This is a genomic window from Brucella sp. MAB-22 (genome assembly GCF_025908475.1).
GTDB classification, from domain to species: Bacteria; Pseudomonadota; Alphaproteobacteria; order Rhizobiales; family Rhizobiaceae; genus Brucella; species Brucella anthropi.
The window spans coordinates 1,481,631-1,705,370 of the sequence record NZ_CP109781.1 but is presented as its reverse complement, the minus strand read 5'-3'; the positions used below and the strand labels follow the sequence as shown (position 1 = coordinate 1,705,370).

Below are 223,740 nucleotides of genomic sequence, written 5' to 3'. Positions count from 1 at the left end.
TATAAAATTTCCCTTATTTTACTGGACAAGCCCGCGACGAAACCCTAATTTCACGCCGCTCGCACAATGGTGTGCGGGCTTGTTCTCGGGGCGGGGTGAAACTCCCCACCGGCGGTATGAAGCGAAAGTTTCGAGCCCGCGAGCGCCTGAAAAGATGCCGATTCGGCTTCTGTTCAGGGTCAGCAGATCCGGTGAGATGCCGGAGCCGACGGTTAAAGTCCGGATGGAAGAGAGCGAATGAGCGTTAGGATTGCGCCCTTGGGCACAATCAATGCGTTCTTTTGTGCGCCCTGATTCTAGTTTCGTGTGGAACCTATGAACCAGAGCTATCCGAACAAGACTTCCTTCAAGATCGCATTCATTCAGGCCCGTTGGCACGCCGATATTGTCGACGAAGCTCGCAAGAGCTTTATCGCGGAACTGTCCGCAAAGGCTGGCACCAATATAGAAGTCGAAATCTTCGACGTTCCAGGCGCCTATGAAATTCCTCTCCACGCCAAAACTCTGGCCAAAACCGGCCAGTATGCTGCCATTGTCGGCGCTGCGTTCGTCGTGGATGGCGGCATCTATCGACATGATTTCGTGGCAACTGCCGTCATCAACGGCATGATGCAAGTCGGCCTAGAGACCGAAGTTCCGGTGCTCAGCGTTGTTCTGACGCCGCATCATTTCCATGAAAGCAAGGAACATCATGAATTTTTCCATGCCCACTTCAAAGTGAAGGGCGTGGAAGCAGCCAATGCGGTGTTGCAGGTCGTTAGCGAACGCAGCCGTATTGCCGCACTTGCATAATGATGCTTCGATCGGCCTTTGCGAAAAGGCCGGTCATTCTCCTGAGATACGCTCTCCGTGGGCATACACGTCGAATTCATCACCCCTTACTAAGGCAACAAGTGTCAGATTGGCCTCCTGAGCCGTTCGGATGGCAAGAGCTGTCGGCGCAGAGATTGCGGCCAGAACCGGCGCGCCGAACATAACTGCTTTCTGCACCATTTCGACCGAAACACGGCTAGTAATCGCGACGATCCCATTTCCCGGTGCAGTACCGGTAAGCGAGACAGCTCCGACGAGTTTATCCAATGCATTGTGCCGCCCCACGTCCTCACGTACAGCAATAAGCCCCTCGCCTGGCACATAGAACCCCGCCGCATGAACTGCATGGGTCTCAGCATTCAGTTGCTGCTCTTTCGTAAGAGACGCGACAGCCATTGAAATATCATTGGAAGAGAATTTACTATCACCTTGTTCCAAAGCCTCAAGCGACCGCAACGCATGGTCAATTGAATCTATACCACAGAGACCACACCCAACGGGACCAGCCATAAACCTGCGTCGCGCGGCAAGCCTCTGCTCGGGGCGTTCGGACAGTCTGATCTGTAGGTCTATACCCTTTTCAAAGGCTACGACATCAACCGCTTCTATCTCGGAAATATGGTCAACGATATTCTCGGTGAGCGTGAAACCGATCGCGAAGTCCTCAAGATTATCCGGCGTAGCCATCATTACGGCTTGGGTTGAACCGTTATAGCTGACCGCCACAGGCACTTCTTCCGGGACCATTCGGGTGCTTTCATGAAAGCTCGACACACGATGCGCGATACGTACAGCGCTCTGGCTAACCTTGTGGATCGTCACCTTAATCGCTCCCCTGTCATCGCATCCGTTCTCCCAGCAGTTTCATGTGGCATGAAAACAACTTTAATGTAAGTTGCCACCGGACAAGCCGTCGCGATTTGAGCGGCAAGTGAGGAAAATATGGATATTCGCCAGGTAGACGACAATTATTCAGTCTCGGGCCAGATCGAGCCCGACGACGTACGCGATATTGCAGCGGAGGGATTTCGCACAATCATTTGCAATCGGCCTGACGGCGAAGGCGGCCCTGAACAACCCGAGTTCAGCGAAATTGCACGTGTCGCCGAAAAAGCCGGGCTTGCAACTTACTACATCCCGGTTGTAGGCGGACAATTGACGCAAGAAGATGTGGATGCGATGGCAGCAGCGCTGGATGAAGCTGAGGGCCCCATTCTTGGTTACTGCCGATCGGGTGCACGCTCTACGAATATTTACGGGATCGTGCAGCAGCAAAAGCGCGGATAAAGAACGAGCGCAAGCTATGTGGGCGGTGAAGCCGCAAAGGCATTTCAACAGTCTTTGCAAACATGGCGATCACCGTCCAGAAAGCCGGGTGCGACCCGAATGAACACCGCGCGATGTATGAGCGCAATATTGGCGATAATAGCTCATACCGGTACGTGTCACAGTCGCAACAACACCGCCAAGAACGAGAAGCCATCCAATGGCCTGTGGCCAGTTGAAGCTTTCAATACCGCCGCTCAGCGCGACAATAAAGATACCAGCCCAGAGCAGAGCAGCCGTACGGCGCCAGAATAACGGGTTGAGCTCATCGAAGACAGCCTTCCACAGTGAGTGAACAAGGCAGGCGAAGAAAAGGGCAGCGGCCAGCCCGATATTGAGCAACTCGACCGGAAGCCATTGTTGCGAAGTAAGCATCGTTTCCATCATCCACTTAACCAAGATGCGTATCGAGGACCCCGTTACGGGATTTGTCTTTACGATCACTAGTACTGTTACTGTTCGTCCTATTCAGCTTTCGCTTTGTGGCCGTAACGTGTTACAAGCACGGAAAGCTCCTTCGGATAAATTCACTTATTATTGCGATCACGCGAAATATCGTGTTGAAAACACTACGCTATTCGCAGTGTTCGACTGCATTGGATGTGGCGCAACCCCTTCCAGCGATTGAGAAATTTGTGGTTCCGGCCCCTGAATATTTCACTATGGAATTTCATTCACAATCGCATCAAATAACAGCTTTGTAACAATTCGGCACAGCAAAGAGGCTCCGGCAACACCGAAGCCTCAACGTTATTCACAAGGTTGCAGTTTATTAGGTAGTCTTTACTTGCCCACCGCCCTTTTTGCTAGGAAGCCGCGAAGACGGATCCGCTGACGCTGGCGCATTGGCCGGACGCCCGAAAAGAAAGCCTTGAACCTGTTCGCAACCCTCTTCGATCACCATGCGATGCTGGTCAAAAGTTTCTATACCCTCGGCCACCACCGGGAGATCAAGGCTACGACCCAACCCGACGATGGCTCGTACAATGGCTCTCGCACTAACATCCGTTTCCATGCTGGTGATGAAACTGCGGTCGATCTTGATCTTGTCGAATGGGAAACTTTGAAGGTTACTGAGCGACGAATAGCCAGTGCCGAAATCATCCATCACGATACGGACACCCAGCTTCTTCATGCGACGCAACAGTTCGAGTGTCGTCAATCGGTCCTTCATCAATGCGGCTTCTGTTACCTCCAGCTCCAATCTCGTAGGATCCAGGCCCGTTTGTGCGAGAACCGAACTCACCGTGTCCGGCAGATTGATCAAACGGAACTGTACGGGGGAGAGGTTTACGGCGATAGTTAAATGCTTCTCCCATCCGGCGGCAGTGCGGCAGGCTTCACGCAGAACCCACTCACCGAGTGGGACAATTACCCCCGTTTCCTCAGCGATAGGAACAAAAACCTCAGGTGGTATCTGGCCACGTTCCGGATGGTTCCAACGAACCAGTGCTTCATAGCCGGTACAACTACCATCTGCTGTCGCGAACAATGGCTGATAGGCAATACTGATCTGACCGCGAACCATGGCGTGGCGCAAATCGGCCTCCATCTGGCGACGCTCTCTTATTTCGCGGTCCATTTCCGGCGAGTAGAATGCAACCATACCCCGTCCTTCTGTCTTCGCCCGATAAAGCGCAATGTCTGCCGCATGTCGGATGGCTTCTGCATCCTTGCCGTCATTCGGATACACGGCAACGCCAATGCTGACACCAACAGCAGTCGGATCGAGCACTGTATTCAGTTCTGACCGGAAGGTATCCAGAATCTTTTCGGACAGTTTCCGTGCACCCTTGGGCTGCGGAACCCCGACCTGCAGAATGATAAACTCGTCGCCGCCAATACGTGCTGCCGTGTCTATACCGTTTATGGATCGCTTCAGGATGCTGGAAACCGTCTTCAATACGCGATCACCTTCGGCATGGCCGAAAATATCGTTCACTGCTTTGAACCGGTCCAGATCAAGCGCGAGTACAGCAAAAGGCTCTCGGCTGCGGCGTGCCACTGCGTTTGCGAGACGCTCTTCAAAGAACATTCGGTTAGGTAAATCCGTGAGTGTATCATGCCGCGCCATATGCTCGATCTGACGCTGGGCCGTACGCTTTTCAGTAAGATCACGGACAGCCAGAACTTCGCAGGGACGTCCCTGATACTCAATCGTATGAACCGCGAGTTCAAAGATGCGCTCATCATTTGGAAATCTGGGTGCGGCCTCGATTGCTTCCGGGCGAGAAGCGCAGACGGGGAGCCCATCAGCCGCCAGTAACAGAGTATCCGGCGCAACACCGACAAGCGCCTTTTCACTGCGCCGCATGAGATCGGAAAACCGAGCGTTCATCTCGACTATTCCACCATCACGAACGACGGCCAGTCCGTCCAGGGTAGCGTTCGCAAATCCCTTCAAGTCTGTCATGTAACGATCTACAAATACTGCAATAATCGTTGTCAGCGCTACTATACTGACAACAGCGGCAATTGCACCGATCAGCCAGAGACGCCCTATGCCCAGCGGATCAGCAGCAGGAAGGGTCGGGTTTGGAACCAGCTCGGTCGACGCAACTGCAGTAAAGTGGAGCGTGCAAACAGCAAGAATCCCCCCAACGGTCGGTAGCAAAACGCGCATCCAGCCGGCAGTGTTCATCACAAACCAGAAAGCAGCCAGCAAAAGCAGGATCGATATTATACTGCCAATCAGGATCGGTGGAAGGTCATAGTGAACATCTGCAGCTGCTCTGATTGCGCTCATACCAGTGAAATGCATTGCGGCAATCGATAGGGTTGCTGAAATGGCTGCGATCAAAACGTACTTGAACGCCTTACCATTCAGGAAGCGCACACTCAGCCAAAAGCCAAGTACGGCAATTGCCGCTGAAAGAACCGTGATTGTAAAATCGAACTCGATTGCCACGGTGCCACGATATGCAAGCATCGCCACGAAATGGGTTGCCCACACGCCCAATCCACCCGCAAGCGCGCTTATCGCCAGCCAATTGTCACGGCGGCTTTCCGTGCATTCCCGCGCGCGGACGAGCAACAGAAAGAAAGCAAACATGCTTGCAAATGAGATGGATGCAGCCAAAACCACGAAAGGTTGATCGTGCTGTACTGTTACGCATTCCAGGACTTTAAACATACCGCCCCCTGCGCCCGCCTGAAGTGCCACCATATAAAAATACAACCAGAAGCATCATTCAGACTGTGCTTTGTTCCCTGAACAAAAGTACCAATAACTATTTAAGCATTTCTGAACTATGATATATATCGGCCCACATAAGCTGACGTTGCAAGAGTGGATCAAGTACGCTTGCCAAAACGCCGTCCGACACGAGCAAGCAATATCACGGGCAAAATTCCGACTACCACGATGGCAAGCGCCGCAATGGACGCTTCCTCATAAGTCCCGCGCGCAGCCTCACCATAAAGATGCGTTGCAAAAGTTTCGACATTAAGTGGGCGCAGCAAAAGTGTTGCTGGTAATTCTTTCACACAGTCTACGAATACGAGCAGACCTGCCGCCACAATGGCTGTTCTGGATAGTGGCAGATGAACTGCACAGAATGTTTGTGTCACACCGCGCCCTAATGTGCGCGATGCATGATCCAACGACAAGGGTATGCGTTCTAATCCGGAATCAATACCACCTGCAGAAATGGCGAGAAATCGGACCACATAGGCATAGATGACCGCTGCGCCTGTCCCAATCAGTACCAGCCCAGCAGAATATCCGAAGAAATGCGATGTGAACTGATTGAAGAGATGATCAAAGCCGCCGGCGACCACCAGAATACCGATGGCGATTACAGTGCCCGGCGCCGCATATCCCATCGTCGAAAAGCGATAAGACCAGCGCGAAATTGAACCCGGAAAAAGTCGGACGGCATATGCGACAAACATCCCGCATATCAGCACCAGCGCAGTCGCGATCGAAGCCAGAGCAACGGTATTAAAAGCTTCGCCGAGCAATCGCGGGGACACACCTGCAAAGCGAATACGTTTTATGGCCTCCACGACCAGATAGATTGCCGGCAGTACGAATCCGATGACTACCGGCAGTGAGCAGAGACAGAACAACCAGATCGCTTGCCCTCGTCTGACTTTCAACGGCTCGAAGCCACGCGAATGGCGGATATTGGAAGCAAAGCGCTGCTTGCGCCGTGCCCAGCGCTCGATTGAAACGAGAGCAACAACCAGAAACAGAAGGGCGAGTGCAAGTTGGGCTGCACCAGGCAGATCGGAACGCGTTATCCAGGTCGTATAAATCGAAACGGTCAATGTGCGAACGCCCAGGAACTCGGCAGCCCCTACATCGTTCAATGTTTCCATCAAGGCCAGACTGACACCGACCGCCACGGCAGGCCGGGCAAGTGGTAATGCAACCCGCCAGAAGATGCCCTTGCGGCTTACCCCCAGAGTTCTCGCCGCTTCGATGAGGCTGGCGGATTGGGTGAGAAACATGGCTCGTGTAGGAATATAGACATAGGGATAGAGAACGAAGCCTAGCAGAATGATACACCCGGTCATCGAGCGGACGTCGGGCAATCGAAACTGACGCGGGCTTTCATATCCTAGTACGAAGCGCACAGCACCTTGCACCGGACCAATGGGATGCAGGATATCGAGATAGGCATAAGCGATAATATATGTCGGTACAGCCAATGGCAGCAGAAGCGCCCATTCCAGCACGCCTCGACCGCGAAAATCATAAGCCGTGACCAGCCATGCCATCGACGTCCCGAGGACGGCAGCGATAATGCCAACGCCGGTAAGCAAAATGACTGTTTCGAGAAAAGCCGTTGGCAGGTTGGTGGTAAATAGATGCGTCCATAGCCCGGCTGAGCCTTGTATGGCTTCCAATGCAAGGGCGAAAACCGGCAGCAAAACCAGAATTGCGACGAAAACCGAGAACCATAACCAGTTGCGCCCTGCTCTTGCGGGTCGCAAAACTCGTTTCCGCATGGCTGCAAGGACTTCCATTCGTCTCTCTATAGTGCAACGCCGGCGCATGAACTGCACCGGCGTTATTTCGCTTAACTCATCAGGCTTTTAGTTGTCGAAACCGACTTTGTCGACCAGCTCGCTTGCCTGCTTGCGATGGCTGACGATTTCAGACAGCGGAACGCTGTCGATCTTCAGCGCACCGAACGATTCCACGATCGGATCAAGCGGCGCACCCGGCTTTACCGGATATTCGAAATTGGCCTTGGCATAGATCTGCTGAGCCTCATCGGAAACCAGATATTCAAGCAGCTTGACTGCCGCGTCCTTGTTCGGCGCGTTCTTTGCAACAGCCGCACCACTGATGTTAACCTGAGTACCGCCATCCTTGAAGGTTGGCAGCAGAACCTTGATGCCTTCGCCCCAAGCCTTCTGCTCGTCGCCGCCCTTGCCCGAACGCATCAGACCGACATAATAGGAATTGGCAACTGCTATGTCGCAGATACCTCCGACGATATCCTTAGCTCCGTCACGGTCCCCGCCAGCAGCTTTGCGCGCGAGGTTATCCTTGAGACCCTTGAGCCATTCTTCAGTCTTTTCCGCACCATAGTGCGCAATATAATCCGCGAAGAGAGCGGTGTTGTAAGGATGCTGGCCCGCACGGATGCAGACTTTGCCTTTCCACTTCGGATCAGAGAGGTCTTCATAATTGATCTTGTCGAGTTCCAGATCTTTGGCTGCATAGACAACGCGAGCGCGCATGGAGAGCGCGAACCAGTTATCCTTCGCGTCGCGAAGCTGCTCCGGAACGGCCTCTTTCAGCACCTTGGAATCGACAGGCTGGGTAAGGCCCTTGTCAACGAGATCGACCAGATTACCGGCGTCGACCGTCATAAGGATGTCGGCGGGCGAATTCGCACCTTCAGAGGCCACACGCTCTGCCAGACCATCCTTCAGGAACACCGTATTGACCGTAATTCCCGTGGACGACTTGAAAGAGTCGAGCAAGGGCTGAATGAGACCCGGTTCGCGTGTCGTGTAAATGTTCACTTCATCTGCGTGGGCGGCTCCTGCGAACAGCGTTACTGCGACGAGGGCGAGACCGGAACGCGCAAATTTGGACATTTTACCTCCAGATGGACATGGTTCATTTTGAATTATGAGCGGACTAATCAAGTTATACGGTGAGGCTCGCTGACGGTCAATTACCCATGCAACTCTAACGGCGTATATTTTCCATCACTTGGGGAAAATGAGCGCCTTATCCCAATGTGGGCATAAAAAAATATCGGTCGCAGAGGCCGGAAGCCTCAATTCTGTACGCACCCGCAACAACGGCGCAGCATCAGTCACCCGTACAACCAATTCTTCGATTTCACCGAGAAACGTTCGTGATTCAATATGTCCATGCAGCACAGCTTCGTTGGATTCAGCATCGGACAGAATCGAGAAGTCTCGCGGACGCAGATAAACAAACGCTTCGGCATTTGGTTCAAGCTGTTCAGCCAGAGCAAGCTCTCCAAAGGGAGTAGCCAGTTTACCGTCTTCAGCTTTGCCCGATATCATATTGAAGTCGCAGAAAAAATCTGCGGCATAACGGTTCGTTGGTCGGTCATGGAGTTCGCGTGCCGGACCGCTTTGAACTATCTTGCCGGAGCGCATCAACACCACACTATCCCCAGTCGACAATGCTTCTTCTGCTTCGTGCGTTACGATAATCGCTGTCGTTCCAAGTTCCCTTAACAAAGCCACCGTCTCACGGCGAACCCGGGCACGCAGACCTCTGTCGAGGTTTGAAAACGGCTCGTCCATCAGTAGAAGATGTGGGTTCGGAGCAAGGGCACGGATAAGAGCAACACGCTGCTGCTCACCGCCCGACAGCATATGCGGATAGCGATCCGCCATATGGGAGAGCGACACCAGTTCGAGAAGCTCGGCTGCTCGTGCGTTCGCTTCGTCGCGGGGTATTCTTCGCAAGCCGAACAGGATATTTTCTTTGACCGTCAGATGCGGAAACAAGGCGTAGTCCTGAAAGACCACACCAACGTTCCGCTTTTCCGGCTCAATAAAAACAGATGGTCCGACTAGCGTCTTGCCTCCCATCGTGAGTGTTCCGCTATCTGGAGCATCGATACCAGCGATGATGCGCAACAGGGAGGTCTTGCCGCAGCCCGAATGACCAACCAGACAAATGATCTCACCCGCATGAACATCAAGAGACACGTCATCAAGCGCACGCACTGCGCCAAACTGGCGACCGACACCGGATAGCGTCAGCGCCGGACCGGAATGACCGGAGACCTGTCGTTCATCATGCGGGTTGCGTGCGTCCATAAGCAAGATCGCGTGTCCAGATTGCAGTTCAGGCGGATATAGAGACACATTCTCCAGAAAGCTACCAAAACAGGATAGAATATCTCAGGAATATCGTAATTGAGTATTTTTCGAATGGGTTATCTGGTTGATCGCGAACAAAAAGCGGGCCATGCTCACCATGCTTCCACATACCCAAATCACCCAATCGCATTGCAGGAGAATACCGAAATGGGGCCGGTCACGGATAAGGTGGCGACAGCCGAAAGCTTGCCGCAGGAAACCAAAATCGCCATCATTGGCGGCGGCATTATTGGTGTTTCTACAGCCCTCTTCCTGGCCGAACGCGGTATTCCCGTCGCTCTTCTTGAAAAGGGAGAGATTGCTGGCGAACAGTCCAGCCGTAACTGGGGCTGGTGCCGCCGCACAGGCCGTGACAGCCGCGAAATGCCGCTCATCGTCGAGAGCATGCGGCTATGGGATGGCATGAACGAACGCACAGGTCGTGAAACGGGCTTTCGCGTTACCGGGATTGCCTATACAGCTGAAAAAGAAGAGCAAATGGCTCTTTATGGTGAATGGATAAAAATCGCCAGCGAACACGGTATCGAAACACAACTTCTCAATACTGAGCAAGCTGCAGCACTTGCACCGGGCGTCAATCGACATCTCGCAGGCGGCATGATTACGCCACTCGACGGTCGCGCGGAACCGCAAAAGGCCGTTCCGGCATTTGCAGCAAAAGCACAAGAGAATGGTGCTGTCATCCTGCAAAATTGTGCGGTGCGCGGTATCGAGACGACCAATGGTCGGGTGACGGCTGTCCTCACCGAAAACGGCCGCCTGCGCTGTGAAGCAGTGGTCATCGCGGGCGGGGCCTGGTCCAGACTTATCGTTTCCGCTTTTGATGCCCATCTGCCGCAATTGAAAGTTCGTTCATCCGTATTCCGTACAGCACCTATTGATGCCGGTGTGGAACCTGCAATTGCATTTTCAGATTTTGCACTGCGCAGAAGGCTGGACGGAGGTTATACAGTCGCAAGCCTTGGAGGCTCCATCGCCGATATCGTGCCCGACAGCTTTCGCTTCTTCCGCGATTTCATACCATCGCTTTCGACCGAGTGGCGGTCGTTGCGATTCCGGTTTGGCGAACGTTTCTTCGAGGAAGCATTCCAGTGGAAACTTCGTCCTGCCGATCAGGTCTCCATCTTCGAGAAAATCCGCACGCTCGACCCCGCTCCACACAAGGCAGCGAATACTCAGGTCCTTGCAAAACTGAAGCAGGCAATTCCTTCTTTCGCGTCGGCCACAATAGCGCAGGAATGGGCAGGCCTCATTGACACAATGCCGGATGTCATTCCGGTCATTTCACCCCTTCCAGGCGTGGAAGGGGCGATCGTAGCGACAGGCTTTTCAGGGCATGGCTTCGGTATCGGCCCAGGCGCAGGTAAGCTTGTGGCCGATATGGTCACGGGAGAAACGCCAGTTGTCGATCCTTCAGCGTTTCATATATCGCGCTTTTCAGATGGTTCCAAAATCCGCATCGAGAACTGGGGATAGATCTGCGCTCCAGACTATTCGATCACACCGCAGGCAAACCGTGCTCCGCCGCCGCCAAGTGGCTTGGGCTCGTCGGAATAATTGTCGCCACCAACATGAACCATCAAAGCTCTACCTTTGATTTCATCCAGTGACTTGAGACGCGGAGCCGTGACGCTTTGCGTTACATTGCCCGCGGCATCTGTTTTGAGCAAAGGCAAATCACCAAGATGTCCTTCGCCTTCCGGCCCCATGTGATGCTTGGAATGTGAGGGGTCGTAGTGCCCACCGGCGGCTTGCGCCGGAACAGTTTTTCCATCTTGTTCGCCGGGGGCGCAGCTTCCTTTCTCATGGACATGAAAACCGTGCTCACCCGCTGGAAGGCCACGCAAATCGGGTTTGAATTGTAATCCGTCCGCAGTCTGCGAGATCGTGACGGTGCCGATTTCCTTCCCCTGCCCCGTCGGCAGAGCTTCGTAGAGTTTGACACTCACATCCGCCGCAGCGGCTGGAACTGTCAGAAGCATCATTGCTGAAGCTATCAATAACGGCTGCATCATTTCCTCCTGATCGCGATAATTCGTGATGAGAGGACAACGCACACCGTCAGAAATTGTTCGAAAATAAATCTTCCGTGTGAGGACCGCGTGACAAACGCCTGACACGCGGTCCAGCCGGATTATACCGTTACGAACTGAGCCATCATGCCCACATCTTCATGTTCCAGCACATGGCAATGGAACATGAACGGGTGGCTCTTCGCTCCCTCACGGTCAAAATGGACAAGTATTTCGGCCTTGCCATCGATCAAAGCAGTATCCTTCCATCCCGACTGGTGCACGGGCGGAGCCTTGCCATTCAGGGAAAGAATGCGGAATGAGGCTCCATGGATATGGAATGGGTGTGGCATCTCCTTGGTTGTGAGATCCCAAATCTCCCAGGAGCCAAGTTTAGCCTCGACATCAATACGATCCATGTCGAACGGTTTACCCGCGATTGCCATTTCCACACCCGAGGTCAGAGCTTCAAGCGCAGGCCCCGCATCGGCAGAAGTTCTGGCACCGTGCATTTCATGATCCATGGCGCTGGACATCGAGCTCATATCCATATTGCCCATATTATGCCCGGCATGAGGATCAGCTGACGGCTTTGCCATCATCAGTTTCATATTTTCCGCCATGCGTTCATCGAAGAAAAATGAACGGCGTTTTACGGATAGTTTTTCATCGGCTGCATCAGGACCATCAAGACGATCTGGAACTGCCGTGATTTTCCCTCGCAAGGAGCTGTCCACGACAAACCGCATCAAGTGCAGATCGTCACCGCCGCTGTCATCCCCATAGGTCAACAAATCAGCGGCTTCACCCTTGGAGAAATCAACCAGAACCTCGTAGCGCTCGCCGGGGCTGATGGTCAGCCTTTCGACCGCTTCTGGCTTTCCAATGAAGCCGCCATCAGACGCTATGACAAGCAAAGGCCGATTGTCGCTCAGACGAACATGAAAATTTCGCGCATTGGCGCCGTTCAGGATACGCAGGCGGACAATGGAGACGGGAACACGTGCTTCCGGTGAAACGACACCATTCACGATAAGCTTGTCACCTCGGAAACCATGCATCAAGTCCATGATATCCGGTTGATAGACCTTATCACCTTCAATCACCCGGCGATCCTGAAGCACCAGCGGAATATCGTCCACTCCGTAATCTTCTGGTAGTCCGCGCTCAGCATCCTTGCCGTCAGTAACCACCATCAAACCGGCAATACCCATATGCGCCTGGCGGGCGGTGTTGCCGTGCAAATGCGGATGGAACCAGTTGAACGAGGCTGGCTGGTTAACCGTAACTTTCGGCTTCCATTCTGCACCCGCCTCAATCAGATTATGTGGCCCGCCGTCGAGTACGGACGGAACGAAAAGCCCATGCCAATGAAGTGTAGTCTCTTCATCCATGCCATTTTCAACGGAAAGAGTGACCGTTTCGCCGTTCTTCAGACGGACGAGGGGGCCGAGATAGGCACCATTGATGCCAGCAGATGCCGCTTCGCTTCCTTCTTCAAAGCTGTGCCGACCTGTCTGCACTTTCAGTTCAACAACGCCCGATGCGTCCGGTTCGATCAACGGCGGTAAGGGCAAAGGCCGTCCAGCCGTGGCGGTTGCTGAGGAAGCAGCGCCGTGGCCCATGTGCGCGTCCTGGGCAATGCTGTCAAAAGGGCGAATAGCGGTTAGAAAAGCGGCCCCTGCCCCAAGAGACAGCAGGCGACGACGTGTAATTCCAGTCATGGTTATTCTCCAGACAATAATCTCATGACCGCCAAACCTTTGGCGGCGATTTTCAGATCAAGCCGGAAGCAGTATGGGAGGCCGCAAATCTCCATTCGGCATTTTGCCGCTAAGTGCCGCGACAAGCGGCGGCAAACCAAAATCCAGAACAGGAGTAAAGGCACGCAAATTCGTGCCAAGCTGAACGACGCAGCCACAAATCATCATGACACAAGCATTGGGTGCTTTGGCGCCGTGATCCACTGGGGCAGATTTATCCATGCTCGACGGCATCGACGAATCGTCCATGTGATGCGGCAGGCTCAAACTGCAATCAGAAACTGTCTGCACAGATGGCATGTCATGCGCCATTGCGTAACAGAGTTGCACTGAGAGAAGAAACACGAACGAAAGCATTGTCACGAGCACGCGGGAGGGCGAACACAAGACCGCATGGCCTCGTGCTGTATTCCTGAAACCGATATCGTACTGTGCTCGATACATCTTTGCTTCCAAACGGACGACATTGGAAATCTAGTCGTCCGTTACGGCAATTAAAAGACCTGACGGAGCACTGACGGGAATTTTACCCACTTTCGCTTTTCTTTCCAAAATCGCCTATTCGAAATCATAAAGTTGCTCAAAAGCCGTTTTTTGCTTGCGATTCCATACCCCGCGGTTTTAAAGAAGCCGTATCTCGGGCTCCTCCCCCAAATTTAGACGGCCCGTAAATATTGGATCTGAAACAATGACTGTCGCTGTAGCGGTTGCCCCGCAGAAAAATTCCGCGCGCCGAGTTCTGGCCGCGAGCATGATCGGCACCACGATCGAATTCTTTGACTTCTATATTTATGCCACCGCTGCGGTGATCGTATTCCCGCATCTGTTCTTCCCTGCGAGCGACGGCAATTCCGCGCTTCTCCAGTCTCTGGCAACCTTTGCGATTGCCTTCTTCGCCCGCCCTATCGGTGGTGCTCTGTTTGGTCACTTTGGCGATAAGGTTGGACGCAAAGCGACGCTCGTTGCAGCGCTCATGACCATGGGCATTTCCACCGTCGCCATCGGCTTCCTGCCAACCTATGATTCGATTGGCGTCTGGGCCGCCCTTTTGCTCGCTCTCTGCCGTCTGGGCCAGGGGCTTGGTCTTGGCGGTGAATGGGGTGGTGCAGTGCTGCTCGCAACTGAAAACGCACCCGAAGGCAAGCGTACCTGGTACGGCATGTTCCCGCAGCTTGGCGCGCCAGTTGGCTTCATTCTGGCAACGGGCATCTTCCTCGTTCTGGCAGAAGCTCTCACTGAAGAACAGTTTTTCGCTTTCGGCTGGCGCATTCCGTTCATCGCCAGTGCACTTCTGGTTGGTGTAGGCTTGTTCATCCGACTGAAAATCGCTGAAACGCCAGAATTCCAGAAAGCAATCGACAAAGCTGAACGCGTCGAAGTACCGGTCGCAACTCTATTCAAAAAGCACAAGATGAGCCTGTTCCTCGGCACGATCGGTGCGGTTGCAACCTTCGTCCTGTTCTATCTGATGACAGTCTTCTCATTGGGTTGGGGCACGCGCGCCCTTGGTTACAGCCGCGAAGAATTTCTTATTCTTCAGATGATTGGCGTAATCTTCTTCGGCCTCATGATCCCGGTAGCGGCCCTGCTGTCAGACCGCTTCGGCATGCGTCCGGTCATGATCATCGTCACCGTTCTGATCGGCCTCTACGGCTTCATCATGGCGCCTTTGTTCATGGCTGGTACGGCCGGCGTACTCGCATTCCTCGTCATCGGCTTCGGCCTGATGGGTCTGACCTACGGTCCGATTGGCGCTGCTCTGGCCGAGCCATTCCCAACCTCGGTTCGTTACACTGGTGCTTCGCTGACTTTTAATCTGGCAGGCATTCTGGGTGCTTCAGTAGCGCCTTACATCGCAACCTGGCTCGCAACACATTATAGCTTCGACTATGTCGGCTATTACATGTCTGCCGCAGCTGTGATCTCGCTGATCGGTTTTGCCTTTATCTCGTTCAAGCGCGGCGAATAACGAACTTCCGAAACGAAAAAGCCCACGTGGAGCGATCCACGTGGGCTTTTCTTTTTAGGGAGCTTGCAGCTTTTATTCTGTGTCAGCTGCTTCCAGCGCAATAGCCACTGACTGGATAATCGACGCAAAACGCACGGCGGTCTGGATAGTTTCCGACGTCACATTGGCTTTGCGCAAAACATCCTCATGCGCATCGATGCACATGCCGCAGCCATTGATAGCAGATACGGCCAGCGACCAGAGTTCGAAGTCAATCTTATCGACACCCGGATTACCGATCACATTCATGCGCAGCTTCGCTGGCATGGTGCGGTAGTCCTTGTTGGTCGCAAGATGCACAAAGCGGTAATAGACATTGTTCATGCCCATGATCGACGCAGCAGATTTTGCCGCCTGAATGACGGAGGCATCGACCTTGGCAGCGGCTTCGGCAACAAGCGCCTTGCGCACGTCGGCATTACGAGAAGCAATGCCGCAGGCGACGAACAGGCCGTATTTCTGTTGCGGTGTCAGAGTTTCGTCGCTTGCCATCGACGAAAGATTAAGACGAACGTCCTTGGCGAAATCCGGGATCTTTGACTTCAGATCATCAATGGACATGGAACCCTCTTTATCTGTCATTTGGATACTAGAGCATGTCTCCCGAAAGTGGGAACCGGTTTTGGGGTAAAGACATGCCGAAAACAAAGAGATAGAGCGGTTCCAACGATTCCGTTTTAACCGGAACCGCTCTAGATAAAAGAAAGGCGGGCCTTGACCCGCCTTTCTGCAAACCAATCAGGGCCTATCAGGCAGCCTTGAGCGTCTCGCCACCGACTTCACGGTTGCATGGGCAGAGCTCATCGGTCTGCAGCGCATCGAGAACGCGCAACGTATCCTTGGGAGCGCGACCAACGTTGAGATTGGTTGCGTAAACGTGCTGGATCGTGTTGTCCGGATCGACAACGAAGGTGTAGCGGTACGCAACACCATCTGGCGAACGAACGCCGAGGCCATCGACCAGCGAACCATTGGTGTCGGCAAACGACCAGATCGGCAGCTTGTCGAGATCCTTGTGATCGCGACGCCATGCGAGCTTCACGAACTCATTGTCGGTCGAACCGCCCAGGACGACTGCGTCACGGTCTTCGAAATCCGATGCAAGACGCGCAAATTCGGCAATCTCGGTCGGGCAAACAAAGGTGAAATCCTTCGGGTAGAAGAAGATAACCTTCCACTTGTCCGCAAAGCTTGCTTCGGTGATTTCTTCAAATGCCGAAACGCCGTTTTCTTCGTGATGGTTGAAACCGGGCTTTACGCCGGTGACCTTGAAGGAGGGAAGCTTATCGCCGATACCGAGCATTTTATACCTGCCTGTAAATTCAATTGTTATGCGGAAATTTCTGAACTTACAGAATTTTCCGACTACGAGTCATATATAGGGATTCTTGTTAAATCGGTCAAAGCGATTATAACGATCAAATCCATCGATTTTAACGATGGAGCAAAGTCGAAAGAAGCAATGCTCAATATCAGCGTCCGCCAGCTCCATTACTTTATGGCCCTTGTCAAAGCGGGGTCCTTTTCGCGTGCAGCTGAGGTCGTGGGCGTTACCCAATCGACATTAAGTGCAGCTATTCAGGCGCTTGAAACAGAACTTGGCGTAACGTTGATTGATCGTTCTGGCAGACGAATGCAGCTTTTGCCTGCCGGTGAAGATTTTCTGGCACGCGCTCGTACGATTATAGCCCTCATTGAAGAATTGCCCGAACACGCGCGACAAGCTGAACGACCGCTGACGACCAGACTGCGAATGGGCGTCATTCCGTCTATAGCGCCTTTTCTGCTGCCTAAAGTCCTGCCTGCGACCGCTAAAGCCTTTCCCGAATTGCAATTGACCATTCGTGAAGGTCTCACTCGGTCGCTGCTCGACAGCTTGCGTTCAGGTTCGCTCGATGTAGCACTGGTCGCCCATCCCTACGACCTCGATGAATTTGAGATAGCAGAGCTTGGTCGGGACATCTTCTATCTGGCGGTGCGGCGCGATCATGCGCTGGCCAATCGCGAACAGGTCGATGCAGACGACTTGCAGGACCAGCCGTTTCTGCTGCTGGAAACCGGGCATTGCCTTCGGGAACACGTCATGGCCGCCATAGGGTCCACACCGGCCCAAGCAAGCGGTGACGTTCATGCCACATCCATCATGACGTTGGTGCAACTTGTCGATTTCGGGATGGGTGTTACGCTGCTGCCTGAAGTGGCGGTCAAAGCCGGAGCCACGCGCGGAACGGAGGTGAGCATTGTTCCTTATGAGGGCAAGAACAATTATCGGTCACTGGTTCTCGTCTGGCGCTCCAACGCCGCCCGCCGCAACGAGTTTCAGCTCTTTGCTGACCATCTTCGCGGCAACTGCATGAAGCTGGCCTAGAGAACTCCCCAGGCGCGAAACCGTCCGCGCCCGGTGACTTCTCTCAGATTGAGTTCCGAGATCAGCTTCAAAGCCCCTTGCTGCGTAACCTGCAATTCCTTCTCCACCATCTGGCTGGAAATAACGGGACTGCGCAGAACCATATCCATCAGTTGCGGCAATCGCGAATTGGACCTGCGCCCCTTGAGCTTACGCTGCATCTGTTCGCGCGCCAGCAGCAGCCGGTCATGCTCCTTCATGGTCGTATCGGCTGCATCTTCGATACTTTCAAAAAACGCCCTGAGACGGACAAGACGGTTAGGTGAGCGTCGTTCATCCGGTCGTTTCGCGCGGAGACCAAGACTGATTGCTGGCAAATGACCGATTGCAAGGCCACTCTGACGCAAGAAGGCGGCAGTCAGCAACCGACCAATCCATGACGATCGCTGCACAACTTCCAGAGAAAACCACGCGTCGTGGATCAATGCGGCGCGCATAAGGGGCGGCAAATGCCTTGTCGCTGTAAGACAGCCTCGCCATTCCTGCAAACGCGCATCCTCATCCCAGTCGTCGTCGTAGAGTAACGTATCGCGCGCGACGACTTCCGGCTTCGACCTGTTTGAGACAGTTCCCTTCAAAAGAGCATCAGTTCGCGCAAGCAAATTGTCGATGTCATCAAGCAGCGGATCAACATCATCGTCGTCCATTGCCCCGGATGGCTCAATTCCAGAGGGCACGGTATCAACCGTGCGGCCAAGCAATTGCTGAACACCAGCAGGGTCAAGAGCCCAATCTGCAGGTCTTCCAGCAATCTGCCGACGCATGCGCAAAACCGCATGTGCGATGGTCAGGGCGTGACTAGGCATCCGGCTGTCCATCAAGGCATCATGCAAGACCAAGTCTTCCATATGTACCAGTTCGCCTTCAAGCCACATCGAAGCGACGGCATCGTGCATATGCATTCGCTCGAGCATCCCTTCGCGAATGGGCGAGCGCAAAAGTCGTTCGTCGAGCCGCACCAGAGCTGCCGTAGCTTTGCTCACGGGTACGAAAAATTCTCCGAACGGCAAATCATCGATCTTGTAGGCCATGCCCCGCATATCGCAGCCGATTGCGAGAAAAGGCAAACAAAATTACCGCCTTATCCGAGAACTTCCGCAACTTTGACAGTGCGGTCTTCCCTGACCGAACGAAGTGCCGCCTCAGCCAGAGCCAAAGCTTGCAATCCATCTTCGGCTGAAGGATGCGGCGCCTTACCGGTGTCCAGCGCATCAATAAACGAGGCGATTTCCGCTGCATAAGCAGCCGTGTAGCGGGTCATGAAGAAATCATGCAATGGTGGACGGTTATAACCGTCTTTAGAAGCGATTTCTATCGAGATCGGACGCTGGTTTTCCGCCGAAACAGCACCGAGCGATCCATGGACTTCAATGCGCTGATCGTAGCCATAGGAAGCGCGGCGCGAATTGGAAATAACGCACTGGCGGCCGGAAGCAGTCGTCAAAATGACGCTTGCACTATCATAATCGCCAAGTTCTCCAATTTTCGGATCGACCAGCACCGAAGCCGAGGCCGATACGTTCTCGATTTCCTCACCGAGGAGAAAACGCGCCATGTCGAAATCATGGATCGTCATGTCGCGGAAAATACCGCCGGATACCTTGATATATTCTGCCGGCGGTGCACCCGGATCACGGCTGGTGATCGTCACCATTTCAACATTGCCGATGCGCCCATCTTTGATGGCTTTGTGCACTGCTGCAAAATGGGGATCGAAACGGCGATTGAAACCCAGCATCACTTTCGCGCCAGTTTCTCGAATGACATTGAGGCAGGCTCTAACGCGCGCTATGTCAAGATCAATCGGCTTCTCACAAAAAACAGCCTTGCCGACGCGAGAAAACCGTTCAATAAGATCGGCGTGGGTATTGGTCGGCGTGCATATCAGCACTGCGTCCACATCGTCTGATTGCTCAATAGCGTCGATACTGCGGACTTCCGCACTGGCAGAATCAGCAATTGCTCGCGCCGCCGCCTCATTTGCGTCTGCGACCGCGACCAATCGGGCCCGCTTGTCCGCAGCGATTGCGCCTGCGTGAACCTTACCGATACGGCCCGCGCCGAGCAGTGCCAGACGTGTCACCATTGCCTCATCCTCCCAGGAAACGGCCATCTTCAGTCAAACGAAGATATACTATAGAATATTTATTCTATTTTGCTAGAATGTGACATAAAGATTGTCAAGAGACCATATCGAAAGGCCACTGATGGATTCCCCCGCCCCGTCATCAATCAACGTTCCGACGAATATCAAGGAATTCGAGGCGAAGCTGCTAGAGGTTTCCGACCGTTTGCCGAAGAGGCTGAAACAGTGCGCCGATTTCGTTGCCGCCAACCAGGACCGTATCGCTGTGTCGACCGTCGCCGAGATGGCCGAAGGTGCGGGTGTGCAGAGCTCAGCCTTCATGCGTTTCTGCCAGATCATGGGTTTCTCCGGCTTTTCGGAGATGCAGAAGCTGTTCCGGGATTCCTATGCGGGCGGCTGGCCTGACTATTCAACCAGATTGCAACATTTGCGAGAAACGGCGACCGGCAGCGCCCCTGCCCTTCTTGCCGAGTTTGCCGAAGCAGGGCGCACATCTCTTGAAGGGCTGCTCAAAACCATTGATCCAGATGCACTCGAAAAGGCCGTTCAGCTTTTGGCCAGCGCGCAGACAATCCACATTGTCGGCATCCGCCGTGCTTTTCCCGTCGCGAGCTACCTGGCTTACGCGCTGGAGAAGATGCAAGTGCCTGCCATGCTGCATAGTGCTGTCGGCAAACTGGAGAACCTGCATGCTATTCGCGAAGGTGATGTGCTTCTGGCGATTACCTTCTCCCCCTATTCACCGGAAACGGTCGCAATGGCCGAAACTGTCGCTGCGCGTGGTATCGACGTCGTCGGCATCACTGACACGTTTGTCAGCCCGATGAGTAAATCCGCCAAACAGACATTGCTCGTTTCAGAGGTGGATTTCGGCGCCTTCCGCTCACTCTCCGCAACGCTTTGTCTTGCTATAGCGCTCGCTGTAGCCGTAGGCACCGCACGTCAAAGCGACTGATCCTTCCCGTGCATATTCCATTTTTTAGTTGAAATGGAATAATAAATCCATTTTAATCAAAAATGGAATAACTGCTATGCGTGCATGAATTTTGCACAGCCTTGCAGCAATAAGAAAATAGCGAGGGAGGATTGTAGTGAAGCGGCTCGACTTGATAACGATTGGCCGATCTTCGGTTGACCTGTATGGCGCACAGGTTGGCGGCCTTCTGGAAGACATGGCCTCCTTCAACAAATATGTAGGTGGCTCTCCTACCAATATCGCAACCGGGACTGCACGGCTGGGCCTTAAATCCGCACTTATCACCCGTGTTGGTGACGAGCATATGGGCCGTTTTCTGTTAGGCGAGCTGGAACGCGAAGGCGTGGACACACGCGGTATCGTCACCGATCCCGAACGCCTGACCGCGCTCGTTATTCTCGGCATTCGCGATCAGCAGCATTTTCCACTGATATTCTATCGCGAGAATTGTGCCGACATGGCATTGTGCGAGGACGACATCGATCCGGTCTTCATCGCCGAAGCTGGCTGTATTCTGGTTACAGGCACACATCTATCACATCCGAAGACAGAAGCGGCTGTTCTGAAAGCACTCCGTCTTGCACGCGACAATGGCAGCCGGACGGCACTCGACATAGACTATCGCCCCAATCTCTGGGGGCTTTCCGGTCATGGTGACGGCGAAAACCGTTTTATCGAATCCGCAGCTGTTACGACCAAACTGCAATCGACACTGCATCTGTTCGACCTGATCGTCGGCACGGAAGAAGAGTTTCATATTGCTGGCGGCTCGACAGACACGCTTCAAGCGCTGAAAGCCGTGCGCGCAGTAACGGACGCTGCACTGGTTTGCAAACGCGGCCCCATGGGAGCCGTGGTTTTCGAAGGCCCAATCCCTAACAGCCTCGACGAGGGACAGAGCGGCGAAGGGTTCCCGATTGACGTATTCAACGTGCTTGGTGCGGGCGACGGGTTCATGTCCGGGCTTTTGCGCGGTTGGTTGAAGGGCGAAGACTGGCCTACCAGCCTCAAATTAGCCAATGCCTGTGGGGCCTTTGCAGTCTCGCGACATGGATGCACGCCAGCTTATCCGAGCTGGGAAGAGCTTCAGTATTTTTTCCGTACCGGCATTCGCAACAAGGCTTTGCGCAAGGATGCCGCGCTGGAGCAGATACATTGGTCCACCAATCGCAACGGCCACTGGCCAAATATGCGCGTTTTTGCCTTTGATCACCGTATTCAACTGGAAGAAATGGCCGCCGAGGCGAGCGTTTCAACGGAAAAGATTGGCGAGTTCAAACAGCTTTGCCTGAATGCGGCCTTGCAGGTGGCAAACGGGGATGAGGGTTACGGCATATTGTGTGATGGTCGACTGGGCCGCGATGCTCTTTACCGGGCCGCCGGTTCGGGCTTGTGGATCGGACGTCCGACCGAATGGCCCGGCTCGCGTCCGCTCAAGCTGGAACCGGAACTCGGACCAGACTGCGGTGGACTGGTCGAGTGGCCTGTCGAGAATGTCGTGAAGTTGCTATGCTTCTACCATCCGGATGACACAGCTGAATTCAAGGCAGAACAGGAAGAAACTGTTTCACGTCTTTTTGCAGCCGCACGGCGCAACCGACTGGAATTCCTGCTGGAAGTCATCCCATCCAAAGCAGGTCCCGTCGATGACGACACAACTGCGCGTGTGATCGAGCGGTTTTATGAAATCGGCGTCTATCCCGACTGGTGGAAGCTAGAACCCATGAAGACCAGAGCGGCCTGGGCCAATGCCTGTGAGGCGATCACGCGCAATGATGCACACACACGCGGTATTGTTGTTCTGGGTCTGGATGCACCAGCGGAAGAACTGGAAGCCAGTCTTGCAATTGCTGCCGAATTCGACCTCGTCAAAGGCTTTGCAGTGGGACGTACGATTTTTGGTGACGCGGCACGCAAATGGCTGAACGGTTCGATCAGCGACGAAGAAGCAATCGCCGACATGGTGATGCGCTATCGTGGCCTTTGCAACGTCTGGGACAGCGTGCGTACATATTGAATTCGTTCTGCCGGGAGGAAACTGGAGGAGCTATGAAAACCGTTCGATTGACCGCCGCACAGGCATTGGTGCGCTACCTCGCCAATCAGATGACGCCGGATGGTGAGACCTTTATCGCAGGTGTTTGGGCTATTTTCGGCCACGGAAACGTGGCCGGACTAGGCGAGGCCCTCCATGGCATTCGCGAAGAACTGCCTACATGGCGCGGCCATAATGAACAGACCATGGCCCATGCAGCCATTGCCTATACCAAGCAGCTTGGCCGCATGCGTGCCTGTGCTGTCACCTCCTCCATCGGCCCCGGCGCAACAAATATGGTCACTGCAGCAGCCCTTGCCCATGTGAACCGCCTACCAATTCTCCTCATTCCCGGCGACGTCTTTGCCAATCGTGGACCTGATCCCGTGCTGCAGCAGATCGAAGACTTCAATGACGGCACTATGACCGTGAATGACTGTTTTCGTCCGGTCAGCCGTTATTTCGACAGGATCACCCGGCCTGAACAGCTTCTCACTGCCCTGCCCCGCGCCTTCCGCACCATGACCGATCCTGCTGATTGTGGGCCGGTTACGCTTGCTTTCTGTCAGGATGTGCAAACGGAAGCATATGACTGGCCGGAAGAGTTCTTTGAACAGAAAGTCTGGTACTGGCGCCGTCCACCGCCGGATGAGAATGAACTGAATGCCGCAGCGGCAGCAATCAAGGCAGCGCTTAACCCCGTTATCGTTGCAGGCGGCGGAGTGCACTACTCCGGCGCTCACGAAGCGTTGCACAATTTTGCCGAAGCACATGGCATTCCAGTCATCGAGACACAGGCTGGCAAATCGGCGCTACCGTGGGATCACCCGCTCAATTTTGGTCCGGTTGGCGTGACTGGGGCAGACAGCGCCAATGCTATCGCGGCGGAAGCCGATCTTGTGATCGGCGTCGGCACACGCTTTCAGGACTTCACGACCGGATCATGGGCGCTGTTCAAACATCCCGGGCGCAAGCTTCTCTCGCTAAACGTCCAACCCTATGACAGCTCCAAGCACGGTTCGCTTCCATTGGTTGCCGATGCAAAGATTGGCCTTGAAGCGCTCTCGAAAGCGGTTGGCAGCTATAAGCGCCAACCTGCGGACACAGCGTTGAAAGAAAAATGGTTTGCGGCGGCAGACGGGTTTACCGCTGCCCCCAGTGACGGCAACGCTTTGCCAACCGATATGCAGGTGATCGGCGCGGTACAGCGTCAGGCACAAGAGAACACGGTCGTCATGTGCGCGGCAGGCACCATGCCGGGCGAACTGCACCAACTCTGGAAAGCCGGTCGCCCCATGTCCTACCATATGGAGTATGGCTTCTCCTGTATGGGTTATGAGATAGCTGGCGGCCTTGGTATCAAGATGGCCGAACCGGATCGAGACGTCATCGTGATGGTCGGCGACGGCTCTTACATGATGGCCAATTCCGAACTCGCCACTGCCGTCATGATGGGGCAGAAGATTACGGTCGTTATTACCGACAATCGCGGTTTCGGTTGCATCAACCGGCTGCAGATGGCGACTGGTGGCGCTGAGTTCAACAACCTGCTCGACCATTCGAGCCACGTGAACCCGTCGCACATCGATTTCGCCGCCCATGCCGGAGCTATGGGTGCCGATACGAAGAAAGCAGGGTCGATCCGCGAGCTGGAAGAGGCTTTGGCGGAAACCCGCAACAGCCCGCGAACCACTGTCGTCATTATCGATACCGATCCTTACCCGACCCCTGAAACTGGCGGTTGGTGGTGGGATGTCGCGGTGCCGGAAGTCTCGGAGCGCGAACAGGTACGTGCTGCGCGTAAAGATTATGAAGCCAAGCTCAAAGAAAGAAACTGACCGATGATCCTCTATGGCACCAATCCTATCGCCTGGTCGAACGACGATGATCGCAACCTCGGTGCGCATATCACTCTGGATCAATGTCTCGATGAAACCGCCGAGATCGGCTTCGACGGAATCGAGAAAGGTCACAAATTTCCGCAGGAACCGGCTGCACTCAAAGCCGTGCTTGAACCTCGCAAGCTTCGCTATGTATCGGGCTGGCATTCGCTCAATCTGCTGGTGAATTCGGTCGAAGAAGAAAAGAAGGCAATGCAGCCCGCGCTCGACCTCCTGAAGGCGATGGGCTCGAAGGTCATCATTGTTTGCGAAACGTCGAATGCCATTCACGGCGATAACGACAAGCCGCTGTCTGAGCGTCCAGTGCTGGAAGAAGCGCGCTGGGAAGAATTCGGCGCGGGCGTCGAAGCACTGGCAGAACATGCCGCCGCCCAAGGTATCGCGCTTGTCTACCATCATCACATGGGAACGGTAGTGCAGAGCGAGGACGAGATAGATCTTCTGATGCAGCATACAGGACCGTACGCGAAACTTCTTCTCGATACAGGTCACTGCCTGTTCGGTGGTGGCGACCCGGAGCGGGTTGCGAAAAAGCATATGGACCGCGTCGGACATATCCACGCCAAGAACGTTCGCCCGGCGATGGCCACTGAAGTACGCGACCAGAGCCTGTCGTTTCTGGAGGGGGTCCGTCGCGGCGTCTTCACTGTTCCGGGCGATGCGGATGGCGGCGTCGACTTCATACCTGTACTGAAAGTTGCTGCTGATAAAACCTATCAAGGCTGGCTGGTGATCGAAGCAGAACAGGACCCCGATATTCGTAATCCGTATCAGTATCAGTCACTTGGGCTAAAATCGCTGAAATCATTCGCACGCGAAGCAGGACTCGACAAAGGAGACTGAGACATGGCCAATTTGTTGCGCAAGCCCAACGGCACGCATGGCAAGGTCCACGACATCACTCCGGAAAACGCCAAATGGGGTTATGTCGGGTTCGGGCTCTTTCGTCTCAAATCCGGCGAGAGTGTCTCCGAAAAGACCGGATCGACGGAGGTGATCCTTGTTCTTGTGGAAGGCAAGGCAAAGATTTCCGCTTCTGGCGAGGATTTCGGCGAGATGGGTGAACGCTTAAACGTGTTCGAGAAACTGCCGCCACACTGCCTCTATGTGCCTGCTGAAAGCGACTGGCATGCAACCGCCACGACAGATTGTGTTCTGGCTGTTTGCACCGCACCGGGCAAGCCAGGCCGCAAGGCACAGAAGCTTGGGCCGGAAAGCTTGACACTTGAACAACGCGGAAAAGGTGCCAATACCCGCTTTATCCATAATATCGCAATGGAAAGCCGCGATGTTGCCGATAGCCTTCTTGTTACCGAGGTATTCACACCGCAGGGAAACTGGTCGTCCTATCCACCCCACAGACACGACGAAGACAATTTTCCGGATATGACCTATCTGGAAGAGACCTATTATCACCGTCTCAACCCGGCGCAGGGCTTCGGCTTCCAGCGTGTTTTCACCGAAGACGGAAGCCTTGATGAAACCATGGCGGTCTCTGACGGAGACGTCGTGCTTGTACCAAAAGGCCACCATCCATGTGGCGCGCCCTATGGCTACGAGATGTATTATCTCAATGTGATGGCCGGTCCCTTGCGCAAATGGCGCTTCAAGAACCATCCCGACCATGACTGGATTTTCAAACGCGACAATCCGTAAACAGAAAAGCCCCGGATCCGGGGCTTTTCAATAAGCTGTCGTTCGTCGCTATCGGCTGGCTGGCAGCGCATTGTTCGCCCGCGATGCATCGATGCTCAGGGGGCCAGGTCCGGCAATAAACAGATAAAGAAAAATGAAGCAGAACAGGATTGCAGCAACACCGCCATTCTGGCCTGGGAAAAAGCTTTGAGATGCATGAGCAATGAAATAGGCGCATGCCATCAGGCCCGAGAGAATGAAAGCAGAAAACCGGCTGAAAAGACCGATTAGCAACGTGAAGCCCAAAACAAGCTCAAGGACACCCGCGGTCCACGACAATGAGAACATTGCTGGCGAACGGCCTGAAGGAAAGCCAAGTATCTTCTCCGTACCATAACTGAAGAGTACAAGAGCTGCCACGATACGTAAAATACTGAGCATGATCGGTTGATATGCAGCAGTCCATCCGTTTGCCGACATAGGCTTCCTTCCTTCAAATGAAACACTATGCCAGCATATTATTGCGGCCTGCATTAGTTAAATAAAACACATTCACGAGTACGTTATCAGGGCCTCTCAGCTAAACCGAAACAAACAGTTTAGGAAATTAGGCGTTCTTTGTTTCTGTCCTCTCCTTGCTTATCTCGGGCTTAAACGCGCGATTTTTCTCAGATCTTCCACCGCACCGGGTGCAGCCACGAAAACCTTGTTGCCTTTGGTGAGCTGTTCTCCGTCTACCGGAAAAGGATGCACATAACCTCCCGCCTCACGCACGAGACAGAAGCCCGCCATGCAATCCCAGGCATGCATATAAGGCTCATAATATCCGACCAGCCTGCCAGCCGCGACATATGCGATCATCAGCGCGCCGGAACCATTGCGGATAAAGGTTCCGCCCGCCTCAAGCAGGTCTTCTACGATTTTTGCCACTACCTGTGGTGTCACGTAGTTGTTGGCACCGATACCCGTCACCGAATTACGGATCGTGCGGCTCGGATCGAGAACCAGCTTCTTTCCATCAAGTGTTGCACCCAAGCCTTTTGCCGAAGCATAGAGTTCGTCGAAGCACGGCGCCTGTATTACGCCGATGACGGGCTCGCCGTCTTTCAGAACGGCAATGGAAACACACCAGTTCGGCATACCGTTGACGAAAGGACTGGTGCCATCAATAGGATCCACAACCCATGTGTAACCCGAAGTGCCTTCATTCAACCCGTATTCCTCTCCCAGAAAACCATCCTGAAAAAACGCTTCCGACACACGGGCACGGATAAGCTGTTCAACGTCCCTGTCAGCAATCGACACCACATCCTGCGGATCGCGCTTGGTTTCGATAACCAGTGTTTCACGCTGCTTGAAATAGTCGAGGGCCTTGGCGCCCGCCTCGCGCGCGATCTTTTCGGCAAGCGCCAGCCGCGCCTCTAGTTCCTGTCGGGGATGGGAAGTCATGATGATTTTCCGATGAGAGATAAAGAAAGGCGCGACGTTTTTGCGCCTATTGATTGATAATGGCAAGTCCGCGCGTTTTGAACTCGATCGATACATCGGTTTGTGGCGGCAGAGCCTCCTCGACCGCCGGATCGACAATGAAAAGCTTGCCGTGCTCGGTCTCGATTTCATACTCGATATGATCGCCAAGATAGGCCGAATGGGCGACACGTCCGGGAAATCCGCCGCCAGCCTTTGGCTGCAAGGTCACCGCGTTGGGCCGGATCGCAAGCTGCGCCGGACCTGGTCGAGCGTTGCGCGCGGTAACCCGGTGGGTCAAGCTGCCCACACGAATGACAGCTTCGCCCCCATCTGCCGTCATCACCTCACACGGCACAACATTCGCCTCTCCCATGAAATCCGCGATAAAGGCTGAGGCCGGTGTTTCATAGAGATCACGAGGGCTTCCCTTCTGTGCGATATTGCCCTCCTTCATGACGATGATCGTATCGGAAACGGCAAGCGCCTCGTCCTGATCATGCGTGACATAGACGGCGGTGAACCCGAGCCTTTGTTGCAACTCACGAATTTCGGTCCTCACCCGACGGCGCAGGCGAGCGTCGAGGTTCGAAAGCGGCTCGTCCAGAAGCAGAACCTGCGGTTCGAGCACGAGGGCACGCGCTACGGCCACGCGCTGTTGCTGGCCACCCGACAGTTCTGCCGGAAGGCGATGCCCCATTCCAGCCAGACCGACGAGCTTCAGCCCCTCTTCCGCACGTTCGCGCGCTTCCGCTCTTTTCAAACCTGAAGATTCCAAGCCGTAGGCCACGTTGTCGAGCGAGTTCATATGCGGAAAGAGTGCATAGGACTGGAAGACCATGGATACATCCCGCTCATTGGCTGGCAGATTGGTCACGTCCTTGCCACCGATCAGAATGCGACCCGAAGTCGGGTGTTCAAGCCCAGCCAGCAGCCGCAATGTCGTCGTCTTGCCGCAACCGGATGGTCCAAGGAGCGTCACCAGAGTTCCCGGCTCGACGGTCAGGGACAGATCGGGCAAGGCGGTAAAATTACCGAATTTCTTGGTGACATTTTCAAATGTAACGGAGCCGGGACGGATCGCAGTCATGCGGTTTTCTCCTGACGAACGGTTTTGACGGGTGGGACAGCCGCAACGCGGTTCTCGCGCCTGAGTTTGCGTTCACCCACGAGGAGCTGGAAGCCTGTAATGACCACGATCATCACCACAATCAGCATCGATGAATAAGCAATAGCCACGCCGAATTCACCGTTTTCGACCAGACCGACAATGTAGGATGTCGCCATGTTGTATTGCGCCGAAACGAGGAAAATAACCGCGCTGATGGACGTGATGGCACGCACGAAGGAATAGACCAATGCAGCTGTGATTGCGGGACGCAGCAGTGGCAGAATGACTTTGCGGATCGTGCGGAAGCTGTTTGCCCGTAACGTCAGCGAGGCTTCGTCGAGGCTCTTGTCGAGCTGGCTCATTGCTGCGATGCCGCCACGCACACCCACTGGCATGTTGCGGAAGACGAAACATGCAATCAGGATCAGCGCCGTGCCAGTCATTTCAAGCGGTGGCAGATTGAAAGCCATGATGTAGCTGACACCGATAACGGTGCCGGGAATTGCGAAGCTCAGCATCAAGGCGAATTCGAAGACGTTTCGTCCAACAAAGCGCTGGCGAACGATCAGATAGGCCGTTAGCAACCCGACAGCAGCAGTCAGCGGAGCCGAAATCAGCGAGATTTCCATCGTCGTCCAGAACGAATTCCATGCCACACCGGTCCACGCAATGCCACTCTCTGTCCAATTGACGGAAAACGCCCGCGCGTAGTGCTCGACTGTCAATGTATTGTCGAGCCCCCACTGACGCACGAAGCCGCCGATAAGGATCATCGCGTAAACAACGATGGTGAAAATCATCCAAGGAATGACAAGGGCATAAACGCCGATCTTTAAGCCGCGTGGCAGCCCGGCATGCATACCGGAATCGCCTTTGCCGGTCACAGTTGCGAAGTTCTTGCCTGAGAGCCAGACGCGCTGGATCAGAAACGCAGTCAATGTAAAGCAGAGCAGCACGATTGCGAGAACTGCCGCGCGCGATGGATCGTTCTGCGCACCAACCACGGCAAAGAATATTTCGGTCGAAAGTACCCCATTGCTGCCTCCGAGCACCATCGGATTGCCGAAATCCGCCATACTTTCGATGAAAGCAATGAGAAACGCATTGGCAAGTCCCGGTGCCATCAGCGGCAGAGAAACCCTGCGAAACGTACGCCAGCGATCAGCGCGCAGAGTTTGAGATGCTTCTTCCATCGACGGTGACACACCCTCGACAACGCCGATAAGTACGAGGAAGGAAATCGGGGTGAAAGACAGGACCTGTGCGATCCATATGCCGGTGAGACCATAAAGCCACCGGCCTGGTTCCACGCCGAATATATTGGAAATCTGTTCCGTCACTACGCCTGCGCGGCCAAAAAGCAGTGTCAATGCAAGACCGACAACGAAGGGCGGCGTGATGATCGGTAATATGGTGAGAAGCCGTAAGCCTTTCTTGAAAGGGAAGCCTGTGCGGGTCGCAACCAGTGCAAAAGCAAGACCCAGCACTGTGGACCCGGTTGCCGTCATCAGCGCCAGCCACAATGTGCGCCAAGCAACACCGCATCGCCCCTCACCTATAACGCAGGCCAGACTCCAGATCGAGGAATCTTGAATATTGCCGATAAACCCCTCAGGTTTGAAAGAACCGTCGAAATCCTGCACCGACCCGGCAAACATGCTGATAACAGGATAGAAGACGAATACAGCCACCAATGCGACCAGCAGGGTGATAGAGGAAACGACGAAGGCGTCCCCCTTCATCACACCGCGTTCCGCGAGACCAAACGAGAAAATCAGCAGAAAACAGAGCCCTGTCAGGATTGCTCCAGCGCCGAAGGCCGGCTGGCCGTCAGAAAGTGCGCCGAACAGGTTTTCACTGATGGCCCAGTTCCAGCCGGAAAAACCGATGGCCAAGCCTTGCAGCGCCAGGAAAAGTACACCAAGAAGGCTCGCCCATATCAGAACACCGCTCCGACGTTCAACAGGCAATAGCAAGCGGGCACCGGCACAAAGCAGCATGAATACAGCAACAGCGCCAATCCAAGGCCGCCCGAAGAAGGCTATCTGCCAAAGGCCGGGCGCTGTTGCACCATCACCGAACATTCCAGCGAGCCAGCCGAAGCTCAGAAAGCCGTCGTCTATGCGATACCACGGCAACAAGACAAATGCCGCGAGTGCAAGAGCCAGAACGATATCCAGTCTGCGATTATGCTGTTTCATGGATGTCCGCGTCCCTCCAGATCGGGGATTTCCAAGGAATGGCTAGAGCATTTCCAGCAAAAGTGCGAAGCGGTTTTGCGCAGGATAATGCGTAGAAACAAAGAGATGGAGCATTTCCAATGATTCAATTTAAACTGGAAATGCTCCAGGTGCGCCGGCTCCTGCATATTTCAGGAAAACCGCTGCCTTGTTCCCTCATCCGGGACAGGTGCGCCGTACAACAAGAGCGACGCACCCGGATTTCAAGCCAATGAAAGATCAGTTGGCGTGTGCACCGATTTCCTTATCCCAGCGCTCGAGCAATTCCTTGCGCTTGGCGGGTTCGCCATAGGTCTTGAAGTCATAATCGATGAGCTTGATGTCCTCGAAGCGCGGGGATTCCTTTGGAACCTCGGCTGATTTGTTCGAAGGCAACTGGAAGGATTTCGCATCTTTCATGTGCGACTGCACTTCGGCGGTCAGCGCCCAGTCGTACCACTTCTTCGCATTCTCGAGATTCTTGGCGCCCTTGATGATCGACATGGAACCGATTTCGTAGCCTGTGCCTTCACACGGTGCGACTGACTTGATCGGGAAACCTTCTGCCGTCATCGATACTGCATCATGCATGAAGACGATGCCGATGCCAGTTTCACCACGCGCAGCCGACTTGACGGGAGCCGAGCCCGACTTGGTGTACTGCGATACATTTTCGTTGAGCTTCTTCAGATAATCATAGGCTTTGTCTTCACCCATGATCTGAACAAGCGTTGCCAGTGCCGTGTAGGCGGTACCGGAAGAATTCGGATTGGCCATCTGGATTTCGCCCTTATAGGACGCATCAAGCAGATCGGCCCAGCATTTCGGCTCTTTCAGGTTCTTCTTGGCAAGAATATCGGTGTTGTAACCCCAACCAAGCGCACCGGCATAAACGCCAACCGTGCGGAAGCCGGAGCTTTCGGCCTGTTTCCTGGCCCAATCGTTCAGCTGGTCGAGCATCGGGGATTTATATTCGAGCGTCAGCCCTTCAGCTGCAGCCTGAAGATGCGGATCGCCGGTGCCGGCCCACCAGATATCTGTCTTCGGATTGCGCGCTTCGGCCCGCACCTTGGCATAGGTTTCACCGGAGGAAAGCCGCACCATGTTGACCTTGATGCCAGTATCCTTCTCGAACATGTTCTTCATCTGCTCACAGATGACCACGTCCGCGGAACAGATAAGATTGAGATTGCCTGCGGCCTGCGCAGAAAAAGCGAATGAAGATACACCTGCGGCCAGCGCCGCAACCAGAAATGCCGAACGCATTGTTTTCCTCCCTTTATACGGCGCCTCCACGCCGACGCTTTTGCAAGCGTGTGCACAGTGTTTGCCTTTTATGAAAGCCTGTCAATGCCTTTGTAAATTTTATTCTGAAATTACAAAAAATAATTCAATCATTCTGTTTTTGACTATCATTTGCACAGCCATGCAAACTTGTATCGATAAAAGAAAAAGGCGGCCGAAAGCCGCCTTTTAGTTATTGCCTGTCAGGAGATCAGCCGATTGCCATCAAGCTGGCATTGCCACCAGCCGCTGTGGTGTTGATCGAAGTCGAAACTTCTTCCAGCAACCAGTTGAGACAATAGGCATCCGGGTTGTTTGCCAGTTCTTCCGTGGAAGCGGCTTGCGTCAGAACCAACGGTCCGGGAAGCGTTGCAAGCTTCTTGTTGACCTCGACAATGCGTTCAGCGTTCCCTTCAACCAACGCTCCAGCGAACGGTGCGTCGGATTCCCAGTTATTCGTCCAGATCGTGCGCGCTGCAACTGAAGCTGGAACATCTTTCAGGACATTCCGCAAACCTGAAGCCTCGTCGACATACACAGTATTGCCCGTAGCTAGGGCAGCCGTCATCTGGCGATAAAGGCCTGTTTCCGTTTGCGGAACCAGCAGGATATTTCCACGCGGATGCAGCGCATAAAGATTGCGCTCGCCAACAGGGCCCGGCAATTCAAGGTCAAGACCGAGGGCCGAAGCGCTACCAGTGTCGCGCGCAGCCTGAGCCAGATCGTTCATGCCGCGTTGGCCAAGCCATTTCGCAAAATCCTTGAGCGCTGGATCAGTGTGAACCGAGCTATGACGCGGCGGGATTGGAGCTGTTTCCACGAGACGTCCGAGATAGAGCGGACCACCTGCCTTTGGACCAGTGCCGGACATGCCGCGTCCGCCGAATGGCTGCACGCCGACAATCGCGCCAATAACATTGCGGTTGATATAGACGTTTCCGACACGGATACGATCCGCAACATTGGCGATGGTCTCATCAAGGCGCGTATGCAGGCCGAAAGTAAGCCCGTAGCCGGTCGCATTGATATCATCGATCAGGCGCTCCATATCATCGCGCTTGTAGCGCACGACATGCAGAACCGGGCCAAAAACTTCCCGCTTCAGATCGCGAAGCGAATTGATCTCGACAATGGTCGGTGCAACGAAAGTTCCATTCTGGGTTTCAGGACCAAGCGGAAGCTGCTCAACCTTGCGACCGAGATCGCGCATACCCTGAACGTGCTTTTCGATGATGTTCTTGGCTTCATCGGTAATAACCGGCCCAATGTCCACCTTCAGCTTGTCGGTGCGGCCGATGGAAAGTTCCCTGAGCGCGCCCTTCAGCATCGTCAGGATACGATCTGCGACATCTTCCTGCAGGCAGAGAACGCGGAGCGCCGAACAACGCTGACCCGCACTGTCGAATGCCGATGCAATCACGTCGAACACGACCTGCTCGGCCAGAGCGGACGAATCCACGATCATGGCGTTCTGACCGCCGGTCTCTGCGATCAGCGGGATCGGTTTGCCGTTCGGCAACAGGCGCGAGGCAAGCTGAGCCTGAATGAGGCGCGCCACTTCGGTCGAACCGGTGAACATCACGCCGCAAGTCTCTTCCGCAGCAACCAGCGCGGCCCCAATGCGGCCATCCCCCGGCAAAAGTTGCAGCGCATCCGCTGGAATGCCAGCCTCGTGCAGGATGCGAACACCCTGTGCTGCAATCAGCGGCGTTTCTTCGGCAGGCTTTGCCAGCACGGGATTGCCTGCAACGAGTGCAGCTGCGATCTGACCGGTAAAGATCGCCAGCGGGAAGTTCCACGGGCTAATGCAGACGATAGGTCCAAGCGCCTTGTGGCCGACGCCCAGCGTACGACGGGTCTGCTCTGCATAATAACGCAGAAAATCGATGGCTTCGCGCACTTCAGCAATCGCGTTCGGCATGGATTTGCCGGCTTCGCGCATGATGAGGCCGAGCAGAACAGGCATATCACGCTGCATGATATCCGCTGCGCGCTCAAGACAAGCCGCACGTTCGGCTGGTGCAACCGCAGACCAACTTGCCGTTGCCTTCTGTGCCGCCTTCATGGCTTTCGCCACATCTCCTTCGGCGATTTCCGTCACCGTACCGACAACATCGTTCCGGTCACCGGGATTGAGAACCGAGCGGCTGGTGCCCTTTACCTTGGTTCCGGCAAGCTGAGGTTCCGATGTCCACACGCGGTCAGCGCTGTCTTTCAGAATCTTGCTGAGTTCAGCGAGCGTGACTTCATTCGACAGGTCGAAACCGTCAGAGTTCTTGCGAGCCCCATAGAGATTCTCCGGCAGGGCAATCTGGTCGTGGCGCGCACCAAGGACAGCCATCGAGCGAACGACATCAACCGGATCGGCGATCAGTTCATCGACGGAGACACTTTCATCGCCAATGCGATTGACGAAGGATGAGTTCGCACCGTTTTCGAGAAGTCGGCGAACAAGGTAGGCCAGAAGCGTTTCATGTGTGCCGACCGGCGCATAGATGCGGGCCGGACGGCCGAGCTTTTCGGCACCGACAACTTCGTCATAAAGCGGTTCACCCATACCATGCAGGCACTGGAACTCGAACTTTCCGGTTTTGAAATCCGGACCAGCCAAATGATAGATGGTGGCCAGCGTCTGCGCATTATGCGTTGCAAATTGCGGGAAAACGGCATCTGTCGCCGCAAGGAGCTTGCGAGCGCATGCAATGTAGGAAACGTCGGTATGTACCTTGCGGGTATAAACCGGGAAGTCTTCCAGACCGTCAACCTGTGCGCGCTTGATTTCGGCGTCCCAATAGGCACCCTTCACCAGACGAACCATGACACGGCGCTTGTTCTGACGGGCCAGATCGATGATGAAATCGAGCACGAACGGGCAACGCTTGCCGTAAGCCTGCACCACGAAGCCGATGCCTTCCCAATCTGCCAGATCCGGATCTTCGATCAGGCTCTGCAACAGATCAAGCGACAGTTCCAGACGGTCCGCTTCCTCGGCATCGATGTTGAGACCGATATTGTAGGACTTCGCGATAGCGGCCAGCGCCTTTACCTTCGGCAGCAATTCCCCCATGACGCGTTCGCTTTGCGCACGGACATAGCGCGGATGCAAAGCGGACAACTTGATGGAAATTCCGGGGCCGTCATAGATGCCGCGACCGGCGGACGCGCGACCAATGGCATGTATAGCGGTTTCGTAATCCTTGTAATAACGCTCGGCGTCGGCAGCGGTGGTCGCGGCCTCACCCAGCATATCGTAGGAATAGCGGAAGCCGCGTTCTTCCAGCGGCTTGGCGCGCTTCAAAGCTTCATCGATGGTTTCGCCGGTGACAAACTGTTCGCCCATCATCCGCATGGCCATGTCTACACCGCGACGAATGACAGGCTCGCCACAACGAGCGATCAAGCGTGTCAGGGCAGCTGACAGGCCGCGATCATTGACCGTGTTGGTCAGCTTGCCGGTAACGACAAGTCCCCAGGTTGCAGCATTGACGAAGAGCGAACGACCCCCACCGATATGAGATTTCCAGTCGCCATTCGAAATCTTGTCACGGATCAACGCATCACGCGTCGCCATGTCTGGAATACGCAGAAGGGCTTCGGCAAGGCACATGAGCGCCACGCCTTCCTGGCTCGACAGCGAATATTCATGCACCAAGCCTTCGACGCCTGTACCCTTATGCTTGGCGCGCAGTGCTTCAATCAGCTTGCGAGCCGTGGAACGGATTTGCTTGGCTGTTTCTTCCGGCAAGGCGGCCTGTGCAGCCAGCGCGGAAACGCATTCGGCTTCCGGGCGGCGATAAGCGGCGGTAATCGCCTGCCTCAGTACGCTTTGCTCGCGGATCGGCGGCGCAAAATTCTGGAAAACCGGATTGATAGGAGCGGGTATGGTGTCGGTCATGGTGCAATGCTCACAAATGAAAACAGCCCCGAGCGTCTTTGCCCAGTTTAGCTCTGCTTTAAGTGGGCGCACACTATCATTTGTGCAAATTGCATTCTGCCTTCATTTGCTCCATATAAAGGATTATCGATCTTATTATAGGCTCCAAAGTAGGCTAGAAGAATGCGAAAGATAGATTCTGTAGACGATCTGGACCAATTCGATCGGCGTATTCTGGAAGTATTGAGCGAAGACGGACGCATTCCCGTCACAGAACTCTCGAAAAAGGTCGGTCTTTCCAAGACACCATGCCAGGCAAGGCTGAAACGACTGGTCGATGAAGGCTATATTGTCGGCTTTCGTGCGGCCATCGACCCTGAGAAACTCGGTCTCGATCATATCGCCTTCACGACGGTCAAGCTATCTGACACACGCGAAGCCGCGCTTGAAGCGTTTAACACGGCAGTGCGCAAGATACGCGAAGTCGAAGAATGCCATATGATCGCAAGCTCTTTCGACTATCTTCTGAAAGTGCGAACGCCCAACATCCGACGTTACCGCGAGGTGCTGGGCGAAAAGATATCGAGCCTGCCCAATGTCGCAAGCACATCGACATTTGTGGTGATGGAGTCGGTCAAGGACAACCGCCCGGTAAGGGTCTATCCGGGCGCATTGTAATTTTCAGTTATAGCGGCTCACCTGCCAGATAACGTTCGAGCGCTTTGACAGTCCCATCCTGCCAGATGCGCAGAAGTGCGGATGAAAAAGCCGCCACATAAGCTGGATTTGAAGCGAGCGAGCCGAAGATATCATCCATCGCAAGCCATGCCGCCGGATTGCTTTTTGCAAGAGCCGCCTGCTTTGTCAGGCGATCCCATGATGGATCGTTTGGCTCAATAATAGTGCCGCTATCGGTCATGCCATAACAATAACGACACCAGCAAGCCGACACGAGGGCCAGCCCGGTCACGGAATGTCCTTTCGCTACCCGGTCAGATGCAGTTGGCAGAATGAACTTCGGCTGACGGTTGGAGCCGTCAAGGCACAGGCGGCGGATCGTATCGCCGATGCTTGGATTGGCGAAACGTTCATCGATGAGGATACGATAGTCTTCGAGATTGGTATCCGGTACCGGCGGCACTTCCGGAATGATCTCTTCCTTGGTGAGCTTTTCCAGATAACGCCGGATCAGCGGGTGCTCCATCGCTTCATGCACGAAATGTATGTCGAGCAACCCGCCAGGATAAGCGATGGCTGCGTGACCGCCATTCAAGATACGAATCTTCATCAGTTCATAAGCGGCAACCTGATCGGTAAATGTGACACCTACTTTTTCCAATGCAGGACGCCCGGTGGGGAAATTGTCCTCCATCACCCACTGCTTGAAAACTTCGCAGAAAACCGGCCAGCCGTCTTCAACCCCGAAATCCTTCGCAGCGATTTCACGCTCGCGTGCACCGGTGGCCGGCGTGATGCGATCCACCATGGAATTTGGAAAAGCTACATTGGCAGAAATCCAGTCGGCAAAAGTCGCATCACTCAATTTGGCCAGTCCCGTCACGGCATCTTCCGTCACATGCCCGTTGCCCGGAATGTTATCGCACGACATGACGGTGAAAGGTTGAACGCCTGCCGCCTTACGCAGTTTCAGCGCCTGCACGATTAAGCCGAACACAGTCTTGGGCTGATCCGGATGGGTGGCATCTGCCACAATATCTGGATGAGCGGGATCGAAGGTCTGACTGGCCGGATCGATATAATAACCGCCTTCGGTGATCGTCATGGAAACAATGCGAATAGAGGGCGATGTAAGATAGGCCATCAAAGCCTTTCGCCCTTCTTCAGTCGATATTGTCACATAATCGACCATAGAAGCGGTAATCCTTGCCCCCGCATAATCGGCTTCCTGTTCGACAACTGTGGTAAGCCAGTCTTGCGCCTTGAGCGTGTCGCGCATGGCATCATCACTGCCACGCACACCAGCGCCAACCAGCGCCCAGTCATGCCCCTCACCCATTCCGAACAGATCGTCCAGATAGACAGCCTGATGGGCACGATGAAAATTGCCAACACCGAAATGCACGATGCCCGGTTTCAACCCGGTTGGGTCGTAGCCGGGTTTGTGTACCTTGTCGAAGCTCTGGAGCGTTGCACGCGACAATTTGGTCATGACGATTTCCTTCAATTCAATCGGGTACGAACTGGACCTTCATCGTAGCAGGATCGCCACCGTGCTTGGTGAAGAACGGCAGCATTTCGCTGAGCGGTAACCGGTGCGAAACGAGGCGTGCCATTTCGCCCTTGTCCTGTTTGAGTATTTCCAGGGCCTGCGGAATGTTGCGGTTCAGCGAATGTGACCCTGCAATTCGAATCTGACGACGGAAAATTTCGAAAGGCGTGACTGAAATCCGTGCATCCGGTGCGCAAACGCCAAACACCAGAACCGTACCGCCGTCGGCCGTGAAGCTGACCATGCTTTCAACGACCTTGGCAATGCCGGTTGCATCGGCAACGAAATCGAAACTGCGCTTACGCTTATCCAGCATTTCCGAGCCCGACACGACTGGCTCAAGGCCGAGACTTTCGACAAAAGTCAGACGGTGTTCGTTGATGTCAGCCACGGCAACCTGTTGCACGCCTTGCGCCTTCAACGATAAGGCTAGCAACAAGCCAATCGGGCCTGCACCGAAGACGAGTGCATTTTCGGCACCTTGTGAACCGATTTTCAGTTCCGCTGCGCCAAGACCGTTGAGGACACAGGCAAGTGGTTCCGCGAGTGCTGCTAACTCAAAAGGCAGATCGCCAATGGAATGGAGATGGCTGGCATCGACAAGGCTCATGCCTGCAAAGCCCCCATTATGGGTTACCCCATAGGCCTTTAAGTCCGAGCACAGATTGGTGAGCCCCTTGAGGCAGGCACGGCAATGACCGCAGGGAATATTCGGATCGACCGCAATGCGGTCGCCCACCTTCACATTGGTCACGTCTTCCGCCACCGCGACCACAATGCCAGCATATTCATGCCCTGGTACCAGCGGAAATGCGCTGGACCCATAGCGGCCATGCAAAACATCTATGTCGGTGTGACACAGACCCGACGCCCTGACGTCGATCAAGGCGTGTCCCGACTGTAATACCGGCTCCGGCAGATCAGTCAGTCCGGCTTCGCCGTGACCTGTAAAATAGATCGCTTTCATTGTATGTCCCGGCCCTGTTTCAAGCCATCCAGTTGCCCCCATCAACGCCGAAGGTCTGGGCGAGGATGTAGTCGCTATCAGATGATGCAAGGAAAACGGCCATGCCGGTAATATCTTCCGGCGTCGCGAACCGACCGATTGGAACGGACTTCGCTACCGCCGCTTTTTTCTCACCGGGCTTCAAGCCTTCCCATTTGGCAAAATTCGCATCCACCACGTCCCAATGTTCGCCGTCGACCACGCCCGGTGCAATCGCATTGACATTGATGCCATGCTTGACGAGCGCCAAAGCAGCCGACTGCGTGGCGGAAATGATAGCGGCCTTAGACGCGCAATAGAGGGTCACCAGCGCCTCGCCGCGGCGACCGGCCTGGCTCGCCATATTGATGATCTTGCCGCCGCGTCCGCGCTTGATCATTACGTTTGAAACCGCCTTCATCATGAAAACCGGTCCCTTCAGGTTGATGTCGAGCACACGCTCATAACTGTCTTCGGTCAGTTCGTTGATAGGGGCCATATCGAAGATCGCGGCATTGTTGACCAGAATATCGATGCCGCCATATTCCGCGTCGATCTCTGCAACAACCTTGTCAATCTGACTGAGGTCGGTCACGTCAAGCTTTACCGCCTTGACCGATGAACCGATACCGCGTGCGGCCTCCTCTGCCCGCTCAATATTAATATCGGCAATAATAACCCTCGCGCCCTCGCGCGCATAGGCTTCAGCGAAGCCAAGTCCGATACCGCGTGCAGCACCAGTGATGAGGGCCACCTTGTCTTTAAGTCGCATGGGGATACTCCGGGATATTGCAGCCTGCACTCACAGGTGCGTTTTCTTTTCCGTCAGCAATAATGGATGCCGTTCAAAGCGCTCCAAAGCCTTGCCATCGGGTGTAAACAAATGCGCGTCAGTCGGGTCAAAACCCAGTTTCGCCGTTTCGTGTGCACGTGCTGCGCTGCCACCGCCTGCTTCCGCAACAATCAGTCCGGTTGCGCTTTCATTTTGCACATAGAGATAGGTCTCACCACCAAGGCGCTCGACAACCATGATCTCACCTTCAAGGATACCATCGGCTGCCGGATGAAGATGCTCCGGACGAATGCCGAGAACCAGCGGCGCCCCAGCGCTTACGCCTTCGCTTTTGACAGGCGCTTTGACCGAACGTCCATTTGCAAGCTGAACTGTCACCCCGTCGGCATCGACGGCACTGGCTTTGACTTCGATGAAGTTCATGGTCGGTGAACCGATAAAACCAGCCACAAAACGATTCACCGGATGATGATAAAGCTCCAGTGGCGATCCTACCTGCTCCACCTTCCCGTCGCGGAGAACCACGATCTTGTGTGCGAGCGTCATCGCTTCCACCTGATCATGCGTGACATAGATCATCGTCGCATTGAGCCGGTCGTGCAGGCGCGCCAATTCAATACGCATCTGCACGCGGAGCGCGGCATCGAGATTGGACAGCGGTTCGTCGAACAGGAAAATCTTCGGTTCGCGCACCATTGCGCGTCCAATGGCAACACGCTGACGCTGGCCGCCAGAGAGTTGCTTCGGCTTGCGGTCAAGCAACTGGTCAAGCTGCAGCGTTTTTGCAACCTCTTCCACCTTGCGATCGCGTTCGGCTTTGGCAATGCCTGCTAGTTTCAGCGCAAAACCCATATTGTCGCGCACATTCATATGCGGATAGAGCGCATAGGTCTGGAAAACCATGGCAAGACCACGCTCATCCGGCGGCGTATCGTTGATACGCTCACCATCAATCGTGAGGTCACCGCCGGTAATTTCCTCAAGCCCAGCAATCATGCGCAGAAGCGTTGACTTTCCCGAACCGGATGGCCCGACGAAAACTACAAATTCGCGGTCTGCAATGTCGAGATCGACGCCCTTGATGACATCAATATTGCCGAAGGACTTGGTGGCGTTTTTCAGTGATAGTGTAGCCATTTCATTCCCTTTATTTCACTGCGCCGAAAGTGAGACCGCGCACCAGCTGGCGCTGCGTGACCCATCCGAAGACAAGTATTGGCGCTATGGCGAGCGTGGAAGCTGCCGAGAGTTTTGCCCAGAACAACCCTTCCGGTGACGAGAAGGACGCTATGAATGCGGTGAGCGGACCTGCTTGCGAAGCTGTCAGGTTCAGGCTCCAGAACGCTTCATTCCAACAAAGGATGATCGAAAGGAGCGCGGTGGACGCGATACCAGGAAGGCTTAGCGGCAGAAGCAGATACCGTATCTGCTGGCCGACTTTCGCACCGTCCATACGGCTTGCTTCGAGGATTTCTCCGGGCACTTCCTTGAAAAAGGAATAGAGCATCCAGACCACAATCGGCAGATTGGACAGGGTGAAGATGATGATGAGACCGGTGCGCGTATCAAGAAGTCCGGTGTCACGTGCTAGAAGATAAATCGGCACCAGCACGCCGACTGCAGGCAGCATCTTGGTGGACAGCATCCATAGAAGAAGGTCTTTAGTGCGTTTGCCAGGGAAGAACGCTGCCGCATAAGCCGCGGGCACCGCGATAATGAGCGAGAGAATAGTCGCGCCCAGACTTTCAACGATACTGTTCATGGCATAGCGGAAATAATCAGCACGCTGATTGACCGCTACAAAATTCTCCAGCGTTGGCTCGAAGAACAGCTTTGGTGGTGCCACCGCGTCAATTTCCGTCTTGAATGCAGCAAGCAGCATCCAGAGGATCGGGAAGAACATCAGCAACGCCACGATCCAGCCAATGATCCCGGCAGAGACGGCAGCCTTGTTGATCTTGCGTTTTGCAGCCATCGGTCAGCCCTCCTAATTATCCAGATTTCGTGCGACAGTCCGGATCAGGAACGCGGCAACGATGTTGGCAAGGATGATGGCGATGACGCCGGCTGCGGAAGCGCCGCCGATATCCCATTGCAGGAGCGCTTTCAGATAAATGAAATAGGTCAGCGTCGTCGTGGCGATACCCGGTCCACCCGAAGTGGTAACAAGAATTTCCGCAAACACCGACAGAAGAAAGATCGTCTCGATCATGATGACGACCGAGATCGGGCGCAGCAAATGCGGCAGCACGATATAATAGAACATTACCGGGCCTTTGGCCCCGTCTAGGCGCGCAGCCTCCATCTGTTCCCTATCAAGAGACTGCATCGCCGTCATCAGGATCAGCGTCGCAAACGGCACCCATTGCCAGGACACAATTATGATGACGGAAGCCATTGGAAACTGCGAGAACCAATCGATGACCGGCAATCCGAAACTGCGTGAAATGAAGGCGAACAGCCCGTTCACCGGATGCATCAGCAGGTTTTTCCAGATCAGCGCCGAAACGGTTGGCATGACGAAGAACGGCGCAATGACCAGAAGCCGCGCTATATTCTTGCCCCAGAAATCCTGATCGAAGATGACCGCAAACAGCACACCTAGGACGACCGATATCACGAGAACCGACACGACAAGGATCAGTGTCTTGGCAATTGCGGACCATAAGGTCGGATCGGATAACAGGAAGGAATAGTTCGAGAAACCGGCAAAACCAGTAATGAATGGATTGATGAGGTTGTAATACTGAAACGAGAACCACAAGGTCATCGCCAGTGGAACGATCATCCATAGCAGAAGCAGAATGACTGCTGGAGCGAGCAGAGGCCCAGTGCGGACACTGCGACGCGACTTTGCTGCAAAGCGTGATTTCGTGCCTGCGGCCAACGCATGGTTTGCTGGCATTCGGACTTATCCTCCCCTTCCCGTTTCGGATTCACCGTGGCGAACCTCTACGAAAATCAGGTCTGCCGCCTTCCTCCTACCGAAGGCGGCAGACCTTTATCTCACGGCTACTTGATGTAACCGGCCTGCGTCATGATCTGCTCGACCTGACGCTGCGCGCCGTCGAGTGCTGCATCGACGCTCTGTTGACCCGCAACAGCCGACGAAATCGCCTGCCCGACAAGCGTACCGATTGCCTGGAACTCAGGAATGGCCACGAACTGGATGCCGGTATAAGGAACGGGGTCCTTGGTCGGTTTAGTCGGATCGGCAGATTCGATGGCTTTCAGCACCGTATCCGCAAAAGGAGCCGCCTTCTTGTACTCCTCGTTGGCATAGGTGGACTGGCGTGTGCCCGGAGGAACAGCAACCCAGCCTTCAGACTTGCCGACAAGCTCGACATATTCCTTCGATGTCGCCCATTTGAGGAACGATTTCGCAGCTTCCGCCTTCTTGCTTGACGCCGGGATTGCAAGGTTCCACGACCATGCCCATGAGGACCCGTTCGGCGTTACCTCTACCGGTGCCTTGGTGAAGGCAACCTTGTCGGCAACCTGGCTCTGTTTCGGATCATAGATGCGTCCGGCGGCAGAAGTGGCGTCGATCCACATGGCGCAGTGGCCAGTCGAGAACAGGGCCTGATTTTCGTTGAAGCCGTTCGAGGTAATTCCGGGAGGGCCCGCTTCCTTCATCAGATCGACGTAGAAGTTGATAGCCTTCTTCCATTCGTCCGAATTGATCTGCGGCTTCCAGTTTTCATCGAACCAGCGCCCTCCGAAAGTATTCACGAGGGTACCGAGATAGGCCATGTTTTCGCCCCAGCCCGGCTTTCCACGCAGACAGAGACCATATTGCTCTTTCGACTTGTCGGTAAGCTTTGTCGCGAATTCCTTGATCTCGGCATAAGTTGGCGCGTCAGGCATCTTGAGGCCCGCCGCGTCAAACAAGTCCTTGCGATAGAGCGTAAACGAGCTTTCGGCATAGAACGGCACGGCGTAAAGCTTGCCATCGACCGTCAGACCGGCGCGAACCGGCTTGATGAGATCGTCATAGCCGTAATCATCACCAAGATCATCCACCGACAGAAGCCAGCCGGCCTTGCCCCAGATCGGCGTTTCGTAACCGCCAATGGTCAGGATATCGAATTGGCCGCTCTTGGTGGCGATATCGGTCGTGACGCGCTGACGCAGCACGTTTTCTTCAAGCACAACCCAGTTGATTTTGTTACCGGTCGCCTTCTACCACTCCGGCGACAGTTTCTGCATGATGATCATGTCGCCGTTATTCACCGTCGCGACGGTGAGCTCTTCCGCCCACGCAGCCCCGGCCATAACTGCAACACTTGCAGCAGACGCAATAAGCCCTGCAACATAAGACTTGGTCCGCATTTCGTCTCCTCCTTTACGAATGCATAGCAAAATTCTTACATATGTAAAATTTATGGCGTGAGCTTCCGTAGCTTGTCAAGCACGGTTTTCAATTTTGCGTTGCGAGAAGAAACGACCGCTTTTGTGAACAGTTCCAAGGGCCGAAGTCGCGGACATTTCCACCTGCCAAATTCACGAACCGATGTTTTAGCATATATGGATATTCACCGCATCATTCTCTGCGAACACATTTGACTGCTTGACGTTTTGCCCCGCCTTTGACAGTTTGACGGGACTTCGCCTGGAGGAATACAACGGCGAGCGGAGCTGGAGGAACATCCTGAAATCGTTACAGAAGCGGCAACCGGGACCAGATTTTGTCCCGAGAAATCAGCACACTCCAGTTTATGCGGCGGCTTCGCAGAAAACAGCATCGTCGTGTGTACCTAGGCCGCGACAACTGACGAACAGGACGTAAAGACGTGCGCAAAACAATACGCACCATGGAGGATTTTTCGGAGTTTGTTGGGCTTTCCCGCCCGACAGTGTCGAAATATTTCAGCGATCCGTCGTCCGTCCGTCCCAAGACCCGTGAACTGATTGAAGCGGCGATCAAGCAATCCGGCTTTCGTCCCAATCTTTTCGCGGTGAACCTCAATCGACGTCGCACGACAATTCTGGGTATAATTATCCCCAACCAGCTCGATCATTTCTACATGGCGATGACGAAACGATTGCAATCGCTCGCAGAGCAACGCGGCTATCTTGCGATTGTCCTGTCATCCGATGGTAAGCCGGAATTAGAAAAGCAGGCAATTGAAACCCTGCGTTCGCTCAATGTCGCAGGTGCCATCATCGCACCGCTTGGCGAAGAGTCGCAACATTCGACACTGGCACGTCTCGCGGAAGACGTTCCAATTGTCTATGTCGACTCTCCGCTCGACAGCACCTCACCCTTTGTCGGCACCGACAATCTCAAATCCTTCCATCTGATTGTCGATTATCTGTGCCGCTCGGGCAGCGAGCCTTGTTATTTTTCCATGCCGATGGTCAACAACAATGCAATCAAGCGGCAAGATGCGTATCGACAGGCCATGGAAAAGCTAGGTTATGAGCCGCGCATCATTGACCTCGAACAAAGCCGAAGCTGGGATTTCGAGCGTTATGCTTTCGAGCAGACCGCGCGAATTCTACGCGAAAGGGGACGTCTTCCGACAAGCACTGTTCTGTGCTCCAATGATCGCATCGCCTTTGGCGTAACCAGTGCACTCTGGCAGGCCGGTTTGAAAATCGGCAGGCTCAAGGATTGTGATGTCCGGGTCGCGGGTCACGACAACAACCCGCTATCAGAATATACGTGTCCGCCGCTCACCACAGTGGCGCAGGATTACAATGAAATCGGACGGCTGGCGATTGAGCTCTTGTTTCGAACACTGGGCGAAACAACGGATGACCGACTGGAACTTCCAGAAACGCAGCGCATTCTACTCAATGCCGAAATCAAATTGCGCATGAGCGCATGAAAATGGCGGGTTACCCCGCCATTTCAGTGTTCGCTTTTTAATTCAGGCCGAGCGTCCCGCGCAGGGTGGAAAGATCTTCGGCAAGCGTGGTCACAGGACCAGCAAGCGCCTTGCGATCATCATCCGACAGCTTGTCGTAGGATTCGTAGCCGTCACCCTTCTTGTACTTTGCAAGAATGTCGTCGACAGTCTTGAAGTTGGCTTCTACCTTCTTCACGAGATCCGGATTTTCCTTTTCCAGCAAAGGCTTGAAGAGCTCGACGATCTTCTGGGCGCCATCGACATTGGCCTTGAAATCCCAAAGATCGGTGTGGCTGTAACGATCTTCCTCACCGGAAATCTTGGTTGCAGCCACTTCTTCAAGCAGGGCAGCAGCTCCGCCAACAACCTTTTCTGGCGGAACGGTGAGGTCTTTTACACGCTTCTGGAGTTCCAGCACATCTGCGTAGAGCTTGTCGGCAACCGGAGCGAGTCCTTCGGTTGAATTCTGCGCAAACAGGCCATACTCGATGCGATGGAACCCGATAAAATCTTCCGACTTCTCGCCGTTTTCATGGTCATCGGCGCGGCTGTCGATCGAAGCGTCAAGATCGGCGAAAAGCTCGGCTATCGGCTCGATCTTTTCGTAGGAGACGCGCGATGAAGGATAAAGCTCCTTGGCCTTTTCCAAATCGCCTGCTTTGACCGCGTCGGTGAAAGCCTTGGTGTCCTTTACCAGAACGTCGAGGTTTTCCTGCACATAGACTTTGTAGTCAGCAATCGGCTGAACAAGGTCCAGCGGCGAAACTTCGGCCTTGGCTGCGCCGAAGCTGAGCGTGAGGGCAACGGCACATGCCGATGCGAGCAATGGCAGACGATACTTCATGTTTAGCCTCTCCAGATAAAGCGCATTGCGGGAAATGCGCGTCAAATCAAAAACTTGAGATGCGATCCTCACCCGCCAGCATTTTGCGGACCGCTTGCCTCCAAAAGTGCGCGCGCGTAGTAGTCCTTATGATCCTGAACACCAGGCAGCGCGAAGAAATACCCGCCCCCAATCGGTTTCAGGTATTCTTCCAGCGGCTCGCCGTTGAGACGGTTCTGGACCGTGATGAAGCCCTTCTCCAGATCGGCCTGATAGGCGATGAAGAGCAGCCCCATATCAAGCTGACCTGATTTGCTGACCCCGTTTGAATAGTTGAATGGTCGACGCAGAATGAGGTGTTGCTCAGCATTGGCATCCCGCGGATTTGCCAAACGGATATGCGAGTCAAGTGGCGTCACCTTGCCATCCGCATCCTTCGCATAATCGGGAACATCGGCTTCGGTTTTACCGTCGAATGGCGCGCCACTATTCTTGCGGCGTCCGAAAATGGCTTCCTGCTCCTGAAGCGGCGTGCGGTCCCAGCGTTCGACAAAATTGCGAATGATGCGCACAGCCATATAGCTGCCATTAGCGGCCCAGCCCGGCTCTTCATTTTGCTTCTGCACCCAAACGATGCGGTTCATCAATGCATCATCGGCGGAATCCGGATTGGCGGATCCATCGCGGAAACCGAGGAAGTTTCGTGCGCTTTCCTTCGCCCGGGGCGAATGCGGCGGTTGCACCGGAACCGTCCCTTCCTGCTTCCAGCGAACCATCAGAAGATCAGGCATGTTCTTCATGATGTCGCGCAGCGCATGAATGTTCGTGTCCGGCGTATTCGAACAGAACTGAATGACGAGGTCCCCGTGGCAGATGTCCTTCTGCAGGGCGTCGTTGGGGAAACCGGTCATGCGCTGCAGAAGTTTCGGCTTCAACGGCTTCAAACCGAAACGATCATCGAAGAATGATGAACCGAGCGCCACCGTAACCGTGAGGTTATCCGGCGTGACGACAGGTCCAAGAATACCGGAATCCGATGGCGGAAACTTCGCATCAAGCTCCGGTGGTTCTCCACCCTTCATCAAAAATTCTGCCCGCTCGGTAAGCAGTTTGAACATGCGTTCCAGTTCGGCGCGGTCACGTGCCAACACATCAAAGGAAGCGACGAGACCCGCAGCAGGGCGCGGCGTGACGATACCGGGCTGGTGCTTCCCATAAAAAGGCTGACTTTCGTGAATCTTGTCGCTTTCCGGTGCATTGGTCACGCTTTCCGAAGAAAGAGCATGGGCTGTCTGCGGGGCAAGCACGCCTGCAACGGCTCCGGCAACCCCGGTTGCGCCAGCCCCGAGGAGCAGTGCACGGCGACCGGCGGAAACTGGCTCTTCTGTGGTAATCTTATCGGTTTTGAAAAATTTTCTGGTCATCAATCTACCCCAAGCTGATCGCGGAGTTTCGTAAACTGTGCAGCGAGTTGAGCTGCACCTTCCTTAATTTTCGTCTTTTCATCAGACGACAGAGCATCATACGCCTTGTAGCCATTGCCTTCAGCACCCGTACCAAGCAGCTTCTTGATCGAAGCTGCGTCCTTGTCGATGCCTTCAAAGGCTTTCGGGTCAGCCTTTATAACAATGGGGCGCAGGACATCGGCAGTCTTGCCAGAGCCTTCAAGAAGGCCAGACAAAGCCTGCAGATCGGTGTGAGCGTACCGGTCTTCACCAGCATCCGACGCCGTCGATGCAAAACGGTTCAATGCAGAAGCAGTGCCCGCCATCATGCGATCCGGAGAAATCCGAAGCCCGCGAATGCGCTCTTTCAATGCAGTGGCATCCTGCTCAAGCTTGCCAGCAACAGGAGCCAGACCATCGACGGATTTCTGTTCGAACAAACCGTATTCGATACGGTGCAAACCACCGAACGCAGGGTCCTGCTCGCGCTTTTCAAAATAATCCGCACGAGCATTGATAGCCGTATCGAGATCGGAGAACGCTTCCGACACGGGAGCAATGCGCGCATAGGCTTCTCGCGCCGGACCGTAGGCGGTTTGCGCAGCCTCAAGATTACCGCTGGCTATTGCCGTGGAAAGTGCCGAAACCGATTTCTGGAATTCGGCAACCTCTGTGGTCAGATAAATCTGATATTCAGCCAGTGCACCAATGAAAGCTGTAAGCGGAAGCTTGCCCTTTTCCGCTTCACTGGCAGCGGTCGCAGTCACGATCAGCTTGCCGCGCGGATTGGAAAGGAGCCCGCAGGTAATCTGGTATTCGCCAGGCGTCAGCTTGGCGGTGATGGTCTGCTTGAAGCCAGGAGCGATATTTTCGCGCTCCTCAAGAACCATTACTCCGTCGAGAATTTCCCACTCAACCGTACGGTCGGACTTATTGACAATTTCGAATACCGAGCGCCCGGCCGGAACGGTCAGTTCGTTCGGCTCGCAGCTTTTACCGTTGATCGCGACCTGTATTGTGTCACCGGCTTCTGCATGGCGGGCTTTGTCCGACACACGAGATGCATAATAAAACGCAGCGCCAGCGGCGAGCAGCAACAGCACGGCGAAAGCCAGTCCGATGCGGACCAGATTGCGCGACATGGGTTCAGCAGGTTTCGGATTCGTCATTGAAATCTCTTTTACTGTGCGCTTGTTTTGGCCTGGCTTGCCGTTGCTGGTGCATTTGCAGGCATCAGAAACAGAATGAGCGCTGGAACGAGGAAGGCTACATAGGCAACAACTTCACTGACGGTCGGTGTCGCGATGTAACCGAAAATGCCAGCAAGAACTGAACCAAGCGTGCTGTCGAGCGGGAGAATATCGCTCATATCGAAAACGACCGTCTGGAAATGGTTCCAGATGCCAGCTTCGTGCAGCGCCATGACCGAATTGGCGAGAATGCCTGCCGCGATGATCAAAATAAAAACGCCGGTCCAGCGGAAGAAACGGCGAAGGTTCAGCTTCAAGCCGCCTTTAAAGATGCCGTAGCCAACTGCCGCAGCTAGCAACACGCCAAGAAGCGCGCCAAGCGGGGCTGCCGCCCCTTCGCTCTGCTGGAAAGCCGCCAGCAGAAAGAAGACCGATTCAAGCCCCTCGCGTGCGACAGCAAAGAACACCATCAGAATGAGGCCGAAACCTTTATGTGTCGGTGTCTGAAAAGCTGCATCGATGGAATGATGCAGTTCCGACTTGATAGAACGGGCCGCCTTGCGCATCCAGAACACCATCGAGGTCAACACAAAAACGGCAATCAGACCAATAATGGCTTCAAACAGTTCCTGCGCCTTCTGTGGGAATTCTGCACTCAGAAGCTGCAGGATAGCGCCGACGGCCAACGACACGGCCAATGCCAGCAATATGCCGATCCAGACCACTGGCATCCAGGCACTGCGGCCAGTCTGATGGAGATAACTGGCAATAATGCCAACGATCAGCGCTGCTTCCACGCCTTCGCGGAACATGATTAGAAAAGGTACGAGCATTCCAACTATCCAAAAGACAGAGAAATCGGCCTGTCCCTCGGTCGCTTCTCTTCAAACCCGGCATGAAGCCTTCGCCATTTGGTCATCTTTTTATATCCGCACGGCCAGCGCTGCAAGCTAAATGAAGTTGACCAACGTAGGAATGTTTTAGAATTATTCTAATTATTTCAGGAGCTTATGAGTCCGTTTGTTAGCGAGGAATGATAGTCTGCCAAGTTCAGAGATGATTGCATAAGTCATTGAAAATGCACTGAAGCCATGGCCCAAGCACTTTTAGACAGCAGTTGATGGCGAACTGAAATCAAACCGATCTAGGTTTCAAATCCCTCGGGCAAACCTGCTTTCCCGGCTTGCGACGGATTAAGCCTGACATAGTCAGCTTTCAAATCTTCGGATGTCTTGCGGCTGCCATCATGGCTCCAGCCGGGAGGCGCGATTATATACATCAGGCGCTGCCGCAAGGTGAGACCTGACGAGAATACGTCTTTAAACATACCAACCCATTCGTGAAACGCCACACGCACCGGATTAAATGTGCCGACATTTTTCACGATGCCATAGCGCGGCATATCTTCCGGTAATTCCTCCACGAAAGTGCCGAACATGCGATCCCAGATAATCAGCGTGCCAGCGTAATTTGCATCAAGATAACGCGGATTGGTCGCGTGATGTACGCGGTGATGCGACGGGGTGTTGAAGATGAACTCGATAGGCCTCGGTAGTTTATCTATGGCTTCCGTGTGAATCCAGAATTGATAGATCAGATTGAACCCATAGACGAAGGCGATCACCGCAGGGTGAAATCCGAAGAGTACCATCGGCACTTGCAACACGAACATGCCCGTCATCTGTCCTGTCCACGACTGACGCAGCGCCGTCGTGAGATTATAATGCTGGCTGGAGTGGTGGTTGACGTGTTCCGCCCAGACCCAGCGCACACGATGCGCAATCCGATGATAGCAGTAGTAGCGCAAATCATCGAAGATGAAGGCGACCACAAATACCCACCAGTGCAGGCCGAGATCAAGAAAGCGGAACTGCCAAACCCAAAGCAGCGCTGTCACGGAAACGAAGCCGAGCAGCAAACCCGCTGCAACATTGCCCGCCCCCATCAACAGGCTTGTAAAAGCGTCTCTTGTCTCAAATTCGCCCTTGCGTTGCCAATAGCGGATTGCCACGAGCTCAATCAGAATTCCCAGCACATAAAGCGGGATCGCAACACGCGTCACATCGAAAAATACCGGATTGCTATCCATGTCGGCTCCCCTCCCCAGACAGACCTGAAAGCCAGGATATCACTCTTTCCCGATCCTCAGCATTACTGAAAAGAAACCGCGCTTTGGGCCAGGTAAAATCCTTCATATGCAATATCAATTCAGTATCGCCCTTGTGCTCAAGTGTCAGGACGTCTGCAGCGGTCACGCATCGCGTCAAAAAGCGGTCCCCGACGCTATGGACGAGCCCTGTGGATGCGCCACGCAACAGGAAAAATGCTGTACGATGATCGTCGGTATAACAAATCTCACCGATTTCGATTTCGGGATAATCAAGATGAAAGCGCGCTTTGACACTTTCGTCGTCGGGAAGAATGCTGCGCTTAAGCCCTCCACCCAGAAAATGAATTAACAGAACGCCGAAGCCTATCCCGGCGACAACCATAAGCAGAAGCAGCCGCAAATCCATAAAATCTCCCATTCGCAGCGATGCCAACATGTTCCTGATGACATCCTAGCCACCAGCCAGTGCGAATACATCCCAAAACTTTGCGGGCCGATTTGCTAGTCGCAACCGACTTGGCATTTGCAACGGGAGATTGTTTCGATTTGGAGTACGGCGAAGCCGCCATGGGATACAAATACTGACCAATAAGCCAAAGAACACGGCCGAAATTCGAAAAGTTTCAGAATTTTCCGAAATGGTCAAAAATTTCGTGTTTCAGGGGTTGAAGATTGGAGCAAGGTGATACATATCACAGTCACTTACCGCTGTGCCTCCTCCCATTGCGCGCGGTAAGTGTTCCCCTCTGGAGGTTTGCCCAATGTGGCACCTTCATAACTTAGCCGGACTTCCCAGTCCGGCTCTTTTTTTGCCCAAAATCTGGATAGCGGCTCGTTTCACTAAAAATGTGCAACTTGTGCAACTTGCTGTTTTAAAAACACTAATTCATAAAAATCAGCTTCACTATATTCGCCCCTCTGTAAATTAACTTATTCTCAGTTAATCAGCCAAATACACTTGGGTGCAACATAGAAAAAAGCGCCGCGTTTCCGCGGCGCTTTCCATCAATAGACCTACATTTTATCTCAGCCGTAGGCTGCTACTGGCGGACACGAGCAGATGAGATTTCTGTCGCCGCCGACATTGTCGACACGGCTGACCGGCGGCCAGTATTTTGCCGTCGCATCGAAATCGCCATTGATCGCGCTTGCCGGGAATACGGCTTCCTCACGCGTGTAAGGATGCGCCCATTCCGTTGCCAGTGTATCGCCTGCCGTGTGCGGTGCATTGGCAAGCGGATTGTCATCTGCTGGCCAAACGCCGTCGGCAACCTTCTTCGCTTCGCCCGCAATGGCGATCATCGCATCGCAGAGACGGTCGATTTCCGACTTCGGCTCAGACTCGGTCGGTTCGATCATCAGCGTTCCGGCGACCGGCCAGGACATGGTCGGTGCATGGAAACCATAGTCGATGAGGCGCTTGGCCACGTCTTCCACGGACACACCTGCGCTGTCCTTCAGAACACGCGTATCGACGATGCACTCATGCGCCACACGATCATGCGCGCCGGTGTAAAGGATCGGATAGGCGTCCTTCAAGCGATGCGCGATGTAGTTGGCATTTAGGATCGCAGCTTCGGTTGCCTTCTTGAGACCTGCGCCGCCCATCATGCGGATATACATCCACGTAATGACCAGAATGGATGCGCTACCAAACGGTGCAGCCGAAACCGCATGCTTGGAACCGATATCCACATGGCCCGGCAGGTAAGGCACCAGATGCTTGGCAACACCAATCGGACCGACGCCCGGACCACCACCGCCGTGCGGGATGCAGAAGGTCTTGTGCAGGTTCATGTGGCAGACATCGGCGCCGATATCGCAAGGGCGCGCAAGGCCGACGAGTGCATTGAGGTTTGCGCCATCGAAATAGACCTGACCGCCATTATCGTGGACGATTTCGCAGAAAGCCTTGATGCCTTCCTCGAACACGCCATAGGTCGACGGATAGGTAATCATGAACGCCGCGAGATTATCGCGATGCTTCTCGGCCTTGGCCTTGAGATCGTCGATATCGATATCGCCATCCGGACGGCAATTGACCACAACAACGCTCATGCCTGCCATCGAAGCACTGGCCGGATTAGTGCCATGTGCAGACGATGGGATAAGGCAGATGTTGCGATGACCTTCGCCGCGTGACTGGTGATAGTGGCGGATGGCCAGGAGACCAGCATATTCGCCCTGACTGCCTGCATTCGGCTGCAACGAAACACCCGCAAAGCCGGTGATTTCGCAAAGCCATGCTTCGACGTCAGCCGTCATCTTCGCATAGCCTTCAGTCTGGGCCGCAGGCGCGAATGGATGCAGGTTTGCAACCGTATTCCAGCTCACCGGCATCATTTCTGCCGCTGCATTGAGCTTCATGGTGCAAGAGCCAAGCGGGATCATCGCACGATCAAGCGCCAGATCCTTGTCGGCCAGACGACGCAGGAAGCGCATCATCTCGGTTTCCGAACGGTGCGAATGGAACACGTCCTGCGTGAGGAAACCTTCGCCGCGCCCCTTGCCGGGAACGAAAGCTTTGTCGCCATCGACCGGCTTGGCACCGAACAGAACGGCGAGTGCTGCAAGATCTTCCTCGGTCGAGGTTTCGTCAAAGGTGACACCAACTGTATCCGCATCAACGATGCGGAGCAGACGACCGCCCTTGTCGGCTTCGTCGGCAATCTTCGCAGCCTTACCGGCAACTTTAATCGTTACCGTATCAAACAGGCTATCACCTGCGATCTCGACACCAGCAGCCTTGAGGCCAGCCGCAAAGCGTGCAGCAAGGCCGGCCACGCGTGTAGCAATAGCCTGCAGTCCTGCCGGGCCATGCCAGATCGCGAAAGATGCAGCCATATTGGCAAGCAGCGCCTGCGCGGTGCAGATGTTCGAGGTGGCCTTGTCGCGACGGATATGCTGTTCACGAGTCTGGAGCGCCAGACGATAGGCCGCACGACCATGCGCATCAACCGACTGACCGACGATGCGGCCCGGAATGATGCGGGTCAGAGGCTCAGACACCGCCAGATACGCGGCGTGCGGGCCGCCGAAGCCCATCGGAACGCCATAACGCTGCATGGAGCCTACAGCCATGTCGGCACCCCAGCTGGCAGGCGCTTCCATAATGGTCAACGCCAGCGGATCGGCAACGGCGATGACGAGGGCGCCCTTGGTTTTCGCATCGGCGATGACCTTGCTGAAATCGCCATAGACACCACGCGTATTCGGCCACGGCACGACGATGGCAGCGGTATTGTCATCGACAGTGCTGCCAGTTTCGATCTCCCAGCCGAGCGGTTCGGCGCGGGTGTTGATCACATCGACGGTCTGTGGGTGCAGTTCACCTGCAAGCAGAATACGGCTGCGCTTGTCGCGGTGGTGACGACAAGCAACGCCGATGGCTTCAGCAACCGCAGTCGCTTCATCCAGGAGCGATGCGCAGGCAACCGGCAGACCGGTCAGTTCCGCAACCAGCGTCTGAAAGTGGAAAAGAAGCTCAAGACGACCCTGGCTGATTTCCGACTGGTAAGGCGTATAAGCCGTGTACCAGGCCGGATTCTCAAACAGGTTGCGCTGAATGACGGGTGGCGTTTCCACACCATGATAGCCCGCGCCGATGAAGCTCTTCTTCACCACATTGCGGCCCATGATTTCATTGAGCTCCGCAAGTGCTGCATGTTCGCTCAAAGCGGCTGGCAAATCGAGCGCGCGATTCAAACGAATGGATGCTGGAACCGCCTGGGTGATAAGGGTTTCCATGGAAGGAAGGCCGAGCGCTGCAAGCATTGCGCGCTCGTCTTCCAGTCTTGGCCCGATATGACGGGCAACAAAGGGAAGAACCTGTTGCGTCATTTGTTTATCCTACCAGTTTGTCGTAACCGGCCTTGTCAAGGAGACCGGAGAGCTGGCCTTCGTCGGAAAGCTTCAGCTTGAACAGCCAACCTTCGCCTTCTGCGGCCTGATTGATAAGGGCTGGATCGCTTGCAACGGCTTCGTTGACTTCGACCACTTCACCATCGACTGGCGCGTAAACGTCGGAAGCAGCCTTGACCGATTCCACAACCACGATGCCTTCGCCCTTGGTGGCCGTGCGGCCGACGTCCGGCAGTTCGACGAAAACGAGGTCACCCAGTTGTTCCTGTGCGTGGATCGTAATGCCGACAGTGGCAACGCCGTTTTCGACGCTGATCCACTCGTGATCTTCGGTGAACAGGATATTGGCCATGGAAATCATCCTTTGCGATAGCGATGCGGAGTGAAGGGAAGCGCCGAAACGTCAACGGGAACCTTGTTGCCGCGAACGTCAGCGAAAACACGTGTGCCGGGGGTAGCGAGGCTTGCCTCGACATAACCCATGGCGACTGGGAAGCCTGCCGATGGACCGAACCCACCGGAAGTAACAGTTCCGATCTGGCGACCGGATTCATCAAAAAGATCGGCTCCGCCGCGAACCGGCTGGCGGCCTTCCGGCTTCAGACCGACGCGCTTGGCAGATGCGCCCTTGGCGATCGCGTCCAGCACGGCTTTTGCGCCGTTGAATGCAGCCTTTTCGCGCACGGCTTTGGTGATTGCCCATGTGAGGCCCGCCGAAACAGGATCCGTTTCCGGCGTGATGTCCTGACCGTGCAGGCAGAGACCGGCTTCAAGGCGCAGACTGTCGCGAGCAGCCAGGCCGATCCATTCGACGCGCTCGTCGGCAAGCAGTTTCATTGCAAGCGCACGGGCTTCATCGGCTGGAACGCCGATCTCGAAACCATCCTCGCCGGTATAGCCCGAACGGGTCATGAACCAGCCAGCCTTGGGTTCAAACCCGCTCATGAAAGCAAGCTCAGCTCCAGCCAGCCCGGCATCATTGATGACGGCTTCCGCTTCCGGCCCCTGAAGAGCAAGAAACACACGGTCAAGAGGATTGACCTTAACGTCCTTGCCCGATGCAGCTTCCGTCAAATGCTCGATATCGGCATCGGCATTGCCCGCATTGGCGACAACCATGAAACGGTCTTCGCCAAGACGCGTGACGATCAGATCGTCCAGAACCCCGCCATTATCATTGAGGAAGAAAGTGTACTTCGACTGGCCTTCCTTCAGCACAATCGGGTCAAGCGGACAGGTTTCGGCAAGAAGCGCAGCGGCATCCGCGCCCGAAATCTCGATCAGCTTCATATGAGAAATGTCGAAAAGGCCCGCATGTTCACGCGTATGAAGATGTTCCTTCATGACGCCCAGCGGATAGGTGATCGGCATGTTCCAACCAGCAAAGCCGCCGAAGCGCGCGCCAGCCTGTTCATGCAAATCCTGCAAAGGCAGGGTATTCAAATGTGCGGTATCGCCCATAACAACTCCAGAGTCGCACGTGTGCCTCCGCAAAATGCGGTTGCTTCGTGCCCCTCTGTCTCAGGCCTGAGAGACTCGCATGGCAAGGATGCCATACTTACACCTTCGGCGCAGGGTTTCCCCTGACTTTCCAGAGTTGTCTTACCCGTCTGCGGTTCCTTGTACCTGAGAGATTTCGGGCGATTTCCCCTTCGGCGGCCAATTGGCGCTCTCCCGCAGACAGACAGTGCAAGAACGTCACATGATATGGCGTCCCGACACCCGACGAAACTCCCTTACCCCAATCCGGCGCGCAAGTCATGTAGAATTGTTGTCTCTAACCGACGATTTCCCGGACTTTTGCGACAAAATTTAAAGCGGACAGGAGGTCCGGATTTATACTCTATTATACATGCATATTGCGGCACAGACGAGACCGCGCATTTACCGGCAACTAAATCAGTTGGACGCGCCGCTCTCCACCACATTTTGTGGAGCAGTTTTTCGGCCAGCAAATTTTTAAAGAAGTTTTAACCAGTTAGCTGCCGGAGCAGCCTGAATCCAGCCGATTTGCCTAACAGGGCATCAGATTGTGATCGCATGATGACCAAGCTGCGCAAAAGGCGTGCAACTGACAAGCTTTAACGCATTGCAGCTATGCAAATCTGTCTCTCCAATTCGAAATGCTTCAAGCCTATATGCTGTTTGCAACAAAGAGATAAGATTTTACTAGGTGAGAGAAATGAACCTGATCCGCTCGTACAACAACTGGCGCCGTTACCGTAACACCGTAAACGAACTGAGCCGCCTGAGCCCACGTGAACTGAACGACCTTGGCATCCTGCCTTCGGAAATCCCGTTCGTTGCACGCAAGGCCGCTGCTCGCTAATAGCGCTCCCCCCCGGAAGGCATTGGCCTTCTTCAAGGATCGCGAGTCCCCATAACCGCGCGGTCCTACAGTTTCCAGAATATCACCGGGGTGCTTTCTCCTCCTCCCATTTCCTCGGTGATTCAAGACCGGATGTCCTCCTCCCAAGTCCGGTCTTCCCCATAAAACACCCGTCGCCTCCTCCCGCGACGGGTGTTTTCGTTTATGGGCTGTATTTATGCCTCTTGCGAGGCAGGTGTTGCCGCACCGCGTCTGTCGAATGCAATCGAGATTGCAAAGACCGCCAGACCAGATAAGGCAAGCAATGCGCCGACTGTTCCCGTCGACGTCCAGCCATAGCCCCATGCAACCGCAAGACCGCCGAGCCAAGCACCGAGCGCATTGGCGAGATTGAGCGCGGAATGGTTGAGGGCAGCCGCCAGCGTTTGCGCATCCGCCGCTACATCCATCAGACGCGTTTGCAATGCGGGGACGAGTGCAAACCCGCCGCCGACCAGAAGCACGTTCAAGAATGCAGTCACAGGATGCTGCATGAGGACGGGGAATGCCAACATGACGGCCATATCATAGAGCAGCACCAGACCAACAGTTCCCATAACCGAACGATCTGTCAGTCGCGACCCAACTATATTTCCAAGCACCATGCCGAGGCCGAACATCGCGAAGACGAAAGGCATCCATTTCACATCGACATGCGAAACCTCGGTAATTGTTGCCGCGACATAGGTAAAAACGGAAAACAGGCCGCCCGTGCCAATTGCACCAATCCCAAGCGTCAGCCAGACTTGCTTGCGGCGGAATGCTCCCAGTTCGCGCAGGGGTGACGCCCCCTCCTCTGCAGGCTGTTTGGGTACATAGATCGCGACCAGCACCATAGTTAGCATTGCGATCAGGCCAACGGATGCAAACATTGCGCGCCACCCGGCAATCTGGCCGAGAGAGGTCGCAAGCGGCGTCCCGCACAATGTCGCGATGGTCAGTCCCATCATGACCCGTCCTACAGCCTGAGCACGCTTGCCCGGTTCCGCCAAAGATGCGGCGACAAGTGAAGCAACGCCGAAATAGGCTCCGTGAGGAAAACCCGCAACGAACCGCATCATGTAAAGACCGCCATAGTCCTGCATGAATGCACTTGCGAGATTACCGAAAGCGAACAGCCCCATAAGCAGGAAGAGGAGCTTGCGGCGGTCAAGCTTTGCGCCGATCACTGCAAGCACCGGTGCGCCAATCAGAACACCGAGCGCGTAAGAACTGATGAGATGGCCGCCTTGCGGTATGGTCACACTAAGATCACGCGCGATATCTGGCAGCAGCGCCATAATGGCGAACTCACCGGTACCTATACCGAAGCCGCCGATGGCAAGCGCTAGTTCCGCCAATCGTGCAGACGAACGTAGCGAAGTTTCCGGCGATGAAGCCGAAGGCTGAATTTTGGACATGAATGGGCCTGAAGGGAATGGAGGATGTCGGACAACCCTACCACTCCTTTCAGGCAAAGGCGATACGCATTGCTGCGGCGCTTTGACGGCTCAAAAACAAACGATTATCTGGCCGCGGCCACCTCGATTTCGACCTTGAATTCCTCACGCGTGAAACCGGAAACGATCATCAGCGTGGAGGCTGGCGCTGGTTGCGGGAACAGCCTGTCACGAACATCCATATAAGGACGCATATGGCCCCGGTCTGTCACATAGGCGTTGATACGCACGACATCGGAAAGGTTCATACCGCCATCGCGCAAAATACGGCGAATATTCTCGAAGCAGAGTTCAGCCTGAGCGCCTGCGTCTTCCGGCACATTTCCATCCTGCGCGATGCCTAACTGACCGGAACAGAAAATCATTTCAGCACCGGCTTTAACCTTCACGCCATGGCTGTAGGCGGCAAAGGGTGCTGCCATGTCAGCGGGCAGCAGATGTTTCAAACTGTTCATCGTGAATCCTCAAGATTTCGGCGCAGCGGCCAGCATTTCTTTCAGCCGCGCCGCCCCGGCGGCAATATCGGCCTCGGTCGGATTAATACCCGCAGCCAGCAGACGGCGCGCGATCATATGGTCCGCCGGACGATTGATGGAATCGACAGCAACAAGCCTGTCACCGGCAAAATGGAAGATGGAAAATGCATTTTCTTCCGGGTTCCCCGAAAGGATATGCCGATCAGCATCGAAGGAAAGTCCTGCCGTCTGCAGCTTCATATCGCCCTGATCGGACCAGAACCAGGCGACTTCCCGAAACGGCGCTTCGCGTCCGACAATGGTGCGCGCCACATGCTTTGCCTGATCGGTCGCGTTTTGTACCGATTCCAGCCGTACCCGGCGACCAGCATGAAAGTGATCGTAGCTCACGCAATCGCCAATGGCGTAGACATGGCTAGCAGAAGTACGCAGGTTCTCGTCGACAATAATCCCATTGTCGATTGCAAGTCCCGCCGTTACTGCAAGCTCCACATTTGGTACCGCACCAGTGCCGATCACGACCATATCCGCCGGGAATATCGTGCCGTCTGCAGCTTTAACGCCGATAACATGGTTATTTTCCCCCTCGACTGCCGCCACGCCGAGACCGGTTAAAAGTGTGATGTTAGCGGCGCGGCTGCGCGCTTCCACATGGGCAGAGATATGCGTTGCAACCGAACGACCCAGCACACGAGGCGCCGCTTCGATCAGAACCGTCTTTTTGCCAAGCGCGATTGCGCTATGGGCCATTTCGAGGCCAATGAAACCGCCACCGATAATGACGACATTCTCGACATTCGGCATTGCCGCTGCGATACGGCGTGCATCTTCCATCCGGCGCAGCGTAAAGACACCTTCGAGCCCGACACCCGGTACATTGGGAATGCGCGCACGTGCGCCGGTCGCGAAGATCAGTTCAGACCAGTTCAACACGTGCCCATCATCAAGCGCGACCGTCTTGTCGGCAATCGATACGGCATCGACGTGATGGCCGAACAGCATCTCGATATTATTGTCGCGATAGGTTGCTTCCGGGCGCAACACCAGGCCACCGCCTTCCGGGGCTTTCAAATAGGATTTGGAGAGCGGAGGCTTATGATAGGGAATATCGGTTTCGTCGTTGATGAGAACGATTTCGCCTGCATAGCCTTCCTGCCGAAGGCTGATAGCGGCCTGCGAACCGGCATGGCCGGCACCAATGATAATGCATCTGTCGTCCATAGGACCTCCGGAAATTTCCGCGCATCATAAACACGTCACGGCCCGTCGCGTGACCGAATAGCCACGGATTCACACCTTAATTGCACGCAATTCGAATATTTAAAACATTTAGTTTGACCGATCGGTCAGATTGTTTAGTAGGATATGTCTAACGCCCTTGGCCCGAGCGTGTAGGAGTTGCAATCTTGAAACGATATTGGTCCGATTATACGAGCGAGGCATTCTCCCGCCTCGATCGCGAGAAGCTCGTGGCGGTTCTGCCCGTCGGCGCAATCGAACAGCACGGACCGCACCTGCCGCTGGCGGTCGATGCCGCCATTGTCGACGGCATGGTGAAGGAAACAATCGCCCGCCTGCCTGAAACAAGCCACGCGCTTTTCCTGCCGACGCAGGCCATTGGCAAGAGCAACGAACACAGTCTTTATCCCGGCACGCTGACGTTCTCGGCAGAGACGATCATTCGCATGTGGTGCGAAATAGGCGGCTGCGTGGCGGCAAGCGGCGTTCGCAAGATGGCGCTTCTCAACAGCCATGGCGGCCAGATCAGTGTCATGGATATCGTGGCACGAGAACTTCGTATTCGCCACAATATGATGGTGGTGAGCATCAACTGGTTCGGTCTCGGAATGCCGGAAGGCGTCTACAGCGACCACGATGCCAAGCACGGCATTCATGCCGGTGACATGGAAACCTCGGTGATGCTGGAAATGCATCCAGACCTGGTCGACATGTCGAAAGCTCAGGATTTCCGCACTCTTACGGAAACTTTTGCACGTGATTTCAAGCATCTTGCGCTGAGCGGCGGCGCGAAGCCTGCCTGGCAGATTCAGGATATCAACCCCTATGGCGCCGCTGGCGACGCAACGCTCGCGACTGCCGAAAAAGGTCGAGCGACCATCGATTTTGCCGCCGAGCGGCTGGTCGAGGTTCTCGCAGAAATCGAACGAGCGCCGCTTTCCTGGCTCGACAATCAACCAGCCTGGTAAGGACAATGAGCGTGGCCCCCAACTCGCAAGCTTCGTCCTCTCTGATTGAGATAGACGGCGTCTACAAGCAATATGGCACTGGTGTGATGGCCGTGAGCGACATGTCGCTCAAGATCGAGCAAGGCCAGTTCGTCAGCTTCCTTGGTCCATCAGGCTGCGGCAAGAGCACCGCGCTGCGCATGATTGCCGGTCTGGAATCGATTTCCGCCGGTGATATCCGTGTCAACGGCCATGCTCCCGGCAAAGGTCCTATCGGAGCGCAGGATATCGGCTTTGTTTTTCAGGAGCCGACGCTGATGCCGTGGGCCAGCGTTTTCGACAATGTCTATCTGCCGCTGCGCCTTGCCGGTATCTCCCGCAAGGAAGCGACCCCGCGCGTTGAAGAAGCTCTGGCACAGGTTGGCTTGTCACGCTTTGCCAAGGCTTTTCCGCGAGAGCTCTCAGGCGGCATGAAAATGCGCGTTTCCATCGCCCGCGCGCTGGTTACACGTCCGCGTCTTCTCTTGATGGACGAACCTTTTGCGGCACTCGATGAAATGACGCGCTTCAAGCTCAATAATGACGTGCTGCGCCTCTGGCAGGAACATGGCCTGACGGTAATCTTCGTCACCCACAGCGTTTACGAGTCGGTTTACCTGTCAAACCGCGTTATCGTCATGGCGGCAAGACCGGGCCGAGTGGTTGCCGATATACCGATCATCGGCTCCTATCCTCGCGCTGAAAATTACCGCACGACAGACGCATATGCGAAATATTGCGCCAAGGTTTCCGACGCGCTGACCGCGACGCTTTCTTCTCAAGATATAGACCATTGAGGGCGGGAAGATGAACCAGATGCAAAACGAACTGCCCGTTCTCAATTCCGAACAGGATCGCCTCGCCCGGCGCGAGCGCACTTTGCGCATCATGATGCCGACATTGGCAATCATCATCGCGCTCGGCATATGGGAAGGCCTCGTCCGCTACTATCAGGTACCGCATTACCTGATCCCAGCTCCTTCGCTGGTCGCCGAGACCCTGATCAAGGACGGTCCATCCTTGACGGCATCCATGTGGTTCACCGTCAAGCTAACCCTGATTTCACTTGCCTGTGCCATTATTGGCGGCGTTCTGCTCGGCATGATCTTCGCCCTGTCGCGCCCGATAGAAATGGCGTTTTTTCCCTTTGCCGTTATCCTTCAGGTCACGCCGGTCATCGCTATCGCGCCGCTCATCCTCATCTATGTGCGCGACACATTTTCAGCCTTGTTGATCTGTGCATGGATCGTGGCGTTCTTTCCGATCCTCTCCAACACGGTGATAGGATTGCGCAGCGCCGACCACAACCTGCGCGATCTGTTCAAGCTCTACCGCGCTTCTCCATGGCAGCGCCTGCGTTATCTGCTGGCACCGAGCGCATTGCCCTATTTCATGGCCGCGCTAAAAATCGCTGGTGGCCTGTCGCTGATTGGCGCTGTGGTGGCTGAATTCGTTGCCGGTACGGCAGGCCAAAGCACCGGTCTTGCCTCGCGTATTCTGGAATCGAGCTTCCGCAACGAAATTCCGCGCATGTTTGCGGCACTTTTCCTCGTGTCGCTGCTCGGCATCGTGATTTTCCTCATCACAAGCTGGTTGTCGCGCCTCGTCCTCGGACGCTGGCACGAAAGCGAAATCCGTCGTGAGCGCTAAAATGCTGACTGGCGTCGCCTTAGCCGGACGTTCCGGACACTACGACATCAAAATCGAAGGTGATCGCATCGCGTCGCTTGTTCCGTCGCAGGCAGTTGGCGGCGGACTTGTCACCCCGCTTTTTGCGGATATCCACGTCCATCTCGACAAGACGTTCACGATTCAGCGTATTGCAGAAAATGGCAGCGCCAGAGTGGATTGCCTGTTCGACGCCATAGACCTGATGGGCACAGACCGGAAGAACTGGAGCGCGGAAGATATCCGCGACCGCGCGAGCAAAGGCATTGAGGCTGCGTTCGAACAAGGCGTCGGCGCCATGCGCAGCCATGTGGACTGGACGACACCGGAAGTTCCTGTTGCATGGCCCGTTCTAAACGAGCTGCGCGAGGAATGGAAAGACCGGATCGACCTTCAGCTGGCGGCGCTTGTGCATGGTGATCTGGTGCTTGATGCAGGCTCACAAATCGCGGCCCGTGTTGCAAAAGATGGCGGTGTCTTCGGAGCGTTCTTCTATCGCAATGCCGATCTTGAAGCCAAAATCGAAGAGATGTTCCGCCTCGCTGTGCAGCATGGTCTCAATCTCGACTTCCATGTCGATGAAGGTCTGGATGTCGAAGCAGACGGGTTTTCGCTGATAGTATCGGCAACCAAACGCCATGGCATGGCTGGTCGGGTGCTGTGCGGTCATGCCTGCTCGTTGTCGCTGCGCAGGCCGGACGAACTGCAGCGCATCCTGGACGCTGCCGCAGAAGCAGGCACGGCACTCGTTTCGCTACCCACGACAAACCTCTATCTGCAAGACCGGATCGGCGGAAAGTCTCCGCGCCTGCGCGGTGTTGCACCGTTGAAGGAAGCGCGCGCAGCAGGCATGGATGTCATGTTCGGTTCCGACAATGTCCGCGATGCATTCTATCCCTATGGCGATTACGACCCGCTCGCCATACTTCGTCTCGCAGCGCCGGTTTGCCATGTCGAGCCGCAGGACTGGCTCGACAGCATCACCACCCTGCCCGCCCGCCTTATTGGCAGCGAATGCGTGCAGCAACCGCAGGCAGGTGGCGTGGCCAGTTTTGTCTGGCACGACGCAGCAGACCTGAACGATCTCATCAGCCGCCCGCAGGCTCGCCGCGTCGTCTGGCGTAATGGCGTTGCCGTGCCTCAAATCAACGGGAGAGCCACATGAATTCTGCCGCTCCACAGCGCATCTACGACTGGGCCGCATTTCGCGCCGAAATCGATGGAATCCGCATCTATGACGACCCAAAGCAGGTCGAACTGCGCTCGCGTGATTATTTCTGGTACAGCCCGATCCTCACCGAAGATATCGGCCATTATGTCGGCGATCTCGTCGTCATCCCGAAAGATCAGGATGAGGTGCGTCGCGTAGCGGCAGCCGCTGCAAAATTGCGTATCCCGATCACCGTTCGTGGCGGCGGCACAGGCAATTACGGTCAATGCGTTCCGCTCGAAGGCGGCATCATTCTGGACATGACCAAGATCGACCGCATCGTTTCCATCGAACCCGGCAAGGTTCGTGTCGAAGGCGGCGCTCGCATTTCGCGTCTGGACGATGCCGTGCGCGAAACCGGTCAGGAACTGTTGATGTATCCGTCGACCCGCCGCATCGCCACGATTGGCGGCTTCTTCTCAGGTGGTTCAGGCGGCATCGGCTCATTGCGTCACGGCATGTTGCGCGACGATGGCAATGTCTATTCGGTCAAGGTTCTGACTGTCGAACCGGAGCCGAAGATTATCGAATTGACCGGACGCGACATTCATAAAGTTCAACATGCCTATGGCACCAACGGCATCATTCTGGAGCTGGAAATCGGCCTTACCAAGGCAACGGACTGGATACATACTGCAGCCTTGTTCGATAGTTACGAGGCAACGCTCAACTTCTGCCTCAAGGCGCTAGAAGGCAATCTCGACTGCTATCTTCTGACCACTGTAGATCGCCGTTTTGCGCGCTTTTACACCAAGTTCGGCGATCTGTTCCCATCCGACAAGGATGCGGTTTTTGCCATGATTGCCCCGGAAGAAATGGCTCGTTTCGAAGCGCTCGCCACTGAATTTGGCGGCAAGATTTCCTTCGCCATGACGCTGGATGAATTGCACAAGAATGGTTTGCAGCCTGCTTATGAGTGCGGCTGGAACCACACAACCTTGCAGGCGCTGAAAGCCGAGGAAGGCTGGACCTATCTGCAGGTCGCCTATCCGCGTCCGTTTGACGTGGATGTAGTGACACGCCAGATCGAGCGCTACGGCGAAACGCAATATATGCATCATGAAATGGCGCGCCTTGAAGGAGAAGTGCAGATTTTCGCGCTTCCGCTTGTTCGCTTTGAAGGCCGTGACGAGATGTACCGCCTGATCAAGGAACTGGAGCAGGTTGACGGTTGCGATATTTACGATCCGCATGCCTACACCATCGAGGATGGCGGCATGAAAGAAATCGACAGTGTCCAGATCGAATTCAAGAAACTGGCAGACCCATATGGCCTGCTCAATCCGGGCAAAACGCGCGGCTGGACCGCTGACATGGCTTTGACTGATTAAAACAAGGGGAACCAAATGAAAAAGACACTGGTTGCGGCGTTGGCCGCACTTTCCATGGGCCTTTCTGCACAGATGGCCTATGCGCTCGACAAGGTGACGCTCGGTACCAACTGGCTCGCACAAGCCGGTCACGGCGGTTTCTATCAGGCTGTCGCAGATGGCACCTATGAAAAATACGGCCTCGATGTGCAAATCGAAATGGGCGGACCGCAGGTCAACAATCGCCCGATGCTTGCTGCAGGTCGTCTCGACTTCCTGCTGACCGGAAACTTGCTACTGTCGTTCAACAATGTCGCCAACGGCGTGCCGACGACGGTTGTTGCCGCGTTCTACCAGAAGGATCCGCAGGCATTGATGGCGCATGAAGGTGCGTACAAGGACTTCAAGGACCTGGCCAATGCCGAAACGATCCTGATTTCGAAGGACGGCCAGTTCTCGTTCTGGCCATGGCTCGTCAAGGATTTCGGCTTCAAGGACGAACAGCTGCGCCCTTATGGCTATAGCCTCGCCCAGTTCCTTAACGACAAGAAAGTCGTGCAGCAGGCCTATGCGACCGCCGAGCCGATCTATGCAGAAAAGGAAGGCGCTAAGGTTACGACCTATCTCCTCGCCGACTACGGTTACAGCACTTACGGCAATACAATCGAAACCCGTCAGGATCTGATCGAAAAGAACCCTGATCTGGTACAGCGCTTCGTCAGCGCTTCCGTGGAAGGCTGGACCAATTTCCTCTACGGCGACCGCAGCAAAGCCTATGAACTGATCCTGAAAGACAATCCGGATATGAGCAAGGAAACGCTCGATGCGGAACTGGAGCGGATCAAGAACCTTCAGCTTATCGACAGTGGCGATACGCTCGAAAAGGGAATTGGGGCAATCTCGATGGATCGCGTCAAGGCGTTCTACGAACTCGCCCGCAAGGCAGGGATTGTCAGCGGCGACGAACTCGACATGAGCAAGGTCGCGACCGATGCCTTCGTAAACAAGGGCGTGGGGCTCGACATCAAGAAAAAGCTGGGGCAATAACCCCTCCTCAATCGCGGCAGGCATGAATGAACAACGGCGACGAGAATGACGACACCGAACTGACCGGACGGGACAAGGTTCTCGGACGCAGGCGGCGCATTCTCGGTGCAATACGGGCTGCCGCGATCGATGAATTTGCCGAAAAAGGCCTTGCGGGGGCATCCACGCAAGGCATTGCGCACCGCGCCGGTCTCACCAAGCCGCAACTGCACTACTATATTTCGAGCAAGGAAGAGCTTTACGAGGATATCATCGTCTACATCCTCGAAGAATGGGAAGACATATTCCTCGGGGCCAGTACCGAAGACGACCCTGCCAAGGTGATCCGCCAATATATCCGCGCCAAGCTCGAATATAGCCAGAAAAGCCCCAAAGCCTCGCGCCTTTTCACCACCGAAATTGCCAATGGTGCACCTTATCTGAGCCGCCATTGGAAAAAGCACGTCGCAGCGACCCATAATGCAGTGAAACTCATCCAGTCGTGGGTGGATGATGGTCGGATCAAACCTGTCGATCCTCTACTATTTCAGATGCATATCTGGGCCGTCACCCAGCATTATGCCGACTTTGAAACGCAGGTTCGCAGCATGATGGAACTCGACAAGGACGAACCGCTCGATCTCGAAAGGATCGAGAAAGAGGTTTCGGCGCTGTTTCTGCGGGCCTGTGGGTTGGAATAAAACGCGTACCGGCAACCCTTTCAGCGTAATCCTTCAAGTTCCGCGATGCGGGCGGCACTGTCTTTTTCAAGCATTCTGGTCATTTCGCGAATGACCGTTTCCGCCAGCACAAAGAGCGCTGCCGAAGAATCCCAGGCTGACGGTACGGCCGTACGTCCCGCCAGAACATGGCGCGCCACGCGTGCAATCGGTGAAAGCCACTGGTCGGTCACGAGGATGACTTCCACGCCTCGTGACCTTGCCGTCTCAGCCAGTTTCAAAAGACTGTCCTGATAACGACGAATATCGAAAACCACCAGAACATCGCGCTTTCCCATATCGAGAAGACGGTCACGCCACACGCTCTCCTGTCCGCCCAAGTGAAAGACATGCGGGCGAATGACCGTCATATGCGCCGCCATATATTGCGCAATCGGATCGGTGAAGCGCCCGCCAATCAGATAGACATTGCCCTTGGCGTCACTCAAAGCCGACACGGCCTGCCGCAACTGCTTTGCACCCAAATGCCGGAAACTCTCCCGAATATTCTCCAGCGTATGTTCCACCGCAGGATAGGCTGTGTCTCGCCCGGTTCCCGGCTGTTCGTTGCGGTGGTGCGGTGATTGCAGTTGAGCCGCGAGTTCATCCTGCAAGCGCGCTTGAAAATCAGGATAGCTCTGAAACCCGAGCCTGTTCACAAAGCGCAATATCGTTGGGGAGCTGACACCGGCCAAGCCGGAAAACTCCGCGACAGTTTTTAGTCCCAGCATCGGGTAATTGGCGATCAGCGTCTGGGCGGCACTGCGCTCGCCCGCTGGCATCGTATCGATCCGTTCATTGATCAGTTCCGCAACGCTTGCATGCACCGGCACAGCACTTCCCGTTCCTGAACGCCCTTTTTGAATTTGGGCGAAATTGTGTTTGACAAATAATCATAGGACGTATCAAATAATCCGCAATAGCGCATAATTGGAAAAAACGTAACATAAGTTACAGCGCGGGGAACGAACAGAATGACGGACGAGCGAGAACATCGCACGGCTTCGTGCGAGCCTGTTTCTGTCTTCAACAAGGATGGGGAAAGTCCCTATCTTCTTGTCTGCGAGCACGCATCCAACTTCATTCCCGAGACTTTCGAGGGACTCGGTCTGGGGGGAGATGCCTTGCAGGCACATATCGCGTGGGATCCAGGCGCAGTGGAAGTTGCAAGGCATCTCGCCTCGTCCCTTCACGCGCCGCTCGTCGAAAGCCAGCTTTCGCGATTGCTAATCGATTGCAATCGTCCACTCGACGCTCACGACCTCATTCCGGAAATCAGCGAGACAACCGTGGTTCCCGGAAATCACGCGCTCAATTCCATGGAACGTCTGGCACGTATCGATCTTTCACATCGGCCATTCCACACTGCTGTCGAACACGTGATTGCAGAGCGTGCGCGACGAGGACAGGCATCGTGGATCGTGACGATCCACTCCTTCACGCCCATCTATCGCGACGTCCCCCGCCCCTGGCCGATCGGCATCATCCACGACGAAGATGACCGGATCGGCAAGCCGTTGATCGCCGCACTGAGGAAAGATCCAGCGCTCAATGTCGGCGTCAACGAACCCTATTCACCAGCCGATCGCGTCTATTACACGCTGGAGCGGCACGCGCGTCCGCGCAACGCGCCCTGCGTGATGATCGAACTTCGCAACAATGAGATTGCCGATGGTCCGGCACAGATTGCCTGGGCCGAAAAACTCGCAACGATATTGAGGGACATTGCGAAAGCAATTGACCCTCGCAACACAGAACAGAAAGCCTGAAGGAGCGGGAAATGCCGAAGCCGATCAGACTGTTCGTCAAATATGTTGATGCAGTGAATTACTATGTCGGGCGCTTCGCGATGTATCTCTTCTTCGTGCTCGGCGCCTGCCTTCTATATTCGACTTTTTCGCGTGTCGTTCTCGGCGTACCGGTCAACTGGGTATTGGAAATGTCCCAGTTTCTGCTCTCGGCCTACTATCTGCTCGGTGGAGCATACGCCATGCAACAGGGCGCGCATGTGCGCATGGACTTGTTCTTTGACCGTCTTTCACCGCGCAGGAAAATGATCACTGACATGATCACCATCCTGTTCATCATCTTCTATCTCGGTGTGATGGTCGCCGGTGGCATTTCATCGACCAACTACGCCATCGTTTACAGCCAGAAGAACTATACCGCCTGGGCGCCGCTTCTCTGGCCGATCAAGCTCATCATGACTGTCGGTATTCTCCTGCTGCTGCTGCAATGCGTCTCCAATTTCTTCAAGGACTGGGCCTCCCTGCGTGGACAGCCGATCAGCACCATTGCGGGTCCTGCCATTGAGGAAGGGCATCACATATGAGTTCGGAATTCATAACGCTCTTCATGTTTGCAACCATGATGGTGCTGCTCATGACCGGGCAGCGCGTATTCGGCGTGATCGGTTTTGTCGGCTCGCTCGCCGCTCTCCTGCTTTGGGGCAAAGGCTCGTTCGAGATGCCGTATAATGCCACCTTTGCGGTACTGAACTGGTATCCGCTTATCACTGTGCCCTTCTTCGTCTTCATGGGCTACATGCTCTCGGAATCGGGCATTGCCAGCAATCTCTACCGCATGTTCCACGTGTGGTTCGGCGGCATTCGCGGCGGTCTGGCACTGGGTACGATCGGCCTGATGGTCATTATTTCCTGCATGAACGGCCTGAGCGTTGCAGGCATGGCAATCGGTGCTACCGTCGCACTGCCAGAGCTTCTCAAGCGTGGCTATAACAAGGTTATGGTAACGGGCGTCATTCAGGCTGGCAGTTCACTTGGTATCCTTATTCCGCCAAGCGTCGTGCTGGTACTTTATGCGATGATTGCCCGGCAGCCGGTATTGCAGCTCTGGCTCGCAGGGATTGGTCCCGGCCTTCTCATGGCCGCGCTCTTTGCGATCTATATCTACATACGCTGCCGCCTCCAGCCCGAGCTCGGACCGACTTTGCCACAAGAAGAACTGGACAGGATCACATGGCACGACCGCTTCGTCGCGCTGCGCGCAGGCATTCTGCCACTCGTGGTCTTCGGCGCGATGATGGGCCTGTTCCTCACCGGCGTTACCAGCCTTGTTGAAAGCTCGGCCGTTGGCGCATTGCTTGCAACGCTTGCCGCGCTTTTCACCGGACGCCTCAACAAGATTGTCTGGGAAACCACGTCACGGAACAGTCTCACCGTCACCTGCATGTTCCTCTGGATCATTCTGGCTGCACTCTGCTTTTCATCGGTCTATGATGGCCTCGGAGCGGTGAAAGCCATTGAAAGCGTGTTGCTGAACACCTTCGATCTGTCGCCCTGGACAATCCTGATACTGATGCTGTTTTCGTTCATCATATTGGGCATGTTCCTCGATGACACGGCAATGCTGGTCATCGTGGCACCGCTTTACATACCGCTGGTCAAGAGCCTCGGCTTCAACGCCATCTGGTTCGGTGTGCTCTACACGATCACCTGCCAGATCGCATATATCACGCCGCCTTTCGGGTACAATCTCTTCATGATGCGGGCCCTGGCCCCGAAGGAAGTCACGCTGATAGACATCTATCGTTCAATCGTACCGTTCTTCTTCCTCATGGTGCTGACCATCATTCTTCTGATGATCTTTCCGCAGATCGCGATGTGGTTGCCCAACTGGTACACCGGACGATGACGATAATTACGGGAGAATGCGCATAAGCCGGTGACAAGAGCCAGAACGGCTAGACCGGAACACATAAAGGGTGAACTCAAACAAGAGTGGGAGAATGGGCATGAGTGAGAATAGCAAGCTTAACAAACGCGATTTTCTCAAGAAAGCCGGGCTGACGACCGTTGGCGCGCTGGGTGCAAGCACGCTTGCAACGCCATATGTGAGGGCGCAGAGCCCGATCAAATGGCGGCTCCAGACCTATGCAGGTCCGGCACTTGCAGAGCACGTCATCAAGCCGTCTATCGACGCCTTCAACAAGGCTGCCAATGGCGAGATGGTGATCGAACTTTATACTGCCGACCAGCTTGTGCCGCAGGGTGAGCTGTTCCGCGCGGTTCAATCCGGCACAATCGACGCTGCGCAAAGTGATGACGACTCGATGGCGTCACCAGTCGATGTCGCGGTGTTTGGGGCTTATTTCCCCTTTGCATCGCGCTACAGCCTCGATGTGCCTGCCCTGTTCAACTGGTACGGACTCAATGAAATCTGGGAGGAAGCCTATAAGGAAATTCCGGGCGTCACATGGCTCAGCGCCGGTTCCTGGGACCCGTGCAATTTCGTAACCACCAAGCCGATCCGCAGCGTTGCTGACCTAAAGGGACTTCGGGTCTTCACATTCCCGACCGGTGGCCGCTTCCTGACCAAATTCGGCGTCGTGCCTGTCACGCTGCCGTGGGAAGATATTGAAGTCGCTATCCAGACTGGCGAACTCGACGGCGTTGCATGGTGTGGCGCGACCGAGGCCTATACGGTTGGCTGGGCCGACATCAACAAGTACTATCTGACCAACAATATCAACGGCGCATGGGCCGGTTCCTATTTCGCGAATACCGAGAAATGGGACGCCGTGCCGGATCACCTGAAGACGCTCTTCAAGCTGGCAATGGACTCATCGCATTATTATCGCCAGCATTGGTACTGGTGGGGCGAAGCTCACTATCGCACCACCGGTGGGAAGCTGGAACTGACAACTATTCCGGAATCGGAATGGAAGCAGATCGAGGACGCTGCCGAACAGTTCTGGGATGAAATCGCAACCAAGAGCGAGAGAAACGCGAAGGTTGTCGCAATTCTGAAAAAATATCAGGAAACCATGCGAGGTGCGGGCGCACCTTACCGTTATGCCTAAGGATTTTGGACGCGGCACACTGTGCCGCGTCCATCACTTTTTTCCGTTCTGGAGCGAGCATAAATGGCCGGACAATTGACTTTCGATGCATTGAAAAAAGCCGTTGCGAATGATGAAATCGATACGGTTCTTGCATGTTTTGTGGACATGCAGGGACGCTTGATCGGCAAACGCTTCTACGGGCAGTTTTTCGTGGAATCTGGTTACGACGAGACCCATGGCTGCAACTATCTTCTTGCCGACGATATCGATATGGAACCAGTGCCGGGCTATGAGGCCGCCGGATGGGACAAGGGCTATGGTGATTTTGTCATCAAGCCGGATCTTTCGACCTTGCGCGTCGCCACATGGCTGGAAAAGACCGCCATCGTGCTTTGCGACGTGCTCGATCATCACGACCATCAGGATCTGGCGCATTCCCCGCGTGCTATCCTCAAGAAACAGCTCGCGCGCCTGCACGAGCGCGGCTATCGCGCCTATTTCGCGTCTGAGCTTGAGTTCTATCTTTTTGACGAGACCTATAAGACAGCCCGCGCAAAGCACTGGCAGGATATGGAAACGGCATCTCCTTACGTGCAGGATTATGTCATCCACCTGACCACCAAGGAGGAACCGGTTCTACGCGCAATGCGCAACCAGCTCGCGGCAGCGGGAATTCCGGTCGAAAACTCCAAGGGCGAATGGGGTCCGGGACAGGAAGAACTGAATGTGCGCTATGCCGAAGCGCTCGAAATGGCAGACCGCCATGTCATCATGAAGAATGCGATGAAGGAAATCGCCGAAGCACACGGCAAATGCATCACCTTCATGGCCAAGTATGATTACGGCAAGGCTGGAAGCTCCAGCCACGTGCATAATTCCATCTGGAGCGCCGATGGCAAGGAACCGCTCTTCTTTGATCCGAAAGCCCCATACACTATGACGCCGCTCATGCGTTCCTGGGTGGCCGGACAGCTCAAATACGCCACCGACTACACCTATTTCCTGGCGCCTTACATCAATTCCTACAAGCGCTTTCAGGCAGGCACTTTTGCGCCGACGAAAATCATGTGGAGCCAGGATAACCGCACTGCAGGTTTCCGCCTTTGCGGCGAAGGTACGAAAGGCATCCGCATCGAATGCCGCATCGGTGGTGCTGATCTCAATCCATATCTGGCCTTTGCAGCGCTTATCGCATCGGGCTTGCAAGGCATAGATGAACAACTGGAACTTGATGAGCCCTTTGTCGGCGATGCCTATAGTGCGGTCAAACTCAAGGAAATTCCTTACACGCTCCGGGAGGCCGCACAGGCGCTCAAGAACTCGTCGTTTCTCAAGGAAGCTTTTGGGGACGCTGTGGTCAACCACTATGTCCACACCGCCCATTGGGAGCAGATCGAATACGACCGGCGCGTGACCGACTGGGAACTACATCGCGGTTTCGAGCGCTATTGACCCGCGTGACCGGTCCCGAAATGAATAACGCAATGCCAGACTTCAGAGGAAATTGCAGATGAGCGGCACGGCCAAGATCATCTCTCCGATAGACGGCTCGGTATATGCCGAGCGTCCTTTTTTAAATGAGGCTGCAATCGCCTCGACGGTGGCGGCAGCGCGCGCTGCGCAAACAGGCTGGGCTCAGTTGAGTATTGCTGAGCGCGCGCGCTATTGCCGGGCCGCACTGGATGCGCTTGCCGGGATGCAGGAAGAGATTATCCCTGAAATCGCATGGCAGATGGGGCGCCCGACCCGTTACGGCGGGGAGAATGGCGGCGTGCAGGAACGCGGCCAATATATGATCGACATCGCCGAAGAGGCACTGAAACCCTATGTGCCCACACAGAAGGATGGTTTCCGTCGATATGTGAAGCACGTACCGCTCGGCGTAGTTCTGGTGATTGCACCGTGGAACTATCCCTATCTCACCGCCGTCAACACAATCATTCCCGCACTTATGGCCGGGAACACCGTGATCCTCAAACATGCAACGCAGACGCTTCTGGCTGGTGAACGCTTTGCAAATGCGTTTGAGAAGGCCGGGCTGCCCAAGGGTGTCTTCCAGAATATCGTTCTCGATCACGCATCGACGGAAAAGTTGCTTGCATCCGGCACAATTGACCACGTGAATTTCACGGGCTCGGTTGGCGGGGGGCGCGCCATCGAAAAGGCTGCTGCGGGCACCTTCATGACGCTCGGGCTGGAGCTTGGCGGCAAGGATCCGGCCTATGTGCTTCCTGATGTCAATCTGGACCATGCCGTCGCCAATCTGGTCGATGGTGCTTTTTTCAATTCCGGCCAGTGCTGCTGCGGGATCGAGCGCATCTATGTTCATGAAGCAGTCTATGATCGCTTCGTCGATGGTTTCATCGACCTGACGAAGCAATATATCGTCGGCAATCCGCTGGATAGTTCAACGACGCTTGGACCAATGGCGCAGGCGCGCTTTGCCGATCTCATCCGCGAGCAGAAGGCGGAAGCGCTGCGCAAGGGTGCGAAGGCCCACGTCAATATGAGCGTCGAGAATGATCGCGCGGGCTCTCCCTATGTCGCGCCGGAAGTGCTCACCAATGTCGACCACCAGATGAGCGTCATGCGTGAAGAAAGCTTCGGCCCCATCGTCGGCATCATGAAAGTACGCAATGACGAGGAAGCTCTCGCGCTCATGAATGACAGCATCTACGGCCTCACAGCTTCGCTCTGGACAGCAGATACGGACCACGCTGCCGCTCTCGGTGACCGCATCGAAACGGGCACGGTTTTCATGAACCGCTGCGATTATCTCGACCCCGCACTTGTCTGGACCGGGGTCAAAGACACTGGCAAGGGTGCTGCCCTGTCACCCATCGGCTACGGCAATCTCACGCGACCGAAATCCTTCCACCTGCGTGAGAAAATCTGATCTGAATTGAATTTCTGGAAAGCAATCGACATGACCACTTTGACTGCCAAATGGAATTTCCCCACCACCGTGCTTTTTGGCCCAGGCCGCATCAAGGAATTGCCTGTCGTCCTCAAGGCCGCTGGCATTCAGAATCCGCTCTTTGTGACTGACCCCGGTCTGGCAAAACTTCCAGTGGTGGCGTCCACGCTCGCTATTCTGGATGAAGCCGGTGTGAAATACGGGGTTTTCTCCGACGTCAAACCTAATCCGGTCGAAAGCAATCTCTATGCGGGCGTTGAGGTCTTCAAAAGCGGCAAGCATGATGGCGTCATCGCTTTTGGTGGTGGTTCAGCGCTCGACCTCGGCAAGCTGATTGCCTTTCAGGCAGGGCAGACACGACCGGTCTGGGATTTCGAAGACATTGGTGACTGGTGGACGCGCGCTGACAGCAAAGCAATTGCCCCGATCATTGCCGTGCCCACGACCGCTGGCACAGGATCGGAAGTTGGCCGTGCAGGTGTCTTGACCAACGAAGCGACCCATACCAAGAAGGTCATCTTCCATCCCAAGATGCTGCCGGTCACAGTCATTGCCGATCCTGAGCTTTCCACCGGAATGCCACCTTTCATCACTGCGGGCACTGGCATGGACGCACTGGCACACTGCCTTGAAGCATATTGCGCTCCGGGATTTCATCCGATGGCCGATGGCATCGCGGTGGAGGGTATCCGTCTGGTTCTTGAAAACCTTCCCACCGCCTATGCCGATGGCAAGAATATTGAAGCGCGTGCGAACATGATGGCAGCGGCCGCAATGGGTGCAACGGCCTTCCAGAAAGGGCTCGGCGCAATCCATTCGCTGTCGCATCCCATCGGTGCCCTTTATGATACCCATCATGGCATGACGAATGCGGTTTTCATGCCCTATGTTCTGCTTCAGAACCGATCTGCCATCGAAAAGCGTATAGAACGGCTTGCCGATTATCTCGGCATCAAGGGCGGATTCGACGGATTTCTGGCAGCAGTCATGAAATTGCGGAGCGATTTGAGCGTCCCCAATACGCTGCCCGAATTCATCAAAGGCCTCACAATGGATGACGCCCGGAAAGACCTGATTGCCGAGATGGCTATCGTCGATCCAACCGCTGGCGGCAACCCGATTGAATTGACAAAAGAACGCGCGTTGAAGTTGCTAAATGCTGCACTCGAAGGTAAGGTCTGACACGCTGAATTCAGGCTCGGCGAGGGCCATAGAAGTAAGCATCGCACCACCTATGGCGGGGGGCGATGCATTGGGGAGCAGGTTCTTGGGGAGGAGCCTGCTCCCTTTCATTTTGCGCAACATTCAGGCCTGCCCAAAACAGCGAAAACCCGGCTTTCCGCCTGTAGAGAAACGGGAACAAATCGATATTTCAAGCGTTTACCTTAATCACCTAAGACGGAGGGTTGCACGTGAATATCTTCAAACAGACCTGTGTCGGTGCGTTGGCCGTGATCTTCGGAGCGACGTCCATCGCGCCGACAATGGCAGCGCCTTTGAATCTGGAACGTCCGGTCATCAATCATAATGTGGAACAGGTGCGCGATCATCGCCGCCCGCCACGTCACTATAATAGCCATAGGCCCCACCGGCCGGGATACTGGAACGGTCATCGCGGCTATCGGCATTATCGTCATGGCTATCGTCGCTATAATGACGGGTGGTGGTATCCGCTGGCAGCTTTCGGCGCAGGTGCCATCATTGGCGGTGCCGTAAGTCAGCCTCGCCCCGTTTATCGTGCATCGAGGATGTCCAACGCGCATGTTCAGTGGTGCTATAACCGCTACAAATCCTATCGCTCCTCGGACAATACATTCCAGCCCTATAATGGGCCGCGCAGACAGTGCTATTCGCCCTATTCTCGTTGATAATTGGAAACGCGCCCTTTGAGGGCGCTTTTTCATATAGTTTACGATGTGTCGAACAGAAACGTGATGAAATTTCCGGTTTCTGCGATAACCCAATGCTGGACGCCTCTCTCAAAGAGGAATAAGCAAGCCCGCGTCATAGCAATGTCGCGGGCAAAATTTTCTTCGTTCCCATTCTTTTGCGACATGACAGACAATATTCAGAACGTGGATGGTGAAAGAAATGTGCTCGACTTTCTCCACGACCGGTTCAGTCCAAAGCCGGCAGTCGCTCTTTAGCTGCGTGCATTGCGCGGGCAGCAGAACGATTTCGGCGCAACCTTGAGTTTGAGAATGTCGCATACCACCGCCGCAAGCCCCGCTCCTACCAATGCGCAACGCCTGGCGATGACCGCTCTGATCGTTGGCGGAATCGCTATTGGCAGCTCGCCGATCTTTGTCCGACTTTCCGAGGTGGGTCCGCTCGCAACAGGCTTCTGGCGTCTTGCACTCGCAGTTTTACCGCTTCTGCTCATGGATGGTCGCGAACGGCGCGACGAAAAGGATACTACCCCGCTCACGCTGTCCGACTGTTTGCGCCTCGCCCTGCCTGGCCTGTTTATCGCTTTCGACCTCGGCGCGTGGCACCTGTCGCTGCACATGACATCCGTTGCAAATGCCACGCTGCTTGCCAATATGGCGCCGATTTTCGTGACATTGGGCGCTTGGTTGCTTTTCAAATCGCGCGTGAGCACGTCCTTCATGATCGGGCTTGCCGTCGCGGTTATTGGCGTCGTCGTGCTAAAGGGTGGACCGGGCGAGCTTCTCCAGTCCCAATCGTCCGGCGATGCGATGGCGCTTCTGGCCGCAGTCTTCTATGCCGGTTACATTCTCTCGGTTGGCCGCTTGCGCAGCCGCTTTTCCACCATGCGCATCATGCTGTGGAGCAGCGCGATTGCAGCCGTCTTTTCGCTGCCGGTTGCGTATTTCATGGAAGGTCAGATACTGCCTGCCACGCTCTATGGATGGCTTATTCTTGCAGGCCTAGCATGGGTAACTCATGCCGCAGGCCAGAGCATGATCGCTTATGCCCTCGCCTATCTTCCGGCATCGTTCTCGTCACTCACCCTGCTTCTGCAACCGGTTGTCGCAGCGTTTCTTGCCTGGACTATCCTGTCGGAACCTATCGGCATGTTGCAGGCTCTGGGCGGCATCATCGTGATATCGGGCATTTTGATCGCTCGAAGAGGATAGGATATGAAAAAGCCCCGGTTTCCCGGGGCTTTCTTACGGAGCTGATTACTCAGCCAGCCATTCCTTGATGCGGTCCGGATGGTCCGCGATATATTTATCGACGGCCTTCTCATAGGACGTTTCCTGCGCATCGAACATCGCAGCTTCGAGCTCGCTGATCGGAATGCTCATCTTGGTCAGCAATGAAGCAACTTTCGGATTGTCTTCCTTGAAGCCCTTACGTGCAATGGCGTCGATATGTTCGGCACCACCCAGTGCGCCTTCAGGATCGGCAATATAGCGGAGCTTGTACTTGCCGAACATCCAGTGCGGGCTCCACGAAGTTGCCACGAACCAGCCGTCGGAACGTGTGGCGCGGTCAACTGTCGTCAGCATGGCCGCTTCACTCGAAATATTGAGCTTGTAGTCCAGCCCGTATTTCTTGATCGCTTCCTGCGATAGACGAGTGAGGCCTGCGCCCGGATCGATGCCCTGAATTTCGCCCTTCAGCTTCTCGCGAACTTCCGGCTTCTTCAGGTCTTCAATGGAGCTGATCTCGCTTTCCGGGATGTAAGCCGGAACAATCCAACCGAGCTTTGCACCTTCATAGAGCGGGCCTAGGTCTTCGACCTTGTCCTTCACGCGTGCATAGTAATCGGCGTGCGTTTCCGGCAGCCATGCCATCATCATGGCATCGATATCGCCACGGCTCACACCCTGATAAAGTGGGGCCACGTCCGTCTGAACCAGCTCAACCTTCTGGCCGAGATTGTCTTCGATCAGTTTCTTGGCAAGTTTGGTGACGAACTCAGCATCCGACCAAGGTGCCCAGCCGATCTTCACCGGCTTGCCGTCCTGCGCAAATGCTGCGCCCATGGTCATCGTTCCCGCCACAACTGCCGCCAGACCGAATTTGGTTAGTTTGCCTAACATAGCTTCTCCTTTTCGATTGGTATCAGTTCCCATTGTTATTATTGGGTTATTCTTGGTTATTTTGGCTTCCTTCATGCTTCCTGCTTGCGAAAGGACGAGGCGGACTGAGTGTCCGCCGCCTTTCTTAAAGATGCGAGCCTTTTGAAAAATCCGGCTCCGCCCTTGCCGAAGCTCTGGGTAATGCGGTCGAGAATGACCGCCAGAATGACCACTGCAAGGCCACCTTCAAAGCCGAGGCCCACATTGAGGCGCTGGATGCCGGTCAACACTGTATTGCCGAGGCCGCCCGCACCGATCATCGACGCGATGACCACCATCGACAGTGACAACATGATCGTCTGGTTGATACCGGCCATGATCGAGGGCATGGCGTTTGGAAGCTGCACCTTGAACAGAAGCTGCCGTGATGTGCAGCCGAAGGCCAGCCCGGCTTCAACGAATTCGGCATGTACCTGCCGGATACCAAGATTGGTCAGACGCACAACCGGCGGCATGGCGAAAATCACCGTCGCAATTGTTCCGGGCACGGCACCGAGGCCAAAGAACATTGCTGCCGGAATGAGATAGACGAAAGCGGGCATCGTCTGCATGAGGTCGAGCACCGGGCGCACAATCGAGGCGACTGTATCGCTGCGCGCCATGGCGATGCCAAGCGGAATGCCGATCACGACAGCAATAACCGTCGATGCCAGTACCAGAGAGAGGCTTTCCATCGTGCCCGTCCACAATTCCATGTGGATGATAAGGCCCAATGCGAGAGCCGTGAATATCGCGAACTTCCACCCCACACGCCACAGCGCGAGCAGTGTAAGAATTGCGACCCCACCTATCGGCGGGACTGCGAGAAGAGCGTTTTGAATACCGTCAGTCACAAAACCGATGGCGGCTGCGATCATATCGAGCGCAGGCGTAAAGTGGTCGAGAATGTAGTTGACCACAACATCCGCCCATCCGCCGACACTGAAATTCAAATCCATGTTTTACCGTCCATTTCCGTATTTCTTCTGGATTGGACCAATTCTGCCTTCATCAGGCAAAAGGCCGTTGGCGCGCAGGTCTCAGCCTGCGCGACCAAGCGTTTCAAGCAAGGCCGATTTGCTGATAGCACCGACATAACGGTTCTGGCGGTCAGTGACCGGGACCGGCCAAGGGCTTTCCGCCACCTGTGTCAGCAATCCGGCAAGCGGCGCTTCGGCTTCGATAGCAGAGACGCTATCCAGTCTCTCGCCATCCTGCGCGACAGCACCCTTTGCCAGCGCATCACGACTGACCATGCCGCGATATGTGCGGTCGGCATCGATCAACACGCCGAACGTCTTGCCGCTCGCGTCGAAACGCTCGAGCGCCGTCGCCAGCTGTTCGGGTTCAAACACGATCAGCTCGTCGTCGCGAGCCACATCGGCGGCTTTGAATACGCGGGACACATCGACATTGCGGAAGAAGGAACGAACATAATCGTTGGCCGGTGCGGACACGATTTCGTTTGGCGTTCCCACCTGGACGACCTTGCCGTGCTGCATGATGCAGATACGGTCACCGATACGCATGGCTTCGTCCAGATCATGGCTCACGAAAATGATCGTCCGGCTATGTTCAGCCTGCAGCCGCTTGAGTTCGTCCTGCATTTCGGTGCGGATCAGCGGATCAAGGGCAGAAAATGCCTCGTCCATCAGAAGAATGGTCGGCTCGCTTGCCAGCGCGCGCGCCAGTCCGACACGTTGCTTCATACCGCCGGAAAGCTGATCCGGCATACTGTGAGCATATGGTTCAAGACCAACCGCAGCGAGTGCTTTCAGTGCCTTCTGGTGACGTTCCGCCTCACCCATTCCGGCCACTTCGAGACCGAACGACGCATTGTTCAGAACCGAACGATTGGGCAGGAGCGCAAAAGACTGGAACACCATGCTCATGTCGCGACGACGAAGATCGATCAGCTCGCGCTTCGTCATTTTGACGATATCGCGACCGTCCACTTCGATGGAACCGGCAGTCGGTTCGATCAAGCGATTGAGCAGACGCAGAAGCGTGGATTTGCCCGAACCGGAGAGGCCCATAATAACGAATACTTCGCCTTCATAGATATCGAAGGTCGCATCATCGACGCCGATTGTTGCGCCAAGTTCGCTGTGAATCTGGGTTTTTGATTTACCTGCGCGCAATTCTTGCATTGCACGCTCCGGGTCATCGCCGAAGACTTTAAAAACGCTCTTCAAGCTTATTTTCGTCTCAGCCGGCGACTTCATACTTTCTTCCTTGTATAAAATACCATGCATTAAGTTTAACCCCGCTGTGCTGGCGGACTTAATCTCCTTTTTAACATTGATAGAACTTCATTCCAGCGCAAAGTGCCCACACGCGATCTGCGTTCCGCAAACGGTCCGCATGGAATGATTATCGATAGATTGCTTGATTCTATATAGGTCATTTCCCGACATGTCCACCCACAGCCGTGAATTCATCTGAATGATCCGTCCAGCAACCGTCCCCTTGAATGATTTGTTTGAAGGGTTGCACGACGCATTTCGAGGGCTGTTCGACACTGCCTAAAGCAGGAGGCAATCGACCAGCCTGAAGACAATAGTAGTCCCGATCCAGTCAATTACCGGAACACCCTGCGACAAATATGCTATCAGCTGCGACATCGTCCGAATTAGTATAATTCGGGATAAAAATGACTATAATTACAGAAAAATAGTGTGATTATACTATCACTCGGAGTTATCTAGTCTATACATAAAGACGGCGCGGATTGAGCAATCCGCGCCGTGATAGACCCTGTTTCAAAGGCCTGTTTCTTCAACGATAAGCCATATATCCGACAAAGCCGGTGATCTTCCAGCGTGCCCCGTCGCGACGACAAAAATAAAGCGTCTGCCAGTTGAGACGATCGATTGTTCCGTCCTTTCTGGCGATCGTTCCATCGAATTTTTTCCGTGCGAGAGCGACGTCGCCGGTAATATCGATCACACTCAGGTTGGTCGCACGAAAGATACCGTCCGCCAGAGATTCGGCATATTCCACCGCTGCACTCTCCGCTGCCTGTCGCAGCCATTCATCGCGATAACTTGCGAGCGTCGGAAAACCGGCGTCCCAATTGTCAGGATCGCGATCATTATGCGCATGAATGCCAAGGAAGCGCACCTCATCGAAATCATCGGCCACCAATGACCAATCCTGCGATACGAAGGCCTCGATATCGCGCCGTACAAGCATCTCCCAAATCTGCTCGCGATCCTTGTCGCCAGCAAACGGATTGGCCGCACCCTTCATGCTATCCTCCTGATTATCTTAATTTTCCACGTGCGGCGACCGGCAGGATATCGACGACATCCTCGCCCGAAACAAGATGAACTTCATCAAAGAGATTGGAAACGACGCAGACGTGGTCGGGAATAATCCGGAGCCGCTCACCAACCTTCAGACCCGCGACATCACCAACCAGCTTGCCGTGCTCCTCACTCAGGCCGATCACACGGGCATCGGGACGGCCCATCACTTCACCAAAGTCGCTCAGTCCCAGCGTATCGCTGGATAGTGCCTTGGATCCGGCATCAATGATCGCTCGTTCTGATGTTGGATGGCTGACGACCGTTGAAAGCACCGTCAAGGCGCAGTCATCCACTGTCGCCGCGCCCTTTTCGACCTGATAACGGTCGAAATAGATATAGGTGCCGGGGCGATATTCGGTGACGACGCTGTCGCTGGGTTTGCGCCACATATCGGGCGTGCCGCCGCTTGAAATCGTCTCGCAGGGAAGGCTATTCGCCTCCAGCAACTCACGTGCCGAATAAAGCCATTGTTCAGCCTCGTCCGGCTTGCCCGCTGCGGGATAGGTCATCAGACCACCAAAACGCAGTCCTGTGCTCTGGTCTATAATGCGTGCCAGCTCCAGGGCTTCGGCTGGCGTCTGCACGCCACAGCGCCCCATGCCCGTGTCGCATTCGACAAGCACTTTCAACGGATGCTTTTCATCGGTGAAACGCGCCGCCAGTCCTGCAAGGGAGGTTCGATTATCGACCGTTACAGACAGGGTGATGCGTTGATGCAGCGTATGAAGGCGATCAAGCTTTTCCTGTCCGAGAATATTGTAGGGCAGGAAAATGTTCGTCAGCCCAGCATCGGCCATGACTTCTGCCTCGCCTAGCTTCTGGCAGGTGATCCCGGTCGCGCCCGCTTCCACCTGCATTTTGGCGAAGAGCGGCAGCTTATGCGTCTTGATATGCGGGCGCAGTTTAACCCCCACCGCATCTGCATGCGCCTGCGCCTTGGCGATATTCGCCTTCACGCGATCAATATCGATGAGGATCGCAGGTGTATCCACCTCGTGAACGGTTTTCGGTCTGGTCATGGATCAGTCTCCCAGCGGCAAGCGCGGATCGTCTATGGTGAGCGTATTGAGGCTATGCTTGATGCGGCGCAGGCTTTCCAGCACCTTGGGGCCACGCGCTTCTGCTGTCGCCGTGGCGATCATGTCGAGAATGGCCAGCAGCGCGAAGCGTGACGATGTCGGCTTGTAGATATTGCCGTCTTCATTCGCCTGATATGGAATGAGCACATCCGCCGCCTTGGCGAGATCGGAACCGGCAGGCGTGATCGCTACCGTCTGCGCTCCATATTGCCGCGCAACCAGCACGGCCTCCACCACCGAACGCGCAAAGCCGGAGACGGAGAAAGCGATTACCGTTGTTTCATGCGTGGTGACGGCGGCATACATGCGCTGTAATTGCCCATCAACCTGCGCGCTGACAGGAATACCCAGCCGGAACAAGCGGTTCTGCATTTCTGTTGCCAGCATGGACGAGATGCCGCCAGACCCGAGACATAGCACAGGACCACCGGCGGCAAGCCGTTCGGCCACTTTCATCAACACGCCCATATCGAGCCCGTCGCTGGCGCGCTGAATGGCGGCAACTGCCGCATCAGTCACAGCCGTCGCTATGCGGCTTTCACGCACATCCCGCGCGGGAATTTCAGCCGTCAGATACTGCCCGCCGATGGCCAAGGCCTGCGCCAGAAAGAACTTGAAGTCGCGAACCCCGTCACAGCCAAGTGCCCGGCAAAAACGTGTCACCGTGGGTTCGCTGACACCTGCTCTGGCCGCAATTTCCGAGATTGCCGCCTTGGAAGCATAATCGGGATCGGCCAGCACGAGCGCAGCCAGCCTCCGGTCGGATTTCGATCCGTCCTGCGCCACGACATGCAGCCGCGTGATGATGTCGGCAACCTTGCTCATCGGAAATTCAAAGCGGGAGACCGCTATCCTTGTCGAAAAGATGTATGTGTTCGCTCTTCGCAGTTACAGGCACTTGCTCGCCGGGCGCAAGATGTATGCGCTCGCGAAACACAGCTCGTATAGGCTGTCCTGCGATCCGGCCATAAATATGCGTTTCCGGACCAGTCGGCTCGATCACCTCGACGGTGAGTTTCAGCCCTTTGCCATCCGGCGCGACCGTAAAATTTTCCGGTCGAATGCCTGCTTCCACCTGCCGGGTTTCGGATGATCCCACGCCAACAGCGATTTCCTCACCCTCTCCGGTACGGAATACTCCGCCTGAAACGGTTCCCGGAATGAAACTCATCGACGGCGAACCGATAAAGCTCGCAACAAACTTGTTGGCGGGACGATCGTAAAGATCCAGCGGTGCACCGATCTGTTGAATCCTGCCCTGATTCATAACCACAATCCGGTCGGCCATGGTCATGGCCTCAATCTGGTCATGGGTGACATAGATCACCGTCGACTTCAGCCGCTGATGTAGCGCCTTGATTTCCGTGCGCATCTGCACGCGCAATTGCGCATCCAGATTGGAAAGCGGCTCATCAAACAGAAATACCGATGGTTCGCGAACGATGGCGCGCCCCATGGCGACGCGCTGGCGCTGCCCGCCTGAAAGCTGGCGTGGGTAGCGATCAAGATAGGAATGGAGATTGAGGATGGACGCCGCCCTGTCCACCTTCGCGGCCGTTTCTTCTGACTTTTCGCCGCGAATGCGCGGACCAAAGCCGATGTTTTCACGCGCCGTCATATGCGGAAACAGCGCATAGGATTGAAACACCATCGCAATATTGCGCTTTTGCGGTGGCAACTCGTTAGCCCGTTCCCCACCAATCAGAAGGTCACCGCCGGAAATGGGTTCAAGCCCGGCCACCATCCGCAAAAGCGTGGATTTTCCGCAGCCAGAAGGGCCAACCAGCACGAGAAACTCTCCACTTTGAATATCGAGGTCGACATGGTCGAGGACCGTTAATTGTCCGAAAGTCTTGGTGATGCCGCGCAGAGAAACCTCTTTCATCGGTCAGTTCCCTCCGAGAATATCTTCGATGAAAGGACGGCAGCCCGCAGTCAGGCCGGCATCGACCGGAAGGATCGCGCCGGTAATCCCCGATGCGCGGTCAGAGGCCAGAAATGCCACCGTTTCTGCCACCTCGCGGGTATCAACGATGCGCCCCAGCGGATAAAACCGCTGTAGGCGCTCCAGCACGCTCGCATCCTGCGCGATACGATGATCCCATGCGGGTGTTCTTATCGACCCCGGACAGACGACGTTGGCACGCACGCCCTTCCTTCCGAACTCAACCGCAATACCGCGCGCAAAGGCATTGATTCCGGCTTTAGCAGCTGCATAAGCCGGGTTTCCGAAATGCAGGAGACCGTTGACCGAGGAAATGAAGACGAAAACGCCTTGTCCCCGCGCTGCCATGGCCTGCGCCATGACATTGGAAAACCCGGCAACCGCAGTCAGGTTGAGGTCAATCTCAGCGTCGATATTGCCCTGATCCAACCCATCGAAAGTCTCGGCACGGGTCCAGCCCGCATTGTTGATGACAATATCGGGCGGGCCCGATTCCGCTATTATCCGCTTTGCAGCCAGCTCCAGCCCGTCGCGGTCAAGCAGATCAAAGGCATGACGCGCATGAAAATCATTGCCGGTCATTGCCTCCAGTGTCGTATCGCAACCGATCACGCTGGCGCCGCGTTCAGAGAACAGCTTGACCAGCGCGCTTCCAACACCACCACCGGCTCCGGTAACCAGCACCGACTTTCCGGTAAATTCGCCTGCTTGCTCCACGCTATTCCCCTTTTATGCGGCAGCTTTCTGCACCTGTTTATTCCCACCAGCGTAAAAGTCAAAATGTAAGTTTGCAACAAAACTTTTCGCTTGAAAGTGCAGATTAAGCCGATAATGTAAGAAAATAACAAAAATAGATCGTCATCGCACCAATGCGCGGCAAAACAAGGGAACGGGAAGATGTCTATCAATAAATGGAAGGCCGGCCTGCTGGCCGGATTGAGCGTTCTGGCGCTGTCATCGGTTGCGAATGCAGGCGAAGTGCGCATGACCGTCGCGGAGTACAGCTCCAAGACCGGCCCCTACTTCGAAGAGGTCAAGAAGGCATTTGAAGCTGCCAATCCCGGCATCACGCTCAACTTTGAAGTAGTTCCATGGGATGTACTTCTGCAGAAACTGACTACCGATATTTCAGCAGGCACCAATGCGGACCTTTCGATCATCGGCACACGCTGGTTGATCGATTTCGCGCAACAGGGCATCGCCGAACCGCTCGACGGTTACATGAACGACGAGTTCAAGGGCCGGTTCATCGAGACTTTCCTGTCTCCGTCCATCCTTGAGGGCAAGACTTACGGCCTGCCGATCGCAGCATCTGCCCGCGCCATGTATTACAACAAGGATCTGCTGGCCAAGGCAGGCGTCGAAAACCCGCCCGCAACCTGGGACGAGCTGAGAGCCGCCGCCACGAAAATCAAAGCGCTCGGCGGAGAGAATTACGGTTTCGGCCTACAGGGCAAGGAAATCGAGACCGACGTTTATTACTATTACGGCATGTGGTCCTATGGGACAGAAATTCTCAACAAGGACGGCACGTCGGGCCTCAGCACACCGGGCGCACTTGAAGCCGCGAAGCTTTACAAGTCGCTGATCGACGATGGCCTGACCCAGCCTGGCGTCACTTCCTATGCCCGTGAAGACGTTCAGAACCTCTTCAAGCAGGGCAAGGTCGGCATGATGATTACCGCGCCTTTCCTTTCCAACCAGATCAAGGAAGAAGCGCCGAACCTCAAATATGGCGTTGCAGCCATTCCTGCCGGACCGACAGGCGCGCGTGGCACCTATGGCGTGACCGATTCCGTCATCATGTTCCAGAATTCCAAGAACAAGGAGGAAGCCTGGAAGGTGCTCGACTTCCTGTTCCAGACTGAATGGCGCGCCAAGTTCACGCAGGGCGAAGGTTTCCTTCCGGTCAACAAGGAAGAAGCGAAGATGGATTATTACGTCAATAATGCCGATCTTGCCGCCTTCACCGCGCTTCTGCCGGATGCCCGCTTTGCACCCATCATTCCGGGCTGGGAAGAAATTGCCGACATCACGTCCAACGCCATGCAGAGCATCTATCTCGGCAAGGGCGAACCTGATGTCGTGCTGAAGGACGCCGCCGCCAAGGCGGACGCAATCCTGAAGAAGTAGCACTCCCCGCCTGCCCGGCAGTGCCCTCGCTCTGCCGGGCTTTTTTCTTTTCAGGGATTTTGATTGCCAATGCAAAGCCGCACCCTGCCCTATCTCCTGATCCTGCCGAGCCTGCTTCTGGCTGCGGTGGTGATCTTCTGGCCCGTGGTGCATCTCGTTGAAATTGCTAGCCATGACGTAAACCGCTTCGGGCAGCTACGCGATTTCAACGACGGCGCAAATTTCACTGCACTATTCGCAACGCGCGATTTTCTGAATGCACTCTGGCGCACCGCACTCTGGACCGTCGCCGTGGTTGGCGGGGCACTTATCGTCTCCATTCCGGTCGCCATCATCCTCAACATGGATTTCTATGGCCGTTCGGTAGCGCGGGTCATCGTCATGCTGCCGTGGGCAGTTTCGCTCACCATGACAGCCATTGTCTGGCGCTGGGCGCTCAATGGCGAAAGCGGAATGCTCAATTCGGCACTGCGCAATCTCGGCATCATCGACAGCAATATTCAATGGCTGGCGAGCGCGGCCACCGCCTTTCCCATGCAGATACTGGTCGGCATTCTGGTCACCGTGCCGTTCACGACCACGATCTTCCTCGGCGGACTGTCATCCATTCCGGAGGATCTTTATGAAGCGTCGTCTCTCGAAGGCGCTAGCCTGTGGCAGCAGTTTCGCGAAATCACGTTTCCGCTGCTCAAGCCCTTCGTCAACATCGCCATCGTGCTCAATACGATTTATGTCTTCAATTCATTCCCGATCATCTGGGTCATGACGCAGGGTGGACCGGCAAACTCCACCGATATTCTGGTAACGCATCTCTACAAGCTCGCTTTCCGCCTCGGAAAGCTGGGAGAAGCCTCTGCCGTATCGCTTATCATGCTGGCAATACTCCTCGTCTTCACGGCGATCTATATCCGCCTCGCAATGCGGGGAGAACGCGCATGACCGGCTCGAAGCTGAAACGCACAATCATTGCCTGGGCCGTTCTGTCGCCGCTTATCGTGCTGACACTGTTTCCCTTCGCGGTGATGTTTTTCACCGCCGTCAAGCCTCCACAGGAGGTCCTGTCTCCAACATGGTGGCCAAGCAGCTTCCGCTGGCAGAATTTTTCGGAAATGTGGGTTCAGACCAAATTCGGGCAAGCGCTTCTGAACTCGCTTTACGTTTCGGTTATTGCTTCCGTCGGCGCCATCATTGTTTCCATTCCTGCCGCCTATGCCATGTCGCGCTTCCGCTTTGCAGGCCACGGTGCATTCCGGCAATTCCTGCTGATTTCGCAGATGATCTCGCCCATCGTTCTGGTGCTGGGCCTTTTCCGGCTGCTCGCCGCCTATGGATTGATTGAAAGTGTCTCCGCGGTCGGCGCGGTCTATATGGCCTTCAACATCGCCTTTACCGTGTGGATGCTGCAGAGCTATTTCGACACCATACCGCGTGATCTGGAAGAAGCCTCGTGGATGGAAGGCGCCGGGCGCGGCAAGACACTGATAAAAGTGTTCCTGCCGCTCTGCCTGCCCGCCATTGCCGTCACGGCAATTTTCACCTTCATCAATGCATGGAACGAATTCGTCGTCGCATTGACCATGCTGCGCAGGCAGGAAAGCTACACCCTGCCCATTCAGGTCTTCTCGCTCGTCGCGGGGCGCTACACGGTCGAATGGCACTACGTCATGGCGGCAACCTTTCTTGCAACACTGCCGGTCGCCATCCTTTTCATCTGGCTCCAGCGCTATCTCATCAAGGGACTGGCCCTTGGAGCAGTCAAATAACCGGAGAAAATCGTGTCCAGAAAACAGGTCTTCGGCGCATCGCATGTGCCACTTTCCCCCGCCGTTCGCGCAGGCGACACAGTCTATGTTTCGGGTCAGGTACCGGTTGGACCAAACGGCCAGATTGTTGAAGGCGGCATCGAAGCCCAGACAAAACAGGTCCTCGAAAACGTCAAAGCCGCACTTGCGCTTGCAGGCGCCACAATGGAAGACGTGGTCAAAACCACCATATGGCTGGAAGATGCTCGGGATTTCGGGAGGATGAATGCCGTTTACGGCACCTATTTTCCAAAAGAGCCTCCCGCGCGCACCACGGTTGAATCCCGCCTGATGATCGACATCAAGATCGAAGTCGAAGCCATCGCCTACGCACCACAAAAATAAGCACGTCACCTCCCCGCACAGAGTATTTCCATGCGCATTTTCACCGCATCGCTTGCGACAGAAACCAACACGTTCTCGCCGGTTCCAACCGACAGGGCCTCGTTCGAGATGGCTTTTTATGCCGCGCCGGGCAAGCATCCAGAAACGCCGACGCTTTGCTCTTCGCCCATTGTCGCATTGCGCAAGCGTGCGGCAGCGGAAGGGCTGACCGTCATCGAAGGCACTGCCACCTGGGCGGAACCGGGCGGATTGTTGCAGCGGCAGGCGTTCGAGGAATTGCGCGATGAAATCCTTGACCAGCTGAAAGCCGCAATGCCCGTTGATGCAGTCGTTCTCGGCCTGCATGGCGCCATGGTCGCTCAAGGTTACGACGATTGCGAGGGTGATCTTCTGGAACGCGTGCGCGCCATTGTCGGGCCGGATATTCTGGTTGCCAGCGAATTCGATCCACATAGCCACCTGACGCCGAAGCGTGTCGAAAACCTCAATATTTTCGCGTCGTTCCTCGAATTTCCTCACACGGATTTTTATGAGCGCGGCGAGCATGTGGTCGATCTTGCGTTGGACGCCCTGAAAGGTCACATCAAGCCGGTCATATCCACATTCGACTGCCATATGATCAGTGTGTTTCCCACAAGCAAGGAGCCAATGCGCTCCTTCGTCGATCGCATCAAGGCGATGCACGGCAAAGACGGGATTCTGTCGATCTCCGTCATCCATGGCTTCATGGCAGCCGATGTGCCGGAAATGGGAACCCGCATTCTCGTCGTCACAGACAACGATCCGGCAAAGGGGGCAGCACTTGCCGAAAAACTCGGGCGTGAACTGATTGCGATGCGCGAGCAGACGTTGATGACCATGTTCGACACCGATCAGGGCATCGACCGGGCGCTGGCTGCCCATGCAGCCATTCCTGCCAAACCTGCGGTGATCGCCGATGTATGGGACAATCCCGGCGGCGGCGTTGCGGGTGACGGAACCTATGTCCTTCGCCGCCTGATCGAACGCGGCATCGACAATATAGGCATTGCTACGATCTGGGACCCCATCGCAGTGACCTTCTGTCATGCGGCAGGCGAAGGTGCAGTGATCGACCTGCGTTTCGGCGGCAAGTCCGGTCCGCTTGGCGGCGAACCCATCGATGCGCGTGTGACAGTCATGAAAACCCTTGCCGAAGGCTGGCAGAGTTTTGGCCCAAGCCGTGTGACGCTGGGGGCCTCGGCAGTCGTGCGCCTGGAAGGCACCGAGATTGATATCATTCTCAACACCAACCGGACGCAGACATTCGAGCCGGATATCTTCTCCAATATCGGCATCGATCCGATGAAGAAGGATATACTGGTGGTCAAATCCACCAATCATTTCCACGCAGGCTTCGTGCCGATTGCTGCCGAGATTATCTATGTCGCGGCGCCCAGCTCCTATCCGAGCAATCCGCGCACGACCAATTACCGCAAGCTCAGCCGTGCCATCTGGCCGCGTGTCGAAAACCCGTGGTGAACAAACGAAAAAAGCGCGGGAATTTCCCGCGCCTTTTTTGAGCATTCCCCGCTGAAATTGAAACAGTGGAAATGCTCTATCTCTTTGTTTTTACGCATTATCCGACGCAAAACCGCTTCGCACTTTTGCTGGAAATGCTCTAATGAGCCAGATAGGTTGAGATAATCGGCACGTAAGTGACCAGCACCAGCAGGATGAACAGCGCCATATACATGCTGAATGCCTGGCGGGTGAAATCTCCCACCCTCACCTTCGCAATATTGCAGACCATCAGCATGACCGTTCCGACAGGCGGTGTCAGCGTGCCAATCGACAGGTTGATAATCACGATGATACCGAAATGCACAGGATCAATGCCCAGAGCCTTAACCGTCGGCATCAGAAGCGGCACCAGAACGATCATCAGAGCTGTGCCCTCGATCAGCGCGCCGAGGATCAGCAGGATCACGTTGACTGCCAGCAGGAACGCATAAGGATTGCTGGTGAAGGACGAGATCAGCTGCATCAGCGACTGGCCGGCCTGTTCAAGCGAAAACACCCATGCGAGCGCCGATGATGCCATGATGACCAGCATAACGGACGCGGTCGATTTCGCTGTTTCGATCAGCGAATCCACCACATGCGAGATGCGCATTTCGCGATAGATCACGAAGCCGATAATCAGAACCAGCGTAACCGCAACTGCACCGGCTTCCGTCGGGGTGAAGATGTTCAAGCGGATGCCGCCGATGATCGCGAACAGCAGCAGCACCGCAGGCCATGCCGAAGCAAGCGTCGAGGCAACTTCGGCGCCGCTCATCCGCTTTTCACGGCTTGGCTTGTAGCCGCGCTTTACCGATGTCGCATAAGCCGCGATCATCAGGATAACGGCGCCCAGAATACCCGGCAGCACACCTGCCATGAACATCTTGCCAATGGAAACATCCGCAATCAGACCATAGATGATGAGCGCAATGCCGGGAGGAATGATCGGCGTAATCAGCGAGCCAGCAGCCGTCACCGCGCAGGAGAACGCTTTGTCATAGCCACGCTTGACCATTTCCGGCACCATCATGCGGGTGAGCATGGCGCTGTCGGCCAGATTGGAAGCGCTGACGCCACCCATCAGGGTGGAAACCATGATGTTGGTGAGCGCCATGCCGCCGCGCATACGACCGACCAGAATTTCCGCGACCTTGATCAGACGTTCTGCAATGCCGGTATGCGACATCACCGTACCAAGCATAATGAAGAACGGAATGGCAAGCAGCGACGTGTTCTGTGCCGGGCTGATGAAGCGCTGCACGGCAATCGCTATCGGCATCTGGTTGAAAAAGGTGAAATAGGTGAAGACCGCAATCAAAATGGCCACATAGAGGCGCATATTGAGCGCGATCAGCGCCAGCATGATGAGAACGATGGTTGTCAGGTTCATGCCTTGCCTCCCGCAAAAGCGGCGCGCAAGGATTTGAATGCGCCTGCAAACATATAAAGAGCGATAATGACAAAGCCGACCGGCACGGCGATATCGATCCAGTAATAGGAGACCCGCAGCACGTCAGTCACTTTGAACTGAGCCGCAACCGAAAGCTTGTAACCGGCATAGGACACGTAAAGCAGGAACAGTCCCGACAAGATGGAGACGATGGCGTTGACGACATCGCGCACCTTCTCCGACAGCAGATCCACGAGCATCGGAATGGCAAGATGCTGGTTGCTGCGTTCTGCGGCGACACTGCCAAGCATCACGATCCAGATCATCAACAGACCGGCCATTTCCTCGGTCCATTGCAATGGCTGATGCATCCAATAGCGCATGACGACGGCGATGTTGAACATCGCAAGCAGGATGAACAGCGGCACGGCAGCCAGCCATTCGATCAGTTTTTCAAAGTATTTCATCGGATTGAGTTCCACGATCGAGCCATGCCGCGGCAAACCGCGACACGGCATTATCCGAGTAAGGATGGATCAGTTCAGTTCGGCTTTGATCTTGTCATAAAGGCCGGGCGACCATTCCGGGAACTGGGTGTAGACCTTTTCAGCAAGTGCCTTGAAAGGAGCGCGGTCGACATCGATAATCTCGACACCGGCTTCCTTCATCTTCTCGATCATTTCATTGTCTTTTTCGATCGTCAGCTTCTGGCTGTAGAGACCCGCATCATAGGCGGACTCATGGATCATCTTGAGCTGATCTTCCGGCAGCGTGGAGAAGAAGGCTTCGCCGCCGACAATCAGAGCAACGTTGGTCAGATAGCCAACCTTGCTCAGATACTTGGCTTCTTCCTGGAACTTCTGGCCGTAAAGAACCGAGATCGGGTTCTCAACGCCATCAATCACGCCCTGCGCCAGCGCCGGGAAGGTTTCGCCCAGCGGCATCGGGGTTGGCGTTGCGCCCATGGCTTCGAAAGTCTTGATCTGCATGACGTTGTTCGGCACGCGAATCTTCATACCCTTCAGATCTTCAGGCGTACGGATCGGCTTCTTGGAAATGATCTGACGAATGCCGTAGAGGTAGTTCGGCATTACGATGTGAATGCCCTTCTTCTTCAGCTCTTCACTCTTTTCCTTGAACCAGGGACCATCATAAACTTTGAAAAGCTGTGCCGGATCATCGGTCAGGAACGGACCGTAGAGTACGCCGAGGTCCGGGTCATATTCGGCCAGAAAGCCAACGTCGGAAATGGTCACGACATTGAGCCCCATCATGGCCTGCTCGGTCACGTCCTTCTTGGAGCCAAGCTGCGAGCTTGGATAGAGTTCGAGCGTGATTTCGCCATTGCTGCGCTTGGCAAGATCATCTTTCCAGTAATGCATCACCTCATCGAAAGGCTCGCCGGGGTTGTTTTCATAGGCAACCTTGATCGAAACATTGGCAGCATAGGCAGCCATGCTTCCTGCCAGCAGCATGCTGGCGGCGATCATGCCGGTAACGAGTTTCTTCATCTTTGTCCTCCCATATGGGGTCATTAAACAATTGGCCTTAGGGCCGGTTTCCTCCGTTAGAGCGCCATGCGTCCAATTTGGACGCTTAAAGGACGCTCTAATTTCTTCAGTTTACGCATCGATTTTCCATCGATGCGTGGCAGCCCACGTCTTCCTTCCCGACGTGGCGCATTTGCTTCGATTTCAGTCGCGTTCGATGATGATCTTCAAAACGTTACGGTCGCCATCCCAGTAAGGGAGTGCCGCTTCAGCTTCATCAAACGGAAATACCTTCGAGATCAGCTTGTCGGCATCCGTCCCAAGCTTTTCCAGATGCGCAATGACGGCCTCGAAATCGGTGAGCGTGGCATTGCGTGATCCCATGATGTCGAGTTCCTTCAGGTTGAAGAACTGCGTCTGATAGGTGACCGGCGCCTTGGAATAGCCGACATAAACCACCCGGCCCGCAAAGCCCGCCAGGTCGACAGCCTGCGTGAAGGTGATCGGCAGACCGACCGCTTCGAAAGCAACGTCCACGCCGTCGTCGTTGGTCAGTTCCTGAACCTTGGCGACGACATCCTCACCGCCCGGCAATGCGTGTGTTGCGCCGAATTGCAGTGCCAGTTCGCGCTTTTCAGCGCTTGGATCGATGGCGATGACCTTGGCACCGCGCGCCAGCGCGCCGATGAGAACACCCATACCGATCATGCCGCAACCGAGAACAGCAACCGTATCACCTGCCTGAACACGTCCGCGCTCGACGGCATGGAAGCCAACCGAAAGCGGCTCGACCAGCGCCAGATGACGGGGCGACAGCGTCTCATTGAGGATCAATTTTTCGGCAGGCAGCACGATCTGGTCGGCCAGGCCGCCATTTTGCTGCACGCCGAGCGTCTTGTTATAACGGCACGCATTGAGCCGACCTTTACGGCAGGACGAACATTCACCGCAATTCGTATAAGGCAGCACGATAACCCGCTTGCCTTTGACATAGGCAGCGCTGACACCCTCTCCGGCTTCCATGATCTCGCCGCCGATTTCATGCCCCGGAATGCGGGGCAGCTGCACCAGCGGATTAAGCCCCTTGAAGGTGTTCAGATCGCTGCCGCAGAGACCCACGTGCCGAACCCGCACACGGACCTGACCGGCCAGCAACGGCGCTTCGTCGATTTCTGCAAAACGTGTGACGTTTTCGCTCTCGATACGCAGAGCTTTGACCATCGAATTATCCTGTCAGTCGTCATTAAAGAAAGGGATCAGGTTACGGCGCCGACCTGCCAAGGCACGAATTCGTTGTCGCCATAGTCGTAGACTTCACTCAACGTCTTCTCGCCGGATGCGACCGCGATGATATGTTCGAAGATGCGGATGCCGGACTGTTCGATGGTCTCGTCGCCGGTGACGATACCGCCGCAATTGATGTCCATGTCTTCCTTCATGTGCTCGTACATTTCGGAATTCGTGGCGATCTTGATGCAAGGCGAAGGTTTGAAACCGGAAACCGAACCACGGCCAGTGGTGAAGCAGATCACGTTGCAGCCACCGGCCACCTGTCCAGTCACCGCGACGGGATCGTAACCCGGCGTATCCATGAAAGTGAAACCCTGTTCCGTGACGGTTTCGGCAAACTCATAGACGGCCTTGAGCGGCATGGAACCACCCTTGGCAACTGCACCGAGCGACTTTTCCAGAATGGTGGTCAGCCCGCCGAGCTTGTTGCCATGCGATGGGTTGTTGTTGAGCTCGTCGCCATTGCGCGCCGTGTAATCACGCCACCAGTCGATGCGCTGCAACAGCTTCTCCGCCACCGCAGGCGTTACTGCGCGACGGGTCAAAAGATGTTCGGCACCATAGATTTCCGGCGTTTCCGAAAGAACGGTCGTGCCGCCATTGCGCACGATAAGGTCCGAGGCATAGCCCAATGCCGGATTGGCCGAAATGCCGGAATAGCCATCCGAGCCGCCGCATTCCAGCGCTACTTTCAACTTCGACAGAGGCTGTTTGGTGCGCACCGCCGAATTGACCAGCGGCAGCATTTCCTTGATCTCGGCAATCGCATGATCGATGGTCTTGCGCGTGCCGCCATGCTGCTGGATCGTCATGGTGCGCAGGCGCGAGCCTTCTTCCATGCGGTAATGTTCGAGGATCGGCGCGATCTGGTTGGTTTCGCAGCCAAGGCCGATCAGCAGGATGCCACCAAAATTCGGGTGCTTGGCATAACCCTGAATAGTGCGCGTCAACAGGCGATAGCCTTCCGACTTGGTGTTGAGCGCACAGCCGCTGCCATGTGTCAGCGCCACGACGCCATCGACATTGTCGAAACCATCGAGACCGCCCATGCGGTTGAAATAATCGGCGATGTAACGCGACACCGTGGCCGAGCAATTGACCGACGAAATCACCCCAATGAAATTGCGCGTGCCGACACCGCCAGCGCCCCGGTCATAACCCATGAAATGGCGGCGTTCTGCGTCCGGCAGCATGCCGCGTTCTTCAATATCGATGGAGAACTGATGCTCGTGTTCGGAGGGCAGCATGGCGAGGTTCTGCAAATGCACATGCTCGCCCTGAGCGATATCCTTCGTCGCAACGCCGATCACCTGACCGTATTTCAGGACTTCCTTGCCTTCCGGAATATCGCGAATGGCCACCTTATGCCCGCGACCGATCAGTTCGCTGGCCCTGATCCCGTCAAGGCCGATCGGATCACCGGCGCGAACCGAAATGCGCGCAACGGCAACATCATCCGACGGATGCAGCAGAATAACCGGCGCAACCGCTGTATCAACGGATTCATTCATTTGTCTGACCTCACTCCCAAATCGTCCCGGCTAATTACTCGCTGGGTTCATTATCCATCCAACGCTGCTTGGACCGGTCCAGATGCGTTCGCATGGCTGCCTGCGCCTGAAGCGGATCCCTCGCTTCCAGCGCCGCATAGATGGCTTCGTGCTCGGCCAAAGCCAGAGCCCATGTATCGTTATCCTCGAAGCGCGTCCTGATATGCGACGTCAACGGACTATGCCGCTCGTCAAAAAGGTCGCGCACGATGCGCACCAGCACGGAATTGCCCGATTGCTCGGCAATGAGCAGATGAAACTGCCTGTCGAGCTCAATCGCCTTGCGCCCGGCATCGACATTCACCTTCATTGCGTCAATCGTTGCGCGCAACTCGGCAAGCCTTTCAGGCGTCATGCGCGCACAAGCCGTGACGACCACGCTGCCTTCGACCATTTCGCGCGCCTGCATGATTTCAAGCGGACTCTCGCCGATGGAAGCGCCATGTAAAAGCGAACGCTTTTCCGACTCTGCCGTGACATAGATGCCCGACCCCATGCGGATTTCGACATTACCGGCGATTTCGAGTGCAATAAGCGCCTCGCGCAGCGAAGGCCGCGACACGCCAAGTTGCTGCGCCAGCTCGCGTTCAGCCGGTAGCCTGCTGCCAGCAGGAAACTGGCCGTCCTGGATAAGGCTTCTCACCCGATCTGCGATCTGCTGATAAAGCCTGCGCGGTTCCGCAGTTGCCGTAAAATCGCTCATAGCGCTCCCAAATCCGCCTCTCCTCGAATTGGCCTTACCATATTTCCAACCGGACAGAAGCGCAATATGCTTAAAAACCCGGTTAATTGCGGCAAATCGCGCATTTCATCATGTGGAACCGAACCAATCGTTCGATAAAGAATCCTACTGGCTTGACCAATTTACCCTGCATCGCTTAGTTAAAACCACTGATTTATGGGAGAAGGTCATGCACGAGAAGCCAGCGATCCTGCAGTTCGGCACCAGCCGTTTTCTGTTGGCTCATGTCGATTTCTTTGTTTCGGAGGCGTTTTCCAAGGGCAAAGCCATTGGGACAATTGCCGTCGTGCAGACGACTTCAAACCCGCAGAGCAGCCAGCGCATCGCGGCTTTGAACGAAAGCAACGGCTATCCTGTGATGATCCGTGGGCTTGTCGACGGCAAGCCATCCGAAACGGAACATCAGGCGAAGGGCGTTACCGCTGCCTATTCCGCACATCACGACTGGGCGGCGATTCTCGACCTCGGTGCCAGCGTCGATGTGATCCTCTCCAACACCGGCGACAAGGGCTACGAACTCGACAGAAGCGATGACAGCTCGCTTCTTGCGAACCCGGATGCCTTGCCGAAGAGTTTTCCAGCCAAACTTCTGGTGCTCCTACATCACCGCTGGCAGCACAATCCCGATGCGCCATTGTCGCTGTTTCCCTGCGAGCTGATCTCGCGCAATGGCGACAGGTTGCGCTCGATCCTCATCGATCTTGCCCATGACTGGAAACTGCCGGACGGTTTCGTGCAATGGCTCGAAACCCGATGCATTTTTGCCAACAGCCTTGTCGACCGCATCGTTTCCGAACCCATCGAGCCAATCGGCGCCATCGCCGAGCCCTATGCGCTCTGGGCAATCGAGAAGGCCGATGGCCTGACGCTTCCTTGCGAACACGAAGATATCGTCGTCACCGACGATCTTGCGCGCTATGAGCATTTGAAACTCTACTTGCTCAACCTTGGCCACACATTCATCGCGGAACAATGGCTCAAGGGCAGCCGTCCGAAAGACGAGATCGTACTGGAAGCCATGCAGGACGAAACGATCCGGAATGAACTGGAAGCGGTATGGCGCGAGGAAGTCCTGCCGGTATTTGCTGCGGACGGCCTTGGCGAACAGGCCGAAGCTTACGTGGCTTCGGTGCGGGAGCGGTTTCTCAACCCTTTCCTCAAGCATCGCATCGCAGACATTGCTTCCAACCATGACGAAAAAAAGCGGCGTCGCTTCGCTCCGGTCATCGCCCTTGCGTCGGAACTCGGCCTCAATCTCGCACAGAGCCGTTTGAAGGCAGCTGTCGGCTAAGCCATTCGTTCAGTTCGATTTCTGCGCGTTCCAGCGCACTGTAATTCAGTAGTTTGCGCAAAAGCGCTACCGTCACGGCACGAGCCCGGAGGTTGAAACGCCCTTCCTCCGGCTCACCTTTTTCCTGATAAACGCCAAGTTTTTCATAGAGTTGCTGCAATCTGTTCTGGACGCTTCTCAGCGACAGATTGCGGCGGCGCGCAATAACGCGATCGGTAAGCCCCAACGCGATATCGACCAGAATTTCATATTCACTTTCGCTGAAACCGCTGGCATGACCGAGGCTCTTTTGCTGCAGGCCGCGCACCTCGCGGTCGATGACGCATTGTGCTTCGACAAAGATACTGCGCAATGCCAGCCGCAGCTTATCGTCGGACGCCGATTTCAGCACATAGCCATAAGCCGCCCCTTCCGGCACGATGCGCGACACACCGCGCACATAGGCTTCGTCGGCATAGTTCGACCAGAACAGGATGCGCGTTTCAGGATTCTCCTTCCAGATGGTGCGGGCGGCCTCAATGCCGTTACGTCCACTCATCTGCAGGTCCATGACGATATGGGCTGCGCGATGCTGACGGGCCAGCTTCTCACCTGCCGAGCCGTTGTCGGCTTCCAGCACATCGCTACATTCAGGCAATGCCGCACGCACAGCCTCGCCAAGATAGGCGCGATGCAATGGATCATCTTCCACGATCAGAACATGCATTTTACCCTCCCGTCTCCCGGCACATTTCCACAGGCAGATGGATCGTCACGCTGGTGCCACCGCCTTCCCCATTTTTCCTGATAGCAAAACTTGCAGAAATCAACCGCGCGCGCGTGCGCATATTGTCGATCCCATGTCCGACGCCATGCCGGTCACTGGAACGTTGCACCTGGCGATCCATGCCGATGCCATTGTCAGCGACTTCGACGTGCAGGCGACCGCCCTTGTCGCGAAACGTAACCCGCAACCGGCTGGCATGAGCATGGCGGATCGTATTGTTGATCGCTTCCTGCACGATGCGGAACAGCGAAGTCGCAACTGCTTCCTCCAGCCGATCGGCCATGCCGTCGCTGCGGTCGTCCAGCGTCCACTCGATGGACGATCCACTGTCGCGCACCGAACGGTCAAGATGGTTTTCCGTCGCTTGCACAAAACCGAACAGCTGAAGAATTGAAGGCTTAGCTTCTTCAATGATTTGCCTGAGATCGTGCATGCAATGCTGCAGCCCGCGAAACAGCGGTTCAAGCTGCTCGCCCGAGAGGTCCGGTGCATGGGTAAGCCGCTCCACGTGACGCGCAAGGCGTGTCAGGTCGGCCAGCGTCTGATCATGCAAATCCATACCGATGAGATGGCGCTCTGTCTCCAGCGCTTCGGTCAGCTTCAACGCGCCGAAACGCAAGCCTTCCTCGCGAGCGCGCGCTTCCGTTTCCACGATAGCGGAACGCTTGGCCTGTTCCGCCGCGCGGATCGCAAAAAAATATGGTGCAAGCAGATCGGCAATCGACTGGGCGTTTTCCACGTCCCGCATGGTGTAGCAGGCGGGCGCGAGACTGGAGCAGCTGAGCGCACCGATAATATCGCCCTGCGCCTTCAAGGGCACATGCAGGCGGCCTTTCAGATCATGCTCGATGATCGGACTGGAAAAGGAACCATCAAAGTGAAAACGCTGATCGGTGCGCGCATCGTCGGTCAGTAGATGATCGACTTCGCCGGAGAGCACCGTTCGAATGGGACTGCCCGACAACAGAGCGGGAGGATTACGGCTCCAGGCCGTCGATATGCCGCTCTCATAGGCGATGTGGAACTTGCCATCGACCATCTTGATGCAAACGTCCAGATGATCATAGGGCACGATATGCGTGATTTCCGCCGCCACCGCCTGAATAATGGAATCGAAGTCGAGCTGTCCCGCCAGCAATCTGGAAATATTCAGATAGTGGTCGAGCAACCTCTGGGGCACGAGTTCGGCCAAGCGTTTCTCCTCCAAACGCAAATTGCTCCTGAAGCACTATAATACGCCGTCACATCCTCGGCGCGTCTTGCGGGTTCCCGCAATTTTGCTGCGGGAACCCGCAAGACAGTTGCTTCATTCGGCCTTCACAGAAGGCTTCTCTTCTTTCATCCTCGCTTCACCAGAAAATTGCCCGCAAGACAAGAGCGTAAAATCGCGTCAGGTGCAGACTGGTGCCGTTGAGGAGCGGCGGTGCGGGAGGCTCGCATCATAATCAATTCAGACGATCCGAAGTGCCGGGGCGCTGCGGGTCGTACACTGGCAACCGGGAGGAAAGAATGAAACTCGCAAGAATCCTTTTCGCATCCGCAGCACTGGCAGGCGTTCTCGCCGCTGGCAGCGCGATGGCTGACACATCGTCGAAGAAGATTGCATTCTCCAACAATTATGCTGGCAACTCATGGCGCCAGGCCATGCTGCAAAGCTGGGACAAGATCACCAAGGAAGCCGTGAAGGCCGGTGTGGTCGCTGCGGCTGACCCGTTCACGACGGCTGAAAATCAGGCCACAGAACAGGCCGCACAGATCCAGAACATGATCCTGCAGGGCTATGATGCCATCGTCATCAATGCCGCTTCGCCAACCGCTTTGAACGGTGCAATCAAGGAAGCCTGCGATGCGGGCATCACGGTCGTTTCCTTTGACGGCACCGTCACGGAGCCTTGCGCATGGCGCATCGCGGTCGATTTCAAGGCAATGGGCGAAGGCCAGATCGATTATCTCGCAAAGCGCTTCCCCGATGGCGGCAACCTGCTTGAAATTCGCGGTCTTGCCGGTGTTTCGGTCGATGACAATATCCATGCTGGCATCGAAGAAGGCGTGAAGAAGCATCCGAAATTCAAGATCGTCGGCTCCGTCAATGGCGACTGGGCGGCGGACGTCGCACAGCGTGCCGTCGCTGGCATCCTCCCAAGCCTGCCGAAAATCGACGCAGTCGTGACGCAAGGCGGCGACGGCTATGGCGCTGCGCAGGCCTTCGCCGCCGCCAAGCGCGAAACGCCGATCATCATCATGGGCAACCGTGAAGACGAACTGCAGTGGTGGAAGCAACAGAAGGACGCCAACGGCTATGAAACCATGTCGGTTTCGATTGCACCGGGCGTTTCCACGCTGGCTTTCTGGGTCGCACAGCAGATTCTCGACGGCAAGGACGTGAAGAAGGACCTCGTGGTTCCGTTCCTCAGCGTCAGCCAGGAATCGCTCGACAAGGATCTGGCCAACACCCAGAAGGGTGGCGTCGCCAATGTCGAATATTCGCTGGAAGACGCGCAGAAGGTTATCGACGCGGCCAAGTAAGCCGGGCCTCACATAATCGAGCGATTGGGGCGGGTTTCGTTCCCGCCCTTTTCCATCGTCTATTCTTCAGCATTTCCAGCAATCAGTTGAGCGTATGACAGAAACAGCAGAGAAACGGGAGGTCGTCGCCGCGCGCAATATTCGCGTGCAGTTCGGTGCGGTGAAAGCACTGGATGGCGCTGAGCTCGTGATCCGCGAAGGTGAATGCGTCGGGCTGGTCGGCCACAATGGCGCGGGCAAATCCACCATCGTCAATGTCATCAATGGCGGGTTGTCGCCACATGAAGGCAGCGTTTCCTATCATGAGGAAGCAGGACACGGCGTAGCGATGGCGCGCAAGCACGGCGTGCGCTGCGTCTTTCAGGAATTGTCGCTGTTTCCGAACCTGACCATTGCCGAAAATGTCCGCATCATGCAGCGCGATCTGACCGGCGCTGGCTGGCGCGGCAAGGCCGTCGAACTGATTTCCAAAAAGCTCGACGAGATTTTCCCCGGTCACAAGATCGACAGCGGCGCCACCATCGACGAGCTTTCCATCGCCGAGCGGCAGATGGTCGAAATCGCCATCAACTTTACCGCGCCCGGCACTGCGCCAAAACTGGTTATTCTCGATGAGCCGACCTCTTCGCTTGATGCAGGCATTGCCGCGCAGCTCATGGCCTATGTGCGCCGTTTTGTCAGCACCGGCGGCGCCGTTATCCTGATTTCGCATATGTTGGGTGAAATCCTCTCAACCTCCGACCGCATCGTGGTGATGAAGGACGGAAAGGTGGTCGCCAACCGCGCTGCGGGCGATTTCACCAATCGCAGCCTCGTCGAAGCCATGGGCAGCGTCGAGCGCGAAAAGGCTGCGCGCCGCGTTGCAAAGACCGACACGAGCGGCACGCCCGTTCTGTCCTTTGCCAAGCGCGCCAGCGACATCAAGCCGTTTGAGGCTTTCAAGGGCGAAGTCATCGGCCTCGCCGGGCTGGCCGGACACGGACAGACCAGGATGCTGCTCGATCTCTACTATGCGCGGCGACCGAACTGGGTTCCGGCTCGCAATTGCGAAATCGCCTTCGTTGCGGGCGACCGCAGCCTCAACGGCACCTTCCCGCTGTGGAGCATTCTGCACAATCTCACCATCGGCTCGCTGGACCGGCTGTCGTCGGCAAAGCTGGTTGACCAGAAGCGGGAAGACGTCCTCGGCAGCGACTGGAAAGACCGCATCCAGATACGCACGCCGGATATGGGTAACCGCATCCTGTCACTGTCGGGTGGCAACCAGCAGAAAGTGCTTTTCGCCCGTGCACTGGCAACCAGCGCCAACACTATTTTGATGGACGATCCGATGCGTGGCGTCGATGTCGGCACCAAGCAGGAAGTCTATGAAATCCTGCGCCGTGAGGCCGAAAACGGACGCACATTCGTATGGTACTCCACCGAAATGGACGAAATCGAACTTTGCGACCGTGTCTATGTGTTCCGCGACGGCGCTATCGTTGCGGAACTGACCGGCGAAGACATTACGGAAAAGAACGTGCTTGCAGCATCATTTGAGGGAGGTCACGAATAATGCGCCTTTCCTCTTCCTCCATCCGCCTGCTGACGCCGGTTTTTTCGCTGGTTCTGCTGCTTGCCGCCGTCTTCTACATGCAACCACGCGCCATGAGCTATACCGGGCTGAATCTGCTGTTCAATCTGGCCGTCCCCATTGCGCTAGCGACCATCGCCCAGATGCTCATCATGGCGGTCAACGACCTCGACCTCTCGATGGGCACCTTCGTGAGTTTCGTGGTCTGTGTTGCCGCAACCTATCTCAACACTGCGCCCGTCATCGGAGTGCTGATCCTTGCCGCAGCCATTGCAGCTTATGCGGCGCTTGGCGCGCTGATCCACCTGCGCAATCTGCCTTCCATCGTCGTCACGCTTGGCATGAGCTTCGTCTGGGGCGGGTTTGCCGTTCTGCTGCTGCCCTCGCCCGGCGGACAGGCGCCGGACTGGGCGCGCTGGATCATGACCGTTAAGCCGCCTTTCATGCCGATGGCCATTGTCGCCAGCATCCTGATCGCGGTCGTCACGCATTTCATCGTCATGCGCTCGACCTTCGGCGTGCTGATGCGTGGCGCGGGGGGTAACAGCCGTTCCATAGAACGTGCGGGCTGGTCTGTGACCATGATCCGCGCCGGAACCTATGCACTGGCGGCCTTCTTCGCAGTGCTTGCAGGTATAGCACTCGTCGGTCTCACCACATCGGCCGATGCCAATATCGCGTTACGTTATACGCTTCTGTCTATCGCAGGCGTTATTCTCGGCGGTGGTGAATTCGTCGGCGGACGCGTATCGCCTATCGGAGCCGTCATCGGCGCACTGACGCTGACGCTTGCCGGATCCTTCCTATCCTTCATGCGCATTTCGCCGGACTGGCAGATCGGTGCGCAAGGCGGCATTCTCATCGTGGTGCTGGCATTGCGCCTCTTCCTCAATCGCCTCGAAAAGAGGGAGAAAAAGCAATGAGCGGTCTCACCATCCTGACCAACCGTCCGTGGATATGGTCGTTCATCGCCACTGCCGTCGTCTGGATCATCACCATCCTCTTTACCGGCGGCGCTGGCGCGCACGGGCTCTCCCACGCAGCTTTCACTTTCGCGTCCTTTTCGGTGATTGTCGGCCTCGGCCAGATGTTCGTCATCACGCTCGGACCCGGCAATATCGATCTGTCGGTCCCGGCCAATATGACGCTCGCCGCAACACTGGCGCTCAAGCTCATGGATACGCAGGACGGCATGGTGCTGGCGGGGCTTGGTGTTGCCATTCTGGTTGGTGTTGCCATTGGCATCTGCAATTATGCGCTGATCAAGCTTCTACGCATTCCGCCCATCATCGCCACCTTGTCGATGAGCTTCCTGATCCAGTCCACCGCCATCTGGAGCAATCGCGGCCTGCGCGTGAAACCGCCAGAAAGCCTAGCGCAGTTCACAACATCCTCCACGTTTGGCGTTCCCAATGTTGCCCTCGTGGCGCTGATCCTGTCAGTCATTGGCTGGGTACTGTTGAAGAAGAGCATCTATGGACGCTGGATTTCGGCAATTGGCCAGAATCCTTTCGCTGCGCGCATGGCGGGCGTTCCGGTCGATGGCACCCGCTTCGTAACCTATCTGCTCTGTGCAGTGCTCGCTTCGCTATGCGGCTTCCTGCTTGCCTGCTTCTCGGGCGGCGCAGCGCTGAACATGGGCGCGGAATATCTTTTGATGTCGATTGCCGTCGTCATCATCGGCGGCACGGCGGTTGCAGGTGGTGATTCCAACATCCCTGGTATTTGGGGTGCCGCCCTCTTCATGTTCCTCATAGTTTCGATGCTCAACACCTACGGCTTCGGCGCCGGTGTCCGTCTTGTCCTGACTGGCCTCACCATCATTGCGGTGATCGTCCTCGCCAGTGGTCGACGCGCCGAGCGCTAATTATCTTCGGAGTATCTCCCTTGTCTCAGACTGTTTCGATTTACGAAATCCACGACGAACGCTTCAAGCAGATGATCGTGCCGAGCGCCGATCTGGACGAACTTTATAGCGGCTGCCGCTGGGCGGAAGGCCCGGTGTGGTTCGGTGACCAGAACTGCCTTTTGTGGAGTGACATTCCGAACCAGCGCATCCTGCGCTGGGTCCCAGATGGCGGCGTTTCAGTGTTCCGCCAGCCCTCCAATTTCTCCAACGGCAACACCCGTGATCGTAAAGGACGCCTCGTCACCTGCGAGCATGGCGGTCGCCGCGTCACCCGCACGGAACCAGATGGCAGCATCACTGTGCTGGCGGACAGCTATCAGGGCATGAAGCTCAATGCGCCTAACGACGTCATCGTGCGCTCGGATGGAACGATCTGGTTCACCGATCCGACCTACGGCATCATGGCCGATTACGAAGGCTATAAGGCTGAGCCGGAACAGCCGTCGCGCAATGTCTATCGCCTCGACCCGAAGACCGGCAATATCGATGCGGTCATAACTGACTTCCACCAGCCGAATGGTCTCGCCTTTTCACCGGACGAAACAAAACTCTACGTCGCCGACAGCGCCTATAGCCACAATGAGGATGCGCCCCGTCACATCCGCGTCTTCGACGTTGTGGATGGCGGTAAGCGCCTGACGGGCGGCACGGTTTTCTGCACCATCGACATGGGCCTGCCGGATGGTTTTCGTTTCGATACGGACGGGAACTTGTGGACCAGTGCTGGTGATGGTGTGCACTGCTTTTCGCCGGAAGGGGCGCTTCTCGGCAAGATCAGGACGCCGCAAACTGTCGCCAATGTGACCTTCGGCGGTCCGCGCCGCAATCGGCTGTTCATCACAGCAACGAAGTCGCTTTATGCGGTCTATCTCACAGTCACCGGCGCCCAATATCCTTGATAAAACAACGGCGGCTTTCCAAAACGAAAAGCCGCCGCTCTTTATAAGTATAATAATTCATTGAAAAAACTGCATTCGCCGCAAGTCGCATTCATGCGAACCTGCCAATAAGGTTTCTTTATTTAAAACGGATCTTCCCGGCCCAAAAACCGGGGCGACCCGCATATCAGAACCGTGAATGACGGAACAAATCAAAGAATGATCTCTTCTGTCCTTCAGCCTGCACTCAGCAAGAAAGGCCGCAGCCTTACAAGTGAATGCATGCCCTGATGCGCTGAGGTTGTATAGCGCAACCGTCAACGCGATGGAAACAGTTTGTCAACAAAACCACTCACATTACTGTGAGTAAACTCTGAAAAAGCTACAACTTTTCATGATGTTACCCGAAATCATCAATCTTAATATTAGTAATACCTATTTCATGATCCTATTTATTTCCCGTTTATTAGAAGTACCGCAGCAACCGAAACAATGACTTGCAGCCTGACCGATCATGCAGAATGTCTGAGTTCCAACGGGCGCTGGCCCGGAGCACGATAGCGGATGTGACAGCCGCTGATGCCCTGATATTCGACGTCGACATCGACACCGAAGACTTCGGCGATGCGCTCTGCCCGCAACACCTCTCGCGGTGTGCCGAGCGCGACGAGATTGCCCTTGTCCATCACCGCGATTCGGTCGCAGAACATCGCGGCATGGTTCAGGTCATGCAAGGCGGCCACGACTGTCAGTTTTTGGCGGCTGACAAGATCAAGCAACCCGATCTGGTGCCCGATATCGAGATGATTGGTCGGTTCGTCCAGAAGCAAAATCCGCGGCTCCTGCGCCAGGGCGCGCGCTATATGCAGGCGCTGTCGCTCTCCGCCGGAAAGCGTGTGCCAATAGCGGTCAGCCAGATGGACCATATCGACATTGACCAGCGCCTGATCAACAATTGCATCGTCTTCCGCCGACCATGGCGACAGGGCCCCAAGATAGGGCGTTCGCCCGAGTTCTACCGCCTGACGCGCCGTAATGCGCTCGGTTGTTCCTGCCTGTTGCTCGACCAGCGCCAGTTGGCGCGCAATCTCGCGACGACTAAAACTGTCGATGGATGCACCGCAGAGGTTCACTTCGCCAACGCGGCATCTACGAACACCGGAAAGCAAAGACAGAAAGCTGGTCTTTCCCGAACCATTCGGCCCTATGATGCCAAGAAACTCACCTTCCGCCACTTCCAGCGAAACATCGCGCAAGATTTCGACACTGCCCGCCGACCAGCCGATATTGCATGCTGAGAGGATCATGACGACGCCCTCCTTTGTCCAAGCAACAGGGCGAAGGCCGGCGCACCGAACAACGCCGTGATAACCCCGATCGGCAGAACCTGACCCGGAATAATGATACGCGACAGAATATCCGCAACGATCATGAAGATTGCTCCGATAAGGGCCGCCGCGGGCAACAACCTGCCGTGCCGAACTCCGACCACCATTCGCGCCGCATGGGGAATGACGAGGCCTATGAAGCCGACAGAGCCGACGATGGAAACCATGACCGCCGTCATCATGGCGCTGACGCCGATCAGCACCGCGTAGACGCGGCGCACCGGTATGCCGAGAGAAGCTGCGGATTCCGTTCCGAAGGTGAAGGCATCGAGCGCACGCGCATGCCACAGACAGATGGCAAGACCGATCAAACAGGCAGGCAAAGCGAGTGTTACGTCCGGCCAGCGCACGCCGGAAAGGTTGCCAAGGAGCCAGAACATGATACCGCGCGCCTGTTCGGCATTTGCTGCTTTGGTGACGATGAATGAAGTCAGCGCATTGAAAAGCTGCGAACCGGCAATACCCGCCAGAATGATAGCGCTGCTGCCTCGCCCCGCCCGCAGCGCCAGCAGGGACACGAGACAGAAAGCAACAATAGCGCCAATGAACGCACCCAGCGAGAGTGTCAGCACGCCAGCGCCGATGCCAAGAATGGCAACGGCGACGGCTCCAGTCGAAGCGCCGGCGGAAATGCCCAGAATGTAAGGATCGGCGAGCGAGTTTCGGAGCAGCGACTGCAGAATGACGCCGGATATTGCGAGAGACGCGCCGCAACATGCAGCGATAACCGCACGGCTGAGGCGATAGCTCCAGACAATCCCTTCATCGATGGGTTCGAGCGGATAACCGGCGTTCCACACCCGATTGGCTACGGTTTTCGCAACCACATCGAGCGGTATCGCCGTTTCGCCTATCGCCGCTCCAAGCCAAAGTGCAAGAAGAAGCAGGACAAGCGAAAAGGCCAGGAAGAACACGCCGGAGCGGGCCCTTCCCTTCTGTTTGAAGCCTGTTGTCGCTACCCGCGCCGTCACTTGTTCAGGCCCGAGGCGGCGATATCGGCTGCAAGTGTTTCGATGCCTTCGATCACGCGAAGCGACGTGCTCATCGACTGCGCATCCATGTCGAAGACATGTTTGTCCTTGACTGCTGGCATCAGCTTCGTCACCGCATCGTTCTCAAGAAACTGGTGCTTGACGGCGATATCGTCAGCCGGATAGCGGCGGCGATCCAGTTTTGCAGCAACGATCATCGAAGGGTTTGATTTTGCAATCGTTTCCCATCCAACCGTTGGCCATTCTTCTTCGCTGTTGATGACATTCCTGATGCCGAGTGCCGAAAGAATATAGGCGGGCGCGCCGAACTTGCCTGCGACGTAAGGATCGGCATCGACCTGCGTGCTGGAGAACCAGACAACGGCAGACAGCTTGCCGCCAGCAGACCCAATTTTTTCGCGCGCGGCCGCTTCGCGCGCCTTCAGGTCGGCGACGAGTTTCTCGCCGCGATCCTGCACATTGAAGATTTCCGCCAGTTCGGTGATTTCCTGATAGACGATATCCATCTTGAAGGCTGCCGTACGAACACCGTCGCCACCGCCGGAATTGTCCTTGCCGACACAATCGGAAGGCGATGTATAGGCCGGAATGCCCAGTTCCTCGAATTGTTCAGGCTTCGCAACAATGCCGGTCGGCCCGACATGCCACTGGAAATCCGCCGTCACGATATCCGGCTTCTGCGCCAGAACGCTTTCGAAGCTCGGATCGTTATCGGCGAGCCGCTTTACCTTGGCATTCACCTCCTCAAACCCTTTGAGAACAGGTCCGAACCACACTGCCGTGCCGACGACCTTGTCGCCGAGACCAAGGCTGTAGAGAATTTCTGCGCTGCTCTGGCCAACCGCAACCGCGCGGCTCGGTGCCTGCTTGAAGGTAACGTCACGGCCGCAATTTTTCAGCGTCAGCGGATATTGCGTTTCTGCTGCCTGTGCAGCCAAACCGCCTGCGAGAAACGCAACCGCACAGAGGGCGGCGCGAAACGGCATCTTGCCGAGAATATTCATGAAAGTCCCCGAAATGATGAGAAAAAGACGCCCTGTCAGCTGGCGGAAAAAATCCGATACGGAAGACGGACAGGCATATCCGGGGACATGTCGAAATCATGCGATGACGATGGAAGGATGCGTCCTGCGACGCGGAAATCTGTCATAACCGGCTCCTGTTCCGGGCATCCCCGCCCGTGACAATGGACAACACTAAACGGCAGGTCTCCTGGCTCACGAATATCTGCTGTTCATCTGCCTTCCCGCGCTTCTCCGGCACAGTGGCATGACGCTTTCAACGTCACGAGGATGAACGGCAATCCGCTTACAGTTGCGGGGGCAGCCACGGTCTTGGCCCCTTTTCGGGTCGTCCTCACCGTGTTCCCTATTAATCCCCTTCGCTCTCGGTCGGGGAACCGTCGTTACACTATTACGTTGACCCGATGTCGCCGTCAAGCAGGTCTCGATGGCTATTTCCAACGCACGGTTTTCAAGCGATTCGAAAGCCCGTTATTTAAATTGCGGCCAAACTATCGTCGCATGCGCTGGCCTATTGAATTTGTTTTCGCTAATCTCCATGTAGTTTTCTCCCGCTAGAGGAGCGGGACTTTGGGGAGGTCCGCCGGGAGGCCGCATACATTCTATCTGGGAGGACATATGCGTAGATTTATTCTGGCCCTGACGTCGGTAGCGGCGTTGGCTATGGCAGGCTCTGCTTCCGCAGAAGACTACAAGGTGCTGGCGCCTGCGGCTCCAGGCGGCGGCTGGGACCAGACGGCGCGCACGATGCAGAGCGCGCTTCAGGACGAAAAGATTTCCGGCAGCGTGCAGGTCATCAACGTTCCGGGCGCTGGTGGCACTATCGGCCTTGCCCAGTTCGTGAACCAGAACAAGGGCGACCCGAGCCAACTCATCGTCGGTGGCTATGTCATGGTCGGCGCTATCCTGACCAACAAATCGCCGGTTACGCTCGACGCCATCACGCCGATTGCACGCCTCACCGGTGAATATGAAGCCATCGTCGTGCCTGCTTCTTCCGACATCCAGAACCTTGGCGACCTTGCGGCAAAGCTGAAGGCTGATCCAGGCTCCGTTTCGTGGGGCGGCGGTTCTGCGGGCGGCACCGATCACATCACCGCTGGCCTCTTTGCCAAGGCAGCAGGCGTCGACCCGACCAAGGTCAATTACATCGCCTTCTCGGGCGGCGGCGAAGCACTGGCAGCCATTCTCGGCAATCAGGTAACCGTCGGCATTTCCGGCTATGGCGAATTCGACGCCCAGATCAAAGCCGGTACGCTGCGCATCATTGGCATTTCGAGCGACGAGCGCGTGGAAGGCATCGACGCACCGACCTTCAAGGAAGGTGGCGTGGACGTTTCTATCCAGAACTGGCGCATGGTGGCCGCTGCTCCCGGCATCACTGCCGAACAGGAAGCTGCTATCAATGCCGATATCGAGAAAATGGTGAAGTCGGAATCCTGGCAGAAGGCTCTGAAAGACAAGGGCTGGGCGGATACTTATCTCGCCGGCCCGGCGTTCAAGGAGCAGCTTGCCAAGGACGTCGCTGCGACTGAAACCATCCTCAAGGAAATCGGCCTCGTCAAATGACAGGAACAGAACCGCAGGAAAAGCGCCGCCCGGAAGGGGCGGCGCCAGATTTCGCCGCTCTTGTCATCGCCCTTGTTCTTGCCGCTGTCGCCATCGCCATTGCCTGGTCGACAACCTATGGAAACGACGTGACGAGCTACTCGCCGGTCGGCCCGAAAACCGTTCCCTATGTCGTCGCAGCCGGATTGTTCGGCCTTGCCATCTGGACCGTATTCGAGGCGCTTCGCGGTGATTTTCCAGAGCGAGAGCATCAGGAGATCGCCCCGATGGCATGGATCATCGGCGGTCTGGCCATCCAGATGCTGACGATGAAGACTGTCGGCTTTTCCTTGTCCACCGGCCTGCTTTTCGCAGCAACCGCACGTGGCTTCGGCTATCGCAAATTCTGGATCAGCGTTCCCGTCGGCATCGTCTTCGCCTTCGTGATCTGGTTCATCTTTGCACGCGGCCTGCAGCTATCGCTGCCGTCCGGCTGGCTCGAACAATTCGTTTAGAGCATTCCCAGTTTTGACTGAAACATTGGAAATGCTCTAAGTCCTTGTTTTGTCGCATTATCCTACGCAAAACCGCTTCGCATTTTTGCTGGAAATGCTTTAAAGGCTCAGTGCCATCATGGATACTGTCGCACTTCTCGCCAACGGACTTCTGGTGGCGCTTGAACCATCGAACCTTCTTTACGCGCTGATCGGTGTCACGCTCGGCACCGCCGTCGGTGTTTTGCCCGGCATTGGCCCGGCGCTGACCGTCGCGCTCCTTCTGCCCGTTACCTACAAGCTGGACCCGTCCGGCTCCCTCATCATGTTCGCGGGCATTTATTACGGCGGCATGTATGGCGGGTCGACCACATCGATCCTGCTGAATACGCCGGGAGAAAGCGCCTCCATCGTCACCGCATTGGAGGGCAACAAGATGGCCCGGGCCGGGCGTGGCGGACCAGCGCTTGCAACGGCGGCCATCGGCTCGTTCATCGCAGGCCTGCTCGCCACACTGGCGCTTGCCTTTGTCGCACCATGGGTCGTGAAATTCGCCCTGTCCTTCGGACCGTCCGAATATTTCGCGCTCATGCTTCTGGCCTTCATGACGGTCTCGGCAGCATTCGGCGATTCCACGCTTCGCGGATTGACGTCCCTGTTCATCGGACTGGCGCTCGGCCTGATCGGCATCGATCAGCTGACGGGTCAGGCACGTCTCGTCATGGGAACGCCGAACCTGCTCGACGGGATCAATGTCACGACATTGGCGGTGGCGCTGTTCGCCATCGGTGAAACCCTTGCGGTCGTGTCGAAGAAGCTTCGACCAGAGGATGAAGTCATCGCGGTCAAGGGTTCCGTCTGGATGACCAAGAATGACTGGAAACGCTCATGGATGCCGTGGTTGCGCGGCACCGCCATCGGCTTTCCAATCGGAGCCATGCCAGCAGGCGGCGCCGACGTGTCGAGCTTCCTTTCCTATTCAGCGGAACGGCAGTTCTCGAAACATCCGGAAGAATTCGGCAAAGGCGCTATCGAAGGCGTTGCGGGACCGGAGGCCGCCAATAACGCTTCGGCTGCGGGCACCCTCGTGCCGCTTCTGACGCTCGGCCTGCCAACCACGGCGACGGCAGCAATCATGCTTGCCGGTTTTCAGCAGTTCGGCCTGCAGCCCGGCCCTCTCCTGTTCGTGACCAATGCCACGCTGGTATGGGGTCTGGTGGCGAGCCTTCTCGTGGCCAATCTGATGCTGCTGGTTCTCAACCTGCCGCTGATCGGCCTGTGGGTGAAGATGCTCACCATCCCGCGCCACTGGCTCTATGCAGGCATTCTGGTTTTCGCAACGCTTGGAACAATCGGTGCGAATGCCTCCACTTCGATGCTGTTCGGCCTGCCGGTTTCATTCGAGCTCGGCCTGCTTCTGGCATTCGGTGTGCTGGGCTACGTGCTGCGGCGCTTCTCATATCCCATCGCGCCGGTTGTTGTTGGCCTGATCCTCGGGCCAATGGCAGAAAAGAGCCTGCGTCAGGCATTGCAGATCAGTCAGGGCAACCCGATGGCTCTGGTGCATTCCTGGGTATCGATCGTGCTGATCGCACTGGCGATTGCAGCAGTCGTTGTGCCGATGATCATGCGCCAGCGCGGCAAGGGTGCCCTGCTGAGCCAGATGGCAACGGACGAAGACTAAAAACAAAAGCCCCGGAAACCCGGGGCTTTTTTACTCAGATACACATACGCTTACTTGATTGCTCAACCCTGAATACGACGGAACTGGTCAACGTCGATACCAAGCGTCTCAAGGTCCTGGGCAGTAGGCTTCTGACCAGCGCGCACAGCAGCAGAAGCACGAATGGCGCTGCCGAATTGCGCGAATGCACGACCGAACCGATTATTGAAGCGGGTAAACATTTTTCTCTCCATCACGGACACTTCATTGGTCCGTGCCCATGAGATGGGGATCGCACTGACAACTTAGAAGATCGGCATTTGCATGCCAGCCATGCAGTTTCCGCATATTCCTTTCCGCTCAACTTGATCGCGATCAATGCCTTTGGCTCGCTGGCTTGCGAAGCTCTTTTCAACAAAGGAAGGAGCTAAAGAATGTCGAACACCCCCCATACACTTGGAGAAGAGTTTCCCGGCCAGCTCGACGCCATTCACGCATTGAAGGCAAAGGATGCGCATTTTGCCCGCATTCTGGAAGAATACGATTCCGTCAATGACCGCATCCACCGCGCTGAAACGAAGATTGCGCCAGTAAGCCAGGAAGAAGAAACAAACCTGCGCAAACAGCGCCTTGCCCTGAAGGACAGCATCGCCGAAGCGCTCGCCGACGCTTGATCCGTCACTCCGGCAAACTGTTGGCTCGGTAACCGCTCAGGAGGTTTTGTCCTCGACTTTGCTGTTGTCCGGGCCAACCGAGTTTTCCATCCTGCCCACCACGACCAGAACCGTGACGGCAATCAACGTCGCCATGATTGCGATATGCCAGAGGCCCAGACCACTGGCGAGCCCCACTGAGGCTGCAAGCCACATGCCGGCGCCGGTCGTGATGCCGGTTATTTTTCCGCGTGCGAAGATGATGAACCCCGCCGCCAGAAAGGCGACCCCGCTGGTGATTGCTTCAACGAGCCGCGAAGGGTCCATCCGGATATTCTGATCGTTGAATACCGGCACATTGACCAGTTCCAGCGAAACAATCGTGAAGGTAGCGGAGGCGAGACAGACGAGCATATGGGTTTTCAACCCGGCCGGTCGCCGACGCCATTCCCGCTCCAGACCGATAATGGAACCGAGCAGTGTTGCCAGCAGCATCCGCGCCAGAACCACCGGCAAACTGATTACATTCTCATGCGTAAATTCAGCCCAGAATTGTTCCATGCTTCACAACGGGCACCATTGGGTTTGGTTCCGCTATAGACGAATGTACCAACGACGCGCACTCGCAAGCAAACGATCATTTCGCCGACGCCGGTGGGACCGATTCCGTCGTGGCGGGTGGCAGGGAGTTCTCGCCATTGGGCGTATTCTCATCGGGAGAAATAACGGTGCCGTAGATTTCGACCAGCACCCACACGACCAGTGCCGCCGCGATACTGACCAGCAGCACGATGAGAACGGGCTTGCCTTCGCGCCCCTGCCTTGCCTCAGTCGGGTTGACCTGTTTCATGGATCAAATCCTCCTGTTGGTTTCAGCGGTATAAGATTTGCCGCTACAGACCTAATGGCAGGGTAGGCTATTGGTTCCAATTAAAGCATCGAGCGCGCTACCGCATTCCTGCAATTCGCGTTAAACTGTTGTTTTTATGAATTTTTCTCAGAGCTACGAATCAGCGTTTTATCGCTGATTTAAACTCGCAACGATTATATGAGAGACAATGGTACGGTCGGTTGGTATCTAACGGACATTCTCTTCATTGTTTTTATTATATAATTTTCATTACACATCCGAAAATGTAGCACGATTTGTTACACAATTGATTGCACGGTTTGTAGCACGTTGATGTACGTCTTTATAGCATATTGACTGCAATCAAAAATGAGAACAAAATAGGAACATCTGTAGAAAACAGGAGAACACTATGAACGCTCTTGTCCAAAGCTATGACGCCGAGATCGAGGAAGTCCTCGCCTATCATGGCGGAGATGTGCACGCGGCCATTGAGGCGCTTTTGAAAGACCGCGACTTCCTCGTTCGCGAAGTCGAACTCTCGCGGCTCGCCGTTACCCATGGCCAGCCGATCGACCTGTTTAAGAGGGCAGCCTAATGAAAACGTTCCAGGTTGCCCTCCCCGAATCTTACGCTTTGAAGTTTGCGCGTCGCGAGGTGCATCGTGATGCTGATCGGCTCGGCGCCAGATTGCCTCATCGCATGGCCCGCAAGTCAGGAATTGATTTCTGCGTATTCAGTTTCCCTACTGAAAAGTGCATGAGCGCTTTCATGCGTCGGCATGGCGGCAAGCCTTTTGGCGACGGCATTTGGCAGAAGACAGTCGTTAGTTGAGCGTGACAAAACACAGGAAATCCACAGACAATTCACTGAATTTCCACAGCTTCAAGATCGCAATTGACTCTCACCTCGGATGAGAACATTTTAGGAACATCAGCGGGCGGCGCTGATGAAATCCAGACATGCTTGGTGGCGTGTGTGTCTGCTTCAATGGAGCAGAACAATGAATGCGGTCGCACAGGAAAATGAATACGACGATGAAATTGAATTGGTTCTCGCCTATCACAAGGGCGATGTGCGGGCTGCGATAGAAACACTGCTCAAGGATCGGGATTTTCTCGTCAAAGAGATCGCTATAGCCAGCATGGCTGTCAGCCATGGTTATACTCGAGGCTGGAAGCCTACGGTGTTCGTGAAATGAGCGGGAGATCACGCGATGAGCCGCCAAAGACGCTCATCAATAAGCACTATCCGTTTCAGGTCGTGCTTTTCTTGACTGATGAACTGCGCATAAGGCTTTTGGAAGTGATTGCGGACGAACATCGGCTCGGCGCCTATCGCCTGCATGGCTGCTTATATCATGAGGGCCATTACTTCTCGATTGTGAAATTCCCGGCCAAGGAAGGCCAGCAAGAGTTCATCCAGCTATATGGCGGGGCTCCCTATGACCCAACGGACAAGAAATCCAGGCCGTGGGAGACGTATTTTGATCGATGAAACCGCGACCGCCTTACCTGACCGAAATGCCGGTATCGACCCGGATCATGGACCTGTTCAAATGGTACGAGCTATACGGGTTCTGTTGCCAGTGCGGGCACATCGGATCGATTGATAGAGAGATGCTTTTACGAAAATACGGAACGCATACCTGGTTTGTCGACCTACACAGGCGCATGCGCTGCAAAGTCTGCTCGACAAAGGGGTATGCGCAGTTTGGAATTACGAAAATGCCGAGGTGATTAATGGCCGCGTACAAGAACGATAATGCACACGTGGCGAAGGCTGGAAAGCTGTTTGAGCACTGGTGTGATGCCAAAGGCTGTAAGGAGTGGGGAACCTTTGGCTATAAATTGTCGAATGGCCAGCTTTGGCTTTGCCGCGCTCATAAGCAGCAAGGCGAGGATGCTCTCACTGGACGGCGTAAATAAGCCGACACACACACTTGCTTTAAAAAGCGATCTCGATGAACGAAAGAGGCATCTATGGCCAATACCACACTAATCGTCATGGCAGGACTGCCAGGCTCAGGGAAGAGCACTGTAGCAAACGCACTTGCCAGAAGGCTGACGGCACCTGTCCTCTCGATTGACCCGATCGAAGCCGCCATGTGGAGGTCTCAAATTTCACGCCAAATGACAGGAATTGCTGCTTACGAAATTGCCGCTGCCATTGCGGAAGAAAACCTCAAGATCGGCATAAGTGTGATTATTGACGCGGTGAATCCAGTAAAGGCTGCCAGGTCAACATGGGTCCAGCTTTCCGAACGCCAAAACGTTAGGTTACAGTTTATAGAGTGCTCATGTTCAGATATCTCAGTGCACCGCCAACGTATCGAAGCTCGTGTCCGCAATATCCCTGGTATGCCTGAAATATCGTGGTCGCGAGTGGAGGAGCGTAAAGCCGAATATGAACAGTGGGACTTTGATCACGTGACATTCGATACTGCATCCAAGTCGCCAAGTGAGATCGTTGCTGACTTGCTACAGATGTTTGAATAGTTCTTGTTTTGGCATGATTAGACTGGGCCAGACTCTAGCAATAAGCGCGCTATTTGCGCCCGCGCTGGCTCTCGACGCAGTTCTTTGCATCCTTTCCAGGCGCACATTCGTCATCATCTGGATTTTTTAAGCGATCCCGTTTCTGTGGCACTGAATTTAGAGGAACGTGAACCGCGTCTGGGTCAGACGACGGCTGATTGGGAGATGGTGGCGGATTGCCTGGCACCTCTGGTTCTTGCGTGCCTGACTGTGTCGGCATACCTGATTCCTGTGCAACTGCTATATTCGGGGCAATCAGTAGTAGCGCAAGAATGAGTAAGTTTTTCATTTTCCTACTCCGAGTTTAAATCATGGAATTGCCTTACTTCTTCACTTCACATCTTACGAATAAAGGGCCTATTGAACTTTAGAAGAGCCTTGTTCGCCGCTGTTCTGAGGAGACACCCCATAATAATAAGGTGTTGCGAAGATAAATCCCAAGATCACAGCAACGGCTAAAATTAAGAACAATATCGACTTACGCATTCAATTCTCCTGTCCAAGACAGACTAAACGAACCGCCGCCATTCGGGTTCCGTCCTCTCGACAAACATCTGAAGCGCACTATTTGCCGAAAGCGAAAATATTCAGGGGATCAGGATGTCCAGTTCGGAAAAGACGGAGCCGACAGCAGACGGGCTGAAGGAAACACTTCCATCGAAGTCAGCCGCCATCCACGAGCTAATCCGACGTGATGGTGAGAAGGAAATCAACCGAGATGCAATGGCGCTTTTCTGGTCAGCCATTGCAGGCGGAATTTCTATGAGCACATCCATGATCGCTCGGGGAATTCTGGAGACTTACCTTCCAGACAGCGATCTTTTCTTCCTTGTGAGCTCCGCAGGATACACGGTCGGGTTCATCATCGTCATCATCGCCAATCAGCAGCTATTTACGGAGAATACGATCACTCCTGTCTTGCCATTTATGACGGAACCGACGCTGTCGCATTTCGTGAAAATGATCAGGTTGTGGACCATTGTTCTCTTCGGGAACTTGATTGGCGGTGCAATTGCAGCCTTCGTTATGGTTAAAATGCCGATTTTCTCTGACGAAGTGACCAGGACGTTTGTTGACATGGGTAAGCACCTTATGGCCAGCAGCAGCAATGAATTATTCAGTAAGGGAATAATGTCAGGCTGGCTTATTGCTACGTTGGTCTGGATGCTTCACAGTACAAAGCAGGGGCACATAGCATTAATCTTTCTCATCACATACCTCATAGCTATCGGCGATTTAACGCACATCGTAGTGGGTTCAATTGAGGTGCTGTTTTTACTTATGATTGGAGAAGTCACCCCGTTTGACAGCATCTTTAAGTTCGGGCTCCCAACTTTGTTCGGGAACGTCGTTGGAGGAACGTTCATCTTCGGATTAATTTCGCACGCACAGGTGCGTGCCGACGAATAGTCAGGAGATAAGGAGGAGCGCATGTGCAATCTATACAATATCACCACAACACATGAGGCCATGCGCCGTCTGTTCAAGAAATTCTCGGACCTGACCAATCGCGTCGATCCGCAGATGGATATCTTTCCCGACTATCGGGCTCCGGTTTTACGAAACATCAAAGGTGATGAGCCAGAGCTGGCAATGCTCCGCTGGGGAATGCCTACGCCCCCGATATATGTGAAGGGCGAAGCGGATAGCGGAGTAACGAATATCCGCAACCTCACCTCGCCGCACTGGCGGCGGTGGCAAGGCGTCGAAAGCCGTTGCGTTGTGCCGGCCACATCATTCTCCGAATACGGGCAGGAACCGGACCCGAAGACCAAGCGTAAGCTGCTGCACTGGTTCGCGCTGAATGAGGAAAAGCCGCTGTTTGCCTTCGCAGGTATCTGGACAAGCTGGAAAGGCGTGCGGAAGAAGAAGGAAGGCCCGGTCGAGGTCGATATCTTTGCATTCCTCACCACTGAGCCAAACGCTGTCGTGAAGCCGGTTCATCCGAAGGCAATGCCGGTTATTCTCCGCACCACGGAAGAAATCGACGCTTGGCTACGCGCTCCATGGGACGAAGCCAAGGAAATGCAAAAACCCTTGCTCGACGCCGACCTGATCGATCTCACGCCAAGCAATGACAACAAGGAAGAGCAGGCGAGTTTGTTTTAGGGAGGGTAGAATGAAAGGGCCGAAGAAAGACGAGGACTATCCGGAACGGTTTATGGACTGTCAGGAAGCTCTGGCCGACGGCCTGTTCAACCTGATAGACGACGCGCAAGAGGCTGGATGGGATCGCATCGAAATAGCACGGGCTATCGCCAGCATGGCTAAGGGCGTCCAGATGGGGGAGATGGGAACTGACCCGGAGGAATAGCGTGGCGCTCACAGCGGAACCATTCCCCCTCCCCAGAGTTGTAATAATGCAAGAACGATAACTTCGCGCCGGTTCACCTCTACTGGCACCAGAACCATCGCTGGCGCAGCCCTGCCTAGCTCGTCCCTCGGCAGGGCAACTTCTTTGGGAGGGGAATATGGCTTGGGGAAAACCAGTAGACGTCGAGCTCTATGGAATTGGCAAATATCGCGTTGTCCCAGACACCCCGACAGCTGCACGCTGTCTGTTGAACGACTGGCCACACAACGCCCACGGCAAGGAATACGAAGAAGCCTTACAGGCATGCCTTGCCGATCTCGAAGGTCTGCCAAACACAGCCCGTAAATCGTTTGTCAAAGCGGCCAAGGCCGCTGGAATGACGATCCGGACCAACCAATGGGATTGAGATCATCCGAGGTTTTGTGAAACGCCTTTGGATGATGGCGCGAAGCTAGGTCGGGCACATACGCCGAGCGCGGCCCCGACGTTTGTAGAGGACGTCGGGGCATCTAAACCGATAGTCGGCAGTGGGGGGGGGTATTGAAAAACTCAGACATCGAAAGGGCAATTCGGCGCCTGCAGCTTCGCGAACCATTTAGCGCTAGGTCCGTTCATCGTGCTTTGCCTGACGTGAACATTGCAAAAATCGCAGATCATCTGCGCAAGCATTCTGTCAAAACCAACTATCAGCATAAGCCAGCCTACATCCGAGTGATGCGAGGCTGGTACCGTTTGAATGAACGTTAAACATCGGGGCTTTACAAATCCGATTCCCTGAATAAAATTTTGGGTGCCGATGAGACATAACTTCCAACCCCGCGCGATCCCACTGCGGGGTTCTTTTTTAGGCGACCTTCCTTTGCTCCGACGCTTTCAGCCTCTCCGCGAAATATATGATTTTGTTCAGATCATACATTCGGCTGGCCGCGTCTTTTTCTCCGAACCGATAGCAAGCCTTGAAGATGTTACCGAGCGCGAAGGACATGCCTTTGTGCTCGATAAGGTCGTTGAGCTCGGTCGCGCCGGGCGGTAGTTCGTAATAGCTCGTGCTGCCGCCGTCGGAGGTGACGGCACGCGGGTCATAGACCGGCTGGCCTTCAATCGCAGCACCTACGCGCGCCCATTCAGCAATCTCACGGTCAATTCGTGCGTCTGGAACCATTATATCTTCTCCTCAAGTGCGGCGTCGATCATAACCCGCCATACATCGGATGCACTGTGAGAACCGGCTCTGTATTCACCCGGTAAATTATTCAGGCCATTCCCCATGAGGTCGGTAGGCTCCCGCATTGCCTCCATGGCTACGCGAGCTGATCTTAGCCATGCTTTCCGTTCGCCTGGGTTTGCGCTCTCCCATGGCTCAGAAGATTTATCATCCCACTCATCCTCGAATAGAGCTTTAGCAACACGCTCAATCATCGTCTGCTCTACCATACCCCCTCCCTGACCTTCCGTTTCGGCTCTTCAAACTCCTCAGTTACAGGCCCGCCAGCAAGCAGACCCCGGACCGAGGACAGCTTATCGCGAACAAGCGGACGAAACCGACGCGCTGCGAATGGCGGATTGTCGTAACCGAACTGAGGGCAGACACCACGATCAACGCCTTTAAGGCGGATGCCGATGAAACTGCCCTGCGTGTAATGCTCGAACGGTCCGATCCAGGTGACCTCGTAAATCTCGCCTTCCTTGATCTCGATGAACTGTTCGAATCCGACCTTGGCGTCGATGCAGACGACCTTCTGGCCTACATGGAAGTTGGTCATGCCGCATCCCTCCAAGTCTCTAGTCGCCGATACTCGACCAGCACACCAAACCGCTTGGCCCGCTGGATGCCCTCGATCATACCACCGCTAATGCCACGGTCACCGTAAACAACGCATTTCTCTGCCACGCGATACCACGCGAGGCCAGCCTCAATGCCGAGCTCACGTTCATCAGGCCGCGAGTCTTCCAACACTTGCGTATGCAGCAAGTGGCTCGTGATGGGTGCCTCTCCGCGCCGCAAACTGTCCAGAAGGCAGGCGCGGGCATATTCAGTGTTGCGTGCGATGTCGCCGCCGTACGGGCTTTCGATGATGACGAGAGGCTTGCGTGCTTGTTGCTGGGCAGCTGGCACAAATCTATAGGCCTCCACGACGCCCAGAAATGTATCCCGTTTCACCTCGACCTTATGTCCGGCGGGAGGTTCAGGCGGATCGACAAATCCTTCAAGTGCAATCCAGCCGCATGGCACATTGTCGTTATAAGGTTCTGGCGAAATAGGTATAGCTGTATCATCACCACGATACGCCTTCGCTGCTTCCTGCTGGGCAGGAGACAGCGTGGATACGAAACCTGTCATTTCCCGGCCCGGTTGCTGGGCAACTGGCACCGGCTGCGGCACAGGAACGTTACCGATGTAAAGCTCCCCAGCCCTTATCGTCACTCTGGTTACCGGCAAGTTGTCGTTATAAGGTTTTGGCAGGCGACTTATAACCTTCCCACCTGCCTTCATCTGCCGACCTTCAACAGCCGCTCGCGCAGCGCGGTCTTCTGCTTCTTCTAGCATGTTCTCTCCTCGTGTTGTGGTGAAAGCGCCGCTTGGTGGGCGGCGGGTGTGTGCTAGCTAAACTGCTCAGCGGCTGCCACAGAAACAAATCATTGATTTGGTTGATGACAGACTTAGGAAATTGTTTATCTTACGAGAGTGGCCATTCTGAGTACGAAAATGTTGAATTTCAGAAACCCTTTAAGTCACCTAACCTGGGCTTCCAAAAGCATAACAACCCAGAATGGGGCGCTTAATCCCATTCTATGGCTGTGTGGAATTTGCGTCCCGTCCGCTGTCGTGTGCGCCATTTTTGCCCCTTCTGAATGGATGGTGTACATGTTTTTTGCCTTGTTGACTCCAGTAGCAGTGGCTCTTGCATGCTACGTAGGCCTTCTTATGATGGCGCCGGACCGGCTCCATTCTGAACGTCATCAGATTGAGCTACGAAAGCTTGCTACGATTGGAGATGATAGGTCTGGTGGAGTTGTTTTAGAACACGAACCAACAACTAATCCTTCGAGCAAGAGGTTATCATGAACGACGCGGAGAGAGGCATCCGGACGTACATGATCTACGGCATGTATAACAATATGAATACTGCTGCATTCCATCAATATTTGATAGATAGTGTTGACATTCTATCGTATTGGAACCACATGCCCTTGCTTTATTTTGTCAAAAGTAGAAGCACTCCTTTTGAAATGGCTGCAAAAATCAGGCCATTTTTCGGAGGGACTTGGTTCATTGTGAACGAGGTTGTACCGGGCGCTGGAGATGGATGGCTACCGAAACCGGCGTGGGATTGGTTTACCACACCTGCACCAAACGAGAAAACCACGTCGTCACCTCGCCAGCAACTGGCAGATTTGTTTGCGCCTCCTCCACCACCGCCACCGATTAAAGGCTAGTCACGCCACCCTCCTCGCGCGCGCCACATTATCATTCGCGGCAACCGGCATACGCGCTGCGCCCTTGACCATCGCTGGCGTCATCCTGTCCCGGGCAACTTCGCCGTACTCTTTGTGATACGTAATACGCTTGGCTGACCTTCCGGACAGCCAGCCGCCGCTCGCGGCATAGTCATCCTTGGCGGCAAGCGTTTCGTGGCGCTCGACATACATTAGGTTTGTCCTGATGCCCTCATCGGAATGCTTATGGCCAATGTGGCAGTAGGCCGACAAACTCAGGCCGTATTCTTTGCGGAACAGGCCAGCCATCGTGACGTCGACATTGTTGATAGTTCGCTTGTCGCCGTGATGGTAAAACAGTGCTGTCTTACCCCACGAGTAGACGTGGTAGTGCATCGGCGAGTTGTCGACGCTTATGCGAGGCTCGTGCTCGTACATGGCCGCAAGCATCTCACGCAGCCATGCCGACGATGCTGGATCATGATTGCCAGACGCCATGATAACGTGAACGTGCTGGTGCTTCTGTAATAGCATGTCGATGATGCGTCGGACTGTGCGAATGACGACGCGGATGACCTTCTGCAAGCGGCTGTCTGCGTCTAGCACGTGCCTATGAGCCGGTGTAACGCTTTCGAGGCTATCATGGTGCATCAGATCACCCAACTGCGCCAACACAGCCGTGTGCGCCTGCGGAGCGGCGGCTACAGCTGCGGCGAACCAGTCCAGTAGCAACTGCTCGGCAATACGCAGATCGTAATCATCTCCGGTTTCTTCACGCCATGCCAGCATGCCGAAGTGACTATCTGTCACGACGAACTGGTTAAGTAGTTCGGACGCAACATGCGCCGGAGGAGGCGTAATCGCGACACGCGGTAGTTTTTCAGACAGGGCTGCAACCGTTGCATCCAAAATGGCGCGTTGCTGTTGCACATCAGCCCGCTCCATAATGTGCTGCGTGATAACCCGGCCTTCGGCATTAACGAGCGTCGTCTTGCCTTTAACGGCAAGGCCATCCGTCGGTTCATAAACCGGGCCAGCCTCTTTCGTCTGGCGCATATAAGTGCCGTTTGGCGTCTCGGTCAGGCTTTTGATCGCATAGCCGGGCAACGTCGGCGACGGACCCAACAACCCAATCTCTGCCGCCCGCTTGATGCTCTCGTGAAACGCCGACTTCTTTATGCCAAGCGCAGCGGCAGCCTTAACCAGCGTGCCGTGCTCGCGGTAAGCCTCCGCGCGGCGCAGTAGTTCTTCGTGTGAAAGGCGCGCACCCGCGCCCTGTCTGTCATGGGGCATACAGTCTCCTCGTGTTTGGATAGTGGCCGTGGTGAGCGGCGCAAAAGGAAGGGTGGAATGTCTCGATAAATGTGGTGTTAATGGCCAAATAAAAATGGAAAAAGAAATGAAAACCCCGCCGAAGCGGGGCTTGTTGCTGTTAGGCGGCGTGAGTGATTGCAATCGTGATGTTCTGATTAGCTGGTTCGAACAGACTGCGCTGTCTAATGGGCTCAAAGCCTGACGGACAATAGAATCCCATATCGTCCCAAAGAGCACAGGCGAACCCGTCTCCTTTTACCTGCTTCGCAAGTCGTACGAATTCCATATCTCGGGCGTCAGGGACGATTGGACGAGATGGTCTGCGGTTACTTAGTTCGGCTTCCATGGCGTTGAATGCGGCTATGTATGCCTCTTTGAAGCGAGCGGCGTCAGCACCTGTGAAGCCCAGCACTAAAAAGGCGAACCCATCCTTCGTCATCTCATAGTGAGACGTGCTCTCTCCAGTTAAGTCTTTGATTTTAAACGGTGCAAAATTGCGTCGATGAAAACTTTCGCTGCATTGCACATCCCGAATTGCCCTCAATACATCAGCGTGCCGCTTCTCAAAGAACGCAGCCACATCCCGGCTGTTTGCATACACAGCGCCGTCTTTAACGAATACGGATGGCATAGAAATATCAGTCATTGTTACTCCTCGTGTTGGGTGATTGCCGCGGTATGCGGCGCGGGCGGGTAGCCCGACGAGGAGGGTGGAACGCCTCAATAAATGTCGTGTTAATGGTGGCATGCAGACCTGTTAGTATTGGTGAATTACTCGGGCCTTACATCAAAATTTTCCATCAACCTTGAGGGGGAAAACCAACAAGGAAGGCTGTTTTCTGAATCATTAATTGGAATCAAGCCTTTGTAAATAATACGGTATTCTAAACGCGCACCACCTCAACGCTTAATTCGCATCTTAAGTCAAGAAGAATTTTTATAATTATGTTGACACCGCTTCTCCAAGTGGTTAAAATCAGTGTCACGCACTGTAATTAATTATTATAGTTTACATTAAGTAAAAAATCGGCAATAAAAAAGGCAGGTAGCGAATCGTCGTTACCTGCCTTTTGTGTCGATCAAACGGTGCGCCGATTGGCACGAGTCGTTCTCTCGCCTGAACAACGTTGGGATACGACTATCGAGGGTAAAAATCAAGGCGCGCTGGAAATCGGTTATTGAACATGTCTAAGCCGCCTCTAAAGCCAGGCAATATAACTCCCCGCTCCGGCCAGTACGCAACTATTGGACCACGCGGTGGCGTTGGACCGGAGATAACTGGTGTGCAAGGAAAGCCTTTGCCTCCAACCCCCAAACCTGGTTCAGGCTATCGCTTGGTTGACCCAACCAAGCACAAGTAAGTGACTGGCGCCCTTCGGGGCGCCTTTCTTTTATGTTCTAGTGCGCCCCGTCCTCGTTGCCATGATGTTGTCAATCCGTTCTGTCAGCCCGTCGATGCGGTGCGCCACACTTTCGATGGCTCGCATGATCTGGGACGTCTGCTCCTGCATACCTGCCTTGGTGGCAAAGGTTTCAGCTGCCCGCAGCTTGTAGTCGGAAAGCTCCTGCCGTGTCAGGCTGGCAAGAGCCGTTGCAGCGTCCGCCTTTGCAGCGTTCCGCGTTTCGGCTTTCGCGATCTGGCTCTCAACGTATTTCCAGAGGCCGAACAGAAAGCCCATCAACATTACGATAAAGCCGACGACGGCCATGATTTCAGCGCCGGTCATTGCACACCCTCGGAAGTTATGTTGCAATCGTCTGATCTAAAGGGATGGGGGAAATGTTTGAAAATCAGACAATCGGGGTGACTTGCCCTAAATGTGGAAATCAGATCGAGCAGACTATCGGTTGGCTTAAATCCAACGACAATGTCACTTGCCCTGGGTGCTGTTCTGATTTCATCATCAATAGCGAAAAGTTCTTCGCCGGAATTGAGAAGGCCGAGGAGGCCATCGCGAAATTCGGGAAATCCATCCGAGATAGAGGATAGCGACGATAACATTTTTTGGGCGCTATGCGTGTCCATGCGCAACGACAATTTACTCACGGCCGCACCCCGCATAGCTTTTCAAGTTTGGTGTTCTCTGCCAGGATCTGGCGCTTCGTTCCGTCGGTCAGGCTGTCCTCGACGCTCGGGCGGACGGGCCGCGCGACGTCGCAGTAGCTACCGGCTGTCACGCATCCACCGAGACAGAGCAACGTCAACATCACCGCCGCCAAGCTTGCTCGTTTCATCTTCAATCTTCCTTGCTTTATTGGCGGCTTTCAGCCGGTCGGCGGTTGCGCTTGTGGCATTGTCCGCCCTACCTTTGAGGTAAGCACCCGCCAGAATCGCAAGGGCCGCAGCGATTGCCACGGCCCAGCCTGTGATCTTGGAGCGCAGGGTTAGGAGCCAGGTCACACCGCCACCCTCTTCAGTTCCAGCCTGCCGCTCTTCCAGAGCCAGAAGCCCGCGCCTGCTGCGACCAGCAGGAGCGCTACTGTTGCGAACGCCCATGGGTTCGACACCGCGCCGATAAGGCCAGTCACGAGCGTCCCTCCCGTACCAGCGACGATTGTCTGCACCGTTTTATCCTGCAGCAGAGGCACATCGTCAGCCTTGGCATCTTCTGCTACGGCCAGCTTCATTTCACGGGCGGCCACGATGCTGTCGAGGAAGTTGCGGTAATAACCTGCGATAAGGCTGGCCTTGTCGCTGCCGTTGACGATAGCGCGGGCGCCTACAGGGTCTTCCTTGCCGACGCCGAAATAGTCGGCCAGCCGCTTGCCCGTGAACTTGCCGTTAATCATCCCGTCAAACAGGATTCGCACAGCTGTGCTGTCTTCCAACGCGGCGTCGGGGTTATCACCGAGCCCATACTTCTTATAATTGTCGCGTCCGGTGATCTGCACCAGCCCGCGACCGCGGAACCGCCAGCCGTCGTTTGCGCCGGTATTGCCCATGCGACCGCCATAGACCTTGTTAGCCAAAGCCTGCGGGTTTCGGACAAAGGGCTGAGCGGCGGTTACCGTGCTAAACCGCGGCGGCCAAACCTGCCGGATGCGAGCCGCACTGGTGTAGGTAAGGTTTTCCTCGATTGGCTGCATCTTGCCGCCGGTCTCATGGAATGCCGTTGCGAGCACATAAGCCGCCTGCTCATCCGGCAGGCCTCGGCGTTCAGCTTCAGCCAGAATCGCCGACGTGCCGTCGACCTGCGCCTGCGACAGACGGCCGCCAAAAGGCGCGCGCCTCGCATAAGCGAAGAACGTTGTTTTGTTCATTGAGTTGTTCCGGGAAAATGGCAAACTTACTTTGCCGATTGATTCATTGGCGATAAATGGGGGACCGCATGCCGTATTTTCATTGTGCGCCGATTAGACTGGGCGCAGGCAGCATAATTGAGCCAGGAAATTGGGGGCGGATTAAACGGGCTTTCGAGCAGGCGCCAACGACAAACTATCGCGAGCTCGCATTGGAGTTCGGTCGGCTAGCCCTAAACCCAAAGGCTCCGAGCCGTCTTGATTGTGTCTTTTGTTGTGAGAATCGCGCTGACGCGGATCAATACGTTGCCACCCATTCGGCATTGTCAGTAGTTCACGAAGTCGAACTGGTAGACCCTGCCGTACCGGTTTTCCGTACCTCGTGGGACTTTGTTGGCACGACCAATCCAGGTATGCCCACACCATTCGCGCAGATGGATAACGATATTCGATCATATTGGTCGGGAAATCCGCAACAAAACGTTGAGGTGTTGATCGGTGGCTCTGTGCGGGTGATTAGGGCGCTGTAGTTCAACCTGCAAGCAGTTCAGCTGCCCTGTCATCTCCAAACAAATCCGTAGCCATTTGGACCAACAGCGGCCAAAGCTCATGATCTGATCGGAAGGTGTTTGCGGTCAGAAAGATTTGACGGGTGCGGAAGGGCTGAGTTGCCATGGCAGCATTGACCTGATCCGCCTCGGCTTCGGTCATGCGCTCCCACAGCGTAACTGCTGGAAGAATGGTGACTGGCTCTGGTTGGATTATTGGTTCCGGCGGCGGTGGCTCCACCAATTGTCCATCTGGAGCGCGCCACAGCTGCATTATGGAAGCGCGGAGCCATTGCTCATCTGTTACGGCCACTGCATCGGCAGGTATGGCAGGGTTCAGCTTCCCCTTTTCCGTGGGTGGGTAGGTGACTTCGTCATAATAGAACAGCGGATAGCCTTCTGGGCCGAATTTGATGAATTTGTACTGCATTTTTCTACCTCACCAAAAAGCCATGTGCTCTCGTGTTGCTGCCCTGAAGCAAGGGGGAGCCAGCGGCATTTACTAACTCGAACTCAAAGGTAACAGTGTCTCCGACGGTCAGAGGTATCACGCTCGTTATCGTGACATGCTTGAAATATAAGCTCTTGTTTTCGATGCCGCCAATGACAGTAGTCCCGTTCCTCTTTATTCTGAGAATTGCATATCCGGTATTATCTTGGCCGACGTTCCATTGTGCCGAGAACGAAAAGAGGTAATTACCTGCTTCTGGACAAAGAAATCTCGACCCGTTCCAGTGATTTCCAACATTGACATGCGTCGCTGTCATGTTGACGGCATTGATGCCATTACCGATAGAAATATCAGCTGGCGGATAAGCTGAAAAAATAGGACGGTCCGAACCCGTAACCGTGCGCAAGGCTGTTGCATTTGCGGTAGCGACCACAGAACGCCCGTATGTGGTGATGTCTGAAAGAAGAACATCGCCATTCGCATCGGTATTTAGCAGCTTGCTCGCTGCCAGAGCGATGGACTTAAGTGCACCCGTCTCATCAGTTTGAAGGATTTGGCGAGCGCCCAACGTGAGTGCCGTCAACGCGCCAGTTTCATCCGTCTGCAATATCTGACGCGCCGCCAGTGTCAGCGCGGCCAGCTTGGCGAGACTGCCGTTCGGGTCCGGAGTACCGAGCTCAGACTTATCAATCAGGTCATAAAGACCGGCAGCGTTGCCGATCAGAAGATTGCCTTCTTCTACTGGAATGCTCGCAATGTTCGAAAGAACACCATTGCCAAGGAGTTCAATCAGCAATGTAGTCTGAGCTGTAACGCGTGCGCCATCTGGTAGATAGCGCGCACGATATGGGGCATCAGTCAGGCCAGTTCCTGTCCAGGGATCAGCCAGCGTCAACTGCGTGTTGCTATCGACGCTGGCGATTACTGCCGTCAGGTTCTGGATTTGGAGCGTGTCGCCCGGTCGAAAGGCCGCCGTTGTGAACATGGTTCCCGTACCCGTGACGGTCGTGGAACCATTGGCAAGCGTGATCGTCCCGGTCACATAGTCAGGCAAAACAGCCATGAATTACCTCCCCGCGCTGTCAACGCGGTTTCCTATGATTGGATTTGGATGAAAGTCAGCGTTTCCAGACAAGCGCTTTCACATCGCCCACCGTGTTGCCGATTGAGTTTGTGCCTGAACTGGTAATAACGGTGATCTGCAAGCCGTAAACGTTAGTCCCTGTAATGGCGGTAAAATCAATATTACAAGCCCCCAAGGGCAGTGAGTTTTGTCCCCCGGTAACAGAGGCCGTGTTGGAAACAATTTCTGAGCCTGTCGTCATGTTCCACAAGGTGAGTTTCAAGTTGATTGAGCTACCGGTGGAGGCTGTAAACGGAGTGGCCACATTACACCCCACAACCACTGCATTACCCGCAGGATTGCTAATTGTCAGAGCAGCGACCACACCAGAAGTTCCAGTCAATAACTGATTGAAAGGGGATCGATTTGGCTGGGTGACGGCGTTGAAATCAAGGTTACTCGTTTTCACCACTAGATTGTCGATCACCGCATTTTGTATCTGCGCCCACTGGATTTGCACGTTGACGATCTTCGCCCAGTCCATGACGAAGCCTTCGCCGTACATGACGTTATTCTGGATGACGAAAGGCTTGAAGAACTGAGTTCCATTCGAGAATACGATCTGTTCCGCAATAAGAGCTATACGCGCCTGAGTGCTGGTAACATCAAGAAACAAGCCAGCACTTTTGAAGCTGTCATCTGTCCCACCGCGCACTTCCATACCAATACGAGCATTCCAGCCTGACGGGACAACGTAAGTACCCATGCGGAAAGTAGCGTTCGCTGACACCTCATTGACGTTGGACGACAGTTGCGTGAGCAGGTTTGCCTGCGCCGTCACATCGCCTTCAACTCCATCAACGCGCACCTGCAGAAGCTGAATGATGCTAGCGCCTGTATTGTCCCAGAGTTGAGCATTGATGCGTGTCAGCTGCTGGCCAATGGCGCTGTTTGGTCCGGTAGCAACAATGATATCTTCCTGCCATCGGGCTTGAGCATTGCCAAACGTGCTCGACAACTGCCGCGTCAGTCGCTGAATATCGGAATAATTGCTGTTGTGGTTGTCCGCTGTCAGCGTCGCTAGTTCTTCCGCCTGACGGATCAGCTCTCGCACCTGTGGCCCTATCCAGCCCAGATAGCCTTTCAGATCATCGGCCAACCCTTCGTAATCGATCGGGTTCTGATCGCCTTGTGCATTCAGCGTCCGAAATGGCCTTGCCGCGGCCCACGCCACAGCACGCCCATTATCGACACGCAGGCGCGTCCGAACGAACCAGTCCGTAAGAGAGGTAAGGCCTTCAACCAGCAGAACATTCACCACGTCCCATGTCACGAAGCGCTTGAACACCTGGCTTGGATCATTGGCCGGCCAATACTCGATATCGACACCGACAACAGAAATGTCATCGATCGCATCCCACAGCAACCGTGCACCCGGCAATTCACCAGCGCCATCAGCCTTGACGATGGTCGGAATGACATCAAAATTCTGCACCTCGGCCAGATATTGCGGCGGCGGAATGACGATGATGTTCGGCGGGTTGGTTTCATAAGCCGTCGGATCGAAGACGCCATTGCTGATCTGTTGCAGCGCAATTGAGATATCGCGGGCGCCGTCAGTATTGATGCCGCCGAGCTGCCGGGTCAGAACCTGATATGTCCGGTCGCCATATTTTGCGCTATTCCAGCGAACCCACCGGCCTTCCTTGATCGTGTCGAGGAATTTCGGATGAACGACGATTTCCGCTGATGCCTGATAACGCGCCCCACGGATTGCGATGTCAGCCAGCCTGTCCACCTGCCGCACATCGGTGACGGCAGCGTAAGGAATGGCGCTGGCAAGCGTTTCGCGATCTTCGGCCAGCGCACCAGCATCGATGCGAGTTGCCGCGTCCTTCGTTTCATAGAAGTCATCCGGCGAGACATATGAGGCCGCAACCGTGTTGATAAGTTCTGTACGCTTGCGCTTTGCGCTGAAACGAAGCGGTGCACCACGCTTGATATCTGCGTCGGTGATGGTTGCAACGATGGCCTGCGGAGCGCCCGCAATCGGGAATTCGCCATCGACACGCTCTACCCACGAGCCGCACATGGCTTCGAGGATCGGCGATAGGTTGGCGTCGTGGTTCGCGCCGGGACCATCCTTGGCAATCGCATGGGCGCGATAGCGCTTAGAACCGTCCGACATGACTTCGTCGCAGATGTTCGCTGCCTGGGTGTATTCTGCCAATGGCAGGCGGCTTGCACGAACAGCCTTGCCGACCATGCGCTGCGATCCATTGTAGAAGCCGCGCTCCAGATTGTAGATCTGAACCGGCGGATTATCGGAATATTCCCACGTGCTCTGGTCACTCCAGCGATGCGCGCCCGATCCGCCCATCGTGCTGTCCTTACGCCAATCATAAAGCGGCGCTCCGACGACTTCGAAGAGTAGCTTTGCCGGCGAGGTCAGTCCGTCGCCGTTCTTGCGAAGTTCGGAAAATACGATGGCATAGGCAACGCCGGCACCACGATGGTTCGCAGTCCAGCGCCCGGCAGGGCGGGCATTGTTGATCAGCGTCGGTTCGGCCTGCTGATCCATCGTGCCGTAATAGAACTTGACGCGGACATTGTCGTGATCGTCGCCGCTCGTGCCTTCGTTCGGCACAAGCCAGTAACCGTCGGAATCTTGCTGCACCAAGCTCCGCCATTCGCCATTGTAGCGAACACGTGGAACAGCCGTAATGCGAAAGCTCGACAGAACGAACACGTCCTGTATCAGACGCCCGCCGCTACCATAGCTGTTGCGATAGATGTGATGGCCTTCGGTCGCACAGGTACCAAGAATGACCGAACGCGGAATATTGGCGCCATACTGCGTTTCCAGCTCCGACGCTCGGCTTTGCGTCTTCGGAGGAAACAGCGCATTGACGGCGTATTTCAGCGCAATGCCGAAGGCTGTCTGAGCGATACCGGCAAGGATCGGGCTCGCTGCAGCCCATGCGGCCACGCTTGACACGATGCCGCCGATAGCGGTGAAGATAGGCGCTAAAAATGGCATACGGCGGCCTCATGCAGGCGCAACAAAAAAGGCCCGCTGCTGGCGGACCTTCAAAGGCGCAAATTGTAGTGGTGGTTAGCTGCCGACCTTATAGGCCTGCTCGATTTTGGTCACCGGAAAGAACGTGAGCCCATACGGCTGCTTGACCGCGAAACCAGACCCGCAAATGAACCCGGCCACATATTCGTCATTGATCAGCATCACGCCGACATCGCCGCGGCGAGCAGAGAGCCGATTGACTGCCTCAAGCTGGAGATAGGTTTCAAGCACGTCCTTGACGTTCTCGCAGCCATTGGCGCGCATCTTACGAGCTGCACCGGCTTCGGTTTTGTACTTACCTCGAAACTCGGCGAGTGGATCTTCTCCGGTGACGGCCTTGATTGCATCGGCTGCCGTCATCAGACAGTCTGAAATGCCCCACTCCGGCAAGATCGATACGTGAACTGTCGCAAGGTCTTCCAGCGCCCGATCCCAGCCGGGGACCCTAGCCGAATTTGATTTTGAAGAATTCATTCTTGGTCCTTGCTGCGTACTCGAAAAGCATATCGCCCGGCGAAACAAGCTGCTGATCCTCATGTGAGGCGTAGCGATAGCCTTCGCGGAAATTGTCGACTGCGCCGGTCTCGATATGACCTTCTAGCCAAACGCTGTCACCTTCCTCGCGGTGATCAATGGTATCGACATAGCCGTACCAGGTCGGCTCGGCGTGAAGGAACTCGTTCGTGTCTGGGTCGAAATAGAAGTCGTAGAACGTGACAGGGCGGTTCTTGTAATCTTCCTGCTCAATCAGGCCGAGTTTGTCGGGCGTCAGGCCAAAGTCGGCAGCAGCGGGCAGTCGCATCGTCACGGGCTGTGCTGCCGTGCCGAGCGCGTACATCGGCTCATCGATGTCGATGATAGTGTTGCCGTGATAGGTCAGGCCGCCATAGTCAACACTGCCCTTACCCGAAAAAAACCCGTAGATGCCGGTGCCGAACTCGAACTTGACGGCAGAGGCGATCTTGCCCCTGCCCTCGTCGAGCAATTGCTGTAGACGTGCTGGGAAAGCCATTAGTTACCGCCAATTCATCGAAAGGGTGGATTGAACCGCGCCCAGCTGATATCTGGCCGGCATGATTAGAAGTGTTTGCGTGTTGATTGTCGGTTTTGGTGCCTTGATCCAAGGTGTTCTTCGCCTTGGAAATCCAGCCCAAGCAGTAGAAAAAACGGGCTGGTTATATCAGCAGTTCGGAGACCAAGGCGTAGCTTTCGGCATGGTCGCCCTTGGCGCCGTCGCATTGGTCATAGGCGCCATTATGTTCAACAACACCTGGGTTCGTGCTATTCGCGCTCGGCGCCAACGGTAGGCAAACTCGACTTCCGATTGCGACTCAGCTTTGATGCTCGCGCGGAGGCACAACCATGTCAAAAGGCAAAAAACATCCTGGAAACAGACCTGATAGACGTCGCTATCCATTAATTGATATCAGCTTCGCTCACTTGCTAGGCGAGCTCGTGATGGCTTGGAACAACACCGAAAATTGTTGCAAGATGCTTTTGAGCCATTTGCTTGGCCAACCAAAGGGAGTGCAATCTGTCACCAACGAACTAAATGGTCAGTCACTTTGGTTCGCGCTTCGAGCTTTATCTTCATCTTCGTCTCACCCGGAAATTGAGCCTCACATTAAAGAAATTTCAATTTCCATCGAACGATTGAATGAACATCGCAACTACTTCGTTCATGGTGCTAAGGAAGATCAAGGCAGCTTTCTGATCTTACGAACCGAGTACGCCAAGGGCGAAATCCGAGAATACGAAGATAAAATAGACAAACAAGAAATGCATCAGTTGATCAGGGATTGCGAGGACATGGGAATGTGCGCCCTGAATATCATCGCATATCTAATTTTAAAGCGTCGGGGTCCACCAACTTCACTTCCTGAAATGCCCTTTTTACCACCTCAATTAGACAAAACCCGTCGTAATTCGAAAGTTCGCGTTCCAAAACCTTTGTCATCTCAGGAGTAAAACCGAAAAAATCTCTTTCTTCCACTTCCTTCACTTCGGCACCTCAATGAGTTGGAACGACGCATCGGGAAACTTGCCTTCGCCGATTTCCCACGTCTTCGGCATCAGCCGCATGTTCATTATAGGGTTCTTGAACTTCACCGCCGCGCCGACGGTGATATAGGATGGTAAGAATGGCTCGATCTTCACCTGCAATGTCGTGCTAGCCGCGGTGGCATCGGCAACGATGCGAGCGATGAAGTTGTAATTGCCGATCGTAAAGCCAACCAAATCACCGTTCATCAGCTTAAGACCGACTGCAACGCCATTCAGCGTAAGAGTATTGCCGTTGATCGTGCCCAATGAAGCCGTACCGGTAATCGCCGAGTTGTTTGCGTCGCCCCAGTAGGCTTGCGGAATGCAAACATGCTTCGGCGTGTAATGCACCGTAACCTGACCGCCCCGGCACCGATCAATGAACGCCTCGAGCAAATTGCGTTTGGCATTCGTCAAGTCGGTGACTTTTGCCGTCCACGTCCAGAACGGATCGCCGTTCTCAATCGCTGAAATCGCCCGATCCCCATACTGAGACATGGAAACCGGGCGATTCAGGACCGGGAAAGTCGGCTGATATCGAAGGCCAGTCGGAAGTAGTTCAGCCATTACTTTGCCAGTCCTCTTGAGTTCACCTGCCTTAGATCACGCGCCGTCCGGACGGCTCCCGACTTATCGTAGGAAGCCAGCCCTTGCTTTACGTTGCGCTGCGAGATGCGCTCGACCTCGGCCTGCCAGTTGCCGTCACGGTCAACAAAAACACGAACGTCGGCGATACCGGATTGCGCTTGCTGCGACGCAGCAGGTGACCGCAGGATCGGCATGGCTGGGGCGCGCAGAGGTGAGCCTCCGTCCTTCAGTCCGATAACACGCCCGCTGTTGATGGCTTCCAGTAAAGCACGGTTGCGCTTTGTCGCTGCCGCATTAACGACGAATTCCTCATCGCTTAGCATCGTCGGGATTTTGTCGCCACGTGGCCCGCCAGGACCACGAACAATGCCACCGCCAGCGCGCTTTACCGGTCCACCGTTCTTGCGGAATATACCGCCCAGAGCGCCGAAGAGATTAAAGCCGCCCTTGTCGGTATCGAAGATGTTCGCAAGGCCGATATCGATTAGCTTTTGCGCGATGCGGCCAAGAGCGTTCGCGAAAATCTCAGCTGACTTTGCGCCGTTTAGGAAGTCATCAGCAATCCCGCCAACCAGGTCCTTTTGGAATGCCGCCATATCTTCCGCGGTTTCCCGAATCCGGTTTTGTGCTTCGGCCAGCTTGTTAGCCTCGGCACTCGCAAGAGCCCACTGGTCCGCCGTGGCAGCGATTTGAACCCGCAATTCTGGCGTGAGCGCGACACCAGCCTTTTGCGCTGCATTGAGCAGTTCCTGCTCTGTGCGCGCCTTTTCCATGGCAAAGCCATAGTCGTTGATCAGCGGGTTGATCTGGCGCTGTGCCTCAGTCTCTGCAACAAGTGCAGCCGTGCGGTCGGTGACGCGCTGCATGTTATCGTCAAACCGCTCGGCAGGCGTTTTCTTGGTCCGACCATTCTTCTTATCGTCTGGTGTAGTGGCGATGCCGCCGCCGTAGCCCGATGGCGTTGAGGCGAGGATCTGCTGAGCCTTCTTTTGCTGGTCTTCCAACTTCCCAACGGCTAGCCCGAGAGCATCGGCGTTAGCCAGAGCTTGATCGGCGGCATATTCCAGCGGCTCAAATTTGAGCCCGGTTAGCTTTCGAAAACCTTGAGCTCGTGCATTCGCTGCCGAGAAATCAGCATCTGCCTGTGCATAGGCCGCCTTAGCCGCTTCCAACTGCAAACTGATCTGCTTGACCAGTTCAGTCTGATACTGTCGCGAAGCTGAGGCTGCGCTTTCTAGCGCAACCTTGTTTCCATCGACAGCTTCGCTGAATGATTTAGCAGCACGGTCGCCCGACGACATGTTGTTGTAGAGCAGGTAAACCGCTCCAGCAGCTGCACCCGCAAGAAGCCCAATCGGCCCCAGAGAAGCACTAAATGCAGCAACAACACTGGTTCCGGTGCGTAGTGCGGTCAGGAACGAACCCAACGCAACAACGGCCTGACCGAGTCCGACGACGACCCCAGCGATTGCCCGTCCGGTAAAGGCCGTAAGTAGCACCGTCGCAAAAGCCGCCACGACATCAGCGATTTCTTTGAAATTGTCGGCCACATACTGCAGCACTTGAACCAGCTGCGCACTTGCGCCCGCCGATTTGTCAGCATTACCGATATAGGCTGTGAATTCGTTGTTGAGCTGGGTAAAAGCATCGGCAATTGTTGCGTTCGTCGCTCTGAACTGCGCTTCAATTGGCTTCTGTGCGTTCAGAATGGCCTTGAACACGCGATCGGAGGTCAGCTTTCCATCGGCGCCAAGCTGCTTCAAACCTGCGATTGTGGTCTTAAACTCGTCAGCAATCGCTTTCGCAATGACTGGTGCGTTTTCACGCAAGGACCGGAGTTCGTCACCCTGCAAAACGCCAGAACCCAAAGCTTGCCCGAGCTGGAGAATGCCCGCAGCTTGCTCCTGTGCCGATGCCCCGCCCGCCTTGAATGCTTTAGATACCAGCGACGTCGCCAGTGCTATCTCGTCTTCGGATTTAGCCACAGCGGAGGCCGATCTGATCAATCGGGCATATAGGTCAGTATACGCTTCAAGACTTGTACGCGCCTCATTGGCGCCGTCCTTCAACTCATTCAGCGAACGTGCGCCAACACCTGCAGCCGTGGCAGATGATCGAATGAGGTTTCCGGCCTGTGTCCAAGCATCTGCATACTGCATCAGCTCACGCGTACCCAAAGCGGCAGTAATGCCGGTTAAGGGAGCAGCGAGGTCTCGTATTGTGCCCTTGCCGATATTACCGAGCGCCGCATTTATACGCTGTACGCTGACATCTGCGGACTTCTCCATCTGGCGCATCTGCCGCGTGAACTGCCCACGCTGACGATTGATGGCGTTCTCCAATCGCTTGAAATCGGCTGAAAATTGAACGACAAGAGATTCAAGGTTGGTTGCCATGGCAGGGAGGCTCCATGAGAGTATGTTTTTTGGTGATTGCCGCCGCCGTTATGGCAATGCCCGCGCAGGCTAATGAGCAGAACGATGCGTTCGCGCGGGCTGCGCTGGAGTGCTGGAACCCGCCTGCTTCAATGAAATTGGCAAGCAAGATCGTTCTCTCTGTCGAACTGGATAAAGACGGGGATTTGTCGGATGTGACCGCCAAAGAGTTCCCGAAAGACGGGGTTGGGAAGGCTGGCGTGGAATCGCTCAACCGAGCCTTACAACGATGTGCGCCTTACAAATTCCCCGCAGGCTCTTACAAGTTGATTGTCGACAAGAACACCAAAGGCGGGAAGTCGTTGGATCCATATAAATAATTCTCTAGAAGATCATTTTGATCTCATACGCTCGCTTACTGGGATAAATCAATGCTTGAAATTGTAACTGATCAAAATATTTGTGATGCTGTTTACCAAAATTGGGTTTCAGCAATTAAGAAGAACAGCACAAATACTGAAAAAAATGTTTGGTTGATGCACGATCGTACAGTTCTATTCGGAAACTATGGACACGGCGACCCTGGACAAATTGAAGATCAAGTTATGTTCGGGTCATATCCCGACATTAAAAACGGAATTGTAAAAATTGTAAGGCCCGTGGGGTCTGGTTTAGACAGGCACAAACTAACAATTGTAGCCAAAGACAAGATGGGCAATCGCCTCTTGCTACGAGAAGGTCGTTTGCATAAGAACGCTCTCTCTCATCTAATCGTTGGAGACGAATTCGAGCGCTTTAGTAAGTTACGACCGCTCGAAGTACTTGTCGAAGGCGGTTTGTCTAAGCGAAAATATTACTTGGTTGCCAATATTGATTCCTCTGAGGCGAATATCATCAAAACTACAGTGGATTTTGCACTAGGATGCACATTGGCAAGACTGGCAAGTTCGACCCCCGTGAATTATATTACAGACAACTCCTATCATTTAGGCGCCGACGAGACGGGAAGCGTAACGGTTGTTGACCAGCCGGGGTGGAGTAAGGAGGTATGCCGGCTACAGGGTTTTGTTTGGCAAGCATTGAATGCCTGTTTAAATGGAAAGCTACTAAAGCCGCAGCGAAATGGTTTCGCAGTTGACGCGATTTATCCAGAGGCCAATTTACTCATAGAAATCAAAACAAGTTCGTCAATGAGTAGCGTATACGAAGCAGTTGGTCAGCTTAGCTTATATCCTCACATTATCGGGTTAGAAAAACAGTTAAAACCTGTGCTTTTAATACCAGAAGAACCTCCTATGCGCGACATCGCCATTGAAGCGGTAAACAAAGCGGGTATTTTGGTTCACACTTACAGTGTTAAGCCCACTAATAAGTCCGAACCGATTATAGCAATTTCGGAGAAGTTCATTAGTTACTGCCGAACACAATGTTCGTCCTAACGGCTGGTAGAGTCTGTCAGTATAGCCGAGGCAACCAGGCGACGCAGTTGGGTTGCTACTAGCAAGCCACGCTACCCCTCGCTCACCCACTCCCAAAGCTCGTCTTTTTCCGCTTGGCTCAAACCGCCATCGTCAGTCGAGTTGGCTTTGACGTACCCGTCTACGGCAGCCATGAACTGCCACATGGACATTCGCCTTACTTCTTGCGGCGTGAAGCCGAGCGCCGCACCGTTGCCGTAGACCGCGGCAAATCGGACTTTACCGTTGGGGAGACTGTCAAGTTGCTCTCCGTCTGATTTGCCGCCGCTGACTCCCCCACCGGCTCCTCCGGTACGCCTTGAATGCCGGCCTGCAAAATGATTGTCGCGAAGACGATGTTCTCGGCAGGTGGCCGCTTCTCGACATAGGTTCGAACAAGCTTCGTTGCCGCAGTCGGCTCCATCCCACCACCGATAAGTCCCTGCCGTATGACGTTTGAAATATCACCGACGCGGCATTGTTTGGTGAACAGCCGCTCCAGAATGACCCAAGGGCCAGCGTCGCAGGCTTCTTGCAACGCTTCTAGCTCGCCCCAACCGAGGCGGAAGGTATAAGTACCGTCCGCCCAGTCGAGTTCTACTTTTGCATCTCTGCTCATTACGGAGCTGTCGGTGCCGAGACGCGGACCATTTCGCCATCGGACTGCAGCGAAACGTTGTTCGTCGCGCGCTCGCCATTGTTGGCGCCAATTTCCAGGCTCTCAACGTGCATCTTGCCGGTATAGGTGTAGGTCTTAGCTGGGAAAACAATCTCAACTTGGACCGGGACAGAATCGATGCTTTCCCAAGCATCCAGCCACGTTTCCACGGATTCGGAAGCCAAGACGCCCTCACCGTTGATGCTCATCGAGAGCGAGGCGGCGTCACGACCGATCCAGTCGACCTTGTCGGGATCTTCACAATCGGGAATCGAAACCTCATTGAGGTTTTTCGATAGCGTGATCGATTTCTGCGTAAAGCCACACGGCGCAGTGTAAACGATTGGCGATGCATCATCACCGATCTTGACGCGGACCTTTCCGCCTTTGATCGTGGTGGCAGCTGTCATGGAGTGCTCCAATACGAAAAGGGCCGCCTCTAGGCAGCCGAGTAAACAGTTTTTGAGAGGCGGTGTGGAGGGCCTTAAGGCTGCTCGATGATCGCCGTGTAACGGATCGACGCATGATTGATTGCGCCATCCTGGATGTAGTCAGTACGCCAATATTCGAATGTCACGAGGGCGTTGGCCGTCAGAACTGGTTCCCATCCTCGTGTTGCGAGGCGCACGGCGTTGGCGACGTCGCGCATCTGCTTTTTTGCTGGCTCGATCGACCAGACATCCAGCTGGAAAATGATATCGTCGGCATAGATGCAATCGGCATCTGCCTGTTGAGCGCTCGACGCGCCGATACTGACATATGGGAAGATCGAGGGCGAAACCTGCCCTTGGTCGTTCGTTGGCGGGTTATCGTAGCTGCGCTGACCAATCAGGGAGACGAGCGCAGGAAAGCTGCGTAGGCGCTGAATGATTGCGCCCTGAAGCTCTAGAACCGGGTCCATTAGCGATCCGCCGCTATCTGTTTGGCTGCCTTGGTAATCGCACGCGACACTCGGGCCCGTGCGCTACGTCGCTTGGCTCGCCACGAGACGTAAAAGAATGGCTGTGCCTTGGCGCCCGGATTAAAAGTGCCGGGATACATGCCGCCATTCACGTGCGGAGCGCTGCCGAACTCGACCAGATGGGCATAGCGCACCTTAGAATTGCCAGCGTAAATCGTAATTGTCAGCTTGCCGTCATTCGACTTTAAGCTGCCAATGCGCTGGCTGTATTTTGGAGCGTTGCCCCAAGTCCAGCCGATGCTATCTCGTAGATCGCCCTTATCGACGGGAACCAAGTTTTGCATCATGTTGACGATGTCGTGCGCGCCTTGCTCCATCGCTGCTCTAACAAGCTTTTCAGCGACTTCTGGGAACTTAGTTAGCTTGATCTGAAGGCGGTCGAGACCTTTAATCTTTACCGCCATCAGGATTCCTCGCCTTCAATCGCCAGCATCTCAATGTACTGCCCACGCTCGTCGGGATTGACAACGGTCTTGATTCCGAGAACCCGGTTCGGCTTGTCCCCAGTCTTCCCCGCTCGAGAGTCGTATGCCCGCCACGCCGCCGTAATCTGCCGTGCCTGCTCGCTACTGCGAATGGTCAGATTGTACGGCTGCATAGACTGCATTCGCGCGGCCATGACACTTTCGGCATTGCTGCCGTATCGCGGTTCCAGCCTTCCAGGCATGGTGAACTGGTCAACCCATTCACCACGCGTTCCGCCAAACCCATCGTCTACGTCCTGCCGAACCTGAAACGTTAAACGGCAGTTTAGGCTGCCGGCACCTGCGCGCTTCGCCATGCTTCGGCCTCGTCTTTTGTAGGGGTTGGAAGCCGCTCGGCTTTGCCAGCGGCAATGGCGCGGTTAGCGCAAGACGTAGTCACTAACCCGACGTAACCTGCTGGATAGCGGATGGTCACTGCAGGCTTTGGGATGAAGTCGTAGGTGGCTGTGAAGGCAACCCAGGGCATGACTACACCCTCAGCAGCCGATACGGATCAAGCAGCCAGCGTGCCGATCTGTTCTCGAACAATTCGGCGGTCGATTGTCGCTCGCGGTTCTCATAAAGGTCTCCCGCGATAAGCAGGACAGCCGCGTCCACCTCGGATTCAGCGCCAGCGGGCACGGCGTCGCGGTTCATGTAGCGCAACGCAGACCCTTGAGCTGCGGCCAGATAGCCCTCTAGCTCCGTATCCTCATCATCGAATTCAATTCGAAGATGTCGCTTTAGCCGATCAAGATCCACCGCCACGGTCGAAGCCCTTCTTCTTAGCAGGCTCATCTGCGACACAGCCCAGAGTTCGCGCAACCTCGGCAATGCGACCAGTCACGGTATCGCCAACATCAAACTGGCGCGGATAAACCTCACCTTCAGGCACCGCCTTGAATGCCTTCGCAACACGCACTTCCATCAGCGCCTCCTGTATAAAGGGCGCCCGAAGGCGCCCCGTTACTATTCAGATTAAGGCGTCGGTGCCGTTGCGATCTTGTGGTAACGCAGGGCCGTCGGGTCAGTAACGCCGCCGCCAACGCGTTTCGTGGTGTAGAACTGCACGAAAGGCTTGTTGGTGTACGGATCGCGAAGGATGCGAATACCCATACGGTCAACCACAAGATAACCGCGCTGGAAATCACCGAAGACAACCGGGATAGCGTCAGCCGCAATGTCCGGCATTGCAGCAAGCTCGCTGACCGGGAAACCAAGGATCGTTGCAGGCTGGCCAGAAACCAGACCCGGCTGCCAGATGTAATTGCCCTGACCGTCCTTCAGTTTACGGATGGCGCCCTGCGTCTTGCGGTTCATAGTGAACCGTGCATTCGGAGTGCGCTCACTTGGCAGGTCGTAAACCAGATCAATGAGACCATCGGTCGTAAGACCGGCTGCGTCACCGCTATTCACGGTCGGAATCGCGCCCCACGGGTGCGAATTCGCCGCCGTATAGGTCAGTAGACCCTTGGGCTTGTCGGTACCGTTGCCGGAGACGAACGCGATACCTTCCTGATAGGCGAACTCAGTCTCGACTTCACCGGCAAGCCAGTTTTCGAGGTTGATTTCGGAATCATCCAGCAGGCGCTGCGTTGCAGCAGGATTGGCGTAGATTTCGCCGGTGTTGAACTTCACCTCGGCGAACTTTGCAGCCGGGGTTTCAGGACGTGCAGCGGATTCACCTACCCAGCCCGACGCCGTAGCGCGGTCGTTGTAGAGCTTGGAGAAGCCGTTACCAGAAATCTGAATGACCGAAGCGATACCGCGCATCGGAGAAACGATCTTCAGCTTGTCGGTAATGGTGCGGTCCCATTCGGTCGGAGCCGTATAACCGCCGTCTTCTGGAACGGCGACGCTCATCGCGGCCTGTGGGTTGGCCTGAATGAATGCGTCAATGCTTGCATCATCGCCTTTGCGGAAGAAGCGGTCAAACGCCTTGGTATATTCGGCGTTCTTGACGGCATCACCGGGCTTGGATGCGCCTGCCGTCTGCAAAGCTGCAAGCTTCTGGGCCTGCTCGTCGAGAGCCGCCTGAAGGTCGCTTACAGTGGCGTTGATGCGGTCGACCTTTTCGGTGCGAACGACATCTTCCGTGCCCTTCTTTACGTCATTAAGAGCTGCGCTATGTTCTGCCTTGAACGCTTCGAATGCGCGGCCCTGCGCTTCAATAAGCGCCTTGATTTCATCGGGTTCCATTTGGTTATCCCTTGGAAAGAATATTGGTTGTGCTGACAAGCGCGGCCCTGATGCCGGTCATGTCTTTGGCTCTGGTCTTGCCAGCGTCGCGCGTGGCGCTCTCGGCGGCATCGCGCTCGCCTCGAATTTCATGAAGAAGTTGAGTACGCGAACGGCGCGTCTCACCTGCGGCAGCTAGCGCTCGGTCAATCCGGCGCATCGCGGCAATATGTGCGGGAAGTTCAGCCTTTGCGTCGGACTTGGCAGTTCCAGTGCCCTTTTCGTCCGCAAAGCCCTTTTCAATGGCCTCATCAGCTGACAGCCAAGTGCCGTCTGACGCCTTTGATGGGCCGTCCAACAGCGAAAGCACGACGTCCTGCGCCAGTCCTGTGCGGGCAGCGTAGATATCTGCCATTGAACTATCGAAGGACTGAAACAGCGTCGCGGCATCGGTGAAATCGTGCGTATTACCGACGGCCAGCCCCCACGCTCGATGGATCATCATCATCGAACCGGTCGACATGATCACTCTGTCACCGGCCATAGCGATGATTGACGCCGCAGACGCCGCATAACCCATCACGTTGACGGTGACCTCGCCGGGATGGCCTGCGAGGAGATTGTAAATCGCCAGCCCTTCGAACATGTCGCCGCCTGGCGAATTCACGTTCACGGTAACTGGATTTTTCCCGATAGATCGAAGAGCGGCAGCGGCTCGCTTGGCCGTAAACCCGCCTCCGCTCCAATAATCTTCGCCGATCACATCAAAGATTGAAATTGTGTTCGGGTTGTCTGCTTCTGCCGCTTGTGGAGCGTTCTCCCACCGCTCCAAGGCGGAGAGAGGCACATCCCACTGATACGACTTCGGTCGCGCAACGGCAGCAACCGGCGTTCTGTTAAGGCTCATTGCGTGTTCCTGAAGGAGGGCGGCCAGTTTCTGGCTGCGTCATTGGATTTTTGAGGCTGTCCGCATCTGGATCGTCGCTCTGGCTCAAACCCACATAATCGCGAGCTTCATTCTGTGACATCCACGGTCTGGAGCCACCCGAACCCAAGGCTTTCGCGAGGAATTCGGCCTGGTCCTTAATCGAACCGCGCAGCAATTCGCGCTCATCGAAGTCAGCCTGATACGATCGACGCTCTTCGCGGGTCAGAAGGCACCGAGAAACCGCCTGCTCCCAAGCGATGAACCACGGCGCCAAGCCATAACGAACGAAAAACTGGCCAAGGGTTTCAATACCGCTGCCCCAGGACGTGTCGTCCATCATCAACAGAGGTCGAGGCACGCCAAAAGCTCGCGCGACCTCCTCGATCTGATGATTTCTTGTCTCGATCTGCTGACTGTCTCTAGCCGTCTGCGAGAATGGCTCGGCCTTCATGCCTTCTTCAAGGATCAGCCACTTGTGCGCGTTTTCCGCGCCGGAGAACTTTTCCTTTAGGCTCGTATCGAGGTTTTCAAACTCGTCATCACCAAGTTTGCCGGGGTGCGTAAGCGCACCGCCGACCATCGTACCGTTCTTAAACAGACGAGCCGCGGCTTTCTCGGTCTGCATGGCAAGGCCGATAGCCTCTTTTGCCTGCTGGACGCGAGAAAGACCCACAACGCCATCGTCTGTCATATCGCGGAGATGGAAAACCTCCGACTGGGGAAGTTCGACATAACGACCGCCCTTCAAGACGACCTTGTAGATGACAGTCAGGTCGTCTTTCTGCTCCACGGTGACATTCGTCGGGTGCAAAGGCTGCAACGCAACCACGCGCCTACCGCTTCGAACAATACGGGCGTATGCATTGCCGTAGGTCAGTGCATGCGACTGCAGCTGCCGACGGAATTCATACGCCGTCTGCCAGTTATTCGGCTGCGTAAGAAGAACATCAAACAGAGAATGATCATCTGCTGGGTGAAGTCGCCCTTTCCCGTCCTTGTACATCAGGTAGAAAGGCAGCATCCCGATGCTGCCTGAAATGAGGTCGACACAGCGAAAAACTGTTGTGTTGAACAGAGCAGCCTTTGGCGTCACCGCCATACCGCTAGCTGTTTCAGCGCCGCCGCCAATAAATGCGGCCAGCCTTGGATCATCCAAGCCGTCGAAATATTGCCAGTCAGCTCGCGGAGCTCGTTTCGGCGCGTCCGAAGGCGCTGCCTCCGGTTTGGACCGGAACAGGTCTAAAATACCCATATCTTTCCTTGTTCCGATTAGCCGGCCATTCGGATGCCGCGTTTCTTGTAGACTGACTCTTTCGGCGTAACCGCCCCGTCCATCGCCACACCAACGGCCATCGCCAGAGCGACAGCAGCGTCGATGCGCACCGATGCCTTCGTCTTGACGAACCACCGATTGTCTTGCGGGTCATGATCGAAGGCTGCGCCCATCAGGGCGGTCATAAGAACGGGACTGCGCCGCATACGAATGCGACCGTCGATGATCATGTCCTCAAGCGCTAGAACCGAACCCGGCATCCACAAGCCTTGTGGCGGTGGCAAGCCAGCAGCTTTCGCCGCTTCTACCTTTGTAGGCTCGGGACGGGCCCGAACCTTGCCGCCCTGTGGGTGTGCGACATGTTCAATGTCCAACCCGAGCGCTTCAACTTCTTCGCGGAACTTGTCGTAGGCGTAGCGGTCATAGGCGATGGCTTGAATATCGAAAGTTTGATCGAGTTGCTGCACCCGCGAGGCCACGAAATCATATCGAATTCGCTTGCCGGGAGGAGCATTCAACCACGCTTGTTTTACCCAAAGCGCATATGGCGCCTTGTCAGCCTGTTCTCGCGCTTCCAGCGTGTCGGCTGGCGTCCAAGCCTCTACCCACGCATCGAACGTCGGCAGATTGACGGTAGACCCGTCTTCCCGCTCCATTTCCTTGAAGCCAGTCGGGACCACACACGCAAGCACGGTCATGTCCTTGCTTCCGGACAGGTCGACGCCCATGAAAACCGGCTTGTCTGCGTGTTCGACTTCGGGGGCGAAATCGTCCATTACACTTTCGACGGTCTCGCGTGGCATCCATGCCTTGTCGGCATCGGTCCAGCAGCAGAAATGCAGGCGCAAAATGCCGTTCAGCTTGCCTGGCATTTGCTTCGCTTGAGCGACAACACCGGCCAGATATTCCTGGGTCAGGATAACGCCGAGAAGCGGGTTAGCCTTTTTCCAGCAGGTTTCGTCCTTGAGCGGATCGTCGCCCTTGTCCAGCGCGCAGACATAGGAAAACGTCGTGTCGTCGATCACCTCGCCGACATAGGTAAAATCCTCGTCAGGCGTTTGCGTGCCAGCGGCTACCTTGATGGCGTGCTCGTGCTCTTCCCAGCAAATACTGTTTCGGTCACTGCCTGAGTTCGTAATCATCAGCAGCAGAGGCTGGCGACGAAACTTGAAGCCGCGCTCAAGCATTTCCATCGTTGAGCGGTCGGGATGCTCGTGCACCTCGTCACAAAGCGCAAAATGCGGACGCGGACCAGAGCCAGACTTGCCGGAATCCTTCGAGATCGGACGAAAGAACGATTGCGACTTGTGATGCGCGATATTGAACTCGCGCCCGATACCGCCGCTGAACTTCAACCGTTCGACCAGTGCAGGAGCAGCACGCACCATTTTGACGGCGTCCTGGAAGAGAATCCCAGCCTGTTCTTTTTTGGCGGCGGCGGCATAGATCTGGGCGCCAGCTTCCTTATCAGCAATCAGACCGTATAGACCGACACCGCCAGCAAATGGTGACTTACCGTTGCCCTTGCCTTCCTCGATGTAAGCGCGGCGAAAGCGGCGCGATCCGTCGGCACGTTTCCAGCCGAACAGCGAACCCAACTTGAAAGCCTGCGAGGCATGAAGCTTGAAGGGCTTACCTTCGAACTGACCTTCGGAAAGCTTTAGCCGCCCTTCAAAGAACCGAAACACTCGGTCGGCTGCGTCGTCGTCCCAATACAGCCCGCGCTCGTGACCATATTCGAGATCGTCGAAATGGCGGCGACAGGCATTGCGAACGTGGGGGCCGGCGACTTCTCTGCCATCAATGACAGCTTGCGCATAAGCGCTCACACGCTCAAGCGCAGGCATATCAGTCAAGCAGATCATCCTTTTCCTCGCCACCTTCAGGCGTTGCCACCTTGGAGGCATCTGCAGGCGTCGCGCCCATCTGGCCAAGCATCTGGCGGAGCAGGTTCATCGCCTGCACTCCAACCTCCTGCCCGGCCATGATGCGGCCCTGAATTGTGGCCGCCATACCGACCAGCGTACGGTGCGATTCATTCAGCCACGGCAGCTCTTTCGCGAACAGCTTCCAGGCAGACTTCGCTTTAATCTCAGCGCTGTCCTTCAACCAAACGGGAGGAGCACCAAGAGGGCCGTTTGCGGCCGGTTCGGCGCGGTTTTTGTACCGACCGGCATTGATTTTGTCGCGACCCTCGACCTTCGCTTTGCCGAGGGGATTTCTCGGCTTTGCCATGGAATGAAATCCTTATGGGGTCATGTTTTGAATTGCAGATGCGTGCGCTGTGGGTCCCCGCTGGTCCTGTGACTGCGGACTTGGGCGCTTTTTGATCCCCCCGTCTATGCCGGGATACCTTCGGGGATATAGTGAACTGGCGTTCCGTCCATAACTGATATGGCGCTCTGAAGGGTTTCTATCGTTTTTGCTTCCTTCAAATACCTGACAGGCAGCTTCACATGCCCGCACCCAGGCAAAACCGGCAGATAAACGATAGTTTCCAAGTCATTGTGGAAGAGAGCCAGTATATCGGCATCACGCCGATCAACCTCACGCTTCCGGCTAGCGTTGCCGCCGCGTCGGTCCACGGATATCCTGCATCTCCATTCAGCGCGTTGGCGCCTAATGATAGATGATGATTTAACCTGAATTCGATACGTCTTGTGGCCTGCTATCATAAGGACGTCGAACCCAGACGTATCTGAATGAATAGCGTGGTATCCATTCTTGGTGATATCAGCGCAAACCAGAAACTCTGCATACCTACCAAGCCTCGAATAATCAGGGCGGTTATCGTTGTCCGCTAATGGGGCGGAGATGCAATTTCCAAATAGATCCAAGGTCTCGACTCCTTGCCGACCTCATATGAAAGAGGCGGGGAGCCGAAGCTCACCCGCCTGAACCATGCAAGAGGTCGAGAATTGCATGGTTATGCTATCGGCCACCCGTCCGGCCCGAACCGGACGACCGTTTGCCCGAGTTCTTCTCGACGCTTGGTGCGATCATGACAGGGGGCGCAGAGGCTTTGGAGGTTGTCTGGGTCAAAGAACAGATCTTCGCTGCCCTTATGGGGGCGGGTGTGGTCAACCACCGTCGCTGGCGTGACGTCCTCTTGCTGCAAGCAGTACGCGCACAATGGATGTGCGGTCAGTTGTCGCTCACGTAAGCGTTGCCACCGGGATGTCTTGTAGAGCTTGCGGTACTTGACAGCCTCAAGCGATCGTCCGCTTGATAAATGCTTAAACAAAAGGCGGAGGACCCATCATGATACGCGTTATCTTTATGGTCGTAACCATTCTTGCATCAATTCCAGCATCAGCCGACGAGTTGTCGCTAGAGCAAACCAATAAGCTCATTGCTTCAACTCTAGCGAGGATAAATCAAAAGAATTTGGAAATTCAGGAAGCGATGCCAGCCAATAAGAATAATCCGACGTGGTACGAAGAGAAGATTAATGGACTGATACAAGAGGCAACTGACCTCGGGGCAGCTCTATCAGATAATCCGTATGTGACCATGACCGGCTTTTCAGCCGGATTTCCTTGGGGTGTAACGTTCGATTTTGAGTTTAAGAATGGTTCATCGGCGGGGAGCCCACCGCAATAGGCTCAACCCGCCGAACCAGCAGCTGGAGGAGAAACAGCGCTGGAATAGTTACCCCACCAGCAACGCCAGCAGGGGCGGCTCTTGTAACCGCACTGAAATGAAAAAGGCCGCGCGGGGCGGCCTTGATGTAGTCTTCCCCTCATTGGGGAGTTGAAGGGGATCGGGGTGCACTATGCAGGTTGCGCGATATTCCAAACGTTTCGATATGCCAGTGGATGATGCTCCAGATCGTCCATAGCACCCTCAACTGCAGCTAGCCCGCGGAAAACAAGAGACCTTCCCGCTGCAGTTGCCTGCTTGTGCTTGAAGCCGTCTTTCTCGCCTATTTCGGCCAGCGTTTGCCCGCCCAGCACCGCATCCTCGAACGGCTCGATGAGCGGCCCGAGCCTTGACCGCAGATAGGCAAGGATCGGTCTTGTGTCGATTTTCTCGAGCAGCAGATCGTCGGTGAATTTCAAACTGAGGCTCGGCGTCTTACCGGTCTTGGGTATTGGAACCGTGCCGTCGTCGTTCTCGAAGTAGGCATCGACTTTGACGTTCACCTTGCGCATGGCAGGAAGGGCATAAGCTCCCTTGCTTCTGCGGAGCTTACCGGAATATTCAATTTCTCCGCCTTTCACACCACCTTCCCAGTTCCGCGCTGCGGCAGCCTCAACCTCTTCAGTGCCTTTCAAGCGTTTGCTTTCTTGAGCAGCGTGCAGACCAGCATCATATCCATAGTCTTGGCCCTTAAGTGGCTCGGCGTCGGCGATGGCGACAAGCCGACGATACTGCATAATCAGCTCGATAAAACCGTGTAGCTTGTCGCGACGGAGGACAGCTAAAAGCGGGAAATCCTCGTTGTCATTCGCAGGAACGGCAGGATCTCCGATAGACTGGCGCTGTTTAATGCGTCGCAATTGCGTGGCCATTGTCCTGGTTTCCTGCTTGGCCCGTGCTGCTCGGTCCAGATAGATCACGTTTCCCATCAAGCTGCCTCCTCATTCAGAAGATCCGACAGGTACACGCCGTCGACTGCATAGAACTCGAATTCTTCCCGGCGCTTAATCGCCGCCGTCTGCAAGCCTCTTAGTCCCAAGTCTCGTGCATATGGAGATGATGAATGCTGGTCTTCATCGATCGGGCAGTTGTCATTCGCGGCGAAATATTTGTCTTTTAGTTTCTGCTTCATGCTGCTTTCCCCTTCTCTTCTGCAAGCCACTCCAGAACCGCCGTAACGGCCCGCTCAGCGGCTTCTGTCGTCGTCGCGGCCCGGAGGACCAGAACAGTGTAGCCAAGCCGCTCAAGGGCCGCGTGGCGGACTTTCTGTGCCGGAGACAGTCTTCCCTGCCCGACCTTGTTCTCGATCAGCAGCAGGCGACCGTATTCGCCGTAGATGCGGAGGTCGGGTTCACCGCTGGTCATTCCTGTTGCGATTGCCTGAGCCTGTGCCCGTGGCCCACGCTTGCTGGCGTTCATGTCTCCCGCCAGCAGGAACTGGCGCTGGTACTGTGGCAGGCGGCGAAGTGCGGACACCTGTGCCGCCTGTAATTCCCATTCGAGCGGCAAGGCGGGCTTTGTGGTCACCTTCCCGGCCTTGGTGGTGATCTTGACTCGAGCGCCGTTAATGCGGGTGATCTGTGTCGTGGTTGCCGTAGACGAAGGCGCGCGTGTGCGACTGCGTGCCATGTGTGCTCCTCGTGTTGATTGCGGTACGCCGTTGGTAGTGGCAAGAGGAGTGTGGAATGCCTCGATAAATGTCGTGTTAATGGCCGATGGGGCGCGGCGAATATTTTAGCCACCCTCAAATCAGGTTGTATTTTTGAATTGGCCAAAATCAGGAAAAGTGCGCACTTCTCAAATTACGAGAACTGCGCGCCGCGCGCTTTGTGCGTAAGTTTCTATATAAGAACACTTACGCACCAAAAGCAGCGTGCATTTGCGAACTTCTTTTAGAGCCTGTTCCAAAAAGGATTGAGCGATTTCAGTAGGTTATGATTCAATCGGATTGCTTACATTCGATGGAGATTATGATGGCCTGGACTGCAACCGCTCGGCAACAATATGGACGACGCAACGCGCGCTATGCAAGCGATTTAACGGATGCGGAATGGACTGTCATCGAACCGATGATGCCTGCACCGAGCCGTCTCGGACGCCCTCGCAAGACGGATTTGCGAGAGGTGGTAAATGCGCTGCTTTATATTGCTTCATCAGGTGGCGCATGGCGGCTTTTGCCCACGGACTTCCCACCATTTTCCACGGTGCAAAAATACTTTTATCGATGGCGAGATGAAGGGATGCTGCGCACGATCAACAACGCGCTCGTGATGACAGCACGCGCGTTGACCGGAAAGCAGCCCAGCCCTACCGCTGGCGTGATCGATAGCCAGTCAGTAAAATCCACGGAAAGTGGCGGAATACGGGGCTTTGACGCGGGAAAAAAGATCAACGGTCGCAAGCGTCATATTGTGGTTGATACCCTCGGCTTGATGGTTGGTCTGGTGATCCATTCTGCGGGTATTCAAGACAGAGATGGTGCACCTGATGTCTTGAAAACCATCCTCAAACGCTGGCCGTGGTTACGGCATATCTTTGCTGATGGTGGATACGCAGGACCCAAGCTCAAAAACAGGTTGGAAAAGGTCGGAAAATTTACGCTGGAAATCGTCAAACGATCCGATCACGCTGAGGGCTTCAAACTCTTACCACGCCGATGGGTGGTCGAGCGGACGTTTGCATGGCTGGGACGTTGCCGTAGATTGGCCAAAGATTTCGAGAAAACCGTCGCGTCTGCTGAAGCCTGGGTCTACATCGCAAACATCCGCCTGCTCACCCGGCGCATCGCAAGAGCCTGATATCGTTACATTCATTATGATTCAGGCTCTTAGGGTTTTCGAGAAGTGCGCACAAAGAAGTGCGCAGTATCAAAAGTTGTATTTTGATTGTGACAGTGGGTTGTATAAATGGAAAAGGAGAGGAAGGACGCACCGCCTCCCTCTCGTATGCAGCCAGAAAACTATGCCTTATTGATTTGGCTTATGGCCAAGTTCGTTAGTTTGTTATTTGTAGCTTTCTCTTGATCCAAAATCTGGGTCAGTAAGGTGTGCGCTTCCGTGTGTCCGAGCTCCTTTGCCCATTCGCGCAGCGATCCGTATCTGGAAATTTCATAATGCTCGACTGCCTGGCAAGCTGCCAGCAAGCCTGCGTCAAGAGCTGTTCCGCTTGCCTCTTCCATCAAGCCGTCGGCTTCCTTAATTAGCCCTTCGATCGCGTCGCATTTTTCAGCGGTAGGCTTTAGCTTAAGAGACTTGAACACCTCATTCAGGATCGTGATCTGCCCCTTGGTTTCTTCGAGATGCTCCTCAGCGGCTTGCTTCAGTTTGGCACTTTTGGCCGCCTTGGCGACTTTCGGGAGAGCCTTCGTAATGGCATTCTCCGCGTAATAAATGTCCTGCAAGGTATGCTCGAAAATATCAGACAAAGTTTTCATGATCGTCCTCCTGGTTGGGAAAAGCGAAACGAACCATTTGCTGATATGTTCCTTTATATGCGCCCATGACTTGAGCCAAATCCTGTTATGATGCGTAGGGAAATGCCATTCGAAGGGAAATCCAATGTCTAAATTCGGACCTTATGAATTCGACAAACTGCTGGGCGCAAAATATAATTTTCTCAACCATGACCCGTTGCTCGGAATTCTCAGTATAAAGACCGATAAGGGTGTCATTGAACTTGGCATGATAAAGCCTGTCGCCGAAGTGCTGATGGGCGAACTGATGGACTTTCTGCAGGAAGGAAAGGGCGAGGATGCGCCAAGCTTCGCGGTCGAGCGGAGTCAGTGAAATGCAACATCTCGCCACCGCCTTGGCCATCGCTGTTTGCCACATAGAAGACTTGGCGAGTGATGCTGACGCTGACGTGAAAGCCCTGGAAGCTATTGCTGTGGAGATACAGCAGGGATCGCTCGACGATCGGCGAGCGGTTGTGGAAGCGCTTAACGCGGTCGGCCGACCAGAGCTAGTCGATGGCATGGGCATCTCCTCAATATGACAAACCCCGCTCGGTGGCGGGGCTGGAGCTTCAACCAGAAATAAAGCTGTTCGATTCATATTGACCTTGCCCCCAAGTTTTATCCAGTTTTGAGTTCGCTCCAGCGGTTTTGGGTTGCTGTATTTGGGGCGGTAGCGGCGGGTTGCGGTGCGGAGCCATTTCGGCTGCGCAGCACCGCATCACGTCGCGGGTTGATGGTCTGAGCGAACTCGGCAGGTGTCAGCCAGCCGAGGCCAGAATGTGGACGGTGATCGTTGTAATCGCCGCGCCAGTTTGAAAGCGCTGATCGAGCATGGGTCAGTGACGAGAAGAGGGTTTCATTCAAGAACTCGTCTCGCAGCCGTCCATTGAAGCTTTCGATGAAAGCGTTCTGAATGGGTTTGCCAGGCGCAATGTAGTGCCAATCCACCTTAGTCTTGTCCGTCCATTGCAGGATCGCGTTGCTGGTGAACTCGCTGCCGTTGTCACTGACGATCATTTTCGGTTTGCCGCGCTCCTCGATGATCCGGTCAAGCTCGCGGGCAACGCGCAGACCGGAAAGCGATGTATCGGCGACGAGTGCCAGGCATTCCCTGGTGCAATCGTCGACGACCGTCAGAATCCGGAACCTGCGTCCATCGGTGAGTTGATCCGACACGAAGTCCAGTGACCAACGATCATTGGCTGTCATCGGAACCAGCATCGGTGCTCGTGTGCCGATCGCTCGCTTGCGACCGCCGCGCTTGCGCACCATCAGCTTTTCCTCCCGATAGAGCCGGAAGAGCCTCTTGTGGTTCACAAGGTGCCCCTCGCGTCTGAGTAGGACATGAATGCGTCGGTAGCCAAAGCGGCGGCGTTCATGCGCCAACGCCTTCATTCGCTCGCGAAGGTCATGGTCGTCGATGCGGCTGCTTTCGTAACGAACTGTCATCCGGCAAACACCGATGGCTTTACACGCCCGCCGTTCGCTCATCCGATGTTGGTTCATCAGATGCGCGATAGCGTTCCGCTGGGCTGCGGGCGTCACCACTTCTTTCCCAAAAGGTCTTTCAACGCGGCGTTGTCGAGCATCGCATCCGCCAGAAGCCGCTTCAGTTTCGTGTTCTCGTCCTCCAGCGTCTTCAGCCGCTTGGCCTCAGACACGTCCATCCCGCCGAACTTGGCCTTCCATTTATAGATGCTCGCATCGCTGACACCGTGTTTGCGGCAAAGCTCCGAGACAGGCGTGCCCGCCTCGTGCTCCTTCAGGATGCCAATGATCTGTTCGTCTGTGAAACGGTTGCGCTTCATTCTCTGGTCCTCTCAATGGGCCAGAGCTTACTTCAAAATGGATTATTTCAACGGGGCAAGGTCAATATTCACCCGCATGGAGAGGGAAGATTTTCAGGCAAACTGGCGTGGAGCCAGACGATACCAGTTCGATGATGAGGTGCGGATTAAGTCCGAACTTCTCAAAGGTCGTGATCGTACCTGGCTAGATCGCTTGCCCGTACTCGGCTTCATATTGCTGGTTGCAATTGCCAGCGCAGCGGCATTTGTCGCTATGTTGCTGCTTTCAGTCCCACCGATCTGATCGACGCTCTACTGTGCTTGGCGCACAGCTGCCGCCCGGAAACAAAAAAAGCGGAGCCGAAGCCCCACTTTCCCGATTTATTGTACTGGTTGCTATCACGTGGAATTAGACAATCGTCCTTCCTCCTGCATCTGCCGGAGTGGCGCAGTAAACATTGCCTGGAAGCCTTCTGGCCTAAACTCGGAACTAACTTCCCCCGCTCCGAGAAGTCCCATTCTTATGAGCTTGGATCCGAACCCTGTTTTTGTTGGTTGGGCGACCGGCGGCCCTCCAATTTCGATCCAATTCATCGAGAAAACCGGCTCAACCTGTCTTTTGGCTATGGCGACGGTCAGTTGCACATGCCCCGTAGGGTTAGAAAGCGCACCATACTTGATCGCATTGGTCGTTAGTTCGTGAATTAAAAGCGAAAGTGTCGACGCACCCTTGGGACCAATCGATACATCCGGACCAGTCATGTGAACGCGATCGGCTACGGCCAGCGCAGTTGTTATGCCCGACACAATCAGCCGCAACGAACCTTCCGAGCTCTTACCCAGACGAAGGGCGTCATGAGCATTTCCTAGAGCAAAAAGTCGCTTTGTAAACGTGTTGATGACTTCTTCATCAGCATTATTATTGAAAGTCTGGCTTGCAATTGAGGATACGACGCTAAACGTGTTCTTGATGCGATGCGCGAGCTCCGCGTTGAGAATCCTGGCGTGCTTCTCGGCTTCCACTTTTTGGGTGGTCTCAATGACCGTGTCGATCATCCCGCCGACTCGACCTTGTTCATCAAAGATCGGGCTATAGCAGAATGTAAAATAGCATTGTTCATCATATCCGTGTCGATCGATCACGAGCGGAAAGTCTTCAATAAAAGTCGCCTCGCCAGCATAAGCTTTACGAACCATGGGTAGCAACTCATCCCAAACCTCTGACCAAATATCGCGAAATGAAGCTCCCATGCAGTTCTCTTTTTCACCGAGAATTGGCCTGAAAGCGTCATTATAAATCGTGATATACTCCGGCCCCCAAATGATAGCTTTGGGAAAATGCGAAGCCAACATCATCTGAACTGCAGTGACCAATGGCGCCGGCCAACTTTCTGGCACTCCGATAGGGTTTCGGCTCCAATCCAACAGCCGAATTTCATCAGCCGACTGACCACGCGCATGCAGGAAAGGCACCGCACTATCCATAGTGTATCCCAATTTGATCGAGGAAGATTCGTAGGCGGCAATACTCTATTTTATTAGATTCGGCTCACAGGGGCGAGTGGCATTCGGTCTTCTAGCTGTGCTATCCCTATTGAATCAAACCGCCCTTACAAAAGACGTCGTCTTTCGCTGTACCGGGTCGCGCTCCTCGACCTTCGCCAGGAACCCTTCCTTGAACAGCGCCTTGGTAATGAGGCTGGTCCGCTTCTTCTGCACTTCGTCGTCGATATCCAGCCCCAGCGCATAAGCCACGGCGTGACCAACCCAGTCTTTGGCCTGCGGCGCTTGCTTGTACATGCCGCCATTTACAGCGCCACGGATTGCGTCTTTCTGCTCGTCAGTCATCCCTTCAGCAACTTCCTCGCTGGATGGCCAGTGCCATTCGGTGACGACCGGCGCATGGTCCTGCGGCTGGGTTAGCCCTCGCCCGTTGCCCAGTGCCACGCTTTCGATATGCCGCCAGTCCAGCCGGTGCGACAGTGGCGTAAGGTTCGACTTGCCGTATGTGATCGAGAAATAGCCGAACCGATCCATGCCGGGAATGCCAGCCTCGTTGGCTTGCCCTTCCGACATACGGTTCAACACCCGCACCGAACGGGCTGCACCGATCAACGCCACGGCACCGCGAGCATCTTCGACGGTTGCCTCACGATCACTCACCTTGCGCAGGTGGTGCACAATGTCAATGGAGCAGTTCGTATAATCCGCGATTTGGGCCCAGAGCTTCGCGACCTTGTCGATTGCGCCGTTGTCGTTTTCGTTGACCTGGTGTGTCGAAACGAACGGATCGACGATCATCACGTCGATCCCATTGGCAAGGATGGTTTCGGCAACAGCCTCGACGATCGGCTCCTGGATTTTGACGCCCTTCTTGTCGTCAATAGCCACGACAAGCTCCTGCTCGCGACCGCTGTCGAGAAACAGATGACCATCGATGTCTTCCGGCTTGAGATTGAAGTGGATGCACGCTGCCATGATGCGTCGCTCAAGCTCGTCGCGCGGATCTTCGACGTTAAAGAGCCAGACCTTAAGTCGACGCGGCGGCTTCACGCCATTTAAGGCCTTGCCCGAGGCCATAGCGAGCGCTTCCACGATGCTGTTTGCGGTTTTGCCGAGCCCGCCCGGCGCGACAGTCACCGAGACATACTTGCGGATGAAGTGCCGACCGAAAGCAAACTCACGGCGTGGCAGTGTCGACGGGTCTTTCCACTGGAACGGCGTGGCTGCGAGGATGGGTTGGTCGGCGGGCTCTTCTTCAGCGACCGGGACGTCAGGTTCGACGTTGTGTGCGTCCGGTTCACGCTGCTCATCCACCTTCGCCCGCGCATTGTCGAGCATACGAGTGATGTCCACAAGCTTGGTGTTGTCGTTGACGGCTTCCGGCGCCTGACGCGGATGCATCTTGCCGGCCTTCAAGCCATTGTCGATCGTTTTGCAGCAACGCGGGAAGTCCCTGCCCCAGCCGCGTGCCACGCCTTGCAGCAAAGCCCGCGCTTCTGATTCCGCCAACGCACCGGCACCGACGAATGTGCCCAGTCGGAATGCTGCGTCGTTCAGACGGTTATTGCGGTTGCCCATCGGTTCCATGGCGAGGTCGTCCAACTCGGATTGTACCGCGCGCTCGACGTACCGGTCGTTGATCGTGCCTGAGACCGACGGCGCCTGGTACATCGTCGTGCTGTCGTATGACCGTGGCAGGACAAGCTCCAGCAGCCAGTCCGGTGCGTCAACCGGTTCCATATCGGCCAGCCAGCGGTAAGGCTGGCCGATAGCAGGGACACTGCCAGCCGCAATTACGTAGCCGCCGTCGCCACGAACATCGATGCCAGCGCCCAATGCGCCACGATTGCGCACGCCAGCCTTGTGTTTGAAGAAGTAATGTCGGCCGCCGCTCGTGGTTTCAGCCGTCAGTGTGGCCGGCAGAGCACCGTGCTCGGCTTCCAGTGCGGCAAGCGTAACCGGCCCGCCGTGCTTCGGGTCGATATCCAGCACCCACGCACCAATAAGCGCACCGGTCGGCACGCCGATCATTGCACCCGGGTTTCGGCGCCAAAGCTCACGCACGATGCGCTCGTTCAGCGTTGCACCGCGGAACCCATTTGAGGTCAGCGGAGTTTTGGTGGCGAGAATTTCGATAAGGCCGTCCTCGTCGACGAATTCCTCATCGGCGGCGCGGCACGGAAAAACCGGCCAGCTGCGCGTCGTGTAGGATAGCGCAACGTCGAGCATGGGGTCGGTTGCGACTATAGAATTTGGATGCAAAGTGCCTCCTAGGATATGCTTTAAATGTCGTCGAAGAACTCCTTCACGACACTAACCTTCTCAACCATCTCAGTCTTCACGCCGAGATGAAGCTCCTTGAGAATGACCGCTAGGTCTTCTCCGCTGATTAGATCAATCTCTGGAACACCGTCCCGCGTGGCTTCATCCAAGGCGCCGCGCGTGAACGATCCTGTGGTTATAAAAAGCGCTTTGTCGGTTCTGCCTGACATTGCGCCACGAAAGTTGCGTAGATCATTAGGTCCAACCGTATTTTTGTAGCGTTTGCACTGCACCACGACTTTGAAGGTCAGGACGCTATTGACCGTGACCGTTCCAACCGCGTCAATCCCGCCATCGCCAGAGCCGCCGGTGACCAATACCTTCGAAAATCCAAGCTCCAGCAAAAGTCTCTTGGCTAAGCGCTCAAAAGCTGCAGGATTCATACTCTTGATTGTGTCGAGAACGGCTGTCTGCCATTCTGACAGCTCTTCAGGTGTTTCCGACTCTGAAGTCTCGTTAGGCTCGGCCTTTTGGGCAGTCGGGCGCTTTTTGTTTGGAGCTACAGATTCTGCATCAGACTGGGATATTTCTCTGCCTCGTGGGGTTAGAACCCATACACCCCGTTTCGGGTTTTCGAGCACCCCATCGTGCTTCAGCCAAGTTTGCACCCATGCAACTCGATATCCGACTTCCGACTGCGGACCGCCTTTGTGTAGCTCTTCAAGAACGGCGTCCGGCAAGTGCATAATTTCTGCAATTTTCTCTATGAGCTGCCGTTTATCTGCCGCCCCACCTAATTCTCGGAAGGCCAAAACAACTGGCCAAATAAAGTCAGGATACCCCGGCATAGCTTTTTTCTTGGTCATGCAATCGCCCCAATGATTCAAAACTTCGGGACGATCGCACGCTTCACATGATGCTGCAATTATGCCGCTAGATCATTTCTCTCCGATCGCTTGTGGTTGTCGTTGGCAGCCACTGGCGGCATCAACTTGGCGACACGCTCACCTAGCCACTTGAATTTCGGTACTGCCCAACTGTTGCCGAGCGCCTTGTAACGGGGGCCGTCTGGACTATCTGGCTTCCCGCGCCATGGAATATTGGTATAGCCATCCGGGAATCCCTGAAGTAGCTCGCATTCGGTCGGTGTGAGGCGGCGGACGGCCCATTGTTGTTGGATATAGTCACCGCCCTGATTGCCACCGACTGGGCCACCAGCCATCAATGGTTGGGAAACATCAACTTGACGGGCCTTGAAATCCTTACCGCTGTTCTGTGGCATGATGGACCATGCAATCGCCATTGCGTTACCGCCATCACCACCGATCCGTAACGTGGGCGATATATTATTCCCCACTGACAGATTTGCACCCGACGCGTTGGACATGAAGGCAACGGGAGCACACACCGCACCAACGCCGATTCCAGCGCGACCGCCATTCGGAGTAAGCAAAGCATTGGCCGTTCCATCCTGCCGGTATTCCAGATCATGGCTTTCACCTCGACCACGAATTGCCAGCGTGTAAGGATGTGCAACCATCGTTTCGGTTTCATAGTCCTGCTGGCCCATCCCGCCAGCATTCAGGCAGTGTGCTACATCTCCGGACGAAGAAACCGCCACATAGGCATCACTGTCGTCTCTCAGCGAACAGTTGCTCTGTGCTCTAAGGCTAGGCGCAACATCTCTGGTATGACTTTCCTGTGGGCTGCGGCTCGGCGGAGTATCCCGGCACATGCTTTCTGGCTCAAATAAAACCGCTGCGGGATCTGCCCCGTTTCCAAAATCTGCGACAACGATGACACGCTTGCGTCGTTGGGCCAGTCCGAAAAATTGGGCATCTTTGACAGCCCACGCGGCCCGTCCTTTCGGTCCAGAAACCATACCGTAACCTGACCATCGCTTTGTCGGCACGATGGGATCATCTGCGCCCACAAGTCCGGCAAGAAAGCATCCGAATGCATTGTCTTTGGTTGAGAGGACGCCGGGGACATTCTCCCATATGACGTTCCGAAGTCCATTTCCTGCTGCAAGCTCATGCGCAAGCTCCACGAAGGATAGTGTTAGATTACCACGCTCATCTTCGAGCGAACGACGGGCACCGGCGATTGAGAACGCCTGACAAGGCGTCCCACCGCAAAGAATGTCGACACGGCCCAGCCTCGTGGTGTCGATTTTGGTGAAATCACCAAGGTTAGGCACGTCTGGATAATGGTGAGCCAGCACGGCAGACGGGAACTTCTCGATTTCGCTAAAAGCTACCGCCTGCCATCCGAGTGGCCTCCAAGCAACCGAAGCAGCTTCGATCCCGCTACACACGGACAGGAAGCGGAGCGCATTGTTGTCGTTGTCGTGTTTCATCAAAACGGCGCCTCCTTCAACGCTTCCCGCACCCCTCGCCCGCAGCCGGTCCACGCGGCTTTCACCAGCATGCGCGCTTCTAGTTCATCCATTTCCTTAAGGTCGGTCTTTCCCAACTCTTGCAGATACGAACCAACCGCCTCGACGCCGGTATCCAGGGCGCGCAGTTCGTAAGGATCGAGGCGACGGCGGTGCCGGATATACTCGGCGATGTCGGCGCATTCCTTGCACAGCCAGAGGATCGGCTCGCGGTCTGCCTGCACACCGAGGCCAACGGCGTGTCTCTGGCAAACCCAGCATTGTTCGGGATGGCTCATGCGGCCATCCTCTCGATTACTGGATCATCAGCTTCTGCAAATTTACGACGGCGAAGCACTGAACAGACTTCAAGTGTCACTTGCTTGCCACTCAGGCGATCATAGAGGTCGCGCTGCATTTCCCACATCTGGAGGCCACGAGGCGATATCTTGGGGAAATGTGTTTCATACACGAGACGAAGTTCTTCTGCCCAAAGAAAGCCCAGCATCTGACGCGTTCCTGGCGTTCCTTCCAAGTCTTTATAGCGGTCAAATTTCCACGTCTCTGTGTCTGGGTACTTCCAGAAATGCTCACGGTGCGAGTATTTGCACCATTCCTGATCCTTGACGCTGTTGTCTTGGTTGAACCATTTCTCGTGGCATACAATGTGCCACTGATGGCAACGAGCCGACATTTCGAAGAACTGTTTTTTAAGGCGAGTGAGCTTGTCTTTTTCGCTCTTAATCTCCTGCAACACTATGGCGTCAGGGAAGATAATCGCCAAATCGGCCCGACCAGATGCGCTGAAACCATCGAGCGGCAGCTCATGAACGACACGACCACGCGGTTCGTTATCATGCCAGAACTTGACCAAGGCGTCTCGGATTTCTCTTTCTGATGAGCTTGCCATTAAGCCACCCTCCCCAGCAAATCTTGGTTATCATTGGCCGCTATATACTTGCCCGCCTCGTTGCCCCACGATGACCAGCCCGGCCACGCTTGACGCGCGAATAGTTCAAGATACGGGCCATCGATAAGCTGCTCGATGCGCTCATACTGTTCATCAGGCTTACGGCTATGCTCACGACGGGGTGCCTTGATTAGCGAGCGCACGCCTTTGCTCTGACGTCGCGGCTTGCCTCGCTTGAACAGGTGGCAGATTTCAACTTCCTGTCGTGTCCAATAGCCCATTCCCATGCGCCCCTTGTCCCAGACAAAGGCCACACTTACAGGACGGAATCCCCACGATGCAGCCACATCGAAGGCTTCACGCTGCAGATGTGAAACGGTCCACATGAACAGCAAACAGTCGCGGGCGCATACCTGTTCGACAGGTAGCGCCTTGATATCGTCGAGCGACATCACGCTGTAAGGCTGGCGACCTCGCGCGGGTGCGACGTTCTTTTTGCTGTAGGTTCTAAATGCCCATGGCGGGTCCGCAAGGACGCAGCCGAAATGCCCGCGCGGTAGCGGTTCATTCATCCTCATCTCCTCGTGTTTCGTGTTGGTAACCCGCCAGTTGGTGGCTGGCGGGGTGGTGTTACTGAAATGGCTAGTAGGACGGCTGGCTACTGATGCATTGACCGCAGAAATAGTCGGCCAAATAAAGCGGGCCATAAGTAAGGGCCATGGCGAGCAGAACATGGCGCGGGCGAATTTTCGCTAAGATTGCAATCACGCCGCCATCCTTTCGTCTCCGCCTTGCTGCACAGCAGCAATCGGGCGGGTAAGGTCGGGAAACCAGTCGTCATAGGTGGCTAGGTCGATCATTGCGTCCGCCAGCGATTCCGTTTCTTGCCAATAGGCGTGGTAGTCTGGCTCGTCGTCAGGGCCCAGCATAGCCATCCACGGTGCGTAGCTCACGCCGCCCTCACCGTAACGCTCGGCTGGCCTTCCTGCAGCACTGCACCCGGCACGTCTTCGCCAGCGTCGAGCGCCGCCTTTATCGCCGTCTTGTCCGGCTCGCGCTTTAGCTTCACGACGTTATCAGGCAGCAGGCTTTCGTCCACAATCTCAACGCCGGCGCGGCCCTTGCCGATGCTCACAGTTGCCTCCGGCAGGCTCACTTTTGTGAGGTCGGCGGCCTTCAACAGCCGCAATAGCAGCGCACGCATTGCGTCCTTGCGTCTGGCGTATCGTTCTTTTCGCGCAGCCAATTCCTTGGCGCGCTCGCCGATGGCCAGCATCATGCTGTTGGCATCGCGCTCAATTGCTACGATCTTACCCAGCACGCGGTACGCGTCCGTCTCGCCTTCGATTGTGTCAGCGCGCAGTTCCTCATCTTCTGCCAGTTCGGGGTATGCCGCAACCAAGTCGGCGAATTCCCGTTCCAGAACGGTGACATCGTAAGCTAGGTAATTTTGTGCTTTCGTGTTGTCGGCTTTGTTCTGCATTATTGCTCCTCGTGTTTCTTTGGTTGGTGTTGCTGCGATAAGCAGCGGTAGGTAAGTTAACACGCCTCGTGGCGCATCCCGTTAATGGATTGGTTTATTTTGATAAAACTTAATCCTACTGTTTTAGTGTAATTAATACTTGGCTTTAACTGTTGCATACGGCGTTTGTTTATGTATATTCGCCCAACTCTTGGGAGGGAGTTAGACCGCCCAGGCGCGCACCGTCCGCTGCCGGGCGGTTTTTTATTTTCCCTGCATATCAGCTATGCAATTTCTACCCTTGCAACGCACGGGTGGTGGACCTATCTACGCCTCGTTCAGTTTCACTCCTCCTCCCAGAAACTGGACCTTAAGCGCGGCAACTCCTCCTCCCAGTCGCGCTTTTCAGATCGGCCCGCTTCGCTCTCCTCCCAACCGCGAAGCGGGCTTTTCTATTTGTTGCGGTTGCAATGACAAATGTTGGCAACCGTTACATTCTGTTATTTCATCAATCTCTAATGTAACCCTATCTTGGCGGCGCACTCCTCCGGATTGCACTCGCATCGCGCGTCCCCAAGCCCCCCGCCCAAGCGCGCGATGCGGAACTTCCTAAAACGGAATATCGTCGTCCAATATTTCAGCCAGCCCGGCAGATACTCGGGCGTAGCTGGGCGCTGGCTCATTATCATTGCTCGCCTCCGGCACATTGTCATTTGCAGCGCTTGGCATGGCGTCGACCACTTCCCAGTATTTGCCATTCGGTTTCACAACGATTTCACCGGTAGGTAGCAGTTCGTTTTGGCGTTCCATGAATTCCAGCACGGTTTTTGGGAACGGAGCCTGACCCCCGTGCTTTCGCCACCACCGGTCTGACTTCGACTTGAAGAAGCCTGTGTGAGCCGGACCCAGCCACTCGTTGATTGGCGACATGCCAACCCAGTAAGACACCTTCACGCTGTCCTGCTTGCCGCCCTTGCCTTCGTGGTATGCGAACGTGCGGCGCTCCACCTGGCGGGTGCTGGCGTTATCCTTCGACAACATCGGCACGTCTTCGGCCTGCGCAGATATCTTCGGCGTTTCATCGACCGGGAATTCATATCCGCAATCCGGACAGGTGTGGAGCGAGGCGTGGATCAGTGAGCCGCAGCCTACTAGACCACGATCGTCAGGCTCTTGCGGACATTGCTTCACTGGCGCTTCCCCGTCACCCTTTTTCATTCCGGGTGGCGTAACCGCATCGATTGGCCCATGCTTGCGAACAACGCCCGCGAAGTCCAGAAACAGGCAGTTCTCCTTGCCGGGATAAAGGCGCAGGCCACGACCCGCCATCTGGACATAAAGGCCCGCTGATAAAGTCGGGCGACAAAATGCGACCAGATCGATAATCGGTAGGTTCGTGCCGGTTGTCAGCACCGAGTTGTTCGTCAGCGCCCGGATCTTGCCGGCCTTGAAGTCAGCCAGAATCCGGTCCCGCTCTCCGGTCGGGGTATCTCCAGTCACAGTCTCACAGCTAAATCCCCGGCTCCGAATCTCGTCCCGCATATGCCGGGCATGCTCAACGCCGCTGCAAAAACAAAGCCAAGCCTTTCGCTCAGCACCCGACGCCGTGCCATATGTGACGATCTCATCGACCACAGATGCTGTGATGTCGTCCTTGTCGATAGCTGCCTGCAGCGCGTTCTGCTTGTAGTCACCGCCCTGCTTGCCGACGCCGGACAGATCGAATGCGGTTGCCATGCCTTTGGAAATCGGCCGACAGAGATAGCCTTCCTCGATCATATCGCCGATCGGCTTTTCAAAGCAGATGTCGTCGAAAAGCGCGCCGTCACCTTCCGTCAAAAGCCCCTCGCCCAAGCGATAAGGCGTGGCCGTGAGGCCGACCAGCTTCAGGTCGGGATTGATAACGCGCAGACCATCGATAAGCTTGCCGTATTGCGTTTCCGAATTGCGCGGCATCAGATGGGCTTCATCGACTAGGACGACGTCAATATGGCCGATCTGCTCCACCTTGTTAGCGATAGTCTGCACACCGCCGAAAACGATCTGTGCCTTTGCATCGCGCCGACCCACACCAGCCGAGTAAATGCCAGCTGGCGCGAACGGCCAGATATTCAGCAGTTCCTGATAGTTCGACAGGATCAGCTCGCGCACATGCGTTACCACAAGCACGCGCATGTCGGGCCAGCCTTCAATCAGTTCTTTGCAGATCGTTCCCAGCACGAGGCTCTTGCCGCCGCCGGTAGGAAGCACGATAAGAGGCGAGCCGGGTTGTTCGCGCCAGTAGTCATACAGGCCCTCAACCGCGGCGCGTTGATAATCGCGTAAGGTTAGCAAAATAATCCTCCGGAGTAGAATATGGCATTAGACCCAATGACGATGGATGACCCCGAGAAAATCCGGAATCTGATGAAGAACGCTGAAGGGAAGGCACCCGAAATCGTCACGGCCTGCAAACGTCGGCTTTTTCAATTGTCCGGGCGCGACTACGACGACCCGATCGAGCGTCGGATTTGGGAGGCTGTGGCAGCGTTGGAGGAAATCCTGAGCGCCAAGAATGGCCGCCGCCAAGCTGCTGGCTATACCCGCCGCAAGATACGTGAATCTGGGGCCATTAAGACACTTTCTGATTGGGCGCTTAGTCCGAAAGAAACTGAAGGTTTCGAAGCGTTGATCAATGACGGGCTTGCCGAGTTCACTGGGGAGTTCATCATTATGGAGCACCCAGATAGGTTTGTTGACGCCGTAGTAGCTGCTGCCAGAGAACGCCTCGAACGCCATGGGGTTAGCCTCCCCTCATCCCATCCACCCAAATCTCACCGGTCGTCAGACGATAAGTAACGGTTTCCGCAATCTCGTCTGCATCGATCTGTTCGCCATTTATCAGCCCCGGCAGGTAGAGATGCGCCGGGCAGCCGTCGCGCTGCTCGTCGATCGACAAAGGCTTGTTCCAGCGCGCGCACGACATGTGGCAATCACCGCCATGCTCAGGCTGTACGTGGAGGCAGGTACGGCAATTCACGCGCGGCTGCACGCCTTCATGGCAAACGCCTCGGTGTTTGCAAAACATGCAGCCGAAGAACTCCGGGTCTTCGCTGATGCGGCTCGGTGGCTCGTCCGAAAACACGATGCGTTCACAGCGTGCCAGCAGTCGAAGGCAGAATTCGACGTCGTATTCGATCCGCTCGGCATAAAGCGTGTCGGTGTTCTTACATGAAGCCAGATACAGACAGCGCGTCAGCCCGAAATCGTGCATTCCAAGCTGGCACTGGGCGTAGTGGAGTGGCTTAGCTTTCTGGCAGCCGTGCTTCTGTAGTTCCTTGATACCATTCTCGTTGCTCGACTTAAATTCCAGCAGGTGCTCAGTCTTCGGTGCTTCTGGAACACCCATCGCCTTGCCGTCGCACTTGCCGCGCACGAAACCCGAAACCAGCCTGATTTTATCCTGCTGCCCGTAGACATCGACGCCGATGCGCTCAAGGTCGGCGACCAAGCGGTCTTCCTCGATATTGCCGGTAGCGAATAGGCGGAGCTGGCGGCCAGAATGAACCTCGTGCGCTGAGACCCAGCGGAAGCCGAACCACAGGGCCCTGTCACATTCCGTGCCAGCCTCGCCCACGCTGATCCCCCACGAGTCCCAGGACTTAGCCTGAGCCTCGTAAGCTTGATAAATGGCGCGGACCGTGCTGGATTCAGCTTTTGGGAGGGCGGCCATCCCCTAAACCCCCATCGGCATAAGCACGCCCGTCCACTCGCCCTCGCCTTTGACGACAGCAGGCATGCCCGCATCACCGAGCGCAAAGCGCACATTCGGTTCATCCAACGCGCCGAGCATGTCGTTGACGTACCGGGCGTTAAACCCGATTTCCAAAGGCTCGCCCTCGAACTCAATCGAAACTTCATCGCTGGCCTTGTCAGCCAGCATCAGTCGCAGCACATCTCCGATGGCGAATTTCACAGCGCGCGATTTGTCGTCCGCAACAGCGGCGACGCGCTCGACCGCCTTCATAAGTGACTGCCGGTCGACGGTAAGAATGTTGCTATTGCCGGTTGGGATGACGCGCACATAGTCAGGGAATGTGCCGTCGATCAGCTTTGAAGTGATAATCGTTGAGCCAGACGTGACGCGCACCTTGTTCTGCGACAATTCAACCGTAACCGTACCTTTCGGTAGCAGGCCTACCAGCTTTCGCGGCAGGATCACGCCGTATTCCAAAGCACCGGCAGGGCCGACATTGCACATCAACCGATGCCCGTCGGTTGCGACAGCGACCAAGCGGCCGTCGACAGCATGCAGATAGACGCCATTGAGGTAATAGCGGGTTTCTTCCGTCGAAATGCAGTGCACACAAGGCGCTACAAGCGCAGCCAGATCCAGTTCAAGCGACGTGTCAAACTTACCGGCGCTGAAAGACGGAAAGTCTTCAGCAGGCAAAACGTCGAGTTTGTAACGGCTGCGACCGGACGCGACGGTAAGGCGACCTCCACCGCCAGCTGCGTCCAGCTCAAGGGTAATGTCGCCCGTCGCGCGCTTTGCGATGTCGGCGAGCATCTTGCCGGGCACTGTTACGCTACCCGGATGGCAGTCGAGCACCGGCAGACTGGTCGTGATTTCCACGTCCAAATCGGTCCCGGTCAGGCGCAGCTGGCCATCCTCGACAGCAACGAGCACGTTGGCGAGAATAGGAATTGAATTGCGGCTTTCGATGGCACGGTTGACGGTAGCCAAGGCGTGTGCGAGCTGTGAGCGGTCAATGCTGACTCTCATCAAAGTCTCCTCGTGTTCGGTTCGGTACGGTGGTTGCTACCGGCGCTTTCGCGCCAGTAGCTGCGTGGTGTGGCTTACCCCCATGGGCGCTTCTTGCCTGCCGCGGCAGCAGCCGGCGCCGGCTTGTTGCTATTCGCCGCAGCCGGTCGGTTGTCATTAGCAGGGCGGGCCTGCGCTGCAGGCTGGTTGGCGTCGATCGAAGGCTGGGGAATGTTGCCCTCATCGGGGAAGTAGTACTTCTTGATCTCGGCGCGAGCCGGGTATTGGCCGTCCTTGGAAGCCTTTCCGAGACCAATCTTTGCCGTAAACGCCTTGAAGTGCAGTTCTTCGGAATCCTCGACTTCCGAAACACCAATTGCCCGGCAAAGGCTCGCGAACTGACGCTGGCCGATCTCTTGCGCCTGAGCGTTCTTGTGCTCCAGATTGTAGAAATTGAAGACCTTGCGGCCCTTGTATTCCTCGGGGCGAAGAACCGTCATCGTTGTCTTGAGGCCGGTGCCATTCGCGCCTTCCTTGACCTCCGACGCCTCGATTTCCAGCTCATAGTCGCCGTTCGGCAGTTCCTCGTAGTCGCGCTGCTCCGTATCGTGAGCAGTCGCATCAAATCTGCTGGCTAGTTTTGCCATGTGTCATTTCCTCGTGTAGTTGGTGGTGTGGTAGCGGCGAGGCCTACGCCTTCGCCCGATGAATAGCCGGGCGGAAGAACCCGCCGATAAAACCGAGCGAAGCGCCGATCTGCCACATCGCAAGGCCCGCCGCGTTGATGCCAACGGCGGCAAGGAAGGCGTGGATTGTTTTTGCGAAAAACAGGCCAACAACCCAGCCGACGAACGCGCCACCGAGAACGCCGATGAGCGGTGCGATGAAGAGGATGGCCGCAATTGCTACGAGGCCAGCTAGAGCTTTTTCCATTAGGTTTTTCCTATCATCATAGGATTGGTGTTGTCGTTGGCTGGTATCGCCAGCGACGGCTGGAATGGCACATCAAGTTTTGCGCCCTTCCTGATATTGTCCGCTGCCCACAAGGGCCTCAGATTGGACAGAGCCCAGCATTTCTGGAAGTCGATGTCGTCAGGCGTTTGATAGTTATGAGCTGACACTGGGATAATGTGATCAATGTGCCATTCTCCATAGTTGTCCCATGTCATGCCTGGCAGAAATTGGATCTCAAGATGGGTCATTAGCTCTTCAAGGGTGTAACCAAGAAGATCAAATGTCTTACGAGCAGATTTCGACCCTTTCCTAACCCCTTTTACGACACCGGCTCTTATCGCGGATGAAACCTTGAACTCTGGGTCATCCTTTTTTCTGGCATATGATATTGCTGTATAGGCACGCACTTTGTCGGCGTTCTCAGCCCTCCAGTTCTTATCGTAGCCGGGATTCTGTGCGTACCATTCCTTCATGTAGCCGGGGTTTGCGGCTTTCCACTCCGCAAGCTTGGTCGCGATACGATCTTTGTTTTCTTTGGCGTATCGTTTATCCATTTCGCGTTTTAGGTCTGGGTTTTTGGCTACCCATTCGCGAGTTTTGGCTCTAATTTTTTCTTTGTTGCGCTGATAATACTCGCGTTTACCCTCCAATATGGCATCTCGATTACGTTCTGCGCTTGCCTTATTCGACGCCGTTGTACACACCTTGCATCGTGATCGGCGCCCGTCGGGTTTGGACTTGTCAGAATGAAACTCGTGAATATCCTTTAAGTCCCCGCAAGCTGTGCAGGTTTTCACCTGCACGCCGCTCCCATCCATAGCTACGCTGCCTCTGCCATTTCTTCGCTATCCGGCACATCTGTGGGCGCCAACGAATTGCGCTGGAAGTAATAGTCCAGCACCCTGAATCCCTCACCGCGCTTGAAGGGCAGCGTCGGCTTTTCGATGTCGTATCTGTTACCAGCAATGAATCCAGGTCGTTCCTGCACGGCGATCAGCATGTCACCGCCGCCTTCGCCGCGTGTATTTTTCTTATTGAACCCGACATCTTCCTTGCGAATGGAAACGCGCTGATGCAGGAACCCGATAAGATCTGCTGCGTCCACAACGATACCGACAGCGTCATCACGCAGATTTGGCATATATCGGGGGTAACTGTCTGTCGTGACGCCGGGAACAGTCTTGGACTTCACGTGCGCGATCACGACCACATAGAACCCAGCTTCTTTTAGCTGCATCACCTTGGCGATGAACTCGTGCCAGATTTCCGACGCCTGCGTGTATCCCTTGCCGTATGGAATATCCTCAATGCTGGCCACCTTGTTTTTGGCGCATACCTCGGCAAAGATATGCTGTTCCAGCCCGTCAGCGGAATCCAGGATGAAGGTCTTGCGATCATGCTGCGCGTCCAGCATCCAGTCAGCCTGATCCATCACATCGCGATAGGACTCAGACACGCCGAAAGACTTCATTGTTACCCCGGCTGGCGCGCGTTCCCCCTTCCCCGTGCGGATATAAAGTGGCGAAGGAAACTCGCTTGCCAGGGTCGTCTTCCCTGACTTCGCACCAGCGTAGAAGACGCAAAACGCCGGTTCGTTTTCATTGGTATCGTCTGGGATACCATCGTTCCAGTTGAGAGCCATAGGTCTCCTCGTGTTCAGTAGGTGTGGTGGGTAACGGCGATTGCGGCGATGACGGCCGCAAGTATGAGCCAGCCGACAAGCCATGCAGGCGGGCTTGTGAGGGCGGTCATTTGAATGCCGCCATTCTTGCGAAGTTGGCCGCTGCTAAGGCCACGTCGAACGTGGCCATGTCGATGCGGCCGAGGAACAGATTGATCACCGCAAAGACCATTAGTGTGGCGGTTAGAACGAGATCGAACGTCTTCATGCCGCACCCCACAGATAAAGCAGCCCGTAGAACGGCAGCAGCAGGTTCCAGAACAGGAAGGCTGCGATTGTCGTGGCGATTGCCAGCGCGAACGCTGCAAGCGCCAAGGACTGTCCGATGCGGCCGACACCGGGCTTTCGCCCGGGATCGATGTGCGGCATGTCAGCCGTAGCTTTTGTGGCGAACGAGATCATGCCAGCACCCATGTGTAGAAGCCGACTGTCAGGGCGAGCGCAGCTACAACTGCCAATCCCCATAAAAAGCGTTCACCAAGGCCGAGCGTGGATTCCGGCTCGTAGAACGAGTCACCATCCGCATAGTCTTTGGGCGCATAGTTGCGCGTGTGGCTGTACGTGGTGGAGGTCATGCGGCCCTCCGAATAACGACATCGGCAATGCGCAAGTCAGCGAGAACGAACACACCAAACTTCTGGCCCGGATATTTGACGGCAAGCCGTTCAGCCTCGTCAGTGGCGGATTGTTCGCTTTTATGAACCTTCGGCTTCTCAGACGGTTTGGGCTGCCCGCTTTTGATCAGAGCGACGATGGCGGGTTTGGTCGGCGTTGCGTTGTCATTGCTGGCTGGCTCGTCGTCCCATTCGGCGATGAGGTCAGTTTCTGGGGCGTTACCAAAATACCGGTAACCATCGTTGGCCCACATATTGCCGCCTTCACTGCCCATGCTCCATCCGTCATGGTAGCGATATGCCGGCCCAACCTTGCGCCCATCCCGAGTGCGATAGAACTTGCCGGTTTCGATCGTGAGGGATGGCGCGAGCTCAAGGTTATCCCAACGCACATACCAGGTATGATCACCCATCCGCCCAGTTCCAAACTTCACAAGACAATCGCGATCGCACACATCCACGGCTTGCACCAAGCCGACCTCATCGGCGCTTGCCCATGGGGAATAATCCGAAAGCACCCGCACCCGATCACCCACCTTGAAGGCAGGCTTGCCGGTTGTGTCAGCAACGGGCAGGATGTCGAATTCGTCCGAGGAACGCAGTCTATCACTGCCATCTTTATCAACGAACTCGATAAATTCTCCGTCCACTTTTGTGACAGTGAACACGTCGCCAATATCGTAACCGCCGTTATGGCAGCTATACTTGGATCGCACCTTGTCGCCGACCTTCACTGTTTGCTTGTCAGCCATCACGCTACTCCCCTCGTCTTGGTGTTTTTCGTAAGCTTCACCTTCTTGGTGAAATCGACCGGTATGATGTTGTCATCTTCAGGCTTGTCAGCCTCGACGCCGCCATCGTCCTCTTCAACATCGGGCTCGACTTCGAAGCGCGAGACCTCAAGTTGCACAAGGCCAGTGCCGGGAATCATGAAACGCACAGTCAGCCAGCGAAAGCTGTCGCGCTCCTCGATAATGATGCCCTTCCATTTCCACAGCTTGTGGACGACGATCTCGCCAGGCAAATCCCAGCATTCACCGCAATCGCATGTCATGCGGCACCTCTTTTCGGTGCGCGGTGGTAAGTGACTGGCGCGTTGGAAACGTGCGTCCCATTCCGAAGCACGGCGTTCGCTCGTGCCTCTGCTTTTTGCGCAGCCGTCCGGTAAGGCTTGCGGTTTGTCATGTCCCGCTCGCCAGTTCGTGTGTATTTCGTTTTCAAGATTGCCTCCTCATCGGAGGTTAGTCGTTGGCCCCGTCTCTGCGCGGTCGGCCTGCCTCAAAAGGCTAGTGGACAGTGCCTGTGTATGGCCCGTCCAGAATGGTTATGCGGGGCAACGAGACATAAATGTCCATGCATCCTCCCGAATAACCGCCGTTATATGTTGTGCGGCGCACAACGGTCTTCTCAGTTGGATTGGGCGGCGATATCGTGGGCGATCTTTCCGAAAGCAACGACCATGCGTGGCCTCTTGTGATCCCCATCAATTCCGCGATCTGCCCAAATGACGCGCCTCTTTTGCGATGCGCGGCGGCAGTTGCCTGCAGTTCGTGCCTTGATGAATGTTGCATGTCTCCTCGTGTCGGTTGGTTATGGTTGACAAGTGCAGTGGCTAACGGCATCTGTCTCGTTGACCGGCAGTGGTGTCGGTAAGGAAATCGCGGCGTAGAAGCGGCTTCGGCCCTCCTCGTGTTAACCGCGACGTACGGGCAGGCTGGGGTAACGGGTGGTGCCGACCCATAACAGCCTGCTTTTAAAGCACGCCGAAAGCGCCAGCCGCGTTTCAGCGGCCAGCGTCCCTGATGAATTCTATGGCGGCACTTCAACGAGAGCCGGTTCGCTTCTGTCGGCAACTTTCGTCATTCGCTCTCTCCTCTATTACGATTGCGCCTTCGCGCGGCTGCTATCTATTGAGTGCTGATATCCTTGGGAGGATGTTTTCTGGCATCATGAGGTAGGCCCTCCTTCGAACTGTCCGACGTCTTATGCGTCGGTTGATGACACATAGATATGACAGATTCGCATCTATGTCAACACATGATGACATATTCGCACGTTACATTTTCACAACAATATGCGAAAAGCCCATCATGGATAAGGATTTCGCCTTTCGCCTTAAGAATGCGCGCGTTGCGCGCGATATGAGCCAAGCCCAGCTTGCCGACCTTGTTGGTCGCGACAAGTCTGCAATAAGCTTGCTCGAAAGCGGTAAGCGTGGAGCCAGCGTCGACTTCGTCGCTCGCCTGGCAAAAGCCTTGAATGTGCGCGAAGATTGGCTTGCCTTTGAAAAAGGCGACATGATTGGCCAAGAAGATCGGGCAGAAATTGAACGCCCTGCCGATATATTCACGCCGAAACTAATCCCCGGCAATGAGCTGGTAGGCGATCAACGCGACCTTCCCGTCTATGCCGCTGCCAAGGGCGGCGACGGGCACGTAATTATTACGTTCGATCCAATCAGCTACATGAAGATGCCCGCTGTCCTGCAGGGCGTTAAGGGTGGCTACGGCCTGCTTCTCTCGGGAGAATCGATGGTTCCGGCCTATCGTCCCGGCGAAACGGCGCTCGTGAACCCCAATCTGCCGCCGATGCGCGATGAAGATGTGATCCTTTATCACACCAGCGAAATGGACGAGAACGAAGCGATTATTAAGCGACTCGTTGGCTACAACGATCGCGAATGGATGCTTGAGCAGTATAATCCACACAAGGAATTCAAAGAGTTCCGCGCTGATTGGCCCGTATGCCATCGTGTTGTAGGGAAATACAACACGCGCTGACTAGCCGTTTGCGGCCTCAAGGACGGTCTCTGGCACGCGTCCGAACATTGCAATCACTTCAGCCTGATTATTCCAGCGATAGACCGCAATGACTGCGGGCTTTATTGGCGCGAGTCTCTCCGCCAACCTCACAGCCTGATCTTCGTTTTCAACTTCGATCGGATTGTCAGGAATGATTCCCCACCGGCACTCGGTGAAGGATTGAACGACAAATAACGCAGCCATCCGCCTCTCCTCAGTACGAGACTAAGGATTCCACTTGCTGCGGAACATTTCAAGAACAATTTGCAGTTACTAAACCATATCATTTTTCATGATGTGTTTTTGTCATCATGTAGCATTGACATTTGTTGACTAATTCGCATATAACGATGACACCACAGCACGAAGACAGCCTCACCAGCTTGATCTGCTGACCACCTACCAAAACACGAGGAGAAACCCACATGACCGCAACAGCACCGAGAAGAAGAAGCTCGAAGCCTCGCCTGAATGAAATCATCGGCGGCGGATTCTTTGTATTCCGCCGCGGCAAGAAGACTGGCCGCGTTGGCGTTTACACCACCATGCCATACGAACACGGCTCGTTTGAGCAGGCCTTGGCCGAGGCGACGCGTCTCGCTGCCCTGTGCCCCGGCGAGACGTTCGAAGTTTTCCAGACGAGCGGCGCCGTAGCTTGCTGCACGCCGGTAGAGCTGGCGGAGGCTGCGTAAAATGGAGCGCGATCCCTATGAGGAACTGGGCACAGTCCATTTCCGACGCACCGAACTGGCAATCATAGAGGCACTGTCCGACGTCTACCCTCGCCGTATGCACATGCGTGATCTTGTCGATAACGTTTATGCCTTTGATCCAAATGGCGGACCTGAAAACGCAGTCGGCGTTATTCGAACGACTATGGTTGGCCTGCGCAAGATGCTGCCACCCCACGGATGGACAATTCCAAAACAAAGCTGCGGCCGCGGAAATCAGGGCTTTTACTACCTTGAGCCCGTCGCGAACGACAACGTACCGGCAAAAGACCGGAGGGCTGCAGCATGAACCGCGCTCTCCTGGAAATGCTCGCCGATAACGAGTTCGAAACGGAAACTGACGCACCGAAGGATGGCAACGTCGAGCCTATGCGCCGCCCTGACTACAAGGCTAGGAAAAATGGCCGCCCACAGCCGTGGCTACGCTATGCGGCACGCGAAGCGGTCGAGATGACCGTCATCGTAGCCTTCTGCGTTGCTGTGTGCGGCGTTGGGTTGGGGTTATCTGCATGAGGCGCGAAAGATAGCGACGGGGCGCTTAAGCCCCCGGAAGAAAACCGAACCAACCTGAACAACTATCACTGGCTCGCGGCCCGCTCCACCGCCATGCCTAATTTTATGGAGCTTTTTCAAAGGAAAATGACATGGCGAAGAAGACAGTAGCAGCAGCAGAAGTAACCGCCGCATCCGTCAATCGGACTAGCGCAGGACTCAGAGACGCGATCTTTGACGAAATCGACGCGATCAGGAACGGCACCAGCAACCCAACGCGAGCTAACGCCGTCGCCAAACTGGCGAGTGGCATCGTGGAAACTGTTCGGATGGAGTTGGAAGTGCAGCGCCACCTTCGTCAGGCCGCCCCCGGCAATGTTGAGCCCACTGGACAATCCCTGCTTGGTTCCCCACTGACGCTTGGTGCCTAACCATGTGCTTTTACAAGACATACCATTACTCGCGCTCCGAAATGGGGCGCGCCATCCTTGAGGCAGGGCAATTTGCACATGTGCCAGAGCGAACAGTATGGGAAATCTTGGATGGGTTATCGTGGCCTTGCTGTACCGAAGTAAATGTAGGAACGTTCCCCAACCGACGTGTTGAACGAGGATTCTTAGCCCTCACTACACTGGATGAATTTGCGGTTCGTTTTGGGACTTTGTGCCCGGTGTGCCTTACCCCAGTTCATCTTGAACCGAGATCTGCTGTTTGGGGTGTGTCTGATTACATGCCAGCATGGCTCTCCTATGATGGCGATAACCGGTATCCAGTGTTGGCAATAAAAGAAGAGCCAGAATGGTACATTGACGCATGGAATAACCGCTCATGGCCGGGATTGGGTACACGCGGACAAGCGCACGCAAGGTGCGGCATAATTGATGCAGTTTCACGCCGTATCTCTGACGACGATGGTGAGCAAGACATAGAAACTGTTGTCCATTTCTTTCGTCGCCGCACAGGCTTTCGCGCTTATCTGGAATGGTTGCGCGACAAACCAAAGTTCTCACTTCGATTTAATCCACGCAAGCGTCCGCATGATAGGCAAAGGTATATCGATATGCGGTGGAAGGTCGACACGGTTCTAGAAGCCGCCTAACTGCGCCCTGTTGCCCCGCAACACGGCGCACACCCACCACCACTCACCAAACACGAGGAGAATGACATGCACAGACATGTATCGACGACGCACGCCGTTATTGCACCCATCCTGACCGCCGCTGAATTTCAGCAACAAGGCACGACCGCCGCGCAGGTCCTGTCGATTTCAAAGGCAGTGCGCGCGCTTGGTTATCACACTGAGGCCGAAACACTGCGCGACACCGCTTTCGAACTGGCGCGCATTACCGGCGTTCGGTTCCGCTATGGCGCCCCCCGCCAGCGTCGCAATCCAGCCAATGACAACCGCCGTCGCCTGCGGAGGGCGGTGTGAGATGATGTCCCAAGCAGAGGTCGCCGTTAAAACTGGAGTGATGTGTGAAAGTTTAGAAGATCAACATACGAACGAAAAGGGATCAGCAACAGAACCATCCGCAGCGCGTGAGCTGGCGTTGGAGGAAGCGGCGAACCGATTTGACCGCATAGCCGATATCATCAATCGAAACCTTTACCACCAGCAGGAGAAAATCAAGGACGCGCAGTACATTGCCGCTGAAGGCAGCGCCGCCATCCGCGCCTTATCCTCCTCGGACCATGCCGACGCCGGTAAGGTCGTGGGGGATGGGTGGCAACGATACCCTGCTGCATGGATGGTTCGCGAGAATGATCATGACGCATGGGACTTCTGTCGCCTCAAAAAAGCAGCCGATGATTTGACCGCCCGTGGTTTTGAGGTTGTCCCGCTCTACGCGCTCCCCACTCCTCCAAGCAGTGAGGTGGCGTGATGGGGAAGCAATATTACTGGAAAACAGCATGGGGCTGCATGGAATGCGGGAACCTGTCAGATAATCCACGCATCAACTTTTGCGCGGCGTGTGGAAGCTCGGTAGGTCATCATGGTGTGGCCGTAAAGATTGAAAGTTCTTTCTTCTCAAGCCGAATTGTCGACATGAGAAGCGATACCGGACTGATCAATGAAGGCGCTTTTTTGGTGCGCCTAGCTCGAATTTTGGAAATAGAAGTTGATGGCGGCGATAGCCCTGTAGCGTACCTCGCTGACTGCATGACGCAGGCTTTGGCAAATCAACACATCGCGAAACCATCTAAGCGCGTTGCCACCCACCCATCAGGAGGCGACCGTCATGGCGAGTGAATTGAAGCATTGCCCATTTTGCGGGAGCAATCAGCTTTCCTTCCGAAGCACTCCGGACATGGATACAGACGGAAAGTATCATCGCATTTCTTGCAATGAGTGCGGCGCGTCATCGCGCGCGACATTCGCTATGGATGCATGCCCTCTTTTCTACGAGGAACTGAGTAAAGCTTGGAACACCCGCCCCGCGCCTGCCGCTACAGATACGGGACTGGTGACGGTGGGGCATCAGTACAAGTTTGGTGATGTTTGGCTCGTATCTGATGCGCCGAAGGTAATGCGCAAGGCTGGCTATGAATTGCGGGAAGTTGTCACCTGCGAGAACGCCGAGGCCGTCATTGCTAAAGTTGAGGCTGAAAAGGCCAAAGCCATAAGGGAGGCCGGAAAGCCCGCGCCGTGCTGGGAGGGAAGCCGTCATGAGCATGTCTTGGATTAGAAAGACCTATCGTGTCCCGGCCAAGCGTGGCGGTCGTGTCAAATACACGGGCGGCAAGCAGCCTCAATATGGAACCATCGTAGACGCCAATGGACAGTATCTGGTGATCCGTCTCGACGGAGAAGCCCATGAGCTCTCTTATCACCCAACATGGGAAATCACTTATCTGGAGGCCAGCAATGCCGAGTAAGGAACTCATCGAAGAACTGGGCGAGCAGCTTTTCTTCGCGGATTGGGGTGACCACGCTAAACATCTGGTTTACCCAAAAGAGCATTATGAGGAAATGGCTCAAGCCGCCATCTCCACCATCCTTGCCTCTCTACAGGAGCCGACAGAGGGGATGACGGCGAATGGATACGTTCACTGTTACAATCCAGCGAGGACATGGAGCGCCATGCTGAACGCCTCCGCACTTGGGGAGCAGAGCGAATGAAGCTGACCACCAAGCACATTGCAAACAATCTTCCTGATCCTTCAGAAAAGGATTGGCACTCGCAACGTTCGAATGTCGAGTGCAGGTGTTCCGCTGACCAGTGGCGAACTAGAGACCGCGATGAAGTCCTTTTTATCAGTGAAATGTCGGATAGACATTTGGGCCACTGCATTCGTTTCGCTTCAACAAAGCCACAGCATAGATCAAGATTGTCGGCATTGTTGGCAGAACGTGCCGGTCGACAAGCCCTGAAAGGCGGTGAGTAGATGAAGCTGGATCGTGAATGGAGACTTGTTTGGAAGCCCATGAATGAGATCATGGACAGCGTTACGGTCAAGGCTGGCGTCCGCTTGAACGCCAGCTTGAAAGATCGCGTCGACTGGCTGGTATCCAAAGCCGAGATAAATCCTGAAATGGAACTTCAGTATTTCGAAGATAGCCGCGCCGCACTGCGGGAAAGGGAGTGAGGATGGCGGCATACACCTACGCGGACACTGAGCGGTGGCTAGACGCCATTGCCGGTGTCATTGCGTACTTCCCTGAAACTGAACAGAATCTCCTGCCACTTTATGAGCGTGTTGAAGGCATGCAACGCAACATCGCTGCGAACGACAATATCCGCGACCGCATTAAATCACGGCTGCGTCGAACGGCAGCGTGAACTTTTCCATTTGCTCTTTTCGCCATTCCAAAGAACCGCCCGTGCCATATCGTGGGCGGTCAACTGTATGACCCATCAGCATTCGGCGCAGTTCATCGTCCAAGCCGGCCTCTTTCATACGATCTTCGAATGAGTGGCGAAGTGAATAGACGGTATAGCCCGCGCCTTTTGAAAACAGCTCGTTATCCTTGAAATATTTATTCAGCGTAGCCGATAGCGTGTCTTCCTTGTTTTTGTAACGAGGGAAGCCATTCCGATGTTTCTTAAAAACCTCATGCGCTATGCCGACCAACGGCAGCTTGCGAACAGACGAAGCGGTTTTAATCTCACGCGGATCTGCAGCGTCTTTTCGCGGCGCAATCAGGATATGCGGTACCTTGTCCGCCAAGAATATGTGCTCGGCCGTAATGTTACAAAGTTCACTTGGTCGACAGCCTGTTTCAATCATCGCCAGCACGATACCGCGAGCCTCTTCGTTTAAGCTGACGAGAGGGCCATAGGTCAGGAACTTCCCTTGGATGATATGCGTTGGGATAGGCGGGCGCGACTTTTCAACTTTCTCCGCAAAACTAAGATCGCGGAAAGGGTTTGGCCGATCCCTATCGCCCATGTGCTTGAAATATTCGGCAAATAGCACGCGCATACCACCCATCATGCGATTGCCCATGCTGGCGGATATCGCTGCTTGGTTCTTTGCTGGTCGCGTTATTTTCTGAAGCCAGACCCTGTAGAATTTCTGCGCGTCCTCGCGCGTAATCTCCGCAATAGCCTTATCTGAAACGATCTTCACAAAATGATCGATCGCGCGCTGCTTGTGTGCGCGCCAACGTTTTTTCTGGATTTCGCTCTTGCCCGTCAGTTCATCGGGCGTGATCTCATCGAAATAAATTTTCAAGGCCTGCGTCACGGACACTGACGGGATGCTTGCCGCACCCACTGCGGCCGCATCTTCTTCCGGATTGCCAGTTACGAGGTTTAGTCGGGCCGCAAGCGCCTCATCTGTAAACGAAAGTAGCTTGTCGGCTGGCACATATGAAATTCCGATGGCTTCTGCTCGCTTGATGGCGGCATCATAGAGGGCCCGAGCTTTATCGCCGTCAGCGCCTGCCTTTAGCATCGCCCACAACGCGTCATCGGCCGACTCATACTCATCGCGCTTTGTCATCGCCCGAGCGAGATCGGTGGTTTTCAGGCTTATACGGACGATAGGAGCGCGACTATCCTTGTCTACTAGAGACTTGGGAACACGGCGAACATACTGATAAACGCCGTCGCGGTTTTTCAAATATCGATGCGGATCTGATTTGATACGATAGCCAGCCATGACGGGATTATAGCACCGAATAGCACGCTTTGTATCGCATTTTGTTGCACACTCTGTAGCACAAAACGGTACGCCTTAGATCGAACCAGACGCAAATACGCCGCCTAAGCGGTTGATATTATTACATAATTTTAGATGGATGGCCTGAAAGTAATGGTACGGTCGGTTGGAGTTGAACCAACGACCTCAGGAGCCACAATCCTGCGCTCTAACCAACTGAGCTACGACCGCGTACCTTTGTGTCGGCTGCGTGACGCTCTGGCGTCGCCGACAGGGGGTCACATACGGAGAATCGATCCATATTGCAAGTGATTATAGCTCTCTTTTTTGAGAAATTCCCAATTGCGGGATTCAATATCAAATCCTGCTGTTAACGGTCACCGGCTGGTAACCATTATAGGTGACCGGCTGTGCACAACCCGGATATTGGCCCGAGCCTGTAAAATTGCCTTTCCCGTATTAACTAATGAAACAGAAAATGCAGCCCATACCAAATGGCAATGTGGACCCGCGCCCATAAGAGGCTTATTAACAGGGTGTTAACGAGCACTGCGGGCGGTCGAAAGAACAGGTAAGGACAGGTATGTCAGGATCATACCCCTTCATCGATATTGCCGCGCTGGATTCTATCCGCGAAGGCTTTGCAAAGGGCGATGCGCAGCTCGTGCTGACGCACGACCTGTCGGCAGTGCTTTGGGTCAACGGCCCCGGCGCGAAGCTTTTCGGCTTCGATCGCGTGGAAGACATGATCGGCGGCGGCCTTGATCTGCCCATCGCCACACGCCGGCAGATCGCCTCTTCGAACAGCAATGCGGAGGGTGAAACCCGAACCGTTTCCGTTCGCCTCGGCGGCGGACTGCGTTCCGACCTTACCCGGTTCAGCGTGTCGCATATTACGCTTCCCGACGGCGTGTCCGGGCTGCTGCTGACTGCCGATGGCAAGGACGCAGAAGCTGAAGACATCATTTCCGGCCTCAGCGACGACAGCACGCATATTGCGTTGATCGACGCGAACAGCCGGGTGATTGCCGCGAGCCCGCGTTTTGCTGCACTCGACATTTCCTCCACGACGCTGGAAGACCTTGTCATCGAAGCTGCAGATGCGACTGACCGTATCGTCAAGCGCCGCATCCGCGCCGGAAAGCATTCCGTGCCGGGAGCGATTGCGCGACTGACCGATACGCCGCCCATGCATCTTCTTTGCATCATCGGTGATGCTCCCGTCGCGACATTGGAAGCACCCGCCGCTCTGCAGGGTGAGGCCGAAGAAATTCTGGAAGAGATACTTCCAGAGCCTGTGGAGAGCGCAAATACTGAAGATGCTTCTGCTGATCAGCAGAAGCCCCGCAGCTTTGTGTTCGAACAGGATGCTCCGCCCGCGCGCTTCATCTGGAAGGTGGGACCGGACGGCACATTCAGCGAAATATCGCCGGACCTTGCCGCGACGATTGGGCCGAATGCGGCTGATGTCGTCGGGCGTCGCTTTGCCGATGTGGCCAATGTCTTCGGATTCGATCCCGATGGCAGTATTGCGGCACTGCTGGACAAGCGTGACACATGGTCGGGAAAACGGTTGATGTGGCCGGTAGAGGGCACGGATTTGCGCGTGCCGGTCGAGCTTGCCGCCCTGCCCGTTTATTCGCGCGATCGGGAATTTACCGGTTTCCGCGGCTTTGGACTGGTGCGTCCGGCTGAGGCCGAAAAGGACCCGGAAGAAATCGGGCTGGTGCTTGCAGGCGGTATTCCGCAGGCGCGCAAGCCCGTCAGCGAACCGGTCGAAACGGCAACACCTGTCGAAGACGACGATGTTCTGGCGCTAGGCGAAGAAGTTGCCAATGACGACAGCCCTGTCGCAACGCTGCCCAAGCCGCCGCTGGATATCGCGCCGACACCGGGACGTCGGGAATCCGATAAGGTGATCAGCTTACTGAACGCTTGCGCAGAAGAGAAAGTGGCTGCGGACCAGGCGCGGATGCTGAAGGAACGGGAGCGCGAAGAGCGTCCCGAAGGCGGGCTGACCAAGACCGAGCGCAACGCATTCCGCGAAATTGCTGATCGTCTGCGCAAGCAGGGTCTTGCCAATTCGCGCGCCGAAACCGAAACGGTCGCCATATCGGACGAGACCGTTATTGACAGCTCGCAGCCGGTCGAAAAGACCGAAGTGAAAGCGTCGCTCATCGACGACGTTACCGCCAACGAAGCATCACTTCCGTCATCCGGAATGGCCTATGGAGATGAAACGGCCCTGCTGGCCAATCTGCCTGTGCCGGTCATCATTCATTCGGGCGATAAGATCCATTACGTCAATCAGGCCTTGCTCGATCTCACCGGCTATGAATCGCTTGATGATATTCGCGGTGCGGGTGGCGTCGATGTGCTGTTCAACAGCGAAAGCGACGATGGCGAAACGCGACAGGGCATGGTGTTGCGCCGCGCCAATGGCAGTGAAGAACCTGTCGATGCGCATCTCAACGCCATTTCCTGGCGCGAAGGCCGCGCACTCATGCTGAGCCTGATGCCGGTGGCAGCTGCACCGGTATCCGTTGAAGCCGTTGCCGCCCCGGCTGAAGCGCCGGTTGCGATCGACAAGGACGACGAGAAGCAGGCACTTGCGGATCATGTCGAGGAACTGAAGACCATTCTCGACACGGCGACGGATGGCGTTGTCCTTATTGACTCTGAAGGCCGCATCCGCTCGATGAACCATTCGGCCTCGGCTCTCTTCGGCTATGAACGCGACGAGACGGAAGGCAAGTTCTTTTCTATGCTGTTTGCCATCGAAAGCCAGCGCGCCGCCATGGACTATCTGCACGGCCTTTCCGGCAACGGCGTTCTGAGTGTCCTCAATGATGGGCGCGAAGTGATCGGCCGCGAAGCCAAGGGCGGCTTTATTCCGCTGTTCATGACCATCGGCAAACTGCCGCACACGCGTGGGTTCTGCGCCGTCCTGCGGGACATCACGCAGTGGAAACGCACCGAGGAAGAACTGACCAATGCGCGCAAGGAAGCTGAACGCGCCTCAAGCCAGAAAACAGAGTTTCTGGCACGCATCAGCCACGAAATCCGCACGCCGCTCAATGCAATCATCGGTTTTTCCGAGCTGATGGCCGACGAGAAGTTCGGCTCCATCGGCAATGATCGCTACCGGGATTACCTGCGCGACATCAACCGTTCCGGCAATCACGTGCTGGCATTGGTCAACGATCTGCTCGACATTTCAAAGATCGAAGCTGGTGCTCTCGACATGCAGTTTGAAGCGGTCTCACTCAACGATGCCATTGCCGAAGCCATCGCACTGATGCAACCGCAGGCCAATCGCGAGCGTGTCATCATCCGTTCGAGCTTCCAATCCAACCTGCCCGACATCGTTGCCGATACGCGTTCGATCAAGCAGGTGGCCCTGAACCTTCTGTCCAACGCTGTGCGCTTCACGGCTCCGGGCGGTCAGGTGATCGTGTCGACAAGCTATGAAATGAACGGCGATGTCGTGATGCGGGTGCGCGATACCGGCATCGGCATGACCAAATCCGAGGTCGAGCAGGCACTGAAACCATTCCGACAGGTCAACGCGCTGGAACGCCGCAAGGCCGAGACCGCGAAGGACTGGCGCAGCGAAGGCACCGGGCTGGGCCTGCCCCTGACAAAAGCCATGGTAGAAGCCAATCGGGCGCAATTTGCCATCGATTCCACTCCGGGACACGGAACGGTGGTCGAGATTGCCTTCCCGCCGACACGCGTATTGGCTGACTGATCGGCACCTTGAAAGACTAAGGAACCTCCCCTTGCGGGAGGTTTTTTCATGTCCTTGTTCAAGCTCAAAAAAAAGCGCCGGACGAACCGGCGCTATCAGAATCTCAGAGACAAAGGACACAAAAGCAATTCGCAATGGAGCATCGGAAACGGCAGCTCGATCATCACTCAGTGTTGCATTCCTTATCGCGTGAAGCCGGTTAACGACGCCTTAAGTTCTTCATTCAGAATTTACGCATTAGTAGCGACTGTAAAATCAGGGTTAATTTCCGCGCAGCAATTGATTAACCATAGGAAAGAAGCAGCGCTGTTGATTTGATTCCGTTCTCTGCAACCGTAGACGACTTATCATAAAACTAGCGTCTTTGCTTTGACCCATTGCTGGTTTACAGCTTGAAATATGTCGCGCAAAAGTGCTCAGCAATTTTGCGATAACGATATGCAAAAAAACGAATACCAGAGGCGCGGCGCGAAGAAAAAACGTGGCGTGTTTCTATGAAACTTCACTGATTGGATGGTTGATGCGCTGGCCCCGATTTACGCGCCTCATAATTGCGCTCGTCATTCTCTGCGCCGCGGCTGCAGCAACCTTGCTGGCCGTGGTGCCTTTTATCGTCTCTACCGATGCCATTCGTATTCGCGTTGCACAGGAAATCAGCGCCTGGACCGGCTATAGCGTTGAACTGCGACAAGCCCCTCGCCTGAAGGTGTTCCCCGTTCTGCGCGCATCGTTGAACGGCGTGACGCTCAGCAAACTTACCGATCAGGGGCAGAAGCCACTCATGAGCGCTGATCGCATCGATGTGGAGCTTTCTCCGCTCGATGCCATCATGGGACATATCTCGTTTTCCGAAACGCAGATCGTCCGTCCGCATGTGAACCTCGACGGACCGATTTCGAATTTCTCACAGCTCCTCGACGCCATCGCCAATTCCAACGGACGCCTCGGCACCGCGATCCGTGCGCAGCGCGCCCTGCAAAAAGACAGTTCCGGAGATAATGCACAGGCAACGCAGCAGGCCTCACAACCGTTTGGCCGTGTCGTGGTTCGTGATGGGACGATTGCCTTCAACCGTCCGGATAGCGAGCCGGAAATCACCAGTGACGAGCAGATAACCGATGTCAACGCAACGCTGGAATGGCCGCGCACATCGAGTGCCGCAACGCTGAAAGGCAGCGCCAAATGGCGTGAAGAGACCTCCCAGTTCAGCCTGACTGCCGCACAAGCACTGCCGCTTCTGGCGGGCGGCACATCGGATGTGACCGCAAGCCTGACCGCCAATCCGCTAAGCCTCACATTTCAGGGCAAGGCGAATATTTCCAAGGATCGTTTTTTCGAAGGCGATCTGACTGCCAAGACCCCGTCACTCAGCGGCGCGGTGCGCTGGCTCAGCCTTCCGCCAATTGCGGGCAGCGCCGAAATCGGTGCATTCTCGCTGGAATCCACCATAACCGCGACGCCGAAACGGCTGAAATTCGCCGATGTGGAAATGACCGCCAGCGACAGCCCGGCCAAGGGCGTGATCGAGATCGGTCTGGAACAGGAACAGCCTGCGGTAACCGGAACACTGGCTTTCGACAAGCTTGACCTTGGTCGCCTGTTTTCAGCCTTCATTCCACTGCCCGACAGCGGCGCGCGCTCGCCGAACGAGCGCAACAATCACGACCGCGACGTGGTCGATACGAGCTTCATTGATCGCGCAGAAGTCGACCTTCGCCTTTCCGCGCAGAGTGCCACGGCGGGCCCGGTGAACATGACGGGTGTAGCTGCTGCGGTTCAGATACGAGGCGGACGTGCCATCTTCGACATCGGCGACGCCAAAGCCTTCAACGGCATCATGCAAGCCAATGTGCAGATCGTGCGTGACCTGAAAAGTGCGAGCGGCGAATTGCGTTTCAACGCCTCGGATATCGACAGTTCGCAGTTCTTTACGGCACTTGGCTTCGACAAGCCTTTCGTAAGCGGCAAAGGCAATGTTTCCCTGTTCATGAAAGGTCCGGCCAATCGCTGGTCCGGCCTTTTGACCAACGCGCAGGGCAATGTTTCCATCCAGCTCAACAATGGTCAGATGCAGGGCTTTGCCGTGCAGGATTTTCTGACCAAGGCGCAGAGCCAGCGCTTCTTCGCTCTGGAGCGAAAGGAAAACGTCGCGCTTGCCTTCAATCGTCTGGATGTGAAAGCCAATCTGTCCGATGGTGTGGCGACGCTGGAAAATGCGCGTCTCGACACTTCCGATGGCACGCTGACGCTGGCAGGCATTGTGCCTTTCGTGGATCGCAGTCTGGCGCTGAGTGGTGAAGTCGTTTTCCCGAACAGCCAGCCGCAGCAGCCACAGGAAGGCAGCACAGACGGTCAGGATAGCCAGCCGCCAGCCGAAACTCCGCCCGCCAAGCCGCCGCTCAATTTCTTCGTCGGCGGCTCGTGGGATCGGCCATTTATTTCACCGTCATCCATGGGAACGGGGCAGTAAGCCCCGTTTTTCATTATCCCATACGGAATGCCGCCTGCTCGTCGCGGCGGCGCTGCACTTCACGACGCTTGTTGACGACCGAGGCGATGATGACACCGATCGTCACCAGCGCGATCAGGATTGTACAGACAGCGTTGATTTCCGGCGTCACACCAAGGCGCACCTGGCTGTAGATCTTCATCGGCAGCGTGGTTGCGCCCGGACCAGAGGTAAAGCTTGCAATCACCAGATCGTCGAGCGACAGGGTGAATGCAAGCATCCAGCCTGAAACCACCGCAGGCAGGATGACCGGCAGCGTTACCTTCATGAAAGTCGTGACCGGCGGCGCGCCCAGATCCATTGCCGCTTCTTCCAGCGAACGATCAAAGCTCACCAGACGCGACTGCACGACGACCGCCACGAAACACATCGAAAAGGTGATGTGTGCAAGCGTCACCGTCCAGAAGCCACGGTCGAAATTCATCGCCACGAACAGCAGCAGCAATGAAAGACCGGTGATGACATCCGGCATGACCAGCGGTGCGTAAACCATGCCCGAAAACAGGATGCGTCCGCGAAAGCGCGTATAACGTGTCAGCGCCAGCGCTGCGAGCGTACCCAGAACCGTCGCAATCGTTGCGGACAGAAGGCCGACGCGGATCGTCACCCATGCCGCATCCATCAGCGCCTGATTGCGAAACAGCTCGACATACCATTTGGTTGAGAATCCGGCCCAGACCGTGACCAGTCGGGATTCGTTGAACGAGTAGATAACCAGCAGGACGATGGGCAGATAGAGGAAGGCAAAGCCCAGAGCCACCGATGCGATATTGAAGCGGGACCAGTTGTTCTGCATCCTATTTCCCCTTTTCCTGCGCCCGCGCCTGCGCCTGCTGGAAGATTACGATCGGAATGATCAGCAGGATCAGGAGCACCACGGCCACCGCCGACGAGACCGGCCAGTCGCGATTGGAGAAGAACTCACTCCAGATCGTCTTACCGATCATGAGTGTCTGCGAACCACCGAGAAGGTCCGGAATGACGAACTCACCTACGGCCGGAATGAACACGAGGAAACAACCGGCCAGCACACCCGCCAGCGACAACGGGAAGGTGATTTTCCAGAAGGCGGCAAACGGTGTGCAGCCCAGGTCCTGCGCCGCTTCGATGAGCGAATAGTCCATCTTTTCCAGCGAGGAATAGATCGGCAACACCATGAACGGCAGATAGGAATAAACGATCCCGATGAAGATGGCCGTATCGGTATTGAGAATATTGAGCGGCGTATCGATGACGTTGAGCCACATCAGAAACTGATTGAGCAGGCCTTCCGGCTTCAAAATACCGATCCATGCATAGACGCGGATCAGAAACGACGTCCAGAACGGCAGGATCACCAGCATCAGCAATGTCGGACGGATTGTCGTTGGCGCGCGCGCCATGCCATAGGCCATCGGATAGGCGACAAGCAAGGTCAGGAAGGTGGAGATAGCCGCAATGCGGACACTGGACAGATAGGCTTTGTAATAAAGCGGATCATCCAACAGCCAGAGATAATTGTCGAAGGAGAGTTGTTTGATTTTCTCCCACGTTGCTGCGAACCCCTGTGCCAGATCGAAAGTTGGCATATAGGCCGGGATCGCCATCGCGACTTCCGACAGGGAAATCTTGAAGACGATGAAGAACGGGACCAGAAAGAATACCAGCAGCCAGAGATAAGGCACTGCGATGACGAGACGGCTGGCAATGGAAGCGACGAGCTTCTGCATGGTGGCCTCCTCAGGCGGTCAGCACCAGACCGGCATCGGTATCGAAGGAAACCCAGACGCGCTCGTCATAGGTCAGCGGATTTTCCGTCTTGCGCACGGCATTGAGGCTTGCAGCCTTGATCGTGCGCCCATTTTCCAGCCGCACATGGAACACCGTCATATCGCCGAAATAAGCGATATCCCAAAGCTCACCTTCCACCGCATTGACCGACGCATCGTCCGGCTTTTCGCGTGTGATGCGTGTCTTTTCAGGACGCACCGCATACCAGACCTTCTGGCCCGGATCGAGTTCTTCGCGGGTCTCGGTCTGAATGTGAAAGCCGAATTTTTCCGTGGCGATTTCTGCCTCGCCGTTCGCGGCTTTCACCACTTCGCCTTCGATGATGTTCACATTGCCGATGAAGTCAGCCACGAATTTGGAGCGCGGCGCCTCATAGACTTCCGCCGGCGTCGCCACCTGCTTGATGCGGCCCTTGTCCATCACCGCGATGCGGTCGGACATGGTCATTGCTTCTTCCTGATCGTGGGTGACGACCATGAAGGTCATGCCAAGCTTGACCTGCAAATCCATCAGTTCGAACTGGGTCTCCTCGCGCAGCTTCTTGTCGAGCGCGCCGAGCGGCTCATCCAGCAGCAACACCTTGGGGCGCTTGGCAACGGAGCGGGCAAGCGCCACGCGCTGGCGCTGGCCGCCGGACAACTGATGTGGCTTGCGCTTGCCATATTGCTCCAGCTTCACGAGCTTGAGCATTTCGGCCACGCGCGCGTCTATTTCCGATTTCGCCATACCGTCCTGCTTGAGGCCGAAAGCGATATTATTCTCGACCGTCATATGCGGAAACAGCGCATAGGACTGGAACATCATGTTGACCGGGCGCTTATAGGGCGGGATGCCGCGCATATCCTGGCCGTCGAGCGTGATACGGCCCGATGTCGGCTCCTCAAAGCCTGCCAGCATGCGCATCAGCGTGGTCTTGCCACAGCCGGAAGCCCCCAGCAACGCAAAGAACTCGCGATTGAAAACATTGAGCGACAGATCATCGACGGCGGTAAAATCGCCGAATATTTTCGTCACATTCTCAAAAGAAATGAAGGGCTTGGCCGCCGGATCGTTCCAGGGCGCAAATTTGCGGCGAAAACTGCCAAAAGATTCCATTCCGTTCCCCTATCCGATCTACCCGGAACCAAAAGCCTGTCTTTAAAGCGGGACCGCTCTCGATAATTATGCTGTATTACAAGACGCAGAGCGGCCCTCCGTCTGCACAGTGGGCCGCTCTTCACGATGTCGGGCGGGACATATCGGTCCCATAGTATTTCGGCTCTTACTGGCCGGTGACGATCTTGGTCCAGGCGCGGGTGACCACGCGCTGGGTCTTGGTGTCATAAGGCGTGGGCACGAACAGCTTCTTCATGACGTCTTCGGTCGGATAGATTTCCGGATCGTCAAGAATTTCCTTGTCGATGAACTCCTGCGAGGCCTTGTTGCCATTGGCATAGAACACGTAGTTCGAAGCCTTGGCAGCCACTTCCGGACGCATCATGTAGTTCATGAATTCAAGCGCTTCCGGCACATGCTTGGCGTCTGCCGGGATCGCCATCTGGTCGAACCAGATCAGCGCGCCTTCCTTCGGGATCGAATAGCCGATCTCGACGCCCTGCTTTGCTTTTTCAGCGCGATCACGTGCCTGGAAGATATCGCCCGAATAGCCGATGGCCATGCAGATATCGCCATTGGCCAGCGCATTGATATATTCAGACGAGTGGAACTTGCGGATATTCGGGCGGATCTTCAGATAAAGATCCTGAGCCTTCTGCAGATCGTCCGGCGACGGCGAATTCGGGTCGAGACCCAGATAATTCAAAGCCGGGCGCAGCATTTCGCTGGCCGAATCAAGAAGATAGATGCCGCAACCTTTAAGCTTCGCAGACTTTTCCGGGTCGAAAAGCACGTCCCAGGAGTCGATTGTGTCGGTGCCGAGCGCTTCCTTGATCTTGGCCTTGTTGTAGCCAATGCCGGTCGTGCCCCACATGTAGTTGACGGAATATTCGTTGCCCGGATCGTAGGTTGCCGCGCGGTTGGAGATTTCATCCCACATGTTCTTGAGGTTCGGCAGCTTGTCCTTGTCGAGTTTCAGGAACACGCCTGCCGGAATCTGACGGCCAAGGAATTCGCCCGATGGCACCACGAGATCGTAGCCGCTGCCACCGGCCAGAAGCTTGGTCTCCAGAATTTCGTTGGAGTCGTAAACGTCGTAGACGACCTTGATCCCGGTTTCCTTGGTGAAATCCTTGAGAATGGAGTCGTCGATATAATCCGACCAGTTATAGATATTGACCACCCGCTCCTGCGCGCTCGCGGAAAATGTGGCAGCCGCTACAAAGCCCGTCACGACGGTCGTTGCCAGAAGGAAGGATTTGATCCCCATCGTTTGCTCCAATCTGCACGATAAATTCCGGTGCAGGTTCAAGGTGGATATACTGTTTCTTTATTGCACTTTTTTAGATTGCACAGCATTCGTCAACAGGGTCGTGACAGGACGAACATAAAAATTGCATCGCAGGCCCCATCCGCCCCCATCCGTGGGGCAATGAGATTTCGGTTATGCCTGACAAACACCAGCTTACTATTGGAAGTCGAAGGCCGATATCCCCGCCACCATCTCGTCCAGCCCGAGCGGGCGCGTCAGCGGTGGCTCGGCGCGGGTGATGCAACCTTGCCTTTCGCACAGACGACAGGCCGGACCGATCTCCGTATTGCCAGCCTTTGAAAGCGACGCGCCATAGACCGTGTCGGCACCCGCTTCCAGCACACAACCAAGCAACAGCGCTGTCCTGCGTGGACGCTCGCTGAATGCGCCCTGCGGCCCCTCCAGCGTGCGGGCAATTGTCAGGAAAGCCGAGCCGTCCGGCAGTTCCGCCGGTTCCACCAGCACCTGCCCTGCCTGAGCGAAAGCCGCATAGACCGGCAGCTTTGGGCATTGACCGCCGAAGCGGGTCGGAAAACCTTCCGCTCCTGCAACGCGCAGTCGATTGCCTGCATGATCGATTTCCATCACGAAAAAGGGCAGCGCACTTGCCCCCTGTCGCTGCAAGGTGGTCAGCCGGTTTGCCGCCTGCTGGAATGAAACCCCGAAACGCGTGCGTAGCACATCGACATCATAACGGGCCCGCACAGCTGCATCGCGAAACTGGCGATAAGGCATCATCAGGGCCTGCGCCGCATAGCGCGCCAGTTCGAACCGCGCGATGCGCTTCGCTTCGCCTGATGACAGTTTCAGCCCTTCCGTCTCCGCGCCGATCACAACCTGCATACGGATCAGCACCGCCTCCATGGCGATCTCTTGCAGCTGATCGAAGGGCGACAGACGCTCCGAAACAAACAGCCGCTGCGAATGCCGGTCATAACGCCTGCGCCAGTTCGGCATGGTGGCGACCGGCAGCGTGCGAACCGTGATGCCATGCTCGCGGCGTAGCCAGTCCTTCAAGGCGCTGGGTAAATCCCCGTCCGGCTTAAGCAGGGTGTAAAAGCTCTCCGCCTCTTCCTCGATACGCGGATAATGGTTGGCCCGCCGCGCCATCACATCGCGCACTTCATCGAGCGGCAGGCGCGTCGCGGAAAGCTCAGCCCCGCTTCCCTCATGCGACAGTAATTGCGACAGATCAGACAAGCGTTGCTGCTGCTCGCGATAGGCACGGTAAAGTTTCATGATGCCGACGGCAGCATTGGGCGCGGCCTCGCCGATTTCGACCAGCTCCTGATCGCCCGGCAGTTCACCGGTCAGAAGTGGATCGGAAAACACTTCCTTCAGCCCCGTGATCGTGGAGCCGCTTTCGGCCTGAAGACTGTCGAGGTCGAGCTTGTAAACACTGGCGAGCTTCAACAGGAGCTGCACCGTCAAGGGCCGCTGGTTGCGCTCGATCAGGTTCAGGTAAGACGGCGAAATACCGAGCGCCTCGGCCATCGCCGTCTGGGTCAAGCCCCGCTCGTTGCGGATGCGCCTGATGCGTGGGCCGGCAAATATCTTGCGTTCGCTCACCTGATCCTCCCGACCCATAACGGCAGTTTTACAATTCATGACAAAATAGCTGTAAAATTCAACTTTGACAAGATTTACAAATTTACAGTGCCATCCAGTCAAAACTCCGACAGCATTACCTCAATTATAAGCTCTTTTTATTGGTTTTTCTGGCGCACTAACAATCTCGATTGTAAATCTGGTCACAGAAAGAGCGCATACAAATTGCTCTTCCAGAACCAGTCCAAAGTGTGAGGAGACACCGAAATGACAGATTTTTACAGCCTTATTCCTTCGGCACCAAAGGGTCGCTTCGACGGCATCCAGCGTGCGCATACGGCCGAAGATGTAAAAAGGCTGCGTGGTTCGGTGGAGATCAAGTATTCGCTGGCCGAGATGGGCGCCAACCGCCTCTGGAAGCTGATCCATGAGGAAGATTTCGTCAATGCGCTGGGCGCGCTTTCCGGCAATCAGGCCATGCAGATGGTTCGCGCCGGACTGAAGGCAATCTACCTCTCCGGCTGGCAGGTTGCAGCGGATGCGAACACGGCTTCGGCCATGTATCCGGACCAGTCACTCTATCCGGCGAATGCCGCCCCGGAACTGGCCAAGCGCATCAACAAGACGTTGCAGCGTGCCGACCAGATCGAAACCGCCGAAGGCAAGGGACTTTCGGTCGATACCTGGTTTGCCCCCATCGTTGCCGACGCTGAAGCAGGCTTCGGTGGTCCGCTGAACGCTTTCGAGATCATGAAAGCCTTCATCGAGGCGGGTGCAGCAGGCGTTCACTACGAGGACCAGCTTGCCTCGGAAAAGAAGTGCGGCCATCTTGGCGGCAAGGTTCTGATCCCGACGGCAGCGCACATCCGCAACCTTAACGCGGCGCGTCTGGCTGCTGACGTGATGGGAACGGCAACGCTGGTTATCGCCCGCACGGATGCGGAAGCCGCCAAGCTTCTGACCTCGGATATCGATGAGCGCGACCAGCCCTTCGTCGATTACGATGCGGGCCGCACGGCGGAAGGCTTCTATCAGGTGAAGAACGGCATTGAGCCATGTATCGCCCGTGCGATTGCCTATGCGCCTTATTGCGATCTGATCTGGATGGAAACATCCAAGCCTGATCTCGAACAGGCCCGCCGCTTTGCGGAAGCCGTGCACAAGGCGCATCCGGGCAAGAAGCTCGCTTATAACTGCTCGCCGTCGTTCAACTGGAAGAAGAACCTCGACGACGCCACGATTGCCAAGTTCCAGCGTGAGCTGGGCGCGATGGGCTACAAGTTCCAGTTCATCACGCTGGCCGGTTTCCACCAGCTCAACTTCGGCATGTTCGAACTGGCACGCGGTTACAAGGACCGGCAAATGGCAGCCTATTCCGAACTGCAACAGGCGGAATTTGCAGCCGAAGCCAACGGCTACACCGCGACCAAGCATCAGCGTGAAGTCGGCACCGGCTATTTCGATGCCGTGTCACTCGCAATCACCGGCGGCCAGTCTTCGACCACCGCCATGAAGGAATCGACCGAAACAGCACAGTTCAGACCGGCTGCTGAATAACAGCCCGGCGACAAACAGGAGGAATAGTTCCATGAATTCGCCAGCACGCGTCAAGGAAAGAGCAGAAGAACAATCTTCAAGCATGACCACGGATCAGCAGACCGTTATCCGTATGCTCGCCAACGATCTGCATCGCCTCAACTACACCGTCATGAAGGCGGTCGAGGCAGGCGTTTCCGTGGAGTTGGTCCGCTCGGCCCGGCATCATGGTGGCGACGGCAACTGGGGTGACCTACTGATCCCAGTCATTGTCACCCACGACAAATGATGATGCTCCCGACTATCGCCGTCGCCGCCATGTTCCTTCATTTTGTGTGCCTTCGGCAGCACGGGAACGGCGACGGCAACTGGGGTGATCTATTGATCCCAGTCATCGTCACCCACGACAAATGATGATGCTTTCGACAATCGCCGTCGCCGCCATGTTCCTTCATTTTGTGTGCCTTCGGCAGCACGGGAACGGCGACGGCAACTGGGGTGATCTACTGATCCCAGTCATCGTCACCCATGACAAATGATGACGGTCCTCGCTCTCATGCTCGCTGCCATGCTCACACACTTCTCTTTTGGCAGCGACACAATGTCCAAACTGGCAGTTGCCCGTAAAATTCGATGAAACAGGGTTGATCTGTCACTCGCTTTATGGTCGGATTTCCTCAACTGACCTCCCCGGCTGGCCCTGCCAGTCGGGGCTTTTTTTACATAAGAAGATAATCGACTGGTTGAGGAAGGTCGGGCAGGTTTTCCTCGCCCAATGCTTCCCGCAGATTGATTTCGATTGTATCGGCGATGGCCCCGATGGGCAGATCGTTGGGCAATGTTCCGAACGGCTCCTCCAGCTCGTCGCCCAGCGCATCCAGCCCAAAGAAAGTATAGGCCACCAGTGTCGTCGCAAATGGCGTTCCCCAACCAAGCATATCGGCAAAGCCGAACGGTATGAAGAAACAGAACAGATAGGCCGTGCGATGCAGAAGCAGCGTATAGCCGAAGGGAACCGGCGTGAACCGCAACCGCTCGCAGGCCGCCTGAACCTCTGCCAATGCGGACACTGAACTGTCAAGCGTCTGGAAATCGACCGGATGCAGAGCGTCTTTCCCACGCATATCCGCCAGAGCAGCACCAAGCCGCCGCAGGATGAAATCAGGCTTGTTGCGGCTTTCCGCCAACGCTTTCCGCTCTTCCGCAGACAACCATTTGTCGTATTTGTTTGAGCCACCGGTTTCCTCTGGCCGAAGATGGCTGACCATGGCCTGCGAAAACGCAATCGCATAACGGAGCAGCTTTTCCCGTCCGCCTTCCAGTCCCGGCACATTCTCCAGCAACAGCGTCTGACGCCCCAGACCGCGCGTCGTATAGACGAGCTTGCCCCAGATTTTGCGAGCCTCCCACCAGCGGTCATAACAGGCGTTGTTGCGGAAGCCGAGAAAGATCGAAAGCGCAATGCCGAGCAGCGCCAAAGCCGTCCCGTTGTTGACGGCTGGCACCCAGCCGGGAAACGCGCGATGCGCCCACACAACCAGCACCGACAGAAGGAAAACCGCAAAAATCTGCGGCAGGATACGCAGGATGATGGAGCCCTTGAGTATGAAGAAGAGCTTCCACAAAGGGGGGCGCGGGCGAACGATCATTTCAAGTGGGTCCGACGAAGATGAGCAAATGCAGCCTATACGCCTTCTTGCAACACACGACCAGAAGCACCCTGTATTTTCTTACCGTATAAGAGAATACAAAATTATATTATTCTAAATAACAGTATTACTTCTCATAAAATTGTTCTGACAAATATTATTTTATCAATTTTCATGGGTGAGAAATGTCAATCCAATCCTTGATAGACAATATTGCCTCAAACGCCAATATAGACCCTGGAACCGCCGAGCAAACAGTTGGTATATTGCTCTCCATCATCCAGCACGAGGCTCCGATTGTCGCGCCGCAAATATTCAACCTGATTCCCGGAGCGCCCGCACTGGCACGCGCCAATGATGTGCTCAACCCTGAAAATTATCATGCAGATGGCATCCTCGGAACAGTTTCGAATGTGGCCGGAAATTTTGCGGGCGAGCGAATAGGCGCTTTGGTCTGCGGTCTGGCGGCATTGAAATCCACCGGCATGAGCATGGATCAGGCCAATCAGGCATTCCTGACAGTCATCCGTCATATCAGGCAAAAAGATCGCGAACTTGTGCGAAAGCTCTTTGCTTTCGTCCCGGCACTGAAAAGCCACTTCAATATTCCACAAACTGAATCTTGACCGAAAATTCACCGAACTCCAACAAAGCCGCGCCTCATGCATTGACGCCGGTGCACCATTGGTGGTCCCTGCACCCCGATCCGGCGCACAAGCCTGCGGGTCACTTGTAAATGGTTGGTCGTGGAAGCCATAGGGTTTGCTCGCCGACTGCGGTTTGAACCGCCCCTTGCGGGGGCAAGGAATTTGGAATTTTCATGTCTGTTCAGTCTCTCATTGATAGTATCGCCACCAAGATCAACATCGATCCGCAGCTTGCAGAAAAGCTGACTGGCTCGGTGTTTTCCGTTCTGCAGCACAGCGCACCGGAAATCGGCAACAAGATCTTCGCACTCCTGCCGGATGCCCAGCAGCTCGCCAGCGCCCACGATGTACTTGCAACAGGCACGGGCGGCATTATGGGTGCGCTGTCGGGACTGATGGATAATGTGGCCGGCGAAAAGATGAGTGCGCTTCTCAAAGCCGCTGCCACGCTTCGTTCCAGCGGCCTCTCCAGCGACCAGATCACCGAAGCAGGCGGGCAGGTGATCAATTATGTGCGCGACCATGACCCGCAGCTGGTCGACCAGCTGGTGGCAAACGTACCCGCTCTCAAGGGCCATTTCGGTCTCTGACGCATCGATTTTCTTTTGTGTGCGCTTTCTGCGATGGCGCACACAAAAGCTTGCCGGACCCATTTGTCATTGAGGCCGGTCGCAGCTATCATGCCACTATCGAAATCATTTTCTGGTGATTGATGTCTGCTGATACGACGGAAAAGAAGGTTACGCGCGCCCCGCGTCGCCGTACGCCTGCCTATGTCAAATCTCTTCGCGGTGTGAAGAACTGGAAGCAGGCAACCGAATGGCTTGCCTGGCGTGATATCGAAGACATCGAATGCATCACCCCCGATCAGGCGGGGGTTGCCCGCGGCAAGATGATGCCGTCGAAGAAGTTCACTTCCAATACCTCGCTGGCATTGCCTTCGGCCGTCTTCATGACGACGATTTCCGGCGACTATCCGGAAGACGGCTACGGCTTTCATTACCCGGAGGATGACGGCGACCTCAAGCTGGTGCCGGACCTCTCGACCCTTTCGGCTGTGCCGTGGGAATCCGATCCGACCGCGCAGGTTATCTGCGATCTTGTCTATCAGGACGGACGCGGGGTGGAATTCACTCCGCGCAACGTGCTGCGCAATGTCGTTGCCGCCTACAGCAAGCGCGGCCTGAAACCGGTCGTTGCCCCAGAAATCGAGTTCTATCTGGTCCGCAAGAACCCCGACCCCGACTATCCGCTGACGCCACCTGTCGGTCGCTCGGGTCGCGCCATTGGCGGCGGACAGGGCTATTCGATTGCAGGCGTGAACGAGTTCGACGAACTGATCGATGACATCTATCATTTCTCCGAAGGCCAGGGGCTGGAGATCGACACGCTGATCCACGAAGAAGGCGCTGGCCAGCTTGAGATCAACCTGCGCCATGGCGACCCGGTAGAGCTCGCCGATCAGGTATTCATGTTCAAGCGCACCATCCGCGAGGCGGCGCTCAAGCACGACATGTATGCCACCTTCATGGCCAAACCCATTCAGGGCCAGCCCGGATCGGCAATGCATATCCACCAGTCCATCGTGGACAAGAAGACCGGACGCAACATTTTCACCAATGAGGATGGCAGCGAAAGCGAGGCTTTCCGCCATTTTATCGGCGGCATGCAGCGTCATGTGCCGAATGCGCTTGTCATGTTCGCGCCCTATGTGAATTCCTATCGCCGCCTGACGCCGGATGCTTCCGCACCCGTCAACGTCAAATGGGGCTACGACAATCGTACCACCGCTTTCCGCGTCCCACGCTCCGACCCCAATGGGCGCCGCGTGGAAAACCGCATCCCCTCCTCCGATGCCAACCCCTATCTCGCGCTGGCGGCTTCACTTGCCTGCGGCCTGATCGGCCTCGTGAACAAGATTGAAGCTGAACAGCCTGCGACCACCAGCGTCAACACCAAGGAAATCGAACTGCCCCGCGGCCTGATCGACGCGGTGGAGCTGTTTGAGGAAGACACGGAGCTGCGCAATCTGTTCGGCAGTTCCTTCGTCACGACCTATGCCGCCATCAAGCGTGCCGAGTTCGAAACCTTCATGGAAGTCATCAGCCCGTGGGAACGCGAGTTCCTGCTGCTCAACGTCTGACCGGTTCCACATGCCCTACCAAAGCCCAATCTCGCCCGGCATTTCCTGGTACGAAGCGAGTGTCCCTGATCGGCCGCAATATCCTGAAATGGATGGCTCGCGGCAGGCCGATGTCGTTGTCATTGGTGGCGGATATACAGGGCTTTCGGCTGCCTACCATCTGGCGAGACAGGGCGTGGACGTCACACTCATCGACGGAGCGCGGTTCGGCGATGGGGCGTCGGGGCGCAATGGTGGCCAGTTCGGCACCGGCCAGCGCACATGGGCCGAAGACCTTGAAGCCGAATATGGCTTTGAGCGTGCCAAGGCTCTGTTCGACGTGGCGGAAGAGGCCAAGGCCTATCTCCTTGCCTTTGCCGACGAACACAGGATCGATATGGAATATGTGCCCGGCCAGATTTCGGTCGTGCACAAGCCGCGCTATCTCAAGTCATATGAGCGCCATGTGGAGTTGATGGCGAGCCGCTTCAACTATCAGCACCTGCGTCTGCTCGACCGCGCTGAAACAGCGAGTCTGCTCGGTTCAGAGCGCTATTTTGGCGGCGTCTACGACGCAGGCACCGGCCATATTCATCCGCTGAAACTGCTTGTCGGAACTGCAAAAGCCGCCCATGCGGCGGGCGCAAAGCTGTTTGAAGACACCAGAGCCACTAAAATCAGCACCGCAAGCGGGCGGGTCGAAGTCGAAACCAATCGCGGAACCATATCGGCGCGAAATGCCTTCATCGCTGTCAATGCTTATGGCGGTCTGCTGGAACCGGTCAGCGCATCGCATGTCATGCCGATCCGCTCATTCATCGGCGCAACAGTGCCGCTTGGCGACGACAGCCCCATTATTCCGGGCGGTGAATCCATCGACGATTCCCGCTTCGTGGTGCGTTATTTCCGTCGTTCAAAGGACGGAAGGCTGCTGTTCGGCGGGCGTGAAGCCTACACTGCTGACAATCCGCGCGATATCAGCACCCACATCCGCCGCCAGATAGCCGAGATTTATCCGGCGCTGGACAAGGTCGAAATCACCCATGCATGGGGTGGCTCGGTCGGCATTACCATGCCGCGCCAGCCCTTCGTGCGCGAAGTGATGCCCGGTGTCATTTCCGCAGGTGGCTATTCCGGTCATGGCGTCATGCTGGCAAACTATATGGGCAAGCTCTATGCCGAAACCGTTGCTGGCAATCGCGACCGGTTGAAACTGTTCGAAGAACTGCGCATTCCCGCCTTCCCCGGCGGCCGTACTTTCCGCTCACCGCTGCTGTTCCTTGCCCTGTCGTGGTATGCTCTGATGGACAGGATTTAGAGCGCATCCCGAAAAGTGTGAAACGGTTTTCGGAACAAGATGCGCGTATTGATCTGATTGAATAAGATCGATACGCGCTCTAAGCCGTTACTTCGGCTTGTTCGCTGCACGCTCCAGCTTGGTCAACACACCGATCAGATTGGGGGCCAGCTCGCGTATCTCGGCAAGGTGCGCGGCGCTGAGCCGCTCAAGAACCTGCTCGGCCTTGTCGGTGAGCGCCAATGTATGACGCCGGCGGTCCGAAGGATCGACCATCCGCATCACCAGATCGGCATCCGCCAGCCTGCCGACCAACTCCGTTGCCGTATGCGGAGCAATGACAAGCCATTCCGCAAGGTTGCCAACCGTCAACGGTGCATCAGCGGCATGGGCCTTGATCGCAAGCAGCGCCTGATGCTGTTGCGCCGGAAGCCCTTCCGCTTCCGCAGCCGTTGCACTGAAACTCATGAACCGGCGCAAACGATAGCGAAGTTCCGCAAGCGCCTGATAGTCGGCTTGTGTCAAAGCATCCGGAGTTTGTTTCACAACAGGCTTCTTCCCTGACCTCGATATAAACACGCCCGTTCGGCTTTTCCGAAGGCGCTTTGCAGCAATCCCCTCCCCAATAGCAAGCCCCTTGCCCAAACACAAAGATGGCAATTGATTTATATCGTATTACGATATATTTAACCAGCCGTTTAGGTGCATCCCGAAAAGTGTGAAGCGGTTTTCGGACAAGATGCGCGTCAAAACAAACATCGAGACGCGCCGGTCTGATTCAACCAGATCGATACGCGCTCCAAGACGCTCTCCCCCAAGCTAGCGTATCCGCCGAGAAAGACAGGAGTTTGCTATGGCCCGGCAAAACGAGTTTCGAAGACCGCACGATTTCACCGGCGGCGTCGCGCGCCGCGTCGCGGGCGATTTTACCGCCGACAGGCGAATGCTGCTCCTGATCGCGATGGCGATCGTCATCGGTGCCGCCAGCACCGCTGCCGCATGGGTGCTTGTAAGCCTGATCGCCCTGGTCACCAATCTGGTCTGGTTTGGCCGCATCAGCATTGACCCGGCAACACTGGCGCACCTTTCGCCGTCCTTCTGGATCGTGCTCATCCCCATATTGGGCGGTCTGGCAATCGGGCTGATGGCACGTTACGGCTCCGAGAAAATTCGCGGGCACGGTATTCCGGAAGCAATCGAAGCCATCCTGATCGGCGGCAGTCGCATGTCGCTCAAAGTGGCGATACTGAAGCCACTTTCATCGGCGATCTCGATCGGTACAGGCGGCCCTTTTGGCGCCGAAGGTCCGATCATCATGACGGGCGGAGCTATCGGATCGCTTTTTGCGCAATTGTTTCAGATGAGTTCAGCCGAGCGGAAGACCTTGCTCGTAGCCGGTGCCGCCGCAGGCATGACCGCCATTTTCGGTACGCCCATTGCCGCCGTGATGCTGGGCGTCGAATTGCTGCTCTTCGAGTGGAAGCCCCGCAGCTTCATTCCTGTGGCAGCTGCAGCAGCAGTCGCTCACACAAACCGACCCTTGTTTTTCGAAACAGGTCCGCTGTTCCAGACCCATTTTCATCTGGCATTGCCCTGGTGGGGAATAGTCGCATGTGCCCTGATCGGCATTGTCGCCGGCCTGCAATCCGGCTTGCTCACGACCCTTCTCTACAAGCTGGAAGATGCATTCGAGCGACTGCCCATTCACTGGATGTGGTGGCCGGCAATCGGCGGCATCGCCATCGGCATTGGCGGTCTGATCGAGCCGCGCGCGCTTGGTGTCGGCTATGATCTCATCGACGGTTTCCTCAATGATAAATTTCTGGCTACCACAGTGCTGATGGTCCTGCTTGTCAAAAGCGCGATCTGGCTCTGCGCTCTGGCATCGGGCACGTCCGGCGGTGTTTTGGCCCCGCTTCTGATTTTCGGCGGCGCGATGGGCTGGCTGCTCGGCTTGATCCTGCCAGGCGGCGAACCCGGCTTCTGGGCGCTGCTCGGAATGGCCGCCATGATGGGCGGCACGATGCGCGCACCGCTGACCGGCACGTTCTTTGCAGTTGAAGTCACTGGCGATTTCGGCCAGATCGTTCCGGTGTTCGTGGCGACGGTAACCGCCTATGCGGTCACGGTTCTTCTGCTCAAGCGTTCAATCCTGACCGAGAAAATTGCGCGGCGCGGACAGCACATCACGCGCGAATATGGCGTAAGCCCGTTCGAGTTCGCCCGTGTGCATGAAGTCATGGTGACGAATGTGGACACGCTACCGGGAAGCATGACCGTGCAGGAAGCCTCTGCCTTTTTTGCCTCGGAAGCGGCACGGCATCGACTTTATCCGGTCATCGATAACGACCGGATACTGATCGGCATGGTGACGCGCGCTGATGCGCTGGAATGGCAGCGGAAGACGGATTTGTCCAGCCAGACGCTTGCAGATGCCGTTTCCGACACCTCCACACCTGTCGGCCATCAGGACGACAGCGTGGCGTTCATCACCGACATGATGATCGCGACTGATTGTGGACGTATCCCGATTGTGACACGCGACGGAAAACTCTGCGGACTGGTCAGCCGAAAAGACCTCTTGCAACTGAGAGGCCAGATCAACGGCAGTGAAATGGAACGGAAATCCTTCCTGCGCACGGCAGAAGCTGGCTAAACTCGGTTCACGAGAAAGGCGGGGCACCACAATCAGCGCCCCGCCTTTCTTACCACCGCCCGGTACTATTCATTATTCTACGCTACGCTTTCACTCGTCTTTGCTGCCAGACGCTGATAGGTTTCCTCAACCACGTCGCGCAGCGGAAGAATGCCGCTCATGCACAACAATGCATGCATGTGCTGGCGGGCACCTTCGTAGCCCATAAGCGGCGCATAGGGCCGCATGATGATATTGGCTTCGTCCGGATATAGTTCCTGATACTCGGCAAAGTTGGTGAAGCCCTTGTAGCTGTCGCCGCGCATCAGATAGGTTTCGACGGCTGCCCCTTCCGCCAGCACGGCATCATGACTGTCGAGAACGATGTTGTAATAGTCGATTGTCGTATCCATCGACACGCGCGCTATGCTCTGGCCGTTGACCAGATCCTTCGCGCGGATCAGAACGCCGTCGATAAGCAGCGCATGGTTGGGCGAAAGGTAAAGGTCGCGCTGCGGGGTTTTGCTGTCGATGGCATAACGTTTGACACGGATCGGCATCACGCTCTCATTCCATTGCGTGCCGCCTTTTCTGCAGCTCTGCCATCCGACCCACTTGACCGGACGCGTTTCACCGCAAGCCGTAGTCACAAGATCGCCAACGGATAATGTCTCCACCGCCACCGGGCCGGTGGGCGTTTCGATAAGTGTGCCTTTCAAAAGGCAGTGCGATCCGGAGCCTCCTCCGCCACCATGACCACCATGCCACCATTTCGTGCCCAGGGCTTGCGACGGGCGTGATGACATTGTTGAAGCCAGAGCACCCAGTGCCACAACCTTGGCGGCAGTGGCTGCTGTGAGACCCAGAAAATGTCGTCGCGCACGACTTCGCGGCGAATGCCCGTTCTTTTCTGAAGACATGAATCCCTCCGCTCTTCTCGTTACGGCACCGGCCTGAAAATCAGCGTGGATTTCTAGCAAAGCACGATGCACAGCTTCAAAATCTGAAGCGTCGTTCCGTGTTGCCCGGATCAGCGGCGCTTCAGTGCTTTGCCCCAAGTTAACAAGTCTGATCTTAACTGATCCCGACCTCGAAAAGATTCCGGCAATCAGGTCTAAAGCCTCCTCGAATAGGCGTAAGCCCTACATCGAAAGGTGAGTTTTTCTGCCGTTGAAAGGCGTTGCCAGCGGTTGCCCCTGCTGATCGAAGTTAAGTCGGCTCCTGAAAGTGTGATTTGTAGCGCTCCAGAAAATAGTATACCCCCCTATTCTAATAGAGAGGCTGTTTTCATGAGCGCACATCATCACTCCCACCATTCCGGGCATCAGCTGAGTTCCAGACACGACCATGTCTTTCTGGGAGAAAACCACCGGCGCAATGAAAAGCGAACCTGGATCGTGATCGCCATCACGACAGCGATGATGATAATCGAGATCACAGCCGGAAGCCTTTATGGCTCCATGGCGCTCACTGCCGATGGCTGGCACATGTCCACCCATGCAGCGGCAATGCTGATCGCGGCCCTTGCCTATCTCTATGCGCGCAAGCACGCACATAATTCGCGGTTCACGTTCGGCACAGGCAAACTCGGCGATCTCGCTGGCTTTGCCAGCGCCATCGTTCTCGCACTGATCGCCCTCCTGATCGGATGGGAAAGCTTCTGGCGCTTCAGTTCCCCGGTAAACATCAATTTTCACGAGGCTATTCTCGTCGCAATCATCTGACTGATCGTCAACCTCGTCTGCGCCTGGCTTCTGAGGGACGATCATTCGCACCATCATGGCCATCACCATGGCCATGACCATGACCATGACCACGATCACGCGGGTGGCCATGACCAGAACTTGCGCGCAGCCTATATGCACGTGCTCGCCGATGCGCTGACATCGGTACTTGCCATCGCAGCGCTCCTGCTGGGCAGCCTTTATGGCTGGCTCTGGCTCGACCCGGCAATGGGCATTGTCGGCGCTGCGGTGGTCGCACACTGGTCATGGGGGCTGATCAAAGACACCGGCTCGACCCTTTTGGACTATCTGCCCGAAGACGAAGACCTGCCGGACGAGATCGCGGAGATCATCAGCCGCGAGGGCGGAGAGATCGCCGACCTGCATGTCTGGCAACTCGGGCCGGGCCATCACGGTGCCATTGTGTCGATCGTCGCGGAGCAGCCGAAGGCACCGTCCTACTATCGAAACAAGCTTGCGGCGATCCATGATTTGTCGCATGTGACGGTGGAGGTGGAAGCGCGCGCTGCCTGAAAATCGCAACATTGCCATGAAGGACCGAAGTTCCCATGACCCACACTATCCGTGAAAAGCAGAAGCTCATCAATCGCGTGCGTCGCATTCGTGGCCAGCTTGAAGGCGTGGAACGGATGCTTGAGGAAGAGAAGGGCTGCGCCGAAGTCATGCAGGTGATTGCAGGCGTCCGTGGTGCGGTCAACGGGCTGATGGCGGAAGTGATCGAAGACCACATCCTGATGCATGTTGCCGATGGCGCCCTTCCGCAAAAGGAACGCGACGAAGGTGCAGGCGAACTCGTCGACGTGGTTCGCGCCTATATGAAATAGACGGTGTGTTGACATCTACCAAAAGCAGGAATAGCAAGGCGGCATGAACAAAGCACTCATCAGCACCCGGCCTTATTACGCCCCGCTCATATAGCGGCGGGTTTGCTTTGTCATAGTTCAACCGCTGCATTGCCAGCGGTTGAGTTTCAAGGACAGCGCCTCTGGCCATGCGGCCCTAAAGAGGTCAGTCTATGTCTTGCGACAATAATCAGCATATAAAAATTGGCATTATCGGCTTTGGTGCATTCGGGCAGCTTATCGCCCGTCACCTGAACCCGTATTTCCAGTTGTATGCCTACGATCCCGTCGCAGACCTTGAACAGACGGAGCGGATACATGGTGTCACGCTGACTTCCATGGAACAGGTCGCCCGGTGCAATATCGTCATCCTCGCAACGCCGGTCGCGACGCTCGACCGCGTGGTGGCGATGATCGCGCCGCATCTGCACCCCAGTGCGCTTGTTCTCGACGTCGGTTCAGTCAAGGTCGGGCCCGCCGATATCATGCAGCGCGGCCTGCCCATGCATGTCGATATTGTCGCCACACATCCGCTCTTCGGTCCGCAGAGCGCGCGTGACGGCATTGCCGGTCTGAAAATCGCCGTCTGCCCCGTGCGCGGTATAAAATTTCGTCGCGTTGCAGCCTTCCTGAAAAAGCATCTTGCCCTCGACGTCATCGTCACGACACCAGAAGACCACGACCGCGAAGCCGCAATGGTTCAGGGTCTGACGCATCTGATCGCCAAGGTTCTGGTGCAGATGGAGCCGTTACCAACCCGCATGACGACAAAGAGCTTTGACCTTATGATGCAGGCGGTTGGCATGGTCCGCCACGATGCGCCGGAAGTGTTTCAGGCCATCGAGCGCGCCAATCCTTATGCTCCGAAGGTACGCAAACATTTCTTCGCACTTGCCGACCGCATCAACGAAGAACTGGATCATCAATCCCGTCGACACAGCTCGCTTGACGACATGCAACCAATACTCAACGAGAATACAGCTAAACTGCTGAATATGGCCGACGCCTATCCGAAATAATAGGAGTTTATTACTCATCTTTTTTCGCACTGTGCTAACAGCTTGATAATTCCTTCGGCAGATTCGGGTTTTCAACATGGCATCCACTCAGAAAACCGCATCCATACCGTCAACGGTATGGATTCTTGGTTTCGTCAGCCTGCTGATGGATATCTCTTCGGAAATGGTACAGACGCTGCTGCCACTCTATCTGGTGGCCGGTCTCGGCGCTTCGGCCATGATGGTCGGATTCATCGAAGGGCTGTCAGTCGCCATCGCAACGGTGACCAAGCTTTTCTCGGGCGTCATCTCCGACTGGACAGGCCGAAGGAAACCGCTTGCCGTCGCAGGCTATGGGCTGGCCGCCATTTCCAAGCTTATCTTCCCGCTGGCAACGACAGCGGGCGGTATCGTAATGGCCAAGGCGATAGACCGTGTTGGCAAGGGCATACGCGGCACGCCGCGCGATGCCTTGATTGCTGATGTGACACCGCCGGAAATACGCGGCGCAGCCTTCGGGCTGCGCAAGTCGCTCGACACGGTCGGCGGCTTCGTCGGTCCGCTCATTGCCATAGGGCTGATGCTCGTAACCGGCGGCAACATCATCACCATTTTCTGGATTGCAGCCATTCCGGCTTTCATTGCGGTCGCGCTTCTGATTTTCGGCATTCGTGAACCGGAAACGCCCCCTAAACGCCCCCTTGCTCGCTCCAAGGGATTTCCACGATTTGCCGATGCGGGCAAGCTGAACGCGACCGTATGGATCGTGATTGCAGTCGCATCGATCCTTACCATGGCTCGTTTTAGCGAAGCATTCCTGCTCCTCAAGGCGCAGGAAGCCGGGTTTGCAGCCGCATGGGTCCCGATCACCATGGTTGTCATGCATGCCGTCTATGGGCTGACAGCCTATCCGGTTGGCGCGCTCTCGGACAGGTTGGGGCGCAAGGGCCTGCTTGCCGCCAGTCTCGGCTTCCTGATCGTCGCCGATCTTGTGATTGCCCAATCGACCACGATCTATCCGTTCCTTGCCGGCATCGTTCTTTGGGGCCTGCATATGGGTTTTTCGCAGGGCATTCTCGCAACGCTCATCGCCGACACGGCACCAGGCCACCTCAAGGGTACGGCCTTTGGCATGTTCAACGTGATAACGGGTCTTGTCATGCTTGTCGGCAACATCGGCGCCGGTTGGCTGTGGGAAAGCTATGGCTCCTCCGCCACCTTCCTTGCCGGTGCAATTCTATCCGCCGTCGCCCTGCTTAGTCTGGCGCTGCTGCCCGGCATCGCCGCCCGCAAGACAGGTTAGAGCGGCATTTCGGAAGTCTGCTTGACCGTCTGGCTCGGTACGTCGGTCTTCAGATTCTGAACGCCCTTGATCCGGCTCAGATATTCCGACTGGAAGCGGCGGTAATCCTCGATATCCGCCGCCACCACGCGGATCATCGCATCATAATCGCCGAGCATGAAATAGCATTCGAGCACCTGCGGCAGCTTCAGGATTTCCTTGGCGAAAGTCTGAAGCGTTTCCTCATCCTGCTGGTCGAGCCGGATGCGCGTGAAGAAAGTCAGCCCTTTGCCAACCTTGGCCGGGTTCAGCACGGCGACATAACGGTCTATCACGCCCGCCTCTTCCAGAAGCTTCACCCGCCGCAGGCATGGTGACGGCGAAAGGCCGACCTCGCGTGCGAGATCGTTATTGGCGATGCGGCCATCGCGCTGCAACACGCGCAGAATCCGTTTATCGATATCATCCAGCTTCATTGGCGTTCGATTCCATTTATGCTGACCTTACTGGCATTATCTGCCAAATATTGATGCATAAGGGCATAATTCGCAACCAAATTGCTCAAGAGATTGGTTATAGTCGCGAAACTTCTTAAGCAAACACGCAAGAGACTGAGCAAGGGGCAACCAGTTACCGGTTGGTCAACGGGAATTTTATGGATATTTCACAGGCCTATGTGCCTCAAAAAAGCAGATCCGGGCGCGGCTCGGAATTCCGTCGCGGGGCCGCAGCCGGTCTGCCGGTTCTGCTTGGCATTATTCCCTATGCGCTGGTTCTGGGCGCGCAGGCCGCACAAAAAGGCCTCAGCGTCATCGAAGTCCCCCTGATGACCGGACTGAACTTTGCAGGCGGATCGGAATTCGCAGCCATCCAGCTCTGGACCTCGCCGCCGCATGTCCTGCTGATTGTTGCGATCACCTTTCTGGTCAACAGCCGCCATCTGCTGATGGGCGCAGCTCTGGCCCCCTTCATCCGCCATCTGCCCAAGCGCAAGGCTTTTGCGAGCCTGTTTCTGATGTGCGATGAAAGCTGGGCGCTCGGACTTGCCGATGCGAAACGTCGCCAGTCGAAAGGCGTCAATCCGGCACTGAGCCTCACCTTCTATGCCGGCGTGGCCATTCCTTTCTATCTCGCATGGGTTCTATTCACCACGCTGGGTGCCGCCTTCGGGCCGATGATGGGAGACCTGCGCCCCTATGGTTTCGACATGGCATTTCCGGCAGTGTTTCTGGTTCTGCTGGCGGGCATGTGGAAAGGTTTTGCGGCCGCGCGCCCGTGGCTGGTCAGCCTTGTGGTGGCCGCGCTGACCTATCTCACCATTCCCGGCGCCTGGTATGTCGCCGCCGGTGCCTTGTCCGGTCTCGTTGCAGCCTATCTGCTGGCAGGTGAAGAATGATCGATCCATTGGCCGTTCTGACCATCGTTCTGATGGCAAGTGTCACCTATCTCACACGGATCGGCGGCTATGTGCTGCTGCGCAACCGCACACTCAGCAAACGTGCGACGGCGGTGATGGAAGCAGCACCCGGCTGTGTTCTGATTTCGGTCATCGCGCCCGATTTCGTGTCCGACAAGCCTGCCGACCTGATCGCGCTTGCAATCACGATCTTCGCTGCGACGCGCTTTTCCATGCTGCCAACCGTGCTGATCGGCATCGGTGCGGCGGGCGCTTGCCGCTACCTGATCGGGTAAAGCATGTCTCCAAAAAGTGGGAACCGGTTTTTGGAGACATGCTTGAAAGCAAATAAACATGTCTCCCGAAAGTGAAAACCGGTTTCGGGACAAAGACATGTTTGAAAGCAAATAAGCATGTCGCCCGAAAGCGGGCCCCAGTATTGCTCAGTGCAGATGCTTTAGCTTGTCTGGGTTGCGCACCACATAGATACCGACAATCTTGCCGTCTTCTATATCGAGAGCTGTCGTCTGGATTTCCCCATCGGCTTCACGCGTGATGATGCCGGGCAAACCATTGATGAAGACCGTACGCAAAAGCGTGGACTGGTTGCCACGGAAATAACCCGCCAGTTTCTCGTGAGTCTTCATCACCTCTTCGAAGCCGAAAACAGGCTTCGGGAAAGCCGGGCGCTTGCCGCCACCATCGGCCTGAAGGTTGACATCTGCTGCCAGCATCGCACCAAGCGCATTCATGTCGCCGCTGCGCGATGCATTGAAGAAGGCCTGCGCCAGTTCGAGCCCGCGCTGCTTGTCAACCTGAAAACGCGGACGCTCCTCGCGCACATGCTTGCGCGCCCGTGCAGCAAGCTGGCGGCAGGCAGCGGCATCGCGCTGGATTGTCCTGGCTATCTCGTCGAAATCCAGTCCGAAGACATCATGCAGCAGGAACGCGGCGCGTTCCAATGGCGAAAGACGCTCCAGCGCCAGCATGAGCGGAAGGGTGACGTCGTCATCCGCTTCCTCTTCGACAACCGGATCGGGAATCCACGGCCCGAAATAGGTTTCGCGCTGGTTGCGACCGGATTTCAGAAAATCGAGGCACAGGCGGGTAACGGTGCGACGCAGAAAGGCCTCCGGCTCGCGCACTTCGCTGCGATCTGCGTTCATCCATCGGATGAACGCCTCCTGCACCATATCCTCGGCATCGGCGACCGAACCCAACATGCGATAGGCAACGCGGATCAGTTTCGGGCGCAGCGGATCGAAGCTGTCAGCTGCATCGCCTTGCAAGGATGTGTCAGCCATCAGACGGCTGCCTTTACTGCCGGCTTCTTGGCTTCCGGCTCGAACCAGAGGCCGAAGCCAACCGCCATGCGGTTCCATCCATTGATGATGTTGATCATCAGCGTAAGGTTCACTTGCTCCTCCTCAGTGAACTGTGCCTGCATGGCAGTGCGGGCGTCTTCCAGATCGTGACCTTGTGACAAACGGGTCAGCGCATCGACCCATCCCAGAGCCGCACGTTCGCGCTCAGAGTAGCACGGTGCTTCGCGCCATGCGGACAACAAATAGATGCGTTGTTCGGTCTCGCCAAGAGAACGTGCTTCAAGCGTATGCATATTGATGCAATTGGCGCAGGCGTTAATCTGCGAGGAGCGGATTTTGACAAGCTCGATCAGGCTCGCTTCCAGACTGGATGCGATGGTCATCGAAGCGTTCAACCAGGATTTCATCGTGGCAGGGGCAACATCGAACGGGTTGAGCAGAGGGGTCATGGTATTGTTCCTTTCGGTTCAAGGGGTTCGATAGACATGACGAGACAGCAATGCCGTATGTGACATTCGGCAGAAAAAAATTTGAATGCCCGACATTTTGGTTCTTATGCGATGGAACAAACTGCCTCCCACGAAACCAATCGACGGAACTAATCGCCACGTTATGGAGAAATTGATGCATGAGAACGCTACAAGATAGGCTGCTTTTCCGTGATCTGTTTAAATCCAAACAGCACCAATCCGCTCCTCCTTTCCCCGTTTCCTTTCACCTGCTCCCACCTTTCCAACGCCCATCTCCCGGTTTCCTCCTTCTACCCTCGCTCCGCCCCCTTGTCCCATCTTCCTGTCTCTTCACATTGACAACATACCAACCAGTCGGTATTATTTAATAGAGGAGATTTTTCCGATCATATCGGGAACCGCTCAGAGCAAGCGGCAGCAGGCTGCCACTGAACCGGCGCACGGTTTGCAACACACCTTGCGAACAGCCTGTGCTGTAGTGAGGAGGAACCATCATGAAAAACGCGTCCACCAACAGCAACAGTCCGAAACGTCCCGTCATCACCGCATTTGAAAATTCGCCTGATCGCGGCCGAGGGATGGCGCGTGACATGCCCGTTCGATGGGCGCTTGAAGAGACCGGGCAGGACTATGATGTCCGCCTCGTCTCGTTTGAGGCGCTGAAAGCCCACCCCCATCTCGATCTGCAACCTTTCGGGCAGATACCCACCTATGAAGAGGGTGATCTGGCCCTGTTCGAATCCGGCGCGATCGTGCTTCATATTGCGGAGCAGAACCCCGGCCTTCTGCCGGATGACGCCAATGGTCGGGCACGCGCCATCACATGGATGTTCGCCGCGCATAACACCATCGAGCCAGTGATCCTCGAAAGGGAAGTTGCCGGTTTCGTAGAGCGCAAGGAAAGCTGGTACGAGCAGCGCATCCCCATCGTGGAAGCGCGTATCCGCAAAAGACTGGATGCCCTTTCCGCCTGTCTTGTCAACAATGACTGGCTGGAGGGTGCGTTCAGTGCCGGTGATCTTCTGATGGTGACCGTGCTGCGGAGGCTGAAGAGTTCAGGCATATTGAACGACTATCCGAACCTTGCAGCCTATGTGGCGCGCGGCGAAGCCCGCCCTGCCTTCAAGCGTGCCTATGACGCCCAGCACGCGGTTTTCCTCGCCGTGTCGAAAGATTGAGCCTGTCTTGGCAGCCATCTATCCACAGTCGAGCTCGCTCAATATCCATTCCCTGAATGCGCGCACCTTTGGCGTATTGCGACGGGATTTGGGATAGACGAGCCAATAAGATCGCCCATCATCGCCAAGAATATCGAACGGCTGGATAAGCTGGCCGGTAGCGATTTCGATCTGGTGGAAAGCAGGCGTGAGAATGCCCACCCCCTGCCCTGCGACTGTCGCCCGACCTTCGATATGCTGCGCTCCGAGCCGGCTCTGCGTATTGCCTTGCATTTGCGGGTTTTCGATCCCCGCCGCCTTGAACCAGATATTCCACCACGGATCGCTCACATCGATGATCTTGAGCCGCAGAAGGTCCGCAGGTTCTTTCACCCCGCCTATAGTGGCCGCCAAGGCCGGGCTCAGCATGGGCGTGAAACTCGCCTTGATGAGCTGATGCGCCTCCAGCCCCGGCCATTTGCCGAAGCCACTTCTGATCGCGATGTCCACATTGGTCGTCGCAAAATCGATCATGCTGTCGGACGTATCGAGCCGGACCGCGAGTGACGGATGCCGCATCTGGAACGAGCCGAGCCGATGCGCCAGCCAGTTGGCGGCAAAAGTGGCGAGAACGCTGATCGACAGCGTACCTTCCGCATCTTCCCGCAGGCTGGCAAAGGCATTGCGCATCGTCTCGAACGCTTCCGTGATCGCGGGAGCAAGCTGCCTGCCAAGTTCGGTCAGTTCCACCTGTCGCGGCATACGCAGAAACAGGGGCGCGCCGACACGCTCCTCCAATATCTTTATCTGATAGCTGACCGCAGCCTGTGTCATGCCCAGCTCCTCCGCAGCGCGGGTAAAACTTGCATGGCGGGCGGCGGATTCAAAAACGCGAATGGCCGATAAAGGGGGAAGCGCTGTCGTCATGATGCATAAGTCCTCCTTATGCATACTAATCGAGGTTCGATTGGAAAACAAAGGTTTTCAGGCGCATACCTATAGGCAGAGTTTAACGAGCAGCTGCCTCCCACAGCCGCTTCATTCGATAGGTGAGATCATGAAAAACGTCGATTCTGCCTGCACAACCGCCACAGCGCCCACGGTCAGCCACGGATCGGAAAGCGGCTGGAGCGCGCTGTTCTCCCGCCTGTTTTCGCGCAAACGTACTCATATCGTCGTTACCGAACATTCGCCGGAATATCTCTTGCGGGATATCGGCATCGGTGATGGGCGCGCACAATACTATTCGCGAGACGGCCATAAGCTGCCCGAATGGTAATGATTGCGTCACGCACTGATGACGGCAAAGCCCCGCGCCTTGAGGCCGCGCCGGTCCTCGTGCAGATTGCTGACGAGACGGCTGCGGCTTCCGTCCAGATGCGCACTCATCAACGCCGTCGCCTTATCGGTATTTCCTTCGCGCACCGCATCGAGAATGGAGCGGTGTTCGGCCCATGCGCGAGCGAGCGCCGCCTCGTCGCGCACTTCCAGCCAGCGCGCCCGTGAGAGGCGCTGCATAGCATCGCGCACGCCACGGCTGAGAAACTCGTTGCCGGACAGGCGCGCCAGTTCGATATGAAAATCCATGCCGATCCGGTGCCATTCCTCGCGCGATGTGTCCGCATCACAGCTGTCCAGCATCGCTAGAATCGGCTCCACACCACTGCGATCTTCAAGCGCGCAGGTGAGCTTTAACGCGGCAATTTCCAGCGCTTCACGATAGACACCGATTTGTTCAATTTCGCTGAGATTGATTGGCGAGACCGTCCAGCCGCGCCCTTCACGACAGATCAGGCCTTCCGCCTCCAGCCGCAGAAGCGCTGCCCGGATCGGCGTGCGTGAGGCTTCAAACTGCGCCTCGATCCAGCGCTCGGTCAAACGTTCGCCCGGCCCCAGTTCCAGACCGAGGATCATGTCGCGAAGCTGCGTCTCAACCTGCCTCATCTGTGACATTGGCGACCATTCTCCATTTTAGAGCATAATCCGACCGGAGTGAAACGAGGATCGATAAGATTATGCTTCAAATAAAAGGGCTTAGAGAGCGTTTTGATCTGATACAATCAGAACAAAACGCTCTCTAAGGCAGCGCTGCAATTGACAAGCCTCATCAACAGGCGCATTCATGCATACCGTTTTGGTATCCCAAAATGGAATACATTGCAATCGCGAGACATGACATGAGCACCGCCCAAGCCGCTGCAAGCGACGAAACCGTCGCTGCAGCCCGCCAGGAAAATATGGCCGTCGAAGATAATCACGAGCGCTACTGGAAGCAGAATCTGCTGATCTGCCTCATCGGTTCGTTCACGACGCTCATTGCCATGTCGCTCCTCCTCCCCTTCCTGCCGCTCTATGTGGAACAATTGGGCGTCACCGATCACGCGGCAATCGTGCAGTGGTCAGGTATCGCTTACGGCGCCACCTTTCTGGCAGCAGCCTTCGTCGCGCCGCTGTGGGGCAGGCTCGGCGACCGCTATGGACGTAAGCTGATGCTGATCCGCGCCAGCCTCGGCATGGCCATCGCCATGTCGCTGATCGGCATGGTGACGAGTGTCTGGCAGCTGGTGGCGCTGCGCCTGTTCGTGGGCATCGCAGGCGGCTATTCGTCCGGCTCGATGATCCTCGTCGCTACCCAGACGCCAAAAGAAAAGACCGGTTGGGCGCTGGGCGCGCTTTCGGCTGGCATCATGGCGGGCAATCTGGCCGGCCCGCTGCTCGGCGGCGCTTTGCCGCCGCTGATCGGCATTCGCGCAACCTTCTGGCTAGCTGGTGGCGTGATCTTTCTCACCTTTCTGGCCACCACCTTTCTGATCCGCGAAGAGCGCAAGCCACCGAAGCCGACCAAAGAGCAGAAGGCGGAATCCATCTGGGCTGCCATTCCTGACAGGAAACCGGTTATCGCCATGCTGGTGACGGGTATGCTGCTGCTTTTTGCCAATATGTCGATTGAGCCGATCATCACCGTCTATGTGATCCAACTGATGGACGATCAGACGAAAGTGACACTGATTTCCGGCGTGGTGATGGCTGCTGCAGCCCTCGGCAGCATCATGTCATCCTCGCGACTGGGGCGCCTTGCCGACCGCATTGGCCACACCCGCGTCATCATCGGGGCACTGTCAGTTTCCGCGCTGCTTTTGATCCCGCAGGCTTTCGTTACGGAAGCCTGGCAGCTGATCGGCCTGCGTTTTCTGATGGGGCTGGCGCTGGGCGGATTGCTGCCCTGCATCACCAGCGTCATCCGGCACAATGTGCCCGACCGTGTAGCGGGCGGCATTCTGGGCTATTCCGTCTCGGCCCAATATGTCGGGCAGGTTGCTGGCCCCGTCGCTGGCGGTTTCGTCGGCGGTCACTTCGGCATGCGGTCCGTATTCCTCGGCACATGCCTGATTATGGCTCTCGGCGCATTTTATAACTGGACCGTCCTGCGCAAGAACCGATAATTTCGGCCATCTCCCGAATCCGCAAAACCCACGGCAGAATCAGAATGACAGCACATATCTTCGCGCCTTTCGCAACGCTTGCCGAAAGGCTGCTGCCTCATGCGCTCGAACACGGCGAGGACGGGTCACATGACCTGTCCCACCTTGCCCGTGTCTGGAAAAATGCCGCTGCGATCCAGCGTCAGGAAGGCGGCGATGCCGGAGTGCTTTGCGCCGCAGCCCTGCTGCATGACTGCGTGAGCGTGGAGAAGAATTCGCCCGACAGAAATCGCGCCTCGCGTCTGGCGGCAGAAAAGGCAATAACCTTGCTGCGGAACCTCGGCTGGAATGACGCTCGCATCGACCTCGCCGCCCATGCCATCGAGGCGCACAGCTTTTCAGCCAATATCGAGCCTGTCACGATGGAAGCGAAAATCCTGCAGGATGCGGACCGGCTTGATGCCATTGGCGTGATTGGAGCTGCCCGGTGTTTCTACATTGCGGGCCGCATGGGCAGTGCGCTTTACGACTGGCGCGATCCACACGCCGAAAACCGCCCGCTGGACGACAAGCTTTTCGCGCTCGACCATTTCCGCACCAAACTGTTCGGCCTCGCCTCCGGTTTCAAGACGGAAACCGGAAAGCTCATGGCCGCTGAACGGCACAGGCGTCTGGAAGCCATTTTTGATGACTTCCTTGCCGAAGCCGATGGCTAGATTGAGTAACCACCGTCGATATTCAGTGCCGTCCCCGTCACCATGGAAGCGGCGTCCGAGGCCAGCCAGAGTGCAGCTTCGGCCACATCCTCCGGCGTCGAAAACCGATTGAGGGGAATAGTGGCCTTAAGTGCTGCACGAGCTTCCGGGGTGTCTTCCTCCAGAAACAGTTTCAGTGCCTCACCGTCGCTTTCGACCGGGCAGATGCAGTTCACGCGGATATTCTTGTCCGCAAGTTCCAGCGCCATCGCCTTGGTCGCGCTGATGATCCAGCCCTTGGACGCGCTGTACCAGACGAGGCCCTTGCGCGGGCGCAGTGCGGTAGCCGAAGCCGTGTTGATGATGACGCCTCCGCCCTGATGCTCCATGATCGGTACAACGATCTGCGTCGAATAATAAAGCGCCTTCATATTCACGGACGCGATCAGGTCGAAACTGTCCTCCGTCACTTCGGTCAGCGGCATGTTGCGATGCGTAAAACCGGCATTGTTGATCATGATGTCGATGCGGCCGAACGTTTCGAAGGCTGTGCGCGCCACGCGCTCCATGTCGTCCTTGCGCGAGACATCGGCCTGCACGGAAAGAGCGTTCTTGCCGATATCGGCAAGCTCATCCTCGACACGCTTCACGTTCACATCGGCGAGAACGACCTTTGCACCTTCGGCTGCAAATCGGCGCGCCATGCCTGAACCGAAGCCCGAGCCGGCACCGGTGATGATTGCGACCTTATCCTGCAGCCTCTTCATGTCATTCTCCTTTTGAGCATTTCCAGTAAAGTGCAATCACTTGAATCCAGATTATTTGTTTCAATATGGCGTAAAGAGCCTGAACCAAAATGAACATGTCATGTATGCACAACCCGTTAATCCGTCAATTATGGCAGGGCGCCTTCAATTTCGTGCGATTGCAGCATTGCGACTGTTGAATTTAAATCGATTAGATAATAGACAAGGGCAGCTTGAAAATCGCATGCTGCCCACAGGCAGACTGATTTGCGCAAGAAGAGAAGAGAGCGATAGATGACCAGCCAGACAATTCCGGTAGAGCCTTTCGACTGCATCGTGTTCGGCGGTTCCGGCGATCTTGCCGAACGCAAGCTCATTCCGGCACTGTATCAGCGTCAGCGTGCAGGCCAGCTCACCGACCCAACGCGCATCATCGGCGCATCGCGCAGTGCCATGACCGATGAGGAATATCGGCAGTTCGCACGCGATGCCATCCACGAGCATGTGAAGGCTTCGGAAGTCGACGAGAAGGAAGTCGACAAGTTTCTCGCCCGTCTCAGCTATGTGGCGGTCGATGCCAAGTCCGAAGAGGGCTGGGATGCGCTCAAGACGCTGATCGGCAAGAAGCCGGAAAAGATTCGCGCTTTCTATCTCGCCGTCAGCCCCACGCTCTTCGGTGATATCGCCACGCGCCTCAAGGCGCATGGCCTGATTACCCGCGATACACGCATCATCGTGGAAAAGCCGATCGGTCGCGACCTGGAATCCGCCATGGCGCTCAATGATACGCTGGGCAGCGTTTTCCGCGAAGATCAGATTTTCCGCATTGACCACTATCTCGGCAAGGAAACCGTGCAGAACCTGATGGCGCTGCGCTTTGCCAATGCGCTTTATGAGCCGTTGTGGAACTCTGCCCATATCGACCATGTGCAGATCACGGTTGCCGAATCTGTCGGCCTTGAGGGCCGCGCCGGTTATTACGACACGGCAGGCGCGCTGCGCGACATGGTGCAGAACCACATTCTTCAGCTGCTCTGCCTTGTGGCCATGGAACCGCCATCCTCGCTGGAGGCCGATGCCGTCCATGACGAAAAGGTCAAGGTTCTGCGGTCCCTTCAGCCGATTACCAATGCAAATGTCGAAGACTTGACCGTTCGCGGCCAATATCGTGCGGGCGCATCCGCAGGCGGTCCGGTCAAGGGCTATCTGGAAGACCTCGAAAACAACACCAGCAACACCGAAACCTTTGTGGCGCTGAAAGCTGAAATCGCCAACTGGCGCTGGGCTGGCGTGCCGTTCTATCTTCGCACCGGCAAGCGGCTTGCCACGCGCGTTTCGGAAATCGTCGTCACGTTCAAGCCGATCCCGCACTCCATCTTCGGCGAAAGTGCTGGCAAGGTCATCGCCAACCAGCTTGTCATCCGCCTGCAACCGGATGAAGGCGTGAAGCAGTGGATGATGATCAAGGATCCGGGTCCGGGCGGTATGCGCCTGCGTCACGTGCCGCTGGATATGAGCTTTGCCGAATCTTTCAGCGAGCGCAATCCGGATGCCTATGAACGTCTCATCATGGATGTCGTTCGCGGCAACCAGACCCTTTTCATGCGGCGCGACGAAGTTGAGGCGGCATGGCGCTGGGTCGACCCTATCCTTCAGGGGTGGGAATTGAACAGCCAGCCTGTGCAGGGCTACACAGCAGGAACTTGGGGACCGTCATCGTCCATCGCGCTCATTGAGCGTGACGGACGCACATGGCACGAAAGCCTCTAGAGCGCATCCCGAAAAGTGTGAAACGGTTTTCGGAAAAGATGCGCGTCAAAACAAAGAGATAGAGCGCCGATCTGATCCAATCAGATCGAAACGCGCTCTAAGCATTTCCAGCAAAAGTGGGCAGCGGTTTTGCGTAGGATAATGCGAAAAACAAAGAGATAGAGCGGCTTCACGATTTTATCTGATTGAAACCGCTCTGGTTTCTGCTTTGGAAAGGTATGGAATGAGCATTGAACGGCACGATTTTACCAGCGGAACGGAACTGGCGCAGGCATTGTCGGAAGCCATTGCGAACAAGCTGAATGCCGCCATCGCTGAACGGGGACAGGCCACCTTGGCCGTCTCTGGCGGCACCACGCCGCTCAAGCTGTTCGAAGTGCTCTCCCGCAAGATGATCGACTGGAACCTCGTCACGATCACCCTTGTGGATGAGCGTTTCGTCCCCGTCGATAGCGACCGTTCCAACGAAAAGCTGGTGCGCGAGCATCTTTTGCGCGATCATGCGGGCGTGGCCAAATTCGTCGGCCTTTACAATCCGGCGGCGACGGCCGAAACGGCGGCGCTTGCTGCCGCCAGCCGCATTGATGCGTTGCGTCGTCCTTTCGACGTGGTGGTGCTTGGCATGGGCAATGATGGTCATACCGCCTCCTTCTTTCCCGGTGCCGACCGGCTTGATCAGGCGATCAACCCGGAAACAAGGGCGCTTGTGCTGCCGATCCATGCCGAAGGTGCTGGCGAAAAACGTCTGACCCTGACCCTTCCCATCATTGCCGAAGCCGACATGCTGGTTCTGCATATCGAAGGCGCTGCCAAGCAGGCAACGCTGGAAAAGGCGCTTTCCGGCGATGACGAGAATGAAATGCCCGTGCGGGCTGTCTTCCATCATGCGCGCACACCAATCCAGCTCTACTGGACAAGTTAAATTCGATTCAAGCCAGATTGGCACAGGTGATACCCATGCCCACCGAGACGGCACATAAACGCATTCAGGAAATCACCGCGCGCATTCGCGAACGGTCCAAGCCGACACGCGAAGCCTATCTTGGCCGTGTGCGAGAGGCTTCATCCAACAAGCCAAAACGCGCCGTGCTGGGCTGTGCCAATCTCGCGCATGGTTTCGCCGCCTGCGGCCCGCACGACAAGGCGGCGCTGATCGGCGACGAGATTCCGAACCTCGGCATCATCACGGCCTATAACGACATGCTGTCGGCGCATCAGCCATTCGAAACCTTCCCGCAGCTCATCAAGCAGGCTGCACGTGAAGCGGGTGGCGTGGCGCAGGTTGCTGGCGGCGTGCCTGCCATGTGTGATGGGGTTACGCAGGGTTTTGCGGGCATGGAACTCTCACTGTTCTCCCGCGAAGTGATTGCGATGGCAACCGCCGTCGGCCTGTCGCACGATATGTTCGATGCGGCCGTCTATCTCGGTGTCTGCGACAAGATCGTGCCCGGTCTCATCATTGGTGCGCTGACCTTCGGCCATCTGCCCGCCGTGTTCGTGCCTGCCGGTCCGATGACCAGCGGCCTGCCGAACGATGAAAAGGCCAAGACCCGCCAGCTCTATGCCGAAGGCAAGGTCGGGCGTGCCGAGCTTCTGGAATCGGAATCGAAGTCCTATCACGGTCCCGGCACCTGTACCTTCTACGGCACGGCCAATTCCAACCAGATGCTGATGGAAATCATGGGCCTGCATCTGCCGGGCGCATCCTTCATCAATCCGGGCACGCCGCTCCGCGACGCCTTGACCCGCGAGGCCGCCAAGCGCGCGCTGGCGATCACTGCCTGCGGCAATGAATATACGCCGGTCGGCGAGATGCTGGACGAGCGTTCCTTCGTCAATGGCGTCATCGGTCTGAATGCGACCGGCGGTTCGACCAACCATACCATCCACCTGATCGCCATGGCAGCTGCGGCCGGTATCAAGCTGACATGGCACGATATTTCCGAGATTTCGGATGTGGTTCCGCTTCTGGCACGCGTCTATCCGAATGGCCTTGCCGATGTGAACCATTTCCATGCCGCTGGCGGCATGGGCTTCCTGATCCGCGAACTGCTCGATGGCGGCATCCTGCATGAGGATGTGCGCACCGTGTTCGGCGAAGGTCTGCGTCCTTACGCGATCGAACCGAAGCTGGGTGCTGACGGTACAGTCGTGCGTGAGCCGGTGCCGGAGAAAAGCGGCGACGACAAGGTTCTGGCCAAGATCCATGCGCCATTCCAGCCGACCGGCGGCCTCAAGGTTCTGACCGGCAATATCGGCAATGCGATCATCAAGGTTTCCGCCGTGAAGCCGGAGCGTCAGGTCATCGAAGCGCCCGCCAAGGTCTTCAACGATCAGGCAGAAATGCAGGCCGCGTTCAAGGCTGGCGAGCTGACCGGTGATTTCATCGCGGTGGTTCGCTATCAGGGGCCGAAAGCCAATGGTATGCCCGAGCTGCACAAGCTGATGACGGTTCTGGGCATTCTGCAGGATCGCGGCCAGCGTGTTGCTCTTGTTACCGACGGTCGCCTGTCCGGTGCATCAGGCAAGGTGCCCTCCGCTATCCACGTCACGCCGGAAGCTCTCGATGGCGGCGCCATCGGAAAAATCCGCGACGGCGATGTCATTCGTCTGGATGCCGTGAATGGCACTCTGGAAGTTCTGGTCAATGTGGCCTTGCTGAATGATCGTGGCGAAGACCGTCCCGATCTTTCAGGCAACGAACATGGCATGGGGCGCGAATTGTTCCGCGCTTTCCGCCAAATCGCCGGACGGGCCGACGAAGGCGCTTCGGTGTTCTGAAAACAGTCCGAATGAAATTAAGGCAAAACAGCGATTTCAGCTGTTTTGCCTCTCAAACCATCAAAGCCGGAATAAAACTGCGCGAAAAGCGCGGTTCAATTGTGTCAAAAAACTGGCTTTTTCACGCCAGCAGTGCGGCAGGCCGCAGTCAGCGTGTTGGCCATCAGCATGGCGATGGTCATCGGACCGACGCCACCTGGAACTGGCGTGATCGCTCCGGCAACTTTTTCGGCTTCCGCGAAATCGACATCGCCGACCAGTCGTGTCCTGCCTTCGCCCCGTTCCGGTGCCGGAATGCGATTGATACCGACGTCGATCACCGTTGCTCCCGGCTTGACCCAATCGCCCTTGACCATTTGCGGGCGTCCGACCGCCGCCACCAGAATATCCGCAGTGCGGGCAATCGCGGGCAGGTCTTTCGTGCGGCTGTGCGCAACCGTAACGGTTGCATTGGCAGCGAGCAGAAGATTGAACATCGGCTTGCCAACAATGTTGGAGCGACCGATTACCACGGCATTGAGACCCGAAAGATCACGGCCATGGATGCGCTCAATCATGATCATCGCGCCCGCGGGCGTGCAGGGAACGAAAGCCGTTTCAACTTCGCCGGTGCCAAGCTTGCCGACATTGATAAAGTGAAAGCCATCGACATCCTTGTCGGGCGAAATGGTCTGGATCACCCGGCCTGAATCGATGTGCTTCGGCAGCGGCAACTGCACCAGAATGCCGTGAATGGCGGGATCGTTGTTCAAGCTTTCGATCAGGTCGAGAAGCTCCTGCTCCGACGCCGTTTCCGGCAGATCGTGCTGCACCGAGTGGAAACCGCATTCCTTGGCCTTCTTGCTCTTGGAAGCGACATAGACCTGACTTGCCGGGTCTTCACCGACAATCACCACCGCAATGCCGGGCACGATGCCGGTTGCGGCCACGAGCTTTTCGGTTTCGGTCTTCACCGTGGAAACCACATCCTCGGCGAGCTTCTTGCCATCAATCAATTGAGCCATAGCGAGCGCTCCGTTCTTTTGTGATATCGGGCTTAAGTGTCTGGGAGATACACGACATCTTTTTCGTACACATGCCCATAAGCGTCATGATGCCCGATGACAATTGGCGAATGCGCGACAATGCAGGATTTTATGAAGTTTCAGAACGGAAAGTCCTGCGAGAACCGGTCAGGACTTTGCAACACGGGATGAGCGCACATCATCGATGGCACGACCGAGGGCGGCATTTTCCGTGGTGCTGTTGGTGCCTTCATTCTCGGCTTCCCAGCGCGCATTGGCTTCGCGGATAACAGCAGCAAGCCGGGTTTCGCCATAGGGTTCCAGAACCTCGTCCGGCTCGACTTCGCTTCTGACCGACGATCGGGGCTTGCGACCGGCCAGCATCATCGCAAGAAGGCCAGGCAAAAACCCGCCCAGCAATCCAAGGGCGATAATCCCTTGTGGAGAGAGAGTGCGCGGGCTCGGTTCCGCCATCGCTGGCGTAACGATCCGCACGGTCGCAGCAGACCCCGCCGAGGCAGGTTCGCCCCGTGCCGCACGCATCTGCAAATCTTCAAACAGCGCCTGCTTTGCCGCCGCATCGCGCTCCAGCATCTGCAGGCGTGCTTTGTCTTCGTCCGTGGCAGGCGTCGAGCCGAAACCGGCAATGGCAGCTGCTGCCTTTTGCTCGCGTTCGACTGCATTCTTAAGATCGGCCTGTAACACACTACGCTGGCTGGAAATCTCCTTGTCGATTTCCGCTTCGATCTGGTTCGCGTCAGCCCCCTGCCCTGCAGCGCGATAACGTTCCACCAGAACACCCAACGCTCCAGATCGCATGGTTTCAGGCACGCCCTTACCGGCGAGGCTCTCCGCAGTCGCGCCGTTCAGGCTGTTGGCCTCCGCTGCGATGCGCGCTGTCTCGGCCTTGCTGTCGGCG

232 protein-coding genes, 1 tRNA gene, 3 pseudogenes and 3 riboswitches (1 of these 239 cut by a window edge) are annotated in these 223,740 nt (G+C 55.6%); of the genes and pseudogenes, 99 read left to right on the top strand and 137 right to left on the bottom strand.

Translation table 11 applies throughout. The annotated features are described in order from the left end of the window. Positions 1–77 precede the first annotated feature (77 nt). Positions 78–239: riboswitch (FMN riboswitch) on the top strand. Between the two features lie 76 nt (positions 240–315). Next, positions 316–792 carry a 6,7-dimethyl-8-ribityllumazine synthase gene (locus tag OHI65_RS07870; RefSeq protein WP_010659005.1) on the top strand — a complete coding sequence of 159 codons (477 nt, stop codon included), beginning with the start codon at positions 316–318 and terminating at the stop codon, positions 790–792. Positions 793–825: 33 nt separating this feature from the next. On the opposite strand, the gene fdhD is transcribed toward OHI65_RS07870, so the two are convergent. After that, positions 826–1,635: a formate dehydrogenase accessory sulfurtransferase FdhD gene (gene fdhD / locus OHI65_RS07865; protein ID WP_125301153.1), complete on the bottom strand. Its 810-nt coding sequence runs from the start codon at positions 1,633–1,635 to the stop codon at positions 826–828. Between the two features lie 120 nt (positions 1,636–1,755). On the opposite strand from fdhD, the gene OHI65_RS07860 reads away from it, so the two are divergent. Next, the gene (locus OHI65_RS07860) at positions 1,756–2,100 is read left to right on the top strand and encodes a TIGR01244 family sulfur transferase (RefSeq protein ID WP_010659007.1); all 345 of its coding nucleotides are present in this window, start codon (positions 1,756–1,758) and stop codon (positions 2,098–2,100) included. A 69-nt stretch (positions 2,101–2,169) separates the two neighbouring features. On the opposite strand, the gene OHI65_RS07855 is transcribed toward OHI65_RS07860, so the two are convergent. The 5 genes from OHI65_RS07855 to OHI65_RS07835 form a co-directional block, all read right to left on the bottom strand. Beyond that, the gene (locus tag OHI65_RS07855; protein WP_012093181.1) at positions 2,170–2,526 is read right to left on the bottom strand and encodes a hypothetical protein; all 357 of its coding nucleotides are present in this window, start codon (positions 2,524–2,526) and stop codon (positions 2,170–2,172) included. 385 nt (positions 2,527–2,911) lie between these two features. Continuing rightward, positions 2,912–5,272, bottom strand: a complete 2,361-nt coding sequence (locus tag OHI65_RS07850) for an EAL domain-containing protein (RefSeq protein WP_012093182.1) — start codon at positions 5,270–5,272, stop codon at positions 2,912–2,914. Between the two features lie 161 nt (positions 5,273–5,433). Further along, entirely contained in the window at positions 5,434–7,143 is a 1,710-nt protein-coding gene (locus OHI65_RS07845) for an ABC transporter permease (protein ID WP_185758005.1), read from the bottom strand. Between the two features lie 39 nt (positions 7,144–7,182). Then, complete coding sequence (locus OHI65_RS07840; RefSeq protein ID WP_010659011.1) at positions 7,183–8,199, bottom strand: Fe(3+) ABC transporter substrate-binding protein; 1,017 nt, start codon at positions 8,197–8,199, stop codon at positions 7,183–7,185. 114 nt (positions 8,200–8,313) lie between these two features. Further along, a complete protein-coding gene (locus OHI65_RS07835) occupies positions 8,314–9,408 on the bottom strand; it encodes an ABC transporter ATP-binding protein (RefSeq protein WP_012093185.1) in 1,095 nt (364 codons plus the stop codon). A 210-nt stretch (positions 9,409–9,618) separates the two neighbouring features. Between OHI65_RS07835 and OHI65_RS07830 the strand changes: the two genes are divergently transcribed. Then, positions 9,619–10,947 (top strand): NAD(P)/FAD-dependent oxidoreductase, encoded by a 1,329-nt coding sequence (locus OHI65_RS07830; protein WP_012093186.1) that lies wholly within the window; start codon positions 9,619–9,621, stop codon positions 10,945–10,947. A 14-nt stretch (positions 10,948–10,961) separates the two neighbouring features. On the opposite strand, the gene sodC is transcribed toward OHI65_RS07830, so the two are convergent. The 3 genes from sodC to OHI65_RS07815 all read right to left on the bottom strand — a co-directional run bounded on the left by sodC (position 10,962) and on the right by OHI65_RS07815 (position 13,690). Beyond that, positions 10,962–11,483, bottom strand: coding sequence for a superoxide dismutase family protein (sodC, locus tag OHI65_RS07825; RefSeq protein ID WP_125301219.1), 522 nt, complete (start codon positions 11,481–11,483; stop codon positions 10,962–10,964). 122 nt (positions 11,484–11,605) lie between these two features. Next, complete coding sequence (cueO, locus tag OHI65_RS07820) at positions 11,606–13,207, bottom strand: multicopper oxidase CueO (protein WP_125301156.1); 1,602 nt, start codon at positions 13,205–13,207, stop codon at positions 11,606–11,608. Positions 13,208–13,264: 57 nt separating this feature from the next. After that, positions 13,265–13,690 carry a hypothetical protein gene (locus OHI65_RS07815; RefSeq protein WP_125301157.1) on the bottom strand — a complete coding sequence of 142 codons (426 nt, stop codon included), beginning with the start codon at positions 13,688–13,690 and terminating at the stop codon, positions 13,265–13,267. A gap of 244 nt (positions 13,691–13,934) precedes the next feature. Between OHI65_RS07815 and OHI65_RS07810 the strand changes: the two genes are divergently transcribed. After that, positions 13,935–15,215, top strand: coding sequence for an MFS transporter (locus tag OHI65_RS07810; RefSeq protein WP_029927110.1), 1,281 nt, complete (start codon positions 13,935–13,937; stop codon positions 15,213–15,215). A gap of 72 nt (positions 15,216–15,287) precedes the next feature. Here OHI65_RS07810 and OHI65_RS07805 read toward each other — a convergent pair whose 3' ends face one another. Together OHI65_RS07805 and OHI65_RS07800 are read right to left on the bottom strand one after the other, a co-directional pair. Then, positions 15,288–15,815 (bottom strand): carboxymuconolactone decarboxylase family protein, encoded by a 528-nt coding sequence (locus OHI65_RS07805; protein WP_010659017.1) that lies wholly within the window; start codon positions 15,813–15,815, stop codon positions 15,288–15,290. A 187-nt stretch (positions 15,816–16,002) separates the two neighbouring features. Further along, positions 16,003–16,557 (bottom strand): peroxiredoxin, encoded by a 555-nt coding sequence (locus OHI65_RS07800; protein WP_012093191.1) that lies wholly within the window; start codon positions 16,555–16,557, stop codon positions 16,003–16,005. Positions 16,558–16,716: 159 nt separating this feature from the next. Here OHI65_RS07800 and OHI65_RS07795 point away from each other — a divergent pair, with 159 nt between their 5' ends. Continuing rightward, entirely contained in the window at positions 16,717–17,622 is a 906-nt protein-coding gene (locus OHI65_RS07795) for a hydrogen peroxide-inducible genes activator (RefSeq protein WP_125301158.1), read from the top strand. On the opposite strand, the gene OHI65_RS07790 is transcribed toward OHI65_RS07795, so the two are convergent. Both OHI65_RS07790 and iolG read right to left on the bottom strand, forming a co-directional pair. Continuing rightward, entirely contained in the window at positions 17,619–18,692 is a 1,074-nt protein-coding gene (locus OHI65_RS07790) for an RHE_PE00001 family protein (protein ID WP_125301221.1), read from the bottom strand. The two genes, OHI65_RS07795 and OHI65_RS07790, sit on opposite strands and share 4 nt — an antisense overlap. 50 nt (positions 18,693–18,742) lie before the next feature. Beyond that, positions 18,743–19,747 carry an inositol 2-dehydrogenase gene (gene iolG / locus OHI65_RS07785; RefSeq protein WP_012093194.1) on the bottom strand — a complete coding sequence of 335 codons (1,005 nt, stop codon included), beginning with the start codon at positions 19,745–19,747 and terminating at the stop codon, positions 18,743–18,745. A gap of 121 nt (positions 19,748–19,868) precedes the next feature. Here iolG and OHI65_RS07780 point away from each other — a divergent pair, with 121 nt between their 5' ends. The 5 genes from OHI65_RS07780 to iolB all read left to right on the top strand — a co-directional run bounded on the left by OHI65_RS07780 (position 19,869) and on the right by iolB (position 26,315). Further along, positions 19,869–20,702: a MurR/RpiR family transcriptional regulator gene (locus OHI65_RS07780; protein WP_010659022.1), complete on the top strand. Its 834-nt coding sequence runs from the start codon at positions 19,869–19,871 to the stop codon at positions 20,700–20,702. A 136-nt stretch (positions 20,703–20,838) separates the two neighbouring features. After that, positions 20,839–22,740, top strand: coding sequence for a bifunctional 5-dehydro-2-deoxygluconokinase/5-dehydro-2-deoxyphosphogluconate aldolase (locus OHI65_RS07775; protein WP_125301159.1), 1,902 nt, complete (start codon positions 20,839–20,841; stop codon positions 22,738–22,740). A 32-nt stretch (positions 22,741–22,772) separates the two neighbouring features. After that, positions 22,773–24,596, top strand: coding sequence for a 3D-(3,5/4)-trihydroxycyclohexane-1,2-dione acylhydrolase (decyclizing) (gene iolD / locus OHI65_RS07770; protein WP_264358629.1), 1,824 nt, complete (start codon positions 22,773–22,775; stop codon positions 24,594–24,596). Positions 24,597–24,599: 3 nt separating this feature from the next. Further along, on the top strand, positions 24,600–25,502 hold the full coding sequence (gene iolE / locus OHI65_RS07765; RefSeq protein ID WP_012093197.1) for a myo-inosose-2 dehydratase: 903 nt from the start codon (positions 24,600–24,602) through the stop codon (positions 25,500–25,502). Between the two features lie 3 nt (positions 25,503–25,505). Next, positions 25,506–26,315 carry a 5-deoxy-glucuronate isomerase gene (gene iolB, locus OHI65_RS07760; protein WP_125301161.1) on the top strand — a complete coding sequence of 270 codons (810 nt, stop codon included), beginning with the start codon at positions 25,506–25,508 and terminating at the stop codon, positions 26,313–26,315. A gap of 48 nt (positions 26,316–26,363) precedes the next feature. Here iolB and OHI65_RS07755 read toward each other — a convergent pair whose 3' ends face one another. From OHI65_RS07755 to putA, 6 genes are all read right to left on the bottom strand, one after another. Continuing rightward, entirely contained in the window at positions 26,364–26,774 is a 411-nt protein-coding gene (locus tag OHI65_RS07755) for a DoxX family protein (RefSeq protein WP_125301162.1), read from the bottom strand. Between the two features lie 159 nt (positions 26,775–26,933). After that, positions 26,934–27,743, bottom strand: coding sequence for an inositol monophosphatase family protein (locus tag OHI65_RS07750; RefSeq protein ID WP_125301163.1), 810 nt, complete (start codon positions 27,741–27,743; stop codon positions 26,934–26,936). 46 nt (positions 27,744–27,789) lie between these two features. Further along, the gene (locus OHI65_RS07745) at positions 27,790–28,851 is read right to left on the bottom strand and encodes an ABC transporter ATP-binding protein (protein WP_125301164.1); all 1,062 of its coding nucleotides are present in this window, start codon (positions 28,849–28,851) and stop codon (positions 27,790–27,792) included. Further along, entirely contained in the window at positions 28,848–31,073 is a 2,226-nt protein-coding gene (locus OHI65_RS07740) for an ABC transporter permease (protein WP_125301165.1), read from the bottom strand. Before OHI65_RS07740 ends, OHI65_RS07745 begins: the two co-directional genes overlap by 4 nt. A 258-nt stretch (positions 31,074–31,331) precedes the next feature. Next, positions 31,332–32,357, bottom strand: a complete 1,026-nt coding sequence (locus OHI65_RS07735) for an ABC transporter substrate-binding protein (RefSeq protein ID WP_125301166.1) — start codon at positions 32,355–32,357, stop codon at positions 31,332–31,334. 229 nt (positions 32,358–32,586) lie between these two features. After that, complete coding sequence (putA, locus tag OHI65_RS07730; RefSeq protein WP_125301167.1) at positions 32,587–36,270, bottom strand: trifunctional transcriptional regulator/proline dehydrogenase/L-glutamate gamma-semialdehyde dehydrogenase; 3,684 nt, start codon at positions 36,268–36,270, stop codon at positions 32,587–32,589. Positions 36,271–36,432: 162 nt separating this feature from the next. Here putA and OHI65_RS07725 point away from each other — a divergent pair, with 162 nt between their 5' ends. Continuing rightward, positions 36,433–36,927: an Lrp/AsnC family transcriptional regulator gene (locus OHI65_RS07725; protein WP_010659033.1), complete on the top strand. Its 495-nt coding sequence runs from the start codon at positions 36,433–36,435 to the stop codon at positions 36,925–36,927. Positions 36,928–36,934: 7 nt separating this feature from the next. On the opposite strand, the gene OHI65_RS07720 is transcribed toward OHI65_RS07725, so the two are convergent. The 7 genes and pseudogenes from OHI65_RS07720 to OHI65_RS07690 all read right to left on the bottom strand — a co-directional run bounded on the left by OHI65_RS07720 (position 36,935) and on the right by OHI65_RS07690 (position 44,589). Next, entirely contained in the window at positions 36,935–38,419 is a 1,485-nt protein-coding gene (locus OHI65_RS07720) for a mannitol dehydrogenase family protein (protein WP_125301168.1), read from the bottom strand. Positions 38,420–38,435: 16 nt separating this feature from the next. Beyond that, positions 38,436–39,446: a zinc-dependent alcohol dehydrogenase family protein gene (locus tag OHI65_RS07715; protein ID WP_094515651.1), complete on the bottom strand. Its 1,011-nt coding sequence runs from the start codon at positions 39,444–39,446 to the stop codon at positions 38,436–38,438. Positions 39,447–39,465: 19 nt separating this feature from the next. After that, a complete protein-coding gene (locus OHI65_RS07710; RefSeq protein WP_125301169.1) occupies positions 39,466–40,236 on the bottom strand; it encodes an L-iditol 2-dehydrogenase in 771 nt (256 codons plus the stop codon). Between the two features lie 30 nt (positions 40,237–40,266). Then, entirely contained in the window at positions 40,267–41,394 is a 1,128-nt protein-coding gene (locus OHI65_RS07705) for an ABC transporter ATP-binding protein (protein ID WP_012093207.1), read from the bottom strand. Between the two features lie 10 nt (positions 41,395–41,404). Next, a complete protein-coding gene (locus OHI65_RS07700) occupies positions 41,405–42,232 on the bottom strand; it encodes a carbohydrate ABC transporter permease (RefSeq protein ID WP_071631356.1) in 828 nt (275 codons plus the stop codon). Positions 42,233–42,244: 12 nt separating this feature from the next. After that, the gene (locus OHI65_RS07695; RefSeq protein WP_012093208.1) at positions 42,245–43,162 is read right to left on the bottom strand and encodes a carbohydrate ABC transporter permease; all 918 of its coding nucleotides are present in this window, start codon (positions 43,160–43,162) and stop codon (positions 42,245–42,247) included. Between the two features lie 107 nt (positions 43,163–43,269). Continuing rightward, positions 43,270–44,589: pseudogene (locus OHI65_RS07690) on the bottom strand (ABC transporter substrate-binding protein). A 482-nt stretch (positions 44,590–45,071) separates the two neighbouring features. Here OHI65_RS07690 and OHI65_RS07685 point away from each other — a divergent pair. Continuing rightward, entirely contained in the window at positions 45,072–46,091 is a 1,020-nt protein-coding gene (locus OHI65_RS07685; protein ID WP_125301225.1) for a LacI family DNA-binding transcriptional regulator, read from the top strand. Between the two features lie 37 nt (positions 46,092–46,128). Here OHI65_RS07685 and efeO (OHI65_RS07680) read toward each other — a convergent pair whose 3' ends face one another. The 9 genes from efeO (OHI65_RS07680) to gcvT form a co-directional block, all read right to left on the bottom strand. Continuing rightward, on the bottom strand, positions 46,129–46,956 hold the full coding sequence (gene efeO, locus OHI65_RS07680) for an iron uptake system protein EfeO (protein WP_010659042.1): 828 nt from the start codon (positions 46,954–46,956) through the stop codon (positions 46,129–46,131). Positions 46,957–47,024: 68 nt separating this feature from the next. Then, on the bottom strand, positions 47,025–48,359 hold the full coding sequence (efeB, locus tag OHI65_RS07675) for an iron uptake transporter deferrochelatase/peroxidase subunit (RefSeq protein WP_125301170.1): 1,335 nt from the start codon (positions 48,357–48,359) through the stop codon (positions 47,025–47,027). Then, complete coding sequence (gene efeO / locus OHI65_RS07670) at positions 48,359–49,549, bottom strand: iron uptake system protein EfeO (RefSeq protein WP_094515647.1); 1,191 nt, start codon at positions 49,547–49,549, stop codon at positions 48,359–48,361. Before efeO (OHI65_RS07670) ends, efeB begins: the two co-directional genes overlap by 1 nt. An 11-nt stretch (positions 49,550–49,560) precedes the next feature. Beyond that, positions 49,561–50,403 (bottom strand): iron uptake transporter permease EfeU, encoded by an 843-nt coding sequence (efeU, locus tag OHI65_RS07665; protein WP_125301171.1) that lies wholly within the window; start codon positions 50,401–50,403, stop codon positions 49,561–49,563. 311 nt (positions 50,404–50,714) lie between these two features. Beyond that, complete coding sequence (locus OHI65_RS07660; protein ID WP_012093214.1) at positions 50,715–51,659, bottom strand: sterol desaturase family protein; 945 nt, start codon at positions 51,657–51,659, stop codon at positions 50,715–50,717. Then, positions 51,652–52,116, bottom strand: a complete 465-nt coding sequence (locus tag OHI65_RS07655; protein ID WP_094515646.1) for a hypothetical protein — start codon at positions 52,114–52,116, stop codon at positions 51,652–51,654. Before OHI65_RS07655 ends, OHI65_RS07660 begins: the two co-directional genes overlap by 8 nt. Before the next feature lie 590 nt (positions 52,117–52,706). Further along, entirely contained in the window at positions 52,707–55,520 is a 2,814-nt protein-coding gene (gene gcvP, locus OHI65_RS07650; RefSeq protein ID WP_125301172.1) for an aminomethyl-transferring glycine dehydrogenase, read from the bottom strand. Between the two features lie 4 nt (positions 55,521–55,524). Further along, a complete protein-coding gene (gcvH, locus tag OHI65_RS07645; protein ID WP_010659049.1) occupies positions 55,525–55,893 on the bottom strand; it encodes a glycine cleavage system protein GcvH in 369 nt (122 codons plus the stop codon). Between the two features lie 5 nt (positions 55,894–55,898). Beyond that, positions 55,899–57,002, bottom strand: a complete 1,104-nt coding sequence (gene gcvT, locus OHI65_RS07640; RefSeq protein WP_012093217.1) for a glycine cleavage system aminomethyltransferase GcvT — start codon at positions 57,000–57,002, stop codon at positions 55,899–55,901. 142 nt (positions 57,003–57,144) lie between these two features. Continuing rightward, positions 57,145–57,228, bottom strand: a riboswitch (glycine riboswitch). 495 nt (positions 57,229–57,723) lie between these two features. Here gcvT and OHI65_RS07635 point away from each other — a divergent pair. Then, complete coding sequence (locus OHI65_RS07635; RefSeq protein WP_002965914.1) at positions 57,724–57,870, top strand: DUF1127 domain-containing protein; 147 nt, start codon at positions 57,724–57,726, stop codon at positions 57,868–57,870. Between the two features lie 215 nt (positions 57,871–58,085). Here the strand turns inward: OHI65_RS07635 and OHI65_RS07630 are convergent, their stop codons facing one another. The 3 genes from OHI65_RS07630 to OHI65_RS07620 all read right to left on the bottom strand — a co-directional run bounded on the left by OHI65_RS07630 (position 58,086) and on the right by OHI65_RS07620 (position 61,045). After that, positions 58,086–59,309 (bottom strand): MFS transporter, encoded by a 1,224-nt coding sequence (locus tag OHI65_RS07630; protein ID WP_125301173.1) that lies wholly within the window; start codon positions 59,307–59,309, stop codon positions 58,086–58,088. 104 nt (positions 59,310–59,413) lie between these two features. Continuing rightward, positions 59,414–59,803 (bottom strand): RidA family protein, encoded by a 390-nt coding sequence (locus tag OHI65_RS07625; RefSeq protein WP_125301174.1) that lies wholly within the window; start codon positions 59,801–59,803, stop codon positions 59,414–59,416. A gap of 9 nt (positions 59,804–59,812) precedes the next feature. After that, positions 59,813–61,045: an NAD(P)/FAD-dependent oxidoreductase gene (locus OHI65_RS07620; protein ID WP_125301175.1), complete on the bottom strand. Its 1,233-nt coding sequence runs from the start codon at positions 61,043–61,045 to the stop codon at positions 59,813–59,815. Between the two features lie 185 nt (positions 61,046–61,230). Here OHI65_RS07620 and OHI65_RS07615 point away from each other — a divergent pair, with 185 nt between their 5' ends. Genes OHI65_RS07615 through OHI65_RS07585 form a run of 7 tightly spaced genes read left to right on the top strand, consistent with a single transcriptional unit; the run spans position 61,231 to position 67,964 of the window. Continuing rightward, a complete protein-coding gene (locus tag OHI65_RS07615; protein WP_010659054.1) occupies positions 61,231–62,031 on the top strand; it encodes a creatininase family protein in 801 nt (266 codons plus the stop codon). A gap of 5 nt (positions 62,032–62,036) precedes the next feature. Further along, positions 62,037–62,846 carry an ABC transporter ATP-binding protein gene (locus tag OHI65_RS07610; protein ID WP_125301176.1) on the top strand — a complete coding sequence of 270 codons (810 nt, stop codon included), beginning with the start codon at positions 62,037–62,039 and terminating at the stop codon, positions 62,844–62,846. 10 nt (positions 62,847–62,856) lie between these two features. After that, on the top strand, positions 62,857–63,699 hold the full coding sequence (locus tag OHI65_RS07605; RefSeq protein ID WP_185755973.1) for an ABC transporter permease: 843 nt from the start codon (positions 62,857–62,859) through the stop codon (positions 63,697–63,699). Then, the gene (locus OHI65_RS07600; RefSeq protein WP_235824428.1) at positions 63,689–64,882 is read left to right on the top strand and encodes an amidohydrolase family protein; all 1,194 of its coding nucleotides are present in this window, start codon (positions 63,689–63,691) and stop codon (positions 64,880–64,882) included. The genes OHI65_RS07605 and OHI65_RS07600 overlap by 11 nt, the downstream gene beginning before the upstream one ends. Continuing rightward, on the top strand, positions 64,879–66,258 hold the full coding sequence (locus tag OHI65_RS07595) for an FAD-binding oxidoreductase (RefSeq protein WP_012093226.1): 1,380 nt from the start codon (positions 64,879–64,881) through the stop codon (positions 66,256–66,258). Before OHI65_RS07600 ends, OHI65_RS07595 begins: the two co-directional genes overlap by 4 nt. A gap of 15 nt (positions 66,259–66,273) precedes the next feature. Continuing rightward, positions 66,274–67,284, top strand: a complete 1,011-nt coding sequence (locus OHI65_RS07590) for an ABC transporter substrate-binding protein (RefSeq protein WP_036587463.1) — start codon at positions 66,274–66,276, stop codon at positions 67,282–67,284. A gap of 26 nt (positions 67,285–67,310) precedes the next feature. Further along, a complete protein-coding gene (locus tag OHI65_RS07585; protein ID WP_125301177.1) occupies positions 67,311–67,964 on the top strand; it encodes a TetR family transcriptional regulator C-terminal domain-containing protein in 654 nt (217 codons plus the stop codon). A gap of 20 nt (positions 67,965–67,984) precedes the next feature. Here the strand turns inward: OHI65_RS07585 and OHI65_RS07580 are convergent, their stop codons facing one another. Further along, positions 67,985–68,764: a MurR/RpiR family transcriptional regulator gene (locus OHI65_RS07580; protein ID WP_231771610.1), complete on the bottom strand. Its 780-nt coding sequence runs from the start codon at positions 68,762–68,764 to the stop codon at positions 67,985–67,987. Between the two features lie 192 nt (positions 68,765–68,956). Between OHI65_RS07580 and OHI65_RS07575 the strand changes: the two genes are divergently transcribed. From OHI65_RS07575 to OHI65_RS07535, 9 genes are all read left to right on the top strand, one after another. Beyond that, positions 68,957–69,751, top strand: a complete 795-nt coding sequence (locus OHI65_RS07575) for an N-formylglutamate amidohydrolase (protein ID WP_125301178.1) — start codon at positions 68,957–68,959, stop codon at positions 69,749–69,751. 11 nt (positions 69,752–69,762) lie between these two features. Further along, complete coding sequence (locus OHI65_RS07570) at positions 69,763–70,314, top strand: TRAP transporter small permease subunit (protein WP_010659063.1); 552 nt, start codon at positions 69,763–69,765, stop codon at positions 70,312–70,314. After that, a complete protein-coding gene (locus tag OHI65_RS07565) occupies positions 70,311–71,636 on the top strand; it encodes a TRAP transporter large permease (RefSeq protein WP_012093234.1) in 1,326 nt (441 codons plus the stop codon). The genes OHI65_RS07570 and OHI65_RS07565 overlap by 4 nt, the downstream gene beginning before the upstream one ends. Before the next feature lie 100 nt (positions 71,637–71,736). Beyond that, positions 71,737–72,804, top strand: coding sequence for a TRAP transporter substrate-binding protein (locus OHI65_RS07560; RefSeq protein WP_012093235.1), 1,068 nt, complete (start codon positions 71,737–71,739; stop codon positions 72,802–72,804). A gap of 63 nt (positions 72,805–72,867) precedes the next feature. Beyond that, complete coding sequence (locus OHI65_RS07555) at positions 72,868–74,238, top strand: glutamine synthetase family protein (protein ID WP_012093237.1); 1,371 nt, start codon at positions 72,868–72,870, stop codon at positions 74,236–74,238. 58 nt (positions 74,239–74,296) lie between these two features. Next, a complete protein-coding gene (locus OHI65_RS07550; RefSeq protein WP_125301179.1) occupies positions 74,297–75,682 on the top strand; it encodes an aldehyde dehydrogenase family protein in 1,386 nt (461 codons plus the stop codon). 30 nt (positions 75,683–75,712) lie between these two features. After that, positions 75,713–76,885, top strand: coding sequence for an iron-containing alcohol dehydrogenase (locus tag OHI65_RS07545; RefSeq protein ID WP_125301180.1), 1,173 nt, complete (start codon positions 75,713–75,715; stop codon positions 76,883–76,885). A gap of 230 nt (positions 76,886–77,115) precedes the next feature. Further along, positions 77,116–77,571, top strand: coding sequence for a BA14K family protein (locus tag OHI65_RS07540; protein WP_094515635.1), 456 nt, complete (start codon positions 77,116–77,118; stop codon positions 77,569–77,571). A gap of 333 nt (positions 77,572–77,904) precedes the next feature. After that, positions 77,905–78,804, top strand: a complete 900-nt coding sequence (locus OHI65_RS07535) for a DMT family transporter (RefSeq protein ID WP_029375998.1) — start codon at positions 77,905–77,907, stop codon at positions 78,802–78,804. A gap of 45 nt (positions 78,805–78,849) precedes the next feature. Here OHI65_RS07535 and OHI65_RS07530 read toward each other — a convergent pair whose 3' ends face one another. The 8 genes from OHI65_RS07530 to OHI65_RS07495 all read right to left on the bottom strand — a co-directional run bounded on the left by OHI65_RS07530 (position 78,850) and on the right by OHI65_RS07495 (position 86,786). Further along, positions 78,850–79,716: a glycine betaine ABC transporter substrate-binding protein gene (locus OHI65_RS07530; protein WP_010659072.1), complete on the bottom strand. Its 867-nt coding sequence runs from the start codon at positions 79,714–79,716 to the stop codon at positions 78,850–78,852. Between the two features lie 71 nt (positions 79,717–79,787). Continuing rightward, positions 79,788–80,693, bottom strand: a complete 906-nt coding sequence (locus tag OHI65_RS07525; RefSeq protein WP_010659073.1) for an ABC transporter permease — start codon at positions 80,691–80,693, stop codon at positions 79,788–79,790. 81 nt (positions 80,694–80,774) lie between these two features. After that, a complete protein-coding gene (gene proV, locus OHI65_RS07520) occupies positions 80,775–81,959 on the bottom strand; it encodes a glycine betaine/L-proline ABC transporter ATP-binding protein ProV (RefSeq protein ID WP_010659074.1) in 1,185 nt (394 codons plus the stop codon). A gap of 553 nt (positions 81,960–82,512) precedes the next feature. Beyond that, the gene (locus OHI65_RS07515) at positions 82,513–82,986 is read right to left on the bottom strand and encodes a hypothetical protein (protein WP_010659075.1); all 474 of its coding nucleotides are present in this window, start codon (positions 82,984–82,986) and stop codon (positions 82,513–82,515) included. A 13-nt stretch (positions 82,987–82,999) separates the two neighbouring features. Beyond that, complete coding sequence (locus tag OHI65_RS07510; RefSeq protein WP_125301182.1) at positions 83,000–84,064, bottom strand: D-TA family PLP-dependent enzyme; 1,065 nt, start codon at positions 84,062–84,064, stop codon at positions 83,000–83,002. A 3-nt stretch (positions 84,065–84,067) separates the two neighbouring features. Continuing rightward, positions 84,068–84,949: a MurR/RpiR family transcriptional regulator gene (locus OHI65_RS07505; RefSeq protein ID WP_010659077.1), complete on the bottom strand. Its 882-nt coding sequence runs from the start codon at positions 84,947–84,949 to the stop codon at positions 84,068–84,070. A gap of 7 nt (positions 84,950–84,956) precedes the next feature. Continuing rightward, on the bottom strand, positions 84,957–86,009 hold the full coding sequence (locus OHI65_RS07500; protein WP_125301183.1) for an ABC transporter ATP-binding protein: 1,053 nt from the start codon (positions 86,007–86,009) through the stop codon (positions 84,957–84,959). A gap of 3 nt (positions 86,010–86,012) precedes the next feature. Beyond that, on the bottom strand, positions 86,013–86,786 hold the full coding sequence (locus OHI65_RS07495) for an SDR family oxidoreductase (protein ID WP_094515628.1): 774 nt from the start codon (positions 86,784–86,786) through the stop codon (positions 86,013–86,015). 180 nt (positions 86,787–86,966) lie between these two features. Between OHI65_RS07495 and OHI65_RS07490 the strand changes: the two genes are divergently transcribed. Together OHI65_RS07490 and OHI65_RS07485 are read left to right on the top strand one after the other, a co-directional pair. Further along, positions 86,967–88,202 carry an ABC transporter substrate-binding protein gene (locus OHI65_RS07490; protein WP_125301184.1) on the top strand — a complete coding sequence of 412 codons (1,236 nt, stop codon included), beginning with the start codon at positions 86,967–86,969 and terminating at the stop codon, positions 88,200–88,202. A 69-nt stretch (positions 88,203–88,271) separates the two neighbouring features. Beyond that, positions 88,272–89,048 (top strand): annotated as a pseudogene (locus tag OHI65_RS07485) (carbohydrate ABC transporter permease); the annotation flags it as partial. Here OHI65_RS07485 and OHI65_RS23020 read toward each other — a convergent pair. Then, complete coding sequence (locus tag OHI65_RS23020) at positions 88,944–89,165, bottom strand: DUF2695 domain-containing protein (protein WP_413541918.1); 222 nt, start codon at positions 89,163–89,165, stop codon at positions 88,944–88,946. The pseudogene OHI65_RS07485 and the gene OHI65_RS23020 overlap by 105 nt on opposite strands. Between OHI65_RS23020 and OHI65_RS07480 the strand changes: the two genes are divergently transcribed. Genes OHI65_RS07480 through OHI65_RS07470 form a run of 3 tightly spaced genes read left to right on the top strand, consistent with a single transcriptional unit; the run spans position 89,138 to position 91,849 of the window. Beyond that, positions 89,138–89,965, top strand: coding sequence for a carbohydrate ABC transporter permease (locus OHI65_RS07480; protein WP_010659082.1), 828 nt, complete (start codon positions 89,138–89,140; stop codon positions 89,963–89,965). The genes OHI65_RS23020 and OHI65_RS07480 overlap by 28 nt on opposite strands. Before the next feature lie 12 nt (positions 89,966–89,977). Next, positions 89,978–90,349, top strand: coding sequence for a RidA family protein (locus tag OHI65_RS07475; protein ID WP_010659083.1), 372 nt, complete (start codon positions 89,978–89,980; stop codon positions 90,347–90,349). Positions 90,350–90,379: 30 nt separating this feature from the next. Beyond that, the gene (locus OHI65_RS07470) at positions 90,380–91,849 is read left to right on the top strand and encodes a M81 family metallopeptidase (RefSeq protein WP_125301186.1); all 1,470 of its coding nucleotides are present in this window, start codon (positions 90,380–90,382) and stop codon (positions 91,847–91,849) included. Positions 91,850–91,988: 139 nt separating this feature from the next. Here OHI65_RS07470 and OHI65_RS07465 read toward each other — a convergent pair whose 3' ends face one another. From OHI65_RS07465 to OHI65_RS07440, 6 genes are all read right to left on the bottom strand, one after another. Further along, positions 91,989–93,263: a TRAP transporter large permease gene (locus OHI65_RS07465; protein WP_125301187.1), complete on the bottom strand. Its 1,275-nt coding sequence runs from the start codon at positions 93,261–93,263 to the stop codon at positions 91,989–91,991. After that, positions 93,260–93,730 carry a TRAP transporter small permease gene (locus OHI65_RS07460; protein WP_181152405.1) on the bottom strand — a complete coding sequence of 157 codons (471 nt, stop codon included), beginning with the start codon at positions 93,728–93,730 and terminating at the stop codon, positions 93,260–93,262. The genes OHI65_RS07465 and OHI65_RS07460 overlap by 4 nt, the downstream gene beginning before the upstream one ends. Positions 93,731–93,799: 69 nt before the next feature. Continuing rightward, the gene (locus OHI65_RS07455) at positions 93,800–94,774 is read right to left on the bottom strand and encodes a C4-dicarboxylate TRAP transporter substrate-binding protein (protein ID WP_012093254.1); all 975 of its coding nucleotides are present in this window, start codon (positions 94,772–94,774) and stop codon (positions 93,800–93,802) included. A 183-nt stretch (positions 94,775–94,957) separates the two neighbouring features. Next, on the bottom strand, positions 94,958–95,974 hold the full coding sequence (locus OHI65_RS07450) for a zinc-binding alcohol dehydrogenase family protein (protein ID WP_125301189.1): 1,017 nt from the start codon (positions 95,972–95,974) through the stop codon (positions 94,958–94,960). Positions 95,975–96,009: 35 nt separating this feature from the next. Continuing rightward, positions 96,010–97,554: a UxaA family hydrolase gene (locus OHI65_RS07445; protein ID WP_125301191.1), complete on the bottom strand. Its 1,545-nt coding sequence runs from the start codon at positions 97,552–97,554 to the stop codon at positions 96,010–96,012. Positions 97,555–97,588: 34 nt separating this feature from the next. Then, positions 97,589–98,296 carry a FadR/GntR family transcriptional regulator gene (locus tag OHI65_RS07440; RefSeq protein WP_010659090.1) on the bottom strand — a complete coding sequence of 236 codons (708 nt, stop codon included), beginning with the start codon at positions 98,294–98,296 and terminating at the stop codon, positions 97,589–97,591. Between the two features lie 208 nt (positions 98,297–98,504). On the opposite strand from OHI65_RS07440, the gene OHI65_RS07435 reads away from it, so the two are divergent. Then, a complete protein-coding gene (locus OHI65_RS07435) occupies positions 98,505–99,626 on the top strand; it encodes a D-mannonate oxidoreductase (protein ID WP_094515623.1) in 1,122 nt (373 codons plus the stop codon). On the opposite strand, the gene OHI65_RS07430 is transcribed toward OHI65_RS07435, so the two are convergent. Both OHI65_RS07430 and OHI65_RS07425 read right to left on the bottom strand, forming a co-directional pair. Beyond that, positions 99,586–100,332 carry a response regulator transcription factor gene (locus OHI65_RS07430; RefSeq protein ID WP_010659092.1) on the bottom strand — a complete coding sequence of 249 codons (747 nt, stop codon included), beginning with the start codon at positions 100,330–100,332 and terminating at the stop codon, positions 99,586–99,588. The two genes, OHI65_RS07435 and OHI65_RS07430, sit on opposite strands and share 41 nt — an antisense overlap. A 1-nt stretch (position 100,333) precedes the next feature. Further along, a complete protein-coding gene (locus OHI65_RS07425) occupies positions 100,334–101,584 on the bottom strand; it encodes a GAF domain-containing sensor histidine kinase (protein WP_264358628.1) in 1,251 nt (416 codons plus the stop codon). Positions 101,585–101,901: 317 nt separating this feature from the next. Here OHI65_RS07425 and OHI65_RS07420 point away from each other — a divergent pair, with 317 nt between their 5' ends. From OHI65_RS07420 to OHI65_RS07400, 5 genes are all read left to right on the top strand, one after another. Further along, positions 101,902–102,918 (top strand): ABC transporter substrate-binding protein, encoded by a 1,017-nt coding sequence (locus OHI65_RS07420; protein ID WP_012093262.1) that lies wholly within the window; start codon positions 101,902–101,904, stop codon positions 102,916–102,918. 94 nt (positions 102,919–103,012) lie between these two features. After that, a complete protein-coding gene (locus tag OHI65_RS07415) occupies positions 103,013–104,473 on the top strand; it encodes a sugar ABC transporter ATP-binding protein (RefSeq protein WP_125301195.1) in 1,461 nt (486 codons plus the stop codon). After that, entirely contained in the window at positions 104,473–105,414 is a 942-nt protein-coding gene (locus OHI65_RS07410) for an ABC transporter permease (RefSeq protein ID WP_125301197.1), read from the top strand. The genes OHI65_RS07415 and OHI65_RS07410 overlap by 1 nt, the downstream gene beginning before the upstream one ends. After that, positions 105,411–106,358: an ABC transporter permease gene (locus tag OHI65_RS07405; protein WP_036587505.1), complete on the top strand. Its 948-nt coding sequence runs from the start codon at positions 105,411–105,413 to the stop codon at positions 106,356–106,358. The genes OHI65_RS07410 and OHI65_RS07405 overlap by 4 nt, the downstream gene beginning before the upstream one ends. Positions 106,359–106,429: 71 nt before the next feature. Beyond that, positions 106,430–107,299 carry an SMP-30/gluconolactonase/LRE family protein gene (locus OHI65_RS07400; protein ID WP_125301231.1) on the top strand — a complete coding sequence of 290 codons (870 nt, stop codon included), beginning with the start codon at positions 106,430–106,432 and terminating at the stop codon, positions 107,297–107,299. A 491-nt stretch (positions 107,300–107,790) separates the two neighbouring features. Here the strand turns inward: OHI65_RS07400 and OHI65_RS07395 are convergent, their stop codons facing one another. From OHI65_RS07395 to OHI65_RS07385, 3 genes are read right to left on the bottom strand one after another with little or no spacing between them, the layout of a single operon-like run. Continuing rightward, positions 107,791–108,585 carry an ABC transporter ATP-binding protein gene (locus OHI65_RS07395; protein ID WP_094515618.1) on the bottom strand — a complete coding sequence of 265 codons (795 nt, stop codon included), beginning with the start codon at positions 108,583–108,585 and terminating at the stop codon, positions 107,791–107,793. After that, entirely contained in the window at positions 108,582–109,637 is a 1,056-nt protein-coding gene (locus OHI65_RS07390; protein ID WP_125301199.1) for a FecCD family ABC transporter permease, read from the bottom strand. The genes OHI65_RS07395 and OHI65_RS07390 overlap by 4 nt, the downstream gene beginning before the upstream one ends. Beyond that, the gene (locus OHI65_RS07385; protein ID WP_125301201.1) at positions 109,634–110,662 is read right to left on the bottom strand and encodes an ABC transporter substrate-binding protein; all 1,029 of its coding nucleotides are present in this window, start codon (positions 110,660–110,662) and stop codon (positions 109,634–109,636) included. The genes OHI65_RS07390 and OHI65_RS07385 overlap by 4 nt, the downstream gene beginning before the upstream one ends. Positions 110,663–110,842: 180 nt before the next feature. After that, positions 110,843–111,077, bottom strand: a riboswitch (cobalamin riboswitch). A gap of 221 nt (positions 111,078–111,298) precedes the next feature. Here OHI65_RS07385 and OHI65_RS07380 point away from each other — a divergent pair. From OHI65_RS07380 to OHI65_RS07370, 3 genes are all read left to right on the top strand, one after another. Then, positions 111,299–112,249 (top strand): Bug family tripartite tricarboxylate transporter substrate binding protein, encoded by a 951-nt coding sequence (locus tag OHI65_RS07380; RefSeq protein WP_010659102.1) that lies wholly within the window; start codon positions 111,299–111,301, stop codon positions 112,247–112,249. Next, positions 112,246–112,743 carry a tripartite tricarboxylate transporter TctB family protein gene (locus tag OHI65_RS07375; protein ID WP_010659103.1) on the top strand — a complete coding sequence of 166 codons (498 nt, stop codon included), beginning with the start codon at positions 112,246–112,248 and terminating at the stop codon, positions 112,741–112,743. Before OHI65_RS07380 ends, OHI65_RS07375 begins: the two co-directional genes overlap by 4 nt. A 118-nt stretch (positions 112,744–112,861) precedes the next feature. Further along, positions 112,862–114,406, top strand: coding sequence for a tripartite tricarboxylate transporter permease (locus OHI65_RS07370; RefSeq protein ID WP_010659104.1), 1,545 nt, complete (start codon positions 112,862–112,864; stop codon positions 114,404–114,406). Positions 114,407–114,468: 62 nt separating this feature from the next. Here OHI65_RS07370 and OHI65_RS07365 read toward each other — a convergent pair whose 3' ends face one another. Continuing rightward, on the bottom strand, positions 114,469–114,627 hold the full coding sequence (locus OHI65_RS07365; RefSeq protein ID WP_167387152.1) for a hypothetical protein: 159 nt from the start codon (positions 114,625–114,627) through the stop codon (positions 114,469–114,471). Between the two features lie 192 nt (positions 114,628–114,819). Between OHI65_RS07365 and OHI65_RS07360 the strand changes: the two genes are divergently transcribed. Continuing rightward, the gene (locus OHI65_RS07360) at positions 114,820–115,059 is read left to right on the top strand and encodes a YdcH family protein (protein WP_010659106.1); all 240 of its coding nucleotides are present in this window, start codon (positions 114,820–114,822) and stop codon (positions 115,057–115,059) included. A gap of 36 nt (positions 115,060–115,095) precedes the next feature. Here OHI65_RS07360 and OHI65_RS07355 read toward each other — a convergent pair whose 3' ends face one another. Both OHI65_RS07355 and OHI65_RS07350 read right to left on the bottom strand, forming a co-directional pair. Continuing rightward, positions 115,096–115,599, bottom strand: coding sequence for an MgtC/SapB family protein (locus OHI65_RS07355; RefSeq protein ID WP_010659107.1), 504 nt, complete (start codon positions 115,597–115,599; stop codon positions 115,096–115,098). 76 nt (positions 115,600–115,675) lie between these two features. Further along, positions 115,676–115,888, bottom strand: a complete 213-nt coding sequence (locus tag OHI65_RS07350; RefSeq protein WP_010659108.1) for a hypothetical protein — start codon at positions 115,886–115,888, stop codon at positions 115,676–115,678. A 412-nt stretch (positions 115,889–116,300) separates the two neighbouring features. Between OHI65_RS07350 and OHI65_RS07345 the strand changes: the two genes are divergently transcribed. The 9 genes from OHI65_RS07345 (at position 116,301) to OHI65_RS07305 (ending at position 121,145) form a co-directional block, all read left to right on the top strand. Further along, on the top strand, positions 116,301–116,486 hold the full coding sequence (locus tag OHI65_RS07345; protein ID WP_264358627.1) for a CUE domain-containing protein: 186 nt from the start codon (positions 116,301–116,303) through the stop codon (positions 116,484–116,486). After that, positions 116,486–116,722 carry a hypothetical protein gene (locus tag OHI65_RS07340; RefSeq protein WP_151664924.1) on the top strand — a complete coding sequence of 79 codons (237 nt, stop codon included), beginning with the start codon at positions 116,486–116,488 and terminating at the stop codon, positions 116,720–116,722. The genes OHI65_RS07345 and OHI65_RS07340 overlap by 1 nt, the downstream gene beginning before the upstream one ends. Before the next feature lie 169 nt (positions 116,723–116,891). Then, positions 116,892–117,089, top strand: coding sequence for a CUE domain-containing protein (locus tag OHI65_RS07335; protein WP_264358626.1), 198 nt, complete (start codon positions 116,892–116,894; stop codon positions 117,087–117,089). Positions 117,090–117,160: 71 nt separating this feature from the next. Continuing rightward, positions 117,161–117,385 carry a hypothetical protein gene (locus tag OHI65_RS07330; protein WP_264358625.1) on the top strand — a complete coding sequence of 75 codons (225 nt, stop codon included), beginning with the start codon at positions 117,161–117,163 and terminating at the stop codon, positions 117,383–117,385. A 485-nt stretch (positions 117,386–117,870) separates the two neighbouring features. Then, positions 117,871–118,386, top strand: a complete 516-nt coding sequence (locus OHI65_RS07325) for an AAA family ATPase (RefSeq protein ID WP_264358624.1) — start codon at positions 117,871–117,873, stop codon at positions 118,384–118,386. A 639-nt stretch (positions 118,387–119,025) separates the two neighbouring features. Beyond that, positions 119,026–119,835, top strand: coding sequence for a formate/nitrite transporter family protein (locus tag OHI65_RS07320; RefSeq protein WP_264358623.1), 810 nt, complete (start codon positions 119,026–119,028; stop codon positions 119,833–119,835). Between the two features lie 21 nt (positions 119,836–119,856). Further along, positions 119,857–120,534, top strand: coding sequence for an SOS response-associated peptidase (locus OHI65_RS07315; protein ID WP_264358622.1), 678 nt, complete (start codon positions 119,857–119,859; stop codon positions 120,532–120,534). Between the two features lie 10 nt (positions 120,535–120,544). After that, positions 120,545–120,739 (top strand): hypothetical protein, encoded by a 195-nt coding sequence (locus OHI65_RS07310; RefSeq protein WP_264358621.1) that lies wholly within the window; start codon positions 120,545–120,547, stop codon positions 120,737–120,739. A 157-nt stretch (positions 120,740–120,896) separates the two neighbouring features. Continuing rightward, positions 120,897–121,145: a DUF982 domain-containing protein gene (locus OHI65_RS07305; protein WP_264358620.1), complete on the top strand. Its 249-nt coding sequence runs from the start codon at positions 120,897–120,899 to the stop codon at positions 121,143–121,145. A 438-nt stretch (positions 121,146–121,583) separates the two neighbouring features. On the opposite strand, the gene OHI65_RS07300 is transcribed toward OHI65_RS07305, so the two are convergent. The 4 genes from OHI65_RS07300 to OHI65_RS07285 are packed head-to-tail and all read right to left on the bottom strand — an operon-like array spanning position 121,584 to position 123,287. Next, positions 121,584–121,901, bottom strand: coding sequence for a hypothetical protein (locus OHI65_RS07300; RefSeq protein ID WP_264358619.1), 318 nt, complete (start codon positions 121,899–121,901; stop codon positions 121,584–121,586). Then, positions 121,901–122,173 (bottom strand): hypothetical protein, encoded by a 273-nt coding sequence (locus OHI65_RS07295; protein WP_264358618.1) that lies wholly within the window; start codon positions 122,171–122,173, stop codon positions 121,901–121,903. The genes OHI65_RS07300 and OHI65_RS07295 overlap by 1 nt, the downstream gene beginning before the upstream one ends. Next, positions 122,167–122,502, bottom strand: coding sequence for a hypothetical protein (locus tag OHI65_RS07290; RefSeq protein ID WP_264358617.1), 336 nt, complete (start codon positions 122,500–122,502; stop codon positions 122,167–122,169). Before OHI65_RS07290 ends, OHI65_RS07295 begins: the two co-directional genes overlap by 7 nt. Then, the gene (locus OHI65_RS07285) at positions 122,499–123,287 is read right to left on the bottom strand and encodes a hypothetical protein (protein WP_264358616.1); all 789 of its coding nucleotides are present in this window, start codon (positions 123,285–123,287) and stop codon (positions 122,499–122,501) included. Before OHI65_RS07285 ends, OHI65_RS07290 begins: the two co-directional genes overlap by 4 nt. Before the next feature lie 515 nt (positions 123,288–123,802). Between OHI65_RS07285 and OHI65_RS07280 the strand changes: the two genes are divergently transcribed. Beyond that, entirely contained in the window at positions 123,803–124,177 is a 375-nt protein-coding gene (locus OHI65_RS07280; RefSeq protein ID WP_264358615.1) for a hypothetical protein, read from the top strand. On the opposite strand, the gene OHI65_RS07275 is transcribed toward OHI65_RS07280, so the two are convergent. The 3 genes from OHI65_RS07275 to OHI65_RS07265 form a co-directional block, all read right to left on the bottom strand. Then, positions 124,178–125,470 carry an oxidoreductase gene (locus OHI65_RS07275; RefSeq protein ID WP_264358614.1) on the bottom strand — a complete coding sequence of 431 codons (1,293 nt, stop codon included), beginning with the start codon at positions 125,468–125,470 and terminating at the stop codon, positions 124,178–124,180. A gap of 139 nt (positions 125,471–125,609) precedes the next feature. Beyond that, positions 125,610–126,137 carry a Rha family transcriptional regulator gene (locus OHI65_RS07270; protein ID WP_264358613.1) on the bottom strand — a complete coding sequence of 176 codons (528 nt, stop codon included), beginning with the start codon at positions 126,135–126,137 and terminating at the stop codon, positions 125,610–125,612. Positions 126,138–126,882: 745 nt separating this feature from the next. Beyond that, positions 126,883–127,218, bottom strand: a complete 336-nt coding sequence (locus OHI65_RS07265; protein WP_264358612.1) for a hypothetical protein — start codon at positions 127,216–127,218, stop codon at positions 126,883–126,885. A gap of 44 nt (positions 127,219–127,262) precedes the next feature. Between OHI65_RS07265 and OHI65_RS07260 the strand changes: the two genes are divergently transcribed. Then, positions 127,263–127,481, top strand: coding sequence for a YnfU family zinc-binding protein (locus tag OHI65_RS07260; protein ID WP_319636859.1), 219 nt, complete (start codon positions 127,263–127,265; stop codon positions 127,479–127,481). Positions 127,482–127,655: 174 nt separating this feature from the next. Here the strand turns inward: OHI65_RS07260 and OHI65_RS07255 are convergent, their stop codons facing one another. From OHI65_RS07255 to OHI65_RS07225, 7 genes are all read right to left on the bottom strand, one after another. Beyond that, complete coding sequence (locus OHI65_RS07255) at positions 127,656–127,892, bottom strand: hypothetical protein (protein ID WP_264358610.1); 237 nt, start codon at positions 127,890–127,892, stop codon at positions 127,656–127,658. Continuing rightward, positions 127,889–128,752: a chitinase gene (locus OHI65_RS07250; protein ID WP_264358609.1), complete on the bottom strand. Its 864-nt coding sequence runs from the start codon at positions 128,750–128,752 to the stop codon at positions 127,889–127,891. Before OHI65_RS07250 ends, OHI65_RS07255 begins: the two co-directional genes overlap by 4 nt. A gap of 510 nt (positions 128,753–129,262) precedes the next feature. Beyond that, positions 129,263–129,709 carry a hypothetical protein gene (locus OHI65_RS07245; protein ID WP_264358608.1) on the bottom strand — a complete coding sequence of 149 codons (447 nt, stop codon included), beginning with the start codon at positions 129,707–129,709 and terminating at the stop codon, positions 129,263–129,265. A gap of 4 nt (positions 129,710–129,713) precedes the next feature. After that, positions 129,714–130,793, bottom strand: coding sequence for a C1q-like domain-containing protein (locus OHI65_RS07240; protein WP_151689402.1), 1,080 nt, complete (start codon positions 130,791–130,793; stop codon positions 129,714–129,716). Positions 130,794–130,848: 55 nt separating this feature from the next. Next, positions 130,849–133,833, bottom strand: coding sequence for a phage tail protein (locus OHI65_RS07235; RefSeq protein ID WP_264358607.1), 2,985 nt, complete (start codon positions 133,831–133,833; stop codon positions 130,849–130,851). A 75-nt stretch (positions 133,834–133,908) separates the two neighbouring features. Continuing rightward, complete coding sequence (locus OHI65_RS07230; protein ID WP_151689400.1) at positions 133,909–134,346, bottom strand: DUF6950 family protein; 438 nt, start codon at positions 134,344–134,346, stop codon at positions 133,909–133,911. After that, a complete protein-coding gene (locus tag OHI65_RS07225) occupies positions 134,318–134,884 on the bottom strand; it encodes a hypothetical protein (protein WP_151689399.1) in 567 nt (188 codons plus the stop codon). The genes OHI65_RS07230 and OHI65_RS07225 overlap by 29 nt, the downstream gene beginning before the upstream one ends. 350 nt (positions 134,885–135,234) lie before the next feature. Here OHI65_RS07225 and OHI65_RS07220 point away from each other — a divergent pair, with 350 nt between their 5' ends. Continuing rightward, complete coding sequence (locus tag OHI65_RS07220) at positions 135,235–135,840, top strand: hypothetical protein (RefSeq protein WP_264358606.1); 606 nt, start codon at positions 135,235–135,237, stop codon at positions 135,838–135,840. A gap of 30 nt (positions 135,841–135,870) precedes the next feature. Here the strand turns inward: OHI65_RS07220 and OHI65_RS07215 are convergent, their stop codons facing one another. Together OHI65_RS07215 and OHI65_RS07210 are read right to left on the bottom strand one after the other, a co-directional pair. Further along, complete coding sequence (locus tag OHI65_RS07215) at positions 135,871–136,482, bottom strand: hypothetical protein (protein WP_264358605.1); 612 nt, start codon at positions 136,480–136,482, stop codon at positions 135,871–135,873. Beyond that, positions 136,482–138,899, bottom strand: coding sequence for a tape measure protein (locus OHI65_RS07210; protein ID WP_264358604.1), 2,418 nt, complete (start codon positions 138,897–138,899; stop codon positions 136,482–136,484). Before OHI65_RS07210 ends, OHI65_RS07215 begins: the two co-directional genes overlap by 1 nt. A gap of 14 nt (positions 138,900–138,913) precedes the next feature. Here OHI65_RS07210 and OHI65_RS07205 point away from each other — a divergent pair, with 14 nt between their 5' ends. Both OHI65_RS07205 and OHI65_RS07200 read left to right on the top strand, forming a co-directional pair. Beyond that, complete coding sequence (locus tag OHI65_RS07205; RefSeq protein WP_264358603.1) at positions 138,914–139,258, top strand: hypothetical protein; 345 nt, start codon at positions 138,914–138,916, stop codon at positions 139,256–139,258. A 51-nt stretch (positions 139,259–139,309) separates the two neighbouring features. Next, positions 139,310–140,317 (top strand): hypothetical protein, encoded by a 1,008-nt coding sequence (locus OHI65_RS07200; protein WP_264358602.1) that lies wholly within the window; start codon positions 139,310–139,312, stop codon positions 140,315–140,317. Between the two features lie 196 nt (positions 140,318–140,513). Here OHI65_RS07200 and OHI65_RS07195 read toward each other — a convergent pair whose 3' ends face one another. From OHI65_RS07195 to OHI65_RS22960, 13 genes are all read right to left on the bottom strand, one after another. Then, entirely contained in the window at positions 140,514–140,954 is a 441-nt protein-coding gene (locus OHI65_RS07195; RefSeq protein WP_264358601.1) for a gene transfer agent family protein, read from the bottom strand. After that, on the bottom strand, positions 140,954–141,403 hold the full coding sequence (locus tag OHI65_RS07190) for a phage tail protein (RefSeq protein WP_264358600.1): 450 nt from the start codon (positions 141,401–141,403) through the stop codon (positions 140,954–140,956). The genes OHI65_RS07195 and OHI65_RS07190 overlap by 1 nt, the downstream gene beginning before the upstream one ends. A 74-nt stretch (positions 141,404–141,477) precedes the next feature. After that, complete coding sequence (locus OHI65_RS07185) at positions 141,478–141,894, bottom strand: DUF3168 domain-containing protein (protein WP_264358599.1); 417 nt, start codon at positions 141,892–141,894, stop codon at positions 141,478–141,480. Continuing rightward, positions 141,894–142,358: an HK97-gp10 family putative phage morphogenesis protein gene (locus OHI65_RS07180; protein WP_264358598.1), complete on the bottom strand. Its 465-nt coding sequence runs from the start codon at positions 142,356–142,358 to the stop codon at positions 141,894–141,896. The genes OHI65_RS07185 and OHI65_RS07180 overlap by 1 nt, the downstream gene beginning before the upstream one ends. Further along, positions 142,358–142,735 (bottom strand): head-tail adaptor protein, encoded by a 378-nt coding sequence (locus OHI65_RS07175; RefSeq protein ID WP_264358597.1) that lies wholly within the window; start codon positions 142,733–142,735, stop codon positions 142,358–142,360. The genes OHI65_RS07180 and OHI65_RS07175 overlap by 1 nt, the downstream gene beginning before the upstream one ends. A 172-nt stretch (positions 142,736–142,907) precedes the next feature. After that, positions 142,908–143,186 carry a head-tail connector protein gene (locus tag OHI65_RS07170; protein WP_264358596.1) on the bottom strand — a complete coding sequence of 93 codons (279 nt, stop codon included), beginning with the start codon at positions 143,184–143,186 and terminating at the stop codon, positions 142,908–142,910. After that, positions 143,170–143,346 (bottom strand): hypothetical protein, encoded by a 177-nt coding sequence (locus tag OHI65_RS07165; protein ID WP_264358595.1) that lies wholly within the window; start codon positions 143,344–143,346, stop codon positions 143,170–143,172. Before OHI65_RS07165 ends, OHI65_RS07170 begins: the two co-directional genes overlap by 17 nt. Before the next feature lie 50 nt (positions 143,347–143,396). Further along, positions 143,397–144,617 (bottom strand): phage major capsid protein, encoded by a 1,221-nt coding sequence (locus tag OHI65_RS07160; protein WP_264358594.1) that lies wholly within the window; start codon positions 144,615–144,617, stop codon positions 143,397–143,399. A 4-nt stretch (positions 144,618–144,621) separates the two neighbouring features. Then, positions 144,622–145,503 (bottom strand): head maturation protease, ClpP-related, encoded by an 882-nt coding sequence (locus tag OHI65_RS07155; RefSeq protein WP_264358593.1) that lies wholly within the window; start codon positions 145,501–145,503, stop codon positions 144,622–144,624. Next, positions 145,493–146,776, bottom strand: coding sequence for a phage portal protein (locus OHI65_RS07150; RefSeq protein ID WP_264358592.1), 1,284 nt, complete (start codon positions 146,774–146,776; stop codon positions 145,493–145,495). Before OHI65_RS07150 ends, OHI65_RS07155 begins: the two co-directional genes overlap by 11 nt. 17 nt (positions 146,777–146,793) lie before the next feature. Further along, positions 146,794–148,644 carry a terminase large subunit gene (locus tag OHI65_RS07145; RefSeq protein WP_264358746.1) on the bottom strand — a complete coding sequence of 617 codons (1,851 nt, stop codon included), beginning with the start codon at positions 148,642–148,644 and terminating at the stop codon, positions 146,794–146,796. 1 nt (position 148,645) lies between these two features. Then, entirely contained in the window at positions 148,646–149,032 is a 387-nt protein-coding gene (locus OHI65_RS07140) for a hypothetical protein (RefSeq protein WP_264358591.1), read from the bottom strand. 691 nt (positions 149,033–149,723) lie between these two features. After that, the gene (locus OHI65_RS22960) at positions 149,724–149,885 is read right to left on the bottom strand and encodes an HNH endonuclease (RefSeq protein WP_319636889.1); all 162 of its coding nucleotides are present in this window, start codon (positions 149,883–149,885) and stop codon (positions 149,724–149,726) included. Between the two features lie 173 nt (positions 149,886–150,058). On the opposite strand from OHI65_RS22960, the gene OHI65_RS07130 reads away from it, so the two are divergent. After that, a complete protein-coding gene (locus tag OHI65_RS07130) occupies positions 150,059–150,400 on the top strand; it encodes a hypothetical protein (RefSeq protein WP_264358589.1) in 342 nt (113 codons plus the stop codon). A 170-nt stretch (positions 150,401–150,570) separates the two neighbouring features. On the opposite strand, the gene OHI65_RS07125 is transcribed toward OHI65_RS07130, so the two are convergent. Genes OHI65_RS07125 through OHI65_RS07115 form a run of 3 tightly spaced genes read right to left on the bottom strand, consistent with a single transcriptional unit; the run spans position 150,571 to position 152,068 of the window. Next, positions 150,571–151,368, bottom strand: coding sequence for a hypothetical protein (locus OHI65_RS07125; RefSeq protein WP_264358588.1), 798 nt, complete (start codon positions 151,366–151,368; stop codon positions 150,571–150,573). Then, a complete protein-coding gene (locus OHI65_RS07120) occupies positions 151,368–151,571 on the bottom strand; it encodes a hypothetical protein (RefSeq protein WP_264358587.1) in 204 nt (67 codons plus the stop codon). Before OHI65_RS07120 ends, OHI65_RS07125 begins: the two co-directional genes overlap by 1 nt. Next, positions 151,568–152,068, bottom strand: a complete 501-nt coding sequence (locus tag OHI65_RS07115) for a VRR-NUC domain-containing protein (RefSeq protein ID WP_264358586.1) — start codon at positions 152,066–152,068, stop codon at positions 151,568–151,570. The genes OHI65_RS07120 and OHI65_RS07115 overlap by 4 nt, the downstream gene beginning before the upstream one ends. A gap of 344 nt (positions 152,069–152,412) precedes the next feature. Here OHI65_RS07115 and OHI65_RS07110 point away from each other — a divergent pair, with 344 nt between their 5' ends. After that, positions 152,413–153,237 carry an IS5 family transposase gene (locus OHI65_RS07110; RefSeq protein WP_210251641.1) on the top strand — a complete coding sequence of 275 codons (825 nt, stop codon included), beginning with the start codon at positions 152,413–152,415 and terminating at the stop codon, positions 153,235–153,237. 161 nt (positions 153,238–153,398) lie between these two features. Here OHI65_RS07110 and OHI65_RS07105 read toward each other — a convergent pair whose 3' ends face one another. After that, positions 153,399–153,872: a ferritin-like domain-containing protein gene (locus OHI65_RS07105; protein ID WP_125333973.1), complete on the bottom strand. Its 474-nt coding sequence runs from the start codon at positions 153,870–153,872 to the stop codon at positions 153,399–153,401. 124 nt (positions 153,873–153,996) lie between these two features. Here OHI65_RS07105 and OHI65_RS07100 point away from each other — a divergent pair, with 124 nt between their 5' ends. Both OHI65_RS07100 and OHI65_RS07095 read left to right on the top strand, forming a co-directional pair. Next, positions 153,997–154,224, top strand: coding sequence for a hypothetical protein (locus OHI65_RS07100; protein ID WP_125333972.1), 228 nt, complete (start codon positions 153,997–153,999; stop codon positions 154,222–154,224). A 1-nt stretch (position 154,225) separates the two neighbouring features. After that, the gene (locus OHI65_RS07095; RefSeq protein WP_125333971.1) at positions 154,226–154,432 is read left to right on the top strand and encodes a hypothetical protein; all 207 of its coding nucleotides are present in this window, start codon (positions 154,226–154,228) and stop codon (positions 154,430–154,432) included. A gap of 79 nt (positions 154,433–154,511) precedes the next feature. On the opposite strand, the gene OHI65_RS07090 is transcribed toward OHI65_RS07095, so the two are convergent. Then, a protein-coding gene (locus tag OHI65_RS07090; protein ID WP_086000502.1) for an IS3 family transposase occupies positions 154,512–155,701 on the bottom strand; the annotation gives its coding sequence in 2 pieces (ribosomal slippage) (positions 154,512–155,452 and positions 155,452–155,701; 1,191 coding nt in all). A 76-nt stretch (positions 155,702–155,777) separates the two neighbouring features. On the opposite strand from OHI65_RS07090, the gene OHI65_RS07085 reads away from it, so the two are divergent. Further along, positions 155,778–155,984 carry a hypothetical protein gene (locus OHI65_RS07085; protein WP_264358585.1) on the top strand — a complete coding sequence of 69 codons (207 nt, stop codon included), beginning with the start codon at positions 155,778–155,780 and terminating at the stop codon, positions 155,982–155,984. 95 nt (positions 155,985–156,079) lie between these two features. On the opposite strand, the gene OHI65_RS07080 is transcribed toward OHI65_RS07085, so the two are convergent. The 22 genes from OHI65_RS07080 to OHI65_RS06975 all read right to left on the bottom strand — a co-directional run bounded on the left by OHI65_RS07080 (position 156,080) and on the right by OHI65_RS06975 (position 173,241). After that, on the bottom strand, positions 156,080–157,165 hold the full coding sequence (locus OHI65_RS07080) for a PAS domain-containing sensor histidine kinase (protein ID WP_125333970.1): 1,086 nt from the start codon (positions 157,163–157,165) through the stop codon (positions 156,080–156,082). A gap of 114 nt (positions 157,166–157,279) precedes the next feature. Beyond that, complete coding sequence (locus OHI65_RS07075; RefSeq protein ID WP_264358584.1) at positions 157,280–159,445, bottom strand: bifunctional DNA primase/polymerase; 2,166 nt, start codon at positions 159,443–159,445, stop codon at positions 157,280–157,282. 20 nt (positions 159,446–159,465) lie between these two features. Continuing rightward, on the bottom strand, positions 159,466–160,311 hold the full coding sequence (locus OHI65_RS07070; RefSeq protein ID WP_264358583.1) for a restriction endonuclease: 846 nt from the start codon (positions 160,309–160,311) through the stop codon (positions 159,466–159,468). Positions 160,312–160,370: 59 nt separating this feature from the next. Next, positions 160,371–161,804: a DNA cytosine methyltransferase gene (locus tag OHI65_RS07065; protein WP_264358582.1), complete on the bottom strand. Its 1,434-nt coding sequence runs from the start codon at positions 161,802–161,804 to the stop codon at positions 160,371–160,373. After that, the gene (locus OHI65_RS07060; protein WP_264358581.1) at positions 161,804–162,121 is read right to left on the bottom strand and encodes a DUF6511 domain-containing protein; all 318 of its coding nucleotides are present in this window, start codon (positions 162,119–162,121) and stop codon (positions 161,804–161,806) included. The genes OHI65_RS07065 and OHI65_RS07060 overlap by 1 nt, the downstream gene beginning before the upstream one ends. Beyond that, positions 162,118–162,732: a hypothetical protein gene (locus OHI65_RS07055; protein ID WP_264358580.1), complete on the bottom strand. Its 615-nt coding sequence runs from the start codon at positions 162,730–162,732 to the stop codon at positions 162,118–162,120. The genes OHI65_RS07060 and OHI65_RS07055 overlap by 4 nt, the downstream gene beginning before the upstream one ends. Then, positions 162,732–163,304, bottom strand: coding sequence for an MT-A70 family methyltransferase (locus OHI65_RS07050; protein ID WP_264358579.1), 573 nt, complete (start codon positions 163,302–163,304; stop codon positions 162,732–162,734). Before OHI65_RS07050 ends, OHI65_RS07055 begins: the two co-directional genes overlap by 1 nt. 192 nt (positions 163,305–163,496) lie before the next feature. After that, a complete protein-coding gene (locus OHI65_RS07045) occupies positions 163,497–163,667 on the bottom strand; it encodes a hypothetical protein (RefSeq protein WP_264358578.1) in 171 nt (56 codons plus the stop codon). A 14-nt stretch (positions 163,668–163,681) separates the two neighbouring features. Further along, positions 163,682–164,215, bottom strand: a complete 534-nt coding sequence (locus OHI65_RS07040) for a siphovirus Gp157 family protein (protein WP_264358577.1) — start codon at positions 164,213–164,215, stop codon at positions 163,682–163,684. 588 nt (positions 164,216–164,803) lie between these two features. Next, positions 164,804–166,528: a DEAD/DEAH box helicase gene (locus OHI65_RS07035; protein ID WP_264358576.1), complete on the bottom strand. Its 1,725-nt coding sequence runs from the start codon at positions 166,526–166,528 to the stop codon at positions 164,804–164,806. Positions 166,529–166,555: 27 nt separating this feature from the next. Further along, a complete protein-coding gene (locus tag OHI65_RS07030) occupies positions 166,556–166,972 on the bottom strand; it encodes a hypothetical protein (RefSeq protein ID WP_264358575.1) in 417 nt (138 codons plus the stop codon). A 4-nt stretch (positions 166,973–166,976) separates the two neighbouring features. After that, positions 166,977–167,906, bottom strand: coding sequence for an oxidoreductase (locus tag OHI65_RS07025; RefSeq protein ID WP_264358574.1), 930 nt, complete (start codon positions 167,904–167,906; stop codon positions 166,977–166,979). A 3-nt stretch (positions 167,907–167,909) separates the two neighbouring features. Further along, positions 167,910–168,959, bottom strand: a complete 1,050-nt coding sequence (gene dnaN, locus OHI65_RS07020; protein ID WP_264358573.1) for a DNA polymerase III subunit beta — start codon at positions 168,957–168,959, stop codon at positions 167,910–167,912. A 74-nt stretch (positions 168,960–169,033) separates the two neighbouring features. Further along, the gene (locus tag OHI65_RS07015) at positions 169,034–169,585 is read right to left on the bottom strand and encodes a DUF669 domain-containing protein (RefSeq protein ID WP_264358572.1); all 552 of its coding nucleotides are present in this window, start codon (positions 169,583–169,585) and stop codon (positions 169,034–169,036) included. 43 nt (positions 169,586–169,628) lie between these two features. Beyond that, on the bottom strand, positions 169,629–169,871 hold the full coding sequence (locus tag OHI65_RS07010) for a hypothetical protein (RefSeq protein ID WP_264358571.1): 243 nt from the start codon (positions 169,869–169,871) through the stop codon (positions 169,629–169,631). Further along, complete coding sequence (locus OHI65_RS07005) at positions 169,871–170,542, bottom strand: HNH endonuclease signature motif containing protein (protein WP_264358570.1); 672 nt, start codon at positions 170,540–170,542, stop codon at positions 169,871–169,873. Before OHI65_RS07005 ends, OHI65_RS07010 begins: the two co-directional genes overlap by 1 nt. A gap of 170 nt (positions 170,543–170,712) precedes the next feature. Next, on the bottom strand, positions 170,713–171,534 hold the full coding sequence (locus OHI65_RS07000) for an ATP-binding protein (RefSeq protein WP_264358569.1): 822 nt from the start codon (positions 171,532–171,534) through the stop codon (positions 170,713–170,715). 106 nt (positions 171,535–171,640) lie between these two features. Continuing rightward, positions 171,641–171,781 (bottom strand): hypothetical protein, encoded by a 141-nt coding sequence (locus OHI65_RS06995; protein WP_264358568.1) that lies wholly within the window; start codon positions 171,779–171,781, stop codon positions 171,641–171,643. Next, complete coding sequence (locus OHI65_RS06990; protein WP_264358567.1) at positions 171,778–171,975, bottom strand: hypothetical protein; 198 nt, start codon at positions 171,973–171,975, stop codon at positions 171,778–171,780. Before OHI65_RS06990 ends, OHI65_RS06995 begins: the two co-directional genes overlap by 4 nt. Then, positions 171,972–172,148 (bottom strand): hypothetical protein, encoded by a 177-nt coding sequence (locus OHI65_RS06985; protein ID WP_264358566.1) that lies wholly within the window; start codon positions 172,146–172,148, stop codon positions 171,972–171,974. The genes OHI65_RS06990 and OHI65_RS06985 overlap by 4 nt, the downstream gene beginning before the upstream one ends. Further along, positions 172,145–172,939, bottom strand: coding sequence for a hypothetical protein (locus tag OHI65_RS06980; RefSeq protein WP_264358565.1), 795 nt, complete (start codon positions 172,937–172,939; stop codon positions 172,145–172,147). The genes OHI65_RS06985 and OHI65_RS06980 overlap by 4 nt, the downstream gene beginning before the upstream one ends. Next, the gene (locus OHI65_RS06975) at positions 172,939–173,241 is read right to left on the bottom strand and encodes a hypothetical protein (protein WP_264358564.1); all 303 of its coding nucleotides are present in this window, start codon (positions 173,239–173,241) and stop codon (positions 172,939–172,941) included. Before OHI65_RS06975 ends, OHI65_RS06980 begins: the two co-directional genes overlap by 1 nt. Before the next feature lie 1,036 nt (positions 173,242–174,277). Here OHI65_RS06975 and OHI65_RS06970 point away from each other — a divergent pair. Next, on the top strand, positions 174,278–174,967 hold the full coding sequence (locus OHI65_RS06970) for an XRE family transcriptional regulator (RefSeq protein WP_264358563.1): 690 nt from the start codon (positions 174,278–174,280) through the stop codon (positions 174,965–174,967). On the opposite strand, the gene OHI65_RS06965 is transcribed toward OHI65_RS06970, so the two are convergent. Next, on the bottom strand, positions 174,968–175,192 hold the full coding sequence (locus OHI65_RS06965; RefSeq protein ID WP_006469259.1) for a hypothetical protein: 225 nt from the start codon (positions 175,190–175,192) through the stop codon (positions 174,968–174,970). A gap of 221 nt (positions 175,193–175,413) precedes the next feature. Here OHI65_RS06965 and OHI65_RS06960 point away from each other — a divergent pair, with 221 nt between their 5' ends. From OHI65_RS06960 to OHI65_RS06905, 12 genes are all read left to right on the top strand, one after another. Beyond that, the gene (locus tag OHI65_RS06960; RefSeq protein WP_264358562.1) at positions 175,414–175,680 is read left to right on the top strand and encodes a hypothetical protein; all 267 of its coding nucleotides are present in this window, start codon (positions 175,414–175,416) and stop codon (positions 175,678–175,680) included. Between the two features lies 1 nt (position 175,681). Beyond that, positions 175,682–176,008: a hypothetical protein gene (locus OHI65_RS06955; protein ID WP_264358561.1), complete on the top strand. Its 327-nt coding sequence runs from the start codon at positions 175,682–175,684 to the stop codon at positions 176,006–176,008. Continuing rightward, positions 176,005–176,232, top strand: coding sequence for a hypothetical protein (locus OHI65_RS06950; protein WP_264358560.1), 228 nt, complete (start codon positions 176,005–176,007; stop codon positions 176,230–176,232). Before OHI65_RS06955 ends, OHI65_RS06950 begins: the two co-directional genes overlap by 4 nt. Before the next feature lie 131 nt (positions 176,233–176,363). Beyond that, positions 176,364–176,642, top strand: coding sequence for a hypothetical protein (locus tag OHI65_RS06945; RefSeq protein ID WP_264358559.1), 279 nt, complete (start codon positions 176,364–176,366; stop codon positions 176,640–176,642). 734 nt (positions 176,643–177,376) lie between these two features. After that, positions 177,377–177,643, top strand: coding sequence for a hypothetical protein (locus tag OHI65_RS06940; RefSeq protein WP_264358558.1), 267 nt, complete (start codon positions 177,377–177,379; stop codon positions 177,641–177,643). 1 nt (position 177,644) lies between these two features. Further along, positions 177,645–178,094 (top strand): hypothetical protein, encoded by a 450-nt coding sequence (locus tag OHI65_RS06935; RefSeq protein WP_264358557.1) that lies wholly within the window; start codon positions 177,645–177,647, stop codon positions 178,092–178,094. Further along, positions 178,094–178,462, top strand: a complete 369-nt coding sequence (locus tag OHI65_RS06930; protein WP_264358556.1) for a hypothetical protein — start codon at positions 178,094–178,096, stop codon at positions 178,460–178,462. Before OHI65_RS06935 ends, OHI65_RS06930 begins: the two co-directional genes overlap by 1 nt. Then, on the top strand, positions 178,452–178,898 hold the full coding sequence (locus OHI65_RS06925) for a Lar family restriction alleviation protein (RefSeq protein WP_264358555.1): 447 nt from the start codon (positions 178,452–178,454) through the stop codon (positions 178,896–178,898). Before OHI65_RS06930 ends, OHI65_RS06925 begins: the two co-directional genes overlap by 11 nt. Continuing rightward, positions 178,885–179,088: a hypothetical protein gene (locus tag OHI65_RS06920; protein WP_264358554.1), complete on the top strand. Its 204-nt coding sequence runs from the start codon at positions 178,885–178,887 to the stop codon at positions 179,086–179,088. Before OHI65_RS06925 ends, OHI65_RS06920 begins: the two co-directional genes overlap by 14 nt. Further along, positions 179,078–179,332: a hypothetical protein gene (locus tag OHI65_RS06915; RefSeq protein WP_264358553.1), complete on the top strand. Its 255-nt coding sequence runs from the start codon at positions 179,078–179,080 to the stop codon at positions 179,330–179,332. Before OHI65_RS06920 ends, OHI65_RS06915 begins: the two co-directional genes overlap by 11 nt. A gap of 266 nt (positions 179,333–179,598) precedes the next feature. Continuing rightward, positions 179,599–179,799 (top strand): hypothetical protein, encoded by a 201-nt coding sequence (locus tag OHI65_RS06910; protein WP_264358552.1) that lies wholly within the window; start codon positions 179,599–179,601, stop codon positions 179,797–179,799. A gap of 2 nt (positions 179,800–179,801) precedes the next feature. Continuing rightward, a complete protein-coding gene (locus tag OHI65_RS06905; RefSeq protein WP_264358551.1) occupies positions 179,802–179,993 on the top strand; it encodes a hypothetical protein in 192 nt (63 codons plus the stop codon). Here OHI65_RS06905 and OHI65_RS06900 read toward each other — a convergent pair. Both OHI65_RS06900 and OHI65_RS06895 read right to left on the bottom strand, forming a co-directional pair. Further along, positions 179,962–181,317, bottom strand: coding sequence for a site-specific integrase (locus OHI65_RS06900; protein ID WP_264358550.1), 1,356 nt, complete (start codon positions 181,315–181,317; stop codon positions 179,962–179,964). The two genes, OHI65_RS06905 and OHI65_RS06900, sit on opposite strands and share 32 nt — an antisense overlap. A 154-nt stretch (positions 181,318–181,471) precedes the next feature. Next, positions 181,472–181,548 (bottom strand) — tRNA-His (locus tag OHI65_RS06895). Between the two features lie 352 nt (positions 181,549–181,900). Between OHI65_RS06895 and pdhS the strand changes: the two genes are divergently transcribed. The 3 genes from pdhS to OHI65_RS06880 all read left to right on the top strand — a co-directional run bounded on the left by pdhS (position 181,901) and on the right by OHI65_RS06880 (position 187,538). After that, the gene (gene pdhS / locus OHI65_RS06890) at positions 181,901–185,068 is read left to right on the top strand and encodes a cell-division control histidine kinase PdhS (RefSeq protein WP_125301203.1); all 3,168 of its coding nucleotides are present in this window, start codon (positions 181,901–181,903) and stop codon (positions 185,066–185,068) included. A gap of 48 nt (positions 185,069–185,116) precedes the next feature. After that, a complete protein-coding gene (locus tag OHI65_RS06885; protein WP_125301205.1) occupies positions 185,117–185,386 on the top strand; it encodes a hypothetical protein in 270 nt (89 codons plus the stop codon). Between the two features lie 202 nt (positions 185,387–185,588). Then, the gene (locus OHI65_RS06880; protein WP_125301207.1) at positions 185,589–187,538 is read left to right on the top strand and encodes an AsmA-like C-terminal region-containing protein; all 1,950 of its coding nucleotides are present in this window, start codon (positions 185,589–185,591) and stop codon (positions 187,536–187,538) included. 13 nt (positions 187,539–187,551) lie between these two features. Here the strand turns inward: OHI65_RS06880 and OHI65_RS06875 are convergent, their stop codons facing one another. The 5 genes from OHI65_RS06875 to OHI65_RS06855 all read right to left on the bottom strand — a co-directional run bounded on the left by OHI65_RS06875 (position 187,552) and on the right by OHI65_RS06855 (position 193,323). Next, positions 187,552–188,373, bottom strand: coding sequence for an ABC transporter permease (locus OHI65_RS06875; RefSeq protein WP_010659111.1), 822 nt, complete (start codon positions 188,371–188,373; stop codon positions 187,552–187,554). Position 188,374: 1 nt separating this feature from the next. Beyond that, positions 188,375–189,286 (bottom strand): ABC transporter permease subunit, encoded by a 912-nt coding sequence (locus OHI65_RS06870; protein ID WP_010659112.1) that lies wholly within the window; start codon positions 189,284–189,286, stop codon positions 188,375–188,377. 10 nt (positions 189,287–189,296) lie between these two features. Further along, on the bottom strand, positions 189,297–190,442 hold the full coding sequence (locus OHI65_RS06865) for an ABC transporter ATP-binding protein (protein WP_012093275.1): 1,146 nt from the start codon (positions 190,440–190,442) through the stop codon (positions 189,297–189,299). Between the two features lie 166 nt (positions 190,443–190,608). Further along, the gene (locus tag OHI65_RS06860; protein ID WP_010659114.1) at positions 190,609–191,712 is read right to left on the bottom strand and encodes a polyamine ABC transporter substrate-binding protein; all 1,104 of its coding nucleotides are present in this window, start codon (positions 191,710–191,712) and stop codon (positions 190,609–190,611) included. A 198-nt stretch (positions 191,713–191,910) separates the two neighbouring features. Next, positions 191,911–193,323: a helix-turn-helix domain-containing protein gene (locus OHI65_RS06855; protein ID WP_125301209.1), complete on the bottom strand. Its 1,413-nt coding sequence runs from the start codon at positions 193,321–193,323 to the stop codon at positions 191,911–191,913. Positions 193,324–193,569: 246 nt separating this feature from the next. Here OHI65_RS06855 and aceA point away from each other — a divergent pair, with 246 nt between their 5' ends. Both aceA and OHI65_RS06845 read left to right on the top strand, forming a co-directional pair. After that, positions 193,570–194,859, top strand: coding sequence for an isocitrate lyase (gene aceA, locus OHI65_RS06850; RefSeq protein WP_010659116.1), 1,290 nt, complete (start codon positions 193,570–193,572; stop codon positions 194,857–194,859). Between the two features lie 31 nt (positions 194,860–194,890). Further along, on the top strand, positions 194,891–195,127 hold the full coding sequence (locus tag OHI65_RS06845) for a hypothetical protein (RefSeq protein WP_010659117.1): 237 nt from the start codon (positions 194,891–194,893) through the stop codon (positions 195,125–195,127). Between the two features lie 430 nt (positions 195,128–195,557). On the opposite strand, the gene OHI65_RS06840 is transcribed toward OHI65_RS06845, so the two are convergent. Beyond that, on the bottom strand, positions 195,558–196,487 hold the full coding sequence (locus tag OHI65_RS06840) for a bestrophin family protein (protein ID WP_114048038.1): 930 nt from the start codon (positions 196,485–196,487) through the stop codon (positions 195,558–195,560). A gap of 185 nt (positions 196,488–196,672) precedes the next feature. Here OHI65_RS06840 and OHI65_RS06835 point away from each other — a divergent pair, with 185 nt between their 5' ends. From OHI65_RS06835 to OHI65_RS06820, 4 genes are all read left to right on the top strand, one after another. Further along, complete coding sequence (locus tag OHI65_RS06835) at positions 196,673–197,113, top strand: hypothetical protein (protein WP_029376001.1); 441 nt, start codon at positions 196,673–196,675, stop codon at positions 197,111–197,113. A gap of 194 nt (positions 197,114–197,307) precedes the next feature. Then, complete coding sequence (locus OHI65_RS06830; protein WP_125301211.1) at positions 197,308–197,724, top strand: DUF2267 domain-containing protein; 417 nt, start codon at positions 197,308–197,310, stop codon at positions 197,722–197,724. Between the two features lie 122 nt (positions 197,725–197,846). Further along, on the top strand, positions 197,847–199,277 hold the full coding sequence (locus OHI65_RS06825) for a glutamine synthetase family protein (RefSeq protein ID WP_010659122.1): 1,431 nt from the start codon (positions 197,847–197,849) through the stop codon (positions 199,275–199,277). Positions 199,278–199,287: 10 nt separating this feature from the next. Continuing rightward, positions 199,288–200,574, top strand: coding sequence for an NAD(P)/FAD-dependent oxidoreductase (locus OHI65_RS06820; RefSeq protein ID WP_012093282.1), 1,287 nt, complete (start codon positions 199,288–199,290; stop codon positions 200,572–200,574). An 87-nt stretch (positions 200,575–200,661) separates the two neighbouring features. Here OHI65_RS06820 and OHI65_RS06815 read toward each other — a convergent pair whose 3' ends face one another. Continuing rightward, positions 200,662–201,021, bottom strand: a complete 360-nt coding sequence (locus tag OHI65_RS06815) for a MarR family winged helix-turn-helix transcriptional regulator (RefSeq protein WP_235824328.1) — start codon at positions 201,019–201,021, stop codon at positions 200,662–200,664. 385 nt (positions 201,022–201,406) lie between these two features. On the opposite strand from OHI65_RS06815, the gene OHI65_RS06810 reads away from it, so the two are divergent. Then, positions 201,407–203,209: a chloride channel protein gene (locus OHI65_RS06810; RefSeq protein ID WP_125301213.1), complete on the top strand. Its 1,803-nt coding sequence runs from the start codon at positions 201,407–201,409 to the stop codon at positions 203,207–203,209. Between the two features lie 77 nt (positions 203,210–203,286). Here OHI65_RS06810 and OHI65_RS06805 read toward each other — a convergent pair whose 3' ends face one another. Further along, positions 203,287–204,108 (bottom strand): Hint domain-containing protein, encoded by an 822-nt coding sequence (locus OHI65_RS06805; protein ID WP_012093285.1) that lies wholly within the window; start codon positions 204,106–204,108, stop codon positions 203,287–203,289. Between the two features lie 369 nt (positions 204,109–204,477). Here OHI65_RS06805 and dmeF point away from each other — a divergent pair. From dmeF to OHI65_RS06785, 4 genes and pseudogenes are all read left to right on the top strand, one after another. Then, a pseudogene (gene dmeF, locus OHI65_RS06800) lies at positions 204,478–205,446 on the top strand (CDF family Co(II)/Ni(II) efflux transporter DmeF). A gap of 35 nt (positions 205,447–205,481) precedes the next feature. Then, positions 205,482–205,757, top strand: a complete 276-nt coding sequence (locus OHI65_RS06795; RefSeq protein WP_012093288.1) for a metal/formaldehyde-sensitive transcriptional repressor — start codon at positions 205,482–205,484, stop codon at positions 205,755–205,757. 191 nt (positions 205,758–205,948) lie between these two features. Continuing rightward, on the top strand, positions 205,949–206,794 hold the full coding sequence (locus OHI65_RS06790; protein WP_125301217.1) for a prephenate dehydrogenase/arogenate dehydrogenase family protein: 846 nt from the start codon (positions 205,949–205,951) through the stop codon (positions 206,792–206,794). 76 nt (positions 206,795–206,870) lie between these two features. Further along, positions 206,871–208,076 (top strand): MFS transporter, encoded by a 1,206-nt coding sequence (locus OHI65_RS06785; RefSeq protein ID WP_012093291.1) that lies wholly within the window; start codon positions 206,871–206,873, stop codon positions 208,074–208,076. On the opposite strand, the gene OHI65_RS06780 is transcribed toward OHI65_RS06785, so the two are convergent. Further along, complete coding sequence (locus tag OHI65_RS06780; protein WP_010659131.1) at positions 208,073–208,531, bottom strand: Lrp/AsnC family transcriptional regulator; 459 nt, start codon at positions 208,529–208,531, stop codon at positions 208,073–208,075. The two genes, OHI65_RS06785 and OHI65_RS06780, sit on opposite strands and share 4 nt — an antisense overlap. A 179-nt stretch (positions 208,532–208,710) precedes the next feature. Here OHI65_RS06780 and OHI65_RS06775 point away from each other — a divergent pair, with 179 nt between their 5' ends. Both OHI65_RS06775 and OHI65_RS06770 read left to right on the top strand, forming a co-directional pair. Then, a complete protein-coding gene (locus OHI65_RS06775) occupies positions 208,711–209,451 on the top strand; it encodes an AzlC family ABC transporter permease (protein ID WP_010659132.1) in 741 nt (246 codons plus the stop codon). Beyond that, positions 209,448–209,747: an AzlD family protein gene (locus tag OHI65_RS06770; RefSeq protein WP_010659133.1), complete on the top strand. Its 300-nt coding sequence runs from the start codon at positions 209,448–209,450 to the stop codon at positions 209,745–209,747. Before OHI65_RS06775 ends, OHI65_RS06770 begins: the two co-directional genes overlap by 4 nt. Before the next feature lie 147 nt (positions 209,748–209,894). On the opposite strand, the gene OHI65_RS06765 is transcribed toward OHI65_RS06770, so the two are convergent. After that, positions 209,895–210,755 (bottom strand): sigma-70 family RNA polymerase sigma factor, encoded by an 861-nt coding sequence (locus tag OHI65_RS06765; protein WP_094515608.1) that lies wholly within the window; start codon positions 210,753–210,755, stop codon positions 209,895–209,897. Next, positions 210,755–211,225 carry a carboxymuconolactone decarboxylase family protein gene (locus OHI65_RS06760; protein WP_010659135.1) on the bottom strand — a complete coding sequence of 157 codons (471 nt, stop codon included), beginning with the start codon at positions 211,223–211,225 and terminating at the stop codon, positions 210,755–210,757. The genes OHI65_RS06765 and OHI65_RS06760 overlap by 1 nt, the downstream gene beginning before the upstream one ends. A gap of 515 nt (positions 211,226–211,740) precedes the next feature. Here OHI65_RS06760 and OHI65_RS06755 point away from each other — a divergent pair. Beyond that, positions 211,741–212,424 (top strand): glutathione S-transferase family protein, encoded by a 684-nt coding sequence (locus tag OHI65_RS06755; RefSeq protein WP_125300956.1) that lies wholly within the window; start codon positions 211,741–211,743, stop codon positions 212,422–212,424. 18 nt (positions 212,425–212,442) lie between these two features. Here the strand turns inward: OHI65_RS06755 and gcvA are convergent, their stop codons facing one another. Further along, positions 212,443–213,330, bottom strand: coding sequence for a transcriptional regulator GcvA (gene gcvA, locus OHI65_RS06750; protein WP_010659137.1), 888 nt, complete (start codon positions 213,328–213,330; stop codon positions 212,443–212,445). Between the two features lie 130 nt (positions 213,331–213,460). Between gcvA and OHI65_RS06745 the strand changes: the two genes are divergently transcribed. Next, positions 213,461–213,682, top strand: a complete 222-nt coding sequence (locus OHI65_RS06745; protein WP_125300957.1) for a hypothetical protein — start codon at positions 213,461–213,463, stop codon at positions 213,680–213,682. 8 nt (positions 213,683–213,690) lie between these two features. Here OHI65_RS06745 and OHI65_RS06740 read toward each other — a convergent pair whose 3' ends face one another. Next, positions 213,691–214,356 carry a GntR family transcriptional regulator gene (locus tag OHI65_RS06740; protein WP_125300958.1) on the bottom strand — a complete coding sequence of 222 codons (666 nt, stop codon included), beginning with the start codon at positions 214,354–214,356 and terminating at the stop codon, positions 213,691–213,693. A gap of 224 nt (positions 214,357–214,580) precedes the next feature. Between OHI65_RS06740 and OHI65_RS06735 the strand changes: the two genes are divergently transcribed. Continuing rightward, positions 214,581–215,846: a multidrug efflux MFS transporter gene (locus tag OHI65_RS06735; RefSeq protein ID WP_040128633.1), complete on the top strand. Its 1,266-nt coding sequence runs from the start codon at positions 214,581–214,583 to the stop codon at positions 215,844–215,846. Positions 215,847–215,890: 44 nt separating this feature from the next. Further along, positions 215,891–216,541 carry an HD domain-containing protein gene (locus OHI65_RS06730; protein WP_094515607.1) on the top strand — a complete coding sequence of 217 codons (651 nt, stop codon included), beginning with the start codon at positions 215,891–215,893 and terminating at the stop codon, positions 216,539–216,541. Here the strand turns inward: OHI65_RS06730 and OHI65_RS06725 are convergent. Further along, positions 216,538–217,287, bottom strand: a complete 750-nt coding sequence (locus tag OHI65_RS06725) for an SDR family oxidoreductase (RefSeq protein ID WP_125300959.1) — start codon at positions 217,285–217,287, stop codon at positions 216,538–216,540. The two genes, OHI65_RS06730 and OHI65_RS06725, sit on opposite strands and share 4 nt — an antisense overlap. A 273-nt stretch (positions 217,288–217,560) precedes the next feature. Between OHI65_RS06725 and zwf the strand changes: the two genes are divergently transcribed. The 3 genes from zwf (at position 217,561) to edd (ending at position 221,817) form a co-directional block, all read left to right on the top strand. Continuing rightward, complete coding sequence (gene zwf, locus OHI65_RS06720) at positions 217,561–219,036, top strand: glucose-6-phosphate dehydrogenase (RefSeq protein ID WP_012093297.1); 1,476 nt, start codon at positions 217,561–217,563, stop codon at positions 219,034–219,036. 223 nt (positions 219,037–219,259) lie between these two features. Continuing rightward, the gene (pgl, locus tag OHI65_RS06715) at positions 219,260–219,958 is read left to right on the top strand and encodes a 6-phosphogluconolactonase (RefSeq protein ID WP_012093298.1); all 699 of its coding nucleotides are present in this window, start codon (positions 219,260–219,262) and stop codon (positions 219,956–219,958) included. A gap of 35 nt (positions 219,959–219,993) precedes the next feature. Beyond that, positions 219,994–221,817, top strand: coding sequence for a phosphogluconate dehydratase (gene edd, locus OHI65_RS06710; protein ID WP_036587560.1), 1,824 nt, complete (start codon positions 219,994–219,996; stop codon positions 221,815–221,817). 104 nt (positions 221,818–221,921) lie between these two features. Here the strand turns inward: edd and folD are convergent, their stop codons facing one another. Both folD and OHI65_RS06700 read right to left on the bottom strand, forming a co-directional pair. Beyond that, positions 221,922–222,821: a bifunctional methylenetetrahydrofolate dehydrogenase/methenyltetrahydrofolate cyclohydrolase FolD gene (folD, locus tag OHI65_RS06705; protein ID WP_125300960.1), complete on the bottom strand. Its 900-nt coding sequence runs from the start codon at positions 222,819–222,821 to the stop codon at positions 221,922–221,924. 168 nt (positions 222,822–222,989) lie between these two features. Continuing rightward, positions 222,990–223,740, bottom strand: the 3' end of a protein-coding gene (locus OHI65_RS06700) for a lipopolysaccharide biosynthesis protein (protein ID WP_125300961.1). The gene runs 950 nt beyond the window's last position; only the last 751 of its 1,701 coding nucleotides appear in the window; the start codon falls outside the window, past its right edge — the gene reads right to left on this strand; its stop codon occupies positions 222,990–222,992.

What these genes read in the sequence shown, in the direction of transcription:
- OHI65_RS07630 (WP_125301173.1), bottom strand. Translation starts at nt 59,309, where the DNA reads ATGTCCAAAATTCAGCCTTCGGCTTCATCGCCGGAAACTTCGCTACGT.
- OHI65_RS07695 (WP_012093208.1), bottom strand. Translation starts at nt 43,162, where the DNA reads ATGCCAGCAAACCATGCGTTGGCCGCAGGCACGAAATCACGCTTTGCA.
- OHI65_RS07440 (WP_010659090.1), bottom strand. Translation starts at nt 98,296, where the DNA reads ATGAGCGATTTTACGGCAACTGCGGAACCGCGCAGGCTTTATCAGCAG.
- OHI65_RS07140 (WP_264358591.1), bottom strand. Translation starts at nt 149,032, where the DNA reads ATGGCAAAGCCGAGAAATCCCCTCGGCAAAGCGAAGGTCGAGGGTCGC.
- OHI65_RS06775 (WP_010659132.1), top strand. Translation starts at nt 208,711, where the DNA reads ATGGATATTTCACAGGCCTATGTGCCTCAAAAAAGCAGATCCGGGCGC.
- OHI65_RS06745 (WP_125300957.1), top strand. Translation starts at nt 213,461, where the DNA reads ATGAAAAACGTCGATTCTGCCTGCACAACCGCCACAGCGCCCACGGTC.
- OHI65_RS06930 (WP_264358556.1), top strand. Translation starts at nt 178,094, where the DNA reads ATGGGGAAGCAATATTACTGGAAAACAGCATGGGGCTGCATGGAATGC.
- OHI65_RS07795 (WP_125301158.1), top strand. Translation starts at nt 16,717, where the DNA reads ATGCTCAATATCAGCGTCCGCCAGCTCCATTACTTTATGGCCCTTGTC.
- OHI65_RS06755 (WP_125300956.1), top strand. Translation starts at nt 211,741, where the DNA reads ATGAAAAACGCGTCCACCAACAGCAACAGTCCGAAACGTCCCGTCATC.
- OHI65_RS07250 (WP_264358609.1), bottom strand. Translation starts at nt 128,752, where the DNA reads ATGAACAAAACAACGTTCTTCGCTTATGCGAGGCGCGCGCCTTTTGGC.
- OHI65_RS07515 (WP_010659075.1), bottom strand. Translation starts at nt 82,986, where the DNA reads ATGAAGGGTGCGGCCAATCCGTTTGCTGGCGACAAGGATCGCGAGCAG.
- OHI65_RS07280 (WP_264358615.1), top strand. Translation starts at nt 123,803, where the DNA reads ATGAACGACGCGGAGAGAGGCATCCGGACGTACATGATCTACGGCATG.
- OHI65_RS07535 (WP_029375998.1), top strand. Translation starts at nt 77,905, where the DNA reads ATGTCGCATACCACCGCCGCAAGCCCCGCTCCTACCAATGCGCAACGC.
- putA (WP_125301167.1), bottom strand. Translation starts at nt 36,270, where the DNA reads ATGACCGACACCATACCCGCTCCTATCAATCCGGTTTTCCAGAATTTT.
- OHI65_RS06940 (WP_264358558.1), top strand. Translation starts at nt 177,377, where the DNA reads ATGCACAGACATGTATCGACGACGCACGCCGTTATTGCACCCATCCTG.
- OHI65_RS06910 (WP_264358552.1), top strand. Translation starts at nt 179,599, where the DNA reads ATGAAGCTGGATCGTGAATGGAGACTTGTTTGGAAGCCCATGAATGAG.
- OHI65_RS07740 (WP_125301165.1), bottom strand. Translation starts at nt 31,073, where the DNA reads ATGAAACAGCATAATCGCAGACTGGATATCGTTCTGGCTCTTGCACTC.
- OHI65_RS07375 (WP_010659103.1), top strand. Translation starts at nt 112,246, where the DNA reads ATGACAGGAACAGAACCGCAGGAAAAGCGCCGCCCGGAAGGGGCGGCG.
- OHI65_RS07175 (WP_264358597.1), bottom strand. Translation starts at nt 142,735, where the DNA reads ATGGCGAAGCGCGCAGGTGCCGGCAGCCTAAACTGCCGTTTAACGTTT.
- OHI65_RS06785 (WP_012093291.1), top strand. Translation starts at nt 206,871, where the DNA reads ATGGCATCCACTCAGAAAACCGCATCCATACCGTCAACGGTATGGATT.
- OHI65_RS07605 (WP_185755973.1), top strand. Translation starts at nt 62,857, where the DNA reads ATGAACCAGATGCAAAACGAACTGCCCGTTCTCAATTCCGAACAGGAT.
- OHI65_RS06985 (WP_264358566.1), bottom strand. Translation starts at nt 172,148, where the DNA reads ATGACCTCCACCACGTACAGCCACACGCGCAACTATGCGCCCAAAGAC.
- OHI65_RS07710 (WP_125301169.1), bottom strand. Translation starts at nt 40,236, where the DNA reads ATGCGACTTAAAGACAAGGTGGCCCTCATCACTGGTGCTGCACGCGGT.
- OHI65_RS06765 (WP_094515608.1), bottom strand. Translation starts at nt 210,755, where the DNA reads ATGGCTGACACATCCTTGCAAGGCGATGCAGCTGACAGCTTCGATCCG.
- OHI65_RS06990 (WP_264358567.1), bottom strand. Translation starts at nt 171,975, where the DNA reads ATGATCTCGTTCGCCACAAAAGCTACGGCTGACATGCCGCACATCGAT.
- OHI65_RS07145 (WP_264358746.1), bottom strand. Translation starts at nt 148,644, where the DNA reads ATGCCTGCGCTTGAGCGTGTGAGCGCTTATGCGCAAGCTGTCATTGAT.
- OHI65_RS07260 (WP_319636859.1), top strand. Translation starts at nt 127,263, where the DNA reads ATGGGGGAAATGTTTGAAAATCAGACAATCGGGGTGACTTGCCCTAAA.
- OHI65_RS06975 (WP_264358564.1), bottom strand. Translation starts at nt 173,241, where the DNA reads ATGACATGCGATTGCGGTGAATGCTGGGATTTGCCTGGCGAGATCGTC.
- OHI65_RS07295 (WP_264358618.1), bottom strand. Translation starts at nt 122,173, where the DNA reads ATGGTAGAGCAGACGATGATTGAGCGTGTTGCTAAAGCTCTATTCGAG.
- OHI65_RS06965 (WP_006469259.1), bottom strand. Translation starts at nt 175,192, where the DNA reads ATGGCTGCGTTATTTGTCGTTCAATCCTTCACCGAGTGCCGGTGGGGA.
- OHI65_RS07030 (WP_264358575.1), bottom strand. Translation starts at nt 166,972, where the DNA reads ATGGCGTTCGAGGCGTTCTCTGGCAGCAGCTACTACGGCGTCAACAAA.
- OHI65_RS07805 (WP_010659017.1), bottom strand. Translation starts at nt 15,815, where the DNA reads ATGTCCATTGATGATCTGAAGTCAAAGATCCCGGATTTCGCCAAGGAC.
- OHI65_RS07860 (WP_010659007.1), top strand. Translation starts at nt 1,756, where the DNA reads ATGGATATTCGCCAGGTAGACGACAATTATTCAGTCTCGGGCCAGATC.
- OHI65_RS07400 (WP_125301231.1), top strand. Translation starts at nt 106,430, where the DNA reads ATGATCGTGCCGAGCGCCGATCTGGACGAACTTTATAGCGGCTGCCGC.
- OHI65_RS07725 (WP_010659033.1), top strand. Translation starts at nt 36,433, where the DNA reads ATGCGAAAGATAGATTCTGTAGACGATCTGGACCAATTCGATCGGCGT.
- OHI65_RS07320 (WP_264358623.1), top strand. Translation starts at nt 119,026, where the DNA reads ATGTCCAGTTCGGAAAAGACGGAGCCGACAGCAGACGGGCTGAAGGAA.
- OHI65_RS07685 (WP_125301225.1), top strand. Translation starts at nt 45,072, where the DNA reads ATGGAGGATTTTTCGGAGTTTGTTGGGCTTTCCCGCCCGACAGTGTCG.
- OHI65_RS07625 (WP_125301174.1), bottom strand. Translation starts at nt 59,803, where the DNA reads ATGAACAGTTTGAAACATCTGCTGCCCGCTGACATGGCAGCACCCTTT.
- OHI65_RS07050 (WP_264358579.1), bottom strand. Translation starts at nt 163,304, where the DNA reads ATGAATGAACCGCTACCGCGCGGGCATTTCGGCTGCGTCCTTGCGGAC.
- OHI65_RS07510 (WP_125301182.1), bottom strand. Translation starts at nt 84,064, where the DNA reads ATGACCAGACCGAAAACCGTTCACGAGGTGGATACACCTGCGATCCTC.
- OHI65_RS07430 (WP_010659092.1), bottom strand. Translation starts at nt 100,332, where the DNA reads ATGCATGTTCTGATCGTGGAAGATGATCCATTGCATCGCGCCTATCTT.
- pdhS (WP_125301203.1), top strand. Translation starts at nt 181,901, where the DNA reads ATGTCAGGATCATACCCCTTCATCGATATTGCCGCGCTGGATTCTATC.
- OHI65_RS06935 (WP_264358557.1), top strand. Translation starts at nt 177,645, where the DNA reads ATGATGTCCCAAGCAGAGGTCGCCGTTAAAACTGGAGTGATGTGTGAA.
- OHI65_RS07595 (WP_012093226.1), top strand. Translation starts at nt 64,879, where the DNA reads ATGAATTCTGCCGCTCCACAGCGCATCTACGACTGGGCCGCATTTCGC.
- OHI65_RS07180 (WP_264358598.1), bottom strand. Translation starts at nt 142,358, where the DNA reads ATGGCGGTAAAGATTAAAGGTCTCGACCGCCTTCAGATCAAGCTAACT.
- OHI65_RS07130 (WP_264358589.1), top strand. Translation starts at nt 150,059, where the DNA reads ATGATACGCGTTATCTTTATGGTCGTAACCATTCTTGCATCAATTCCA.
- OHI65_RS07590 (WP_036587463.1), top strand. Translation starts at nt 66,274, where the DNA reads ATGAAAAAGACACTGGTTGCGGCGTTGGCCGCACTTTCCATGGGCCTT.
- OHI65_RS07350 (WP_010659108.1), bottom strand. Translation starts at nt 115,888, where the DNA reads ATGAAACAGGTCAACCCGACTGAGGCAAGGCAGGGGCGCGAAGGCAAG.
- OHI65_RS07855 (WP_012093181.1), bottom strand. Translation starts at nt 2,526, where the DNA reads ATGATGGAAACGATGCTTACTTCGCAACAATGGCTTCCGGTCGAGTTG.
- OHI65_RS07095 (WP_125333971.1), top strand. Translation starts at nt 154,226, where the DNA reads ATGCAACATCTCGCCACCGCCTTGGCCATCGCTGTTTGCCACATAGAA.
- OHI65_RS06810 (WP_125301213.1), top strand. Translation starts at nt 201,407, where the DNA reads ATGGCCCGGCAAAACGAGTTTCGAAGACCGCACGATTTCACCGGCGGC.
- OHI65_RS06905 (WP_264358551.1), top strand. Translation starts at nt 179,802, where the DNA reads ATGGCGGCATACACCTACGCGGACACTGAGCGGTGGCTAGACGCCATT.
- OHI65_RS06730 (WP_094515607.1), top strand. Translation starts at nt 215,891, where the DNA reads ATGACAGCACATATCTTCGCGCCTTTCGCAACGCTTGCCGAAAGGCTG.
- iolG (WP_012093194.1), bottom strand. Translation starts at nt 19,747, where the DNA reads ATGGTGACACGTCTGGCACTGCTCGGCGCGGGCCGTATCGGTAAGGTT.
- edd (WP_036587560.1), top strand. Translation starts at nt 219,994, where the DNA reads ATGCCCACCGAGACGGCACATAAACGCATTCAGGAAATCACCGCGCGC.
- OHI65_RS06995 (WP_264358568.1), bottom strand. Translation starts at nt 171,781, where the DNA reads ATGAAGACGTTCGATCTCGTTCTAACCGCCACACTAATGGTCTTTGCG.
- OHI65_RS07575 (WP_125301178.1), top strand. Translation starts at nt 68,957, where the DNA reads ATGACGGACGAGCGAGAACATCGCACGGCTTCGTGCGAGCCTGTTTCT.
- sodC (WP_125301219.1), bottom strand. Translation starts at nt 11,483, where the DNA reads ATGCAGCCGTTATTGATAGCTTCAGCAATGATGCTTCTGACAGTTCCA.
- OHI65_RS07100 (WP_125333972.1), top strand. Translation starts at nt 153,997, where the DNA reads ATGTCTAAATTCGGACCTTATGAATTCGACAAACTGCTGGGCGCAAAA.
- OHI65_RS07800 (WP_012093191.1), bottom strand. Translation starts at nt 16,557, where the DNA reads ATGCTCGGTATCGGCGATAAGCTTCCCTCCTTCAAGGTCACCGGCGTA.
- efeB (WP_125301170.1), bottom strand. Translation starts at nt 48,359, where the DNA reads ATGACCAGAAAATTTTTCAAAACCGATAAGATTACCACAGAAGAGCCA.
- OHI65_RS07190 (WP_264358600.1), bottom strand. Translation starts at nt 141,403, where the DNA reads ATGACAGCTGCCACCACGATCAAAGGCGGAAAGGTCCGCGTCAAGATC.
- OHI65_RS07215 (WP_264358605.1), bottom strand. Translation starts at nt 136,482, where the DNA reads ATGGCTGAACTACTTCCGACTGGCCTTCGATATCAGCCGACTTTCCCG.
- OHI65_RS07125 (WP_264358588.1), bottom strand. Translation starts at nt 151,368, where the DNA reads ATGGGAAACGTGATCTATCTGGACCGAGCAGCACGGGCCAAGCAGGAA.
- OHI65_RS06915 (WP_264358553.1), top strand. Translation starts at nt 179,078, where the DNA reads ATGCCGAGTAAGGAACTCATCGAAGAACTGGGCGAGCAGCTTTTCTTC.
- OHI65_RS07410 (WP_125301197.1), top strand. Translation starts at nt 104,473, where the DNA reads ATGCGCCTTTCCTCTTCCTCCATCCGCCTGCTGACGCCGGTTTTTTCG.
- OHI65_RS07550 (WP_125301179.1), top strand. Translation starts at nt 74,297, where the DNA reads ATGAGCGGCACGGCCAAGATCATCTCTCCGATAGACGGCTCGGTATAT.
- aceA (WP_010659116.1), top strand. Translation starts at nt 193,570, where the DNA reads ATGACAGATTTTTACAGCCTTATTCCTTCGGCACCAAAGGGTCGCTTC.
- OHI65_RS06735 (WP_040128633.1), top strand. Translation starts at nt 214,581, where the DNA reads ATGAGCACCGCCCAAGCCGCTGCAAGCGACGAAACCGTCGCTGCAGCC.
- OHI65_RS06830 (WP_125301211.1), top strand. Translation starts at nt 197,308, where the DNA reads ATGTCTGTTCAGTCTCTCATTGATAGTATCGCCACCAAGATCAACATC.
- OHI65_RS07265 (WP_264358612.1), bottom strand. Translation starts at nt 127,218, where the DNA reads ATGACCGGCGCTGAAATCATGGCCGTCGTCGGCTTTATCGTAATGTTG.
- iolB (WP_125301161.1), top strand. Translation starts at nt 25,506, where the DNA reads ATGGCCAATTTGTTGCGCAAGCCCAACGGCACGCATGGCAAGGTCCAC.
- OHI65_RS06875 (WP_010659111.1), bottom strand. Translation starts at nt 188,373, where the DNA reads ATGCAGAACAACTGGTCCCGCTTCAATATCGCATCGGTGGCTCTGGGC.
- OHI65_RS06760 (WP_010659135.1), bottom strand. Translation starts at nt 211,225, where the DNA reads ATGACCCCTCTGCTCAACCCGTTCGATGTTGCCCCTGCCACGATGAAA.
- efeO (WP_010659042.1), bottom strand. Translation starts at nt 46,956, where the DNA reads ATGAAGTATCGTCTGCCATTGCTCGCATCGGCATGTGCCGTTGCCCTC.
- cueO (WP_125301156.1), bottom strand. Translation starts at nt 13,207, where the DNA reads ATGACTGGAATTACACGTCGTCGCCTGCTGTCTCTTGGGGCAGGGGCC.
- OHI65_RS07065 (WP_264358582.1), bottom strand. Translation starts at nt 161,804, where the DNA reads ATGAAACACGACAACGACAACAATGCGCTCCGCTTCCTGTCCGTGTGT.
- OHI65_RS07025 (WP_264358574.1), bottom strand. Translation starts at nt 167,906, where the DNA reads ATGGCCGCCCTCCCAAAAGCTGAATCCAGCACGGTCCGCGCCATTTAT.
- OHI65_RS07840 (WP_010659011.1), bottom strand. Translation starts at nt 8,199, where the DNA reads ATGTCCAAATTTGCGCGTTCCGGTCTCGCCCTCGTCGCAGTAACGCTG.
- OHI65_RS07505 (WP_010659077.1), bottom strand. Translation starts at nt 84,949, where the DNA reads ATGAGCAAGGTTGCCGACATCATCACGCGGCTGCATGTCGTGGCGCAG.
- OHI65_RS07080 (WP_125333970.1), bottom strand. Translation starts at nt 157,165, where the DNA reads ATGGATAGTGCGGTGCCTTTCCTGCATGCGCGTGGTCAGTCGGCTGAT.
- OHI65_RS07155 (WP_264358593.1), bottom strand. Translation starts at nt 145,503, where the DNA reads ATGAGCCTTAACAGAACGCCGGTTGCTGCCGTTGCGCGACCGAAGTCG.
- OHI65_RS07085 (WP_264358585.1), top strand. Translation starts at nt 155,778, where the DNA reads ATGGAGAGGGAAGATTTTCAGGCAAACTGGCGTGGAGCCAGACGATAC.
- OHI65_RS07835 (WP_012093185.1), bottom strand. Translation starts at nt 9,408, where the DNA reads ATGGACGCACGCAACCCGCATGATGAACGACAGGTCTCCGGTCATTCC.
- OHI65_RS07545 (WP_125301180.1), top strand. Translation starts at nt 75,713, where the DNA reads ATGACCACTTTGACTGCCAAATGGAATTTCCCCACCACCGTGCTTTTT.
- OHI65_RS07230 (WP_151689400.1), bottom strand. Translation starts at nt 134,346, where the DNA reads ATGAATTCTTCAAAATCAAATTCGGCTAGGGTCCCCGGCTGGGATCGG.
- OHI65_RS07395 (WP_094515618.1), bottom strand. Translation starts at nt 108,585, where the DNA reads ATGATCCTCTCAGCATGCAATATCGGCTGGTCGGCGGGCAGTGTCGAA.
- gcvP (WP_125301172.1), bottom strand. Translation starts at nt 55,520, where the DNA reads ATGACGCAACAGGTTCTTCCCTTTGTTGCCCGTCATATCGGGCCAAGA.
- OHI65_RS07715 (WP_094515651.1), bottom strand. Translation starts at nt 39,446, where the DNA reads ATGAAAGCGATCTATTTTACAGGTCACGGCGAAGCCGGACTGACTGAT.
- OHI65_RS06815 (WP_235824328.1), bottom strand. Translation starts at nt 201,021, where the DNA reads ATGAGTTTCAGTGCAACGGCTGCGGAAGCGGAAGGGCTTCCGGCGCAA.
- OHI65_RS07530 (WP_010659072.1), bottom strand. Translation starts at nt 79,716, where the DNA reads ATGTTAGGCAAACTAACCAAATTCGGTCTGGCGGCAGTTGTGGCGGGA.
- OHI65_RS07055 (WP_264358580.1), bottom strand. Translation starts at nt 162,732, where the DNA reads ATGGCAAGCTCATCAGAAAGAGAAATCCGAGACGCCTTGGTCAAGTTC.
- OHI65_RS07160 (WP_264358594.1), bottom strand. Translation starts at nt 144,617, where the DNA reads ATGGAACCCGATGAAATCAAGGCGCTTATTGAAGCGCAGGGCCGCGCA.
- OHI65_RS07465 (WP_125301187.1), bottom strand. Translation starts at nt 93,263, where the DNA reads ATGAACCTGACAACCATCGTTCTCATCATGCTGGCGCTGATCGCGCTC.
- OHI65_RS06920 (WP_264358554.1), top strand. Translation starts at nt 178,885, where the DNA reads ATGTCTTGGATTAGAAAGACCTATCGTGTCCCGGCCAAGCGTGGCGGT.
- OHI65_RS06835 (WP_029376001.1), top strand. Translation starts at nt 196,673, where the DNA reads ATGTCAATCCAATCCTTGATAGACAATATTGCCTCAAACGCCAATATA.
- OHI65_RS07210 (WP_264358604.1), bottom strand. Translation starts at nt 138,899, where the DNA reads ATGGCAACCAACCTTGAATCTCTTGTCGTTCAATTTTCAGCCGATTTC.
- OHI65_RS07500 (WP_125301183.1), bottom strand. Translation starts at nt 86,009, where the DNA reads ATGAAAGAGGTTTCTCTGCGCGGCATCACCAAGACTTTCGGACAATTA.
- OHI65_RS06970 (WP_264358563.1), top strand. Translation starts at nt 174,278, where the DNA reads ATGGATAAGGATTTCGCCTTTCGCCTTAAGAATGCGCGCGTTGCGCGC.
- OHI65_RS07450 (WP_125301189.1), bottom strand. Translation starts at nt 95,974, where the DNA reads ATGGTCAAAGCTCTGCGTATCGAGAGCGAAAACGTCACACGTTTTGCA.
- OHI65_RS06860 (WP_010659114.1), bottom strand. Translation starts at nt 191,712, where the DNA reads ATGGGGATCAAATCCTTCCTTCTGGCAACGACCGTCGTGACGGGCTTT.
- OHI65_RS07780 (WP_010659022.1), top strand. Translation starts at nt 19,869, where the DNA reads ATGGATTCCCCCGCCCCGTCATCAATCAACGTTCCGACGAATATCAAG.
- OHI65_RS07470 (WP_125301186.1), top strand. Translation starts at nt 90,380, where the DNA reads ATGCGCATTTTCACCGCATCGCTTGCGACAGAAACCAACACGTTCTCG.
- OHI65_RS07735 (WP_125301166.1), bottom strand. Translation starts at nt 32,357, where the DNA reads ATGCGTTCGGCATTTCTGGTTGCGGCGCTGGCCGCAGGTGTATCTTCA.
- OHI65_RS06770 (WP_010659133.1), top strand. Translation starts at nt 209,448, where the DNA reads ATGATCGATCCATTGGCCGTTCTGACCATCGTTCTGATGGCAAGTGTC.
- OHI65_RS06900 (WP_264358550.1), bottom strand. Translation starts at nt 181,317, where the DNA reads ATGGCTGGCTATCGTATCAAATCAGATCCGCATCGATATTTGAAAAAC.
- OHI65_RS07205 (WP_264358603.1), top strand. Translation starts at nt 138,914, where the DNA reads ATGAGAGTATGTTTTTTGGTGATTGCCGCCGCCGTTATGGCAATGCCC.
- OHI65_RS07490 (WP_125301184.1), top strand. Translation starts at nt 86,967, where the DNA reads ATGTCTATCAATAAATGGAAGGCCGGCCTGCTGGCCGGATTGAGCGTT.
- OHI65_RS07525 (WP_010659073.1), bottom strand. Translation starts at nt 80,693, where the DNA reads ATGGATTTGAATTTCAGTGTCGGCGGATGGGCGGATGTTGTGGTCAAC.
- OHI65_RS07415 (WP_125301195.1), top strand. Translation starts at nt 103,013, where the DNA reads ATGACAGAAACAGCAGAGAAACGGGAGGTCGTCGCCGCGCGCAATATT.
- OHI65_RS07380 (WP_010659102.1), top strand. Translation starts at nt 111,299, where the DNA reads ATGCGTAGATTTATTCTGGCCCTGACGTCGGTAGCGGCGTTGGCTATG.
- OHI65_RS07200 (WP_264358602.1), top strand. Translation starts at nt 139,310, where the DNA reads ATGCTTGAAATTGTAACTGATCAAAATATTTGTGATGCTGTTTACCAA.
- OHI65_RS07045 (WP_264358578.1), bottom strand. Translation starts at nt 163,667, where the DNA reads ATGGCTATGCTGGGCCCTGACGACGAGCCAGACTACCACGCCTATTGG.
- OHI65_RS07220 (WP_264358606.1), top strand. Translation starts at nt 135,235, where the DNA reads ATGTCAAAAGGCAAAAAACATCCTGGAAACAGACCTGATAGACGTCGC.
- OHI65_RS06825 (WP_010659122.1), top strand. Translation starts at nt 197,847, where the DNA reads ATGTCTGCTGATACGACGGAAAAGAAGGTTACGCGCGCCCCGCGTCGC.
- OHI65_RS07270 (WP_264358613.1), bottom strand. Translation starts at nt 126,137, where the DNA reads ATGACTGATATTTCTATGCCATCCGTATTCGTTAAAGACGGCGCTGTG.
- OHI65_RS07315 (WP_264358622.1), top strand. Translation starts at nt 119,857, where the DNA reads ATGTGCAATCTATACAATATCACCACAACACATGAGGCCATGCGCCGT.
- OHI65_RS07240 (WP_151689402.1), bottom strand. Translation starts at nt 130,793, where the DNA reads ATGGCTGTTTTGCCTGACTATGTGACCGGGACGATCACGCTTGCCAAT.
- iolE (WP_012093197.1), top strand. Translation starts at nt 24,600, where the DNA reads ATGATCCTCTATGGCACCAATCCTATCGCCTGGTCGAACGACGATGAT.
- OHI65_RS07620 (WP_125301175.1), bottom strand. Translation starts at nt 61,045, where the DNA reads ATGGACGACAGATGCATTATCATTGGTGCCGGCCATGCCGGTTCGCAG.
- OHI65_RS07225 (WP_151689399.1), bottom strand. Translation starts at nt 134,884, where the DNA reads ATGGCTTTCCCAGCACGTCTACAGCAATTGCTCGACGAGGGCAGGGGC.
- OHI65_RS07845 (WP_185758005.1), bottom strand. Translation starts at nt 7,143, where the DNA reads ATGCGCCGGCGTTGCACTATAGAGAGACGAATGGAAGTCCTTGCAGCC.
- iolD (WP_264358629.1), top strand. Translation starts at nt 22,773, where the DNA reads ATGAAAACCGTTCGATTGACCGCCGCACAGGCATTGGTGCGCTACCTC.
- OHI65_RS07830 (WP_012093186.1), top strand. Translation starts at nt 9,619, where the DNA reads ATGGGGCCGGTCACGGATAAGGTGGCGACAGCCGAAAGCTTGCCGCAG.
- OHI65_RS07815 (WP_125301157.1), bottom strand. Translation starts at nt 13,690, where the DNA reads ATGTATCGAGCACAGTACGATATCGGTTTCAGGAATACAGCACGAGGC.
- OHI65_RS07445 (WP_125301191.1), bottom strand. Translation starts at nt 97,554, where the DNA reads ATGAATGAATCCGTTGATACAGCGGTTGCGCCGGTTATTCTGCTGCAT.
- gcvT (WP_012093217.1), bottom strand. Translation starts at nt 57,002, where the DNA reads ATGGGCGATACCGCACATTTGAATACCCTGCCTTTGCAGGATTTGCAT.
- OHI65_RS07015 (WP_264358572.1), bottom strand. Translation starts at nt 169,585, where the DNA reads ATGGCAAAACTAGCCAGCAGATTTGATGCGACTGCTCACGATACGGAG.
- gcvA (WP_010659137.1), bottom strand. Translation starts at nt 213,330, where the DNA reads ATGACGACAGCGCTTCCCCCTTTATCGGCCATTCGCGTTTTTGAATCC.
- OHI65_RS07120 (WP_264358587.1), bottom strand. Translation starts at nt 151,571, where the DNA reads ATGAAGCAGAAACTAAAAGACAAATATTTCGCCGCGAATGACAACTGC.
- OHI65_RS07010 (WP_264358571.1), bottom strand. Translation starts at nt 169,871, where the DNA reads ATGGAAAAAGCTCTAGCTGGCCTCGTAGCAATTGCGGCCATCCTCTTC.
- OHI65_RS07745 (WP_125301164.1), bottom strand. Translation starts at nt 28,851, where the DNA reads ATGACTGCGATCCGTCCCGGCTCCGTTACATTTGAAAATGTCACCAAG.
- OHI65_RS07345 (WP_264358627.1), top strand. Translation starts at nt 116,301, where the DNA reads ATGAACGCTCTTGTCCAAAGCTATGACGCCGAGATCGAGGAAGTCCTC.
- OHI65_RS07555 (WP_012093237.1), top strand. Translation starts at nt 72,868, where the DNA reads ATGGCCGGACAATTGACTTTCGATGCATTGAAAAAAGCCGTTGCGAAT.
- OHI65_RS07570 (WP_010659063.1), top strand. Translation starts at nt 69,763, where the DNA reads ATGCCGAAGCCGATCAGACTGTTCGTCAAATATGTTGATGCAGTGAAT.
- OHI65_RS07700 (WP_071631356.1), bottom strand. Translation starts at nt 42,232, where the DNA reads ATGGCTGCAAAACGCAAGATCAACAAGGCTGCCGTCTCTGCCGGGATC.
- OHI65_RS07335 (WP_264358626.1), top strand. Translation starts at nt 116,892, where the DNA reads ATGAATGCGGTCGCACAGGAAAATGAATACGACGATGAAATTGAATTG.
- OHI65_RS07275 (WP_264358614.1), bottom strand. Translation starts at nt 125,470, where the DNA reads ATGCCCCATGACAGACAGGGCGCGGGTGCGCGCCTTTCACACGAAGAA.
- folD (WP_125300960.1), bottom strand. Translation starts at nt 222,821, where the DNA reads ATGGCTCAATTGATTGATGGCAAGAAGCTCGCCGAGGATGTGGTTTCC.
- OHI65_RS07105 (WP_125333973.1), bottom strand. Translation starts at nt 153,872, where the DNA reads ATGAAAACTTTGTCTGATATTTTCGAGCATACCTTGCAGGACATTTAT.
- OHI65_RS06795 (WP_012093288.1), top strand. Translation starts at nt 205,482, where the DNA reads ATGACCCACACTATCCGTGAAAAGCAGAAGCTCATCAATCGCGTGCGT.
- dnaN (WP_264358573.1), bottom strand. Translation starts at nt 168,959, where the DNA reads ATGAGAGTCAGCATTGACCGCTCACAGCTCGCACACGCCTTGGCTACC.
- proV (WP_010659074.1), bottom strand. Translation starts at nt 81,959, where the DNA reads ATGAAGTCGCCGGCTGAGACGAAAATAAGCTTGAAGAGCGTTTTTAAA.
- OHI65_RS06885 (WP_125301205.1), top strand. Translation starts at nt 185,117, where the DNA reads ATGTCCTTGTTCAAGCTCAAAAAAAAGCGCCGGACGAACCGGCGCTAT.
- OHI65_RS07385 (WP_125301201.1), bottom strand. Translation starts at nt 110,662, where the DNA reads ATGAATATTCTCGGCAAGATGCCGTTTCGCGCCGCCCTCTGTGCGGTT.
- OHI65_RS07325 (WP_264358624.1), top strand. Translation starts at nt 117,871, where the DNA reads ATGGCCAATACCACACTAATCGTCATGGCAGGACTGCCAGGCTCAGGG.
- OHI65_RS07300 (WP_264358619.1), bottom strand. Translation starts at nt 121,901, where the DNA reads ATGGTTCCAGACGCACGAATTGACCGTGAGATTGCTGAATGGGCGCGC.
- OHI65_RS06865 (WP_012093275.1), bottom strand. Translation starts at nt 190,442, where the DNA reads ATGGAATCTTTTGGCAGTTTTCGCCGCAAATTTGCGCCCTGGAACGAT.
- OHI65_RS07565 (WP_012093234.1), top strand. Translation starts at nt 70,311, where the DNA reads ATGAGTTCGGAATTCATAACGCTCTTCATGTTTGCAACCATGATGGTG.
- OHI65_RS07655 (WP_094515646.1), bottom strand. Translation starts at nt 52,116, where the DNA reads ATGTTGGCATCGCTGCGAATGGGAGATTTTATGGATTTGCGGCTGCTT.
- OHI65_RS06870 (WP_010659112.1), bottom strand. Translation starts at nt 189,286, where the DNA reads ATGCAGAAGCTCGTCGCTTCCATTGCCAGCCGTCTCGTCATCGCAGTG.
- OHI65_RS06945 (WP_264358559.1), top strand. Translation starts at nt 176,364, where the DNA reads ATGGCGAAGAAGACAGTAGCAGCAGCAGAAGTAACCGCCGCATCCGTC.
- OHI65_RS07560 (WP_012093235.1), top strand. Translation starts at nt 71,737, where the DNA reads ATGAGTGAGAATAGCAAGCTTAACAAACGCGATTTTCTCAAGAAAGCC.
- OHI65_RS06805 (WP_012093285.1), bottom strand. Translation starts at nt 204,108, where the DNA reads ATGTCTTCAGAAAAGAACGGGCATTCGCCGCGAAGTCGTGCGCGACGA.
- OHI65_RS06725 (WP_125300959.1), bottom strand. Translation starts at nt 217,287, where the DNA reads ATGAAGAGGCTGCAGGATAAGGTCGCAATCATCACCGGTGCCGGCTCG.
- OHI65_RS07790 (WP_125301221.1), bottom strand. Translation starts at nt 18,692, where the DNA reads ATGGCCTACAAGATCGATGATTTGCCGTTCGGAGAATTTTTCGTACCC.
- OHI65_RS07245 (WP_264358608.1), bottom strand. Translation starts at nt 129,709, where the DNA reads ATGCAGTACAAATTCATCAAATTCGGCCCAGAAGGCTATCCGCTGTTC.
- OHI65_RS07165 (WP_264358595.1), bottom strand. Translation starts at nt 143,346, where the DNA reads ATGGAAGTGCGTGTTGCGAAGGCATTCAAGGCGGTGCCTGAAGGTGAG.
- OHI65_RS07355 (WP_010659107.1), bottom strand. Translation starts at nt 115,599, where the DNA reads ATGGAACAATTCTGGGCTGAATTTACGCATGAGAATGTAATCAGTTTG.
- efeU (WP_125301171.1), bottom strand. Translation starts at nt 50,403, where the DNA reads ATGCTCGTACCTTTTCTAATCATGTTCCGCGAAGGCGTGGAAGCAGCG.
- OHI65_RS07305 (WP_264358620.1), top strand. Translation starts at nt 120,897, where the DNA reads ATGGCTTGGGGAAAACCAGTAGACGTCGAGCTCTATGGAATTGGCAAA.
- OHI65_RS07185 (WP_264358599.1), bottom strand. Translation starts at nt 141,894, where the DNA reads ATGGACCCGGTTCTAGAGCTTCAGGGCGCAATCATTCAGCGCCTACGC.
- OHI65_RS07150 (WP_264358592.1), bottom strand. Translation starts at nt 146,776, where the DNA reads ATGGGTATTTTAGACCTGTTCCGGTCCAAACCGGAGGCAGCGCCTTCG.
- OHI65_RS07750 (WP_125301163.1), bottom strand. Translation starts at nt 27,743, where the DNA reads ATGACTTCCCATCCCCGACAGGAACTAGAGGCGCGGCTGGCGCTTGCC.
- OHI65_RS07290 (WP_264358617.1), bottom strand. Translation starts at nt 122,502, where the DNA reads ATGACCAACTTCCATGTAGGCCAGAAGGTCGTCTGCATCGACGCCAAG.
- OHI65_RS06790 (WP_125301217.1), top strand. Translation starts at nt 205,949, where the DNA reads ATGTCTTGCGACAATAATCAGCATATAAAAATTGGCATTATCGGCTTT.
- OHI65_RS06955 (WP_264358561.1), top strand. Translation starts at nt 175,682, where the DNA reads ATGGAGCGCGATCCCTATGAGGAACTGGGCACAGTCCATTTCCGACGC.
- OHI65_RS07070 (WP_264358583.1), bottom strand. Translation starts at nt 160,311, where the DNA reads ATGACCAAGAAAAAAGCTATGCCGGGGTATCCTGACTTTATTTGGCCA.
- OHI65_RS07480 (WP_010659082.1), top strand. Translation starts at nt 89,138, where the DNA reads ATGACCGGCTCGAAGCTGAAACGCACAATCATTGCCTGGGCCGTTCTG.
- OHI65_RS06820 (WP_012093282.1), top strand. Translation starts at nt 199,288, where the DNA reads ATGCCCTACCAAAGCCCAATCTCGCCCGGCATTTCCTGGTACGAAGCG.
- OHI65_RS07705 (WP_012093207.1), bottom strand. Translation starts at nt 41,394, where the DNA reads ATGGCTACACTATCACTGAAAAACGCCACCAAGTCCTTCGGCAATATT.
- OHI65_RS07340 (WP_151664924.1), top strand. Translation starts at nt 116,486, where the DNA reads ATGAAAACGTTCCAGGTTGCCCTCCCCGAATCTTACGCTTTGAAGTTT.
- OHI65_RS06925 (WP_264358555.1), top strand. Translation starts at nt 178,452, where the DNA reads ATGGCGAGTGAATTGAAGCATTGCCCATTTTGCGGGAGCAATCAGCTT.
- OHI65_RS06845 (WP_010659117.1), top strand. Translation starts at nt 194,891, where the DNA reads ATGAATTCGCCAGCACGCGTCAAGGAAAGAGCAGAAGAACAATCTTCA.
- OHI65_RS07870 (WP_010659005.1), top strand. Translation starts at nt 316, where the DNA reads ATGAACCAGAGCTATCCGAACAAGACTTCCTTCAAGATCGCATTCATT.
- OHI65_RS07810 (WP_029927110.1), top strand. Translation starts at nt 13,935, where the DNA reads ATGACTGTCGCTGTAGCGGTTGCCCCGCAGAAAAATTCCGCGCGCCGA.
- OHI65_RS07405 (WP_036587505.1), top strand. Translation starts at nt 105,411, where the DNA reads ATGAGCGGTCTCACCATCCTGACCAACCGTCCGTGGATATGGTCGTTC.
- pgl (WP_012093298.1), top strand. Translation starts at nt 219,260, where the DNA reads ATGAGCATTGAACGGCACGATTTTACCAGCGGAACGGAACTGGCGCAG.
- OHI65_RS07850 (WP_012093182.1), bottom strand. Translation starts at nt 5,272, where the DNA reads ATGTTTAAAGTCCTGGAATGCGTAACAGTACAGCACGATCAACCTTTC.
- OHI65_RS07420 (WP_012093262.1), top strand. Translation starts at nt 101,902, where the DNA reads ATGAAACTCGCAAGAATCCTTTTCGCATCCGCAGCACTGGCAGGCGTT.
- OHI65_RS07610 (WP_125301176.1), top strand. Translation starts at nt 62,037, where the DNA reads ATGAGCGTGGCCCCCAACTCGCAAGCTTCGTCCTCTCTGATTGAGATA.
- OHI65_RS07365 (WP_167387152.1), bottom strand. Translation starts at nt 114,627, where the DNA reads ATGTTTACCCGCTTCAATAATCGGTTCGGTCGTGCATTCGCGCAATTC.
- OHI65_RS07285 (WP_264358616.1), bottom strand. Translation starts at nt 123,287, where the DNA reads ATGCTAGAAGAAGCAGAAGACCGCGCTGCGCGAGCGGCTGTTGAAGGT.
- gcvH (WP_010659049.1), bottom strand. Translation starts at nt 55,893, where the DNA reads ATGGCCAATATCCTGTTCACCGAAGATCACGAGTGGATCAGCGTCGAA.
- zwf (WP_012093297.1), top strand. Translation starts at nt 217,561, where the DNA reads ATGACCAGCCAGACAATTCCGGTAGAGCCTTTCGACTGCATCGTGTTC.
- OHI65_RS07580 (WP_231771610.1), bottom strand. Translation starts at nt 68,764, where the DNA reads ATGCCAGCGGGCGAGCGCAGTGCCGCCCAGACGCTGATCGCCAATTAC.
- OHI65_RS07000 (WP_264358569.1), bottom strand. Translation starts at nt 171,534, where the DNA reads ATGGCTCTCAACTGGAACGATGGTATCCCAGACGATACCAATGAAAAC.
- OHI65_RS07310 (WP_264358621.1), top strand. Translation starts at nt 120,545, where the DNA reads ATGAAAGGGCCGAAGAAAGACGAGGACTATCCGGAACGGTTTATGGAC.
- OHI65_RS07585 (WP_125301177.1), top strand. Translation starts at nt 67,311, where the DNA reads ATGAACAACGGCGACGAGAATGACGACACCGAACTGACCGGACGGGAC.
- OHI65_RS07370 (WP_010659104.1), top strand. Translation starts at nt 112,862, where the DNA reads ATGGATACTGTCGCACTTCTCGCCAACGGACTTCTGGTGGCGCTTGAA.
- OHI65_RS07040 (WP_264358577.1), bottom strand. Translation starts at nt 164,215, where the DNA reads ATGCAGAACAAAGCCGACAACACGAAAGCACAAAATTACCTAGCTTAC.
- OHI65_RS07360 (WP_010659106.1), top strand. Translation starts at nt 114,820, where the DNA reads ATGTCGAACACCCCCCATACACTTGGAGAAGAGTTTCCCGGCCAGCTC.
- OHI65_RS06780 (WP_010659131.1), bottom strand. Translation starts at nt 208,531, where the DNA reads ATGAAGCTGGATGATATCGATAAACGGATTCTGCGCGTGTTGCAGCGC.
- OHI65_RS07755 (WP_125301162.1), bottom strand. Translation starts at nt 26,774, where the DNA reads ATGTCGGCAAACGGATGGACTGCTGCATATCAACCGATCATGCTCAGT.
- OHI65_RS07110 (WP_210251641.1), top strand. Translation starts at nt 152,413, where the DNA reads ATGGCCTGGACTGCAACCGCTCGGCAACAATATGGACGACGCAACGCG.
- OHI65_RS07435 (WP_094515623.1), top strand. Translation starts at nt 98,505, where the DNA reads ATGCACGAGAAGCCAGCGATCCTGCAGTTCGGCACCAGCCGTTTTCTG.
- OHI65_RS07455 (WP_012093254.1), bottom strand. Translation starts at nt 94,774, where the DNA reads ATGAAGAAACTCGTTACCGGCATGATCGCCGCCAGCATGCTGCTGGCA.
- OHI65_RS06980 (WP_264358565.1), bottom strand. Translation starts at nt 172,939, where the DNA reads ATGGCTGACAAGCAAACAGTGAAGGTCGGCGACAAGGTGCGATCCAAG.
- OHI65_RS06960 (WP_264358562.1), top strand. Translation starts at nt 175,414, where the DNA reads ATGACCGCAACAGCACCGAGAAGAAGAAGCTCGAAGCCTCGCCTGAAT.
- OHI65_RS07660 (WP_012093214.1), bottom strand. Translation starts at nt 51,659, where the DNA reads ATGGATAGCAATCCGGTATTTTTCGATGTGACGCGTGTTGCGATCCCG.
- OHI65_RS06740 (WP_125300958.1), bottom strand. Translation starts at nt 214,356, where the DNA reads ATGTCACAGATGAGGCAGGTTGAGACGCAGCTTCGCGACATGATCCTC.
- OHI65_RS07720 (WP_125301168.1), bottom strand. Translation starts at nt 38,419, where the DNA reads ATGACCAAATTGTCGCGTGCAACGCTCCAGAGCTTCGACAAGGTACAC.
- OHI65_RS07195 (WP_264358601.1), bottom strand. Translation starts at nt 140,954, where the DNA reads ATGAGCAGAGATGCAAAAGTAGAACTCGACTGGGCGGACGGTACTTAT.
- OHI65_RS06840 (WP_114048038.1), bottom strand. Translation starts at nt 196,487, where the DNA reads ATGATCGTTCGCCCGCGCCCCCCTTTGTGGAAGCTCTTCTTCATACTC.
- OHI65_RS07115 (WP_264358586.1), bottom strand. Translation starts at nt 152,068, where the DNA reads ATGGCACGCAGTCGCACACGCGCGCCTTCGTCTACGGCAACCACGACA.
- OHI65_RS07635 (WP_002965914.1), top strand. Translation starts at nt 57,724, where the DNA reads ATGAACCTGATCCGCTCGTACAACAACTGGCGCCGTTACCGTAACACC.
- OHI65_RS07060 (WP_264358581.1), bottom strand. Translation starts at nt 162,121, where the DNA reads ATGAGCCATCCCGAACAATGCTGGGTTTGCCAGAGACACGCCGTTGGC.
- OHI65_RS06880 (WP_125301207.1), top strand. Translation starts at nt 185,589, where the DNA reads ATGCGCTGGCCCCGATTTACGCGCCTCATAATTGCGCTCGTCATTCTC.
- OHI65_RS07235 (WP_264358607.1), bottom strand. Translation starts at nt 133,833, where the DNA reads ATGCCATTTTTAGCGCCTATCTTCACCGCTATCGGCGGCATCGTGTCA.
- OHI65_RS07460 (WP_181152405.1), bottom strand. Translation starts at nt 93,730, where the DNA reads ATGAAATACTTTGAAAAACTGATCGAATGGCTGGCTGCCGTGCCGCTG.
- OHI65_RS06950 (WP_264358560.1), top strand. Translation starts at nt 176,005, where the DNA reads ATGAACCGCGCTCTCCTGGAAATGCTCGCCGATAACGAGTTCGAAACG.
- efeO (WP_094515647.1), bottom strand. Translation starts at nt 49,549, where the DNA reads ATGACGAATCCGAAACCTGCTGAACCCATGTCGCGCAATCTGGTCCGC.